The following is a 200781-nucleotide window of genomic DNA, read 5'->3' as shown; positions in this document are numbered from 1 at the left end:
GGCTTGCCCAACCAACCTCATCCGAGGCGCGGCGCGAAGCTCATTTCGTACTTTTTGATCCTACACAAAACTCGTTCGACTTGCAAACCAGCTTGATTCGGTCAACGTCGCTAACCGCTCGACTTGTTTGACTCTACGTGAGAATCATTTGTTTTGCAAACTACACGCAACGCTTCTACGACGGCCCGCCAGTGATGGCGGGCCGCTCTCTTTGTCGGCTCAATAGGCTCAGGTTGCACTAGCTCCCAGCCTGGACGCTACGGCGACGCGCCCTCAGACCCAACCCCACCGCCAGCAACAGCACACCCGCCACTCCGTACGTCGGCAGGTTTGTCGCCGAATCCGGCTCTTCCATGACCGGCTGCTGGAAGACGGCCAGCTTACCAACCATCGGCAATGCCTTCACCGGGTTTGGCGTCCGGGGATCCCCAGGGGTGCGCACCGTAATCAGCGTCAGGTCCACGGTGTCGCCGGTATTCACCTTGTCCAGCGCCGCTTCCGAGACCGTCGTGTCCATAATGTCGCCATTGACCTTCACGATCAGGTGGAACGGAGGGCTCACCGAAACCACGGTCCCCTTGACCACACTGATGTCCTGCACCATCCGGGCCGTCCCTGTCAGCCCATCGGTGATTACCGTCCCGGGCTTCAGTCCGGAGACCGTCACGGCTCCGGCCGCGGTCGTAACCTTGTCACCGACGCCAAGCGTGTACTCGTAGTCCAGGCCAGTCGAGGCATCGTGCACCACAACCTGGCCGCCGGAGGCATATTCCACCTTCCAGCTGCCGGGCGCGGCCATCGCCACCGTTGGCAACACCAATGCTGCAGTCACTGCAGCGCGACAGAGAACAGCCGTCGAAACGAACTTCATAGAGATCTCCTTCGGGGTTGATTACGAATGTTGGTTGGGCGCCGCATGAGACTGCAGCGAGGCACGCACAATGAAACGCTGTGGCGCGGGGCCTAGATAGAAGAACGGATAGCACGTCACCAACGTCAGCACATCGTCAGACGTTGGCTGCAACGGCGCAGCATCGCCCGGGGAAACCACGCGCAGGCTGTCGACGCGGTAGACGTCAAAGCCCTTGCCGGATGCCACCTCCACCCGGTCCCCCACCGCGATGTCCTTCAACCCCCGGAAGAAGCCGTCGCGATGGCTGGTCAACGCCATGTTGCCGCGGCCGCCGGGCTCTGCAGTACCGGCGATGTGCTCTGCTCCCAGGTTCATCGCGAGCGCGGACGCCCCCTCTGACGAGCCTTCCATCACAGGCACCCGCAGACCCAGCCTGGGGATACGCAGCACGGCTTCCGGCGCAGGAGCGACGACGCGCATTGCCTTGCGATACGCGGCGATACGACCTGGTGCCCACGACTTTGCCTCCGGATGCTCCATCTGGAAACGAGAGATGGCGAGGCGCGAAAACACGAGGCCGCAGCCCGTCGGGATCGCCCACATGCCAAACAACACCGCTCCCGCAGACAGGCAGAGGAAGCTCAGCCATTGAGGCCCGTTGAACCATCGGAGCAGCCAGCCAGAACGTTTCGTCAAGCGACTAAACCTCTTCGTAGGAAGAACAGGTGTGGATAGGTGTTTCCCCTAGAGTAAATCCCCGGAGCGGGAATGCACAGGCAGCCAGGCGACGTTGCCGACCACAAAAACAAAGCGGCCCCCCCGGATCCGGGTGGGCCGCTCGCTTTGAAGCAGTTAGGTTAGAGGCTCGACGACCTGACGCTAATCGCGCGGATGTCCGCCACCCGACCCGCCGCGGGGTGCTCCGCCGCCGTGGAATCCAGGCAGGGCATGCTCTCCGGCTCCTGAGTGGTTGGGCGTAGCCACCACATGGCCTTGGCCGTCATGCGCCTCATTTCCCTGGAAGTGGTTGAACTGCTGTGCTCCACGTCCCGGCAGAGGACCGTTGTACCCGTGGTGGGGATCGTATCGGTTGTCCACATGACCGTGGAAGCCGCGCGGCCCATGAAACCACGGACCCGCACCAATGAAGATACCGCCCGTGAACCAGTCCGGGCCATAGTAGCCGTACGGCGCGCAGTCATACGGGGCGTAGTCGAAGTAGCCATATGGGCATACCGGAGCGCCGCCAATATCGACTCCAATCGAAACCTGCGGCTTCGCTGCCGGCGCCAAGGCAAATCCGCCAAGGGCAACTGCGGACAGTGCAAACATTTTCAAGCTGGACATCATGATCGTTCTCCTGGTCTCTCTCAACGTTCTTGTAGACAGGCCCATATCTTGGGATGGTATCCCCCTCCTCCGGGTGGCCCAGCCCACGCAAGATGTCCGTCGTCTTTCGATCCTGTTGCAACCAAATCGCAGCGCATCCCGCGCTTGCGATACTGGAAGCATGAGTTCTTCCACCTCGGCCCTTGCCCCGCTTGATCTTCTCGAGTCACGCATTGCCCCGCTCCGAGAGCGGCTTGCCTCCCACCCCATCTACTCCGCGGTGAGCACCGAGCGCGACCTTCGCCTCTTCATGGAGTCGCACGTCTTTGCCGTATGGGACTTCATGTCGCTCCTCAAGTCGCTGCAGCGCGCGCTTACCTGCGTCGACGTCCCCTGGGTACCCAGCCGCTACGCCGCCAGCCGCCGCTTCATCAACGAGATCGTCCTCGGCGAAGAGTCCGATGAGTACCAGCATCGCCCGCTCAGCCACTTCGAGATCTACCTCGAAGCTATGCAGGTCCTCGGCGCCGACAACACTCCCATCGAAACCCTGATCAACGCAGTTCGCACCAGCGGCGACTGGAAAGCGAAGCTTGCGGCAGCTCCCATACCCGCGCAGGCCTTCGTCGCAGAGACATTCCGCGTCATCGAGCATGGCAGCATCGCTGCACAGGCCGCTGCCTTCACCTTCGGCCGCGAGGACGTGATCCCGGAGATGTTTCGCGGCATGGTGCGCGAGCTCAACGACCAGCGCGAAGGCCGCCTCGCCCAGTTTGTCTGGTACCTCGAGCGCCACATCGAGGTCGATGGCGACGACCACGGCCCGCTCTCGCTCAAGATGGTCTCAGACCTCTGCGGCACCGACGAAGCCCTTTGGGCTGAAGCCACTTCCGCCGCCGAACAGGCCCTCGCCGCTCGGCTCGCACTGTGGGATGGCGTCCTCGCCGAGATTCAAGCAGGCCGTTAGCAGCACCTCGGCACCCGAGCGGCATCCAATTCTCATGGTTGGCTTCGCGTCATCACGACGAGCCCACCGAGAGGATTCCGCACCATGACCCACCTCGGTAAAGTACTGAGCTTTACACTTCTCGCAGCGGCCACCGCAACGGTCGGCGCCGTGGAGCCTCGGTGCTCTGCGCAAACCCCCGAGCCTGCGCAACAGGAACCACAGCAGCAGGCCCCGCAGCAGCAGGCCCCGCAATCCGCCCAGCCTGCGCCTAATTCGAGCGCCCAGCAGGAAGCCCCGCGCAGCCAGCTCTCCGGCCAGGCACCGCAACAACCCGTGAAGCAGGGCCGCAGCGCTGGCGGTGATGTTGGCTCGGGTGCCGGAGATATCGGCAAGGGCACGGCAGGAGCAGCAGGCAACGTCGCCAAGGGTACCGGCAAGGGCGCCGTGGATCTCGTCACGCTGCATCCCATCGACGCTGCGGGCAACATCGGCAAGGGTGCCGCCGTCGGTGGCAAGGATCTCGCCGTCGGTGCCGGTAAAGGCACAGGCAAGATAGCGAAGGGCACGGGCCGCGGCATCGGCCATCTCTTCCATCACGGCCACAAGGACCAGGTCCCGACCGAAGATACAGCGCCACCAGCGGAGCAGCCTCGCTAGCCAGGCTCCCTTTCGCAGCAACCACCGTGCGCTGCGTCACAGCTTTCCGAACTTCCCCGGCCTAGCCTGAATGCGTTGACCGGGAGTTCGGAGGCAGCGCATGACAGACGAGAACAAGGCCCTCGCAAGACGGTGGTACGAAGAGGTATGGAACGCAGGAAATGCAGCAGCACTTACTGAGCTGCTCGCCCCTGCGGCAGAGACTCACGGTTTCCCGGAGCCCGCAGCCGCACTCCACGGAGCGGCCGCCTTCAGCGAACGCCTCAAGGAGTTTCAGCGTTCGTTCTCCAACATCAACGTCCATGTCGATGAGGTCATCGCCGAAGGCGACACCGTCGCCGTGCGCTGGACAGCGCGCATGAAGCACACCGGCGAAGGCCTCGGCATCCAGCCCACCGGCCGCGACGTCACACTCCCCGGCTCCAGCTTCCTGTGGATGAAGAACGGCCGTATCACCGAAGGCTGGGAATCGATGGACCTCACCAAGGTCCGCCGCCAGCTGGAGGCGGCGTAGGACAGTCCACCTGGTTGCCGGCTCATCAGATCAAGCCCCAGTGGGCGTGAGTAGCAATTCGCTGGAGAGCAATCGGCCTCGCCACGCGGCGGGGCCGATCTCTTTCATAGACAGACCAGCCTATGGCGCCAGAGAGAAGTCCGTGAGCTTCAGGTACATGTGATCGTGCTTGGCCACAAGCGCGCCGTTCTTCTCGGTCTCGGCCTTCACCACCAGCCACTCAGGATCGGCACTGAACGCCTTCCACGCAGCATCCATCGCCTCACGGCTCGGATGACGCAGCATGTAGGTCAACGTCTGACCCGCATCGGGAGCTTCCAACGACGTCCAGAACGCGACCGGGTGCATGCCCAGCCGCTCGAAGATCTTCACCTCGCGCTTCTTGAAGCGCTCCAGCAACGGCGGCAGCTTGCCGTCGTTGCAGTGATAGATCCGCAGCTCATACACCGTCTCCGGTCCTACGCCTGCGGTGGCTCCGCCTCGCGCCGCCCCCATCAGCATGGGCAGCACAGCCGCCGCACCAAGGCCAGTCAAAGCACTGCGGCGAGTAATCGTGGGAGTAACTTCGTGATCCGTCATGTTGATGACCCGTCGAGATCCGCTGCTTCATGCAGCTGGATGAGATTCAATGATGCGCTCCAGTGTAGATGGAATCTCTCCGCCGCGGTACATAGTGCAACCGCGAAAACTCCATGTGACCCTGCGTCGAAAGGTTGCCTCCAACTCAGCGATTCCCTTGTAACCATGACCGAATCGTCAATCCCCGCAAAGCTTTTTTGCACCGGCTCGTTAAATCCCCCACAACTATCTGCGTCACGTTGGCGTCTGAGCCAAGTAATGCATGAGGCGGATGTCCCCCCTCGTGGAACTCGAAGGAGTGAACGACCATGAAGAAGCAGATTCTCGCCGCAGTGAGTGGCATCTTGCTGGCAACAAGCCTGGGCGCAGGTGCACAGGTGGTGGTTCGGATCGGCCCGCCGCACCCCCTTGTCGAACACCCCGGCCCTCCGCCGCATCCCGGCTGGGCCTGGCGAGCCGGATATCACCGCTGGGACGGCGCTAACTACGTCTGGGTCCCCGGCGAGTATGTCGAACCACCGCATCCACGCGCACACTGGGTCGATGGCCATTGGGCTCACCGCGGCGGCGGCTGGGTCTGGATCGAAGGCCACTGGCGCTAACCCGCACCGCAAGCTGACACCGATCAACCTCCCCACCAAGGCACGAAGCAGAAGCGCCCCGCTTGTACAGGCGGCACAATCTCGCTTCGTGCCTCTTGCTTTTCAGACCCCGTGCTTATGCCGGCCTCCGGAACGAGCCGGTATCATCGACGTATGACCCTCACTGCAGAAGACCGCGCCCGGCGCGTGAAGGTGCTGCTGTTCGATGTGGACGGCGTGCTCACCAACGGCGATATCACGATCATTCCCCAGGCCGACGGCAAGGGCACCGAAGTCAAGAGCTTCTCCGCCCATGACGGCCTCGGCATCTCGCTGGCGCGGCTCGCCGGACTCAAGGTCGGCTTCGTCACCAAGCGCAACTCGCAGGTCGTCGCCATCCGCGCGCGCGACCTCAAGATCGACCACCTCTACCAGGGCCAGTCGCACAAGATGCAGGCCATCACGCAGATCATGGCCGATGAGAACGTCACGCTCGACGAGATCTGCTATGTCGGCGACGACATCATCGACCTGCCTGTGCTGCGTAAGGTCGGCCTCGCCATCGGCACCGCCAATGCGCGCGCGGAGGTCAAGGGCATGGCCCACTGGGTCACACCGCATCGCGGCGGCGACGGGGCCGGTCGCGACGCCATCGACTTCCTCCTCAACGCCCGCGGCATCCTCGCTGAGACCATCGAGGCCTACCTCGACCCCGAAAACGAAGCCGCCAGCAAGGCCGACATCGGCCAGGGAAATATGTAGAAGCGAGTGAGTAGTGAGTAGAGGGCAGTGAGTCGACAAATGCTTTCCTCTGCTCGCTACCCACTGTCCTCTGACCACTTTTGTGACATTCGTCACCTCACTTTGCTGACGCTCCACACTCCTTTTGCCTGCCACAACCCGCGAGACTCATTCCTGTAGACGCACTCATCCAGCGCATCAGGAAGGTACAAGCGATGAACCAGGTGATGGAGACCCCCACCCAGGCAGTTCCCCACAGCGCCGCACGCCCCAGCGCTCCCGCAGTAGCCACACTCACTAACATCACCAAGCGCTACGCCAACGGCGTGGTCGCGCTCGATGGCCTCTCGCTCGAGCTGCGGCGCGGTGAGATCGTCGCTCTGCTCGGCCCCAACGGCGCGGGCAAGTCCACCGCCGTGCGCCTGATGATGGGCCTCAGCGCTCCGACCTCCGGCGATGTACGCATCTTCGGCGCGGACCCGCAGTTGACCTCCACGCGCCTTCGCACCGGCGTGATGCTGCAAGTCGGCCGCGCTCCCGAGATGCTCAAGGTCCGCGAGCACATCGCGATGTTCCGCAGCTACTATCCCGCGCCCGCCAGCGCTGCTTCGCTGGTCAAAGCGGCGGGCCTCGAGGGCCTTGAAGATCGTCTCTTCGGCCAGCTCTCCGGAGGCCAGAAGCAGCGCGTGCTCTTCGCGCTCGCACTCGCCGGCAACCCTGACCTCGTCTTCCTCGACGAGCCCACCGTGGGCCTCGACATCGAAGCTCGCCGCGCCATGTGGGCGCAGATCCGCAGCCTGCGCGATGCCGGCAAGACCGTCCTGCTGACCACGCACTACCTCGAAGAAGCCGACGCGCTCGCCGACCGCATCATCGTCATCAGCAAGGGCCGCGTGGTGCGCGAAGGCACTCCTGCTGAGATCAAGAACGCGGGCGCTGCCGGTGCAGGTGCCGTGAGCTCAGGCGTCGCCGTCAAGATCATCCGCTGCGTCACCACCCTCAGCGCCGAGCACCTGCTGAAGATGCCGGGCGTAAACAGCACAATGACCGACGAAGGCCGCACCATCATCATCAGCTCCACGCCCGAAAGCACACTGCGCGAGATGCTGGCACTCGACCAGAGCCTGCATTCGCTCGAGGTCCAGAGCCCTGCGCTCGAAGACGCCTTCCTCGCCCTCACGCGCAACGACTGAGCTGTCGCCTTTCGCCGCCCGAGGTCTTGTCCTTCGTCGTCATCCTGAGGAGCGGAGCGACGAAGCCCCCCCGCATTCCGGTACTACCACCACCACAAGCTTCCTCCTCAAGGAGATCCCCATGTCCACCGCGACCCTACCCCTCGCCGCCGCCACGGAATCCAGCCTCACCCGCGGCCTTCGCATCTTCCTCTCCGAGACCCGCCTCGAGCTCACACGCTCGCTGCGCACGCGCACCTTCTCGCTCTCGGCCATCGGCTTCCCCGTGATGTTCTACCTTCTCTTCGGCATCATGATGAACCGCCACGAGACCATCGACGGCACCTCCATCGCTCGCTACATGCTCGCTGGCTACGCAGTCTTCGGCGTGGTGGGCTCGGCGCTCTTCGGCATCGGCGTGGGGATGGCGGCCGACCTCAGCGCCGGCTGGCTCGAACTCAAGCGTGCGAGCCCCATGCCGCCCGCTGCGTATCTCGCCGCCAAGTGCGTCACCGCCATCTGCTTCGGGGCCATCATCCTTACGCTGCTGTGCACCCTTGGCGTCACCCTCGGCCATGTGCAACTCACACTCGCGGAGTACGCCCACATGCTCGGCCTCGTCGCTGCCGGCGCCATCCCCTTCGCCTGCATGGGCCTCGCGCTCGCGCTCATCGTGCCCTTCAACTCCGCGCCCGGCGTCACCAACCTTCTGTACCTGCCGATGAGCTTCCTTGGCGGCCTCTGGATCCCGCTGCAGGCGTTGCCCAAAGCCGTGCAGCACATCGCCCCGCTGCTGCCCACGTACCATCTGGCGCAGTTGATGCTCGGCGTCTTCGGTGCGGCCGACCCAACGAAGACGCAGGCCAGCCACTGGCTCGGCCTGCTCGGCTTCACCCTGCTCATGTTCGGCGTCGCCTGGATCGCCTTCCGCCGCCGCGAACAGAACGCGTAGCCCAACACCACCACGCCGCCTGCGACCTGCAGGCGGCGTTACACTCTCAGTCAGACAAGCAACGCGGAGTCGCACCATGTTTGGAAGACAGATGCCAAAGATCGAGCGCAAGGCCGTCGCCTGGATGTGGTCTGCCTACTCCCTGTTCCTTTTCATCGATCCCATCCTCGATCCCCGGCCCGGTTTGTGGATGAAGTCGATCACGGTCTTCCTGACCTACCTCGCCATCTTCACGGTCTATATCAGCACCGGCAGCGAGACCATCAAGCGGTGCATGATCGCCTGCACGTTTGTGCTTGGTCTCGTCGCGTTCTCGTTCAATGGCGGCGCGACCTGCCTGTTCATCTACACCGCGGCCTTCATCCCCTTCAGCTTCGTCGATACGCAGATCATCCTGGGCATGTTCGCCGCGGAGGCCGGCATCATCATCGCCGAGCGCTACGCCCTGCACCTCGGTTGGCCAAACACCATCATCGGCCTGTTGCTGATGGGTGTCGTCGGTGGCAGCAACGTCTTCTTCGCGCAGCAGCGCCGCGCCGACTGCAAGCTCCGCATGGCGCATGAAGAGATCGAGGCCCTGGCCGCACTCGCCGAACGCGAACGCATCGCCCGCGACCTGCACGACGTGCTCGGCCACACCCTCAGCGTCATCACGTTGAAGGCTGAACTCGCCGGCCGCCTGTTGCAGATCGATCCGCAACGCGCTGCGCTGGAGATCGCCGACGTCGAACGCACCGCGCGCAAGGCCTTGTCGGAGGTGCGCGAGGCCATCGGCGGCTATCGCACCCGCGGCCTCGGAGCCGAGATCGAAGCAGCACGCGCCACGCTCGATGCTGCGGGCGTGCAACTCATCGCCGAAGCCCCCTCGCTCTCCGGCCTCTCCGCCGCCGAAGAGACCGTCCTCGCGCTCGCGCTGCGCGAATCCGTGACCAACATCGTGCGCCACGCGAAGGCCACGACGTGCAAGCTGCGCTTCTTCAGCGAGAGCGGCCGCCGCCGTCTGCTCGTCGAAGACAATGGCAACGCCACCGATCTGCGCGAAGGCAACGGCCTCCGCGGCATGCGTGAGCGCGTTGAGTCACTTGGCGGCCATGTAAAGCTCGAGCATCGCGCCGGTACACGCCTGCTCATCGAGCTTCCGCTGCAGGCTGAAGGGGCGGCCTCGTGAGCCCCGTAACAGCGAAGCCCGCGTGCAAGCCCGCACCCGCAAAGCAGATCCGCGTCATGCTCGCCGAGGACCAGACGATGCTGCGCGGCGCACTCGCAGCGCTGCTTGGCCTCGAGCCCGACCTCGTCATCATCGGCGAAGCAGCCAATGGCCGCGAAGCTCATCGCCTGGCCCAGCAGCTCAAGCCCGACGTCATCGTCACCGACATCGAGATGCCGGAGATGACCGGCCTGGAGTTCGCCGCAGCCATCAAGGACAATGGCCTCGCAGCAAAGGTCGTCATCCTCACCACCTTCGCCCGGCCCGGCTACCTGCGCCGCGCGCTCGATGCCGGAGCCCGTGGTTATCTCCTCAAGGAACGTCCTGCCAGCGAGCTGGCAGAAGCCATCCGCCGCGTACATGCCGGTCTTCGCGCCATCGATCCCGAACTTGCCGCCGAGGCATGGAACACGGAAGACGACCCCCTCACCGATCGCGAGCGCCACATCCTCCGTCGCGCCGGCGACGGCCAAAGCTCCGCCGACATCGCCGCCGAACTCCGCCTCTCCGAAGGCACCGTGCGCAACTATCTCTCCGAGGCCATCGCGAAGCTGGGCGCTGCCAATCGCGTCGATGCCGCAAGAATCGCCCGCCAGCGCGGCTGGCTCTAGTGGCACGCTGAGAAACAGCGGCCAAGACTCGCCCAAATCGCAATAGCTTAACCGCTGGTTAACCAACATGTAGGCTTACGACATCGCAATCCGATATCCTTAAGACAGCTTCGACGCTGACGCTACGCGCGGAGACTGAGGATTGCCATGAACCCTGCCGCCCGGCTGGGACCGTTTCGTTTCACCCGCCGCAGCCTGCTCGGTCGCGGTGCTGTTGGATTCGCTTCTGCCGCAGGCGCGACGCTGCTGAACCCCTTTCGCAGCCTTGCCCAAAGCTCCACCCCTGAGACCAGGGTTGCCGAGACGAAGTACGGCCGCATCCGCGGTCTGCGGGAGAACGGTGTCTTTGCTTTCAAGGGCGTGCCCTACGCGGGCTCTGTCTCGGGGACCAATCGCTTCAAGCCCGCACCTCCACCAACCCCATGGATTGGTGTTCGCGACGCCATGACGCTCGGCGCACCATCCATCCAACCGCCCGGTGGGACCTACGGCATCGATGAGCCTGCGCCCAGCGAAGATTGCCTGTCCCTCAACGTGTGGACCCCGGCCTGCGACCATCCCAAGCGCCCGGTGATGTTCTATTGCCACGGCGGCGGATTCACCTCCGGCTCGGCAGGCGCGTTCTTCCAGGACGGTGCGAACCTCGCCCGCGAGTACGACGTGGTCGTCGTCGAGACCAACCACCGCCTCGGCCTGCTCGGCCTGCTCTACCTCGGTGAGTTTGGCAGCGACGAGTTCGCCGGCTCCGGCACGCAGCTCCTCTCCGACCTGCGCCACGGCCTCGAATGGGTGCGCGACAACATAGGCCAGTTTGGTGGAGACGCGGACAACGTCACGATCTTCGGCGAGAGCGGTGGCGGCTGGAAGGTCTCCTGCCTGCTCGCCATGCCTTCCGCGGCGAACCTCTTTCACAAGGCCTCCATCGAGAGCGGCCCGATGCTGCATGGTCTGCCACAGGACCGTGCTGCGGCCACCACTCGCGCCGTCTTGCAGCAACTCGGCCTCGGCCCGAACGACTGGCGCAAGCTGCTCCAGCTTCCCGCAGCCGACCTGCTCAAGGCGCAGGTAGCGATTCTCTCCATTCCGAAGTCTGGCCCGGACACCATCAACCTCTGGCCTGTCCTGGGGCCGACGCTCCCGCACCATCCGTTCGCCCCCGCCGCACCGCCCTTCGCTGCCAACAAGCCGCTCATCATCGGCACCTGCCACGACGAGGCGAATTTCTTCCTCGGCAAGGACCTTGCGGCCTACTCGTTGACCACCGAGTCGCTGATGGAGCGCCTCACCGGCGCCCACGGCGAACATGCGCACGCGATCTACGACGCCTACCACCGCAGCCGCCCCGAAGACTCGCCAACCGACCTCTACATCGCCATCGAGACCGCGCAGCGCTTCCGTACCGACTCCATCACGCTGGCTGAGCGCAAGGTCGCCCAGCAGGCGACGCAGCACGATGCTGCAACTTACATGTACGTCTACACGCACGGCTGCGATGAGCTCGTACCCGGCACGCAGCACAAACGCGGTGCGTATCACTCCTGGGACGTTGCCTTCCGCTTCGACAACCTCTTCCCCGGCGGCGACGGCAAGCCGAAGTCCGACCTGCAGGCCTACCTGCTGAAAGCCATCGGCAGCGACGAAGCCTCGCGCGCGGCCTCCATCCAGACCGCACACAACCTCAGTGAGATGTGGGCGACCTTCGCACGCACCGGCCAGCCAGCCGCGAAGGGCCAGCCAGCGTGGCCCGCATACAAGCTCCCGCAGCGCGCAACGATGATGCTCGACGCCAACTGCCGCGTCGTCAACGATCCCGAACCGTTGGAGCGCAGGGTCTGGGCCGATCTCCCACGCGACCCGAGCTAGCCGCGCCAGCATCTAGCCGCCGGTCATTGTCAAAAGCTATCCAAATCATTGGTCTACCCAATGCACCGCGCAAACCCGCGCTCCTATACTTGTCTTGCTGGGAAAACCCAGAAGACATAGGAGACACATGTCCAACGAATCGAAGTGCCCATTTCCGGGTGCCCACAGCACAGGCACGATTGACCATCTGACGCAGAGCACCTCGCACAATCGCGACTGGTGGCCCGAGCAGCTCGACCTTTCCATCCTGCACGTGCACTCGCAGCTCTCAAACCCCATGGGTGCGGACTTCAACTACGCCGAGGAGTTCAAGACCCTCGACCTCGATGCCGTCATCAAGGACCTGCACGCGCTCATGACCACCTCGCAGGACTGGTGGCCTGCCGACTTTGGCCACTACGGCGGTCTGTTCATCCGCATGGCGTGGCACTCCGCCGGCACCTATCGCATCTATGACGGTCGCGGTGGCGCGAGCCGGGGCGCTCAGCGCTTCGCTCCGCTGAACAGCTGGCCCGACAACGTGAGCCTGGACAAGGCACGCCGCCTCATCTGGCCGATCAAGCAGAAGTACGGCAAGAAGATCAGCTGGGCCGACCTCATCGTCCTGGCCGGCACCGTGGCGCTGGAGTCGATGGGCTTCCGCACCTTTGGCTTCGCCGGCGGACGCATCGATACCTGGGAGCCCGACTACGTCTACTGGGGACCGGAGAAGACATGGCTCGGGGATCAGCGTTACAGCGGCGATCGCGATCTCGCGAACCCTCTCGCTGCCGTGCAGATGGGCCTCATCTATGTGAACCCCGAAGGCCCCAACGCGAACCCGGATCCGCTTCTCTCGGCGCGCGATATCCGCGAGACCTTCGGCCGCATGGCCATGAACGACGAAGAGACCGTGGCTCTGATCGCCGGCGGCCACAGCTTCGGCAAGACCCACGGTGCCGCCTCTGCAGATAACGTCGGCCCAGAGCCGGAAGGCGCACCGATCGAGCAGCAGGGCTTCGGCTGGGCCAACAAGTTTGGTACCGGCGTAGGCGCCGATGCCATCACCAGCGGCCTTGAGGTCACCTGGACCTCCACCCCGACGCAATGGGGCATGGAGTTTCTGCAGAACCTCTACAAGTACGAGTGGGAGCTCTTCAAGAGCCCTGCCGGTGCTCATCAGTGGCGTCCCAAGGATGGCGGCGGCGCAGGCACCATTCCCCACGCCTTCGACCCGGCCAAGAAGCAGGAGCCGCGCATGTTGACCTCCGACATCGCGCTGCGCGCCGACCCGGCCTACGAGAAGATCTCCCGCGAGTTCCTTGCCAACCCCCGCAAGTTCTCCGATGCCTTCGCTCGCGCCTGGTTCAAGCTCACCCACCGTGATCTCGGCCCGGTCGTCCGCTACCTCGGACCGCTGGTTCCCAAGGAGACGTTGATCTGGCAGGATCCCGTCCCCGCCGTCGACTTCACCTTGATCGACAGCACGGACGAGGAAGCTCTCAAGGCGAAGATCCTCGCCTCGGGTCTCTCCATCTCGCAGCTGGTCACGACCGCATGGGCTTCTGCCTCGACGTTCCGCGGCAGCGATCGCCGCGGCGGCGCCAACGGCGCCCGCATCCGCCTCGCACCGCAGAACAACTGGGCCATCAATCAGCCCTTCGAGCTCGCCAAGGTACTCGGCAAGCTCGAGGACATCCAGTCCGAGTTCAACGCAAGCGCGACCGGCGGCAAGAAGATCTCGCTGGCTGACATCATCGTCCTCGGCGGAAATGCCGCGGTTGAGGCTGCTGCAGCCAAGGGCGGAGTGGAGGTGAAGGTTCCCTTCGCCCCGGGCCGCACCGACGCCACGGCCGAGATGACCGACGCTCACTCCTTTGCGCCGCTGGAGCCCATCGCCGATGGCTTCCGCAACTACGTCCACAAGGGCCTGGAGAAGTACTCAGCTGAGCTGCTGATCGATAAGGCCCAGCTGTTGAACCTCACGGCTCCTGAGCTGACCGTCCTCCTCGGGGGCCTGCGCACCCTGGGCACGAACTTCGGCGGAACGAAGCATGGTGTCTTCACCACACGGCCCGAGACGCTGAGCACCGACTTCTTCGTGAACCTGCTCGACATGAACACGAAGTGGGAGCGCTCCGCGACCGAAGGCGTGCTCGAAGGCAAGGACCGCAAGACCGGTGAGCTCAAGTGGACAGCCACCATCGTCGATCTGGTCTTCGGCTCAAACTCGCAGCTCCGCGCCCTCGCTGAGGTCTACGCTGAAAGCGATGCGGAGAAGACCTTCGTCGATGCCTTCGTCGCAGCCTGGACGAAGATCATGAACGCCGACCGCTTCGACCTGAAGAAGTAGAACCGCAACCGCCTCGAAACAGCTGAAGGCCCGCCGGCAGGAGTTCAACCTCCCCGGCGGGCCTTCGCATTTGCGGGTGCAACGAAACTCCAAAAAGCGAAAAACTTCTGCATCTATAGACCGACTGGTCTACTCATATCAAGCATGCAGCCTTGGGCGACCCGAGGCGCAACCGATAAAGGAGATCACCATGTCCACACCTTCCAACACCTCCACCAAAGGCACAGCCCTCATCACCGGAGCCTCCACGGGTATCGGCGCCGTCTATGCCGACCGCCTTGCCAAGCGCGGCTACGACCTCATCCTCGTCGCTCGCAGCCAGGACAAGCTCACCGAAGTTGCCGAGCAGATCCAGTTCAGCACCGGTCGCAAGGTCGAAACCCTGCAGGCCGACCTCACCGCCCCGGCCGATGTAAAGCGCGTAGTGCAGCGCCTCGCCACCGACGCATCCATCACCGCGCTTGTAAACAATGCAGGCATCGCGGCCGCGAACAAGCTGCTCGAAGCCGATCCCGACTATCTCGAGCAGATGATCTATTTGAACGTGACTGCTCTGACACGCCTCGCACACGCCGCTGCCTCGGCGTTCGTCGCTCGCGGCGCCGGTCTCATCATCAATATCGGATCGGTCGTAGCTCTCGCACCCGAATTGCTCAACGGCACTTACAGCGGTACCAAGGCCTATGTGCAGAACTTCAGCATCTCGCTGAAGAACGAGCTCGCAGACAAGGGTGTGACAGTGCAGGTAGTACTGCCAGGCGCGACCGCGACCCCGCTGTGGGGCAAGGCAGGCGTGCCCGTCCACAGCCTTCCTGCCGAGTGGGTCATGACGACGGAAGACATGGTCGACGCTTCCCTCGCAGGCCTAGACCAGGGCGAGTTCGCCACCATCCCCGCTCTGCCCAACGCAGCGGACTTCGAAGCCTACGAGAAGGCGCGCCTCGCGCTGGCTCCGAACCTTTCGCGTCGTGAGCCCGCAGCCCGCTATGGTGTTGCCTCGCAGCAGTAAGCGTGCGGCGAAACTGCAACGACGCAAACCGTAGGATAGACGTGTAGCCCTCGTGCTTCGGCACGGGGGCTTGCGTTCTGCTGACAAGGAAGGAACAACGCCATGGCTGCAAAGACAACGGAGATCGACAGCACGAAGACCACACCACGCTCGACGAAAGAACACCTCATCGACGTAGGTCTGAATCTGATGCGCCGCCATGGCTATGGCGCGACCGGGCTGCAGGAGATTCTGAAGGCAGCGGACGTGCCCAAGGGCTCCTTCTATCACCACTTCGGCAGTAAAGAAGAGTTTGCCGCTGCAGTGCTGGAACGTTATGTTTCGCTCGCGAGCAAGCATGCTGAAGCCACGTTGATGCACGGCAAGCAGGCGCCGTTGAAGCGGTTGCGTCGTTACTTCGAGGAGCTCATCGCGGCCGCTGGACAACAAAGTCCCATCCCCGGTTGCCTCCTGGGCAGCTTCAGCCTCGAAGTGGCTGGCTCCAACCCTGCGCTGCAAACCGACATCAGCAAATCGTTCACGACGTGGCAGACCGGAGTTGCTGTCGCGCTTCGCGAGGCCGTTGAGAAGGGCGACCTGGCAAAGTCGATGAAGCCTGACATGCTCGCCGGCTTCGTGCTGAACAGCTGGGAAGGAGCCCTGTTGCGTTCCCAGGCGGATAAGAGCGACGAACCCCTGCGCGTCTTCCTGCACTACGTATTCGAGGAGCTGCTCGCGAAGTAAAGCGCCCTGCCAGGGTGCATTTGCGATAACGGTCTTCGCAAGCTACGGCCTCCTGAGGTAGAAAGTAAGACCTGGAGGATGGCGATCGATGAAACCAGCCCTGTATCCCGACGCGGAGGGCGCATCGGAGAAGATCACAAAACGAATTGAGACGCTGGGCGACTGGCGCGGCGAGACCCTCGCCCGCATGCGTCAGCTCATCCATGACGCCGACCCGGGTGTCGTCGAAGAGTGGAAGTGGGAGAGGCCTTCGTCTGGCGGCACGCCGGTCTTCTCGCATGATGGCATCGTGTGCACGGGCGAGACGCACAAGCAGGTGGTGAAGCTTACCTTCGCTCACGGCGCCTCGATCCCCGACCCGAAGAAGCTGTTCAATTCCAGCCTGGAAGGAAACGTGCGTCGCGCGATCGACATTCGCGAGGGCGAGAGCATCAACGCGACCGCGTTCAAGCAGCTCTTCCGCGCCGCGGTTGCGGAAAATGCCGCCATCGTCGCCGAACGTGCTGCCAGGAAGAAGACGAAGAAGTAGTCGCCTTCGCTTACTTCGTCACCTGGTATCTCGCGACCATGCCTGCCAGCATGTGATCGCTGATGTGGCAGTGATAGAGCCAGATGCCCGGCGCGTCCGGAACCATATCGGCCGTGATCATCTGCGCCGCGCCGATCCACAGAACGTCCGTGCGCTGGCCGTTCACCAGCACGGTGTTGCCATGCCAGTGCGGCGTATGTGCATTGAAGAAGTCTCCCAGCGTAGCCACGTACCAACGCACATGGTCGCCCTTCTTCATGGTCATCATAGGCATATTGCCGAAGATATAGCCATTGATCGACCACTTGATATTGGTCTCGAAGAAGCCCGTGCCCGCAATCGTCCCCAGCATGCCGCCGGGAGTCGTGGGAATCGACTCCAGCTTGTTGACGTGCTTGGGGTCAGTGGTGTGGTCGCGGATGTTGTCGTCGAGGTAATGGCTCTCGTTCTCGTTGATCGCGATGTAGAGGCTCACAAACTCGTGGTCGACGTCCTTCGGCCTGCCGTCAGGACGGGCCATGCCGCGGCGCGTGATGACGATGACACCGAAGAGGCCCGAAGCCACATCGCTCAACTCATCCGCGTGCGAGTGATACAGCCAGAAGACCGAGCTGGGATCGTTGGGCCCAGGACCGGAGCGTTCGGGGATCTGCCATGTGTAGGTGTGCGTCGCGCCCGGAGCTACACCGCCGTCTTCCTTATCCTTGCCCGTGGTGTTGTCGTTGTAGTCCGCGCCTTCGGAGTCCTTCTCATACAACACGCCGTGAGGATGCATGCTGTACGGGTGCGTGGCGTTGTTCTTGAAGACGACGCGGATGGTGTCGCCTACAGCACCGCGAAGGATGGGCCCCAGCAACCCGAGATACGCCTCGTCGGCAGGACGAGGCTTGAGGGTGGTGAAGGTGGCATCGGTGTACTCACGGTAAATGGCCTTCTTGTAGATGTGGCCGATGCGATGCGGACCGGACTGCGTGAAGGCCTTGCCAACATCGTCGAAGTCCATGCCCATCGCCTCGTCCCGGCCGGAGGGCGTGTAGTCCCACTGAACCTCGTCGGCAGCGACGAAGTACGTGCGCGTCTTGCCGGGCGCAGGCCTGACAGAAACGGCGTTCGCGATCGCCGCTTGGAAGATGGAAGCGGCCAACAGAAGCAGCAACGCAAGCAGACGAACCTGTCTCGGCTGAGGCATGGGAGCTCCGGGAAGATGAGAATTGGGGTGCGCCCCAGCATAGCTCATCCCTGAGGACTGACATGCGCATACCGCTGGGCTGAAACACATCGGTGCGGGCCGGCACAATCTGCGGCCCTCAAACCCGTTAAGATGGTGACGATGCTATTTGCTCCGGGAACGTCTGCCGTAGGTGCGTTGGTTGGTCTCTGTGGTGTGCTCATGTGGCGGCTGCGGGAGGGCCGACGGCCTGTGACCCAAAAGGCCATCCTGATTCCGCCGGCCGGTATGTCCACCGGTTTCTGCATGTTCATCGTTCCCGCCTTCCGCGTACCACTACTCTGGGGGCTGGCAGCGTTCCTGGTTGGCGCTGTGGTGCTGGCGTATCCACTCATCCGCACGTCGCGGCTGGTGCTGGAAGGCAATACCGTGATGGTGCGCCGGTCGAAGATCTTCTTCGGCGTGGTGCTGGTGCTGGCGGCGGTGCGCTACTTCGCGCGCGGCTACATTGGCCGCTATATCACCGTGGAACAGACCGCAGGTTTGTTCTTCATCCTGGCCTTCGGGATGATTGTGGTGTGGCGCGTGAGCATGTGGTTCGAGTACAAGCGCCTGTTCCGCTAGCGGACCATCGCTCGACTCCTCGTCTCCCGAGAGATTACAGAAGCCAACAACAGTGCATGTTCGTCGTGCCTCGTCGCGCTCTTAGTGCTGGGCCAGAGACGTCACCCAGCCGCGCGCGAACGTTTGCCATCCGGGATTGAAGAAGAGGCAGGCAAGCGGGTCGTCCTGTAAGGGGATGCGCGACGGGGCCCGGTGCTTTTTCGGAGTGGGAACAGGCTAGAGCAAAGCCGGATTCGGGGGAAGGGATTTTGACGGGCTGTAGAGTGAATTACCTCTCCCCCCCCCCCCCCGGCATTTTCGCAAAGTCTTCGAAGCAGAGACTTTAGGGGTGGACCTCAGGAACAGGGGGTTCGCGATTGCATGCTGAGGCCTGATTCCATTGTAGAGAATTGGGGTGAGAAGTATGCCAAGTCTCCGGTCCAAGTCTCCGGTCCATGTCAGGCACTCGTGGTGACTACTTTCTGCATTCCGCGAACGGGAGACGAACGTATGTGCAGATGAGCGGCGCGATACAGGCTGGGGCAGCGGCATGCGAGCTCGGGAGACGAAGTTGGAGGCGAGGTACGTGATTCGCAGCTTAAACCAGAGCTTCATGGGGTACATCGTTCTCGCGGCTTGGACGGCTGCTGCTCAGGATGTGCCGAGGGCTGTGCCCGCTACACCCTCCGCAACGACTGCGCCGCCAGTTTCCGCAGTCCCGCAGTATGACGTGGTGAGCACAGTGCGGCCCAGCCGGGCGGCGGACACTCATCTGCGCATCCGGATGGACAGCGGCACGATCTTCATCACGGACGCGTCGCTGAAGGATCTGCTCAAGAACGTGTACGGGATGAGGGATTCGCAGATCGTTGGGCTGCCGAAGTGGGCGGAGAGCGAGCACTTCGACATCCAGGCCAAGGTGCTGGCCGATGACCCGGAGTTTCTGAAGCACATGACGGGCAAACTGCGGCGGGAGGTCTTCGAACGGGTATTGCGTGAGCGCTTTGGGGCAGAGACCCACATGGAGACGCGAGTGATGGCGATGTATGAGCTGCAGCGCGTGGGCGGCGGGCCGGGAGTCGCCCCGGGACTGGTGGAGAACCCTCCGCCGCCGCGGCCTGCGGATGGCTCAGCGGCGACGCCGGAGCCGATCAAGCCGGGACACAACGGGCGCGGGAATACCTCCGTAATGGGGACGCACCTGGATGCCACGGGGATTCGCATCAGCGACCTGTGCGGCAGCCTGGGGCGGATTCTGGACCGCTCGGTAGTGGACAAGACGGGGCTCGCGAGCTTCTACGACGTGACGCTGAACTGGAGCGATGGAAGCTCCGAGAACAGCGATGGGCCGTCGCTGGAGGCGGCGCTGCAAGAGCAGCTGGGGCTGAAGCTGGTGGGCACGAAGGGACCGGTGGAAGTGCTGGTGGTGGACCGGGCGGAGAAGCCGAAGGAGCTGGATTGAGGCTGCTTGTTGGCTCGCGGGGCCGGGTTCGACCGATGTTGTGGAAGCGTACCTCGGCGGCTAAAGACACAGGTTGGGTGGGGCTCGACGGCCCGGTTCAAGCCGGGGCCTTCCGGATGGTGCGTCTCCTAAGAATTCGCCTCAGGCGAAGAACGTCGATCGCCCCAAGGGCTACGATGCCTCGGCCACGGCTGCCTCGAATCCACTCAAATAAGCGGATATTGGATCGAAGCATTTGTGCGTGAGCGGTATGACCAACTCCCGCTTTTCGTGCCAAAGGTGGCTCAGACTGCTGTTAGGGTCTTTTTGGCAGATATGCGAAATGAGCGCCCGTAACTTGGCGCGCTCTCGTTTGCCAACGTTCGGCCATTTTTCGATACCGACACACGCCGCATAAGTTGACGCACAGGCAAACTCTTTAGGCCACTCGTCCTCGATCGCTTCTAGGCACAGTGTTTCCAGCTGTCCTAGGCCTGCTCCTGGAACCATCATGATGGAAACCGCTGGTGTACCGGCCGAAACCGTGAATGGGTGATTGGGTGCCTTGTATTCTGCCTCATGGATCTGGCCCCGTACTTCCTTGAATGAGGCTGCGGGATCCCGATCATTGTCAGATGCCACAATGATCCCCTTTATGCGGTCGAACCCATGCTGTAGGCGCAGCCCGCGGAGCCTAGAAGCAAATCCACTTCTCCCACCGGGGTCGATGCTCGTTCGGGGATGTGTGACGTAAAAGCTTGGCAGACTTCTTACTCTAATAAGTTCCTCGAAGAAATTCTTATCCCCGCCGCCTTCGCATAGCAGGACATATTGGGAGGAAATATTCTCTTCCATTCCCGCGGGACTGATCGGAAGCGTCGCCATCTGATTATTTACCTGAAATCGATTCTCTGCTGTAGGCCAGCCAGTAGGTCTTTTCCGCTGAAAGCTTTCACTGAGCATTCGCTGCGCGCGCTCTCCGTTCGAAGAAGAGTAAACATCGATGGGCTACTCGATACGGACGGAAGCGCCGCCTGCAAGCACTCTAGGCTATGGGTCGAGACAAATAATTGCGTCTCGTGCTCCTCGGCCAGATCTGTGATTCCAGTCCAAACCTCTTCGTACTTCTTATAGAAGAACCCGTTCTCGATTTCGTCGATTATGACGACTCCTTTAGGTGTTGCGGCAATTGCAAAGAGGATCGTGAGAAACTTACTGAGTCCGCCGGATAGTGACCCTACCGCCATCTTCTCGCTCATCCCCTTGACGGAGACGTACAGTCCAGGTGTCCCAGATACAATTTCGACCGAAACATCCTCCACTATCGGAAAGAGTGATTTGATAATTTTCAGGACTCCCGTCTGGCGCTGCCTGCGGCTCAAGAAGGAAAATCGCTTCGCGGCCTCTTCGGGGGGAAAAGACATCTGGGCCGGAAGAAACATGATGGGGTATAAATCAGAAATTTGGGGTAGCTGAATTACCCCTTGGGGAGTGATGCTCGCGCTAAGTTTGGTAGGTTCTCTGCCGTCGCTCCGCCATTCAAAGGTCAGAGGGTGGATGTCGCCGCTCTCATATGAGGAGCGGACATTCATGTTCAGAGGCATGAGTGTGGTTTGAGATGCGTCATAGTAAATGCGGAGCTCACGCCTACCGCTTTCCGAATCCACAAAGCTCATATCGACCGCTAGATTCTGATCTAAGGAGTGAAATATCTCTTTCCACAGAGCTTCATATTGGTCTCGATCAAGCCCGACTTGGATCTTATCTCCAATGCCTCGCCACGCCCTAGTGCGGAGATACAGTTCGGGGCCGAGACCGCCAGTGAGGAAGATCGATTCGAGTAGCGCGGTCTTTCCACTGCCGTTATCGCCTACAAGTATGTTTATCCTTGAGAGCTTTTTAAGTTCAATCTTTTTGAACCCGCGAAAATTGTTGATTTCCAGAGACTCGATCATGAGATTTCCGCCATTCTCTCTTCGGGATCTGAGCTCGTCAAGGATATTCGACCCGCATCAGACGTCCCTTGGTTTATGCCATTTGCCCGAGCCACGTTGCGATCGATTTGCTTCACCCAAACAGCGTGGGCTTCCGGGGCATTTCTATGCCTAAGTGTTCGTAGGCGAGTCTTGTAGCTACGCGGCCTCTGGGGGTTCGGTCGAGGAAGCCTATCTGAATCAGGAAGGGTTCGTAGACCTCTTCCAGGGCATCCTGTTCTTCGGCGAGGGCGGCGGCCAGGGTGTTAAGGCCTACGGGGCCTCCTTCGTATTTTTCGATGATGGTTCTTAGTAAGCGGCGGTCTAACTCGTCGAAGCCGTGGGCGTCGACTTCTAACATCTCCAGGGCGGCCATAGCGGTGGTGCGGTCGATGATGCCCTGGGCGCGCACCTGGGCGTAGTCTCTTACTCGGCGCAGCAGGCGGTTAGCAATTCTTGGTGTGCCGCGGGAGCGCATGGCGATCTCGGCGGCGCCGTCGCGGTCGATGGGCACGCCTAACACCTCGGCGGAGCGTTCGACGATGAAGCGTAACTCGTCGTCGGTGTAGAACTCGAGGCGGAGGAGGATGCCGAATCTTGCACGCAGTGGCGAGGTGAGCAGGCCGGGGCGGGTGGTGGCTCCGACTAAGGTGAAGGGCTTGAGCTCGAGGGTATGGGTGCGCGCGCTGGGGCCCTGCCCGATGATGATGTCCATCTGGTAGTCCTCGAGCGCGGTGTAGAGCTTTTCTTCGAGGACGGCCTGAAGGCGGTGGATCTCGTCGAGGAAGAGGACCTGGTTCTCGCGGAGGTTGGTGAGGATGGCGGTGAGGTCGCCTTGGATTTGCAGCGCGGGGCCCGACGTCTGTTGGAAGCCGACGTTGAGCTCGTTGGCGATGATGGTGGCGAGGGTGGTTTTGCCGAGGCCGGGAGGGCCGAAGAGGAGGACGTGGTCGAGCGCGTCGCCGCGTGTGCGTGCGGCTTCGAGGGCGATCTGGAGCTGCTGCTTGGCCTTGGTCTGGCCGATGAACTCGGCGAGGCGCTGGGGGCGGAGCTTGAGCTCGACGGCGTCGTCGTCGTCCATGGGGGCGGCGGAGACGAGGCGGGCGTGGTCGGCACTGGGGCCATGGGCGCCGAGGTCGATCTTCTTCTTGCCGGCGTTGCCGCCAAAGGGAGCGTTCGGGTTGAAGCCGCTGGCCATTTGTCTCTGAGGATACCGCAGGGGGCGATGGAAGGGCGAAGGTCTGGAGAGCCAGTGAGTAGAGAACAGTGAGTAGTGAGTAGTGATGGGCTATTGTGGGCCATGCGGCGGCGGCGCTGCGGCGGCGGAATACAGGGGTTCCGCGGCTGCGCCTCGGAATGACGGGTGTTTGGGCGATGGAGATTCGGCGATGCGCCGGGGGTGCTTGAGCCGGGTCAGTTGCCGATCGCGAGGATGCAGCCGTGTGCAGGAACCTTGGTCGACGCGAGGATCGGTTCTCCGGTCCAACTGTCGCGCGGGATTGAACCTTTCTTCAGGGAGCTGCTCGGTAAGAGAGTAGTTGCTTTGCCCACAGCGGTCGGGTGGTCGCCAAGATTGAAGATAGCGACCGCGTGCGAGACGGGCTGGTCTGCACGCTGGATGGTAGAGCCCCAGACCTGAAGGTCGGGAGAGAGTTTCGGAAGACGTTCGTCGTAGTTCTCAACCGGAGGGACCATGCGGCCTCCGCCGGTGCCGTACTGGTCGAGGGCGATGAGGTCTTTGTTGGTGAGGAGCTTGAGGGTTTCGTCGTCGAGCAGGGTGAGGTTGGCGCCGAGGATGAGGGGGCTGCGCATCATGGCCCAGAGGGTGAGCAGGGTGCGTTCTTCGTCGGGCGTGAGGCGGGTTTGGCGGGGCTTGCCCCAACCGGGAACAGGGCCAAGTTCGCCAAAGGGGAGCATGTCGAGGTCGGGGTAGTGGCCCGCGGGGATGTCTAACGCGGCCCACTGGGCTGCGTGGTCGAACTGGCCCTTGATGGACTGCGGGAAGCCGTCATACTTGGCTCCGCCGCCTCCCTGCCAGAGGTCCCAGACATCGTTGGAGATGCGCCACATGGTCGAGAGGGACGCGACCTCCTGCGCGTGGGAGGGATTGGTGGGGCCGGGCGAGAGGGAGAGCACCATGGGGCGGCCGGTCTTGTCGCCCACTTTGTCTATTGCCCGGCGGATCATGCGGATCTCGTCGGCCCTGTACGGGTGATCGGAGATGCAATCGACCTTGAGGAGGTCGATGCCCCAGGCGGCGTACTGGGTGATGAGGGAGTCGTACCAGGCCTGGCCGGCGGGTGTGTCCTTGACGCCCCAGTTGGTGGGGTCCCAGGGGCAGGCGTCGGTGGTGTCGGCGGCTTCGGTGGTGGTGAATTTTGAGTTGGCGATGGGGAGGTTGCGCTCGACGGAGGCGCGGGGGATGCCGCGGACGATGTGGATGCCGAAGAGGAGGCCTTGCGCGTGGACGAAGTCGGCGAGGGGTTTGAAGCCTGCGTACAGCCCCGAAAACTGAATCCTCGCCGCGAGTTTCGGCGACGGTTCTCCTTCTCGCGCGCCAAGGATCATCAGGGACTGCTCACGATCGCCAGCAGATCGGAACCGCAAGGCTGTAGGGATATAGCGGCCATTGCCATCGATGGCATAACGGAGCTTGTCGGGTGTCTCTCGATCCTGCGGATTTTCGAAGAACCAGCCTTCGTCGATGACGGCGTACTTGTAGCCGAAGGGCTGGAGCTTTTCGTGGAGGACCTTGACGTTGTCGCGGAACTGCGGCTCGGTGATGGTGAGGCCGTAGGCGTCCCAGCTGTTCCAGCCCATGGGGGCGGTGGGGGTGGCGACTAGGTCTTTTTGCGCGTCAAGGGATGTGCCCAGGAGCAGCGCGGAGAGCACGAGAGCGCGGAGGGCGGTCATGCAAGCCACTATAGTTGGTGGCCGCTGTGAACCCATGTCTCAAAAGCGAGACATGGGGCACCCGCATCGTCGCCTCCGCGAAATAGGCACCCGATTTTTCTCACTGCTAATAGGTGACCTTGTCGCCGTGGAGGACTTGCTCCACGACGTCGTGGATCTTGAGGAGGTCCCACTTTTCGGTGTGGGTTTGCGATTTTGTCTGGCCGGCCTGGTGGATGATGACGGCCGGACGGGGGTCGAAGATGTCGCGGCTTGCGGCGTCGTCTTCTTCGGTCCACGAAGGCTGGCTGCTCCAGATCATGGTGCGCCAGCTGTGGTCGCCTTCGACGATGACAGTGGTGTCTTTCCAGCGCGGGGAGCTCTGGACGACCTTCATCATCTCGCCAAGCGTGCGATCGGCGAGGGCGAGGTTATCGAGATAGCTGGAGTCGCACCACTCGGTGTAGTCGTCCTTGATGCGCGACCAGATGTTGGGGCTGTGGGGTACGGGCAGGTGGATGAAGATGAAGTCCGACTGGTCGGTCTGGAGTTTTTCGAGGGTCTTGGCGCGGAGGTCGAGGTAGGTCTTGAGGCGGGTGCGGACGTCGAAGGTGCAATGGTCGCGGTCGGCGCGGTCGAGCGAATCGATCTCGCGCACGACGGCGGCGATGGGCGTAAACATGTTGCGACCGAAGCTCGCAGTCGGCGACATCGGGCCATCGACCATGTCGAGGTTGTTCCAGTAGCAATCGTCGATCTGCGCGCCGTAGATGGTGCAGTAGGGGTTGTACCAACCGACGACGCCGGTGCGCCAGCCGGCCTTCTGCGCATCGTTGAAGACGGTCTTTTCGCCATCGAGGCGGTGCCAGCCATGGACGCCGGTGTAGTGCACGTGGAGGGTGTTGACGTAGCTGAAGCGGAAGTCATCGATGGAGTGTCCGCTGAGCAGCGAAGGCACAATCTTGACGGTGCGCAGGCCGATGGGCTCGACGTTGGAGAAGATGGTGGACTGCGCGCGGAGGGCGTCGAAGTTGGGTAGCTCCAGGCCGTGAGCACGATGCTCGAAGGTCTGGTCGAAGCTGAGCTCGTCGAAGAGGATCCAGACGAGGCGCTTGTGTTCGCGCGGGGGCTGCGGCGTGGTGGCCCAGGCTACGGTGTGCTGGTTCGGTGCGGGCTTCCAGACGATGACAAAGAGCAGCTGCACGATGGAACCGACCGCAAAGATGGCGAGGACGATGCTGGCGAAGTCGCCGACCTTCATGACCTGGTAGTAACGGCGGCGGAAGCGCAGCAACAGAAGCAGGATGAACGCGGCCCAAATGACGCCGAAGAGGGCGATCATGCCGCCGGTCATATCCCAGGGGTAGAGCTGGCGCGTGCGCTCCACGAGGTAGGGCGGGATGACGATGGCGACGATGAGCTTGACCCATGGCTCGAATCGCGTGCGCGACAGCGGGCCGATGATGGCGAAGAGGAAGAGCGCGACGAGCAGGATGTCCGCGATCTGCGCAAGGCAGATGGCGGTGAGGCGATAGGGGACGTGCATGCGCACGTCCGACCCTCCGCCGAGGAGGTCGCCGTAGTTCATTACCAGGATGAGAGAGGCCAGGCCGAGGCACTGGAAGAACTTCTTGATCATGCGCGGGATCCCTGTAGAGGGATGCGCGGGGCGGCTGGTGCGCTGCCCCTGGATGTTGCACGGATCATGGGGTGATTGTCTCTCGGATTGGCCGGGCGGGCCAGATGAACGTTTGGGACGTGGCGCTGCGGCGTGGATATGTCGCGCCTTCAGCGCTCGGATGCGGCGGGCCGGGTACCTGGGGCTTCGCCCCAGGCTAGTATGTGGTCGGGCCTTTGGCCCTTGGAGGATTGCAGCCGTCGAATCCGTTCCGTTGCGCAAAGAAGCAGGTTTCTCCACTACGCGGGACGATGAAGCTATCCCGCTTCGGTCGAAATGACACATCTTCGGTGAGCCAAATCGGTGTGCCGGAGATGTCGATACAGCCTGGGCCTACCCCGCCTTCTCTATCCCAACTTCTCAAAGAGGAACAGGACGCGGCCATTGGTGAGACGATGCTCATCCCTGACATGGAAGAGGCCATCGCTTGCGGCGAGGAGATCGCGTTCGTGGAGGTGGCCGTAGAGCTCAGTGCGGCCGCGCATGAGGCTCTGGAACATGGGGTCTTCGACGGGCACCCACTCGACGATGAGCCACTTGCGGGTGAGGCGCGCGGCAAGCTCGACGATGGCGCGGAGGGGGATCTGCTCCAGCAGAACGATGTGGTGGATGACCGCGAGCATCATCACCATCTGGAACTGCTGTTCGAGGCGCGGCAGGAGGGCCAGCGACTCCTGGTTTTCCCAGCCAACCGCGGGTGTGGGGCGAGAGAGATCCGCGTGGATCGTCTGCACGTCGAGTTTTTGCGCGAGGCTGCGCTTGTAGATCTGATCCGCCGCGGTAGCGTCGCGCTCAAGTGCGATGACCTGCGCTCCGTGCGAGGCTGCGAGGGCGGAGAAATCGCCTGTATTGGCGCCGATATCCAGGACCCGGGCAGGCTTGAGAGAAGCCAGCTGCTCTTCGACCCAGGCGCGCTTGGATTCAGCCTGCTCGGCGGTGTAGTGGGTGAGGGTGCCGGTGTATTCGCTCCACTCGGAGCGGCCGCTGACGCCGACCGCAGCGCGGGTACGCTTCGCCAGCGACTGCATGAGCCTGGCGAGGACATGCGCCGCGGCTTCGGGGTCCATCCTGCGCGCGGTGGCTTTGCCTTTGGCGGCGTCGTCCTGGCCCTTGCGCTCGAGCCAGAAGGGCATGGAGACAGGCCACAGGACCGAAGGTGAGAGGCGCTGCTTCCAGCTGAGGACGGCGTAGATGTCGCTCGCTTCGTAGCCATCGCGGCGCAGCTGCGACAGCTCCAGCGGCCAGCCAAGGAGGCGCTGGGCGAGGAGCGGAAGAAGAAACGTCCGCAGGTACTGGCCGTAGGCGAGCCAGGTGGCATCGGAGGGATCGCGCGGGTCGAAGCTCAGGACATCGACGAGAACGGGATTGGGGCCGTCGAAGAGGATGTTGAGCGGCGTGGCGTCCTTGAGGATCCAGCCGGACTCGAGGGCACGTTCTCCGAGGGCAAGCGTGAGCTCGGCGGCAGCCAGCCACTGCGAAGGGATCCACTCCCAGGGATAGGTGGGGATGGCGATGCGGGGGTGCTTGAGGATGAGCGGCGCGTCGGGGCCGCCGGCATCGGGATTTTCGATGGTCGTGGCGGACATCTCGCCGCGGGCGACAGCGTCCCGGTAGAAGGCCGATTCGAGAAACGACAACACGGTAGCGCGCGATCCGGGATGGATCGTGCGCACCGCGTAGTCGTCTGTCAGAGAGAGCGAACCGGCTGGATCGCGAAAGGTAGGCCGCAGCCCATTGGAGCTCATGCGGCGTTAGCGGAGTCGTCGCGGGTTACGCGAACGGGAAGAACCACGCGTTCCGGCCCTTTGCTGGTCTCGACCGAATCCTTGCGGGTAAAGAGCGCCTTGATGCGACGCCGCATGAAGTAGCCAGCCGCGGCGGCCATCGAGGCTACGCTCTGCAGGGCCAGCATGCCTGTTCCGGGGTCGACATAGCCATAAGCTTTGTGGTCGGTCGCGACCAGCAGGCAAAACCCGATAAACAGCGCGAGGACAATCGAGGAAAACTTCTTCATGGAATCTGCTCCGTCGTGGACCCATGGACTCAGGCCGTAAAGTACCGAAGCGCAACTAGGTGTCCTGCGCTCGAAACCTGTTTGATGCAAAACCGCTGACGGCGGAGAAGTTGCGATGTATTTCTCCGCCGGTGGTGACGGTAATGTCTCGTGCCACGTAGACCTAATGACGGGCGGCGAATCGCGGAAGATTCACGGCCAGAACAATCTTTTTGATTGTTCTTCATACGACATCCGTCAAAATAGCCGCCATATCAGCGATTCTCTGCGCCAAGGGCTGGCTTTGCCTGCTACGTACGACGGTGAAGCGGGTAAAGGTAGCGCGCATCGTATCCTTGTACTGGATGCACGGTCTTCCGTGAACATCAGCCGTCGCTTGAAACGCCAGCCTGGCAGTGCGCGGCAAAGGAACAAGAGCAACCATGCCCCTTTATGAGTACGAGTGCCGGGAATGTCACCGGCGCGTTGAAAAGATCCAGAAGTTCTCCGACCCGCAGCTGACGGTGTGCCCGCATTGCGGAGGTGCGCTGGAGCGCACGATTACGGCAGCGGCGGTCTCGTTCAAAGGCGGCGGCTGGTTCAAGGATGGATACGGTTCGGCGAAGCCTGCAGCCGCGGGCAAGAGCGAAGGCTCGAGCGATGCAGGCACGTCTTCGGGAGGCAGCACTGCTGCGGCGGCTCCTGCTGCGCCCTCGAGCGCGGCATCCAGCTCGAGTGCGGCTGGGAGCTCTGCTTCGGGCTCTTCAGGATCCTCAGCCTCTTCGGCGAGCTCAAGCTCGGGTTCGGGATCCAGTTCGTCATCGAGTTCCTGATGTTGGGTCCTGACTCAGCGTTCCTGATTGGGAATCAAGCCAGGAGAGTGGGACGGTCGCGTCAAGGAAAGCACTGAAGCAAACCGGGACATGAGCCGTTCCTGTGCGCAACGAATCCTGGCCGTCTGAGGGTCGTTCGGTCAACTGGTTCCGTTCGCCGTGAGGCAAGACTGCATCCATCAGAGTGCACGATGTGCGGGCTGAGACGGATCAAGCTGAAGAACCCAGAGAGTCTGCAGAGCGATCTGACGACAGCCGGGGATTGAATTCAACGAAGGGGGAGCGCACGGGCCAGGATGGCAGATCACCGGATGTTAACCGTGGGGAAACTCCCGCGAGGGTTGTAGACGGGGGTAAGCCAAGGTCCATCAGCCTGCGCTATCATGCAAGCCATGAGGTTCAGTCGTTCACTGAATGTAGAAGCTGTCACGGGTCGTCGCTCCAGGAAGAGGCGCACCATGTTGCGGAATCTTGGTTGGGTATCAGCTGGCGTTACGGCGCTGGCCGTCGGAGTCGTGGTTGGGCGCGAGTTGCGCGAACGCTACAAGTTCAATCGCCGCACGCCCTATGACGCATACGCGCATGCAGGCGATCCCATGACGGATGTGGAGTGCGGCGTCGGCATCTAGAGAACTGGCGGACCAGATTACCAGCGGAGTTGCGAAGCTGGTGGCTGCCCGGATCTCTGACCGTTCGCCCTGCGAATCAGAAACCCCTCCCCATGCGGGAGGGGTTTCTCTTGCTGACTCAGTCTTGCGGCGCGTTGCGAGATTCGGCGGGTAGCAACCGCTCTCTAGGCGACGGCTTCCGTTCCCGGCGAGGATTCCGCTCGCGGGGAAGCCTGCAGCAGGCGCACCAGATCCTCCACCGTGACCAGCGGCCGGTGCAGCAGGGCTGCATTGAGGCGGCGTTCCAGACCGGAGCTTAGATCGGACAACGTCTGCTTGATGTCTTCGGAGTCGAGGCCGAGATCCACGTCGAGATCGTCGGTGGGCAGAACGGGAAAGCGAATACCCTGGACCTCCTGCAGATAGCGGAAGGTGGAACGCGCGATGACGGGATCGAAGCCCTGCTCCTGCATCCTGCGAGCAAAGCTGGCCTCATCGACACCTTCGCGCTCGCGGATAAGAGCACGGTGACGCCGGCTCGCGACCCATCGAAGAAGGAGATAGGCCAGGCCGATGCAGAGAATGATCGCAAGGATCGGGATCGCCTGCTCTTGAATGCCGAGCGAGAACGGGTTGTGAGTAGCCATTAGTGCAAATGCTCCAACGACTCGAATTGACGCATGTGAGGGGCTGCGTACGTACCGGCCCGCCCAGCTCCCATGGCGGAAGTGAGGGGAATATGCCAGTTGACATATCCGTTGTGGATCCGGTGAATACGACCTACATTATGCCACAGGGTCTTTCGCCATGGTGAAGCACGACTTGCTTTCTAGAGAGATTCCTCGGGAGACGAGGCTGTTGCCCAGCGCCGCGATAGAAATGCCCCACTTCTGGCGGTTGTGGCGAGGGCGGTTGTAGGGCAGTCTGGGGACGGCTACGATAAGTCCAGATCGTAAGCAGAGACATCTAACGTTCTATCGGGCTTCCCGGCGCCTTTATGTCGACAACGCTAGTTCCCATCACGGACTCTTTGACTTCACCCGCGCCTCTAGCGTCGCGGGCGCAGGTCGGCGCGGTCGATTCGACGCTGACCGACGGCCATGGCCGCCGGCTGACGGATCTGCGGGTCTCAGTGACGGGGCGGTGTAACTTTCGCTGCCTTTATTGCCGGACGGGACAGGGCGAGCCTGCGGGGATGGAACTTCCGCTGGCAGAGTACGAGCGCCTCATCTCCATCTTCGTCTCGATGGGCATCGAAAAGGTGCGCCTGACGGGCGGGGAACCCCTGCTGCGTGAGGGCCTGGTGGAGCTGACGGCAGCGATTGGCCGGATGCGGACGGCTGCCGGCGAGCGGTTGGACCTGGCACTGACCACGAATGGCTTCGGCCTGGCCAAGCTGGCCAAACCGCTGGCGGAGGCAGGGCTGACCCGCGTGACGGTGAGTCTGGATGCCGTGGACGCCGAGACGTTCACCCGTGTAACGCGCGTTCCGGGCGGGTTCGAGAAGGTGCTGGCCGGGATCCGCGCGGCACAGGATGCAGGGCTCGGGCCGGTGAAGGTGAATTGCGTGCTGCTGCGGGGCTACAACGACGGCCAGATCGAGGCCTTCGCCGAGTTTGCCCGACGCGAGCGCGTGATCCTGCGGTTTATTGAGTTTATGCCGCTTGAAGAGGCTCCGACGCCTGGGATGGCGACGACCAGCGCATGGTCTCGCGAGACGGTAGTGACGATGGACGAGATCCTGACCCGCCTGAACGCGGTGGGCGAGCTTTTGCCTCTCCCTCCGACACATCTTTCGGAGACGGCGCGGAGGTTCGGTTTTGCGGACGGTTCGGCGGAGATCGGGATTATCGCCCCGGTGTCACACCCGTTCTGCAACCACTGCAGCCGGCTGCGGTTGACCGCCGATGGCAAGCTGCGGACGTGCCTTTTCTCCACGTTTGACCACGATTTGCTGGCGGAAATGCGATCTGGCGCGACCGACGATGGGCTGCGCCAGTGGGTACGGACCGTGGTGCGGGGCAAAGAAGAGCGCCACCATATTGGCGAGCCAGGTTTTTTGAAGCCAGTGCGCAGCATGGTTCAAATTGGCGGCTAGTAGTTGTACTGAAATGGGTCTCCGCTATCCTGTTCTGGGAATCTCTCACCAAGCACTGGCCCCCCGCAGAGAACGTGCCGATAGAGCGGACCTAGAAGTGACCCCATGGCATTGATGCAAAAGCTGCGCCCTTTTCTCCCATCGGGGGCCCTGAGCTCCAGGAGGTCTGACGTCTCGCCAGCGCCCGCAGGGGGGCAGACAGTGGGGATGTCCGTGCGCGAAAAGCGTAAGTTTGAGACCGTCGATCACCGCCAGCTGGACCACCTTCGCGTCTTCCACGATGTGGCCCGGGCGCTGACCTCCAACCTGGAGCTGGAGCCGCTGCTCCGCGCCATCATGAGCCAGATGGAGGACTTCTTCGGACCGGAGCAGTGGTCGCTGCTGATGGTGGACGAAGAGACCCAGGAGCTCTACTACGCCTTGAGCGTGGGCGTGGACGACTCGCAGTTCCGCGGCGTGCGCATTGCGCGCGGCCAGGGAATCGCAGGCTGGGTTGCCGCCAGCGGCAATGCCCTGGTCGTTCCGGACGTCTCGAAGGATGCCGACTGGTCGCGCTTTGCGGCGGCCCATCCCGAGCTGAATATGCACTCCATCGCGTGCCTGCCGATCCGGCATGGCGACCGGACGCTGGGCGTGCTGCAGCTGAACAACTCGCACCTCGACCGGCTGCCCGACAACGCGATCAGCTTTCTGCGTGTGCTGTGCGACTACGCCGCGATCGGCCTCGAGAATGCGCGCCAGGTCAAGCTGATCCATCACCTGTCGATCACGGACGACTGCACAGGTCTGTTCAACGCGCGTTATCTGTATACGCTGCTGGAGCAGGAGATCGCGGCCGCCCGCAGTCCGCACGTCGTGCCGATCAAGCAGCACTTCAGCCTGGTGTTCTTCGATCTCGACCGGTTCAAGAGTGTGAACGACACGCATGGCCACCTGGTGGGCTCGCGCCTGCTGCAGGAGGTGGGTGGCGTGATCAAGCGGACGATCGGACCGGATCATGCCGGCTTCCGCTACGGCGGCGACGAGTTCGTGCTGTTGCTGCGCGGGCTGGACAAACCCGAAGCGACAGCCCTGGCCCACACACTGCGCGACACGCTGAATGCCACGGACTTCCTTACCGGCGCCGCCATGACCCTGAAGCTGACCGCCAGCTTCGGGCTCGCGACGTTCCCGCAGGATGGGCCGGACATGCATGGGATCATCCGTGCATCGGACACGATGATGTATGTGGCGAAGGCGCAGGGCCGCGACTGCGTAGCAGTGGCAGACACGAGCCAGCCGATGCCGATGCCGCCGCCAAAGAACTCCCGACACAGCTAGAGCGATCGCACAGAATTGCGAGAGTTTGCGATGCATGAGCCGCGCCCTTCCGGGCGCGGCTTGCTTTTGGGGGCGCGCTTCCGTGGGCCCGCGTGATGCACCATTTTCGGTCGAAGATTACGGCTGCGAGAAAATGACCGATTATCGATCCATCGCCCGAAGATCGCTCAGTGCGGATTGCGACATGAGGCTTTATTGAAGCGGGTGCTGGGGCTCCGCCATCTTTTCCGAAGATATTTGCGATTATTCCTTGACAGTCGTTTCTACGCCGGGATATGTTGATGACGGACACAGTTTACGAAATAGGAGACTACACGATGCGCCGAATTCTCGCTTCCGCTCTTGCCCTGCTTCCCGCCCTGGCTTCCGCACAGGTTCCGGCGAACCCGATGGTCGCGATGCTTCATCTGCCGGTCGTGATGTTTGCTGTTCCTAACGGCGCCATGGGCGCACCGGTGAAGGCGACGGTTGATGCCTCGAGCCTGATGGTTCCGGTTGTCCAGACCGTGGTGAAGAACGCTGACCAGAGCGCGTTTACCTCTGCCGGCACGCTGACCACCGCTCCGAAGCTGATCCGCTCGGTGCCGATCACCCTTTCGCTCGAAGACATGCGTACGGAAGCGACGCACGCTGTGGTTGTGGTTCGCCTGACGGTGGATGCCACCGGTAAGCTCGCGAACCTGAGCATCGTCCGCTCGGCCGGCGCAGCTGTCGACCGCCGCGCTCTCGAGGCCGTGAAGCAGTACACGTTTGAACCCGCCAAGGAAGGCGGAGTTGCAGTCCCGGCCAATGTGACTGTCTCGATCGACCTGAAGAAGTCGTAAGCAACACCTCCTCCAGAAACGGCCTCGCCCTGCGCCCCGCAAACTGCGGAGCCCGTGGCGAGGCCAATTTGTTTAAGGGATGTTCTGGATCGTGTGGGATGAGGCGACCCGGCTTCGCACCCGACGCGCTCGCTGGCATGACCTGCGTACGTAGCGGAAGAGCCTGGGTCCCTTTTGGGCAGACGCCAGCTCCCTCGACTTTGGCCGGGATGACACATCTTCCAGGGGTCGTGCCGGCCCAGAACCCACTCCCCGGCAAATTCGTCGCTACAGCCTAGTGGCGGCCGAGTGTGGAGGAGCGGGGCAGCTCCGGGCGGATGGCCTCGAGGTTCTCTCGCGCGTCGGAGTGGACGCCGAAGTCCCACACGTTCAGGTTTACATTGCGGTCGTCGAGGACTTCGATGAGCGCGTACTCGCCAAACTCGAGGCGCTGTTTGGGGGTGAGCCTGAGCCACCGGCCTCCGGGCATGGGCTGCGCATCGAGCTCGATGATGTCGGGCTGTTTCCGGCCCGTCTCAAGGAGAGCGATGCGAAAGCTGTCGACGACTCGCTCGTCCTGGCGCGGCTCGACCCGCTCGAGGATGTAGCCGCTGGTGAGTGCGCTGCCGGAGGGCACAGGCCGGTCCGCGGCGCCGTAGGTGTCGACGACGAACGCTCCACCGGTGTCGGCCGGCTCGTCATCCTTGCCGAGACGCACGAAGAAGACGGGATCGTCGACATGAAGCTGCACCTCGGCGACCTGGCCTTTGAGATCGAGGATGCGGTGTGGACCGGACGAAGGGTTGATGGGCCCCTTGAGCACAGCGTGCGCGGTCTCCTTGTTGAGGTCGCTTCCCTGCTGCGCGAGCGGGATCAGTTCGGGTGTGCCTTCGAAGGTATCGAGCACGAGGACGCTGTCTTCCGCCGGCAGCTTCAGATTGGGCGCGACGGTGGGAGTACGAGCGGCGCGAGCGGCCTCCTCGCGCGCGAGCTGGGGCGAGAGGACGGGAGCGCGGTCTCCGGAATCCTGCGCGGGATCCCTGGCCTGATTGGGGTCGTGGTCGTTCTGCCACTGGCGCGTGCGGATGAGGTCGACCAGCTCGAGGGGAATCTCTTCACTCTCACCGTTGCGTTCCGCGCTGCGATAGACGACCAGCTTGCCGGTGATTTTGTAGCTGAGGACGAGCTGGTAGCTGCCGTTGGTGAGGTAGAGGCGGAGGCGCGCCGGAGCCTGCTGCGCGGAGGGGAGCATGGGGTCATGCTGAGCAAGAATGGGCGCAACCGTGGTCGTCGCGGCGAGGAGTGCGAAGACACAGAGGCGAAACCGCGACCAACACATGGAGATAGCTAACGTCACAAGTCACTGGTTGCGCAAGAGTCTGTGGCGCAAAGCCCGGAGCCGAGGGGCCGGCCCCGGGCACCGGATGTTGGGTGTTGGGTTAGAACTTCTGCTCGCGCAACCACTCGTGGAACTGCGGACCGAAGTCAGCGTGCTTGATGGCGAACTCGACGTTGGCCTTGAGCCAGCCGAGCTTGTCGCCTGCATCGTGACGCTTGCCTTCGTAGTGGAAGCCATAGACCTTCTCGTAGCGGAGCAGGGCCTTGATGGCATCGGTGAGCTGGAGTTCGCCGCCGGCACCGGGGGGAATGGTCTCGAGCATCTCGAAGATGCGGGGCGTGAGGATGTAGCGGCCGATGATGGCGTTCTGGCTCGGCGCGAGCTCAGGCTTTGGCTTCTCGACCATATCCTTGACGAGCAGCATGCGGGGATCTTCCTCGTCCGGGGTGCAATCGAGGCAACCGTAGTGCTGAATCGCGGCACCAGGGACGACCTCGGAGCCGATGATGGAGCACTTCGACTTGTTGAAGGCTTCGACCATCTGGGTCAGGCAGCCCTGTTTGGAGTCGACGACATCGTCGGCCAGGATGACGGCGAAGGGTTCGTCCCCGACCAGCTCCTTGGCCATGAGGACAGCGTGACCGAGACCGAGGGCCTCTGGCTGGCGGGTGTAGACGATCTTGGCGAGCTTGGACATCGAACGCGCGACTTCGAGGAGATGGTGCTTGCCGCGCGCGGCGAGGGTCGCTTCCAGCTCAAAGCTCTTGTCGAAGTGATCTTCCATGGCGTTCTTGCCACGGCCGGTAACAATAATGATCTCTTCGCAGCCTGCGGCGACGGCCTCTTCGACGCCGTACTGGATCAGCGGCTTATCGACCAAGGGCAACATCTCCTTGGGCATAGCCTTGGTTGCGGGGAGAAACCGGGTACCGAGGCCTGCAGCCGGGAAAACCGCCTTACGTACTCTCTTTGACAAGTCGACAACCTCCAGGAAGACATGAAAAGCAATGAGGGAAGCCGTTCCAGCCGGGATTTTCGCACTCCGGCGTGAACATGGGTATATCCGTTGGCGCTGAGATCGCACTTCAGTTGCGATCGCGAAGAGACTTCCAGGGGCCGAGCAGAAGACAAGGCGAACAGCCTGACAGCACCTGGAGAACGATCCTGAATGGTGGCGCCCTGGTCACCAACAGTTTCGCACCTGTGCGGCGTGCTGCAAAGCGTTGTTCCCGGACAATTACGCGGCTGGTAACGCTGGGGGAAAAAGGACTTTGGGGCGGCCTCAGGTCAAAGCACGGGAGAGCTCTCATGCAGCATGGACTTGCGAATGATGCTGACGGGGACTGTTCCCTGCCGCATGAAGTCGTCGTGGAACTGCTGCAGTGAGAAGGCTGCGCCCTGCTTCTTCCTGAGGTCTTCGCGGAGCTTCATGATCTCGAGCTTGCCGAGCGTGTAGTAGAGGTAGAGCGCGTCGGAGGTACCGCGCTTCGTCTCGACCTCGGCGATGGGCCGGGCCTGGTAGCCCTCGGTCACGAAGAAGTCTTCCGCCTGCTCGAGGGTGAGAGGACCGCCGACGCCGGTGTGCATGCGGATGGCAACAACGAAACGGGCGTCGCGCAGGAGGGCGTCCTGCAGCTGGCCGAGCTTGATGAGCTTCGCCTCGCGATCGTCCTTCGCGACGACCCTGGCGAAGCCTTCGTCCAGCATCATCTGCTCACAGTAGTGCGCCCAGCCTTCGACGTTGGTGGCAGCCCCAATCAGCAGACGGACCTTGGACTGGTCGGTGACCTGATGCGTCCAGGCGAACTGAACATAATGGCCGGGATAGGCCTCATGCACGCTGGTGGAGATGAGCGTGCCGACGTTGAAGGCAGCCATGTACTCCTCGGTCTGCTTCGCGTCCCACTTGGGATCGGGCAGGGTGACGTTGAAGTACGCCTTGGTGGAGTGCGTCTCGTACGGGCCCGGGGGGTCCATGGAAGCCTGGGTGGTGGCGCGCATGAAGGGCGGCGTCTCTTCGAGCGTGGGCTGGACCTCGGTGGGGATGGTGATGATGTGGTGCGAGTGGATGAAGTCAATCTCGCTCGCGAACTCGGCGTGGAAGGCGTCGATCAGCTTCGCGGGCGCGGGATGCACGGTGGCGAGGTCGGCGAGCTCCTGCTGCGGGGTCTTCGTGGGATCGACTTCTTTCGCGACGCGGGCGAACTCGGCCTGATTCTTGTGCAGGTCGTCGAGGCCGATCTGGAGCAACTTGTCGAGCGGGGTATCGACCATCTCCTGGTAGGCGAGGGCCTTGCGATAGGTATCGGCGCCGTAGCGGAAGTCGCCGTTGGAGCGTGGGAGGAGATCGGACTTGAGCCAGGCGCCGTAGTCTTTCAAGGCGGCGATGACTGCGGCGTTGGACTTGGCGAAGTCGGACTTGGCCTGCGGATCGGTGGCGTCCTTGAAGGCGTCGGGGACGTCGTGCTCGAAGAAGCTGACGTCGCCATCGATCTGCTGAATGGCGATCTCGGTGTAGACCTTGGGTGGGTTCTTGAGGTTCTTGCGAGCTTCGACGAAGACCTGGGGAATGAGCTTTTCGCGTTCTACCGCAGCGCGCAGACGGACGTTTGCGGGGGCGTAGGGCCGCTCCATGAGCACGAAGATGGAGTTGGTGACGCCCGAGGAGTAGTTGTCGGCGTTCTTCTCCCAGTCGCGGATGACTTCAAGATGCAGAAGCTGAAGGCGGACGTAGTTGAGCAGGAGAGCATAGTCGGCGGCGGGCTCGGCATCGAGGGCGGAGGGATCGATCTCGGTGAGCTTCTTCTCGAAGGCGTGGAGCGCGAGGGCTTCGGACTTTGCGGCGCCGGCGGAGTAGTCCTCTAGCTGGGTGTCGTAGTCGTGAAAGCCCGCGGAGGTTCCAGAGGTGGGCGAGTACTTGAAGTAGATGTCGCGGAAGTACTGCTCGGAGAGGAAGTGGAAGGTCTGCGGTGCTCCGTCGGCGGAGAGGTGCTGGGCAGGGAGCGGAGTCGCGACGAGAGCGGCGGCGGCGAGGGACGCGAGGAGCAGCAAGCGCATAGCTGCGAGTTTACTGGAGGGAAGGCCCATGACTCTAGCGCGGACGAAGCGAATCGATGCGGTGAACGATAGAGGCATCCGACCAGTCCGCGCCGCCAGCGTGGTGCGCTACCTGGATGCCATCGGCTGAGTACAGGAAGGTCGCTGGATACTGCCGCAGGTACATCGCGGGAGGGATATCGTCATCGCGCATGACATAGAACGGGAGCGTGTATCCGCCACGGCGAGCGAATCGGCGCACAGCGTTGGGCGTGTCCATACGGGACACGATGAGGAACGTGACTTTGGGATCGTTGCGGTAGTGGTCGTAGAGGCGTTGCACGGTCGGCATCTCGGCCACGCACTGCAGGCACCAGGTGCCCCAGAGATCGAGGAAGACAACCTGGCCACGGAAGTCGGAGAGGTGCTTCTCTTCTCCGCTGAGGGTGTGAAAGACGAAGTCCGTCTCGGGGATGTTATCGACGATGAGGTGGGGAGCGTGAGCCTCCACGCGTGCGCGGACCCACCGCAGTAGAGCGTAGCCGCCAATGGTGGCGAGAACCACGAGCGTTAGCGACACGACGACGATCCGGCGGAGTGCAACCATGGTGGCCCATTTTATTGCGCGTGGACACAAAGTTGAGCGAGTAACTCGCGGATCTGTTGAGGACTATTTCGGGTGATGAGAGGTATCTGACGCTGCAGGAGATGCGTTTCAACAGGGGCCAACGTGGGATGGGGATGGTACTTAAAAGCGCAAAGATACTGACATGTTGTCGCAAGATGCGCAAAGCGGGGCTATAGTACTCACGACCACCGGAGAGCGGATATGTGGCCACAGAAGCCTTCGTCTTCCTCGATCTCATCGTCCCTGTCTTTGTCCCCTTCGTCGTCCAGCTCGGCGGCGAATCAGTTCAGCCTGCTGGAACAATTGCTTCAGACTCATCCCGAGCTGATGCAGTATATTCTGGCGTTTCTGGAGCCGATGGAAGCCTTAGGGCTGATGAGCGCGGATAAGCAATTTCGGGCGTTCTGCCGAAGGGTCTATCAATATGATCCGTTTGGGTATGACCCGACGATGCCAGCCTCGCATTTCCTGGGGTTCGGTGTGGGTGAACAGAAGCAGTGGCAACTACTGGGTAACTACGATCTCCGCAATTCGCAGGACAGCGCGGGGTTCCCGGCGTTCCAGGCCGACAAGCTCCTTGAGTTGAAGATGTTGGCCGGCGAAGCCTTCGTGGAGATATGGCAGACGCTGAAAGAGTTTTTGAAGGTCACGGGGGCACAGAACTCCCCGGCCATGCTTTATACGCAGATTCTGAATGACCAGGGCAAGGGGTATACCGACTGCCTCGCCACATTGAAGATCGGGCAATGCGTGTGTTTCTCTACAAACTTCCGCAAGCCGATCGCGAGTGACCTGCAGAGATACGCCAGGACACAGCTCGAGAAGGCTAACCCGAAGACACAGATCGTTCAGGTTCCGAATGACATGACCGCGAGCGGGCAGCTTCCTGTGTGGCAGCGGCACGCCGAGATGCGGTTGTACACCTGCTGGCGGCTAGCTCATGCCAACGTGATGGAGGCGGAGCTGCTCCTGGATAAATTCTGCTGCATCTTCTGCTCCATCCAGCTGAAGGCGCTGGGCTGGTCGAAGGGGATCCTGGTGCAGAAGGACCAGAAGTTCAAGGCGCTGAGCTGGTATAACTTCGCGCCGATCGCGATGTTCTTTGGCAACGTGCGGAAGCAGATCTGGGGCGCCGCGGTGGAAGCGAAGTTCAGCGTGCTGCGGCCCCGCGACAAGCGACAGATGCTGTTCTACCTGACGCAGCTTGCCAGCGCGGATTCGCTGGCGCGGCAGACCCAGGCAGATGCGAAGAGCTCAGGCACATGGGCGATGCTCCCCTCGCAGCCGAGTTCGAGCAGCAGCAGCTGGCAAAACAACAACAATAGCAACAACAACACCTCAAGCTCGAGCAGCAGCTCAACTTCGTTCGGTGGCGGCTTCGGTTCGAACAGCAGCTCCTCTTCGCTGAGCGGTGGCGGCTTTCGTTCCAGCAGCAGCTCGAGCAGTTCGTCGACGATGCCGAATCCGTTCCGGCGGCCGGGAAACGGTGCCGGGATGGGCATGGGTGGTGGTGGCGCCGCGCAAGGCGGTGGCGGCATGAAACGTTCGTTCGATCAGATCTCGGCACCGAACTGCGAGAAGTGCAAAGTGCCACGCGTGATGCGAAACGGCCCCTACGGCGTCTTCTGGTCCTGCCCTAGCTGCTGGAGCACGTGGAATGCGAAGTAAGCCCCCGCACCCGGACGCCCCTTCAACCGAGTTAGTTACTCAAGCCTGGTTACTAAGCTGAGCGAGTAACTCGCGGGTCTCTTTGAGGACTACGTCCGCTTGGGCTCCGCTGAGAGGCCAGCGGAGAACGCCTTGCGGAGTCAGCTGGGAGCCTTGTTTGGAGCTGCGGGAGACGAGCTTCATCAGGGCTCCTACGTTGACGCCTTTGCCGTCGGATTGGGGCGCTGAGTGGAGCTTGTCCGAGAAGGTGATGTAGAGGAATTCCCGCATGGCCTGCATCTTGCCAGCCTGCGCGAGTGGCGCATTGGCGGGGCGAGCTGCGGCGGTCTCGCGAAGGGCTCGGGTGGCGTTGGAGTCGGGTGCGGTGGTGGCGCGGTTGAGCGCGGCGCGCGGGGAGAAGTTGAGCGAGGCGGACTGCGGGGCCTGGCCGTGGCGTCCGGCGAGCGGGTATTGCGGGCGGGGTGCGGTGCCGGCTGTCCACTGGCGTTGATAAGGTTGAGCACCCGGCCGTGGAGGAAATGCAGGTCTCTCTGGTCCGCCGCTGCGCGCCTCCGGTCGCGAGGACACGTTCTTCTGCCCACCGGGTTTGGCGGCAGCCGATTTGTCTTCGATCGCGACGCGTTTGCGTTCGATCTGGGCGATGCCCAGGCGTTCGCAGGTGAGGCGGATCTCTGCGCCGGCGAGGAGGTTCAGCACGGTCTCGGGGGGCTTGCCGTAGCGGTCTTCGAGCTCGTCGCGGATCTCGGTGAGATTGGTCTCGGAGGTTGCCGCGGCGATGAGCTTGTACATGCGGAGGCGCTGGTTCTCTTCCTCGATGTAGGTGTCCTCGATGCGGACGCTGATGCCGAGGTTGATGGTGACCTGCGGACGCTCTTCGTGGGCTTCGCCTTTGAGCTTCGAGACGGCTTCCTCGAGCATCGTGGTGTACATCTCGAAGCCGATGGCTTCGATGTGCCCGGACTGCTCGCCACCAAGCATGTTGCCTGCGCCGCGGAGCTCAAGGTCGAGGGCGGCGATCTTGAAGCCAGCGCCGAGGTCCGAAAATTCCTTCAGCGCGGCGAGCCTGCGGCGCGCAATTTCAGTCAGCTGCTGCTCGGCGGGGATGAGGAGATACGCATAGGCGCGGCGATTGGAGCGGCCTACGCGGCCTCGGAGCTGGTACAGCTCGCTCAGGCCGTGTCGATCGGCGCGGTTGATGATGATGGTGTTGGCGCGGCCGATATCGAGGCCGTTCTCGATGATGGAGGTGGCGCAGAGCACATCGTACTCGCCGTTCATGAAGGCGAGCATGACGCGCTCGAGCTCGGCTTCGGGCATCTGGCCGTGGCCTACGATGACGCGGGCGTGGGGGACGAGTTCGCGGATCTTGGAGGCGAGTTCGTAGATGGTCTCGACGCGGTTGTGGACGAAGTAGACCTGGCCCTGGCGCTCGAGTTCGACCTCAACGGCGGTGCGGATGAGCTTCTCGTCGAACTTGGCCACGATGGTCTGAATGGCCATGCGGTCCTTGGGCGGGGTCTCGATGACGGACATGTCCCGCAGGCCGAGCAGCGACATATGCAGCGTGCGCGGGATGGGCGTGGCGGACATCGCGAGCACATCGATGCTCGCGCGCATCTGCTTGAGGCGCTCTTTATGCTTGACGCCGAAGCGCTGCTCCTCGTCAACGATGAGCAGGCCGAGGTCCTGGAACTTGAGGCCCTGGCCGAGCAGGGCGTGGGTGCCGATGAGGATGTCGACCTTGCCCTCGGCGGCGCGCTCCATCACTTCCTTCTTTTCCTTCGCGGTGCGGAAGCGCGAGAGCATCTCGATGATGACGGGGAACTTGGAGAAGCGCTTCTTGAAGCTTTCGAAGTGCTGGAAGCAAAGGACGGTGGTTGGCGTGAGCACGGCGACCTGCTTGCCATCCTGCACGGCCTTGAAGGCCGCGCGCATGGCGACTTCCGTCTTGCCATAGCCCACGTCGCCGCAGAGCAGGCGATCCATGGGCTGCGTGGACTCCATGTCGGCCTTAATGTCGGCGACGGCGCGGAGCTGGTCGTCGGTCTCGTTGTAGTCGAAGGAGTCTTCGAATTCCCGCTGCAGGTTGTTGTCAGGCGAGAAGGCATAGCCAAGGGCGGCGTGACGCTGCGCGTAGAGCTTGAGCAGCTCTTCTGCCATGTCCTCCATGGCCTTCTTCACGCGGGCCTTGGTCTTGCTCCAGGACTGGCTGCCGAGGCGGTTGAGCTGCGGCGCGGGCCCGGTGTCGGTCGAGCGGTACTTCTGGATGAGGTCGAGGCGCGTGAGCGGAACGTAGAGCTTCGCGTCTTCGGCGAAGGTGAGGATCATCAGCTCAAGCTGTGAGCCATCGGGATTGTCGAGGACGCGGAGGCCGTCGTAGCGGGCGATGCCGTGTTCGACGTGGACGACGTAGTCACCGACGGCGAGGTCGCGGAAGTCGGAGACGAAGGCCGAGGTCTTGGACTTGCGTACAGGGCGCGCGTGGACGTCGGCGTCATCGGAGATGTCATTTGCGCCGATGATGATGAACTGTCTTGCAGTGCGTTTGTCGAGGTCGAGGACCTGGACGCCGTTCTCGATGGCGGCGCGCACGATGACGGGGGTGCGGAGATCGCCGGCGAGGTAGCTGGACTCCGAGACCATGGTGGTGGACTGACCCTGCTGTGGCCGCCAGCCGATGCGGTACGCGACGCCGTACTCCTGCAGCAGCGTGGCGAGGCGCTCGACTTCGCCCTGATTGGGAGCGGCGACGAGGATGCGGGCCTCGGACTCCATCAGGGCGCGGAGTTGGTCGACGAAGCCGGGGATGGAGCCGTGGAAGCGCATCGTGGGGCGCGTGGTGAACTCAATCTCGGATGCGTCCGAAGAGTCGCCTTCGAGGATGTCGACGGCTCCGAGTTGATCGAGCTCGCAACCGGAGTAGAAACGGAGCTGGTCCTGCAGCTCCCACGGCGAGATGTAGAGGTCGCCGGGGCCGACGAGCGAGCCGATGCCGGAGCGATCGTGGCGCTGCTCGACCTTGTTCCACCAGCGCTCGCCCTGGTTGGTAACCATGGCGGGCTCTTCGACGAAGACGCGGGTGGACTTGCCCATGAGCTCAAGGAGCGAGGAGCGGGCTCCGGCGACGGGGGCGTAGAACTCCCAGCCGGGGAAGATAGTGGCTTCGCGCCAGTCGTTGCCGACGTGGTCCTCGAGCTCTCGCGGCACCTCGCCGCCTTCGAGGTCGGCGCCAGCCTTGCCTCCGCGGACGAGGCGGGCGTTGATGGCGCGGAGGAGTTTTTCGGTCGCGGGGGTCTCGGTGAGCGGAAGGAGCAGGATCTCTTCGATGTGGGAGCTGGAGCGCTGCGACTCGGGATCGAAGCGGCGAAGGGACTCGATCTCGTCGCCGAAGAAGTCGATGCGGACCGGGCGGTCCATCTCCGGGCCGTAGACATCAATGATGCCGCCGCGGATGGTGACCTGGCCGGGCATCTCGACGACATCCACCCGCGTATACCCCACCGAAAGCAGGTGCTCGACGAGCATCTCCGGCAGGTGCTCTTCGCCCTTGGCGAGGCGCAGCGCGAGAGCGGCGTAGTAGTCGCGTGGGAAGAGCCGCATGCAGGCGGCTTCCATGGGTGCGATGACGAGGCGGGCAGTGCCGGTCGCGATCTTCCAGAGCGTGGCGGCGCGCTGCTCCTGGATCTCGCCGTGGGGCGAGAGGTTTTCGAAGGGCAGGACGTCGTGCGCGGGGAGGCGCAGGACCTCTTCCGGCTTGAGGACGCCGGTCAGCTCGCAGGCTGCGAGCACGTTGGCGTGCAGGGCCTCGGCCGCCTTGTTGTCGGCGACGAGGACGAGCGCGGGCGCGTCCTGCGCGGCGCGGATGAAGTACGGGAGATAGAGAGAGCGGGCGGTCGCGGTGAGTCCGGACACACGTCGCCGCCCCGTGCCGCCCGCGAGATGGCGGCGCACACGCTCGAAAGCGGCGGAGCTCTCCAGGTCCGCCATGAGTTCGCGGACGAAGGGAAGAATCATGCAGAGCTTATTCTAGCTGCCGCGCGTGGCGAGGCCGTTACTGCGGGGGCGGCGGAGCGGCGGCAGGTGGCGGAAGCAGCTTGTTGAGCAGGGGAAGCATGGCGTCGGTCCAGAGCTGGTAGCCGCTTGCATCCGGATGCAGATGATCGGAGCGGAGGCCCTTCCAGTTGTCGCCGACGGGGGTCATGAGCGGCACGAGATCGAGGTAGTAGATGGTGCGGTCGTCGGCGAAGGTCTTGAGAATGGCGTCGGCCGCCGTCATCAGTTCGTTGGCGCGAGCGTTGGGCATGATGCTGACGAGGATGATCCTGATGCCGGGATACATCGTCTGCAGCTTGGTGAGCACGGCCTTGACGCCAGCGGCGATCTCTGGCGCCGTGTTGTGAGTGTTGTTGGTGCCGATGAGAACGACAGCCACCTTGGGATGGAGGCGCTGCACCGGATAGTTGTCGAGCCGCCAGAGGACGTGCTGCGTCTGATCGCCGCTGATGCCGAAGTCCAGGGCATTGCGGTTGGCGAAGTTGGCGTCCCAGACATCCTTGCCGTCCTTACGCCAGTTCTCGGTGATGGAGTCGCCCACAAAGAGGATGTCGGCGTCGCGACCGTTGAAGGCAGCGACCTGCGCGGTGCAGAACTTGAGCAGGTCGGGATTATTGAGATAGCGCGTGTGGTCGGGCACGGTGGGCTGGGGCGGAGGCTCAGGGAGCTTTGGCGCCGGGGGTGCCGGAGGAACGGTCGCGGGCAGCACTGGCACGCTCATGGGAGCGGGCGTCTGGCCTATCGCAGCGAAAGACGTTGCCATCAAAACAGAAAGAACGACCGCGTGACGAAGCGACATCGGCTCCCCTTCCCTACCCGTTGCGTTTGAAAATCAGATGCCCGGCGATCATACCCGCGAAGGGGTACCGGATGGGAGTGATTTCGGAACACCATTTGTACTTTTTCCTTACGTAGAGCGCTTGATGTCGCGGAGTGCTGTATCGTGGCGTGCAAGGGATTTGAGGGGTCAGGGCGATGGAGACAAGACAAGGTGCAGGCTATGTCGTGAAGGCAGCGTGGGTTGTGCTGACGATGGCGGGCAGCGTTCTGGCTCAGCAGGGCGTAACGCTGCGTGCTCCCACGCGCATTCCGAAGCCGACGCTGGTCTATATCGACACCGACATTGGCGATGACGTGGACGATGCCTACGCCGTCGCTGCGGCGCTGAGTGATACCCGGCTGAAGGTGGTTGGGATGGCCGGGGCGTTCGGCGATACGGCGCTGCGGGCGCGGATGCTGAATGGGCTCGTGAAGCTGGCGGGACGAACGGACATCCCGATTGCCTCAGGAACGAAAACCGCGAATCCCACGGAGTTTTCCCAGCGGGCCTGGGCGGAGAAGCAGGCGGCGCCAGCTCCATTGATGGCAGTAGAGGCGATGCGAAGGGCGATCCTGACGCATCCGGGGCTGGTGATCCTGGAGCTGGCGCCGGAGCGGAACCTTGCGGACCTCCTGCGGGAGGACCCGGCGACGTTTCACAAGATTGGGCGGATTGCGCTGATGGGCGGAGCGGTGCGGCAGGGATACTCGCCGGGATCGAAGCCGGTGGCGGAGTACAACATCGCACAGGATGTGGCGTCGGCGCAGGCCGTGTTTGCGGCGGGTGTTCCGCTGGAGGTGTATCCGCTGGACTCGACGCTGGCCACGCCGGATGCGGCGGAGAAGCAGCGGCTGGCGCAGGCAAAGTCTCCTTTCGCGGCGACGCTGGTGGAGCTGACGCGGATGCACGATGCGGCTTCGAAGTATGGGACGACGCTGTATGACGTGGTGCCGGTGCTGGCGGTGGAGGAGGGTGCGGTGTGTCCGTTGACGCCGATGCGGCTGGTGGTGGATGCGAAGGGGTTCACTCGGGAGGCCGCTGGAGCGGCGAATGCCAGGGTTTGCCTGAAGCTGGATGAAGGCAGCTTCTGGGGGCGGCTGAATGGGGATCTGGGAGCACGGTAAGTGGAACCGCAATGAATGTGACGATTTTTACCAAAGTATTAGTCCTTTCTCTAATACTTGAGTAAACTCTGAATATGAATCCGCTCGATAACCCATTTTCTCCGGGTGCTGGCTCACCCCCGCCTGAGTTGGTCGGGCGCGATCTCCTGCTGGAACGGACCACGATCACTCTGCACCGGCTGCGTGCTGGCCGACCTGCAAAGAGCTTGATCTTTGTTGGCCTTCGGGGCGTCGGCAAAACCGTCATGCTCAATCGCGTCCGGATGATCGCGATCGAGCAGGGCTATCGAGCGGTTCATCTGGAGGCGCGCGAGGGTAAGGCGCTCCCACAACTGCTGGTTCCGAGTCTCAGACAGATTCTGTTCCAACTCGACGCGGCGGCAGTCGTTAGTGAAAAGGTGAAGCGGGGTTTTCGGGTCTTGAGGAGCTTCGCTGGAGCTCTGACCGCCAAGGCAAAAATGGGCGATGTTGAGATCGAACTCGGAGTTGATCCGGAGCGCGGTTCCGGGGACAGCGGGGATCTAGAGACGGACCTAGCGGAACTATTCGCCGCAGTGGGACAAGCAGCAGCCGATCGATCCACGGCAATTGCGCTCTGTCTGGACGAGATGCAATACCTTTCGGAGTTGGAGTTGAGTGCGTTGATCATGGCGATGCATCGTTGCTCCCAGGATGCGTTGCCAGTCGCTCTCTTTGGCGCTGGCCTTCCTCAGGTGGTGGGGCTTGCAGGGCGCTCGAAATCCTACGCGGAACGATTGTTTGACTATCCCATCATTGGCCCGCTGCCGCTTGACGACGTGCGCGACGCTCTTCAAGCGCCGGTACAGAAGCAAGGTGCGGACTTCGCAGATGAAGCCGTAGCTACGCTGTTCCAGGCAACGCACGGGTATCCGTATTTTGTTCAACAATGGGCGTATGAAGCATGGAACATCGCCATCGGCCCGACGATTTCAAATTCCGATGTGGATGAAGCCACGCGCACTTCCGTAGCAGAGCTTGACCGGAGCTTCTTCCGAGTTAGATTCGACCGCCTGACCCCACGCGAAAAGGATTACCTGCGGGCGCTGGCAGCCTTGGGCGAAGACGACATGCCGCAGCGCAGCGGTGACATCGCTATCGCGTTGCGAGCCCGTCCGCAGTCCGTGGCGCCATTGAGGAATGGATTGATAAAGAAAGGGATGATCTATTCTCCGGCGCACGGTGATGTGGCGTTTACGGTTCCCCTGTTCGGGGACTTCATGCGCCGTGCTATGCCCCACTGGGAAGTAAAATAGCTTGCATGCCCGTCGTTGCTGGTCTTTCGCCCGAAGTTCGCGCCAAGTACATGCCCGTCATCGGGCTTGAGGTTCATGTTCAGCTGCTCACGAAGACCAAGGCCTTCTGCGGCTGCAAGAACGAGTACGGCGGCGAGCCGAATACGCATGTGTGCCCCACCTGCCTGGGACTGCCGGGTGCGCTGCCGGTGCTGAACAGGCAGGCGGTGGAGTTTGCGGTGCTGGCGTCGAAGGCGATCGGTTGCACGATCCGCGAGACGAGCGTGTTTTCGCGCAAGAACTACTTCTATCCGGACTCGCCGAAGGGCTACCAGATCTCGCAGTTCGACAAGCCGATTGCGGAGCATGGCGTGATCCATGTTCCGGCGTTCGACGAGGCCGGCAATCCGATCACGAAGGCTATCGGCATCACGCGGCTGCACATGGAAGAGGATGCGGGCAAGAGCCTGCATGATGGCTTTCCGGACTCGGCGACGCGGACGTACATTGACCTCAATCGCTGCGGCACGCCGCTGTGCGAGATTGTGAGCGAGCCGGACCTGCGCACGGCGGATGAGGTCTTCGAGTACCTCACCAAGCTCAAGGAGATCCTTCTCTACACGGGCGTGAGCGACTGCAACATGGAAGAGGGTTCGCTGCGCTGCGATGCGAACGTCTCCGTGATGCTGAAGAGCGACTGGGAGCAGCATGGGGCGAAGGCCTTCGGCACCAAGGCCGAGGTGAAGAACGTCAATTCGTTCCGCTACATTCGGGCGGCGGTGGAGTACGAGATTGAGCGCCAGATCAGTGTGATTGAGGACGGCGGGCGCGTGGTGCAGGAGTCGCGGCTGTGGAACAACGCCGAGGGCCGCACGTACTCGATGCGCAGCAAGGAGCAAGCGCATGACTATCGCTACTTCCCGGAGCCGGATCTTCCCGCGCTGGTGGTGGGTGCCGAGTGGCAGAAGCAGATTCTGAGCGCGATGCCGGAGCTTCCTGAGGCGCGTCGTGCGCGGCTTGCGAACGAGTATGGCCTGAGCGCGCAGGATGCAGCGACGCTGACGACGGATCGCGAGCTGGGCGATTTCTTCCAGGAGGCTGCGGGCAAAGCGAAGAGCCCGAAGCGCGTGGCGTCGATCCTGCTGAGCGAGATCACGATGCGGCTGCGTGCGGCAGAGATTGAGCTGGCGAAGTCGCCGGTATCGCTGGATGGGCTGGTGCTGGCGGCTGACCTCACCGAAGGTGGAGCGATCAGCTCGAAGCAGCTGAAGCAGTTGCTGGACTCGTGCTTCGAAGAAGGCCGCGACTTTGCGTACATCTACGACCGCGACAAGCCGCAGCAGATTACGGACACCAGCGCGTTGGAAGCGATGATCGATGAGGTGATCGCGGCGAACCCGAACCAGGTGGCGCAGTTCAAGGGCGGCAAGCGCACGGTGAGCGCGTTCTTTGTCGGCCAGGTGATGAAGGCCAGCAAGGGACAGGCGAATCCGGCTCTGCTGAATGAGCTGGTGGTGAAGAAGCTGGACGCGTAGGAGCTATGCGCCACATGAGCCCGGGTCCCCACGTGCGAGGGACCCGGGGCACCCGATCTCGACTGACTTTGTGGCCGATGGTGCTTCTTTGCAACGAGCGTTTCTGTAGAGGTTTGAGGGGGATAGGTATGAGGTTTTCTTCCCTGTTCCCAGATCTTCCCTGTTCCCAGACTCGTGGCTGTTGAGGTTTCCGGCGAAGTTGGGTTTTCGCAGGTGAGGGTGCGGTGGGTTGCTGCATCCTCGTGGCGTGCATCGAATCCAACTTGTGGTGACTACAACACAAACGAAAAAAGCTACCCATCCGAACGCGGTCCTTGCGATCTGTTGCATGAGCGTGCTGCTGCTGAGCATGGACGTGACGATCGTGAATGTGGCGTTGCCGGCGATTCAGCGCGACCTGCACGCCAGCGTCGCGCAGCTGCAGTGGGTGATCGATGCGTACACGCTGGTGCTGGCGAGCCTGCTGATGTTTTCCGGCGCGATGAGCGACCGGTTTGGCCGGCGGCGGATCTTCCTGATCGGCATGGTGGGGTTCGTTGCGGGGTCGCTGCTGTGCGGCACGGCGCCGACGATCGAGTGGCTGATCCTCTTCCGCGCGATCCAGGGGCTGGGAGCGTCGATGATGAACCCGGTCGCGCTCTCCATCATTGCGAATGTCTTTCCGGAGCCGGGAGATCGGGCTCGTGCCGTGGGCATCTGGGGTGCGGTTGCGGGGGCGTCGCTGGCGATTGGCCCGATGCTGGGTGGCTTCCTCACGCAGACGGTGGGCTGGCGTACGATCTTCCACATCAACGTTCCGCTGGGGATCGCTGCGGTGGTGCTGACGGCGATCTTTGTGCCGGAGAGCAAGGCGGCGAAGGCGCGGCGGCCGGACCCTCCAGGGCAGGTGCTGATCTTCCTGACGCTGGGGATGGTGATGTACGCGATCATCGATGGTCCACAGCGTGGCTGGGGATCGGCGGTGATCCTGGGACTGTTTGGAGCTTCGGCGGTGCTGTTTGTGTTGTTCCTCGTGGTGGAGTCGCGACGGACGGAGCCGCTGCTGAACCTGAAGTTCTTCCGCAGTGTTCCGTTCTCGATTGCCACAGTACTGGCCCTGACGTCGTTCGGGTGCTTTGCGGGGTTCCTGTTCCTGAATGCCTTGTATCTCGAGCAGATGCGTGGGCTCTCGCCGCTGCGCACGGGCTTGTCCACGCTGCCGCTGGCGCTGGCGATGACGTTTACCGCGCCACTCTCGGGAAGGCTGGTGGCGAAGCGTGGTGCCGTGCCTTCTCTCGTGATTGCCGGACTTGGATTTGTGGTGGCGACGCTCCTGCTCGGTCAGCTTTCGGCGACGACACCGATGGCGCTGTTGATGGCTGCGTACACGTTGTTTGGTGTGGGGCTGGGGATGAGTAACCCGGCGATCTCGAACTCGGCTGTGTCCGGGATGCCGTTGTCGCAGGCGGGCGTCGCGGCGGCGATTGCGTCGACGGGACGGCAGGTGGGAGCGGCGCTGGGTGTGGCCATCGCAGGCACGGTGGTGAGCGTGAGCCGGGCACAGCATACCGACCTGGCGCAGGCGACGCATCCGATCTTTGCGCTGATGACCGCGGGCGGTGCGCTGGTGCTGGCAGCGGCGTGGATTTCGACGACGACGTGGGCGAAGGAGAGCCCGAAGCGCGTGGCTTTCTTGTTTCAGGGCTAAAGGTGAGCTCGACTACATGCGTGCTGCCAGCCCACATCTCAGCCCACATCTCTTCGAGATAGGGGGCACCAGGATCCGAGGCACCCGGAATTATTCGTGGGTGTCTTTGTGGCGACGCTCGAGGACGAACTCGCGCAAGAGGTGTGTCCCTATGCGTGTGGCGAAGACGATGCGCGCGCTGATCACACCATCGATCGGGGTTGCGCTTGCGCCGGGATACCAGGCGGTGTGCACGATGATGGGGCCGGCGAAATCAGAGATGGTGGGGGTGAGCGAGAAGACGCGGTGGCCGTCGGACTCGTGACGCGCGGTGATCTCGGAGAGCAGGGCGTTCTCGATTTTGTGCTTGGCGCTGCAGCCGTGGCACGGGATGTAGCGCAGATCCTCGTGGAATAGCTCTTCCATGCCCAGCCTCACGGTGCCGTTGATGCTGGTGACCGCAGCAGAGGAACCGAAGCGCTGGCCGAAGCCGGGCCAGTCCTGCCCCCAGCCGGAAGGCTTGCCACGGGCCTGCGAGTAGGAAGCACGAATGGTGGTGTTGGCCCAACCGCTGAGGCCGTAGGTGTCCCGCCAATAGGCGTGGATGAGGTCATGCTGCGTGGGCGGCGTGTAGGGGCGGCGATTGACCATCACCACAGCAGGCTGGTTGTTGGCCGCTGGGGTGTGTGCGTTGAGGCCGGACTGCGCAGAAGAGCTGGAGCTCGTGGACTGCGGCGGAACGGGTGCATCCGGCAGCTCGGCGTGCAGCCTGGCGATGGAGGGCAGGAGCAGTGCGACGAGCGCGAGGCGTGCCAGCCGACATCGCGGCCTGGAGTCGCTGGCGGAGTTGGGCTGGCAGGAGTGCATGAGTCCGCCCGAAGACCTTCACCCGGCCCATCGCTCGGAGATCCGCGGGAGAAGGAGGTTGCCCTCAACGTACCACCGGGTGCGGCCGGCAGCGCGCCTATCGCGGAACTTCTTTCGATTCCCCTTGATGTCAGGCGGGCGGGCGATGGGAACATCGCCGGGTTCGAGCCTCTGGATGGAACGGGAGACGCTCTGAGGAATGCTCTAATGGGCCATGCAGTGGAGGAAGACGATGTCCATCGTGGGTGTGGGGCTGGGTGCTTTGGCGAGCCTGCTGGGCTGCCGCACGCGGTCGTACACACCGCCGGAAGAGCCCATGCCAGCGAATGCGGTCCTGCTCTCGCAGATGATGCGTGAGGACCCCGCGTTCGACGAACAGCTGATCGCATCCCTGGCGCCTGACAAGAACGCCAAAGGCAAGCATGGGCCGGTGCTGATGACGCCGGAGCTGATCGACGAGCTGCGCACGCGGCTGCTGGGGAAGGACTGGAGCGGGCTCGACCGCTTTCCCGGGTGGACGATGAAGCGCATCACGCCTACCGTGCGCGTGGTGGGGCATGTGGCGGGCAAGGACGCCATGCTGGAGAAGGACAGCGAGGTGAAGCCGGGTTCGTCCCCGCAGAGTGGCGGCGCGGACGCCATGGCGAAGCACTCCTGGCTGGATGTGGGAGAGTATGCGCTCGATAAAGAGCAGACGATCTCGCTGGATGCGCCGAGCACGTTGAAGGGGTTTTCGCTCGATGGGCAGATCACCGACCTGGGGCATGGCGTCACGCGTGGCGATGGGCCGAATGAGTTCGCGCCGGAACATGCGGAGAGCGAGCGCCTGGCGTATGTGTTAAATCGGCTGGCGGGGAATGGGATTGAGGGAATGGCACAAGCCTCGGTTAGGTTCCACCTGACTACGGATCCTCATGCGAAGTCACCAGCGCTCTACGACCCCACGATGGGCGGAGCAGTGGGTGGGGACATTTTCATTCCGACACCTGCGGCGCTCATCCAAACGCTGGCCAACACGGGCCATACCGTCGAGGTCATCGATGCGCGGTACTTCGCGAACTTTGCGCACATGCACTACAAGGGTGCGAACGGCGAGCAGGACGTGATGGCTCCGTTCTGGATCGACAGCGGCGTTGAGGTTCCGAATGCGCATGGGCGGCATCTGTTAGTGCCGGTGAGCCATGCGGAGCTGGAGTGGAAGATCCGCGGGCCCAAAATCAATGCGGATGTGAGCTGGTACTTCGGCGTGGATGGCAAGGCCGAGTGGCGCGTGATGGATACGCTCGACCAGGCGTGGGTGCTGAAGCGCGCGGCGCATACGTACACTGGCGCGCAGGCTATCGAGGCGACGCGGCTGGCGAGTGTGGCGACGGTCGCCTACACGCACCTCCATGAGGTGCATGGGAAGATTCCGTTCGGCGGGTACTTTGCTTTTGGGGTATGTCAGGACGTCGTGTCAGCGATTGAGAAGAAGCTGACGGGCAAGGTGACGCTGTTCCCCAACACGGCGGATAACACGTTCTTCACCGATGCTCGCGATGCGGAGTTCAACGCGATGATGCGCGAGGTGCCGAAGGACCGCGACGCCAAGGGCGCTGAGCCGGAGCGGATCTTTGGCTCGCTGCCCGCCGCGCCGGATGAGAACGGGCACTTCAGCGCGATCACGATTCCGGGGCTGGCGGATGACCTGAACGTGACCTATGCGGCCTGGAAGGATGGTTCGCTGCAGACGGAGCTTGATCGCTCGGCGAGGATCAAGACGATACTGTTCTTTGGTGCGGCACTTGGGGTGGGGATCTACCTTGCGGTGAAGACACGGCGGTTCCTGGATCGGCAGCCCGTGCAACGTAAGCGACTGTGATTGCGCTCCAACGATAACGGGAGGTAGTCCCCGTTATGGCAACGAAGAAGGCAAGCAAGAAAGCAGCCAAGAAGGCAACGAAGAAGGCGGCCAGCAAGAAGGCCGTGAAGAAGGCAGAGAAGAAGAGCTCGCGCAAGTACTCGCCTGCGGCCAGCAAGCAGGTGGAGACGGAGATGCGGGAGATGAAGCAGGGCAAGCTGAAGAGCGGCAGCGGCCGGAAGGTCACCAACCCCAAGCAGGCGATTGCGATCGGGTTGAGCGAAGCGCGCAAGAAAGGCGCGAGAGTGCCGGGGAAGAGCTAGCAAATAGCGAATAGCCTTCAGCCAACAGCTATTCGCTATTCGCTTCTATTGGACTTCGGCCAGCTGGGTGCGGCGATGCGTCGTGGAGCCGCCGGGGTAGACGCTGATGTGGAAGCAGGCCTGCTGGAACTCTTCCTCGACGTCGATCTTGCCGCCTTCGATGAGCGGAGCGAGGTAGGTACGGAGCCACGCGATCTGCGCGATGGTCAGGCCGGACTTACCGATGTCGAAGGCCTGGCCGGTGAGGTGGGGCGAGGCTGCTTCGCCATGGAGGGCGGCGGCGTTACCGTTGACACGCTGCAGGCGAGCCTGGAAGGCCATGGTGCGGACGGCTGAGCTGATCGTGAAGGGCTCGTGGAACTCGGCATAGTAAGCGCGCGCCATCTGGGTGGCGAAGGCCACGGTCCAGGGGCGGGCGCAGCGGCGGCGCTCAGGCAGCTCGGGATTGATGCGCAGGCCGTCGGTCTCCTCGAAGTCGACGAGGCGGTGCTCGCGGCGCAGCTGGTCGAGCTCGCGGTCGTTGCGGATGCGGGTGAGGCCCGCGGCGTCGGCCATCTCGTTCTGGTGGACAAGGACCTCATGCGAGCCCTTGAGGGGAGCGGGGACGATGATGTGTCCATCGCGGGAGTAAAGGCCGGGGAGCGACGGAGCAACGGCGGCCGAGGTGATCTCCTCGCGGCTGAGCTGGCCGAGGGCGGTGGAGCGCACGGCATCCTCGGGAGCGCGGCTGGTTGCCTCTTCGCCTTCAACGGTGCGGGCCGCGATATACGAGGAGTGCGTGGGCACGGAGCTGGAGGCCGGCTGATTTGCCGCCTGGGTAGCAGCCGGCATCCACACGGGAGCGTGAGCTTCCGGACCGTAGTTGGACTCCGTGGGCGCCGACGCGGGCAGCGATGACGACATGGATGACGCGCGGGCGGTTGGCCACGCTGCGGGCTCGGGCGCCTTGCGAGCTTCGGCGCCGATCTCCTGAGGGCGGAGGGCGTCTCCGATAGCGACACGCTGCGCTTCGGCGACCTGGCGCTCGTCGATGTAGCTGGGAGCGGCTGGCTGGGGCGCGGAGACCGTGATGTTGCCGGAGGGCGGGTGCGATACACCTGTGGCGAGCTGCGCGGGAGCGGAGGAGCGGCTGAAACGCTCGGTCGTGCGCTCGGTGGCGCGCTCAGGAACTTCGGGCTCGCCATGCGCGGCGCGGAGGAAGTCGCCCGTGTTGAGGGGCTGGCTGATGGCTACCGTCTCGCGGGAGGGCTCGGCAGGTGGATGCGATTGACCGCGATGCGAGGGGCCGGACGCTTCGCGGGCAGGCTGTTCCTTCGCCGCGATCTCTGCGTGCCCGGAACGGGCGCGAGGATGCCCGGCAGGAGCGGGACCGCGTTCAGCGAGGTGCTGCTGCTCGGTCGCCTTCGAAGGCGACCGGCGTGCGGCTCCGGCACGCTTCATGATGATGGGGTCGTCGTCAGGCTCGATCTGGCGATGGCGGCGCGGAGAGGCCTTGTGGATGCCCTTGGCCGGGGACTTCGCGTCCGGCTTGGCCTGGCCCTCGTCGGCCTTATGCTCATTGCCCCTGGCGCTGGAGGTGGGGGCGTGCTTCTTCTTTGATTTCGTGGTGGCGGTGCGGCTGAAGTCGGGCCTGCCTGCATTCTCCTGATACCGATGGAGGGGTGCGGAGTGGTCCGGGCGCTTTGCGAAGGCTGCGCCTGGGCCAGCAACGACCACAGCACCAGAGAGGATGACAGGGAGACACCGCGACATGTGACGCATCGCGCCTGCGAGGCCGAGATATTTCGTCATTGCGTGACCCGATTTTAGGGGCGGCCGCGGAGACCCACCAGAGCCTCTTTAGGCTATCCCCCTTGGCCCTTCCGTGGGAGTACCGTGCAGGGTTCTTTCCCGTACAAACCCATCTATCGACCGTGAGTCGCGCGCCGACGAGGGCGGATCGCGGCTGCGATGAGTGTTTAGACGGGATTCGCACCATACCGAATCCAGCTGGAACGAATGCCCCGGAGCGGCCGGTTGCTTACAGTGGTGGTAGCAGACGTATGCGAACCCTAGAGAAGACCCTACCAGTCCGGAGGCTCAAACCGGGCCCGGCGACAAATGTACGACACACCGCTCGCCCGCTTTGGGAAGCGTTGGCGTTCCCGGCGCTGGCCTTGAGTTTTGCGCTGCTTACGGCCGGTTGCACCAAGCCGAGTGGACCTCCTCCGCCGGTGGATTCGCCTGCTTACTACACCGAAGTTGTACAACCGATCCTGCGCGAAAACTGCTACCGGTGCCACGGCGGGATGAACCACAAGGGCGACCTGCGGCTGGACTCCCCGGAAGCGATTCTGCATGGGGGCAAGCGGGGCGTGGATGTAGTGCCGGGGCATCCGGAGAGCTCTCTGCTGATCACGCTGATCCGGCACGAGCAGAAGTCGGACCCGCCGGGGCCGATGCCACCGAAGTCGAAGCTGACGGAGGCGGAGATAGCTGCCGTGACGGCGTGGATTCGTGCGGGGGCGAAGATGCCGGCCATGGAGTAAAGGGATCGTGCGAACCCACATCTCAGGGGCGAGATGTGGGGCACCCGGTACCCGGCGCTAGAAGCTAGAAGCTAGAAGCTAGAAGAGCGACTGGGCGCGGCGCATGTTTCCGGCGGAGCCGATGTTGGCCAGCGTGAAGTTGAAGCTCTCCGTACCTTCGTCGCGGATGTTGCCCAGGTCGTACTTGCGGTATTCCACCGAGAGGCCGCAGCAGTTCCAGTTGTAGCTGGCCTGGATGGTGAGGTATTGGGTCATGCCGGCTCCGGATGGGGGGTTCAGGTCGAGGCCCGCCCCCGCCGCGACCGAGAGACCTGCACGCGTCGGCGCTCCGAACCCACCCAGCAGACGCATCTGCTGAAAGTTGGAGATCTGCGTCGTGAGGATCTGAGTGGCCGTATTCGTCGTCTGGTTGAGGACCTCGCTATGGAAGCGGCCGGGCGCGTTGAGACGAGCGTAGGAGACGCCTCCGAAGAGATTCGACTCGTGCACATCCAGCAGGATGTTCTGACTCGTGAACTTGGATGCGCCGGTGTCGTAGTCGAAGTCGTACTCGATGTCCGTGTGGCCGGAGGTGCGGAAGCGCATACGTGAGATGAGCGGCGAGATGTTTCGCGCCTCGGTGAGGAAGGCGATGCCGGAGAGATCGAGCGTGGTCTCGAAGATGTTGCGGCGAGAGTTGATGACAGCGCCGCCGAAGTTCTGATCGAAGAAGATCTTCTGCTTCAGGTCCCAGCTGAACCACTCGGTTTGGCCGGCGACTGCGGTGGGCTTATCGCAAGGACCGGCGTGGCGTTTGTGGGTGCGGGTCGGGACGTCAGGGGCAGTCGAGAAGGGATTGGGGATGCCGTTGGCGTCGATGGAGGGCTGCTGGTCGGGATCTTCCTGCGCTTCGCGCGGCGCGGGCTCAGCATCCTTGTCGTCGACAGCCTTCGTCAGCGGGCTCGCGGAGCAGCCGGGCGGCAGCTTCGCCACCTTTGGGTGTGGCTTGAAGTACAGGTGCTGGGTGACGCCGTACTCCAGCTCATTGGTATCGCTGACCAGGTCCGTGTCATCGAAACGAAGGATGGCGAGGAAGTTGTCGACGCCCTTTACATCACGGTAGGTCAGGTGAGACTCGACGGTGTGGCGAACTTCATCGCCGAAGAGGCTCTGCAACTTGGCGGGGACCTTGAAGTCGCGCTCGATGACGGGCGGCCGGAAGTCCAGCTTCATCTCGACGTCGGCGCGGTTTACCGGTGCCATGAGCTCGATGGGGACTGCGTTGGCTGGATTCGGGCCGTATGGCACCTGTCGGGAGCGGGAGTAGACGGTCTCGCGTGCAGCGATGGAGGCGTTCAGGTTGAAGCCATCGAAGTGCATCGGGAGGGACAGCTCAGGGCGAAGGTCAAAACGCTCCGTCATTCCGGCGGTGACGAAGTTCGGCTGCACGCGCTTCATGGAGGCGATTGATGTTGCGACGTTCCACTTGAACGGCGTTCCGGGGATAGCGCGATCTATTGCGTCAAAATCAAGGGCGGGAGCATGGAAGATCTTCACCTCCTGCCCGGCGGTGCGGTAGGTGGGAACCACCTTGAGCCCTTCATACCGGTCAAAGCGGGCAGAGAGGGCGTAGCCGTTGGTCTGCTGGGTGACGAAGACGACGGAGTTGATGTCCGAGCTGACGGCCTGGTTGAAGTTCTCGGTGAAGGCCTCGCGATAGACATAGGAGCTGAGGTACTCGACGTCGCCGACCAGCCGGGTCTTCGGCGTGAAGTCATAGCGGAAGGCGGCGGTCACGTCCTCTCCGCCCTGGTTGGCGTAGAGGGTGATGAGCTGTCCTGAGAGCGTGGCCGCCTGGTAGTGGAAGCCACGATCTTCGAGTGCTGAGAAATGCCCGGTGGCAAAGTTGTTGCCCTGACCACGCACACGTACGGTACCGTTCTCGCTGAAGCCGCGGTCGGAGTAGTAGAGCAGGCCGATGGTCATATCGGCCGAGCGCCCGAGGGTGAGGTAGCCCTGCTCGCCGATGGTGAGGCCCTTGGAGCCGGCGGTCGCCGATCCGCGGGAGAAGCTGAGCTCTGGGATCAGGAGGCCGCTCTGGCGCTCTTCCGCGTCGACGGGGTGCGTGACGTAGGGCATGAAGAGCAGGGGGATGCCGAGAAGTTTGAAGGTGGATCCTGCAGCGTGGGCCTTGCCCTTGTCGAGGGTGATCTTCTTCGCGAAGATCTGCCAGTCGGGCTTGGGCATGAGGCAGCTGGTGACGGAACCTTCGTAGACGGTGTAGTCCGTGGGGCCGGTCTTGACGACGATCTTGCCTTCGAAGAGGAACGGATTGGAGTTGGCGTAGGTGGTGCGGGACGCCGGGCCTATCGGAGCGCCGACGATGGCGCCGGTGGTGGAGGCCGGCTGCGCTGCTCCATTCGCAGCGCTGCGAGCGGAGCGCTGCTCAAGCCCTACCGAGCCGTGGACGTCGTAGAACCGGCCGGTGCCGGTGCGGACGTTGTAGGTGCCGCGGGAGGCCTCGATGTATTCGTCGTTTTGGCCTCCCGTGAGCTTTGCGTGGCCCAGGAACTCGACTTCGCCGGTCGCGCGGTTATAGCGGATGGAATCGGCGTGAAGGATGTGATCCTGGTAGGTGAGGACGACGTTTCCCGAGGCGAAGTAGACGTCGCCCCGGAGGGACTGGGGGTTGTCGCTCTCGATGACGGCCATCTCGGGCGCCTTGCTGTCGGGAAGGACCTTGGCGACCGGAATGCGGTCGATTACATCGGCGGTGGGGTCCGGGGCATCGGGCAGGGTGTTAACTGCATCGATTCCACCAGGGGTTCCCGCATTGGGGGTTGCCTCCGCCGGGGGTGCCTTGGCGGTTACGCCCTGTGCCAGCAGTTGATGATGCATTGCCGGAAGCTGGGTGGTAGTTATGAAACCAAGGGCTATTCGCCATAGGACCATGCATGCACGGCGCGAGATGCGTGCGTTGGGAGCTGCGGGTAAGGCGAGACCGTCCACGACTTGAGATTAGACGATTTCACCTCAGCTTCGTTGCGGCGGCACGATCCGCCGAGATCCCCAAGAGGTGGCATGACGGCAAGAGCCACGACGAAGCGTGAAAAATGGGCCAGGAGAGCAAAGCAGTGATGCGTGAAGCGGCGCGGCAAGAGATGCAGGAGAGCAGCATGACCGGGGAGAACGGCGAGATCAGCCAGGACGGCTACGCGACTCAGACCCAGGGATCGTTGGCTCTGAAGCAGTTTGCAGCAGAACGGCTGGCGGAGCATCGCAATCGCCGGGCGGTCGTGCAGGCGCAGGAGGCCGAGGCGGAGGAGCGCGCCCGGGCCCTGCGTGCGAACGGAGCTGGACGCGGCGCCGCATCCCGCGTGAGGGAGAAGGTAGCCGCGCGTTACGAGCAAAGTGTGAGCTACAGAGAGTTCCTGGCACAGGAGTCCGAAAAGGCTCTGGAGCGGGCACAGGCCGAGGCCGAGGTCGCCGCGCGGAACGCACGCGCGATTGCAGACGCTCAGCGCCAGCTGCTGGTCGAGCTGGAGCAGTACCGCGCCGAATCCGCGCCGAATCCGAGGTTGGTGGAGACTCCGGCGCCCGCCATTCAAGTTGTGGAAGAGCCGGTGGCGAAGGCACGAGTCGAGGCAGCGCGAGTCGAGACGGCCCGGGCCCCGGAACCTCCGCCGCCTTCCTTCTTCGATGATTCCGAGTTCTTCTCCACGCCTGCGATCGAGTCGATGGTTCCCGTGGAGCCGCCGAAGTTGCGAGTACAGCTGGCAGGGGAACTCGCTCCGCAGCCCCCGACGGGGGTGCGACGGGTGAACTCCGGCGGAGCAACGGCAGGGTTTGCGCCCGAAGAGGCCTCCGAGCAGGAGATGGAGACGCTGGAGGCCGAGCTGGCCTTCCGGCACTCCGAGGCGTTCGATGGGCACTCGCTGGAGCTGACGCCGATTCCGGGGAACCTGATCGAGTTTCCACGGCTGATCGTGGCGCCGCGCAAGGTGCGTCCGCGCCTCGCCGAGGGACCGCTGCGCGATGAAGAAGAGCCGGAGTCGCAGCTGCGGATCTTCGAGGTCGAGCCGGAGCTGGTGAGCTACGAGGTGGTCGAGGAGCCGTCATCGGCGGCGGAGTGGCACGGTATGGTGCTCGATGAGCCGGTGCTGCGGATCGAAGATCCGCTGGCGGACATGCCGATGCTGCCCGCAGATGTCCATATCCCGGTGCCGGTACACCCGGCTTCGCTGGAGCGCCGGGCGATGTCGATGGTGGTGGATGGCACGCTGGTAGCGCTGGGATTTGTGGCCTTTGCGACGGTCTTCGCGAAGATCGCGCCGCATGTGCTGACGACGGAAAAGCTGACCACGCTGGGGGCGATCTCAGCTGGCGTGCTACTGGGCATCTTCGTGATGTACGAGCTGCTTTTCTTCACGCTGAGCGAAGCTACACCCGGAATGCGACTGGCGCGGCTGGCGCTGTGCACCTTCACGGATGACAATCCGTCGCGCCGCGCCATGCGCCGCCGTGTTGGAACGATGCTGGTGGCCGCTGCCCCCGCAGGCATGGGCGTGCTGTGGATGGCCGTGGATAGCGAGCGGCTGGCCTGGCACGACCGGATGTCTCGGATGTACCCACGGGAGTATTAGGGGCAGCGGAACAGCGGAACAGCAGAACAGCAGAACAGCAGAACAGCAGAACAGTTGGACTGGGCCCGGGTCATTCGCGACGCAGAGCTGGAGAGCGAACGATGGCGAAGAGTTTCAAGGAACTGACGGTTTGGCAGCGCTCCGTTCAGTTGAGCGTCGCTGTGTACCGGCTTACAGCAGGATTCCCGCGCGAAGAGGTCTACGGCATTAGCTCGCAGATGCGGCGAGCGAGCGTGTCCATTGCGAGCAATATTGCAGAGGGTTGGGGACGGCAGACCCGCCGGGACTTCAAAGCGTTCCTTTCGATCTCGCGCGGCTCCAACATGGAGCTGCAAACCCAACTCCTCATCGCGCGAGAACTTGGCTTCGGTGAACCCCCAGCGCTTGATCGCGTTACGGCACTTTCGGATGAGGTCGGGAAGATGCTCGTGTCTTTCATGGACAAGCTGGCAGAAACAAAGCAACCGCCCAAAGATTCCCCTCAAGTCTGAATTCCGCTGTTCCGCTGTTCCGCTGTTCCGCTGTTCCGCTGTTCCGCTGTTCCGCTGTTCCGCTGTTCCGCTGTTCCGCTGTTCCGCTGTTCCGCTCCATATGCTTCCCTCCTGCAATAATCAGAACGTGCTGTCCCGTTGCCTTCCCTCGCTCCTTTTCGCCGCCACGCTTGCTACCCTGGGCTGCCATGCGCAGACTCCGGCGTTGACGGGCACCACTGTCAAGCCGGGGACTCCGCTGTCGCTGGAGGAATCGCGGCGCGTTGAGGTGCTCCTGCGGCAGAAGGCGAACCTGCCGCCGATGTCGACGATCCACATCAGCGTGCCGGCGTCGTCCGAGGTTCCGGGGTTCTCGACGATATCGATCACGTTCGAGTCCGATGGCAAGGCTTCGCGGCCGATCACCTTCCTGGTGTCGAACGATGGAGCAACGCTGGCTCAGCTGACGAAGTACACGCTGCCGGTAAAGCCTCGCGAGATGCTGTCTTCCGCGGGGCGTCCAGCGCGGGGCGGCACAGAGGCAGCGCCGGTGATCATCGTGGGCTTCGATGACCTGGAGTGCCCGTACTGCGCGCGGCTGCATGAATCGATCTTTCCGCTGCTGACACAGCGCTATGGCGACAAGGTTCGCTTCGTGTACAAGGACTTTCCGCTGGAGCAGCACCCCTGGGCGATGCACGCCGCGCTGGATGTGAACTGCGTTGCCGAGCAGAGCACACCGGGCTACTGGAACATGGTGGACTACGTCCACGCGCATGCTTCCGAGATGGGCGCGGACCCCAAGGATCCGAAGGCGGAGAAGACGCTTCCGCGTGCGACCGAGCAGCTGGACGCGCTGGCGCATGAGCAGGCCAAGGCGCAGAAGCTCGACGATGCGAAGCTGACGGCCTGTATCAAGACCAACGACACGCGGTCGATTGCGGAGTCGCAGAAGCTGGGCACGAGCCTGGGCATTGAAGCCACACCGTCGCTGTTCATCAACGGCGACAAGGTGGATGGCGCTGTGCCGGTGGAGTTCATCTTCCAGGTGATCGACGATGCGCTGCGGGCGGAGGGCGTGACGCCTCCCGCGCCGTATGTCGAGCCGAAGCCGGCTGCTCCGGCGACACCTGCAGCTGCTCCGGCGGCGAAGGCGCCTTCGGGCAGGTAATAGCGGGTTTTAGACAGAGCGCACTAAGCTCGCTCGACCCATTGGCTTCGCCAGGACGGAGCCTCAAAGGGATCGGCGAAATACTGCGTCTCGTGGACGACTTTGCCGTTGCGGAACTCCATGATGCTGACCGTGAAGGCGGGCTTGCCCTGGTAGGTGATGGTGTACTCCGTCACCCAGAGATTGCCTGCGCCGAGGATGCGCTTGACGGTGAAGCCAGAGGGTTTGCCGGGATGATGGCCGCGCAGGGCCTGCAGGTTGGCGCGTCCGAAGATGCGCTCGCCAGACTGCGGATAGTCGCAGATGGAATCATCGGCGTAGATGGCGTGCTCGGCTTCGAGGTCGCCTGCGGCGGAGGCGCGCCAATGGGCATCGAGGGCTTCGCGGATCGGGTCTTCCGGCATGGCGGCTCCTGGCGGTGAGGTAGGCCTTCGGTGGTTATTGTCTCTCGTACGGGTGCGGGACGAAAGGCGGAGGCGCGGATTCGGCCCGTCGCGATTATTCTTTCTGGATGCGACGTTCGCGCAGTGTGATCGCTCCCCTGCTGGCTGCCGCTGCGGCGGCGGCGATGCACGGGGGAGCGCGTGCGCAGACGCAGCCGACGCCTGTGACGATGACATCGTCCTCTAACGGATCGGGCGAAGGCTCGACCGCCTTCGGTGGATTTGGGCAGAGCTTTGCGGAGCATCCCGCGCCGTGGATCGGCGCTGCGGTGGCCACGCTCTTCGTGCTCGGCGCTGGAAGCTGACGCGCGCTGGGGTGTCAGGGTCACTTCCGGCGCGCGGTCTTGTCATGGCTCTTGGCTGGGTGGTCGGCTAAGATGTTCGCAACCACATCGCGACAGTCAACCGGAGACAGGGATCCCCCATGGGACGAAGCAACAGGCGTTCGCAGCAGGTGATGGCGCCGATCCTTGCGGCCTCGGCAGCGGCGCTGCTGACGGGCTGCCATACAACCGACCCGCAGCGCTGCGTGGATGAGCAGGGCCGCATTGTCGACGCGAAGTTCTGCCAGGGATTGCAGCCGGGGCAGACGGCCGTGGGCGACCTGAACAACAACGGCGGCCACTACGACAACGGGATCTTCTATCCGCACATCTATCGGTATTACTACGGTGGCTCGGGCGGCGGATTTGGCAGCTTCGTTAGCGGCGGAGGATATATGCCGACACCAGGGCATAGCTACTCGGTTGGGTCGGGTACCTCACGCGGGGGCTTCGGTTCCAGCTTTTCGGGCGGCGAAGGCGGACATGGTGGCGGGGGCGGAGAGTAATGCAGCGACATGCAATCAAACCACGCGACAACTGGCAGGCCACCGTCGAAGCACAGGGACTGACGTTCCATACGCCGGAGGCGCTGGCGCCAGGCAGCAGACCGTACTGGGATGAGTCCGCCTGCTATGAGTTCACGTCGGCTGAGGTCGATCAGCTGGAGGCTGCGGCCAACACGCTGCAGGAGATGTGTCTCGCGGCGGCGCAGAAGGTAATCGACGAAAAGCGGTATGAGCAGCTGGAGATTCCTGCAGAGGCTGTGCCGATGATCGAGTGGGCGTGGGAGCAGGAGCCTCCTGCGCTGTATGGGCGCTTTGACGTGCTCTACAACGGCAGCGCCCCGCCCAAGCTGCTGGAGTATAACGCCGACACACCGACGTCGTTGCTTGAGGCCGCGGTGGTGCAGTGGTACTGGCTCGAAGATGTGCGCAGCGGCAAAGCGCCCACGCATATCGCCAACGCGGACCAGTTCAACAGCCTGCACGAGCGGCTGATTGCGAAGTGGAAGGACATCGAAGGCTATCTGCAGAAGCCGGTGTACTTTGCGAGCGCGGACTATCCCGAGGACCTGCTGACGGTGGCGTATCTGCGTGACACGGCGGAGCAGGCGGGGATCGCGACACGGCAGATGCTGATTCAGGACATTGGCTGGAACGATCAGAAGCAGGCCTTCGTCGATACGGCCCCGGAAGAGAATGCGATGCGCACGATCTTCAAGCTCTATCCGTGGGAGACGATGATGGACGAAGCGTTTGCGAGCGAATGCCTGCAGACGTACAAGGACGTCACCTGGATCGAACCGATCTGGAAGATGCTGCTGAGCAACAAGGGGCTGCTGCCGGTGCTGTGGGAGATGTATCCGGGGCATGAGTTGTTGCTGGAGGCGAAGTTTGTGGATGCGGCTTCAGGATGGCAACCCGATCCCGGCTGGGTGCGGAAGCCGATGCACTCGCGCGAGGGCCAGAACCTGACGATGGTGACGCCGCATGGCAAGGTGATCAGTACCGAAGGGCCTTACACGGACCGCAGGCAGATCGACCAGCGATTGGGGCCTGCGGTGAGCTTCCGCGATCCGGCGGCTACGGACAACCCTGCGAATCCTGCGATGCGCTGGCCGGTGCTGGGGCTGTGGATGATCGACCAGGAGTGCGGGGGCATGGGCATCCGCGAAGATGCAGGGCCGATCACGGGGAACCTCTCTAGCTTTGTGCCGCACTTGTTTCGGGGATAACCGGGTCAAAGGGATTCGTCTGGCAGGGCATTCAGTTCCTCGATGTCGGCGAGGTCTCTCAGGCGCCCCACTTGGCGCTTGTTCTCCACGAGATCGGCCTTCGAGATGAATGGGACTCGAAGACCCTCCATGGGGACAACAATGCGGTTTTTCCAGACCTGATCGAAGGACATCTCGCCGATGGAGGCCAGAATGTCGATGTGATCTTCCTGTGGGCCGAAACGAAGATTGTCGTAGTCGCTCAGGAGATCGGCGGGCTCCAGGCCTTCGAGCGAAACGCCAAGATCCTGTAGAGCGCGGAAGGCAACACACGCGTTGTCCTCGGAGGGGCGGATGAAGAGATCCAGATCGTTGGTCGCACGCACATAACCATGCGCATTCACGGCGACGCCACCTACAACTGCAAAATCAACGCCGGCCGCGAGGAACGCGCGTAGCAGTGAGATCTGCTTGCTGTTCATGGATCGCTTCCCCTCGCATTGCGCGCATGCGCTCGTTGAGCTGGTTCATAGCCGTGAGGCGCTCTGGAATGCTCTTGCCAGCCCAGTAGAGCTGCCGCTCGCTACGCGCTCCGGCAGGCGTGAGCCTCCGCACAGTCCATCCCGAGAAAGCGCCGCTGCGCGTCGTCTCCACGACAACGATGATACGGCCACCGGCGAAGATACGGACGGCGAGTTGTACACTGCGGGTGTCATGGACGTTCACCCACCCCACGAACCGATTCACACGTTCAAAGATTTCCTGCTGCACATCGTCACCATCACGATCGGGCTGCTGATCGCGCTGGGGCTTGAGGCAGCGGTGGAGCATGTGCATCAGCATCATCTGCTGCACACTGCCGAGATCAACCTGCGGCAGGAGTTGGCGAACAACCGTTCCGTGCTGAGCAAGGACCGGGCACAGATCGCGAGCTCCGAAAAAGCGCTGACCAACAACCTGAAGCTGCTGCGCGCGTTGAAGGCACACCAGAGCAGCGACATCGTTCCGGACTTCGGCTGGTACTGGTCGGACATGGAGAATGCGGGCTGGAACACGGCACGCGATACCGGCGCGATTGCGCTGATGAGCTACGACCAGGCGCAAGGCTATTCCGTGGTGTATTCGCAGCAGAGCTACGTCAATGCGGCTGCCTCGGTCTATATCCGCGACATCTATGCGAGCAGCGCGCCGGCGCAGGAAGGCCGAAGCCTGCACGATCTTTCGCCGGAGGAGCTGGATCGTGAGATCGCGGCGACGGAGCATGCGCTGGCTGACCTTAGGCTGCTGGACGACCTGAGCCGCTCCCTTGAGACGCTTTACAACGACGCGGGCCACGAGCTGTAGCTGGGCCGCGAGGAGACACGATGGAAGTTCATCCACCGCACGAGCCCGTCCATAGCTGGCGGGACTTCTTTACCCACATCTTGATCGTCACGATCGGCCTGTTCATCGCGCTGACGCTCGAGGCACTGGTGGAGAGCGTGCACCACAGGCATCTTGTAGCGGAGGCGAGAGAGAACCTGCACCGCGAGATCAGCGACAACTGCGAGGCTTCGCAGAAGGATATCGCCTCCACGCAAACCAACGTCACGACGCTGGCGAACAACATCACGACCATCCACGCGTTGCAGGAGAAGGTCCAGGGCCACCACTTCCACGTGGAGAATGCGATGCAATGGAACGACTTCTCCACGGCTGGATGGCGGACCGCACACGAGACGGGGGCACTTGGGTTTATGCCTTACGACGAGGTGCAACGGTACTCGGATCTGTACTCCGCGCAAGAGTTCATCGAAGCGCGTGCGGAGAGCCTCTTCGACCGGAACATCCTCGCGATGGCTCCGTTCAAAATGGGGATCGACCCAGACAATTTTTCCGCAGAGGACTTCCACTCCCTGCTTCGTGCGAACGCGGAGGCCGAGGTGCAGATGAGCGCATTGGTCGAGGTGGTGCAGCAGTATCATGAGCGCTGCCAGGCGGCCCTGCGCGATAGCAAGTAACGGGAACCACGCACCGAGCTTGTCAACTGGTGGTCGCCGACCTTGTGTCAGCCGAGTTACCACAGAGTAGACCTGTAACGATGTGCTCTGCCCAGGCACAGCGGTAGCGGCTAGCATCGAGAGATGCGACGTCTTCTTGCCGCTACGGCCTCCCTGCTCCTTGCTATCCACGTTTCCGCCCAGGCTCCCGCCGGCGCGCCAATATCTCGGCTGGACTCAGCAGACGCGCTGGGCGCAGAGCTGTTTGCGAAGTCGGGCTCGACCGGCATGGTGATGGTGGTGGTCCGCGGGCACGAGGTCTACTTCCGCGGCTACGGCGAGACGTATCCGGGCAGTGGCCAGCGGCCGACGGAGACTTCCCTGCTGCGGCTGTGCTCTCTGTCGAAGATCTTCGCGACCGACCTGCTGATGAAGCTGGTGAAGGATGGAACGGTCAGCCTGAGCGATCCTTTGCAGAAATATGCGGAGCGTGGAGTGCGGGTTCCGGAGCGGGATGGGAAGCCGATCACGCTGGAGTCTCTGGCGACGCATACGGCGGGGTTGCCGCGCGAGATTGGGCCTGCACCGCGAGGCAGCGCGCACTTTACCTTTCCGGACCAGAAGCTGCGCTGGGCATGGCTACCCACTGCTCATCTTGCCAGCGCGCCGTCGACGGTAGCGCAGTACTCCAACCTGGGATTCGACTTCCTCGGCGATGCGCTGGAGCATGCGGCGCATGAGCCCTATCCGAAGCTGTTTGCGGAGCGCATCACGCAGCCGTTGGCGATGAAGGATACGGGCTTCACGCCAATGCCGGAGCAGTGCTCGCGGTTGCTGCACGGGACACACAACGAGGGCGAGTGCACGTCGACGGTGAACTCCGAAGCGAGTGCCGGCGTGTACTCGACGGCAGCGGATGTAACGCACTGGTTGCAGTACCTGATGGGGTCGAACCAGCCTGCGATTCCGATGCAGGACCTCGCCGCGCAGAACGTGTACCTGCTGCCTTCGGACCTGATTCGGCAGCAGGGGCTGGATCATTCGGGCGACGTGACGGGCATTGGACTGGGATGGATGCATCTTGCCGATGGCACGCCGAGCGAGCTGATCCAGAAGACGGGCGGCGGCGCGGGATTCACGACGTACATCGCGCTGAGCCATCCGACGGGCACGGCGATCTTCGTAGCGTTCACGGATAGCTCGACCTACACGCACTATAACGTCTTCAAGGGCGCGAACAATCTGGTCTATCAGCTGAACGGCCTGCCGCTGATGCCGGAGGAGAAGATCGTGCACGTTGCACCGGCGCGCCGCCGGGTTGCGCCGAGAGCAAAGACCGCGCATCGTGCAACGGCTTCCGCGAAGAGCGCAACGACGCGACCCGCCGCGAAGAAGAAGCCTGCGCGAAAAAACTAACTGAGAATTGCGGCGGTTTCGCTACACTTAGCCAGTCGTCATGCCTTCTAATCTGCTCTTGCGCCATCCCCCGAATAGCTGGCGCGGCTTTCTGCTGCGCGTGGTGATCATCGCTATTGCGGCAGGGATTGTGCTTGGAGTTGCAGACTGGTTCGGCATCTCGCTCGATCCGATGAATCGGATGGAGCGCGCAAGACCACACCTGGGCCCGGATTCGCACTACGCAGCGCCAACTTCCTCCCCGGAGCCTTAGGGCCATGCTCGACGTACATCCGCCCCATCACCCAACGCATACCTGGACGGACTTCTTCATTCACATCGCGACGATTGTGGTGGGCCTGTTGATCGCCATTGGGCTCGAGCAGACTGTCGAGCGGATCCACGAGCACTACGAACTGCGCGAGACGCGTGAGGCGCTGGCAGACGAGCGTGTGGCGAACCGCGAGCTGGTGACGAAGGACCAGCAGGAGTGGCTGGAGGTGTATCGCGAGCTGCGCAGCAACCTCGAGGTGCTCACATATCTGCGCAGCCACCCGGGTACAAAGCAGGCGGACCTGCCCGCAGCGCTCGATTGGATGCAGAGCCCGTTCCTCTACAAACACGCGGTCTGGGATGCAGCAGAACAGAACGGCGTGGTGCACCACATGCCTCTCGAGGAGGCGAACCAGTACCAGGATTTCTATGAAGTGCTGCGGGTGATCGGCGCGCAATCGCTGGCTACGTGGGATGCGATCAACGATGCGGCTCGCTATAACCTGCTGGATCCAGACCCGACGCATCTTTCGGCAGCGGAGCTGGACGAAGAGATCCGGCTGGCGCGCACGGCTCTGGAGAAGCACTTTGAGATGGGCTACTCGCTGGCGCGGATCGCGAACACGTATCGGGATATGCCTCGGGCGGTGAACTACTCGCCGGTGCTGGATCACCTGCGGCGGACGGCGTTTGATCTGGATCCCGTGGGAATGAAGGCGGCGCAGGATCGGCTGACGGAGAGGATCAAGGGCACCGCAGGAGGGACGGCGGTCGATCCGGGACGCTAACAGACGGCGCGCGGTTTGCGCGATGAACGGCCATTTTGATCCGGTGTTCGCCCCCGCCCGGTACACTTAAGGGCGTTGCGCAGCAGCGCCCGGAGCATGCAGTGAAGATCGTTCTTGCCGAGAAGGTTTCTCCCGCCACAGCCGCTATTTTCCAGAAGGAGGCCGGCTGGAACGTTGTGACGGCCGACCAGATTCCTGCCGGAGGCCTGAAGGCCGCGCTGGCTGATGCCGATGCCCTGGTCGTTCGCTCCGCCGTGCAGGCCGATGCCGACCTGCTGGAGGCCGCACCGAAGCTGCGCATCATTGGCCGCGCGGGTGTGGGCGTGGACAACATCGACACGGACGCGGCGACAAAGCGCGGCATCGTGGTGATGAATACGCCGGGCGCGAACGCCGTGGCCGTCGCCGAGCTGACGCTGGGGCTGATGATCTCGATGTCGCGGTCGATTCCGCGAGCCAATGCCAGCATGCATGCGGGCAAGTGGGACAAGAAGAGCCTGCAGGGCTCGGAGCTGCGCGGCAAGACGCTGGGCATCGTGGGCCTGGGCCGCATTGGGCTCGAAGTGGCGCGACGCGCGAAGGCCTTCGGCATGACACTGATTGGCTACGATCCGTTCGTGGCGCCGGTGATTGCGCGCGAGAACGGCGTGACGCTGGCGGCGATCGACGAGGTGTTTTCGTCGAGCGACTTCCTCTCGCTGCATGTGGGGCTGACGCCTCAGACGGAAGGGCTGATCAATCAGCACTCGCTGGCGATCATGAAGAAGGGCGTGCGGATCATCAACTGTGCGCGCGGCGAGCTGATCGTCGACGCGGCGCTGGTGGAGGCTGTGAAGAGCGGCCACGTTGCCGGTGCGGCGCTGGATGTCTTCCGGTCCGAGCCGCTGAAGGAGTCGCCGTACTTCGAGCTGGAGCAGGTGATGCTCTCGCCGCACATTGCGGGCTCGACCGACGAGGCGCAGGAGGCCATTGGCATCCAGCTGGCAAACCAGGTGCGGGACTTCCTGAAGCTGGGTGTGGTGCAGAACGCGGTGAATGTGGCCTCGCTGAGCGAAGAGGAGTACGCGGAGCTTTCGCCCTACATCGAGATGGCGTCGCGACTGGGGCAGCTGCTGGGACACTCGGCAGGGCGAGCGGCGCAGAGCGAAGAGCTGGGCACGGTGGAGAGCATCAGCCTGACCTACACGGGGCGCCTGGCGGCGATGAAGACGGAGATGATCCGCAACGCGGCGATCGCGGGCGTGCTGCGCGGGGCCGATGGCGTGAACCGCATCAACGCGGCGACAGCGGCGGAGGAGCGCGGGATCCGGCTGCAGGAGGACAAGCGCGAGTACGTCCCCGGCGGCACGGGCGCGACGCTGAAGCTAAGCATCCACTGGTCGCGGAAGGGCGGCTCGCATGCGGGCGAGACAGGCGGCTGGACCGGCACCGGCACGGTGCTGCACGGCAAGAGCCCGCGCCTGCTGAGCTACGACGGGATCGACATCGAGGCGGAGCTGGCGGAGACGCTGGTGATCATCCGCAACAAGGACGTTCCGGGCGTCATTGGCCGGATCGGCACGCTGCTGGGCGAAGCGCAGCTGAACATCGCGAACTTTGCGCTGGGCCGCAAGGCCAAGGCAACGGCGGGCGAAGGCTCGGCGCTGGCAGTGGTGCAGCTGGACCTGGAGCCGGGCGATGCGGAGACGCTGAACAAGGCGATCGACAGCCTGCATGGGGTCGAGGCGATCACCAGCGTGCGCGTGGTGGAGCTGGGTCAGCTGTAGAAATTTGCCCGGAGAGCGTGCTGCGGCGCGCTCTCCAATTGAGGGGCGAGACGGTTCCAGCGAGAGGCGATGAAGCCTCTGCAGCTGGGACCGTCTTCGTTTGCTGCGTGGAAGGTCCGGCCGGGCCCGAAGCCCGGCGCGAGCGGTTTCGGAGCGGCACCCCGGGCGCTGGTCCGCGCGAAGTGACGCCGGTCACGGAGGCACGCCCTGGCCGCCGGTTGACACGAAATGCCCCTTACTCCTGTAGACTTTGAGGATGGCGCGAACCTCGGTTCGCGGCCAGACGAACCCTCCCCATGCTGAAGATCTCTCGCGTTTCCGTACTCGTCTTCTCGACCACGCTCTTCCTCGCCGGCTGCAAGCCTGGCAAGCAGGATGGCGTCGCCGCGACCGTCAATGGCCATCCCATCCTGCGGACTGAGCTCGACAAGATCTACCAGACGCAGACGGCGAGCAACCCGCAACAGGGTCAACCGTCGCCCGACCAGGTGGACTCCGCGAAGCTGCAGATCCTGCAAGGCCTGATCACGGACCAGATTGTGGAGCAGCGCGCGGCTACGCAGAACCTGACGGCAACCGATGCCGAGGTGGATGCGAAGGTCGCTGAGATGAAGGCTCCTTACACCGAGGAGCAGTTTCAGGCGAAGTTGAAGGCTTCCAGCCTGACGCTCGATGAGATTCGCCGCGACCTGCGCCGTTCTCTCACACAGAACAAACTCCTGAACAAGGAGATCGACTCGCGCATAACGGTGACGGACGCGGACGTGAGCTCGTATTACAACGCGCACAAGGCCGAGTTCAACTTCATCGAGAACATGTATCACCTGGCGCAGATCATCGTGACGCCATTGCCTGAGGCCAAGGCCACGAACCTGCAGAACAACAAGGCCACGACGGACGCAGAAGCGAAGAAGAAGATCCAGGCGCTGAAGAACCGCCTGGACTCCGGCGATGACTTCTCGACGCTGGCGATGAACTTCTCGGAGAACCCGTCCACTGCGTCCAACGGCGGCGACATGGGTATGGTTCCTGAGTCGCAGCTGAAGGAGAACACCGCGCTATATGCCGCCATCACCAAGCTGAAAGCCGGGCAGGACACGGACATCATTCCCTTCCCCGATCCGAACGATCCAAAGAAGGTGGGCGGCTACGCAATCTTCCGGCTGATCGAGAAGGCCAACGCGGGGCAGCGCGACCTGAGCGATCCGCGCGTGCAGCAGGCGATCCGCCAGCAACTGCATGACAGCCGCTCGTCGCTGCTGAAGGCTGCTTATTCGGAGATCCTGCACGACCAGGCGAAGGTGCAGAACTTCCTCGCCGAAGAGATCTTCAAGAACGACGCGAAGTAGGAGAGATTCGAGATGCAGGGTGCGAGATCCGAGAAGTGCAGCCACGGACTGAACGATATGACCGAGGCGCGTCTCTCGTATCTTGCATTTGCTCTCTTGCTTCTGCTTCTTCCCTTGCTTCTCGCAGGCTGCAAGTCCACGCCTCCACCAAAGCCGCTGGATCAGCTGACCGCCGAAGAGACGCGTGGGCATGAGGTCTTCCAGGCCCGCTGCTCGCAATGCCATTACGATCGCGAGACCGGCGATCTGCATGGACCTTCGCTGCTCTCGCTGTACAAGAAGCCGTACCTGCCCAGCGGAGCTCCGGCAAACGATGATCGTGTGAGCGCTGTGATCGAAAATGGCCGCAACATGATGCCGCCGACCCATGGCCTCGAGCCGGGCTCTGCGGACTTCAGCGCGGTGATCGCTTATCTGCACACGCTCTAGCTGTTCCACTCAAAGATGCCTGACGAAACCACCAGCCACGAGATGACACCTGCGACGGAACCTGTCCGCAAGGGCCCGCGCGCGCTTCCCGGGATGCTTCCCGGCATGGCGCTGATTGCGATGTATCTGCTGCTCATGGCGATGCTGAATGCGTTTGCAGCAATCAACGGCAAGTTTGTGGGTACGTCGGCGAAGTACAGCATCCTGGGCGTGTGTACTCTGCTGGCGATCGGGGTCTTTGGCTTCCTGCGGCTGAAGCGGTGGGGCTGGGCGCTGGTGACCGTGGGCTGCCTGCTGATGGGCTCGGGATACTTCTACGGCTTTGCGCACACGCACATCCCGCCGTACCTCATCCAGGGGCTGTTCGACATGGTGTTCTTCCTGTACCTGGTGCGGGCCGAGGTTCGGGAGCGGCTGCGGTAGGGCAGGGGTCTCGATCCGAGAAATGACGATCGAGTTCCGAGTTTCGCGTTACGGGCTGCGAGCTAGTGACGTGAGGCGAATATCGTCTGGTCTCTTGCCTCTCGTATCTCGCCTCTTCCCTGAGGTCTACAATTATTGAAGCGCTATGGCTGCTCTTCCCTCTTCGGACCTCGTTCAGATCGATCTTTCGCCGCGCCAGCGGGCTCCCAAGCCGGAGTGGCTGAAGGCGCGTGCGCCGATGGGCGAGACCTTCCACAACCTGAAGAAGATGGCGCGCGAGCTGAACCTGCACACCGTGTGCGAGAGCGCGCATTGCCCGAACATCGGCGAGTGCTGGAACGAGAAGGCGGCGACCTTCATGATGCTCGGCAACCTGTGCACGCGGCGCTGCGGCTTCTGCGCGGTGCCCAAGGGCAAGCCGGACCCGATCGACCATCAGGAGCCGGAGCGCGTGGCGTATGCCGTCGCGCAGCTGGGGCTGAACCATGCGGTGATCACGAGCGTGAACCGCGATGACGACAACATTGGAGCGGCGCAGGCGTTCGTCGAGGTCATCCGGCAGATCCGGCTGCAGGCTCCGGGATGCCGCGTCGAGGTGCTGACGCCGGACTTCCAGGGCAACGAAGAATCGCTGCGGATGGTGGTCGCGGCGCGACCGGAGATCCTGAACCACAACATCGAGACGGTGCCGCGGCTGTATCGCGTGGCGAAGTCCGGTGGACGGTACGAGAAGTCGCTGCACTTTCTGAAGCATGCCAAGGAGATCGCAGCGGAGATGTTCTCGGACCGCGAGGGCGACCAGATCGTGACCAAGACGGGCATCATCGTGGGCATGGGCGAAGAGATGCACGAGCTGCTGGGCGTGTTCCGCGATCTCGCGGACCGCAAGGTGGACATCCTAACGATTGGGCAGTATCTGCGGCCCTCGCGCGATCATCTCCCGATGGCGCGCTACTACACGCCGGATGAGTTTGCCTTCCTGAAGCATGAGGCCATGGCGATGGGCTTCAAGCACGTCGAGAGCGGACCGCTGGTGCGTTCCAGCTATCACGCGCATGAACAGGCGCAGTCGACCGGACTCGCGTAGACTGGTTCCAATCCAACCGGGATTGCACGTCATCCACACAATGCAGAAGTTCTGAGGCCGTTTGTCTTTGGCTTCGGGATACCCCTGCGTGCAGGATGTTATTCCGAGCTCTGGTCTTCGCGCCGAGCCCTTTTGGGCTGCGCCGTGGGACCGGAGGCTGGTAGATTCTGTGCGCGAAAGAACCTGTTTTTCCCCGCTGTTTCGTTGGAGGCCCGCCCAAAATCCGTCATGGCTGAGCCGATCGACAACCTGATCTTCGTGTACGGCACGCTGCACCCCGACCGCTCTCCTGCGGAGATCGTGCAGGTGACGCGCCGCTTTGAGCTGGTGGGCGAAGGCACGATCGAGGCGCGGAAGTATCAGTTCCAGCACTATCCGGCGATTGTGCTGGGCGACCTTGGCCTGGTTGCCGGCCATGTCTTCCGCGTGCCGGATCCCGAGATGTGGGCCGCGATCGATCGTTATGAGGGCTACTACCCCACCCGCCACGACACCAGCCTGTTTGTGCGCACCCGGACCCTCGTAACGATGAACGATGGATCGAAGCTGGAGGCGTGGGTGTATGAGTACGGGCGCCGGATGCCGGTGAAGAGCAGAGCGTAACGCCGCCAGCGTGTGAGCGAATAGCTCGACTCGCGAACTAACGTTCCCGGCCGCGGAATTTGTTCAGCATGCGGCGATCGCGACCGGTGGGCTTGGCCTCGGGGAGCGATTCGAACTGGGCCATGACGCGTTTCTCGGCAAGGAGCTTCGCGCGAGCCTCGCGGCTCTCTTCACTCTCGCTGAAGAGCTTCTGTGCCGCAGCAGCGGGGCCGCGGATTTCGCTGAGCTCGACTACCTCAATCTCATACAGTCCGGAGTCGTTGGTGACGTTGAGGCGGTCGCCGATCTTCACATCGCGTGCGGGCTTGGCGAGCGCGCCGTCGAGGCGCACGCGGCCGAGGTCGCAGGCTTTGGCGGCCAGGGCGCGGGTCTTGTAGAAGCGCGAGGCCCAGAGCCATTTGTCGATGCGCATGTTGGTTCGTGTGCCGCTCATCAGTCCGCCGCCATCGCTTCGTCTTCAAGACGGCTGTTCGCGGCGATCTTCTCTACTTCGACGAGGGTGGAGTAGAAGGTGGCGCCGCCGCCGATGTCGGTGAGGCGCTGGCTGGTGAGGGCGTTCACGTTCTTTCCGTCCTCGGCGAGCTTCTGCCAGTCGAGCCTTGCGGCGACGACACCCGCGCCGACCGAGCTTCCGATGCGAGCGGTGAGCGTGATGCGTCCGCGGGCGTTGAAGATGCTGACGCGATCGCCAGTCGCGATGCCGCGAGCCGATGCATCCGTCTCGTGCATCTCGAGCATGCCTTCGCTGCGGCGCTCCATCTGCTGATGGACCGCGTGATTGGCGAAGGTGGTGTTCATGTAGTTGTCGGCCTTGCGCGGGAGGAACTCGAGCGGGAAGGACTTCGCTTCGTGGCTCTCGCTGCTGCGTGACTCGATGGGCGCAATGAACTCTGGCACGGGCAGGAGCTCGGCCTTGCCGCTGCGGGTGTGGGCGAACCACGCCGGCGTGGAGAACGGCAGCGTGATGCCCTGCTCGTTCTTCGGCAGGACGAGCTCGAACTGACCGTCGCGCTCGAGCGCCTCGACGTCGATGGTGGCGAGGGTTGGGCCCCTGGGCGAGAGCGCCTGCGCGATGAGTTCTTTCTCGGTTGCCTCGAAGATGGCTTCGCCGGGAAACATGCGCTGGCCGAGGGCACCGAAGAAGCCAACGTTGGAGCGGGCCTCGCCAGAAGGCTCGATCGCCTTGAACGACCGCTGCGCGACGCGATGCCCGTAGCTGCCCATCAGCTCTTCGTGTTCGAGGAAGGTGGTGGCTGGGAGGACGATGTCGGCGTAGTCGACGGTGTCGGTGAAGAACTGCTCGTGGACGACGGTGAAGAGGTCGTCGCGACGCAGGCCGGCGAGCACGCGCTCGGAGTCCGGCGCAACGGCGGCGGCATTGCAGTTGTAGACGACGAGCGCCTTGACCACAGGGCCGGCGGGCATGGTCGCCGAGGGCGAGTGCGTGGGGCTGAGTTCGGTGAGCGCGAGGCCGAGCTCGTTCATGTTGATGACGCGGGCATCGCGACCGAGCGGGCTCTGGCGCATGAGCTCGGGCATCTGGAGCTTTTCCGAAGCGAACGGGAAGACCTTGCTCATAGAGAGCAGCACGCCGCCGCCACGCTGCTTCCAGCTGCTGGTGACGAGCGGCAGCATGCTGACCGCGCGCACGGCCGTGCCACCGCCTTCGCCGCGCTGGATGCCGTAGTTGACGCGGATGACGGCGGAGGCCTCCGTGCTGCGGCTCTGCAGGCCGTAGGCGCGGGCAAGCCGTTCGATCACGTCTGCCGCAATGCCGGTGATGGCGGCGGCGCGCTCAGGTGTGTGCTCGGGCTTGAGCGCATGATCACGCAGCTGCTCCCAGCCATCCGCGCAGTCGCGGAGGTAGGCTTCGTCGGCGAGACCATCGCGGAAGATCACGTGCATCATCGCGAGCGCAAGCAGGGTGTCCGTACCGGGATTGATCTGGAGGTGCTCATCGGCGAGGGCCGCAGTGCGGGTGCGATAGGGATCGATGACGATGAGGCGCGCGCCGTTGCGCCGGGCCTGCTCGATGAAGGGCCAGAGGTGGATGTTGTTGCCGTGGACGTTGCCACCCCAGACGAGGATCAGCTTGGCGAGCGCGAACTCCTGCGGCGTTGGGCCGACGCGCGTGCCGTAGACGCGGGTGAGCGCCTCGCCACCAGCGCTGGAGCAGATGGTGCGATCGAGCTGGGATGCGCCGAGCCGGTGAAACAGACGGCGATCCATCGAACCGAAGCCGAGCTGGCCGATGGTGCCCGCATAGCTGTAGGGCAGGATGCTTTCGGGGCCGTGCTCCTGCGCGATGGCAGCAAGCTTCTCCGCGATGAGATCGATTGCGGTGTCCCAGCTGATGCGCTCGAAGGCCTCAGCCTCGCGGCCTTGCGGGAGTGGTCCCTTGGGCATGCCGGGCTTGCGGCGCATGGGGTAGAGCAGGCGGTCGGGAGCGTAGACGCGGTCGAGGTAGCGCGCGACTTTGCCGCAGAGGAAGCCACGCGTGACGGGATGCGCGGGGTCGCCCTGGACCTTCGTCGCGCGACCGGTGAGCGAGTCTACAGTGACAAGCACACCGCAGGAGTCCGGGCAGTCATGCGTGCAGACGGTGTGCACGACGTGCGAGTTCGGCCGCGGCTGGCTCATGTCAATATTGTAGGCGTCCGATACCGCTTCGAGGAGACCTCCGCATGCGCTCTGCGCCCCGCTTCGCTGCTTCTATTCTGGCTGCCGCCCTGCTTACGCTGGCACTGTCCGCTCCCGCCGCCGCGCAGGCCCCGGAGACTGCTGCCATCACCGCGATGATGCAGAAGAGCGCGGACGACTGGAACCGCGGAGACATCGACGCCTTTGCGACCTGCTACAAGAACTCGCCGGAGATCGAGTTCATCGGGCCGACGATCAGCCATGGCTATGCGGGGATGCTGGAGACCTACAAGAAGCACTATCCGACCAGGGACGCGATGGGGACGCTGAGCTTCAACAAGCTCGACGTGAAGGCGCTGGACGCACACTTTGCGACGGTCACGGGGTGGTTCCACCTGGAGCGCAGTGCGGCGGGCGGTGGAAACGCGGACGGATACTATCTGCTGGTGGTGGAGAAGACCGCTGCGGGATGGAAGATTGTGCGGGACGACACGACGGGGCATGCGCCGGTGACGAAGTAACGGGCGCAATTCGCAACCTGCATCAAGGCGCGTATGCTCATACGCGCGCGAGATCCGGGATCGCGTGGCACACGTATTCTGTGCAGAACCCAAGGGGGACCGATGAGACTCCTGAAGCTGTTCCTTGCGACCGCGTTGCTGACTGCGCCCGCCTTCGCGCAGAGCCCCGACCCGCTGTTTACGGCGAGCAGGCAGCAGCTCGACGTGGTGAAGGTGGTGTTGGCGCAGCAGGCGGAATGGAATGCCGGCGACCTGGACAAGTACCTTTCGCACTTCAAGGACGCCGCCGACACATCGATGATGCTGGCGGGGCCGGTGCGGGGCATGGGCAACATCCGCAATGCGTTTCACACGATGTACCCCAACCGCGATGCGATGGGCGAACTCGACAGCACGGAGATCGAGGTGCGCGCGCTGGGTGAGAACTTCGCGCTGGCTACGGGCAATTACCGGCTGGCGAGGTCCAAGAAGAGCGGCGGCGAGGTACGAGGCACGTTTAGTGAGATCTTTGAGAAGACGCCTTCAGGTTGGAAGGTGATCTTTTCGGAGTCGATTTAGGGTTGGAGTCGATGGAGTCTTTGCAAGTCTTGCCGGAAGTGGACATGACCGCGGCGCCGTTGATGGAAGCGCGCGGGCTGGTGAAGGACTACGGCCGTGTGCGCGTAATCGATGACGTGTCGTTGTCGCTGTATCGCGGCGAGACGCTGGGGCTGGTGGGCGAGTCGGGCTCGGGCAAGAGCACCGTGGCGCGGATGATGCTGCGGCTGATCGAGCCGACGGCGGGCAGCGTGGTCTATCGGCCTCATGGCGAGGGCAAGGAGATCGATGTGCTGGGTTGCAGCCGCACGGAGATGCGGCGTCTGCGGCGGCGGCTGTCGATCGTCTTCCAGGACCCCTATGCCGCGCTCGACCCGCGTATGACGGTGCGGCAGATTCTCTGCGAGCCGTTTGCGATCCATGGGGAGCAGCCGGAAGAGGGTGTGGACGCGAGACTCGCGGCGATGCTGAAGGATGTGGAGCTCGATGCCTCGGCGCTGCCACGGTACCCGCATGAGTTCTCCGGAGGCCAGCGGCAGCGCATCAACATCGCGCGGGCGCTGGCGCTGCGGCCTGAGGTGCTGGTGCTGGATGAGCCGGTGAGCGCGCTGGATGTGTCGGTAGGAGCGCAGGTGATCAACCTGCTCCAGGAGCAGCAACGACGGCATGGGCTCACGTGCCTGTTCATCTCGCACTCGATGCCGCTGGTGCGGTACCTGTGCCATCGCGTGGCGGTGATGAAGCGTGGGCGCGTGGTCGAGCTTGGGCCCTGGCAGCAGGTGTGCGAGCGACCGCAGGAGGCGTATACGCAGCAGCTGCTGGCTGCTACTCCAGAGCTGCCTGCGGCGGGGCCGGAATTGCCTGCGGCGGGGCCGGAGCTGCCGCTGGCGTGATGCTGGTCCGATGCGGCGATCCTGCTGCATTGCGTTGTGTCCCCGCGAGTCCCGGTCTGCGATAGAAGCCCGTTACAGGTGATCCCCGCGGCTAAGCATGTTCTCTGCACATTACGAAGGAGTTGCGCTCACAGCGAGATTGCGTAACTCCCCGATCGATGCGCCCGAGAACCTAATACGTGCCTAACTATGATAGGCCCCTGCCAAATGCCTTGTCCGTGCCTGCCATCACATCCAGTCCTGTACCGCAGGTAGCAGACTTCGTGGCGTTGATGTTTCACGTATCACGAGGGAAGGTATCTATGTCAGCAGCAGTGTTGGAAGCTCAAGACGCGATTTTCGAGCAGGCGTTTGCCACGATCCGCAAGGATGGCGTGCGGGCGCGGTATGACAACTTTATCGGCGGCCAATGGGTCGCACCGATTCAAGGCAAGTACTTCACCGACCACAGCCCGATCAATGGAGCGCTGCTGGCCGAGTTCGCCCGTTCCTCGGCGGCGGATGTTGAGACGGCGCTCGACGCTGCCCATGCGGCCAAGGACGAATGGGCCAACACCTCAGCCGCCGGTCGTGCCGCAATTCTCAACCTGATTGCCGACCGGATGGAAGAGAACCTCGAGCTGCTGGCGACGGTCGAAACGATGGACAACGGCAAGCCCATCCGCGAGACGCGCAACGCCGATGTTCCCTTGTCGATCGACCACTTCCGCTACTTCGCGAGCTGCATCCGCGCAGAGGAAGGGTCAGCCGGTGAGCTGGACAAGGACACCGTCGCGTACCACTTCAAGGAGCCGATGGGTGTGGTCGGGCAGATCATCCCGTGGAACTTTCCGCTGTTGATGGCGGCGTGGAAGATTGCGCCGGCGATCGCTGCCGGCAACTGCACGGTGATCAAGCCAGCGTCAAACACGCCGCTGAGCCTGATGACCATGATGGACCTGATCAAGGACATCGTGCCTGCGGGCGTGATCAATGTCGTGACCGGCCCCGGTGGCGAGATCGGCAAAGCGCTGGCTGCGAATCCGCGCATCGCCAAGGTCTCCTTCACGGGAGAGACGACGACCGGCCGCCTCATCATGCAGTATGCGGCTGAGAACCTGATCCCGCAGACGCTGGAGCTGGGTGGCAAGTCGCCGAACATCTTCATGGCTGATGTGATGGACAAGGACGATGACTTCCTCGACAAGGCGCTGGAAGGGTTTGCTCTGTTCGCGTTCAACAAGGGTGAGGTTTGCACCTGCCCGTCTCGCGCGCTCGTGCATGAGTCCATCTTCGATAAGTTCGTCGAGCGGGCCGTTGCGCGTGTCGCGAAGATCAAGGTAGGCAACCCGCTCGATCCAACAACACAGATGGGCCCACAGGCTTCAAGCGATCAGCTCGAGAAGATCCTCGAGTACATCAAGATCGGCAAGGATGAGGGTGCTGTCTGCAAGACCGGCGGTGGAGCAGCAAAGATGGAGGGCGATCTGGCGAACGGCTATTATGTGCAGCCGACCGTCTTCGTCGGCCACAACAAGATGCGCATCTTCCAGGAAGAGATCTTTGGACCGGTACTTTCCGTGACGAAGTTCAGCACGATCGAAGAGGCGCTGGAGATTGCCAACGATACGCCTTACGGCCTCGGCTCCGGTGTGTGGTCGCGTAACGGCACGGATGCCTATCGCCTTGGCCGTGGCATCAAGGCCGGACGCGTTTGGACCAACTGCTATCACCTGTATCCCGCCGGTGCGGCGTTTGGCGGTTACAAGGAGTCTGGCTTTGGCCGCGAGACGCACAAGATGATGCTCGATCACTACCGGCAGACGAAGAACCTGCTGGTGAGCTACAGCCCCAAGGCACTCGGTTTCTTCTAGGGCACTGCGTGCAGCGCGGCTCGTCTTGACGAACTTGCCAGACGAGCCGCGAGGCAGTTTCTTGCTGAAGCTGTAGACCGAGCGACTCCTGTTCTTTGGTAGAAACGCCAGGCTCCGGGGCCGCACCTTGCAATCCATGCAACACACACGACGGAAGGAAACGTGAGATGGCAAAGACAATGAAGGCGGCAGTTGTTCGTGAGTTCGGAAAGCCCCTGGTGATCCAGGAGATGGCAATTCCCGAGCCCGGTCCCGAAGAGATTCAGATCAAGATGGAAGCCTGCGGCGTCTGCCATACCGACCTGCACGCTGCGGAGGGAGACTGGCCGATCAAGCCAACGCCGCCTTTCATCCCGGGCCACGAGGGCGTCGGTTTCGTCTCCGGTGTTGGCAAGAACGTGAAGACCGTGAAGGAAGGCGATCGCGTTGGCATTGTGTGGCTGTACTCCGCATGCGGACAATGCGTTGATTGCCTCGCCGGGCAGGAGTCGTGCTGCTCCAAGGCGGAGTTTGGCGGCTACACCAAGAACGGCGGCTACGCGGATTACGCCGTGGCTGATCCGAACTATGTCGCGCATCTCCCCAGCAACGTAGGATTCGTCGAAGTCGCACCCATCATCTGCGCCGGCGTCACCGTGTACAAGGGCCTCAAGTCCACCAACACCAAGCCCGGAGACTGGGTTGTGATCTCCGGTGTCGGCGGCCTCGGACACCTGGCAGTGCAATACGCCAAGGCGATGGGCCTCCACGTTGCGGCTGTCGATGTGTCGGACGAGAAGCTCGCGCTTGCGCGGGAGCTCGGCGCCCAGCTCACCGTCAACGCCAGGACGCAGGACCCGGCAGCCTACTTCCAGAAGGAGATTGGCGGAGCTCACGCAGTGCTGGTGACGGCGCCATCGACACCGGCTTTTGCGCAGGCCATCGGCATGACCCGCGCGCGCGGCACAATCGCGCTCAACGGCCTGCCTCCGGGATCGTTTCCTCTGCCCATCTTTGAGGTGGTGCTGAAGGCCCTGACGATTCGCGGCTCCATCGTGGGCACACGTCTCGATCTGGCCGAAGCTCTGTCCTTCGCTGGTGAAGGCCTGGTCCACGCCCACACCAAGGCTGAGAAGATCGAAGACATCAACGATGTCTTCGCACGGATGCACGCCGGCAAGATCGACGGCCGCATCGTGCTGGACATCACAGGGAAGCACAGTGCTGCTGCGGTTGCGAAAGAAGGCGAGCTCGCGCTGGTGTAGGACTGCTCTACGAACGGTAATGCGCCAGAAGGCCCGGACATTGTCCGGGCCTTCTGCGTCATCTCGATGCACGAAGCCTACTCCATGCCCTGACGGACGAAGAGACGTGCAGCGAAGGCGATCGACGCAATGCCCATCAGCGTGAGGATGAGCAGGTTGGGCCACAGCTCGGCGAAGCCGGCGCCGCGCAGGATGACGCCGCGCACGATCTGGATGTAATACGTGGCGGGGATGATGCGGCTGACGCCCTGGAAGAACAGGGGCATCGTGTCGATGAGGAAGATGTAGCCGGAGAGAAAGACCGACGGGAGCACCGTTCCCATGGCGAGCTGAAAGGCTTCGGCCTGCGTCTTCGCACGCGTGGAGATGACGAGGCCGATGCCAAGCACCGTCAGCAGGAATGGGATCGACATGAGCAGAAGCTCGAGGACGCTGCCGTGGATGGGCACCTGGAAGACGACGCGCATGACGGTGAGGATGACGCACAGCTCTGCAAAAGCCAGCGCGCCGTAAGGCAGCATCTTGCCGACCATCAGGCCGAGTGGAGCAACCGGCGTCATGCGCAGCTGCTCCAGTGTGCCGCGCTCACGCTCGCGCACGAGGCTGAGCGCGATGAGCAGGATGACCATCACCTGCAGCAGTACAGCGATGAGGCCGGGGACGAAGAAGTTCGCAGCGCGGGTAGCGGGGTTGTAGAGCACCATCGGCCGCACTTCCAAAGGGATGGGTTTGCCTCGCAACAGCGCAGCGATGGACTGCGTAAGTGCGACGCCGTTGGCTGCGTTGACGGCCTGACCGGCGACGTTGGAGTCGGAGCCATCTACAAGGACAAGCACCGTGGCGCCGCTGCCGTTCTGCACGCGCCACGCATAGTCGTAGGGGATCTCGATGCCGACGCGGGCCTTGGCTGCGCGCAGAGCTTCGTCCATCTGTGGCTCGCTGGTCGCGGTCATCGACATGCGGAAGACGTCGGAGGCGGCGAAGCTATCGAGCAAAGCGCGGCTGGGCTGCGTGCGCGACTGGTCGTAGACGATGGTGGGGATCTGGCGCACGTTGGTGTCGACGGCAAAGCCGAAGAGGAGCATCTGGATGAGCGGCAGCACGAGGGCGAAGACCAGCGTGCCCGGATCGCGCACGAGGTGCGTGAACTCCTTGCGGCAGATGGGCCCGACGCCGAAGAAGAGGCCGTTCATTTTGCTGCCCCGCTGGCGGCGTTGGCGATCTGATACGTGAGTGTGACGAAGACGTCTTCGAGCGATGGCTGGATAGTTTCGATGATGACGCCGGGAAGCTTCGCGCGCATCGCTTCGATAGCTGCGGTCTCGATGAGCGCATGAATGGAGCGGCCAAAGATCGTGGCTTCGCGCACGCCAGGGAGAGCACGCAAGGCGTCGAGCATCGCGGAAGGATCGGAGTGCCCATCGGCCTCGAGCTTCACGCGCACGGTGCCTTCAGGGTTCGCGCGGGGCAGCTTCTGCAGCTCCGCGATGGTGCCGACCGCGATGAGGTGCGAGTTATAGATGTAGCCGACGCGGCCGCAGCGCTCGGCCTCGTCCATGTAATGCGTGGTGACGAAGAAGGTGACGCCCTGCGCGGAGAGATGGAAGAAGAGATCCCACAACGAGCGACGCGCGACGGGATCGATGCCCGCGGTGGGCTCATCAAGGAAGACGACCTGCGGCTCATGCACGATGGCGCAGGCCAACGCGAGGCGCTGCTTCCAACCGCCCGAGAGTGCGCCGGCGCGGCGCGTGAGATACGGTGCGATGCCGGTGAGGTCGAGCAGTTCCCTCTTGCGCGCGGTGGCCCTCGCGCCGGTGATGCCGTAGACACCGGCGTAGAAGTCGAGGTTCTCTTCGACCGTGAGGTCCTCATACAGACCGAAGCGCTGCGACATGTAGCCGACGTGCTGCTTGATGTCGGCGCCATGCTCGCGGATGTCCATGCCGAGGATGGAGCCAGTGCCCGATGTGGGTTTGATGAGGCCGCAGAGCGCCTTGATGATGGTGGTCTTGCCGGAGCCGTTGGGGCCAAGGAAGCCGAAGAGCTCGCCCTTGTTGATGCTGAAGCTGACGTCGTCCACGGCCGTGAAGTCGCCGAAACGGATCGTGAGGTGCTCGGCGGAGATGACTGCACCGCTGGCGCTCATTGGAGGTGGACCGTCGCGGCCATGCCAGACTTCAGCAGGCCTGCAGGCTGCTCCACGCGCACCTTGACGGCGAAGACCTCGTGCGCACGATCATCTTTCGTCTCGACGTTGCGAGGAAGGAACTCGGCCTGCGAGGCGATCTCTTCCACGTGTGCCGCGAAGGTGTGGCCGGAGGCTGCATCGGTGGTGATCGTTGCATGTTGATTGAGCTTCAAGCTGGCAAGATCCGTCTCAGGCACGTAGATCTTGACCCATAGCTCGGAGTCTTCGAGCAGCGTCATCACGATCTGGCCGGGAGGGACGAGGTCGCCCGGGCGGATGCTGACGGTCTCGATGGCACCAGTAGCGGGAGCGTAGAGTGCGGCCTCGCGAAGCTGGGCATCGAGCGCTGTGACCTGCGCCTGTGCCGCGACCAGCGCGGCCTTGGCGGCGTCAATGTCCTCTCTGCGATTGCCGAGCTCGGTGAGCCTGGCCTGCGCGGCGGCCTGCGCGTAGCGCTGCTGCGCGGCTTCGATGTCTTCGTGGCGCGTACCGGCTTCAAGCAGGAGAAGTCGTTGCCGCGCGGCTTCGGCCTGCTGCGCGGTGGCGTCACGCTTGGCCTTGGCGTCGTCGTACTGCTGGCGCGAGACGGTCTCACCGCGCACGAGCATGGCCATGCGGTCGTAGGTGACCTGCGCGTCGTGTGCATCGGCCTGTGCGGAGGCGTAGTTCGCGCGGGCTTCGAGGATCTCCTGCTGGCGCGGGCCGTTCTTCGCCTCCGCCAGCATGGCCTGCTGCTGCGCGGCGTTGGCCTGTGCCTGCTCGATCTCTTCGGGGCGGAAGCCGCGCTGCATCTTGGCGAGTGCCGCGGCGGCCTGGGCAGCCTGCGCCACGGCCTGGGCACGCTCGGCGGTGAGCTGATCGGCCTCGAAGCGGACGAGGAGATCGCCCGGCTGGACGCGGGCGCCGTCATCGACCGCAACCTGCGTGACGCGGCCACCGATCTTGGAGCCCACCTGCATCTCGCGCACCTCAACGGTGCCGGAGTAGAGGCCGGACGGTGTGCGTTGGGAGCGGAGGTAGAGAACGATCGCGAGCGTCGCCACGACGAGCACGGCGATCACGACGAAAGCGCGTCGGCTCGATGCGGTAGAGCTTTTGGCTTCGACAGCTTCGCTCATCGTGCGTGCGCCCTCATGCCTTCGGACCCGTGCGCCGCAGCTGCGACGCAGCATCCTCATGATGCCTGAAGATGGCGAGGAGCGCAGTGGCACGCGTCACTGCTTTGCGTCGGCGGCCTTCTGTGCAAGTTGATCGGCCCACGCGGTATCGCAGACGTTGCGCAGGTAATCCCAGGAGTAGATTCCGGCCTCGTGGCCGTCGTTCCAATGGAACTTGACGGCGTACTTGCCGATGGGAGTGATCTCGAGGGGGCGCGAGGGAGCCTCATACATGGGCAGCAGCGACTGCGGCTTCGGCTTGGGGATGCCGGGCTCGCGGTGGGCGGCCTCGCGCTCTTCGTGGCAGTTGGCGCAGGGGCAGGCGGCGCGGAGCCAGGCGAAGGGCCACTCGGAGACGTGGCCATCCTTCCACTCGATGCGCATGCCGGTGCCGCCGGTCTTGTCGATCTTGACCTTCGCGGGCTGGATGGCGGCTCCGCCGAGTTGCAGCTTCTCTGCGCGCGCGGCCTCCGCGGCCGAGACCATCCTGATGCCTTCGTGACTCATCGATAACTCCTTTCGCACGGGCCGGGTTCAGTGGGGCCAACGTGCCATCGAATGGCGGCTAGCTACCGTGCGCTTGCCGCCAGAAAAACCAGGCTGCGATGATGCAGCCCATCACCACGACAACGCCGCGCAGGATGTCACCATTCATGCGCTTGGCAAGCTTCGCCCCGGTGTAGCCACCAACCGCTGCAAAGGCCATGGAGATGACGCAGTCATGCCATACGATCGCGCCCATGAGAATGAAGGTGACGATCGCGCACAGGTTGGAGCTGGTGGCGGCGACCACCTTCATCGCGTTGAGCTGATGCATGTCCTCCATGCCGAAGAGCGCGAGGATGGTCATGACGAGGAACCCTCCCCCCGCGCCGAAGTATCCGATGTAGAAGCAGACCGGAAAGAGCGACAAGGCGAGTGGGATCGCAGGAATGTGCGGCTCGATCTGCGGAGCGAAGTTTGGGTCTGTGGCGCGGCGGCGAAGCCACTTCGAGAACGGGCCGCTAATGCCGAAGATCAACGTGCCACCGAGGATGAGCCACGGAATCATGTGAAGGAAGGTGCGTTGCCGGGTATGCAGCAACGTCTCCGCCCCGGAGACTCCACCAAGCAGGCTGGTGATCGCGATGACGGGAAGCAATTTGCGGCGGATGTCGCCGCGCAGCGTCGCCAGTGAAGCCAGCTGACCGGGCCAGAGCGCCACAGTGTTGGTGGCGTTGGCCTGCACCGGCGGAACGCCCACACCGAGCATCGCGGGGAAGGAAAGGAACGAACCTCCACCTGCCATCGCATTGATCATCCCAGCAAACAGCGAGGCTACAACAAGCCAGATGTATCGCCAGTGCGGAAATGAGGCCAGGTGCATGAATCTCTATTTTATCCGGCTGGTTCCACGGCGACGCGACGCGGCCTCGAACCACAGCGATTATGCCTGCTGGCGGGCCAGCCAGCGTTCGCTTTGCCGCATGTAGGCGCGGACGTTGGTCGGCAAGCTCTCCGACCAGCGAGGACGGGGCTCTCCGCGAAGCTGGGCGAAGCGGGCCAGCGCATAGCCCCAGAGTTCTTCGGTGAGATAACCCAGCGTGCTGGTGCTCCAGCCCTGCAAGCGGTTGTCCTGCCATTGCTGGAACTGGAAGGCTGCGCTTGCGTTGAGAACTCCGAGCCCGAGGAAGACGGTGCACAGGTCCGTCATGAGCTCCATGTCTTCCTCTTCACGGGGCAGCAGACCATCGCCGAGAAGTACGACGTGGGCCAACTCATGCGCGAGTGTTGCGGCCAGCGCCACGGGCTGCTGGATCTGGCGAGCGTGCAGCGCGATGAGGTGCGGGCCCTCGGCCGCGTGCATATAGTATCCGGCTGCACCTTTGCTTCGAGACTTGCCTGTTGGCAATCGTTCGCGCCAACGATCTTCTTCGTCCGCGAAGAGCTCGACCGTGTAGCGGTCTGCAGCCACTCCCATGTAACCCGCGATGCGGGCGGCCATGGTGCGCACGCTGTCAAGTGAGCCATCGAAGCAGTCGGGAAAGAACTCGTCGGTGGGCAGCACGACGGTGCTCTGAAACATTCGATCGCGACCGATGATTGCGGCGAGGCGCGTGATCCCGCCATCAACCCAGAGCCGCTGCTGCTCGGATACAGGCGGGCGAGGCCGGAAACCAAACACGACGTGCTCCTTAGACCGCTAGGACAGGTGTGCGAGCGCCAGAGCCTCGTCCACCGTGGTAGCGACGAGCAGGCGATGCCTGTGGCTGCGCAGCATGCCTTCCTGGTCGCAGTAGTCGAGGAAGTCGATCATCTTGTCGTAGAAGCCAGCGACGTTGAGCAGCACGACGGGCTTGGAGTGGATCTTGAGCGACTGCCAGGCCACCACCTCGAACAGCTCTTCGAAGGTGCCGAAGCCGCCGGGAAGCGCGAGGAACGCATCGGCCTTCTCCGCCATGAGCGCCTTGCGTGTGTGCATGGTGCTGGTGACGTGCAGCTCGGAGATGCCATCGTGCGCGACCTCCATATCCACGAGGACGTGGGGAATGACACCGACGACGTGGCCACCGGCGGCCAGCGCGGAGTCCGCGACGGCGCCCATGAGGCCGACCTTCGCTCCGCCGTAGATGAGGCCGATGTTGCGCGCCGCCATGGCGCGGCCAAGCTCTTGGGCCACCTCGCGGTAGACGGGCTGCGCTCCGTTGACTGAGGAGCAGAAGACAGCCAGGCTCTTGCGCGGTGTTGCTTCGGGGTTCAGTTGCGTTGATACGCCTTCACTCATGCCCTCCAGCATAACGTGGCGGTCGTTGGAGATCTGTGAAGGCGGACCGGCGATGAGGCTCGCCTATGATGGGTGCATCGGCTTGAACGTTTCAGCATTGAGGGGAGCCCATGAATCGCATCCGTCTGTACAGCTTTGTCGCCGCACTGGTTTTGATGGTCGCCACCACGCTGGCTCCGCGCGCGCTGGCGCAGCACCCGGATGCTCCGGGGCACTTTGACTTCTACCTGATGAACCTTTCGTGGTCGCCGGAGTTCTGTGCGATCCAGGGCACGTCGCCGCAATGCGCGGCGCGCGATGGCTTCATCCTGCACGGACTGTGGCCGCAGAACAACGACGGCAGCTACCCGGTGTTCTGCAGCCATGAGGCAGGGCCGCGCGACCTCGCGAAGAACCTCGATGTCACGCCGGATCTTGCACTCCTGCAGCATGAGTGGGACAAGCATGGCACGTGCTCCGCGGTGGGGCCGGAGCGCTTTTTCGGTATGGAGCATCAGGCCTACAGGTCGGTCAGGGTGCCGGCGGAGTTCCAGCACATGGAGCGCGAGCTGATGCTGCCGCCGGCGCAGATTCTGGGCGACTTCTACTCGGCGAACCCAGGCTACCCGCAAGGCAGCATCCTGCTAAGCTGCGGACGCAACAACCTGACGGCGATCGAAGTTTGTCTCTCCAAGGACCTGCGGCCGATCGCCTGTCATGGGCTTCATAGCTGCGGAGCCAACGTCGTGAAGGTCACGCCGCCGGGCACGCACATTCGGTAACCATCAGTTGCTTCGGGACTACGGGTATGCCAATATGGCGGTCGTGAGCGCGCTACGGAACGCATGGGACTTCCTCGGATGGTATTGGCTCGTTGTCGCCATGTTCCTTGCGATGTTCGCGTGGGGGACGTGGGCCGTTATCGCCGCCATTGCTGATAACCGTAGGCGGCGCCGCGAGCCGCTGCCGCCTCGATATGGGCGCGAGGCGGAATAGCGTTCGCCCAATAATTCCCAGATCCCGTCACAACACGGCGTCAAGGAATGCGGAATCCAGCTGGCGACGCGGATCGAACTGCTGCTGTGCGAGCGCGTAGGCGCGCTGCTCCAGCTGGGCGCGGGCGGTGGAATCGCCAAGCAGCTTGACGATGGCCGCAGCGAAGTCCTGCGGGTTGGCCGCCAACACGACCGCACCGTTGACCACCGTCTCCAGCCCCTCGATCCCGACGGGTGTCGTGACCGTGGCCTTGCCGTAGCTGAGCGCTTCAAGCAGCTTGATCTTGATGCCGCTGCCGATGAGCAGCGGAATGAGGCAGACCGAGGCACGATGGTAGGGTGCGGCGATGTCCTCCACAAGGCCGAGCGGCTGTACGCCAGCGGGCGCAGGCTGCGGCACGACCTGAGCGACAGCGCCAACGATCTGCAGCCGTGCGTGCGGAAGGGCCTCGCGCACCAGACGCCAGACTTCGTCCAGAAGCCAGGCCAGCGCCGATTCGTTCGGTGCGATCCGGGAGCCGACGAAGAGGCATAAGCCGGGCTCGGGGTGTGGCTCCGGAGCATGCGGCGTCATCGTCACCGGGAGGACCAGAACGGTTCCGTGGACTTTGGAGGCGATCGCTTCGGCCTCCCGACCCTGGGCGGCGAGCAGCGTATCGGCTCCATCGAGCCAGCGGAGCTCGGTGGCCTCCGAGATGTAAGGACAGTCCAGTTCCCGCCCCTTCGACTCGAAGCTGCGAACCCGCGCGGCCAGGAGATCGTGCATGAGGATGACGCGCTTGGGGCGGCGGTGCGTGGAGGAAGAGAGCGGCAGCTCAGCGAGGGCGTCTCCCCAATAGGCATAGTTGGCGAGGAGCGTGGTGGGCTGCACCTGCTCAACGGCACGATGGAGGAGTTCGCGCTCGCCGGACGTCGGCGGCGTGAGGTCCCAGGCGTAGCCACAGATGCTGTCGTCAAACAGAACCCGCGCGAAGGCCGCGATGGGCTCGAAGGTGTGCTTGCGGGCGGCGATGCGCTGCAAAAGCCTGGCCCAAGGGCGGGGCGCCCACGCGCGGAGGTACAGCGTGCCGAGCCGCAGATAGCCCGGAACACGAACCCTGGTGCCAACGGGATAGTGAGTCTTGAGCCGGAAGAAGGGCCGAGGAGAACGACTGGCACTCAGCGTGACAAGGACCGTGACCTCCGCCCCCAGCGAGATGAGGGCCGCCACGAGGTTCAACGCGTAGGTGGTGCTGCCCCCGAGCTGATGCGCGACGGGATCGCGCGACACGAACAGAATCCGTGATGGGATCGGAGGCGAGGCCGAGGGCGGAACTGGAGCGGGAGCACCCATCTACGCCACAGGGGCGAATCCCCGTTTCTGCGGAGCGCCAGAACGCAAAAAGCGGCTCCTGTCTCGTATAGAGACGGGAGCCGCCGTTGGATCGTTTACCAGGCGCCCCAGGCGCGACTCATGTAATCGAGCATCGTCATCATGATCAACACGAGGAACAGGAAGAAACCTGAACCGATCGTGAGCTTGATGAGTCGCGACTGATAGATCGCGTGCATGAAGAACAGGATCACGACGGCGCCCTTGATGCAGGCGATGAGCAACGCCACGACGGGGTTGAATACGCCAAGCGGGATGTACGCCGCTCCGACCGTGACGCCGGTGAGAATCAGCAGCGTGACGTAGACAAGTACGTACTGCCCCGGTGAGACGATGTGATGATCGGCGTGCTCCGGGTTGGTGACGTTCAGCGGATCATGCGCGCCAATGTGGTGTTCTGACATCTTTCCCTCTCCAAACTGCCAAGTCTAAGCTGCTCTCTGGTCGTGACGCGCTCTACTTGAGCGGATGTCGATTGATCAGGTAGAGAAGCGGGAACAGGAAGATCCACACGATATCGACGAAGTGCCAGTAGAGGCCGAAGTTCTCAATCGGTGCGACGTAGCCGGTACTGAAATCTCCACGGCGCGCGCGAGCGATGAGCCATACGAGCAGGCCGAGCCCGATGATCATATGGAGAGCATGCATACCGGTCATGGCGAAGTACAGGAAGAAGAAGACCTGGGTCTTTTCGGCCATGTCCGGAGCCAGCGGTGGCTCATCCTTGGTCAGCTCATAGGCGTGCGGGTTGACGAACATCGCAACGCTGAACTTGTCACCCGGGATGTGGTGCAGCTCGTACTTTTCCTTGTATTCGAAGTACTTCACGCCGAGGAAGGCGAGGCCGAATACGGTGGTGAGGACGAGCGCAAAGACCAGCTTCTTACGATCGCGGATCTCGGCGTAGTACACGCCCAGCGCCATCGCGAAGCCCGACGTGATGAGGATGGCCGTGTTGATCGCTCCCAGCGGTACGCTCAGCTGGTTCGACGCGGCGGCGAACGCCGGGTAGTACCAGTTGCGATACAGCAGGTAGGCGAAGAACATGCCGCCGAAGAACATGATTTCGGTCAGCAGGAAGAGCCACATCCCGAAGCTGCCGGCTTCGCGCTGCTGCTCTTCGGTCTCGAAGTGGTGACGATGCTGCGGCGTCGAGTGGTGCTCAAGCGCTGGCACGTGCACGATCAACGGCTCCGTGTCGTCGTAATGCGGGGCGGAGAACGAGTTATCCAATGTACTTGGCTCCTTCGGTCTGCTGCTTCTCGAGCCACTCGTAGTCGTACGCTTCATGGTCCATGATGGGCGTCTCGACAAAGTTCTCAGTGAGGGGTGGCGACTGGATCTGCCACTCGAGGCCCGTGGCCTGCCACGGGTTGTTGCCGGCGACAGCACCGTACTTCAGGCTCCACGCGAGGTACAGCATCGGGAGCATGTAGCCCACGCCGAGGATCGTAGCGCCCGCGGTCGAGAAGACGTTGAGCACCTGGAACTCAGGCGGGTACGCAGCGTACCGACGCGGCATGCCGAGGTAGCCCAGGATGAACTGCGGCATGAAGGTGAGGATGAAGCCGATGAACGTGACGACTGCGGCGAGCTTCGAGAGCGACTCCGGATACATGCGGCCGGTCATCTTGGGCCACCAGAAGTGGACACCCGAGAGGAACGCCATCAGCATGCCGCCCACCATGACGAAGTGGAAGTGCGCCACGATGAAGTAGGTCTCGGTAAGGTGGATGTCCATACCCAGCACGCCGAGGAAGACACCCGTGAGACCGCCGATGGTGAACAGGCCCATGAAGCCGAAGGCATACAGCATGGGGGTCTCGAAGGTGATCGAACCCTTCTGCAGCGTGAAGGCCCAGTTGAAGATCTTGATGGCGGAAGGTACAGCCACAAGCATCGTCAGCAGGGAGAAGACCAGCGCCGAGTAGTTGGAGACACCCATGATGAACATGTGGTGTTCCCACACGAAGAAGCCGAAGAGCGCGATGGCCACGGAGCTGAAGGCGACGGCGGTGTAGCCGAAGACCCGCTTGCGGCTGAAGGTCGAGATGACCTCCGAGATCACGCCCATGCCCGGCAGAATCATGATGTACACGGCAGGGTGCGAGTAGAACCAGAAGAGATGCTGGAAGAGCAGCGGATCTCCACCCTTGGCAGGATCGAACACGCCGACGCCGAAGACACGCTCCAGAAAGACCAGCACGATTGCGATGGCGAGCACCGGGGTGCCGAGAACCATCAGCAGGCTCGCTGCGTAGTTCGACCAGCAGAACAGCGGCATCCGGAACCAGGTCATTCCCGGGCAGCGCATGCGGTGCAGCGTCACGATGAAGTTCAGGCCCGTGAAGATCGAGCTGAATCCCGCGATGAAGATGGCCAGCGCGGCCGTGATGACGTGCGTGTTTAGGTAGTGCGTCGAGAGCGGGGTCGTGAAGGTCCAGCCAGTGTCTACACCGCCGAGCACCAGCGCCGACAAGGTCAGCGTGCCGCCGATCATGTACAGGTACCAGCTCAGCAGGTTGATCTTCGGGAACGCCAGATCCTTCGCGCCGATCATGATCGGGATCAGGAAGTTTCCGAGCGTGGCCGGGACCGAAGGCACCAGGAACAGGAAGACCATCACGATACCGTGCATCGTGAAGAACTTGTTGTAGGTATCGGCAGCAACGAGATCCGACTGCGGAGTCAGGAGCTCGAGGCGGATGAGGCCCGCGAAGGCTCCGCCGATGAAGAAGAAGAACGTGATCGAGATCATGTACAGCATCGCGATCCGCTTGTGATCAGCCGTCAGCAGCCAGCTCAGCAGGCCGTGTTCGCTGGTGATGTAGTTCTTCTTCGGAACTGTAGCTGTTGCCTGGTCAGGCAGGGTAACGATCGTAGCTGCACTCATGGCTTCACCGCCTCGCTCTGCCCCGCAGTGGGGGTTGGTTGTGCAGCCTGATCACTGTCAGAGGTCATCTGCGTCTGCTGCACGCGATAGTTGGTCTGGAGATTCTTGATGAACTCCACCAGGTCGATCAGGCCCTCTTCGCTGATCTGCCCCTTGTAGGTGGGCATGATGGGAGCGAATCCGGCTGTCACGTGCTGGCTGGGGTTCAGGATGGCGTCCCGGATGTATGCGTCGTTCACGAGCACCTGGCTGCCGTCTGTCAGGGTGAGCTTGGAGCCATAGACGCCTGCGAGGTTCGGGCCGCGCGCTGCAGCCGTACCGCTGTGGCAGGCGTTGCAGCCCATCGAAGCAAAGAGCCGCTCACCGTTCTGCGCCAGGCTCATGCCCGAATCCGACTGCTGTAACCACTTCTGATAGTCCGTCGGGCTCAGCACGGTAACTTCACCGATCATGCCGGAGTGCTGCGTACCGCAGTACTGCGTGCAGAAGAGGTGATAGGTGCCGGGCTGCGTCGCTTCGAACCAGACCGTGGTGTAACGGCCGGGGATCGCTTCACGCTTCACGCGGAAGTCGGGGATCGAGAACGAGTGGAAGACGTCCTGCGAGATGATGGTGAGCTGCACCGGCGTGCCCGTCGGAACGTGCAGCGCGTTGATCTCGTGCTGGCCGCCGGGGTGCTCGGACTTCCACATCCACTGCTTGCCCACCACGTAGATGTTCATGGAGTTGGGCGGAGGGGTGTAGATGCGGTAGTAGAGCAGCGCGCCCCAGACGAACGCCATCAGGAAGATCGCGAGCGGGATGATCGTCCACGTTGCTTCGAGGAGGGTTGAACCCTCTACCTGCGTCGCTACGGGGTTACGCTCCTTGCGGTAGCGGATGGCGAAGCCAAAGACCAACGCGCCCACCAGCACGAGGCCAACGACCGTCATCGCGATCAAAAACAGGTAGAAGGCATCCATCCACGGAGAGATGGTGGAGGCCTCGCTCGGGAAGAGAGCTGCGTTGTGCAGCCACTTCACCAAAAACTGCCAAAGTACTGGACTGATACCCATCGTTCGCCTTTATCCGTTTCGCCGGTCGTTGTTTACTGCCGGTTCCGCACCGTTCTTCAAGTCCCGCCGGAACATCACGATCATGAAGCTGCCCAGCGAGAGCACCGTAGCGATGCCCGCCAGTTGCACCACCCGAGCGACGATGAGCGAATGCTTGTTCGTCTGCGGGTCGTAGTGGTAGCAGTAGGTCAAAATGTTCGCCACCGGCGAACCAATCTTGTTGCCGGAGGCATCAACCAGCCCCAGCAGAATGTCCTTGGGCGAATACTCCACGCCAAGGTAGTACTGTGCGAGCCGTCCCGTGGGGGTCGCGATCTCAATCGCGCTGGCGTGCGCATACTGCGTCAGCCGGCCATCGGGGCCCGGAACCTTCACGTAGCCGAAGCCCACCGTGTCGGTAACCTGGTCAATTCCAGGCTTCTGGCCGACGAGGAAGTGGAATCCATTCGCCGTCTCCGGCTGGCCGTAGCGCTTTACGAAGCGGGCCTTGGTCTGCGCGGCCAGCTGCGGAGTCTCGCTGGGATCGATCGAGACCATGACGATCTGGAAGTCCTTGCCGGGCTTCAGATTCACCATCATCAGGGCGCTGACGAGGCCATCAAGCTCCTCGGAACAGAGCATCGGGCAGTTGTAGTACACGGTCGAAAAGATGACCGGATGCTTGCCGTCGAAGTAGCTGCCCAGCGTGACGGGGTTTCCGTGGTCGTCGGTGAACGATGCGGCGAGCGGCAGTTGTGCATTGAGGTGCTGCGTCACCTGCACCCGCTCGAGCACCGTCGGCAGGTTGTCGCCGACGTTCTCACCCTCGGACTTTTCGCCGGTCGCGGAGACCTGCGCGGTAGCGATGCCGCACACCAGAGCGAACGGCAGGGCCAGCGCAAGACTCCGCGCTCCCTTTGTCCATCCTCCTCGGATTGTGCTCATCAGCTTCAACCTGGTTTCCTTATCCGTTCAACAGTTCAACTGGCTCGTGTCTGCGTTGTCGCAACCTTCTCGAACCGGACTACTTGGGCTCTGCCTCGACTTCGGTCCGCTCCTTGCGGGCCTCGATGCTCTGGAGCTCGAAGCCGGTACGGGCGAAGCCGGTGGTGAGTGGAGCGGTGACGGTCGGGACAGAGTCCCCGAACATGGGCTTGGTGGCTGCGGCTTCGGTTGCGGGCGCCTTGGGCAGACCGCGCTCGACGACGAGCTCCATGGCCTTCTCGATCGGGATGCGGATCGTGCCCGGGGGCAGATCCTTCGAGGTCGAGTAATAGTTCAGAAGCAGATCTTCGCGGGCGTGCAGCTCAGCCGTGTCCTGGGCGCCGTCGTCAGTCTGGACGCGGGGCGAAGGGAAGGCATTCGCCACATCGCTCAGCTGGCGCTGTTCCATCTCGGCATTGGAGGCGAGGCTCTCGATCTTCTGACCGCGGGGAGTCTGGCCGGTTTCGCTGAGGCTCTTCGTCCACTGGTTGGGCTTGCCGTAGTCTGCCGTGTACGTCTTGAGGTTGGCGGTGTTGATCGCCTTACCCATGAGGAAGCAGAAGACAAAGAAGATAGCGAGAAATCCGCACAGACCGGCAACGAAGGTGATGATGCCACCGACGTTGACGTCCTGAATTTCGTAGCCGGGGTGCTCGGAGTCGATCTTGTGCGCTTCGTGCGCGACCACGCCCTCCGGCTGTCCCATGTCGTGTCCTTCGTGTCCGTTAGTGGGCATGTTCGGGCTCCAAAAGCTCTTCGGTATCCGGGTCATTGATGGCGATCAGAGGACGCTTCGCAAGCTGGCCAAGGTAGAAGTACATCCAGCAGGCAACGACGGCGATCGGCATCGTCACGTAAGAGAGAATTCCGGTGTTTGCGGCCAGGTGAAGATTTCCCTGGGCGTCCTTGAAGTTCGGCTCAATCAGCCAGAACATGTCAATGAAGCGGGCGCCGATCATCCAGGCGCAGAGCCAGATCATCTTCGAGCGTGAACGCTTGAAGTCGCGGCTGAGCAGGATGCAGAACGGCACCACCCAGTGGCAGATCACGTCCAGCGATAGCACAACCCACCATCCGCCGTGGATGCGGTGAATGTACCACTCCGCTTCGTCGGGGACGTTGCCGGAGTAGATGATGAGGAACTCCGCAAAGGTGAGGTAGATGTTCAGCATCGTGAAGGCAAACGCAAGCTTGCCCAGATCGTGCTGCTCCGTGGTGCGGAACATCGTCTTGATCGGCTCATACTTCGAGAGCAGGATCAGCGTGAGGATGCCGAGGGCGAGGACAGCGTAGCCCTGGGCCACCAGGAACTGTGCACCGTAGACCGAAGAGGACCACTCGATGTCCAGCGACTTGACCCAGACGATGACGAAGTCGGTCATGAGGATGACATAGATCAGGGTCGACGGGCCGGCCAGGTTCTCGAAGCGGACGCGCCACTTGTTGTAGCTGGCGGATGTGCCGCCCGAGGGATCCGCGTCGCGCTGCAGGGACCACTTGTTCGCCAGCGAGATCACCAGGCCCATGAAAGCGAAGACGACGACGGTCTGGATGATGGCTGAGATCGGGTTGAGCATGGCGTGCTTGGAGTTCGCCATGAGCATCTCTTCCTGGGTCATGAGGCCGGCCTTGTAGGCCTGCCAGGTCTGCTGGGGGTCCGTCCAGCGAGCCCACTGGTAGAGCTCCTTCATGCGGAACATGACGGGGAGCATCATCACGACAACGAGGCCGAAAGTGCGTGTCATGGCCTCGAGCGGCCGACGCAGGATTGCGCCCCACTTACCGCCGGAGAGGTACTGGACCAGAAGGAATGCCAGTGCGCCGCCGACGAAGTTGAAGCAGGTCATCACACCCATGAGGTAGCTGCGGAGCAGATGCTGACGACCCTCTGCCGTGAATGCAAACACCACAGAGATGACGGCGAACACCGCCGTGACGATCATTGCGCGCTTCTGCCACACCAGCACCGCCTCGGGTGCCGTCAGCACCGTGGGCATGGTGCGGGGTCCATGATGCCCGTGCGCATCGTGATGCCCGTGGTCGCTGTGGGCCATCGCTCCTCCGCCTTGTCCGTGTTCCATTGCCATCGCGTCAGTCGCCTTCAACCTTGCCTGAATGTCGTGTTCTCGCCTGTACCTGCCCGTTTAGGGGTTGGTGCTGGCGGCCTTGGGCCCCGCTGCGGGAGCTTCGGGCTGCTTCTCTGTTGCCGGTGCTGCCGCTGGCTTGCCCATGGGCGAAACCGGCGTCGTCATATCTTCCTGGGTCTTGGGATTCGCCCACACCGCCGTACCGGGAAACTTCATGGGATCGGCGTACGAAGCGGGCAGACCCTGCTTGGTGGCGATCGTCTCCAGGTTCTGCGCCGTGGCCGAGCCAGCGTCGGACGGCTTTGCGTCCTGGCTGAGCTGGAGTGCCCGGACGTAGGCCGCGACTGCCCAGCGATCGGCCGGGGTGAGCTGCGCCGAGTAGTCGGGCATCGCACCGTAGCCGTTGGTCATGACCGCGAAGAAGTGACCCAGGGGAGCATTGCGCAGGCGATCGGTATGGAAGTTGCCTGCGGGCTTGTAGCCGCGCTGGACGATCATGCCGTCGCCGTTGCCCACGCGTGAGTGGCACGCGGTGCAATAGACGTTGTAGCGCTCCTGGCCGCGAGCCATGAGCTCCGGAGTCAGGGCCAGGGGAAGTCCGTCGCCTTCTTTGCCGGCGATCATACCGGTGTAGAAGTACGAATCCTCGTGCAGCTGCTCGCGGGCGACCGTATCGGCTACCTGAGGGCGCACGCTGCGGCCGTCGGCGTAGAACGTGGTCCCACGCTGCGGGAAGAACTTCGGCTGGTCATGCATGTCCTGGCGGCAGCCGGCCAGCAGCAGCATTGCTACTGCCGCTCCAGCCGCCGGGATGTACTTCGCACGCATCATGCTTGCCTTCTTAGCTTGCCTTTTCGCTTCGGGTCGCCCCGGGCGGGTGTTTCAATGCTTTTCGGTCGCGCATGGAGCCACGCACCGGACTACAGGATCGAACCAGACTAGAGGTCGACCTCAACCACGGAGACCGGGCTGAACTGCTCGAGGAACGTACGCGTTGCGGCGCGGTCGAACTTCGGGTCGTACGCTTCGAGGCAGAGGAAGAACTTGTCTGTCGTTGCACCATTTGCAAAGTTCGGTGCGTTGAAGAGCGGGTGATAAAGCTGGGGCAGGCCGTTCTGCGCGAGCATGCCGAACGCCGCGCTGAGACCCGCGAAGAGGATCGTCCACTCATAGCCGGGAATCACGAACGCCGGCCATGAGAACAGGGGCATGCCGCGGATGTTGAGGGGATATCCCCAGATATTCACCCACATCTCCAGCCCATAGCCCGTGATGAGCCCCATCATGGCACCACAGAGGCACATGAGAGGAACGCGCGTCTTGTGAAAGCGCAAGGCCTCGGCTGCCTCTTCGACCGGGTACGGGGTGTAGCACTCCATACGGCGGTAGCCGGCACGATGCGCCATTTCTGTGGCGTGAACCAGGTCGGTGGGCGTGTTGAACTCCGCCAGCAGACCGTAAACTCCCTCTTGGATAGGCATTAGTGCGCCTCCTGCGTGACAACTTCAGCGTCTGCGCCACCCGGCCGCACCTTGGTCTGCGGCAGCATCATGCGGATCTCGGACATCGGGATCATCGGGGCGATGCGGGCGAAGAGAAGGAACAGGAAGGTGAAGAAGCCCCACGTTCCGATGAACAGCATGTAGTCCCACTTGGTGGCGCGGTACGTGCCCCAGCTGGAGGGCAGGTAATCGCGGTAGAGCGAGGTCACGACGATGACGAAGCGCTCGAACCACATTCCGATGTTGATGATGAAGCTGAGGATAAACAGCCAGGTCACGTTCACGCGAAGCTTGCGGGACCAGAGGGTCGCCTGCGGAATCGCGATGTTCGTCAGGATGAGCATCCAGTACGCCCAGCCCATGGGGCCGAACATACGGTTCCACATCATGAAGAACTCCCAGTGGCTGCCAGAGTACCAGCTCATGAAGACTTCCATGCCGTAGCCATAGGCGACGATGGAGCCGGTCGCGAGCATGACCTTCGACATGTTGTCGAGATGGCGCTCGGTGACGAGATCTTCAAGGTGGTACCACTTGCGGATCGGGATCGCCAGCGTCAGCACCATCGCGAAGCCCGAGTACACAGCGCCGGCGACGAAGTAGGGCGGGAAGATCGTGGTGTGCCAGCCGGCCATCGCCGCGACCGCGAAGTCGAAGGAGATGGTGGTGTGCACGGAGAGCACGAGCGGGGTGGAAAGCCCGGCGAGCAGCAGCGATGCCGACTCGTAGCGGATCCAGTGGCGGGTGGAACCGCGCCAGCCCAGCGAGAGCACGCCGTAGAAGGTCTTGGCGATGGGGTTCTTGGCGCGGTCGCGCATCGTGCCGAAGTCAGGCACCATGCCGATGTACCAGAAGACCACCGAGATCGTCGCGTAGGTCGAGACCGCGAAGACGTCCCAGGCCAGTGGCGAACGGAACTGCGGCCAAACGTTCATCGAGTTCGGGTACGGCAGCAGCCAGTATCCGAGCCATGGACGGCCGACGTGCAGCAGCGGGAACAGACCCGCACAGCACACGGCAAAGATCGTCATGGCTTCGGCGAAGCGGTTGATCGAGTTACGCCAGGTCTGCTTGAAGAGCAGAAGGATGGCGGAGATCAGCGTGCCGGCGTGGCCGATACCGATCCACCAGACGAAGTTGATGATCGCGAAGCCCCAGGCGCCGGGGATCGTGATACCCCAGATACCGACGCCCTTGAGGACCAGCCAGGTGATGGCCGTGACCATCATCATGGCGAAGGTGGCCGCGACGAAGAGACCGCCCCACCACGCCAGGGGCGTGTTGTCCGTGAGCACGATATCCGCGATCATCTGCGTCACCGTCCGGAAGTTGTGTCCCGGAGCGATGACGACGAACTCGCCGGTTCGCGGGTCGATCATCCGGTCTACGGACTGGTTCGGATCGTGAATGGGTCCTTGAGTTGCCATGTTATGCAAGGTCCTTGTTCGGGTTGATCACGCCGGCGGTGTAGCTGGTGCGCGGACGGTAGTCCAGATCAGCCAGCACCTGATAGTCGCGCTCCTCAGCCTTGCGCTTGGTAACGCGGGCCTTGGGGTCGTTCATGTTGCCGAAGACGATAGCGCCGGTCGGGCAGGCCTGCTCGCAGGCCGTAACGATCTCGCCGTCGCGAATCGCGCGGTTTTCCTTATCCGCTTCGATCTTGACGCGCTCAATGCGCTGGATGCAGTAGCTGCACTTCTCCATCACACCGCGGCTGCGGACCGAGACGTCAGGATTGCGCATGAACTTCAGGCTTTCCTGATCGTAGTCTTCACCGTTGTACGAGTAGAGCAGCCAGTTGAAGCGGCGCACCTTGTACATGCAGTTGTTGGAGCAGTAGCGGGTGCCAACGCAACGGTTGTAAACCATCGTGTTGATGCCTTCCGGCGTGTGCACCGTGGCGCCAACCGGGCAGACCTGCTCGCAGCCCGCGCTTTCGCAGTGCTGGCAGAGCATGGGCTGGAAGTGGGCACGCGGAGAGTGGAGGTCGCCTTCGAAGTAGGTATCGATGCGAATCCACTGCATGTCGCGGCCGATCTTGACCTGCTCGCGACCCACGACCGGGATGTTGTTCTCGGCGTAGCAGCTGACGATGCAGGCGTTGCAGCCGATGCAGCTGTTGAGGTCGATCGACATGCCCCACTTGTTCTGGAGCACACGCTGTTCCGCACCCACTACCTCTACGTGGTCGTAACGCCACGCATCGGGGAAGAAGCTTTCGTCGTCGGGAGGAGCTTCCCCCTGGGGGTTGTAACCCACCTTGTTGACGACGGTGTGCTCAGTCGCCTTGCCCTGGGCGTCGAAGGTGCCGTGGTGCGTGTAGTCCGCATCGCGGGTCACTTCGTCGAGGGTCGCGTAGCGGATGATCGAACGCTCCGACGCCTCGTGCCCGGCCAGCGAATACGTGCCTTCGGTGTCGAGGTGCTTGAACTCGAGATCGTGCTGCGCGAACTTGCCGCGGTGCTCGATGTTGTGCACCTTGGTCACGCAGAGGTCGTAGATTCCGCCGGCCTTCTTGACCTTGAGGCCGGAGGCTGCCAGCGGCGCATCCGAGGTGCGGAGCAGGTAGGCGTTGAAGCCGACACCTTCTCCGACACGGCCTACGCGAGTGCGGCCAAAGCCGAGGTGCACGGTCACGGCGCCATCCGGATGACCGGGGGCCATCAGGACGGGCGTAACCACCTTGCGGCCGTTGAGCTCGAGCTCGAGAGCGTCGTTCTCCTCGATGCCGTACTTCGACATCGTGTTGAGGCTCATCAGCGCGGCGTTATCCCAGGAGAGGTTCGTGACCTGCTTGGGCAGCTCCTGCAGCCAGCCATTGTTGGCAAAGCGGCCGTCATAGAGCGAAGGATCGGGGCGGAAGCTGACCTCAAGATCCTGACCCGCGAGAACGGTGGGCGCGGGAAGTGCCGACATCTTGGCCGCATTGGTGACCTTAGGCGAGAACGCCGTGCCCTCCACCCAGCCGTCGTGCAGCGCCTTGCGCCAGGACTTCGCGAAGTCGCCGGTGATGTACGTCTTGGCCGTCGCAACCACTGCATCATGGGCGCTGATCGACGGATCGAGCAGGCACTGCAGGATGTCGTGCGAGCTCTTGGAGTCGTAGAGCGGAGCGATCATCGGCTGGATGATCGTGATCGTGCCGTCGCAGGCGCGGGCGTCCGACCAGCTCTCGAGATAATGCTTCTGATTGATGTGCCAGGCCGCGAGCTCACCGGTCTCATCGACAAAATTGCCGAGGTGGACGGTGTTCGGGACCTTGAGGTATGCAGCCTTGAAATCGAGGTCCGCAGGAGCGGTGTAGATCGGGTTCGTCCCGAGCGTGACGAGCCACTTGACCTGTCCGGCGTTCATCGCCGCGACGAGGGTCTTGAGGTCCGCACCCTGCTCGGTGGGAACAGCGGCGACCGGCTCGGTGTAGACCGCGGTCTTGCCGGCTGCGCCAATCATGGAGTTCAGCTGGTGCGCGAGAGCGTGAGCCAAGGCCGAGCTCTGCGGGCCAACGACAACGACACCCTTTTCGCCGGCGGCCTTGAGGTCCTTGAGGACAGCGGCCGCGTAGGCACGGATCTCGCCAAGGCGGTTGCTGTCGTACTCTGCCTCACCACCCGAACGGCCCATGCCGGCCAGGTCGGCCATCATGCCGAGGAAGTGCTCGATCTCGCTGGGCTTGAGCGCCAGACGGTGCTCCGCCTTGTAGCCGGTCACGGTCGGCATCGTCTCGACGACATACAGACGATTCATCGTCTTGCCGGCTTCGTAACGATGACGCTCGGCATAGGCCGCAGCCATTGGCAGGAAGCCCGGGAAGGCGTTGCCGCTAAGGAAGTCCGCATCCAGCGCGAGGATGACGTCAGCCTCTTCGAGCTTGTACTGGGTATCGAAGTAGTCGCCGAAGGCGGTCTTCGACGCGGCGCGTGCTACGTCGCCGTTGACGGCGTCGTACTGCACCAGCGTGGCCTTGGGATACTTGGCCTGAACCTGCTTCCATTGCGCGGCGAGCGTCGGCGAGATGATGGTCTCCGACAGGAAGTACACGCCGGTGCCGTCATGGGTCGCGTCGACGGCGGCAGCGAAGTCCTGCTGGAAGGTGCCCCAGTCAGCCTTGTTGCCACGCCACAGCGGGTACTGCGAACGGTCCGGATCGTAAAGGTCGAGCAGCGTCGCCTGGGTGAAGGCGTCGGTCTTGCCCTTGGATACGGGGTGCTCCGGATTGCCTTCGATCTTGATCGGGCGGAAGGCCTCGCTCTTGACCAGCACGGGGATCGCGCCTGTCGGGAACGGGAAGGCCGTCGCAAAGTACATCGGATTGCCCAGGACGAGGTCCTCGGGCTGCTTGACGTACGGGAAGATGGGCTCGTCGGGCTGCTTGGTGCAACCGGCGAGACCGGCCAGCGCGAAGCTGGCGCCCATGACCTTCATGAAGCCGCGGCGGGAGACCGAATCGACCCACTCTCCGGCGCCGGCCTGGCGCGGAAACTCTTCCTTGACCATCTCCTGAAATTCAGGAGTATCGGCCAGTTCGTCGAGATGCTTCCAGAAGCGCTTGCCGCTCTTTCCGGCAAGCTTCTCCTGCACCGCGGCCAGCGTGAGCTTCTTACGCTCGCTGCCAGCGGGTGCGATGGTCGTGACGATCTGCGGGGCCACCTCGTGTTCCATGGCTTCGTCTCTCATGCTCATCGGTGGCACACCTCGCAGCTCGAAAGCTCGTTCGCGGTGCGGATGTGGTACTTGTCCATCAGGTAATAGCCAAGAGCGCGCTGGCTGTCGAACTTCTGGTACTTGATCGGCAGCATCGGCATGGCCGGAGCGTCGGACATGGGCTTCGCGTCAGTAGCGGCACCCGGCTTGGCGGGCATCTCCATCTGGGCGAACTGAGGCCGATTGGCGAGGAAACCCAGGGAGGCTTCCGACTTCAGAGGATCCTGCGTGGTGCAGTTGACCTGCTGCGCTGTCGCCGAACCAGCACCGGTCGTACCGCACCAGACAGGCTTGTCGGAGCTCGGGCCTTCCCACGCCATGTTGTAGATCTCGGAGGTGGGGCGAAGGTTCTTGGCGGGATCGCGATGGCAGTTGAGGCACCACTCCATCTGGAGCGTGTTCTCCGCGTACATCAGCGGCATCTGGTCGACGCGGCCGTGACAGCTGGAGCAGCCAATGCCCTTGTTCACGTGAATCTCGTGATTGAAGTACACGTAGTCCGGAAGATCGTGGACACGAATCCACTGGATGGACTTACCTGTCGCCCAGCTCTCGCGAACCGGTTCCAGGATCTGCGCGTTGGTCCAGATCTGCGAGTGGCAGTTCATACACGTCTTGGTGGGAGGGATGCCTGCATAGGCGCTCTTCTCCACCGAGGTGTGACAGTACTGACACTGGAGTCCAAGACCCTCGACGTGGTGCTTGTGGCTGAAAGGCACCGGCTGGTCAGGCCGCTGACCCTGCTTCGTCACCCAGGGCGAGCGCTGCAGGTAGTTCAGCGCCACGCCGAGCGCGATGACGATCAAGCCCGTCAGCACCAGGCTTGCGCGAGCCAGTGCATTCGAACTGCGGTCAAAAACTTGCGCCATGAGTACGTCCCGCTTCCTCTTCGGGTCAATATCGAAACTTCATTTGTGCTACCGTGCCGCGCCGAAGCGCGCACCGGGTCGCCGTTGTCCTGAACTTCAAGGGCCGTGACCGTTCCCGCAGTTCAGAATGAGCTCTCTGCGGGGAGTCAGTATGAGAGCTTGCCGGTCAGAAATCTGAGTATAGCAGCGGAAAGTGACCCGTCATCAAGCACTCATTCGAGCTGTTCCGAGGTGCTTCCAATGATCTTGCGATTATCGGTGGCAGATGGTCGGGCAACGGCCAGGGCAGCGGGTCTGTGCGGTTGCTCACAACGGAAGAAAACCCGCGTCACGACTGGCTGTGACGTGGGTCACGCTTGAATTCCCTTTGCCGATATGAACAGCGAACACAGCCTAGATAAGTCCGAATTCAACTTGGAACATCTTGGGAGAAATCCTGACCGGATATCGGATGATACGGCGGGGAGAAGAGCTCTCAGGGCTTGAGGAGTACGGCGGTACGCTCTACCCAATCGGTCCACTGGTCTTCGGTGATCTCGCTGGCGGCGGCACGAAGAACCATGGCTGTCTCTTCGACCTCGGTGCAGCTGATCCCATATCCATTGCGGTCGAGGAAGATCATCAGCGCTGCGAAAGCCGTTCGCTTGTTTCCATCGGCGAAAGGATGGTTGCGCAGAATTGCCCACGGAAGTGCCGCTGCAAGCCGAGGGATGGAGGTGACTTCACCATAGGAGGCCAGATTTCTCGGCCGCCCTATCGCCGACTCGAACGCATTCTCATCACGCACACCGGCAACGCCGCCATATCGCTCGATAAGGCGATCATGTACGTTCCGAAGCACATCCGAGCGGACATAGACGACGTTCATTTTGCGAGTTCGCGATAGGTGTTGCGATGGAGCGGCTCGGTGCGCAGGAACGCCTCAACCTGCCGCGTGAACTCTTCGTCCAGCGGTTTGAGCTGATAGACCCCGTCCACGCGCTCCAGGCTCAGGAGGGCACCTTCTTCGAGCCCCGACTCCTCAAGGAACTGCTTGGGCAGCAGGACGCCGTACCCATTGCCGACTTTGCGGACCTTCAGCTCGATCGCCATGACGTCTTTATAGCTCCGGACGGCGTCCGTTGCAACAACGTTATAACTACTTCGCACAATCTTCGCCTATGATGTTGTTCCATGCCGAGCCCTCACAAAGACCGCAGGCGCAAACCTTCCTACGATACCGAGCGTGCTGTTGCCGAGCTGGCGGCGGCCGATCAGAAGCTGGGCAGGCTGATAGAGCGTGCCGGGCCGTTCACGCTGCGGCTTGCGGCCACGCAGTCGCCGTTCGAAGCGCTGACGGAGTCGATCATCTACCAGCAGCTGCACGGCAAGGCTGCCGCGACGATTCATCGGCGGCTGCTGGAATCCTTCAGCGGCATCTGCGGTCTGGATGGCGATGGAGACCCGATCCACTTTCAGCCGCAGGAGCTGCTGGACTGCCCCAATGAGCAGCTGCGGCATGCGGGCCTTTCGCACAACAAGGCGCTGGCGCTGCGGGACCTCGCAGCCAAGACGCTGGATGGCACGGTACCCACACTGGCCAAGGCGAAGAAGATGAGCGACGAGGCCCTGATCGAGCACCTTTCGCAGGTGCGGGGCATCGGCAAGTGGACCGTGGAGATGTTCCTGATGTTCCGGCTGGGACGTCCGAACGTGCTGCCGGTCGACGACTACGGCATCCGCAAGGGCTTCGCGCTGACGTTCCTGGGCCTGAAGCCGGATGCGAAGGTGACGCCGGATCTGCTGGCCAAGAAGGAGCAGATAATGCGCCGCGCGAAGAAGTGGCAGCCGTGGAGCTCGGTGGCTTGCTGGTACATGTGGCGGGCGTGCGATCTTGCCGCAGGCAAGGTTGTGCAGCCGGAGTAGAAGAACGGGCCATCTCATCGTGAGAGACGGCCCGTGGGGAACGTGCTGCCTGCCTTTCGTTGATGTTATTGCTGGTCGTCCCGCGGCACGGGCGGACCATCCGGGCGCTGGCCGGGTGCAGGAGGCTGAGGCATACCGTTGTCGCGCGGGCCGTCACGATGCACTCCCTTTCGGCCGTCTGGCCGAAGTTCACCGTGCCGCGGCCGCAGCCCCTGCAGCTTGGTCCACTGGTCCGCGGTGAGCACGCCGCGAATGGTGAGCAGCATGTGGGCTTCGGCCTTTTCCAGCGAGGCCCGCGTATCGGCTGACTCGTCGATCTCCTTTTGAGCCTTTACTGCGTCAAGGGCCGGAGCGCTCAGCGTGTCATCGAGGCGGAGCTGGGTCTCCTCCAGGGAGGCGTGCATGTGGATGAGCTGCACGCGGGACTCGAGGAAGATGCCGTCGATCTTCTTCTGCTGGTCGGGCGAGAGGCCGATGGCGGTCACCGTCGACTGGTCGCGCCACCAGGTGCCGGGAGGCAGCAGGCGGGCGGGACCACCGTGCATGTCGGGGCCCATGCCCTTGTGGTCCATCTTCGCCATCATGGGGCCCTGGCCCATGCCTTGCCCCATACCCGGGCCCTGCGCTGCGGCGGCCAGCGCCGTCGCCACACAGAGTGCGCCCGTCAGGATTGCATTTCGCTTCATGTGCATCTACTGGATCTCCTTTTGCCCAGAGTGGGCATAGCTGTTGCTGGTGTACGAGACTGCAAGCGGTTCCAGCGCCTGCGGGACTCGATCGGATAGATCGCTCTGCACCTCGCTCAGCAGCACGTCATCGGAGACGGCCGCGGCGTCGGTGGAAAGGTTGGCAGGGTTCGCCACGTGCGCCACGTCGTGGGGTCCATGGGGGACTTGAGCATGCGCCGCGTGCGTGTACCACCACGCTCCCCAGCCGCCACCGGCGAGCATCAAAGCCAGCGCGGCGAGCGCAGGGGCTCCCCAGCGCAGGGATACGTCGGCGCGCATCGCCGCAGCGGCGCGTTCCTGCTTCGCCACCTGTGCGGCGGCGAATTCGCGATGGGCGGTCTGCACGCAGGCGGCGCGGAACTCCTGCATCAGGCCGGAGAACTCGGCGTCCTGCGCGGGTACTGGATTCTGCTCTGGTTCGTTCATCGGGCACTCTCTTTCGGGGCGACCTTCAAGGCCGCCTTCACGGAATCGATGGCGCGGTACAGGTGCGTCTTCACGGTGCCGAGGGCCATGCCGGTGGCTTCGGCGATCTCACGAGCTTCCATGTCCTCCACGAAGTGCAGCAGGAAGACGCTGCGCTGCCTTTCGGACAAGCTCTCTGCTGCGCTCCACACCGCGCGGAGCCGCTCTTCGGCCAGGAGCGATTGCTCGGCGGAGCGGGCGGGGTCCGGCGGCGGAGTGAGCAGCTCGCCGATCTCGACCTTCCCGGTGCGGCCCCAGAACTTGAATCGCCCGGTGCGGGTGTGATTCCGAAGCGCGTTGACCGCAATGCGCATCACCCACGTCTCGGGCGAGGAATCGCCCCGGAAGCTTTCGCGGGCGCGCCAGGCGGAGAGCAGAACATCCTGCGTAAGCTCCTCGGCGACTTCGCGCTCGCGCAGCGAATAGAAGAGGAAGCGAAAGACACGCCCACGCTGGCTCTGCGTCAGCGCTTCAGCCGAGGAGAGAATCCCTGCTCCGAGCGGGACTTGCGTGGGCGTGGCAGCCGATGGGGGAATCGGATCGGACCCCAGCCCCGACCAGCCCAGCTCCGCGAAGGTCTTCTCTCCGGTCTGAGCTAGAGCCATATCGCCTTGCACCCCAACGGTGGTTTTGCCCTGCACACCGATATAGACACTCGCACTTGCCGACGAGCTTACACGGCGGCCGGATTTCTTCCCGGCATGCGCGTTTCCAAGACGGTGGAGGAACACCGAGGGATAGCCGGGGGGATATTTGCTGGATGGAATGTAATCGTCCGTGCAGCACAAAGGCGAGCTTTGGGACGATATTCTGGTTCGACCGATGGTACGAGCCCGCACACGCAACAAACGTCCTGAGACCGCCCCCGCCGAAGACGGCGCGCCGCTGCGCTACATCTGCGTCCATGGACACTTTTACCAGCCGCCGCGCGAGAACCCGTGGCTGGAGACGGTGGAGATCCAGGACTCCGCCGCGCCGTACCACGACTGGAATGACCGCATCACGGCGGAGTGCTACGCGCCCAACGGCGCGTCACGCATCCAGAACAAGAAGAACGAGATCATCCGGATCGTCAACAACTACTCGCGGATGAGCTTCAACTTCGGTCCGACGCTGCTGAGCTGGCTGGAGGAGTTTGCGCCGCGCACCTACCGCATGATCCTCGAAGCGGATGTGGCGAGCTCGCAACGGTATTCCGGCCACGGCTCGGCGGTGGCGCAGGTCTACAACCACATCATCATGCCGCTGGCGAGCGAGCGCGATGCGCGCACGCAGATCCGCTGGGGCATCGCGGACTTCGAGCATCGCTTCGGCCGCAAACCGGAAGGCATGTGGCTGGCAGAGACGGCGGTATCGCGCAGCGTGCTGGACTTGATGGCGCAGGAAGGGATCAAGTTCACGATCCTTGCACCACACCAGTGCGCGCGGATTCGTCCACTGTCCGAAGACGACCTGGCGCGTCTGCAGCCGCTTTATGCGCAGCCGCAGCAGGAGCCGGCGAAGTTTGCACGACGCGCGACCGACCTGGCCGACGATAACTCCAACGCCGACTACGATCAGGCCGGGCTGCAGGAAGACGCTGCGCTGGACAACGATGATCCGGACGACGTGATCGAGCATCCATGGCTCGAGACACCGAACGCCGTGGTGGACACCACGCGCTCGTACGTGGTGCAGCTGGACGAAGGACGATCCATCGCTGTGTTCTTTTACAACGGGCCGGCATCGCGAGCGATTGCGTTTGAGGGCCTGCTGAACTCGGGCGAGGTATTCGCGCGGCGATTGCTGAGCGGACTCCGCGCAGACAAGGGAGCGAACGAGCCACAGATGGTCCACGTCGCGACCGATGGCGAAAGCTACGGCCATCATCATCGCTATGGCGAGATGGCGTTGAGCTTCGCACTGCAGACGATCGAGGAGCAGAGGCTTGCGAGGCTGACCAACTACGGCGAGTTCCTTGCGCTGCACACACCCCAGTTTGAAGCCGAGGTGGTCGACGACTCCTCGTGGTCCTGCTCACATGGCGTGGAGCGCTGGCGCTCCGACTGCGGCTGCAACGGAGGCAAGCCCGGCTGGAACCAGAAGTGGCGCGGCCCTCTGCGGCATGCGCTCGATCTGTTACGGGACCGCACGGCGCCGATGGCCGAAGACCTTGCGGCTCCGTTGCTGAAGGACCTTTGGGCGGCGCGCGATGCGTATATCCACGTCGTACTGGACCGTTCGCCGGACAATGTCGAGCGCTTCCTCGATGAACATGCGACGCATGAGCTTTCTGCAGCCGAGCGCGTCATCGTGCTGGAGCTGCTGGAGCTCGAACGGCACACGCAGCTGATGTACACGAGCTGCGGCTGGTTCTTCGATGAGATCTCCGGCATCGAGACGGTGCAGATCATCGCCTATGCGGGCCGCGTCATTCAGCTGGCGCAGAAGCTCTTTGGTACCGCACCCTTGTTTGGCGATTCCGCAGCGACGCTCGAGGCGGACTTTCTCGCGGCGCTGGAGCTGGCTGAAAGCAACGTGCCCGACCTTCGCAATGGAGCGGAGATCTATCGCAGGCACGTGCTGCCGAAGCGGCTCGACCTGGAGAGCGTCGGCGCGCACTATGCGATCAGCAGCATGTTCCGGGCGTATCCCGATGCGGGGCAGATCTTCTGCTTTGACGTGCAGCGCAAGAGCTCTGACCTGCTGACCTCCGGCCGCGGACGTGTCGCGCTGGGCCAGGCTGCGCTGCGATCACGCGTGACGGAGGAGACTGAAGCCATCTGCTTCGCGGTGTTGCACCTTGGCGACCAGAATCTTTCTGCAGCCGTGAAGCGCTCATCCGCAGCGGATGAAGTGGCCTGGCAGGAGTTCACCGAGAAGGCACGCGGAAGTCTGCGCAGGGCGAACCTTCCGGAGCTGATCCGTCTGATCGATGAGTTCTTCGGCGGGACGCTCTACTCGCTGACTTCCCTGTTCTCCGACGAACAACATCGCATCGTGCAATCGATCCTGAACCAGACGCTCTCCGAGGTGGAAAGCTCTCTGATGCGGATCTACGAGGAGCATGCGACGCTGCTGGACTTCCTCGGCGAGGCCAACATCGCTGCACCGCCCGCACTGGCGCTTACTGCGGGCTTTGCAATCAACGCGAGCCTGCGCCATGCACTCGAGGCTGACACGTACGACTCCGCCGAGATTGTGCGCTTACTTCGCCGGGCCACGATCGATCATGTGCAGCTCGACAAAGGGCTGCTCAGTTACACGTCGGACAAACGGATGAAGCGAGCGATGGTTCGACTGGAAGCGGCAGTCGAAGGGCAGAACGGCGCGGTGCTGCACGAGACCCTGGCGATCGCCGAAAGCCTGCGCACGCTCCCAATGGACATCAACCTGTGGCAGGCGCAGAACATCTGGAACGACATGCTGCATCGTGCCGATGCACCCGATTGGACCCGCGAATGGCGGGATGGCTTCCGCAAGCTGGGCACAGCGCTGAACATCAGCGTCGATGACCTGGTGGTGGAGAACGGTGTGGCGATCTTTTGAGGGGCGAGTGAGTAGTGAATAGTGGGGAGAAGAAAAAGGCGCTCATACCGACGCGCCTTACTTCACTATTCACTTTTCACTACTCACTTGCACTCAATGTCTCCACGGCCGGTTCTTCTTCGGGTAGCGATCCACGCCGTTGATGCGATAGGTGAGTCCGACGCTGACGCCATAGGGATGAAGTGAGCCGTAGGTCCCGAAGTCCTGCCAGATCTGGTATTCGAAGTCGGGCGCGCGTACGGTCCAGCGGTCGCCAAGGCGGAAGTCGAGCCCACCCCCCGGCGCCATCGTGAAGAACGTGCCGTAGCCATCGTTGAACGGAAAGACCATGCGGCTGCCGCCGACGAGGAACTTGCCGTAGACCACCATGGGGCCGAACTCCTTGATGTTCACGTGCGGCCCGATGAGGTAGTTGGATTGCGTCACGCCTTCATCGGTGTGAACGCGCAGCCAGCGGCCTTCGGCCTCGAGGCCGAAGCGCCAGTGCGGATGCATGTCCACGTTGACGTAGCCGCCACCGATGTAACGCTGGCCGTAGTCGCTCTCGAAGAGAGAGACACCGCCGCCGGCATCGAGGTAACTGCCGGGGCCGCTCGCCGTGGGATGCGCCTGGGCATCCGCTGCGAGTGGCGTTGCGATGACACCGAGCGCGAAGGCAGCGGCGATCGCGAGAGAAGAGATTCGCTGTATCATTCGCCGCTCCTTAGTTGGTGACCGTGAGGGTGACCGTCTGCGACTGGGTCGCGCCGGTACCCTTGCCTGAAGCCGTCACCTTGAAGGTGTACGTCCCCACCGGGGTTGTGTTCTGGTGCAGGCCGGAGCAACCCGTGACGCCAAAGCTGACAGCGACCGCGAAGAGCAGGACCAGCAGCGCGCCAAGCCTGCGACGCTTGTACAGTCCGAAGCCAAACAGCAGGCCCGCGGGCAGAATGGCGAAGGCTACGGTCGAGTTCCCACTGCCTTCGCTGCCAGCGCCGATACCAGGCTTCCTGAGGCTTGAGGAGGTGGTGGTGCCACCCGAGCCAAGCGGATTGCCTGTATCTACGGTGAGCTGCACCGTGACCGTGCCGTTAGCCGTGAGCTGCGGCACGACGTTGGAGAAGGTGCAGGTCGCGTACTCCGGCAGACCCAGGCAGCCAAGTTCGAGCGTGTCGCTGAAGCTCTTGATGGAGTTCAGCGTGACGTTGACGACAGTGTGCTGACCGGTGGGGATGGATACCTGCGCAGGAGTGACGCCGAGGGTGAACTGCGTCGCCGCTCCACCTGCGACGGAGGTCGCGATGGAGGTCGACGTGGCGTAGTTCGTGTCACCCGCATACGTGGCTACGATGGTCTGCGAGGTGGACTGCAGCTCGACGTCGAGCGTGGCTACACCGGTGGAGTCGACCGCGGCCGTGCCCAGGGTGAGGCTGCCGCTGGTGAAGGTCACGGAGCCGGTGGGAATCGTGGAGCCCAGGCCGGTCCAGCGAATGACTGCAATCAGAGTGGCGGCCTGAGGATCGGCCGGATTCGCATTCGTCGCAGTCAACGTGGTGGTGGTGGGGCGAAGGGTTACACCTTCGACCAACTGGGCAGAGGTTGCAGGCAGATCGGTTGCGTCGCCGGAGTAGCTCGCCACCAGCGAATGATTGCCCGCCGTGAAGGTAACTCCCGTGAGCACGGCGGTGCCGTTTGCACCGACTGATGCTGTACCGAGGTTGCTGGCGCCATCCGTGAAGGTGACGGTACCGGTGGGTATCCCCTGCCCGGCGTTGGTCACCGCGGCGGTGAGCGTCACGGTATCCAGGGTGTTGGCCGGGTTCTCACTCGAGACCAGCACGACCTGCGTCATCTGCTCGACCTTAAGAGCGAGTGCGGTGGAGACTGATGCTCCGGTGCTTCCGCTGCCACCATAGTTGGCGACGATGGAATGTACTCCCGGCGTGAGTGCCGACGTGCTCATGACCGCCACGCCGCTGGCGTTCAATGTGCCAGTGCCGATGGTCACGGTTCCGTCCGTGAAGGTGACGGTACCAGATGCCGGTGTGCCATTGCTGCTGACCGTCGCGGTGAGCGTGACGGCGGTGCCGTAGATGGCGGGGTTCGCACTGGCAACGAGGCTGACCTGCGTGGAGGCGTTCTGCACGGTCTCTGTGAGCGAAGCCTGTGCGTTCGAGTAGTTGGTGTCTCCCGGATACGTGACCGCGATGGGATGAGTACCCACCGCAAGAGTGGAGGAGGAGACGAAGGCAGTTCCGGTAGCATCCAGAGCGGCCGTGCCCAGCGTCACACCACCATCGGTGAAGGTGACGTTGCCGGTCGGCGTAGTGGATGCAGCACCCGTGATCTTCACGGTGAAGGTTACGGCCTGGCCCGAGACTGCGGGGTTTGCGCTGGAGGTCAGCACCGCTGTTGCCGCCTGGACGATGCGCTCGGTGATCGCGCCCGAGGTCGAGGTCGCGTGGTTGGTATCGCCGCTATAGACCGCGGTGATGGTGTGCGAGCCGAAGGCCAGTGCGCTGGTGGAGAGCGTAGCGATGCCCGAGCCGTTCACCGTCGCGGTGCCAAGCGAGGTTGCGCCATCGAGGAAGCTGACGCTGCCCGTGATTCCGGCGTCCGTGCTGGTCACCGTGGCGGTCAAAGTAACGGGCTGCCCCAGCGACTGCGGATTCGCACTGGAGAGCAGCGCGGTCTGCGTCGTGGCAGCGCTCACCTGCACGGTGACCGTGTTCGAACTGGCGGAGTAGTTCGCATTCCCTGCGTACGACACCGTAAGGACGTCCGTGCCGACGGGGAGTGTGCTCACGGAAAGAGTGACGACTCCGCTCGCGTTGAGCGTACCGATGCCTACAACCGTTCCGCCAAGCGTAACGGTGACCGTGCCGTTGGGTGGAGACGTTGGGCTGCTCACCGTCGCGGTGACCGTAACCGTCTGGCCTGCCATGGGTGCTGCCGGTGTACCTTGTGCCGTGGTCGAGGAGGCCGTCTGCGTGACGACTTCGGTGACAGCCGTCGAGGTGCTGGTTGAGTAGTTGGTGTTGCCGTTGTAGGTTGCGACGACAGCCTGCGAGCCGGTGTTGAGCTGGTTGGTAGAGAGCGTCGCAACACCACTGCCGTTGACGCTGGCCGTTCCCAGGACGGTGGCGCCGTTGGTGAACGTGACCGTTCCGGTGATCGCGCCGTCAGCCGTTGAGCCCGAGCCGATGACCACGGTGGCCGTGAGCTGCACCGTAGCGCCTGCGGAGATGGGGTTCGCGCTGGTGCTCAGCGCCGTGGTGGTGGTGAGTTGGTTGACGGTCTCCGTAAGAGCGGTGGATGTCGAAGAGGAGCTGTGCGCATCGCCGCCATAGACCGCGGTAATGATGTGGGCTCCTGGCGCGAGCGTCGCTGTGCTGAAGACCGCGATGCCACTGCCGTTGAGCGTACCCGAGCCGAGTGCCGTTGCGCCATCCTTGAAGGTGACGGTTCCCGTCGGCGTCTGGCTGGCGCTACCCGTCACCGTGGCGGTGAAGCTTACGCTGGTACCAACAAGTACCGTTGCGTTGCTGGTGGCGAGCGTCGTCGTGCTGGTCGCGGAGTTGATCACTTCGTTGACGACGTTCGACGTTCCAGCGGCGTTCGAGTTATCACCGGAGTACTGCACCGTGATGGAGTGCGTGCCCACGGACAGAGTCCCGGTGCTGAACGAAGCAGCGCCTCCGGAGAGCGTCTGTGTGCTTAGCAGCGCGGTACCGTCGTAGAACTTGGCTGTTCCGGTAGGCGTGCCTGAGGGCGCGGTGGCGGTGAAGCTGAAGGTGACGTTCTCGCCAACCGTTGCGGGATTGGGAGCGCCACCGAGCGTCAACGTGTCCTGCTGTTGAATGAGCTGCGTGATCGAGCTCTGTGCGGATGCGTTGTTCGTATCTCCGCTGTATACAGCCTTGATCGTGTGGGCGCCGAGGCTCAGCGTGCTGGACGTGCAGGTGGCCTGGCCGCTGGTGCCAAGCGTGATGGAACAAAGCTGCGTTGCGCCATCGCTGAAGACGACCGTGCCTGTGGTCGCATCCGGAGCGGAGATGGTCGCAGTAAAGGAGACGGCAGAACCGATCGCGGCCGGGTTCGCGCTCGAAGCCAGCGCGAGCGTCGTCGGGTTCACCGAAAGCACGTTCCCGGTGAGCTTGATGGTGATGGGCGTGTTGCCCGCGTCGGACGGAAGGACGAGTGAACCTGTGTCGGGCGATGCCACAACAGTGGGAGCGAACTCAACGCCGAGCGTGCAGGTGGAATCGGATGAGAGCGCTACCCCCGTGGCGCAGGTGGTCGTTCCAGCATCCAGCGCCGACTGGGTGAAGATGGACGCCTGCGGATGCAGATCCGCGTTACCGTCGTTCGCGATCACGACAGAGATGGGTGCCGAGATCTTCCCTTCCTTCATGTCGGGATAGGTGAGCTGTGTGTTGTTCGCACTGATCTCACGCACGCGGTTGTGGAACATGTCCGCGATGAAGAGGTTGCCGGCCTGATCGAAGTAGAGAGCGTATGGGCCGTAGAGGCCAACCTTGTTGGCGGGCTGACCCTCGTCTGCGGTGGAGTACACCTCGCTACCGGTGCCAGCGAGCGTCTGGATGATCCCTGTGCTGGAGATGACCTCGCGCACACGGTTGTTCGCGGTGTCGCCGATGTAGATGTTACCTGCGGGATCCTCTGCAAGAGCGGCTGGAGCGTTGAGCTCTGCGAGTGTTGCCTGCCCACCATCGCCCATGAAGCCGATCGTGCCGGTGCCTGCGAAGGTCGTGATGGTGCCAGCCGACACAGAACGGATGCGGCTGTTGTTGAAGTCGGCGATAAGTAGCGCGCCCGAGTTGGTGACGAGCGTTGACCACGGTTGATTGAGCCTGGCCGAGGTCGCCAGACCACCGTCTCCGGAGAAGCCCTGTGTACCGTTGCCCGCAATCGCGGTGATGATGCCAGACGTGTTGACCTGGCGCACCACGTTGTTGCCCGTGTCCGAGACGTACATGTTGCCGGCGGCGTCGAAGCTGACACCCTGCGGCAGGGAGAGCTCAGCGGCAGACGCTGCTGCTCCATTGCCGGTGTACCCCTGCGTCGCGTTGCCGACGACCGTGGAGATCATGCCGGTCACGGCATCGATGCGGCGAATGACGCTGTTGCCGGTATCAGCGAAGTAGAGGTTCCCAGCGCCATCGATCGTGATGCCAGAGGGCTGGCTGACCTCTGCAGACGTCGCGAGGCCACCATCGCCGGTGTAGCCAGGTGCGCCGGTTCCAGCGACGGTGCTGATGATGCCTGTCGTTGCGTCGACGCGACGAATGCGGTTGTTGGTCGAGTCGGAGAGGAAGATGTTACCGGCCGCATCGGTGACGACGCCTTGTGGCAGAAAGATGTTGGAGGACGTCGCAGGCTGGCCATCACCGTTGTAGACCCAGGCAGCATCGCCAGCCACGGTGGTGATATTGCCAGGAGTCAGCACGGCGAGTGAGCCCGTGGAGTTGCCACTTACAAGCGCTTCCCCAAGCACACCGCCAGCCGCATTGGGCACAACTACTGCACCGAGGCGAAGGCCAGGATACTTTGGGGTGAAGATGACGGTGGCCGTGCACTGCTGGCCGACGCTATAGCTCGCGCCCGAAGTGCAGCTTCCGCCGCTGATGGCGAAGTCAAGATTCGCAATGCCTTGTGTGAGCGCCACCGGGGATGCCGCGTTGCCGCTTGCGGTCATGGTTACCGTCACGGTAACTGCCGCCGCGCTGTGACCCACAACGGTACTTGCGGGTACCAGGGTGACTGGCGATTGCGCCGGAGCAAGGCCGACGCTGAGAACGACAGCAAGGGAAGCGAGAGCACGCAACGCGCTCGTGACCGCAGCCTTCGAAGCTACCCGCTTCGATCGGGGTTGTGGCATCGAGAGGCGTGCAGAGGCGATGCGAGTGAGCGGCTGGGAACCGCTAGACGGCTGGTGCGAGGACAACGGGGCCTGGAGATTCATGATGCGGTGTTCTCTGGTGCGACGGTAGGTGAGAACGGCGGCAGACAGGATGGCTCGTTCGAGGTGTAGGTAATAGCGCGAAGGTGGCAGATACGCCACGCGTTTGCGCAGGACGAATAAGGCAACGCCGGGGAGTGTATGTCTCAAAAGCGGCCGGAGATATCGGAGGCCTGACGGTTGGCTCCTACGCTTTCATCGGCACATGTAGCAAATTGATTCAGTGGACGAGGTCTCTCCCTCCAGTTCCCCAACCAAATCGGAACTCTGAGTGATCACGGACACACGCGTCCTCATGCGTTGAAACGCATTTTCATGGCCTGAAGGTTTGAGGTCGTTGCTGGCTGAATCTCTGCTGTGAAAGCGAACCAGGTCGCTGCAGGAATCATGCCGTTGCGTTACTGGCGTCGTGGCCGCCATCGCAACAGGCAGTCGGAAGCCTTGCTATCCGCTTCCAACGGGCAACGTCTTGAAGTGATTCGAAGGGCGTGGCGAGGGGCAACTTTGTAAGTGCCCGCTGACACAACAATTACTGTCGCACACAGACCTGCGCAGGATGCATGGCGCTTTCGAGCGCCTGCATCCTGCGCAGGAGTAAAAACTTTTCGATGAGTTAGTCTTCTTCGGGAGCCCAGCCGTGGCGAACATCCGCACCGCGCACCCAGAAGATGACATCCTCTGCGATGTTCGTCGCGTGGTCGCCCACCCGCTCCAGGTTGCGCGAGATGATGAGCGCGTTGAGGGCCTGCGAGCTCATCTCTGGCTTTGTCTTGATGAGTTCGCCGAGCGAACGAAAGGCCTCGCGGTTCATCTCATCGACCTGATCGTCGAGCGTGAGCACGCTCTGAGCGAGGTCGGCATCGCCTTCGATGAAGGCCTGCAGCGCCTTGCGCACCATCGCCTGCGAGAGCGAAGCGAGCTTGGGGATATCGACAGGGATGTCGAGGTTGGCGAACATGCCGAGGTCCTTGACGCGACCCGCGATGCCGACAGCCTGATCGCCCACGCGCTCGAGGTCCGCATTGATGCGGATGACCGCGATGATGAACCGCAGGTCGACCGCCATGGGCTGTTCCATCGCCAGCAGATCGAGCGCGGCCTGGTCGATCTCACGCTCCATGCGATTGATCGCGGGCTCAGAGAGCTTGACCAGTTCGCACAGCTCGGTGTCGCGCGTCGAGTAGGCTTCGGTGGCGCGCTGAATCGCCTGTTCCACAAGGCCTGCCATGACGAGCAGGCGCTCCTTCAGTTCGTCCAGCTTCTGCTGAAAGTTGATGCGCATCATCCGAACCTCCCCGTGATGTAGTCTTCCGTCCTCTTGTCCGATGGCATGGTGAAGATCTTATGCGTTGGCGCGAACTCCACGAGCTTGCCGGTCAGGAAGAAGCCGGTGTTCTCGGCCACGCGCGCAGCCTGCTGCATGTTGTGCGTCACGATGACGATCGTGTACTGGCTCTTGAGCTGGAAGATGAGGTCTTCGATCTTCGAGGTCGAGACAGGATCGAGCGCCGAGGCGGGCTCGTCCATCAGCAGCACTTCGGGATCGACGGCGAGGGCGCGGGCGATGCAGAGACGCTGCTGTTGGCCACCGGAGAGGCTGGCGCCGGACTTCTTCTTGAGATCGTCCTTGACCTCTTCCCAGAGCGCGGCCTGCTTGAGCGAACGCTCGACGATCTCGTCGAGGACGCGGCGCTTGCTGAAGCCATTGAGCTTGAGGCCGCTCGCCACGTTGTCATAGATCGACATCGTGGGGAACGGGTTGGGCCGCTGAAAGACCATGCCGATGCGACGGCGGATCTCGACGGGCGCGGCATCCTTGTAGATGTCGAGGTCGCCCATCATCACGGTGCCTTCCGCGCGGGCCGTGGGGTTGGTCTCATGCATGCGGTTCAGGCAGCGCACGAAGGTGCTCTTGCCACAGCCCGAAGGCCCGATGAGCGCGGTGGCGCGGTTCGCCGGGATGTGCAGAGATACATCCTTGAGCGTATGTGTTGGTCCATACCACGCGTTCAGGTTTTCGACACGGATGCCGACTCCCACTAGTTGCCTCCCTTGAGCATGCCGCGCCCGGCGAAGATGCGTACGAGCGTCACCGAGATCATGATGAGCAGAATGAGTACCAGAGCGCCGGCCCAGGCCAGGCGATGCCACTCGTCGTACGGTGAAACGGCGTAGGTGTAGATCTGCAGCGGAAGTGCTGCGATGGGCTGGCGAAGATCCCAGCTCCAGAATTGATTGCCGAAGGCCGTGAACAGCAACGGAGCCGTCTCGCCCGCGACGCGCGCGAAGGCCAGCATGCAGCCGGTGATGATGCCCGGTGATGCGGTGCGCAGGCTAACCGAGAGCACGGTACGCCACTTCGGGATGCCGAGGCCATAAGCCGCTTCACGGACCGCCAGCGGCACGGTGGCCAGCATCTCTTCGGTGGTTCGCGTGATCGTCGGCACCATCATGATGGAGAGCGCGATGCCGCCAGCCAGCGCGGAGAAGTGGCCCTGCTTCACGACGACGAGCGCGTAGGCCGCGATGCCCACGACGATCGACGGCACGCCATTGAGCACGTCGGCGGTGAAGCGGATGACGTTGCCCAGCGTCTGGCCGCGGCCGTACTCGGAGAGGTACACGCCCGCGCCGATGCCCACCGGAATGCCGATGAGGCTTGCCAGGACGAGCACCACGGCCGAACCGACGATGCTGTTCGCCATACCGCCGCCGGTCTCACCCACGGGTGCCGGGATCTTCGTGAAGAAGTCGAGGTTCAGCGAGCTTGCGCCTTTGTAGAACAGGTAGCCGAGGATCAGCAGCAACGGCGCCAGCACGAGAATCGTGCTGCCGATGGAGAGTGCTGTGACCACGTGATTGGTGAAGGAGCGGCGCAGCTTGAGCGCGCGCTCTGACCCGGGGGAACGTTTCGGGAGAGCTGACATGCTATGCGTGCCTCATTATGCGTGCCTCTGGGACTGACCGCGCGTGACAGCCCACACCAGAAGGCGGGCGATAGCGTTCACGACGATGGTGACCAGGAAGAGGGCGAGACCGATCTCGATGAGCGAGCTGAGGTAGAGATCGCCGGTCGCCTCCGTGAACTCGTTTGCGATGACGCTGGCCAGCGTGTAGCCGGGTGCGAAGAGGTTCTTCGAGATGTCGGGGTGATTGCCGATGACCATGGTGACGGCCATCGTTTCGCCCAGCGCACGGCCAAGCCCGAGGATGACCGCGCCGACGATGCCGATGCGCGCGTTGCGCAGGACCCCCATGCGCAGCATCTCCCAACGGGTCGCGCCGAGCGCGAGCACAGCTTCCTTCTGGCTCACTGGAACCGCACGCATGACGTCGCGGCTGATGGAGCTGATGACCGGGAAGATCATGATCGCGAGGATGACACTGGCGGTGAACATACCGACGCCGAAGTTCGGCTCGACGAAGAGGCCGGTCCAGCCGAGGGTCTTTTCGAGGAACGGGCCTGCCGTGTCGCGCATGAACGGCACCAGGACGAAGACGCCCCAGAGACCATAGACGACGCTCGGAATCGCGGCGAGGAACTCGGTGAGAAAGCTGATCGGCGCACGTAGCGGCTGTGGGCAGATCTCCAGGAGGAAGATCGCGGTGCAGAGCGCGAGCGGCACAGCCAGCACCAGCGCCACAAGGCTCGAAACCAGGGTGCCCCAGATGAACGGCAGCGCGCCGAACTCACCCGAGACCGGGTCCCACACGCTGTGGGTGAAGAACTTGAAGCCAAAGGCATGCAGCGACGGCCGGGAGTTCATCACCAGCACGTACACGATGAGCCCAACGATGAAGAAGAGGCTGAGGGCACAGACCAGCATGAGGGCGCCAAAGGTGCCGTCAGCCAGCTTGCCAGAGCTCTTCTCGTTGAGGAATTTGCGAACCACGGAGGGCTCGGAGGAGCGGGCGGGTTCGGGGGAGTCCGGCGAACCGTGAGCCACGTCGCTCATCACCAGCTTGGGAATCAACAGCGGAGCGTTCTCGGCTGTGGCCGGTTCTACCAGCGGCTTTATCTCTTGGGTGGGATTGTCCATGGGAGCAGATCAGAGTTGGCCGAGGAAATTCGGGCCGTGTTTAACTTTATTAAGAGACTGTGAATAGACCGTGAACAAGATGAAGATGTCCCAATTCCGGAGATGGGGGAGACAACCGTTGCAGACTACGAAAGGGCCTTGCCGATCTTTGGTCAAGGCCCCTTCGAGTCATGGAGTTACGGGAGCGCCGTTTCGCGCTCCCGACCTGTTTACTTGACCGTGTTGATGGTCGCGCGAACCTTGTCCGCTACGTTCTTCGGAAGCGGAGCGTAGGTCATACCGGCGGCTTCCGACTGGCCCTTTTCGAGCATCCAGACCAGGAAGTCATGCAGCACCTTGCCCTTGGCCGAGTCGGGCGAGGGGTTCGGGATCAGCAGCCAGGTGAACGAAGAGATGGGGTAGGAGCCCGCACCGGTCGCGTTGGTGATGGAGATGCGGTAGTCGCTCGGGATCACCTTGGCCGAAGCAGCAGCGGCAGCCGAGACCGAATCGGTGGAGGCCTTCACGTACTTGCCGGCGGCGTTCTTCACATCACCGTAGGACATCTTGTTCTGCACGGCGTAGATGAGTTCGACGTAGCCGAAGGAGCCGGGGGTGTTGCGGATCATGCCAGCGACGCCCTCGTTGCCCTTGGCGCCGATACCGAGCGGCCAGTGCACGGAGGCGGCAGCGCCGACGCGGGTCTTGAACTCAGGATTCACCTTGGAGAGGTAGTCGGTGAAGATGAAGTTGGTGCCCGAACCTTCCGCGCGGTAGACGGGGAGGATGCGCTTGTCAGGGAAGTTCACGCCGGGATTGTCAGCCTTGATGCGGCCATCGTTCCAGTTGGTGATCTTGCCAAGGTAGATGTCGGCGATGACGTCGCCGGAGAACTTGAGGTCCGAACCCACACCCGGGACGTTGTACACCGGAACAACCGCGCCCAGCACGGTCGGGATGAGGGTGAGCTTGACCTGCGAATCCTTGAGCTGCTGATCGGTGAGGATGGCATCGGAAGCGCCGAAGTCGACGACCTTCTTGGAGACCTGCTGGATGCCCGCGCCCGAACCTACCGACTGGTAGTTGATGTGGACGCCAGGGTGCTCCTGGGCATACTCGCTGAACCAGCGCGAGTAGATCGGGTTGGGGAAGGTCGCGCCGGCGCCGGTGAGGTTCTGCGCCTGGATCGACGCTCCGGTGGCCAGAACGCTGGCGAGCAGAGCAGCAGCATAAAGATTGAATTTCACGATTTTCTCCTGAGTGTGAGCAGGTCTACGCTCCGCTCACCATATCTGATGGCAACTCATCGCCTGATGAAAATGCAGGGATGAAACGCCCTTGCACCAAACAAAGAGGACTGCAAAATCTCCTTACGGAGAAGGTACAGCGGCCCGGCGAACGTTGCACGTTCGCCGGGCCCTGCTGTTTAGGGGATGTAGTAGCGCATCTGGACGTGAACCATCGGCTCCGTCGCACGCGGGCCGCTGGGGGTCGTCGCCGAACCGACACCGGACCACAGGTTGCGCTGGATGTAGCTATAGGTCGCAGAATACTGGAGACGGCCATACTTGGGGCTGTTGATCGGCTTCCAGGTGAAGCCACCCATGGCTTCCTGGATGTAGCGCGTAGGCGAGCCGCAGGTGCTGGCCGAGATGGAACCGCCGCCACCCGAACCGGTGCTCACAGCAGCGGGAAGATTGTAGCAACCCGCGTTGCTGAGGTTGGCCGGGCCGTAGCCGATGAGGTTGCCGGCCGGGGTCGTGTAGACGGTGCGCTGAGCGTACTCGCCACCGTAGTAGGCGAAGACATCCCAGTGCGGATTGAGGTGGTTCTCCAGGCTGAAGAGGCCGTGGTAGTTGCGAACCGGCTCGAGCGTTTCGTCAGGACGAAGGGTGACGTCCGCAAGCTGCGCCGAACCGTAGCGGCCAACACCAGCGCCGGCCATCGCCTGCACGCCGACTTCAGTGATCTTGCCCAGGTAGACGCGGGCTGCGCCAAAGACGCCGCCACCGGTCGAGGTGTGGTTCTGGTAGATGGTGCCGTAGGTGTAGATCGGGGTGCCAGGGGTCGTGTAGGTCGTGGTCACCGGGAGATAGTAGTCACGGAACCAGCGAGCGAGGCCACCGACTTCGATGTGGAAGGTCGGGACGTCGTAAGCAAACTTCACGATGGTGTCGGGAACGACGTTGTTCGCGTAGGTGGTGATGCCGGCGGTGCCAGCGGTGTTCCCCGCGCCGATGTTGCCGGCCGCGTTGTAGAGGCCGCCGTTCTGACCGATGCCGCCGAAGAAGTAATCGGTGGGGTTGGTGCCGTTGGCGGTGAAGCTGGTGATCTGCGCCTGCTCTTCAGCCAGTGCCATGGTGAAGGCGCCGGTGTTGTAGTTGCCGAAGCGCTTCTGCACGCGGAAGCCGGGCTGGCGGGTCCAGCTGTAGCCGACGGTGTACTGCGGATCGATCGTCTGGGGCTGGATCTCAGTGCGGTTGTCGGTACCCTTACGATCTTCGGTGACGAGGGACCACATCTGGCCGCCCGACATGCCGAAGCCACCGGGGGTCTCAACCTTGCCCCAGATCTGGCGCTGACGCAGAACGTAGCTGTTCGACTGGTTGTTGTTGGAGCTGGTGCCCGTTCCGAGCCAATCCATTTCGTAGTAGCCGGTCAGCTTGAACTTGCCGGTATCGCCCTGAACGAGAACCGAAAGGCGGCTCTGGCGGCCTGAGAAGTTGAGCTCGCTGGTGTGGCCTTCGCTCGCGCTCGGAAGAGGAATCGAGTTCAGCGGGGTGTTGATGTCCGAGTTGACCGAGTGCTGGCGGTAAACGCCTTCAGCCGCCACGAAGCCACCGGGGGTGATCTCGACACCCTTGTAGTGGATGGTGCCGGGCTCGTGAATCTCCTGCTGCACCTGGGCCTGGTTCCCGACCACCTGCTCCTGCAGATCGGCGGTCTTGGCGGTGGCTGCGGTAGCGGCGGTGGTAGCAGCCTCAGCCTTGGCGGAAGCGTCGGTAGCAGCCTGGCTGGCCTGCTGTGCGGCAGCGGCAGCCTGAGCAGCCTGAGCCTGCGCATCCGAAGCGGCCTGCTGCGCGGACTGTGCCTGCTGCGACTTGCCGGAGAGCATGCCCTTGAGCTCTTCGATCTCGCTCTGCTGCTGCTTCATCTGCTCGCGAAGCTCGCGGAGTTCGGTCTGCTCGGCAGATTCCTTCTTCGCCTTTTGAGACTTCTTGTGCTGCTGTGGAGCCGGGTCGGCCCCCTCGTCGCTGGCCTTCGCCTGCGCCGTAAACATTACCGCGCTGGCCAGGACTGCGGTGATTACGTGTTTCGAATTCATGATTCCCCTTTGGTGTTGCAAAGCGCTAGGGCGTCGCACAGGTGTGATTGCGCCGGCTACCCCGCGTGTCGATTGATATGGCTCTATGGTTGTCGGCAGGGATGAATGCGGCGAGAAGGCTTTATGACAGTTCGGAGAATTCGGCCTGACCGGCGCATAATTCCCACAGCATTTTCTTGAAATTAACGCTTTACTCGGAACGAAAGTCATCGTCCGTTAAAGACCACGGCAAGGCCCGCGGGTTTAACCAGCTCAGGTGGGCTCAGAGTCACGTTGACGCACGGCATCGCCGCTCCGCCAGTCTTCGACGTCCGGGCCCCTCGGCATCCAGGCCCCCTCGGCGTCTAGGCCCCTTCGACATCTTCGTCGGACTCGTCCATGAAGGCATCGGACACCGATACGGCAGCCGTTCCGACCATCACCTCCGGCAGCGTGAAGCAAAAGCGGCTGCCGTGGCCGAGGTCGCTTTCGACCCAGATGGCGCCGCCCTGCTCTTCGACCAGGTGCCGAGCGATCGAGAGGCCGAGGCCCGTACCTCCCGTGGCACGGGACCGGGCCTTGTCGGCGCGGAAGAAGCGCTCGAAGATGCGTTCGCGATGCTCCATGGCGATGCCCATGCCGAAGTCCTGGACGCTGAACTCCACAAAGCCGGAAAGCCCGGCGGACCGCTGTGCAGCGAGGCGCACGCGGGGCTCCTCGCCGCGACGAGTGCCGTAGTTGATCGCGTTCTCGATGAGATTGCCGACCACCTGCAGCATGGCGTCCATGTCGGCCATCACCTCGGCCTCGACGACCTCGCCCACCTCAAGCTCGCCGCGCTCCATAAAGAGGCCGGAGGTGGCCATGACGGCCTCCTCAATCAGCGTACTGGCCCACGTGCGCATCGGATTGAGCTTCTGCTCACCGGAGTCGACCTTGGCCATCACCAGCAGGTCTTCCGTAAGCCGCTCCATGCGGCGGGCGCTCTTCAGGATGGCTTCGAGGAACTCCAGCCGGGTGCTGCTGGGTGGCCCGGAGGTCTCGGTGACGTCGCCACCGTACTTCTCCTCGGCCTCGCTCTCCCAGCGCTCTTCATCGAGCAGCAGTTCGACGTAGCCCATGACGGACGTAAGCGGCGTGCGCAGCTCGTGCGAGACGTTGGCGACGAACTCCTTCTGGGTGCGCTCCATCTTCTCGATGCGGGTAACATCGCGCAGGACGAGAACGGCGCCGCGCTCGCCCATGGGAGCCGCGCTGACTGCGAAGAGCCGCCCGCCCACCAGCGGAACCGCCGGGCGCTCGGCGACGACGCGTTCCTCGAGGGCCAGTCGCGCGCACTCAAGGACCTCGGGCTCGCGAACGGTCTGCACCAGGGCGTGCCCGCGGCGGACGCTGGCGGAGTCCGATGCCATGAGGCGGCGCATGCCGTCGTTCGTCCAGGAGATGCGGCCCGCGCCGTCGATGGCGATGACGATGTCCTGCATGGAATCGAGCACCAGCTCGAGCTTGCGGCGTTCTTCGGCGGTCTCGCCCAGCAGGCGTTCCTGCCCCGCGCGAAGGCTCTCGATGGCCATGACGAGCGGCTCGAAGGACTCATACGGCGCGAGGCGGGCGGCGATCTCCGCGCTGCTCATGGGCTCGGGCGTGGAGTCGCCGTAGAGGACCCGCGGGCGGCCCGGCGTGATCTCGCGAAGAGATCTTTCGACCAGCTGGCGGCACACGACCGACAGGACCAGCACGGAGACGATCGCCACGACGATCGTGAGCCAGATGAGCCCTGTAAATGAGGACAGGACGACGAGCAGCGTGCCAGCCGCGATCCTCAACATCAGCGCCGCAAGCAGGCTCCGCCTCATACGTCTAAGCTTCCCATAGTTTTGCGGCGAACACCCCAAATGAGGAGAAAGCCAGCGGTCACGCCCGGGTTGGAGCGTGCCGCAGCTTGAAGGAAAATGCAGGACCGGTCCGGGCAGATACTGTCGCCGGACGCGGTCAGCGGAAACGATTAGCTGGCGACGGCCATCGCGTCACGCACGCGGGGAATCTCGAAGCGATAGCCTGCGCCGCGCATGGTCTTGAGGTAGCGCGGGGTTTCGGCGTCGGCTTCGATCTTCTCGCGAATGCGTCGGACGTAAACGTCCACGCTGCGCGGAGTGACGAAGCGGGCGTCGCCCCAGACGGCGTCGAGCAGCTGGTCGCGCGAGAAGACGCGGCCCGGATGCCGGGCGAGGTAGTCGAGCAGGCGGAACTCCGTGGCAGTGGTGGGGACAACTTCACCGCGCACACGCAGCTGCATGGCGCTGCCGTCGATCTCGATCTCTTCGATAGAGATGACCGGGAGCGGACCGACGTCGGGACGTTCGAAGCGGCGCAGCACCGCACGGACGCGGGCGACGAGCTCACGCGTGCCGAAGGGCTTGGTGATGTAGTCGTCGGCGCCAAGCTCCAGGCCCTGCACGCGGTCGTTCTCGGCTGCGCGGGCCGTAACGAAAATGATGGGCACACCGCTCAGCGTGGGGTTCTGGCGCAGACGCCGGCAGAGATCCATGCCGTCGCCGCCGGGAACCATGACGTCGAGCAAAAAGAGCGCCGGACGGGCACGCTCTGCGTCCTGAACGATGGAGCCAATGGCCCCGTACACACGAACCACGAACCCTGCACGCTCCAGCTGGTACTGCACCAGCCGGGAGATGTCCGCATCGTCTTCCAGCACGAAGACTACCTGGCTCACACCTGCTCCTATAGGCCGCGGGAAGATACACCGCAGACGCCTAAAGTGTAGGCCAAAGTAAGCTGCAGGAGTGCGAATGCAGGATGAATCTTCGGGGATTCCCCGGGGCGTTACCGGTTCCCTTTCGGGTTCGCGGGTACTTCCGGAGCCGGTAGAGCGCCGGTTCGCACACGACTACGCTTCGGCGATGGCACTCATCCGCAGTTCGTAAAACAAACGGATCAACGAGTGCTCGCCCGTGCGGCCTTTGGCCTTTTCCAAACGTCCGCGTCCCACCCTGCGATCGATCATTGCCAACGCGACGACAAACGGATCACTAGAGCGCAGCGCTTCGTCTGCGGAAAGGTCCAGATAGGCGCTCAAGGAATCACCGACATCTTGCGGCAAGTGGAGTTCCAACTCCTCCGCGCGCCTTATCGAAGCCGGTATCGCGGGATCTCGCACGAGTCGCCCCCGACCGTCCCGTGCGAGCGCTCCCGCGGACGTTCGTTTGGCTCCGGCAAACTGGTGCTGATACCAACTCGCAATAAATACCTGGCTACCGTCCACTGTCACCCACAACTTTTCCGCCTCGTCGTGGGATCGGCGATAACTCGTGACGTGGAAGTCGATTCGATCTCTCAATTCAGGAGTGATGAAGGACCTTATGCGGCTCTTGAGCTTCGACCACTGCATAGACCTTTATTGCCTGCCTTTCGGGCGGTTGCTACGCGGGTTCGGCGAACGTTCGTCGCTTCCTCGCGCTTAGCATCCTTCAGTTACACGCGATCATACCGAAAGTGCTGGCCAAGCTGACGGTTGCGCGGATACTGCAACGCGCCATTTACTCTCGCTCTACGCCAGCAGGTACTTCAACAGCGCCATGCGGACGTAGAGCCCGTTCTTCGTCTGGCGGAAGTAGGCTGCCCGCGAGTCGCGGTCCACGTCAGGAGCGATCTCGTTCACGCGCGGCAGGGCGTGCATGATGATCGCGTGCTGCTTCATGCGGTTCGCGGCGGCGGCGTCGATGCGGTAGATGTCCTTGACCGCGTCGTAGGCCTCCTGCGTAGCGAAGCGCTCGCGCTGCACGCGGGTGACGTAGACCACGTCGGCAGTCTCCAGCACGCCATCGAGCGACTCCAGCTCGCGGAAGTTGACGCCACGCAGGCGCATCTCCTCGGCATAGATCGCAGGCAGGCGCAGCGACTCCGGCGAGATGAGGTCGACGCTGACATCCGGCGAGAGCGTGAGCAGCGGCAGCAGCGAGTGGATCGTGCGGCCGTACTTCAGGTCGCCAATGATGACGACGCGCAGGCGGTCGAGCCGGCCGGTCTCGCGACGAATGGTGTAGAGGTCCAGCAGCGCCTGCGTGGGATGCTGGCCAGCGCCATCGCCCGCGTTGATGATGGGCACCTGTGAGATGGCCGCGGCCTCGCCGGCGGTGCCTTCCTGCGGATGGCGGATCACGATGGCGTCGGCGTAGTTGCCGACGACGCGGATGGTGTCGGCGATGGTCTCGCCCTTGGCGGCGGAGGAGTTGTCGCTGGCGTTCTCCTGCGTGAGCAGGCCGCCGCCGAGCTTCTGCATCGCGGACTCGAAGCTGAAACGCGTGCGCGTCGACGGCTCGTAGAAGATGGTCGCGAGGATGCGGCCCTGCAGCACGCGATCGAGCATGCGCGCGGCATCGTCACGCTCCAGCTGCTCGGCGGAGACGAAGAGGTATTCGAGCAGCTCGGGATCTTCGAATTGCTTGTTGCTGAGGACGTGTTTGAGCTTTTCCATCTTCTTACCTTTTCATCCTGAGCGCAGCGAAGGACCTGCTTTTCGGAAACGACTCAATCGCTAGCTTGCGACTCCATGCACCTTGCCGCGAATCACGGTGGAACGCACGCGGCCGGGGAAGGTGAAGCCTTCAAACGGGCTCCACGCGCACTTGGTCTTCACCTCTTCGCGCTGCACCGTCCACGGCGTCTCCATGTCGAGGAGGGTGAGCGAACCCACATAGCCCGGAGCGATGACACCGAAGCCTTCGCCGCAATCGGCAGGCAGAAACTCGCGCACGAAGTTGCCGGGGTTGAAGGCGCAGACGCGCGCGATCTGCTCCGGCGTGAAGTGGTGCTCCTTGATGAGCCACGCGGCGAAGGCGCCGTAGGTATCGAGGTGCGGCACGCCGCTGATGCCCTTCGCGTTCTCCTCGTGCGTATGCGGCGCGTGGTCCGTCGCGATGTAGTCGATGAGCCCGTTACGCAGCGCTTCGATCAGCGCGGTGCGGTCTTCCGGCGCTCGCAGCGGCGGATTCATCTGCAGCCAGGGGCGGTTCTCGTCAGTGAGATCCGTCGTATCGAAGAAGAGGTGATGCGGCGTGACCTCGCAGGTCACGCGCAGGCCGCGCGCCTTCGCTGCCGCGATCTTCGGCAGGCCCTGCCCCACGGAGTAATGGCAAAGCTTGCCCTGCAGCTCATACTTTTCGATGAGGTAGAGCGCGAACTCTGTGGCTGTCAGCTCGGCCCGCGCGGGACGGCGCTGCTCATGCGTGGGTTCACCCTTGCTCTCGTTGAGGATGACGGGGTCTTCGCAGTGGAAGCTGACGTTCTTGCCGCGGTAGAAGCCGATCGCACGCTCCAACTCCTCCTGCGAGGAGAAGAAGAGGTCCCCCACGGACGGGCCCATGAAGGCCTTGTAGGGCACGTGGCGCGTAAGTGGACGCGTGTGCGGACCGATGCCGGCGTAGAGCGTGACATGCACGGCGCACTTCGCGGCGAGGGCTTCCTTGGCTTCGTAACGCGCATCGTCGACCGGAGCGATGCGGTTGTTGGGCATGTCCGCGACATGCGCCACACCGCCCTGCAGAGCGGCCTGACCGACGGTGGTGAAGTCTTCCTTGTAGCTCTCGAGGCCGCTTGAATCCTCGCGCGCGTGGATGTGCACATCGCCAAAGCCAGGGAAGATGAGACAGCCCTTCGTGTCGATGTCACTGTGGCCGGTGGCCTCGCCAACATTGACGATGAGGCCGGTGACCTCGTCGATCTCTACCGCGCCGTTGTAGACGCGATCATGGTTCACGATCGTGCCTTCAACGCGCAGCATCGGTTGCCCCCTCGCGCTGGGCCATGGCTTCCGCGATGGCGGCGTTGATCTCGTCGCGAAGTGCGCGAGCTGCAACGCCTGGCTCGGGGGCGAAGAGGATGGAGCGCGAGGCGGAGATCATGAGGCCTGCACCGTTCGCGTCGAGACCCGCTTCAATGACGGCCTTCACATCGCCGCCCTGCGCGCCGATGCCGGGCACGAGGAAGGTCATCTCCGGCGCAATGGCTCGGATGCGGCGCATCTCTTCGGGATAGGTCGCGCCGACGACAAGCATGCAGTTGCCGCGTTTGTTCCACTCGGTGTTTACCTTGTTCGCGACCGACTCCCACAGAGGCACCGACTTTTCGCTGTCGGTGACGATGAGGTCCTGCACGTCGCTCGCGCCGGGATTCGAGGTGCGGCAAAGGATGATCGCAGCCTTGTCTTCACGCGCGAGGAAAGGCTCAAGAGCTTCGCCGCCGAGGTATGGATGCAGCGTGATGGAGTCGAAGCCGATGCGATCGAAGATGCCTTCGACGTAGCCGCGATTGGTGTTGCCGATATCCGCGCGCTTGGCGTCGCAGATGGTCACCGCATCCGGGCACACGCGCTGGATATACGCCAGGGTGCGCTCGAACTCGCGCCATCCTTCACTCCCGCGCGACTCGTAGAACGCGGTGTTGGGCTTGTACGCTGCTGCGAACTCCTTGGTCTGGTCGATGATCCAGCGATTAAACGCGAACTGCGGTTCAGACTCCTTCTGAAAACGGGCAGGCAACTTGCTCTGCTCGCTGTCGAGGCCGACACATACGAGAGACTTGATGGCGGCGACGCGGCGTGCGTACTTGGCGGCGATGGCGCTCATACGGACGCTCCCTGCGCCGTTGCGGCAAAGCCATGGCGTGCAGCCCAGCCCTTGGCATCCCGCAGCCAGTCGCGCACGATCTCGGCATCGGGTTCGGTAAGCCGGCCCGCTTCGATCGCGGCCTTCAGAACTTCCTCGAAGGTCGTCGTCGCATGCAGCGTAACGCCGGCTGCGGCGAAGTTCTCACGAGCCTCTGCAAAGCCGTAGGAGATGATGGCAAGACAGTCGGTGACGATGGCGCCTTCGGCACGCAGCGCTTCCACGGCGGACAAGCTGCTGGATCCCGTTGTCACGAGGTCTTCGACCAGCACGACGCGCTTGCCGGAGACATCGCCGCCTTCGACGCGCTTCTTCGCGCCATGGCCCTTGGCCTCCTTGCGGATGAAGATGGAAGGGGTCTTCATCGCGAAGCCGAGGGCGGCTGAATGAGGAATGCCTGCGGCCTCGATGCCGCCCACGACGTCGAGCTTCACGTTGTCGCTCGCGAGCACGGCTTCGAAGGCCTTGATGACCTTCGCCCACTCGGCAGGATGAAACGGAAAGCGGCGGTTATCGCAGTACACGGGCGACACGATGCCGGACTTGAATGTGATGGGCGCAGCGGGGCTGAAGCCAACCCCGCCGATGGCAACCAGTGCCTGCGCTACCTCAAAGCTCATGCGCGTTCCTCTCGTTGGGCCATCTTGATCTGGATTGCAAGCTGCGGATTCCACATCGCGCCTGTCGCACTCATCACGGCATCTGCACCGGCATGACGATAGGCCTCGAAGTCCGCTGCGTTCAATACGCCGCCCACACCCACGATGGCAAAGTTCAAATTCATCTCTTCGCGCAGCGCCTTGAGCCGCGCGGTCATTTCAAGGCCGGCCCACTTGATCGAAGCGCCGCAGACGCCGCTCATCAGACGGCCTTCGCCGGGCAATGCCTGCCTGCCGTTCGCATCCACAATCTCCGCGGAGATGGTGTTGATCGCGGAGACGCCATCGACGATCGAGCCGACCTCACGCACATAGCTTGCGAGCTGTTCCTGATCGGCGAAGTACGCCATCTTGGTCACCAGCTTCACATCGTCACCGAAGACTTCCTTGATGGCGGCAGCGATGGTCGCGGCGCGGGGGATATCGAAGCACAGCAGGTTCGATGTGCCTTCATTCGGGCAACTGAAGTTGACCTCGCAGATCTTTGCGCCGGTCTCCTTCACGAGCCGCGCGCCCACGCGATAGTCCTCGATGTAGGCCTCAACGCCACCGCTATCGGACTTCGTTCCCTGGAAGCTCGCGACGACGACCTGTCCGGGCCTGGCGTGCGCGACTGCGGCAGCCATATCGGGCTGCCAGTACTCGGGGTCGAATGAAGGCACGCCAAACGAGTTGGTGATGGAGATCGGCGAGGTGTAGTTCTCATCGGCCACGAGGGTCTCGCGCGTAGCCTTCAGGTCGCCTTCGGGATGCACGGCGAGAACGTTGGGCCATGCGTGCGAAGCGTACCGGCGCGTGCGCACGGTCTTGTAGACGGGAAGATCGAAGCCCTTGTCCAGCGCGGCTCTTACGAAGTTGCCGTTCAGCAGCGGACCAGCAGGAATGCCGATGGGGAGATAGACCTTGTGTCCAAGGAACGCGGCTTCGGGCTCGCCCGCATCCACGTGGGTTGCGCCATCGGCGAAGCCTCCAAAGGGGCCATGATCGAAGTTTTCGAGGTAGGACCTGGCCGGATCGTAGAAGGGCTCACACAGCATCTGTAAACGCACGTCCTGTCATCATTTTTATCACGTTGCGCTCTGTGTTCGCCTGTCCGGCGCGATGAACGCACGTGTGTTGGCGCCGCGCGAATCCTATTGCATCAATGTTCGCAACGCAGACTCTAATTGCGCGGTGATGCTGGCAGGGTCGTCGTCTTCGCTGCTATACAAGGCCTCGCCGACACGAATCTCCAGCGTGCCGGAACGGAACCAGCCTGCATTCCCGGTCGCCTGTCGGCGCTGGCGCATTGCGCCGAGACCGATGAGGGCGATGGGCACTACCGGCACATTGGCCTCGCGCGCGAGCAGGCCGATGCCCTGCCGGAACGGCGCGAGCTCGCCCGTCGCACTGCGCGTGCCTTCCGGAAAGATCAGCACAGAGTCCCCATGGTCCATCGCTGCTCCCGCATGCTGAAAGCTGCGTCGAAAGCCGCGATGACGCGGCAGCGGAAATACGTTGAACAGTGCCGTGATGAGCCAGTAACCCATGGGCGCGAACGGTTGCAGCAGCTTGATGGGCTGGTTGCGGCCCTTGCGGAGATCGACCAGCATCTCGCCGGACATGGCGCAGGCGACGTGGCGGCGGAGGTGCGCAGGCAGAGCGTCAAGGACGAGTGCAGCGTCGTATGCCGAGACGTGATTCGCGATGAGCAGCACCGGCCCTTGCGGCAGCGCTGATCTTGCCGGGACGATGCGTGGCGCAGCAAGGAACCAGACCAGCGGGCGCATCGCGCCTTCGAGGAAGAGCACGCGCAGCAAGCGAACAGGCCACGTCCACGGCCAGCGCGGGTAGATCATCGCATCGCTGCGCTTGTTCGCGGCGGGCAGCGCCGGAACAGGAGCACTCGCACTTTGCCCGCTCGCACCTCGCACCTCTACAGCTTGTTTTTCTGTAGAGGTGCGAGGTGTGAGGTCTTCAGGCACGAGGCGGACGGTTGGTGCTGGGATGTTGGAGAGCTCCGACGCATCCGCAATCAGCGCGCGCAGCTCGCCCAGCGTTGCAATGTTGGCGATCGCATCATCATCGATCTCGGCGCCGAGCCGCTGCTCGAGTGCGGACTGCAGCTGCACACGCCCGAGGCTGTCGAGGCGAAGGTCCTCACTGAGGCGCGTTGCATCGTCCGTGCGCGAGGGCGTCTCGCCGATGATCTCGGCAATCATCGCGGCGAGTTCGTCGACGTGCGCAGTGTTCGTCGCGCGGCGTGATCCGCTGATCTCCGTGCAGGCCCACGCGGCGACCTTACGGCGCAGCAGTTTGCCGGTCGATGTATACGGAAACGCGAGCTCCGGCCAGCGCAGGACGCGGCGCAGGCGCTGGTAGTCGGCAAGGCCTGCATTGGCGCCGGCCACAGCGCCCTCGAGCTCGGCATCACTGCCGTTGAACAGCACTGTCGCGACGGGCTCGGCTCCATTTGCGCCTTCGCACGCGACGACCACCGCGGCGCGCACGCCGGGCTGTTCGGCTAGCGCGGTCTCGAGGTCGGCAGGATGGATGTTCATGCCTGCCGCGGTGACGATGACGTCGCCCTTGCGGCCCAGGAATTGCAGCTCGCCGGCGTCGTTCTTCGCGGCGAGATCGCCGGTCGCGAGCCACTCGTCTTCCCTCTGCCGCATGCCCCCGTCTTGCCATGTTGCCCGGCTGATGACGTCGCCGCGCACCAGGATCTCGCCCTCGTCGGAGAGCCTGACCTCGCGGCCCGGAAGGGCTTTACCAATCGTGCCTCTTCCAACGTGGAAGGGATGGTTCAAAGTGACCAGCGCGGCGGTCTCGGTCATGCCATAGCCCTGCACCAGCGCCAGGCCGAGGCGGTTGTAGAACTCCTCCAGCTCGCGCGGCAGCTTGGCGCCGCCCGAGATGACCGCCCAGAACTTGAAACCCAGCGCATGATGCACGCGCCGGAAGATCCACCAGCGCTTCCACGCGGGCAAGGACTTTGCCGTGGCCAGCTGTGCGGCGAGGCCTTCGTATCGCGCGAGGAGATACGCGCGCAGCAGCTCCAGCACGCGAGGCACCGCGATGAGCACGGAGATGCGCTCGCGCTTGAGCAGCTCGACGACGCGCGAAGCTTCCATCTGGTCGGAGAAGTGGATCTCGGCTGCGAGGACCGCTGGGATCCACAGCCCCATGAACTGGCCGAAGACGTGGCTGAGTGGCACGGCATGCAGGAAGCGCAGCGGATGAACGTACTTCTCGTAGCGCCGATACTTCGCGATCTCGCGCTCGATGGGATCGAGGCTGGCGAGCACATTGCGATGGGTGTGGACGATGCCGCGCGGCTCGCTGGTGGTGCCGGAGGTGAAGACGATCTGGAAGGGAGCGTCGAGCGTGACGGCGTCGCTGACGTCGAACAAAGGCGCAGCCGGTGTGTTCTCGCGGAGATCGCGCAGGACGAGCGTTGGGACGCCGGTCGTGAGCGACGCAAGCATTTCGCGGTCTCCGACGATGAGCTTCGGCTGCACGTCGGCGATCACCCGGGCGGCAAACTCCGGGGTGCCGATCGCATCGAGCGGCACGGCGAGCACGCCGCGCAGCAGACACCCAAAGAAGCTGGCGACCCACTCGGCCGAGTTCGCGCCCCAGAGGACGACGCGGTCGCCCGGGACGATTCCGCGGCGATCCAGTTCGGCGGCAACGCGCCCGGCGAGGTCCGCCAGCTCACCATAGGTGGTGGCATAGCGGCGCACGCCGCGATGCTCCACCACGGCGGTTTCCCCGGCGCGCTGGTCGGCGTGGCGGCGGAAGTCCTCAATGAGGCTGGCGAGGTGCGGGCGCATGCGTTCTCCGAACCCAGTATCTAATGTCGCCCTGAAGGAATGTATGAGGTTGTGATGGTTTGCGTAGTGAACGGGGCTGGCGCCTGCCGCGGTTGGATCGGCCGCTACGATGAAGACCCGGAGAATCCGGGTGGTCACGGTTGAACGCGGATTGTGCATCTATCATCCAAGGCAACAGGGGAACCCGGGCTCCACGCGTTTCGGGCTCTCCCGGTGGTGTGGTCACTTTCGCCTTTCGCAAGTTTGTCTTCCGGTCAGGACGCCGGCGCCGCATCGCAGTATCCTTGCACCGCAGCCCGCGCACTCTTCTTCGCGGCTCAAACGCCGCCGTACCGCCGCTCAATCGAAACAAGAGGCCAGCATGGAATTTCACATCGCACGCTCGATCCGCGATCAGCTTCAGCTCGACGACCTGCTCTTCAGCTACACCGGGAACATCGTGTTCGCCAACGTTGCGGCCAGCCGCAAGCTCGCCCAGCAGCTCAACGAGGTGCGAAACCCGGCGAATGACCCCGACAAGATGGTGCACGCCGGGGCGCTGTTCGCGATGGGCCTCATCGACGAGCTGAACCATGCGCTGGTGGCGAAGTACCGCAAGGAGGTCGACCCCGCTGTGCTGAGCGAGGCGATGACCTTCTTCGCGAAGACGCTGGGCACGACCCTGGGCAGCGCCGAGGCCGGGCAGAAGGAGCTCGACCGGCTCCTGCTGATCTTCACCGAGCAGTTCCCCAACGTCGCGGTCTATCGCAAGCACCTGACCGCCACCGAGTGGCTGAAGGGCACCACCGAAGGCATGCCCAACCGCGAGGCGGCCTTCGAAGAGCTGCTGATGCTGTGGCTAGCCAACGCGAACCCGGCGTTCAAACCCTTCCGCGAGCTCTTCAACGATGAGCAGCTGAAGGAAGCCACGAAGTACAAGGAAGTGACGGCGGCGCTGCCGGAGTACTTCGTGACGCGCCCCAAGCTGGAGGAAGCCACGCTGCTGGAGACCCTGTGCGCTCCGTTCCTGCAGTCGCCGGACTCGCTCACCGGCCAGCTGGACTTCATCCGCGAGCGCTGGTCGAAGGTGCTGGGAGCGGACCTGAAGCGCGTGCTGCTGGCCATCGACACGCTGCGCGAGGAGGACCTCGCGATCTGGTCCCTCTTCCATCCGCCGGCGCCGGACTGGTACCGCCATGGGCCTCCAGGGCGTGGCGACGAAGGCTTCGTCGGCGACGAGTACGTCGGCTTCGACGACGAGATGTGGACGACCGACGCGCAGGGCAACCGCGTGCGCCGCTACGCCGCCGACTACCAGGCGCCGCTGAACGAGTACGAGGCCTTTAGCGCCGACCAGGCGTGGATGCCCAACGTCGTGCTGCTGGCCAAGAGCACCTACGTGTGGCTGGAGCAGCTCTCCAAGAAGTACGGCCGCCATATCCACCGGCTCGACCAGATCCCGGAGGAGGAAGTTCGCCTGATGGCGGACCGTGGCATCACCGGGCTGTGGCTGATCGGCCTGTGGGAGCGGTCCATTGCCTCGCGGACGATCAAGCGCCTGCGCGGGCATCATGATGCCGTCGCCAGTGCCTACTCGCTGAAGGAGTACCGCATCGCCGAGGACCTGGGCGGCAACCACGCGTATGAGCACCTGCGCGATCAGGCGGCGCGCTTCGGCGTGCGCCTGGCCAGCGACATGGTGCCGAACCACATGGGCATCGATTCGCCATGGGTGATCGACAATCCCGATGCGTTCGTCTATCGCTGGGAGAGCCCCTTCCCCAGCTACTCCTTCAAAGGTCCTGACCTCTCTACGGACTCGCGCGTCGAGATCAAGATCGAGGACCACTATTACGATCAGACCGACGCGGCGGTCGTCTTCCGCGTGCGCCATCACAACAACGGCGCGACCCGCTACATGTACCACGGCAACGATGGCACGACCTTCGCGTGGAACGATACCGCGCAGCTCGACTACTCGAAGGCCGCGGTGCGCGAGCATGTGATCCAGACGATCCTGTATGTCGCGCGGCTGTTTCCGATCATCCGCTTCGACGCCGCGATGGTGCTGGCCAAGCGCCACGTGCAGCGGCTGTGGTTCCCTCTTCCGGGTGCGGGCGGATCGATCCCTTCGCGCGCCGAGAATGCCATGTCGCAGGAGGAGTTCGACGCGCTGATGCCGCATGAGTTCTGGCGCGAGGTGGTGGATCGCGTCGCGGCCGAAGTGCCCGGCACGCTGCTGCTGGCCGAGGCCTTCTGGCTGCTCGAAGGCTACTTCGTCCGCACGCTGGGCATGCACCGCGTCTACAACTCGGCCTTCATGAACATGCTGCGCGACGAAGAGAACGCCAAGTACCGCAGCTACCTGAAGAAGACGATCGAGTTCGATCCCGACATCCTGAAGCGCTACGTCAACTTCATGTCCAACCCCGATGAACGCACGGCCATCGATCAGTTCGGCACCGGCGACAAGTACTTCGGCGTGCTGACCATGATGGCCACGCTGCCAGGCCTGCCGATGTTCGGCCACGGGCAGATCGAAGGCTACACCGAGCGCTATGGCATGGAGTACAAGACCGCAAAGATGGACGAGCGTCCCAATGAGGGCCTCATCGCGCGGCACATGCACGAGGTGGCTCCGCTGCTGAAGCAGCGCAAGGTCTTCGCGGAGAGCGACCACTTTGTGCTGTACGACTTCTGGACCGGCTATGGCACGGTGAACGAGAACGTCTTCGCGTACTCCAACCGTCGCGATGGACAGCGCGGCCTGATCCTCTACAACAACAGCTACACCGGTACGGACGGCAACATCCACATCTCCGTGGCAGCGATGGACAAGGGCTCCGGCGAGATGCGGCAGCGCTCGCTGGCCGATGGCCTGGGCGTGCCCTACGACGCCGAGCTGATTCTTGGCTACCGCGACACCGCCAGCGGTATGGAGTACCTGCGTCGCGCGTCGGAGATCCACGAGCACGGCCTCGGCTTTGCGCTGCGCGGGTTCCAGTACATCGTGCTGCTGGACTGGCGCGAGCTGCGGTCATCCATTGAAGCTCCATGGGGCCGCCTGTGCGATCAGCTTGCGGGCTCGGGCGTGAGCTCCCTCGACGAAGCGCTGTTCAGCCTGCGGCTGCAGCCGATGCACCTGGCACTGCGCGATGCGTTGGAGGCAGATGCGATCCTTGGACTGGAGCAAGCAGCGCTGGAGGCCAGCGCCCGCGCGACACCGTCGAGCGAAGCGACGCCAGACGCTCCTTCCGCCGCTGATGCCGCCAGCCCGGTCAGCGACGTGACCGATGCAGTAGATAAGACCGAGACGGACGCCAAAGCGATTCAGCCGGCGATGATCGAAAACGATCCTGCTCCAACGGCAGTGCCCGAGGTTGCGGGCGAAGCCTCCGCTACGGCGGCACTTCACGAGCACACATGCGCCGCCGACCTGGGCATCGATGCCCGGGTACAAGCCTTCGCGGCCGCAGCACAGCCGTTCTTCGAGCGGTGGGTGGACTCGCTGCCTGCCTACCATCGCGAGACCGTTCGTGGCATGCGGCCCTCGGCTGCATCTGCCTTTCACGACGCGTGCAGCATGGGGGTGGCGTCGGTCGCGGCTCTGCCCTCGCTGGCCCACAGCTTGTCCTCGGACTGGCCGGCGGTTGTGTCCAGGATGCTGCCGATTGGCGCGAAGAGCATCGCTTCGGAGCGGGCGCTGGCGCCGGCGCTGGCCTTCGCTGTGTTGCGCAGCCTGCCGTGGCCCGCGCATCCGGTGGAGCTGTTCGACCGCCTGAAGCTGCGCGCCGCGCTGGCTGAGGCCTTTGCCGTGCTGGGCTTCGAAGGCAACGACGCGTGGCGGGCGGCTGCCCGGGTTCGCGTCCTGCTGCAACATGCGGGCGAGCGCGATCTGCTCGCCCCGAAGCTTTGGTCCGATCCGGATGTAAGCTGGCTGACCGGGGTGAATGAATCCGGCGGAGCCACGTGGTTCAACAAGGAGTCGTTCGAGGAGATGCTGGTGTGGCTGCAGCTTCCGTCGCTGCTGGAGCTGGTCTCCGGCAAGGCGACGAAGGTGACGCTTGCGGGTGTGGAAGCAGCCGTCTCAGCCGCCTGCAAGGACGCTGCCGAGGCCGGCTACAACCTCGACCGGCTCCTGATGTCAGCCGACGCGACGACGGCGGAGGCCACGGTGATCCCCGCAGTCACGGCGGCCTCCTAACGCTGCGGTCTCCATCCCCACGGAAACTCAACCGGCCTTCTCGTTTTGTCGAAAGGCCGGCTGATTGCTCTTGCGCTACGTCTTTCGCCTGGGAGCTGGCGGGCAGGTCGACTCGCGGACGACAAACTCGGGGTCGATGACCAGCTGCTTCGGCGCAGGGTGTTCCGGCGGCGCAGCGATGCGTTGCACGAGGGTCTCTGCGGCGAGCATGCCCATGGTCTTCAGCGGCTGGCGCACGGTGGTGAGGCCGGGGTTCTGGAAGGCAGCGGACTGCACATCATCGAAGCCGACGACGCTGACGTCCTGCGGCACACGCAGGCCAGCCTCACGCAGCGCGCGGATCGCCCCGATCGCGGAGACGTCGTTGAAGGTGAACAGCGCGGTGAAGCTGGAGCCTGAGGCAAGCAGGCGCTGCGCAGCAAAGTAGCCGGGTTCGTGCGTCGGGGAATCGCCTTCGAGGGACGCCACCAGGAGTGGATCGACCGTGATGCCCGCCCGCGAAGCGGCATGGCGAATGGCCTGCCAGCGCGGTTCCGTATCCGAGCTGAAAGCCTGCCCCTTGATGAACGCGATCTCGCGGTGGCCGAGGCCGGAGAGGTGGTCGATGGCCAGCTCGGCCGCGCGGCGATGGTTAAGCACGATGTTGGTCATGCCCTCCTGCTCGTCCGGGCAGCTGACGGTGATGGTGGGCAGCTCAGTGTGGCGCGCCAGCACCGTGTCGATGGCGACGATGCCATCGACGAAGCGCTCAACGAACATGGTCTGCGCGTTCTCCACGCGCTCCGCCTGGTGATGATGGCTGACGAGATAGAAGACGTACCCGGCCTGCAGCAGCGCCTGCTCGACGCCCGCGAGCACCAGCGTGGCGTAGCCTTCGGAGACCTCGGGGAGCAGGACCCCGACCGTCATGGAGTGGCCGCGACGCAGAGAACGCGCGAGCACGTTGGGGCGGTAATTGAACTGCTTCGCCGCCGCCAGGATGCGATCCTGCGTGGGCTTCGGAATCGACTTGGCCGCCGGCGCGCCGTTGAGCACGCGAGAGACGGCCGCGGCGGATAGCCCCAGATGATCGGCGATCATCTGCAGACTTGCCGGACGCTTGGGCGCCCCGGGTTTCCCAGTTGCTGTCACCTGAGCAGTCTGACACAGCAAACCATTCTTTCGGCTCCCGAACCTGGACGAAGGCATCAGGGCGTGGAGAAATTCGCACCGCCGCGGGCAATCCCCGCATCCACAGTGGGGTACCAGCCAGTTTCGCCAGGTGCCTCCCGGGGTGCCTGCCGTGCAGCATCTTGACATTGGTGTAAGTGAGCGCGTACAACTCGTTTCGGTTTAGGCAAAGGTTTGCCCAAAGGCGGCAACCGGTCTTACCGATCGGCAGCAGAGCGCCCGGCGGCCATGCTCCCCCGCGCCTGCCTTTCAACCGCACAACTCTCGGAGGCAACATGAGAATCACTCGTAGCACGTGGCTGAGCACACCGCTCGGAGCCGCGCTGCTGTTCGGCGCAGCATCGGGCCATGCCCAGTTCCGCACCTCAGTCCAGGGCACGGTTACCGACCCGACGGGCGCCGTTATTCCCGGCGCAACTCTCACCTTGAAGGACAATGCCAACAACCAGACGACCGTTCACCAGAGCGACTCCGGCGGCGTGTTCAACTTCAATGCTCTGCCCGCCGACCACTTCACCCTGACGGTGAAGGCGCCCGGCTTTTCGTCCAAGGTCCTCAGCGATCTGCAGTTCATCCCGGAGCAGGCGAACTCGGTCAACGTTCAGCTCGAGGTTGGAGCGACTGACACCACGGTGACGGTCGATGCTTCGACCACTCCCGCGATGGATACCGAGACCTCCAACATCGGTGGCACGATCAGCGCCAATGACATCCAGCACACGCCTTCGTTCAACCGCGATGTCTTCACGCTGTCGCAGCTGATTCCCGGCGTGATCTCGGATGGTGCGCAGGCCTCCGGCGGCGGTGTCTACAACGCTCCCGGCAATCAGGGTCCTGGCGGCTCCGGCAACGGAGGCGCGGCGCCGACCGAGAACGGTCCGCAGGTACAGGCCAACGGCGGCCAGTACGGCTCCAACAGCATCTCGCTGGACGGCATCAGCACAGTGAGCGCGGTGTGGGGTGGCACAACGATCATCACCCCGACCGAAGAGTCCATCGACAACGTCCGCATCGTGTCCAACGACTACGACGCGGAGAACGGCCGCTTTTCCGGCGCACAGACGATGGTGACCACGAAGTCCGGCACCAACCAACTGCACGGCAGCGCCTTCCTCTCGATCCACCGGCCGGGACTGAACTCCTACCAGCGCCCGCTGTACTACGCGGCAGGCAATGTGTCGGGTGCAGCCCCCGGAACCACCGCGAATACGCCGTTACGCGACAACGCGCGCTTCAACCAGTACGGCGGCAGCCTGGGCGGACCCATCTGGAAGGACAAGATGTTCGCCTTCTTCGCCTATGAAGCTTCCCCGAACAGCTCGAACACCACCTCCAACGGTTGGTACGAGACCTCGGCGTTCCGCAGCGCGACGACCCAGGGACCGATTGCCAAGCAATACAACACCTTCGCGGGAGCAGCTCCAATCGGTACGCTGGCAACCTCGACGCAGACCTGCGCTTCTGTCGGTCTTGTCGAGGGAGTCAACTGCCGCACCATCTCCGGACAGGGCCTGGATATCGGCTCGCCCGTCACCACAGGCGTGGGCAAGCAGGATCTTACCTCTGCCGGCACCGCTTCGACCCCTGGCGTAGGCGGCGGACTCGACGGCGTGGCCGATGTGGCGTACTACACCACCTCGGTTCCGACGACCTCCTACTATCGCCAGTACGCTGGTCGTTTCGACTGGGATGCCACCACGCGTGACCGTCTGTCGTTCACCATTTACTGGGTTCCGCAGGGAAACAGCAGCTACAACGGCGGCGCCCGCGGTTACGACAAGTTCAACCACAACCAGATCAACGAAGCGATGGCTGTGATCTGGAACCATACCTTCTCGCCTACGTTCCTCAACGAGGCTCGCGCCAACGCCGCAGGCTGGCGCTGGAACGAGATCACCGATAATCCACAGGAGCCGGTCGGCTTCCCACAGGACAACATCACCTTCTTCGCTCCGAGCGCGTCACTGAACCAGTTCGGCACGTCGCTGGGCAGCGATCTCAACCAGTGGACGTATACCTACAAGGACACGGCCACGAAGATCGCCGGCCGCCACACGGTGAAGTTCGGTGGCGAGCTGACTGCGCTCCATTACCTGAACAACCCCATCGGGCGCCCAACCTACGGCTTCTACAACATCTGGGACTTCCTGAACGACGCTCCTTACCAGGAGTCGGGCAGCTTCAACTCCGTCACCGGCAAGCCGGGCGGTGTCCGTACGGACGACCGCGAGTACCTCTTCGGCGCATTCATTCAGGACAGCTACAAGGTAAAGCCGAACCTGACGTTCAATGTTGGCGTCCGTTACAGCTACCTTGGCCCGCTGTACGCCAAGCAGAACAACCTGCCGCACGTGGTGCTGGGTACGGGCTCCACGACGTACACGGGCATGTCCATCGCGCAGGGCGGCAACCTGTGGAACGCGCAGAAGGGTAACTTCGGTCCCCAGGTCGGCTTCAACTGGGCTCCGGGCGTCTTCCAGAACAAGCTCGTCGTTCGTGGCGGCTATGGTCTGAGCTTCAACCAGGAAGAGATCGCGATCACAGCGAACTCGGGCTACAACCCTCCCACGGCAAACTACGTGAGCTATGCGTTTGCAAGCCCGTCGAACCCCGGCACGAACGGCGGCGCAATCGTCTACGGCATCAGCTCCAGCGCCAACTCGCTGAACGGCTACGCTTCCAATCCCAATACGATCACGAGCTATAACTCGGCCAACCTGCCCACGGCCGGCAACGCGAACATCATCATCATCGGCGATGGTCACGGCAACCTGCCCACCAGCTACACCGAGCACTACTCGCTGAACACGGACTATGAGCTGAACCGTGAACTGGTGCTCTCGGCGGCCTTCCAGGGCAGCCAGGGACGTCACCTGATCAACCACGAGACGCCGAACGCGCCCGCAGTGGTGAACGGATACACCCTCAATCCGCTCGTCACCAGTGGCGACGACTGGACCAACGAGGGAATGAGCAACAACAACGCCCTGCTGCTCGAAGCCAAGCACCCGCTGGTGCATCACCTGTCCCTTGATGCCCAGTTCATGTGGGCCAAGAGCATGGACACCGACGGTTCGGGACCCTACTACGAGGACCCGTACTTCCCGGAGAACGCCCTCTACTCCTACGGCCGCTCGGACTACAACGTCGGCAAGAGCTTCAAGGCCTTCGGCCTGTGGCAGCCGGTCATCTGGCACGGCAGCCATGAGTGGATGGAGAAGGTCGTCGGCGGCTGGTCGCTGAGCGGCATCTTCAACTGGCATACCGGCTTCCCGTACTCGCCCAACTACGGCATCAGCCAGTCGCTCTACTGCTCGCAGTGCGGTTACTACAATCTGCGTCCGTACTACAACGGCGCTGGCGGCAAGGACCATAGCAACAAGGCCTTCGTCAACGGAAGCAACTTTGCGGGCATCACCGGCACGCAGAACCAGACCACCGCAACGGTGAACGGTTCGGCCAACACGGTGACCTCGTACTCGAACAAGTTCTTCAGCGTGCCGAACTACCAGGCAGCGATGCAAGCAACCAGCGGTACAGGCTTCCCGAACCCCAACCAGGCACTTCCTCCGCGTCCCGGCCTGGGTCGCAATGCCTTCACCGGTCCGGGTTATCACGATGTGGATGCTTCGCTCGCGAAAAACTTCGGCATCCCGAATAACCGCATCACCGGCGAGCATGCTGGACTGGAGATTCGCGCTGACGCGTTCAACCTGTTCAACATTGCCAACCTGAATCCGCAGAGCGTAGCGAGCAACATTACGGCAGCCAACTTTGGCCAGGACACCGGCGAACTCGGTGGCCGCACCATCACGCTGCAGGCGCGCTTCAGCTTCTAACCTCAACCGGCAACCCGGAGAGGGTGCGACACGAAACTGTGGCGCACCCTCTTCTGCTTCACCCGTCATCTCCGCGTGTGACCGCTCCGCGCCCCGCTCGCCTGTCGAGCCACCCAAGCTTAGGAACACCCGATCAGAAAGTCCGCTCGACCCATGACAACGCTGCTACGCCCGCTCGCCGCCGCCCTGCTCGCCATGCCCGCCACCTTCGCGCTGGCGACGCCCGCCATGGCTGATGCCCAGCAGACCATCGTCATCGATACCAAAGCTCCCGCCCATGCCTTCCCGCACCTCTGGGAGCTGGGCTTTGGCTCAGGCCGCGCGGCGCTGGCGCTGCGGCAGAGCTACCGCGACGACCTCGAAGCCGTGCACGCGATCACCGGCTTCCAGTACGTACGCTTCCACGCCATCCTTCACGATGAGCTCGGCGTCTACAACGAAGACGAGCACGGCAACGCCATCCACAACTTCACCTACGTCGATCAGATCTACGATGGCCTGCTGGCCCGCGGCGTCAAGCCCATCGTCGAGATCAGCTTCATGCCGAAGAAGCTCGCCTTCAATCCCGATGCGCTGCATCCCTTCTGGTACAAGCAGAACGTCTCGCCGCCCAAGTCGATGGAGAAGTGGGACGCGCTCATCTCCGACCTCACACAGCATCTCGTCGCGCGCTATGGCATCGACGAGGTGAGCACCTGGTACTTCGAGGTCTGGAACGAACCCAACATCGACTTCTGGGGCGGCATTCCTCGCGATGAGAGCTACTACGATCTCTATGCGCACACCGCGCGGGCGATCAAGGGTGTCTCGCCGAGGCTGCGTGTGGGTGGACCTGCGACTGCGGCGGCCGCATGGATTCCCGAGTTCCTCGCCTATACGCACGAGAACAATGTGCCGGTGGACTTCGTCTCCACCCACGGCTACGACGACGAGCCCGTGGACCGTCTCCTCGGAAAAGACCAGCCGTTGCGCGACAAGGACATTCGCGAAGAAGACCGCACCTGTGCCGCCGCCGCTCACGTGCAGCAGCAGATCGAGCACTCTGCCACTCCGAATCTTCCATTGCTGTGGACGGAGTGGAACGTGCCCGGTCGCGATGAGCTGCGCGATACACCGTACGTCGGCCCCGCGTTGGCTGAAGCCATTCGCACCTGCGATGGCCACGTGAAGCTGCTCAGTTACTGGACGTTCTCCGATGTCTTCGAGGAGGGTGGCGTGCCGCTGCATCCGTTCGAAGGCCAGTTCGGCCTGCGCGCCACAGGGGGCATCAACAAGCCGAGCTTCTACGACTACGCTCTGCTGCATGAGCTCGGCGACGAACGCATCGCGAACAAGGCGGAGGATGTCATCGTCACGCGGCGCAGTGACGGCTCTCTTTCGATTGCCGTGTGGAACCTCAACGAGGTGGGCAAGCCTGCTGCAGCGAAGACCGTGCGGCTGCGCTTCACGGGCATCCCGCGCGATGCTGCAGTCTCCATGCAGCTCGTCGACGACACGCACTCCAACACGCGGGCTTTGTATGCTGCCATGGGGAAACCGCAGTACCCTACCCCGGCACAGGTAAAGGAGCTCAACGAGCACTCTGCGCTGGAGCCCGCGCAGACGTTGCACCTCGAAGGCGACACGCTGACATTGAACCTCGGGACCAACGCGCTCGTTCTGCTGCGGATCCAGCGATGACCCGGCCCCTGAGACGCTTCGACAACTGCCGGACGGGTTGGTGCCCGTCCACTTCAAGACCGATGCGCAACGGCACACGCTTCACAATGGCTACAGACCAAGGACACCAAGACCAATGAATCGCTTCTCATTTGCCAGCCTCGCAATCCTCGCCGCTTTCGCGGCTCCGCTTGTCGCGCAGCAGACGCTTACCATCGATGCCAATGCGCCCGCGAAGCCTTTCCCTCACTTCTGGGAGCAGACCTTCGGTTCGGGCCGTGCCGTGCTCTCGCTGCGCGAGGAGTATCGCGACGACCTGCGCGCCGTGCACGCGGCCACGGGCTTTCAGTCGGTGCGCTTCCACGGCATCTTCAACGATGAGGTCGGTCTCTACGATCCTGATCGCCGTGTGATCAACTTCGCCCAGACGCTGGGCCAGGAGGGCGAGGCCGTCGGCAAGAACTCCATCTACAACTTCTCCTACGTCGATCAGATCTACGACGGCCTGCTCGCCAACGGTGTGCGGCCGTACGTCGAGATGAGCTTCATGCCGGCGAAGATGACCTCGGACCCCAAGCAGATCCAGGCCTTCTGGTACAGGCCCAACGTCGCTCCGCCCGCCGACTACGCCAAGTGGGACGCGATGATCCAGGCCTTCGCGAAGCACCTGGTCGAGCGCTACGGCATCGACGAGGTGAGCACCTGGAAGTTCGAGGTGTGGAACGAACCCAACCTCGACTTCTGGATGGGCGCGCCCAAGCAGCCGACGTACTTTGAGCTCTACGACCACACCGCACGCGCGCTGAAGAGCGTCTCGCCGCGCATCCAGGTGGGTGGCCCTGCCACCGCGCAGGCCGCCTGGGTCACGCCGTTCCTCGAGCACATCAAGGAGAGCGGCGCACCTGTAGACTTCGTATCCACACACGTCTACGGCAACGACAGCGCCAAGGATGTCTTCGGCACAACCGAGAACATTCCCCGCGACCAGATGGTCTATCGCTCCGTGAAGAAGGTGCATGACGAAATCGCTGCGTCGGCCTTCCCGAAGCTGCCGCTCATCTTCTCCGAGTACAACGCCAGCTACGCGAACGAGCCCAACATCACCGACTCGCCCTACATGGCGGCGTGGCTCCCCAACACCATCCGCCAGTGCGACGGCCTGATCTCCAACATGGCCATGTGGGACTTCTCCGACGTCTTCGAAGAGCAGGGCGTGGTGCGCACACCGTTCTACGGCGGCTTTGGATTGATGGCTGAGCGCGAGATTCCCAAGGCGATCTTCAACACCTATGTCGCGCTGCACAAGCTGGGCGACCAGCGGATTGCAGTCGACTCGGACTCCGCGCTCGCAACCAAGACCAGCAACGGCCTCGCCATCGCGCTGTGGAACTATGCTCCTCCGACGGGAGAAGGCGCGAACTACACGCCCGAGAACGGTCCTGACGCCAAGCCCGCCGGTCCGGCCAAAGAGTTCACGCTGAAGCTGGAGCATGCAGGGACGAACGTCGAGGTGTTGCGCGTCGATCCCGATCACGGCAACGTGTTGAAGGCCTACGATGCGATGGGACGCCCGGCGTGGCCTTCGCGCGAGCAGATCGCTGAGCTGCGCAAGGCCGGGGCGATGGCTCCGGCCGAGCACATGAAGCTGAAGAACGGCGAGCTGCACCTGAGCGTCCCGGCGCATGGGATGGCCGTGGTGCTGGTGAGCAAGTAAAACTCTTCTCTGGCAGGGGAAACTCTGTATCGAATCACCGAAAGGGATGGGCTGCGGCTCATCCCTTTCCAAGCGACAGAACGAGGAACGATCGGACGATGCACCGCCGTCAAGCACTTCAATTGATAGCCGCCGCCGGAGTGGGCGCTGCCTTGCCTTCTCAGGCCCTGCGCCCGCACACGCATAGCCAGGCACGACTTTCCCCGCAGGACGAGGCCTTTCTCGATGACCTCGAGCGCAGTGGATCGCTCTTCTTCGTGGAGCAGTGCAGCCCAACCAACGGGCAGGTGCTGGATCGCGCGTTGTGGGCCACCGACGGCAAGCTCGACAAGCGGCGCATGACCTCCATCGCGGCGACAGGCTTCGGCCTGAGCGCGCTCTCGATCGCGGACGCGCGCGGGTATCTTCCGCACGCAAAGATCCTCGAACAGGTCCGCCGCACGCTGCGCTTCCACGCCAACGAGCTGCCGCACGAGCATGGCTTCTACTACCACTTCAACGACATCGGCACGGGCGCGCGCTGGAGCGATGTGGAGCTGAGCTCCATCGACACCGCGCTGCTGCTCTGCGGCGTGCTGACGGCTCGCGCACACTTCCACAAGGACACCGAGATCGTCGACCTGGCGACGAAGATCTACAACCGTGTGGACTGGCCGTGGATGCTCAACGGCGGCGACACGTTCTCCATGGGTTGGAAGCCCGCGGAGAAGGGGAAGCCAGCCGGATTCCTGGACGCCCGCTGGGCGCATTATTGCGAGCTGATGATGATCAACCTGCTCGCGCTGGGATCGCCCACGCATCCCGTCGATCCTGCGACGTGGAGCGCCTGGACGCGCCCGCGCATGCACTTCGACGGCTTCGACTACATCAGCTCGAACGACCCCATCTTCGTGCACCAGTACAGCCACGCGTACTTCGACTTCCGGGGCAAGCGCGACGCCTTCACCAACTACTTCGACAACTCCGTGATCGCGACGAAGGCGCACAAGGCGTTCTGCCTCGGCTTGGGCAAGCCGTACACCGACGACTACTGGGGCATCAGCGCCTCGGACTATGAGGGTGGCTACTCCGCGTGGGGCGGTCCGGGATCGCAGAAGCCGGACCCAACGCCCGCGGATATTGCAAAGGGCTTTGGACCGATCGACGGCTCGGTCGTGCCGAACGCGGCGGCAGGCTCGCTGCCGTTCGTCCCCGGCGACTGCCTGCATGTGCTGCGCGCCTTGAAGGACGAACACGGTGCGAAGGCGTGGGGACGCTATGGCTTCTGCGATGCGTTCCATCCGCAGGCGGGGTGGTACGACACAGATGTGCTCGGGATCGACCAGGGAATCAGCCTTCTGATGGCCGAAAACCTGCGGTCGGCGTTTGTGTGGGAGACGTTCGCGAAGAATCCCGAGGTGGGAGTTGCGCTTCGTCGGGCGGGCTTCGCAGCGGTCTAACATACTCATTCCATTGCCCGCCATGAGCCGTAAAGCAGGCTCAGCCGAGCGATGCTTCGCAGCCAAGACAGGCCCAGCGCTATAGATCCGGCTCCTGGAGACCCGATAGTCCCGGCGCGGTGGTGCGCTTCCGTTGCTCGACCGGGAGGACGGCCGTTCACGCCCTGTTATCCTTAGACACGGGCATGAACCTTCTCCCGCACCCCAGCAATCCAATCCAGCGGTGCAATTTCGAGTGCGCGTTACGCGCCCAACCCTGTTGAGGAACTATGTGCGGAATCGTCGGAATCATCGGGAATAGTCCGGTAAGTCACACGCTGTACGAGTCGTTGTCCATGCTGCAACATCGCGGACAGGACGCAGCGGGCATCGCCACCTTCTTCGAGGACAAGTTCTACCTCCACAAGGGGAACGGCCTTCTCACGGACGTCTTCAACGCGGGTAACATGGCCCGGCTGCTGGGGACCTTCGGCATTGGCCACGTGCGCTATCCGACGGCAGGCTGCGCGTCGGTGGCCGAGGCTCAGCCCTTCTACGTGAACTCGCCCTACGGCATCGTCTTCGCCCACAACGGCAACCTGACCAACGTCAGCGACATCGTCGAAGATCTCTTCGTCACCGACATGCGCCACCTCAACACCACCTCCGACAGCGAGGTGATGCTGAACGTCTTTGCACACGCTCTGGTTCGCAGGGGTGCAGTCCACCCTAACGAGTACGACATCTTTGCCGCGGTCGAAGAGGTGCATCGCCGATGTCATGGCGGCTACGCGGTCATCGCGATGGTGGCCGGCGTGGGCATGGTGGCCTTCCGCGACCTCAACGGCATTCGCCCGCTGATCTTCGGTTCGCGCGTGAACAGCAAGGGCGAGACGGAATACATGGTCGCCAGCGAGAGCGTGGCGCTGCAGGTGGCGGGCTTCAAGATCGACCACGATCTCGCACCCGGCGAAACGCTCTTCGTTGCGCTGGACGGCGAAGTGCACCAGCACGTAAGCCTGCTGGCCCGCGACAAAGCTCCGTGCCTCTTCGAGTATGTGTACCTTGCACGTCCCGACAGCGTTCTGGACGGCGCGAGTGTGTACGAGTGCCGCGTGAACATGGGCACCAAGCTGGCCGCGAAGATCAAGCGCGAGTGGGCCGATCTTCCCATCGATGTGGTTGTGCCCATTCCCTCAACCTCGCGCATCGCCGCGCAGGAGATTGCGACCCGGCTCAACAAGCCCTATCGTGATGCGCTGGTGCGCAATCGCTACGTGGGCCGCACCTTCATCATGCCGGGCCAGGCACAGCGCAAGGCTTCCATCCGCCGCAAGCTGAACCCGATCCCACAGGTGTTTGAAGGCAAGAACGTGCTGCTGGTGGATGACTCGATCGTTCGCGGCAACACCATCAAGGAGATCATCGCGATGGTACGCGAGCAGGGCGCGAAGCATGTCTACGTCTGCTCGGCAGCGCCTCCGGTCATCTTCCCCAACGTGTATGGCATCGACATGCCGGCGCGTTCGGAGCTGGCAGCCAACGGCAAGACCGTCGCGGAGCTGGCGAAGGAGATCGACGCGGATCAGCTGATCTTCCAGGATCTCGAAGACCTGAAGGAATCGATCACCGAAGCTTGTCCTGCTCTGACGTACTTCGATACGTCGGTCTTCGACGGCCAGTACGTCACCGGCGACGTGACCCAGGAGTATCTTGCGACGCTGGAGAAGGCACGCAACGACACGGCGAAGCAGTCGATCGAAGTGCAGAACCAGATCGAACGGAACCTCACGGCGCAGGTGTAGCGCAGGCGGGATTCACGCTGCGGGCCATGAACGCTGTTGAGAGTTTGTCATCCTGAGCGAAGCGAAGTACATGCTTCTGCTCACACCGGCATGGCGGCCCGCCGCCCAACCCCACGGACCCGCCCGACTATGCCTGCCGCGATCGCCCACGCCCCGGAAGACACCCAGACCACGATCGTCCGCATCCTGCCCGGCCCCTCCGCGCTGACGGAGTTTGAGGCCGCACGGCTGCTGGCGCGGCTGCAGCAGATCGATCCCGCAGTGACGGCCGTCGCCGCGCACTACCTCTACCTGTTGCAGCTGCCAGAGAGTGCGCAACTGAATGAGTCTCGGCTGCATGAGCTGCTCGATCTGCAAGGGCTTGAAGCGGGCGGCGGGGCAGCTCTGGCAGACATCGCCGCCGCACAGCATCTCTACATCGGCCCACGCATGGGCACGCAGTCGCCGTGGTCTTCAAAGGCCACGGACATCCTGCACAACACCGGCTTCACCGCCGTGCAGCGCTTCGAACGCGGCCGCGTGATTGCCATCGCTGGCGCCAGCGACTTGAACGCTCTGGCCCCCGCACTGCATGACCGCATGACAGAGAGCGTCTTCGCGGAAGAAGCTGCGCTGCGTACTCTCTTCACGCCGCGCGAGCCGAAGCCGCTCACGCACATCGATGTGCTGGCGCGAGGCGCAGCGGCTATCGAAGAGGCGGATCGCGCGCTGGGTCTGTCGCTCGCTGCGGATGAGATCGCCTACCTGGTCGCCGAGTTCGAGCGCCTGCAGCGCAACCCCACCGACGTTGAGCTGTACATGTTCGCGCAGGCCAACAGCGAGCACTGCCGGCACAAGATCTTCAATGCGAACTGGACGGTGAATGGAGCGAAGCAGCCGAAGTCGCTCTTCGGCATGATTCGCAATACCTACGAGCAGTCGAGCGAAGGCGTGCTCTCCGCTTACAAGGACAACGCCGCGGTCATCGTAGGCTCGCGCGGTGGACGGTTCTTCCCCGATCCCTTGACGCGCGTCTATGGCGCGCACGAGGAAGACATCCACATCCTGTGCAAGGTGGAGACGCACAATCACCCGACGGCGATCTCACCCTTCCCCGGCGCGGCCACGGGCTCCGGCGGCGAGATTCGCGACGAAGGCGCAACCGGCCGCGGCGCGAAGCCCAAGGCTGGCCTCGGAGGCTTCACAGTATCCAACCTGAACCTGCCGCAGGCGCCCCAGCCGTGGGAGCGCAAGCCTTCGCGCCCCGCGCACATCGCTTCGCCGCTGGACATCATGATCGAAGGCCCGCTCGGCGCTGCGGCCTTCAACAACGAGTTCGGCCGACCCAACCTCTGCGGCTACTTCCGCACGTATGAGGCAGAGCACAACGGTACGGTCTTCGGGTATCACAAGCCCATCATGCTCGCGGGCGGCCTGGGCAACATTCGCGCCGAGCACGTGGACAAGGGCGCGATGAAGCCCGGTTACGCGCTGATCGCGCTGGGCGGCCCAGCGATGCTGATCGGCCTGGGCGGCGGCGCGGCTTCTTCCAGCAACAGCAGCAACACCGAGCTCGACTTCGCCAGCGTGCAGCGCGACAACCCCGAGATGGAGCGCCGCGCGCAGGAGGTCATCGACCGCTGCTGGCAGCAGGGCGAGGCCAACCCCATCGCCTTCATCCACGACGTCGGCGCAGGCGGTCTCTCGAACGCCTTTCCGGAGCTGGTGAAGGATGGCGGTGATGGCCGCCTCGGTGGGACCTTCGATCTCGCCAAGGTGCCGCGTGGAGAGGCCGGCCTGAGCCCGCTGGAGCTGTGGTCGAACGAGTCGCAGGAGCGCTATGTGCTCGCGGTCGCGCCGGAAAAGCTCGCGGAGTTCGAAGCGATCTGCGAGCGCGAGCGCTGCCCGTTCGCCGTGGTGGGCTATGCAACCGACGAACCGCGCCTCGTACTCACCGATTCCAGCAGCAGCACGACTCCGGGTTCGCTTTCTGGGCCCTTGGCCCTGGACCCTGGACCCTGTCCCATTGATCTTCCGCTGCAGACGCTCTTCGGCAAGCCGCCCAAGATGGAGCGCAGCTTCACACGCACGAGCGCGACGACGGCTCCGCTCGACCTCTCCGGCATCGAGCTCGAGGACGCGATTGCCCGCGTACTGCAGATGCCGTCGGTCGCATCGAAGAGCTTCCTGATCACCATCGGCGATCGCACGGTTGGCGGCCTCACAGTGCAGGACCAGATGGTCGGCCCCTGGCAGGTTCCCGTAGCCGACTGCGCCGTCACGATGACCGCCTTCGGCGCAACCACTGGCGAAGCGATGGCCATCGGCGAACGCACCCCACTTGCTGTCACCAACGCCGCCGCCAGCGCCCGCATGGCTGTCGGTGAGGTCATCACCAACCTCGCTGGTACAGCCATCGGCAAGCTTTCGGACATCAAGCTCTCCGCCAACTGGATGGCCGCAGCCAGCGAGCCCGGGCAGAACGAAGCGCTCTACGATGCCGTCCACGCCGTGGGCATGGAGCTTTGCCCAGCGCTTGGGATGACCATTCCCGTCGGCAAGGACTCGATGTCCATGCGCACGGCGTGGAATGAAGACAGCGAGAAGAAGAGCGTGGTCGCTCCGCTCTCGCTGATCGTCTCGGGCTTCGCTCCGGTGAGCGATACGCGTCGCACCCTGACGCCGCAGGTGCTCGACGATGGCTCTCCACTGCTCCTCATCGATCTTGGCGAAGGCAAGAATCGGCTTGGTGGCAGTGCGCTCGCACAAGCCTACGGACTCCCCAGCGGCGATACTCCCGACACCCCGGAGCCCGCCAAGCTCAAGGCCTTCTTCGAAATCATCCAGCGCCTCAACAACGAGGGCGTGCTGCTTGCGTATCACGACCGCAGCGACGGTGGCCTGCTAGCCACGCTGTTGGAGATGGCCTTCGCCAGCCAATGCGGATTCGAGATCAACATCGGACGCGACACCCTCGGCGCTCTCTTCTCGGAGGAACTAGGCGCCGTCATCCAGATCGATCGCGAGCACATCGTGCCCGTCCTGGAAACCTTTATCGGGGCAGGCATCAGCGCCAGCCTCATTGGCGTTACCGACTGCAACAGCACCGTCAGCATCTTCCAGGGCGGCAATCTCCTCTACACCGCCGAGCGCATCGGACTCCACAAGCTCTGGGCCTCGACCAGCTTCCACATCCAAAGCCTGCGCGATAACCCGGCCACCGCTGCGGAAGAGTTCGCGCTCCTCGACGACGAGCTTCGCCCCGGCCTCTTTGTCGATGTCCCCTTCGATGCGAACGAGAACATCGCCGCGCCTTACCTGAATCTCGCCAAACCCCGCGTCGCCATCCTGCGCGAGCAGGGCGTGAACGGCCAGGTCGAGATGGGTGCGAGCTTCGATCGCGCTGGCTTCGAGGCCGTCGATGTCCACATGAGCGACCTGTTGAGCGGGCGCGAAGACCTCGCACGCTTCCAGGGCCTCGCAGCGTGTGGCGGCTTCAGCTACGGCGACGTGCTGGGTGCGGGCTCCGGCTGGGCGCGCACGATCCTCTTCAACGACAAGCTCGCCGAGATGTTTGCCACCTACTTCGCGCGGCCGGACACCTTCTCCCTCGGAGTGTGCAACGGCTGCCAGAGCTTGGCACAATTGCGTACCATCATCCCCGGCGCTGGCCACTGGCCGCTGTTCACGCGCAACGTCTCGGCACGCTTCGAGGCGCGGCTCTGCATGGCGGAGATCACCGCGACCAACTCGCTCTTCTTCGAGGGCATGGTCGGCGGCCGCGCACCCATCGTCGTCTCGCACGGCGAAGGCTATGCCGCAGCCGCACCCGATGCGACGATCGCGATCAGGTACATCGACACCTACGGCAACGCCACGCAGCACTACCCGCTGAACCCCAACGGCAGCGCCAACGCCGCAGCGGGCTTCACCTCGGCTGACGGACGGGCACTCGTCCTCATGCCTCACCCCGAGCGCATCGCGCTGGGCCTTAACCACTCCTGGACACGCTCGCTTACCAACAGCCCATGGCAGCGCATGTTCGATAATGCAAGGAAGTGGGTTGGGTGAGGGCAGCTGCTAGCCGTTAGCTCTTAGCTTCTCGCTAATGGCAAGAGCGAACAGCTCCATCTCATCCTTGTTTCTTCACTACTCACTACTCACTACTCACTATTCACTGTCTCCTATGCCCATCGACTACAAATCCGCAGGCGTTGATATTGAGGCCGGTAACGAGGCCGTTCGACGCATTCGCTCGCATGCTGCGAGCACGCATTCTCCCGCTGTGCTCACGGGCCTTGGCTCGTTCGGCACGCTCTTCTCGCTCAAGGACGCGCTCGCGCAGTATCGCGATCCCGTGATGGTGCAGAGCACCGACGGCGTCGGCACCAAGACGCTGGTCAGCGTGATGGCCGGTAAGTTCGATGACCTTGGCCGCGATCTCGTCGCCGCCGTCGCGGGTGACATCGCGGTGATGGGCGCACGCCCGTTGACCTTCCTCGACTATGTCGGCGTGCATCACGTCGACCCCGCGCAGATTGAGCAGCTGGTCAGCGGCATGGCCGATGCTTGCCGCGAAGCCGGTATTTCGCTGGTTGGTGGCGAGACCGCAGAGATGCCCTCGGTCTATGCGAAGGGCGACCTCGACGTAGTCGGCTTCGTCACCGGCATCGTCGAGCGCGATGAGGTGCTGACGGGCGAGAGCATCGTCGAAGGCGACGTCGTGTACGGCGTGCAGAGCTCCGGTCTGCACACCAACGGCTGGTCGCTGGCGCGAAAGCTGCTGTTCGATGTCGCGAAGCATGGCATTCACGACGCCCCCAAGGAGCTTGGCGGCAAGACGCTGGCCGAGGTGCTGCTCGCTCCGCATGCGAACTACGTGACGCCCATTCGTCGCGCACTCGACGCACGCATTCCCATCAAGGGCATGGCACACATCACCGGCGGCGGGCTCGTGGAGAACACGCCGCGCATCCTTCCTAAGGGCTTAGGAGCTCGCATCGACGTGCATGCTTGGGAACCGCAGGCCATCTTCGCGATGATGCAGAAGCTCGGCGAGCTGGACCGCGAAGAGATGCACAAGGTCTTCAACATGGGCGTCGGACTCGCCGTGATCGCGCCCGCAGGACAGCTCGAAGCGCTGCGCGACGCCTTCGCTCCGTTCCATGTCTGGAAGATTGGCAAGGTGGAAGCTGGCCTGGAGCACACCGCGCTTGTAGGTGAGGTGTAAATGTCGAAGCTCACGCAGGCCGATCTCATCGCCGCCATCCCGCATTGCCTCACCAGCTCGAGCCTAGAGCTTGGCACGAAGTACACCGGCAAAGTGCGCGACACCTACGACCTCGCGCCCGAGCTTCCGGGCAATCTGCTGCTCATCACCACCGATCGTCAGTCAGGCTTCGATCGCAACCTCGGCGCGATTCCTTACAAGGGTCAGGTGCTCAACCGCACGTCGCTGTGGTGGTTTGAGCAGACCAGGCACATCGCGAACAATCACGTCGTCGCTGCGCTGCACGCCAATGCTCTGCTGGCCCGCAAGTGCCGCGTGCTTCCCATCGAGTTCGTCGTGCGCGGCTATCTTACGGGCTCTACTGACACCAGCATCTGGACCAAGTACAACGCGGGCGAGCGCAGCTTTGGCGATCTGACGCTGCCCGACGGCATGGCGAAGAACCAACCGCTACCGCACGCCATCATCACACCCACGACCAAGGAAGCCACGCACGACCGCCCCATCACTCCGGCGGAGATCCTGGCCGAAAACTGGCTCACGGCAGCCGAGTGGGAGCACACGTCGCGCGTCGCGCTGGAGCTTTTTGCGTTCGGGCAGAAGACCGCAGCCGAGCATGGGCTGATCCTCGTGGATACGAAGTACGAGTTCGGCGTCACGCCTGAAGGCGAGATCCTGCTAATCGATGAGGTACACACGCCCGACTCCAGCCGCTACTGGATCGCTGACTCGTATGCGCAGCGCGTGAGTGAAGGCCGCGAGCCGGACATGATCGACAAGGAGTTCTTCCGGCTGTGGTTCCGCGAGCGCTGCGATCCGTACAAGGATGCGGTGCTGCCTACGCCTCCCGATGGGCTGATTGCAGAGCTCGCCTCCCGGTACATCCAGCTCTTCGAGCGCATCACCGGCGAGGCGTTCGTCCCCGATCTCCGCCCCGTTGACGCCACCGTGCAAAGCCACCTCGAAGATCTCATCGCTATAGCCGAGCGAGCTCGCTCCCTCCAGTCCTGATGGCTCCAGATCGAAGTGCCTACGCAATGACTCCTTCCGCATCGAACGAAATCATCCTGATTGTGGGCTCCGGCGCGCGCGAACATGCGATCGCCGAGGCCCTCGCACGCTCTTCGCCGCAGCCGAAGCTGATCTGCTTTGGCTCAGCTCGCAACCCGGGCATCGCTCGCTTGTGCTCCTCCTACGCCGTGGGAAGCATGAGTATCGCAGCGCCGATTGCGGCCTTTGCAAAGGAACACGGCGCGACGCTCGCGATCATTGGCCCTGAAGCTCCTTTGGCTGTGGGCACGGCCGATGCGCTGTGGGCAGCGGGCATACCCACGGTGGGGCCCACGCAGTCGCTCGCACGCATCGAGAGCTCAAAGGCTTTCACCCGCGAGCTGCTCGCGAAGTATGGCATCCCGGGCAATCCGTTCTTCCAGCGCTTCGATGCTGCGGAGTTCCTTGCCGATGAAGGCGACCTGACCGCCGTGCTACGGCAATGGGACGGTCAGCACGTCATCAAGGACGATGGCCTTGCGGGCGGCAAGGGTGTGAAGGTCTGCGGCGACCATCTGCACTCTCTCGAGGAGTCGCTGGCCTTCTGCCGTGAGCTTGCGGCTCTCGGTCATCCGTTCGTCGTCGAAGAGAAGCTTGAAGGCGAAGAGTTTTCGCTCATCAGCTTCTGCGATGGCCGCACGCTCGCGCACATGCCTGCCGTGCAGGACCATAAACGCGCCTTCGAAGGCGACAAGGGCCCCAACACCGGCGGCATGGGTACGTACTCCGACGCCGACCACTCCCTGCCGTTCCTTCGCGCGGACGACATCACCGCAGCGCGGAAGATCAACGAGCAGGTGGCGGCAGCGCTGGCCGCGGAATGCGGCGCGCCCTACCAGGGCATCCTCTACGGCGGGTTCATGGCGACGCGCGATGGTGTGCGCCTCATTGAGTACAACGCCCGCTTTGGCGATCCCGAGTGCCTCAACCTGCTGACCCTGCTGGAAAGCGATTTCGTCGCGATCTGCCGGGCGATCGCACGCCAAGGCCTCGCAGACGTTACTGTTGAGTTCTCGCAGCTGGCGAGCGTCTGCAAATATGTCGTACCGGAGGGTTATCCTGAAGCACCTCGCAAGGGGGACCAGGTGCGTTTACCGGAGCAGATTCCGGGCAGCGCTCAACTCTATCTGGGTGCTGTCGATGAGGTGGATGGCATACTCGTCGGCACAGGTTCGCGGACGGTAGCGGTAGTGGCGACGGCGGAGACATTGGCCGCGGCAGAGCTCGTCGCCGAGCAGGTGATCGCTACGATTCCGGGGCCGTTCTTCCATCGGGCCGACATTGGAACAAAAGCACTCATACAGCGACGTATCGATCATATGACCCGACTTCGCCACTGACCCGATTCGAAACAACCTTCTATGGTTGCCGATAGAAGACCGGCACGGGCCTAAGCTGTATTCTCCTGCTCAGCGTTAGAAAGGCGACGACTCCATGGCGGTTGTGATGATGAGACCGTTCGGCTCGCCCCCCATCCGGCTGATTCCGCGAGCCGTCCGCGCGACTGTGGGGTTACCGCTCGTCTTCAACTCCTCCGAAGGCCGGGTCGCTGGATACTCGCTGAATGTCAGCGAATCGGGCATCCTGGGTTCCTTTCAGGACGTGCTGGAGGTGTGGCTCTCGGGCCAGCTCACAATCTGCGTTCCCGAGCACCCCATTTATGTCGAGACCCGGATCGTCCGGGTCGAAGGCAAGGAGGCGGCGATGTCGTTCCTGAAGCTTTCCGAGCTGGATCGCACCCGGCTTCGCCGGCACGTGGAGGCTGCCGCCACGGCAGAGGACGTTGCTGCCGCCCTCGCCGCCCCCGTCGGGCCCTCCGCGGTACCCGATGTCCCTGATCCCACCTCCGGCGAATAATCGCCTGGTCATGCCCTGAGAAGCGCGACAGCGCCAGGCATTTTCGTTTCTGAGACGCCAATCCCTACAATGAAGTCAGAATGTACCTCGCGCGGCGGTACGCTACCGCTCGCACGGGTTTGATTGCCCGCTTCGCCTCGAATTTCTGATCGGCTACGATCTGTGACACACCCGGCCTGACTGACCTGCGTTGCAGCAAGTCGGCTCCCGGAGAAAGAGCCCACGCAAGATATCCATGCCTGCAAAAGCCAAGAAGACGCAGCCGCTGGTCGGCATCATTATGGGATCGAGGAGCGACTGGCCGACGATGGAACACGCCTCGAAGGTGCTCGAGGAGCTGGGTGTCGCGCATGAGGTCGAGGTGGTCTCGGCGCATCGCACCCCGGACAAGATGTTTCGCTACGCCGAGACGGCCGCGAGCCGTGGGTTGAAGGCCATCATCGCCGGGGCCGGCGGAGCAGCGCACCTGCCGGGCATGGTGGCCGCGAAGACCGCGCTACCGGTGCTCGGCGTGCCCGTGCAGTCGCGCGCGCTGAGCGGCATGGACTCGCTGCTGTCGATCGTGCAGATGCCCGGCGGAATTCCCGTCGCGACGTTCGCCATTGGCGATGCGGGCGCGAAGAACGCCGGGCTGTTCGCCGCATCTCTGCTGGCGCTTGAAGATCCTTCGCTGGCGAAGAAGCTGGCCAAACTGCGTGCCGACCAGACGGACTCGGTGCTGGAGGACCCGGATCCGCGTGTGGAAGCGACCGTCTCCCCAAAGACAGCCGCGAAAGGCAAGAAGTCCTGATGAGCTCTCGTCCCCGCATTGGAATCCTTGGAGCCGGACAGCTGGCCCTCATGCTCGCCGAAGCCGCCCGTCCGCTCGGCATCGACATCCTCTGTGCAGGCCAGCCCAACGACTGCGCCTCCCAGGTCGCGACCGTGTACAAGGTCGACCTCGAAGACCGCGCCGAAGTCCGCGCCTTCGCCGAGAACGTGGATGTGCTCACGCTCGAGAGCGAAAACGTCGACGCAGCCATCCTCGAAGACCTGCCCAAGCTCGCGCCCAACGCTCGTGCGGTTCGCATCGCGCAGGACCGCCTCTACGAGAAGGACTTCCTGCGCTCGCAGGGCATCGACACCGCGCCGTACGCCGCCGTCTCCAGCCTGCGCGACCTGCGCACCGCGCTCGAATGGATCGGCGCTCCCAGCATCCTCAAGACCCGCCGCCTCGGCTACGACGGCCGCGGGCAGGTCCGCATCCTGCATCCGGACGACGCTGCGGCTGCGTGGGCGCACACCGGCGGAGCGCCCTGCATCCTCGAAGGCATGGTCGCCTTCGATCGCGAGCTTTCGCTGATCGCCGCCCGCAGCACCACCGGCGAGATCGCCTTCTACCCACTCATCCACAACGAACACCGCGAAGGCATCCTGCGTGTGTCCGTAGCGCCGTGGCTCGACGCTGAGTTGCAGTCGCTGGCAGAATCCCACCTGAGCAAGCTGCTCACCGCGCTGCAGTATGTCGGTGTGCTCACGGTGGAGTTCTTCGCCGCAGGCCGCACCCTCATCGCCAACGAGATGGCGCCCCGCGTGCACAACTCCGGCCACTGGACGATCGAAGGCTCGGAGACCTCGCAGTTCGCGAACCACCTGCGCGCCATCGCCGGCTCGGAGCTTGGTCTCTCGCTCGGCGCAACCACCAGCCGGCCGACGGTGATGCTGAACTGCATTGGCAGCATGCCTTCGCTGGAAGAGACGGCAAAGTTCCCAGAGCTCTTCCGCCACGACTACGGCAAGGCCGCGCGGCCTGGCCGCAAGGTCGGGCACCTCACCTGCTTCGCCGAGCACAAGGCCACGATCGCGGAGTGGGAGCGGCGACTGAACGACAGCGAGACCTTCGTCTAGTTGCCGAGGATGTGTCATCCCGAGCGAAGCCGAGGGACCTGCAGTCTGCGCCTGCCTTGGGACTGTCCTGCTCCGGTCGAAATGACACACTCTTGCAGGTGGAACCAGCCTGGCGCAAGCGCAAGCAAGACCTTCAGCTTTTCTTTCTTGCCGCCTTCTGGGCCGCCTTCTTGCGCCCCTCCACGATGAGCTTCTTCTGCTGCGTCACGGGGAGCAGCAGAAGTTCGCGCACACGTTTCGGCATCTTCGCGTGGACGATGTTGTGGGCATTGGCGAACTCAGTCTGCCACTCCGTGGGACGCAGAAGATCCCAGTGCTCCGCCGCCACCCAGTGGATGCGAGCGAAGTAGGGCGCCGGGCGGAAGCCTTCGATCTCGACGAGCTCGGCGAAGCGCTCCGGTCCGGCAGCGAAGCTGACCGCCCCTTGTGCGTCGGGGCTGAGATTGATCAGCGCGAACATCTTGCCGCCGATGGCCTTGTCGCCCACCCAGAAGACGAGGTTGTCGCCCCATTGCATGGTCTCGACGACGTGTGGCAGCTTGAGCAGGATGGCGCGTGCTCGCTCAACGTCCATGGCAGGGCTCCTGCGAGGCAGTATAGGCGGCAGCAACGCACGAATCTGTCAGGAGACTTCGAACAAGATCATTGCCTCCCAGAGGAGGGATCGCCGGAGCGCGTGTCTCAGCTGCGTCGCAGGCGGATGGGACCCCTTGCCGTGCGGCCATCTACGGGCTCGCCCTGCTGGGTAATGACGATCTCTCCCGAAGCCGCAAGGGCCACCGCGGCCTCGCGGACGGTGGGCATCAGGGGTTCCCAGTCGCCGCGTTTGTCCGAGCCCGCGGCGGCCCGGGCAGCTTCGCTGGGACAGATCGTCTTGCCGTCGCCGCGTTCGTCCAGCAGCGTCCGGATCGCATTCTTCAGCTTCAACCTGGGATCGTTCACGCCTTGTTCTCTTCGGACCGGGACTTGAGACGCCCGGTTCTCTATACTTTTGGATGGAACCATGTCCGATAGCGTCAATACCATCCCACAACCGTTCGCACCCGTCCAGTTTGCTTCAGTAGAGGAGCAGCTCGACCTGATCGCCAAGGGCACGGCGGAGCTGATCCCTGCCTTCGACTCCAAGGCGCCCGATGCCCTGGCCGCACGGCTTGAGGCCTCACGCAAGACGGGCGTGCCGCTGCGCATCAAGGCGGGCTTCGACCCCACCGCGCCGGACCTGCACCTGGGGCACACCGTGCTGATGCGCAAACTGCGGCACTTCCAGCAGCTGGGCCACACCGTCATCTTCCTCATCGGCGATTTCACCGGCCTCATCGGCGACCCGACGGGCAAGAGCCAGACGCGCAAGCTGCTGACCCAGGAAGAGCTCGACGCCAACGCGGTCACCTACAAGGAGCAGGTCTTCAAGATCCTCGACCCGCAGAAGACCGAGGTCCGCTACAACTCGGAATGGTTCAGCAAGCTGGGCGCGGCCGGCATGATCCAGCTGGCCGCAAAGTTCACCGTCTCGCAGATGCTGGAGCGTGAGGACTTCCACAAGCGCTTCCAGGAAGAGCAGCCGATCCACATCCACGAGCTGCTCTACCCGATGGTGCAGGGCTATGACTCTGTCGCGCTGGAGTGCGATGTGGAACTGGGCGGCACCGACCAGAAGTTCAACCTGATGCGCGGCCGCGACCTGCAGCGCGACGCCGGCCAGAAACCGCAGATCGTCCTGATGATGCCCATCATCGAGGGCCTGGACGGCGTGCAGAAGATGTCAAAGTCCCTCGGCAACGCCATTGGAGTCGCCGAGCCCGCGAATGAGATGTACGGCAAGCTCATGAGCATCAACGATGAGCTGATGTGGAAGTACTGGGTCTACCTCACCGACCTGAAGCAGAGCGAGATCGAGGCGATGAAGGCCGAGGTAGCCGCAGGCACGCTGCATCCGATGCAGGCAAAGAAGAATCTCGCGCGGACGATCACGCAGGACTTCCACTCCGCGGAAGAGGCGGAGGCCGCAGCGGAAGGCTGGACGAAGATGTTCCAGCAGCGTGCCGTGAGCGAGGATGTGCCCGAGGTGGGTGTGGCGCTCACGACGGAAGGCCTGTTCGTCGCAGAGGGCTCCGATGAGCTGCGCGTGGCGAAGCTGCTGCAGCTTTCTGGTCTCGCAGCGTCGGCGGGCGAAGCAACGCGCAAGATCGCAGAGAACGCCGTGTCGATCAACGGCGAGAAGTTTGCGGGCAAGACGATTCTGCGCGCCGCCTTGGGGGAAGCTCCGGTGCTGCGTCTAGGTAAGCGCTCCGTCCGCGTGCGTTGGGAGTAGACAGCGGCCGTGTCCTCAGGCTCTTCTTGCCTTTGTTTCTGGCTTTGAAGGGGCGGGGCTTCAGCCCCGCCATACCCGACACCTCATCCAAGGGGCTTCAGCCCCTGAGGTTCCGGGGCCAACTCCAGCGTGCAGCTCGCCCCGTCGAAGCGCCTCTTGCCCTCGCCCAGGCTGGCCGCATTCTTGCGGATATATGCGACGTGGGTCAAGTAGTCGTCGTGGTCACGGATGCGGTGATCGGAAAACCCCGGCTGCCAGATATCGCCCTTCCACTCGAAGGCTCGCTTCGCATTGAAGGAAAACCCGCCCTTCATGAGTTGCACAACTCTCTCCAGGGCGACATGAGGACTCAGCAGCAGATACACATGATCGGGCATGATCACGAAATCATGCAGGTCAAACTCCGCTCGATGGCGCTCCATCTGGTTGAGCAGGAGAATGGCCCAGCGCTCGTTGCGAAAGAACCACTGCCGATCAGCGGTCACGAAGGTTAGAAAGTACGTCTGCCCGGCTTGCCGGAAAGGTTCTCTGCGCGGCGGCATGCGGTCCCTCAGGGGCTGAAGCCCCTCTCATCTTAGGACCTTGGATGGCGGGGCTGAAGCCCGCCCTGACAAAGCTGGGCTCAACCAGGCATTCCCTTGTTGCTTGAGCCCTCATGCCACAGGTTGCGTGCCTCATATTCCATCGCCGTTCGAGACACTGTCTCCCATCTGCATCCATCCCCATGGGCAGCCTGCGATACTTAACGCAGGCCATGCCGCTTCTCCACCTCACAAGCCGGATCCGGTCGCGGATCGCCAACGTGCGGTTGGCTGCGATGCTGGCCTTCGCAGCGGGGCTGGTGGATGTCTCCGGCTTTCTTGGCCTCAAGCAATTCACCTCGCACATGACCGGCATTACCGCGGAGCTGGCTGCCGGGCTTGGCACGGACCAGCCGGGCCTGCTCGAGCGCAGCGCCGTCATCTTCATGAGCTTTCTTGCGGGTGCGGCGGTATGCGCGCTGCTGGTCAACTTCTCCCGCCGCCGCGAGCGCGAAAGCCTCTTCGCGCTACCGCTGTTTCTGGAAGCCGTTCTACTGGCCGCCGTCGGAGTACTCGTCCACGGCATGACGCACGGGTTCCTGCTGCTTGGTGTGCTGGCCTTCGCGATGGGTCTGCAGAACGCGATCATCACCAAGATCTCCGACGCGGAGATCCGCACCACGCACGTCACAGGCATGGTGACGGACATTGGCATTGAGCTGGGCCGTGCGCTGTACATGAGCCGCAACCCCGCGCACGAACCGATCCACGTGCATCGCGATCGTCTCGGCACGCTGGTGTTGCTGGTGGGGGCCTTCTTTGCGGGCGGACTCGTCGCGGCACTCGTGTTCCCGCGCTTCGGCTTTGCGGCGTTCATTCCTTTGGCCTTGTTGCTGGCCGCGCCCACGCTGCCTCCCATCGTCGCGGACCTGCGCGGCATGAGAAGCTGACAGTAGACACCAACGCCCCCGCGCATAAGCTGTTGGATTTGCCACTGGATAGCCTTCGCGTTCAACATAGGCACAGGAGCGTTGCGCGAAAGTCCTTGCCTCTGCTCCCGATGCGGCTGCATCTCATCGCATATGCCCCTGCGCTCTGCCAATATCGTCGGCTCCGGACCGAACGGCCTCGCGGCTGCGATCACTCTCGCGCAGCGCGGGGTGAAGGTGACCGTGTACGAGCGCATGGCGCAGCCCGGTGGCGCCTGCTGCACCGCCGAGCTGACGCTGCCCGGATTCAAGCACGACATGGGCGCGACTTCCTTCCCCATGGCTGTCGGCAGTCCGTTCCTCACAACACTGCCCCTCGAGAAGTTCGGGCTGAAGTGGGTGCATTCGCCTGCGCCGCTGGCGCACCCGCTGGATGATGGCACCGCCGTATTTCTGGAGCGGGACCTGGCAGCGACCGCTGCACAGTTCAATGATCATGACCGGCTGGCGTGGCTGGGGCTGCTCTCGCCGCTCGTGGATGACTGGACCTCCTTCATCGACCAGGTGCTGCGCCCGTTGCGCAGCCTTCCCAAGCATCCGCTGAACATGGCGGCCTTCGGCATCAACGCGATGATGCCGGCGACAATGCTGACGCGGCTGCTGTTTCGCAGCCAGCGCTCGCGCGCGCTGTTTGCGGGCAATGCAGCGCACTCGGTGCTGCCGCTGGACCGTCCCGCGAGCTCCGCGGCGGGGCTGGTCCTCGCTGCAGCGGCCCACGCTGTGGGCTGGCCGCTGGTGGAAGGCGGAGCCGGGCGGCTCGGGCAGGCGATGGCCGACTACTTCGTCTCGTTGGGCGGGCGCATCGAGCTGAACGCTGACATCACCAGCCTGGAGCAGATGGACGAAGCCGACGTCACGCTCTTCGACACCAGCCCACGGACGCTGGACCGCGTCGCGGGCATCCAGCTGACCTCGAGCTTCCGGACGAGGATGCGGCATTACTCCTACGGTCCCGGAGCGTACAAGCTCGACTGGGCTCTCTCGGCGCCGATTCCCTGGGCCGCGAAGGGTGTGGACCGCGCGGCCACGGTGCACCTTGGCGGACCGCAGTCGGAGATCGCCAGGTCGGAGTCCGCGGCCTTCCGCTCAAAGAGCTGCGACAAGCCGTTTGTTCTGCTGGTTCAGCCGAGCCTCTTTGACCCGACGCGGGCCCCTGAAGGCAAGCACACGGCCTGGGCGTACTGCCATGTGCCGAACGCCGCCGGACCTGCTCCTGGAGAGGACTACACCGAGCACATCGAGGCGCAGGTGGAGCGCTTTGCGCCGGGCTTCCGGGAGACGATCCTCGCTCGCCACGTGCACACGCCACAGGGCCTCGAAGGCTGGAACCCGAACCTGATCGGCGGCGATGTGGCCGGTGGAGCGATGACGCTGTCGCAGCTGGTGAACCGGCCGACAGCGCATCTGTACGAGACCTCCAACCCGAAGCTGTACCTGTGCAGCGCCTCGACGCCTCCCGGTGGCGGCGTGCACGGCATGTGCGGCTACCTGGCCGCGCTCGCCGCGCTCAAGAATCTAAGCTGACAACGGAACATTCCCCGGCAACATTCGTATCACGATGTCGTACTGAATCGCTTCGAGGACCGCGCTTTGGCCGACTCATCCACACAGCCCAACGTGGCTGCACCGATCCCTGCTGATCCCATCTCCTGGTCGCTCCTGCAGCGGCTGATCTTCCGTCTGGTCTTCTGCTACTGCATGCTCTACGCGCTTTGCTGCGGCAACGCGACGATCTGGGAGCTGATTCCTTTTCATGTGGGCGAGCACATGGAAGAGTGGCTGCACTGGCCGTTCGCTCATGCGGCACAGTGGCTCGCGCAGCATTGGATCCACGTGCAGGGCGTCGGAGCCAAGCTGCACGACACCGGCTCAGGCGATACGGCGATCGACTGGATCCAGCTTGGGATCTTTGCGCTGACAGCGATCGTGGCCACGCTGGTGTGGACGGGGCTCGACCACAAGCGCACGCACTATCGCAGACTCTTCGGATGGATGCGGTTCATCCTGCGAGTCTCGCTGGGCTACGCGATGTTGAGCTACGGGCTGGTGAAGGTCTTCCCGCTGCAGATGCCTCCGCCCTCGCTGGCTGTGCTCAACGAGCCTCTGGGCAACACATCTCCCATGACGCTGCTGTGGACGTTGATCGGGCTGAATCCCGTGTACGAGATGGTGTGCGGTCTGGCCGAGGTCGCGGCCGGGGTAATGATCCTGTTCCGCCGCACAGCGCTCGCGGGCGCGCTGCTGACTGCGTTCGTCATCTCCAACGTCGTGCTGTACAACTTCTTCTTCGACGTGCCGGTGAAGATCTTCGCCAGCCACCTGCTCCTGCTCGCGATCGTCGTCATCGCGCCGGACGTTCCAGCGCTGCTTCGGTTCTTCTTCCTGCACCAGCCGGCGGTTCCGACGGGCAGCTGGATGCTTCCCGAGAAGAAGCGCATCCTGCGCATCGAAACCTGCGTGATCGTCGTAGTGCTGCTGCTTACCTGCGGTGTGAATGGCTACGAGTTCGCGCAGTCGCTGAAGCGCTCCCGCGAAGGTCTGGCGCACCCCTCGCCGTACGCGGGGATATGGCGACTGGATCAGGCCACGTTGAAAGGTCAGCCAAAGCCCTACCTGACCGGAGATGGCCTGCCGATGACGGCGCTTTCCCTGGAGCCCACGGGCCGCGTGATGGCTCGGGCCAGCGACAACGCGCTCTGGCGCGGCGGCTGGAAGCTCGATACGAAGAAGCACGCCCTCTTCGTGTTTTCGGTGGGGCATGGCGGCGTGGACTACACCATCGCGCAGTCCGATGCCAACCACCTCGTGCTGACGCCGACCGGCGACGCTGCGAAGACGGAGAGCGTGCTGAACCTGACGCGGATGCCGCTGCCGGCGAGTTACCCGCTGGAGACGCGCGGGTTCCACCTGGTCAACGAGTGGGGACTGGAGCGCTAGAGCCCAAAACGCGAAACGCCCGCAGGCCTTGTGGGCCAACGGGCGGCTTTGCGTCGTCAGAGAATCGTTTAGGCGGTGGTCGTCTCCGGGACTGCATCCGCCGGGGCAGCGGCGGCCGAAGCTTCCGGCTTCGCCTTGGGCGGCGCCTGCACCTGCTTGGCCTTGTTGGGGGCCAGGATGGCGTGCAGCGTCGTGCCTTCCATGCGCGGCATGAACTCCACCACACCGACCTCGTTCACATCCTGGATGAGGCGGTTGATGATCTTGTAGCCGAGGTCGCGGTGCGCCATCTGGCGGCCCTTGAAGCGGAGGCTGGCCTTAACCTTATCCCCATCGCCGAGGAAGCGGACGGCCTGGTTCTTCTTCGTCTGGTAATCATGCTCGTCGACGGTGACCGAGAACTTGACTTCCTTGATGACGATGACCTTCTGGGTCTTTCGGGCCGCGCGCTCGCTCTTGTCCTTCTCGTAGAGGAACTTGCCGTAGTCCTGGATCTTGCAGACCGGGGGAACAGCGTTGGGGGAGATCTCCACCAGGTCGAGCGAACGCTCGCGGGCGATCTTGAGGGCCTCGAAAGGAGGCATGACGCCGAGCTGGGCTCCGGTCTCGTCGATCACACGCACTTCGCGGGCGCGAATGCGTTCGTTGGTTCGGATGAAGGACTTTTGCGCGCGTTTATCGAGAGGTGGGATAGAAGAGTCTCCGGCACGCCGTTTGGGCGGCCCGTTTGGGTTTTAAGGGTTCGTCGCGACCGGCTCCGGCAGCGGAGCATCCACGGCGACTGGGGCTCACGGACGGCGAGCCACTGCACACGCGAGTATAGCAGGTATCGCCAGGTAACTGTGGACACAACGAGGCGACCCGGGAAACCGGGAAACATCGCGGAGCAAGCTAACCCCGGACGTCACAAGCCCCGTCCACCGGAAATGGGGGTCCGGGATCGGGCACTGTTACATCCTGAGACTCCAGAGGAGCCGCGCCGGTAGCAGCAGGCCGTGAAACGCGATAGCCTCGGAGAAAACAGGCACACCGACGATCCGCCGCAACCCATTCACCGTCACCAACTTCGCTGCACCTGGGAACATATGCCAATACTTGTGCTGAACAGTGGATCTTCGTCGTTGAAGTTTTCCCTCTACGATCGGCTCCCGGCGCTGGAGTTCATCCTGGAGGGAGAGGTGTCCGGGGTGGGCGGCGACGCCACCATAGAAATCCTCGCCCGCGGCGGCAGCGGACTGGGCATGCGGCGCGAGCCTGCGAAGGCCGGGTCGCTCTACGACGCGCTGGCGCTGGTCTTCGACCACCTCTCCGGGCCAATGGTTCCCGAGATCGAAGCAATCGGCTACCGCGTGGTGCATCCGGGCCCGCATCTCCAGGGCCATCAGCGGATTACGGCCAGTGTGCTGAAGGAACTCGAAGCGGCGACGCCCTTCGCTCCGCTGCACGATCCTCCGGCGCGGCAGCTGATCCAGCTGGGTATGCAACGCTACGCGCGGGTGCCCCAGTTTGCCTGCTTCGATACGGTCTTCCACCAGACGATGCCGCCCGAGGCCTCTACCTACGCCCTTCCCGAAGCGGTGCGGGCGCAGGGGGTACGACGTTACGGGTTCCACGGCTTGAGCTGCGAGTCGATCGTGGCGCAGCTGGAGGTCTACGGCGGTGTCCCGAAGCGCATGGTGATTGCGCACCTTGGCTCAGGCTGCAGCGTGACCACGGTGCTCGACGGGAAGTCCATCGACACGACGATGGGGCTGACGCCGACGGGCGGCGTCGTGATGGGGACTAGACCGGGCGATGTCGACCCCGGGCTGATGCTCTACCTCGAGCGCCATGCCGTGGAGGACCACGAGACCGACCCGGCGAGTGCCGTGGAGTACATGCTCAACCACAATGCGGGCATCGTAGCCCTGAGCGGCCAGCCGAACGACTTGCGCAAGGTGCGCTGGGCCGCGGCCGGTGGCGACGCGAAGGCGCAGCTGGCGCTGGCCGTCTTTGTGCACTCGGTAAAGAAGGCCGTCGGTGCGGCCTGCTTTGTGCTGGGCGGGCTGGACGCGCTCGTCTTCACCGGGGGCATCGGCGAGCACGATGCCGCGACCAGGGCGGAGGTGGTGGCAGGGCTGGGGGCTCTGGGCATCGCTCTGGATTCCCAGAAGAATGAGGCCCCGGAAACCGGCCAGGGGGGTACGGTGCGCGACATCACGGCATCCAATGGAGCAACCGGCAAAACTATCGCTGGAGCGGCGTCCATGTTGGTCCTGCCCGCGCAGGAGGACTGGGTGATCGCTCGTCATGTTGACCGTATGTTGCACGAGGCAACGTAGACTCAACCCCACAAGTCGCGCTAGGAGATCCCGTCCTTGGCGTAAGGAGATCCCAGATGAGCTTCGAAGGCACCCAGGCAGCAACCCTCAACGGAACGCACCCTTTGCCACTCAGTCCTGAAGAGCTGCGGAAGATCGACGCCTACTGGCGCGCCTGCAACTACCTCAGCGTAAGCATGTTGTACCTGCGGCAGAATCCCCTGCTGCGGGAGCCGCTGAAGCCAGAGCACATCAAGAATCGCCTGCTGGGCCACTGGGGTTCGGACCCCGGCCAGAGCTTTACGTGGGTGCACCTGAACCGGCTGATCAACAAGTACGACCTGAACCTGATCTTCCTCTCCGGCCCCGGGCATGGGGCGCCCGCAACACTGTCCAACAGCTATCTCGAGGGCGTTTACTCGGAGGTCTACCCGCAGATGTCGGAAGACATCGCGGGCATGCAGAGGTTCCAGAAGCAGTTCAGCTTCCCCGGCGGCATCGGCAGCCACTGTACACCGGAGACTCCCGGTTCCATCCACGAGGGTGGCGAGCTGGGCTATTCGCTATCCCACGGCTTTGGCGCGGTCTTCGACAATCCCGACCTGATCGCCACGGTCGTCGTGGGCGATGGCGAAGCCGAGACCGGACCGCTGGCCACCAGCTGGCACTCCAACAAATTCCTCGATCCGGTGACCGACGGCGCGGTGCTGCCGGTGCTGCACCTCAACGGCTACAAGATCGCCAACCCGACGATATTGGCGCGCATCACGCGCGAGGAGCTGGAGCAGCTCTTCCGCGGCTACGGCTGGGATCCCTACGTCGTCGAAGGACCGGGTCCCGATCAGGATACCGAGCCCATCCACCAGCAGATGGCGGAGACGCTGGAGCATGTAGTGCTCCGCATCCGTGAGATCCAGAAGAATGCCCGCGATGCGGCGGCCGCCGGGAAGACCTGCCCGGATCGTCCGCGCTGGCCCATGATCATCCTGCGCACGCCCAAGGGCTGGACCTGCCCGAAGGAGATCGACGGACACAAGGTGGAAGGCTTCTGGCGCGCGCACCAGGTGCCAATCCTCGATCCGCAGACCAGCGCGCCGCACCTCGCGCTGCTCGAGCAATGGATGCGGAGCTACAAGCCTGAAGAGCTGTTTGACGAAAGTGGCAAGCTGATCCCCGAGCTGAAGGAGCTGGCGCCCAAAGGCAAGCGGCGCATCACTGCGAATCCCCATGCCAACGGCGGGCTGCTGCGGAAGCCGCTGGACCTGCCCTGCTTCGCAGACTACGCCGTCGATGTAAAGCTGCCAGGACAGCTGAGTGTCAGCTCCACCTTCGTGCTGGGCGCGTTCCTGCGCGATGTCATCAAGCGCAACATGGACCGCTTCCGCGTCTTTGGACCCGACGAGACGGCCAGCAACAAGCTGCAGCAGATGTACCAGGCCAGCGGTAAGGCCTGGATGGCCGAATACCTGCCCGAGGACCTCGACGGCGGCTACCTCTCGCCCTCAGGCCGCGTGATGGAGATGCTCAGCGAGCACACCCTCGAAGGCTGGCTGGAAGGCTACGTGCTGACCGGACGGCATGGGCTCTTCAACACCTACGAGGCCTTCGTCCACATCATCGACTCGATGTTCAACCAGCACGCCAAGTGGCTGGAGAAGTCGAAGATGGAGCTGCGCTGGCGCGCTCCCATCAGTTCGCTGAACATCCTCATCAGCTCGCTGGTGTGGCGGCAGGACCACAACGGCTTCACACACCAGGACCCCGGCTTCCTCGACGTGGTCACCAACAAGAGCCCGGAGGTCACACGCATCTACCTTCCGCCAGATGCCAACTGCCTGCTCTCGGTCGCCGATCACTGCCTGAAGTCCTCGAACTACGTCAACGTCATCGTCGCGGACAAGGCCGAGCACCTGCAGTACCTCACCATGGACCAGGCCATCAAGCACTGCACCAAGGGCATCGGCATCTGGGACTTCGCCTCCAACGACCAGGGCCATGAGCCTGACGTGGTACTGGCCTGCGCGGGCGATATCCCGACGGCCGAGGCGCTCGCTGCAGTCGCCATCCTGCGCTCCAAGTGCCCCGAGGTGAAGATCCGCTTCATCAACGTTGTCGATCTCTTCCGACTGATGCCTGAAGAAGAGCATCCGCACGGCATGTCAGCGCGCGAGTTCGATTCGCTCTTCACGCTGGATAAGCCGGTGATCTTCAACTTCCACGCGTACGCGTCGCTCATCCACAAGTTCACCTACAGGCGCGCCAACCACGCCAACATCCACGTGCGCGGCTACAAGGAAAAGGGCAACATCAACACCCCGCTGGAGCTCGCCATCCTCAACCAGGTGGACCGCTTCGACCTCGCGATCGACATCATCGACCGCGTGCCCAAGCTGCAGGCCAACGCCTCGCACACCAAGGAATGGCTGAAGGACCAGATCATCGAAGCCGTGAACTACGCGCACGAGAATGGCATCGACGCTCCGGAGAACCGCGACTGGACGTGGCCGCTGGAGCTTTGCGGCAAGTAGCTCCGCGAAGAGTTGCAGGACACCAGACGAGACCACCGGCCGCAATGGCCGGTGATTTCGTCTAGCGGCCCAGCCGCCAGCGCACGTCCGCGCTGACATACGAAGGCATGCGCACGCCCACGATCTGCTGGAAGGGGGATGGCGTGATGGCTTCCGTGGTCTGGCCGGTGTACCCGTTCGCGACCATTGCGTTGATCCCCAGGAGCAGACGTTCCGCAAGGAAGCTGCGCGCGAGGCCCAGGCGAAATTCTGTCACCGGAACGCCAACACACTCGACGGTCGTACTGCTGGAGCAGCCTGTACCGAGCGGCTTGGCGCCGACATACTCGAACTCCGCCTGCAGACGCAGCCCCAGCGGCAGGCGATCCAACGCGCCGGTGGCATCGGCGATGGTGCGTGGAGCTTCGGGGACAGGCAGGCCATCGTCGGTAGTGCGGGCATCGGCCTTGGAGAAGGTCAGCAGCAGCCAGCCGGTTCGGAAGCCCTGCCGCACCGTCGCCGTGAGGAAGCGCAGCCGCGAGGGCCCCTGGTCCTCCTGCAGGCCGGTGTCGGGGTCAATCTTGGCGAGCTCCGTGGCGTTCGTCGTGTGCCCCAGAACCAGCCGCAGCTCCGTCTTGGCGAAGCCCTTGCTCGCGACAAGCTGGTAGGAGTGCGAGCGCGCAACCAGCGTGGCGGGATTCGGGCTCCGCGCTGTCCCCTGCCCTGATCCCGGGGTAGTCCCCATGCCCACGCGGGGATCTTCGGTGAAGAAAGCTTCTCCACCCGACGCAGCCAGCTCCGGAAGCCACCGCAGGGGGCCGTAGCGAGGCGGCAGGACCGCGACGGTAGCCTTCGGAGAGTTCACGCCCACCCAGCGCGAGAAACTGTTCGTGGCATGCATTAGATCGTCGTTCGTGATGTCGATCTGGTCGCGCCGCCAGCCCGCATAGTAGCGCACATGCTGACCCAGCGAGCCCGCTGCGGCTCCATATGGCGCAAGCGTGGTGATCGTAATATCGCTCGAGTCCACCTTGGTGAACGACCCCAGCGCTGCCGAACCGGTGTAAGCACCGTAGCTATCGAGGTTGTCGCGGCGGGGCGCCTCGCGATGGAAGTCCATGCCACCCATCAGTTCAAGGGAGGGGGTGAGCTGCTCGCGCCAGTTCGCTGTCGTGCCCTGTGCCGTACGGAACTCGCTCTGCCTTATAAGCCCGGCGCCGAAGTTGGAGAACAGCGACAGATTGTAGGTGCGGAAGAAACCACCGAGGTTGATCTGCTGCCGAGCTGTGAGCTGCCAGGTGTCCGCGGCGGCGAGGATCGCTGTGTGGGTCTGGTCGTGCTGGCGCGGGTCAACGGTATCCGCGGCCCGAAACGCTGCTGTCGAGGCCGAAGTGGACACGCTGTACAGCGGCACCAGCCCAGGCACATACGACTGCCCGAAGTACGCTATGCCCAGCAGCGTCAGGGTGTGCGTGCTGACCCGCCAGATCCGCTGACCGTTGAGCTTGTACTGCTGGCGGTGCTCGAGCCGACGCAGCAGGCCATTGCCGGCGGCAACCTCCAGCGCAAGCCAGGCCTCCGGCCTTGGAGAGAAGCCTGCAGAGAGATCAGCATCATGGAGATCCGCGAGCAGCAGAGCGTGCGGCGCGAGGCGCGGCTGCACGGCGTAGGTCGCTGCCAGATCCACGGCATGGTTGCCCTCCAGCACATTGAAGGCGCCCGCGTCGACGGCAACGCTCTCCAGCGTGGACGGGATCAGGATGTTGGGATCGGCGTAGCCATTGCCGTGCGCGTTGGCGGAGAGATTATTGGGCAGCAGGTAAGCTCCCACAGCGATGTACTGCGCGATCGGCTCGCCATGGTCGCCCGCGACTCCCGGCGCAAAGTACTGCGGGGCCTTGATGCCGCCGGAGGCCGTTTCGGCGGGATACCCGGGGATCGAGACCGGCACTCCCGGACGGCCCGGATTGGCCTCCAGCAGGTCTTCGCTCAGATAGACCTGCTCGCTCGGATTCGGAGCGAGAACATCGACCTTCTCCGTGCTCGCCGTGACCGTTACGGACTCCGTATGGGTGACGCGAGGGAGCTGTTGTGGACCGACCGGCGGCGGGGCCTCTGCCGCAGGCCCAGCCGGTGCCTGCGCCATCACCGGGGCAACCCCTTGCCATGGGGCCTGCAGGGCTATCCCGGCCAGTATCGCGATCTTCCAGTACCTCAAGCGTGCTCCTCCGCGAGCCGATCACTTCCGCGGTATCGATGCTCAACTTCCATTGCCCACGATACCCCTGGGGAACGATTCATCTTGCGCTTTGGCGGAAGTCCTGCAAGTGTGTGTCGTCACAGGCAGTCATCCGGTTGCACCCTGCGTCTAAAGTCTCCAGAATGTTTCAAGGAGAAAACCACCTGTGCCGAAGCGCCGCGTTCTGCTCGTCGATGACGAAGTAACTGTTCTGCTCACCATGAAGGCCGTGCTCGAGATCTCCGGCTTCGATGTGGAGACCGCCGCGAGCGCTCGCGAAGCCAAGATGAAGCTGCGCGCCCACGAGTACGAGATGATCATCACCGACATGCGGATGGAGTCCGACGCCGCCGGTCGCGAGGTGATCCATGCCGCCCGCACCGCGTCCTACCATCCCGCCGTCGCGCTGCTCACCGCCTATCCCCTCAGCGATGAAGACTGGCAGGACATGGGCGCGGACAAGATGCTGGTGAAGCCCATGCAGACCGCCCTGCTGCTGAAGCAGATCGAAAAGCTGCTGGAGACCCATGCTGCCAAGCTGGCCCGCATCTCCGCTGCTGCCGCGCCGAAGGCGCCTGCGACCAAGACCACGGTCAAGACCAGCGTGAAGTCCGCGAAGGCCCCGGCAAAGGCCGCCGCAAAGAAAGCTGCCAAGAAGACAGCGAGCAAGAAGGAAGCAGCAGCGAGCAAGAAGGTTGTCGCGCGCAAGCTCCCGGCCAAGCGCACCGTGGTGAAGAAGCCGACCTCGAAGAAGCGGTCCCGCTAAGTTGATCGTCCGCGCGGCCGTCACCCAGGTGGGAAGTGCGTTGTCTTCTACAGACAGCGCACCGGGCCCCCTGTTCGACACACCCGCGACGCTGGCCCGCGTGGAAGATTGTTGCCGCCGCGCCCGCGCAGGTGGAGCGCAGCTGATCGTACTCCCGGAAGCGTTGCTTGGTGGCTACCCCAAAGGCCTCAGCTTCGGTGCGGTCGTCGGTTCGCGCAGCGACGAAGGCCGCGAGCTCTTCCGCCGCTACTTCGACTCCGCCATCACCGTCCCCGGCCCCGAGATCCAAGCGCTTGCAGCACTCTCCCGTGAGCTTGAGCTGCACATCGTTCTCGGCGTCATCGAGCGCGATGGCGGCACGCTGTACTGCACTGGGCTGCTCTTCACGCCGGAGCGCGGCCTGCACACCAGGCACCGCAAGCTGATGCCCACCGCCAGCGAGCGGCTGCTTTGGGGCATGGGCGATGGCTCGACGATGCAGGTCGCCGACACCAGCCTCGGGCGCATTGGCATGGCCATCTGCTGGGAGAACTACATGCCCCTGTACCGGCAGCACCTCTATCGCCAGGGCGTGCAGATATGGTGCGCGCCAACCGTCGACATGCGCGAGATCTGGCAGACGAGCATGCGGCACATCGCCTACGAAGGCCGCTGCTTTGTGCTCAGTGCCTGCCAGGAGCTGGCCAAATCGGACTGGCCCGAGGAGCTGCGTGATGCTGGCGGAGAGATCGCCGGCCGCAGCCTGATCGTCTCACCGCGCGGTGAGTTGCTCGCGGGGCCCGCCGAAGGAGCCACGCTGGCCTTTGCCGACCTCGATATGGATGAGATCGCACGCGGCAAGTTCGACCTCGACGTCGCAGGCCACTACGACCGGCCGGACGTCTTCGAACTCCGCGTCCGTGCAGCTTCGCGTCACGATTGATGTGCGCAAAAGCCTGTCGATATCACGCGCCCGAGATGGCTGCCGGGGGCGTCGGGTTCACAGGCCGGTAACAAACGGGGGCATCCATCCTCAGCAGTAGTGAGGGCCCCAGTCATGCCGCCGATTCCCGTACCGTCCCGTAACAATCCCCCCGCAAACTCCGACTTCTCCGAACTCGACGACTCGAAGATCACCTCCCAGCACTGGAAGATCATGTTCATCTCCGGCATGGGCTTCTTCACCGATGCCTACGATCTGTTCATCATCGGCGTGGTGATGAGCCTCGTGAAGCCGCTGTGGCACACGGGCAAGATCGAAGAGGCCCTGGTCGATTCGACGGCGCTGCTCGCTTCGGCCATCGGTGCATTGCTCTTCGGGCGCGTGGCGGACATGCTGGGGCGCAAGCGCATCTATGGCGTGGAGGTGCTGGTGCTCGCGGCCGGGGCCATCGCCTGCTCGTTCTCTCCCAGCATCTGGTGGCTCATCGGCTTCCGTTTCATCCTCGGCATCGGCATTGGCGGCGACTACCCAGTCAGCGCAACCATCATGGCCGAATATGCAGGCAAAGCGTCGCGCGGCATGCTGGTGACTCTGGTCTTCGCGATGCAGGCCGCGGGCCTGATCCTGGGGCCGCTGTTCGCCTCTGCGCTGCTGGCGACAAACCTCGCGCACGATCTCATCTGGCGCATCCTCGTAGGCTTTGGCGCCGTGCCCGCGTTGGCCGTGTACTGGTCGCGACGGCACCTGAAGGAAACGCCCCGCTACCTTGCCGCCTCCGGCATGGAAGAAAGCGACAATGGCGAGCTGAAGCGCGCCGGCCACTTTGACCCGGAACACCACTCCGTAAGCTTCTGGGACGGATTCCATCCGCTGGCGAGCGAGAACCGCCTGCTGATGAGGCTCATCGGGGCTTCAGCCGCGTGGTTCCTGATGGACGCCGCGTACTACGGCAACACGGTCTCCAGCCCCATGGTGCTGAGCGCCCTGAACAGCGATCACACGCTGCTGCAGAAGACCCTGACGCAGCTCGGCATCTTTGTGATCTTCGCGGCACCCGGATATGCCATTGCCGCGCTCACCATGGACCGGCTGGGCCGCAAGACGATTCAGTGCCTTGGCTTCGGGATGATGACCGTGGCGTTCCTTCTGCTGGCGTTCTGGCCAGGCCTGCAGCAGCAGGTGACGCCGTTCCTGGTGATCTACGGGCTCAGCTTCTTCTTCACCGAATTCGGCCCCAACTCGACGACCTTCGTCTACCCGTCCGAGATCTTTCCGGTACGTGTGCGCACGACGGGCCACGGGATCGCCGCCGCGATGGGCAAACTCGGAGGTTTCTTCGGAGTCTTCGTCTTCCCGTTCCTGCTGCATTCGGGAGGCCTGCGCGCAGCAGAATCCACCGCTGCGGCAGCGAGCGTGCTCGGCCTGCTGGTCACCGCGACGATGCTGCCAGAAACCAAGGGCAAGAGCCTCGAGGAGATCGAGCACGAAGCCCTGGCGCCCGCAGAAAAGCTGGCGGCCTGACGTTAGCGAAAGGACATCTCAGGGAGATAGCTTCTTCCAGGGCAGCGCAGTTGTCGTCGTCACGGTCACGGCTGGCGAGAGAAGAGTCTCCGTCGTTCGCGATTCGGAAAGGCAGAAGCTGCCATCGCCGGATGCCAGGCAACCGTAGGGGAAATAGGCAACGCGCAGCGCATGCGCCCCGCTCTCACGGATCGGGTTGAAGCTGGACCCTTCCGCAACCGATGCCGGGGTCAGGTCCTCTTCGATCGACGCGCCCGCTGGGAGCGGGGTGTCGATGTCCATGGTCATGCTGCACACCAGCGTCACAAACTCAAGCGACTTCCACTCGCCTGCCTCCGTCTGGTATTCGAGCCCCCCCGGGAAGTCAGGACACGTCGTGCCTTGGAACTGAATCGCATGGTCACCCACGTTGCGGAGGCTCACGTGGAGCAGCACGCATAAGATTGTCCCAGCCCTGTCAGCCCTGCAACTACTCAGAAGCCTGTTTCCGGCAATCAGCGGATCATCCGGTGACATCAGCCGCGCTGTTAGCTCCAGCTTCAGCTTGGGCTGAGTGAAAGGGAGCAGCGGAGGGGCTGTCACACTCTCGCCTCTGGACCTCACCGCGAGCGGATCGCCATCCGGCGCACAGCTTTCGCCACAGCCAACCTCGGTCACTGCGGCTCCTGTCTCTTCTGCCTCAAGGCAGTTCTTCCCGGCAACGATCTCCGTGCATCCGCGCAACGACCAGACGGCCCGCAACGTATGCCGGCCCGGCGCGTAGCTCGTACCCCAGTTCGTGTACGGTCCCTGCGTGTCATCCGGGCGCAGCAGTCTGCCGCTGAAGCTGGTTGTCTCGCCCGGCTGAAGACGGAGATCACGCCATGCGTTCTGCACCGGACGGTAGGATGGCGGACGCCTGCGCGTATCGCACGTTTCGCGAGTACCGCCGATCCGCGACCACTCCCCACTCTTGCGATCCCGCTCCTCAAGATCGACGCTCGGCTCTCCGGCGCTGCACCCGCTGAGCCACACGGTCTGCCGGCTCACATTCGTTAGCGTCACGCGGAACCCTCGGCACGTTAGCGTGCCCTCGGCTTCGCTACCGCAGGATGGCCCGGTTGGCGTCAACGTACCCGCCGCATCTTCCAGGGTCACGCGAAACCCTGACGCCGGTGGCAGCGTTACGATGCTGGGAGGCGGCGCGGCGAAACACGCTCCCGTCCCCAGCAGAGACAACCATCCCACGATGAGTAAGCTCTGCATGGTGACCTCATCCCTTCACCCAAGTCATCGGCGCTGAAGCGGCGATCCTAATCGAGGTAATGCACCCCGGTGAGCTTCTCGCTGGCTTCCCAGAGCTGCTTCGCGGCAACAGGATCCTTGCCGTTCTCGCGAGGCTCAACGACCTTGGGCCAGCCCTTGAGCTCTCCCATGCCGTCCGGGCCGATGTACTGGCCGCCGAGCGCGGCGGGGTTGGTCGCGGCATAGAGCGTAGGCAGCGCACCGCGGGCGTCGTCCTGCGTCATCAGCGGCGCGAACAGCCGGGTGATGATGCCCTTGATGTCGCCCATGCCGGGGCCGTTCTGGAAGATCTGCGTGCGTGCGATGCCAGGATGTACCGCGAGGCTCCGCAACGTGAGGCCCGACTTGCGAGCCCGCCGCTCCAGCTCCGACGCGAAGAGCACATTGGCCAGCTTGGTCATCCCGTAGACATCCCAAGGCACATACTTCTTTTCGCCCTGAAGGTTGTCGAGCTCAAACTTGCCGTTGCGATGCGCGAGAGAGGCGACGGTGACGACGCGCGCCGCCGTGGCCTTCTCCAGCGCGGGCAGCAGCAGACCCGTAAGCGCGAAGTGGCCCAGATGGTTGGTGGCAAACTGGCGCTCGAAGCCATCGGCCGTCAGCTCCCGCTTGGCCAGCGCCATCACGCCCGCGTTGTTGATCAGCAGATCGAGCCCGCGGTCGCTGGCCAGGAAGCTTTCCGCGAAGGCGCGCACCGAAGCGAGCGATGCCACATCCAGGCTGACGACCTCGACGCTGGCCGTCGGCGTTGCCGCGCGGATACGGGCTGCGGCCTCTTCTCCCTTGGGCAGGCTCCGCACTGCGAGAAGTACATGCGCCCCGTGCGCTGCAAGCTCCGCAGCGGCCTGAAAGCCGATGCCGCTGTTGGCCCCGGTGACGATCGCCGTCTTGCCGGCCTGTGATGGCATCTGTGCTGCGGTCCACTTCTGCGCCACGCTGTCTCCCTTATGGTCGAATCAATCTGTGCTGAGGTACCGATTGCTGGGTCGATGGTACCAAGTGCCCGATATCCGCCCGGTGCGTCTTTTCTTTCCTGCACCGCGTCTAGTTGTTTCGACACCACTTGCAAATTGAGCTGGAGCCTCTTCTGTATTAGGCTTCGGCATCATACAATTTCCTCCTGCCGAGGCATGATGTTGCGTGCCGAAGGTCAGCAGGAAGAGGGAAGGCAGCCCAAATTGACATGGCACCGCTGGTCAATGGCCGTTCTCTCCCTTTACAATCACAGCGAAAGGCCCTCATTCACACACCGAGATTTGCCTCCAGGTGCGGGGCCGAAGGCGATTCTGTCCAATAGGAAGGTTTTCCGATGAAATTGTGTGCGCGCATTTCGGCAGCGGCAGCGCTGCTCGTGATCCTGGGGAGCACTGTCGGTTGTGCCAAGCTGCAGGCACGCGACCAGCTCGTGAAGGGCGTTCAATCCTTCAAGTCCGGGCAGTATGAGCAGGCCACGGGTCACTTCGAGAAGTCGATTGAGCTTGACCCGAACTACGATGTCGCCAAGCTGTATCTCGCCACCGCTTACAGCTACCAGGTCGTTCCAAACCTGGATAGCGCGGACAACCTGAAGATTGCGCACAAGGCGCTCTCCGGCTTCGATGAGGTCCTCGCGCATAACCCGAACGATATGGGTGCGCTTCGCCAGGAAGCTTCGATCTACCGGAACATCAAGGAGTTCGACAAGGCGAAGGCGATCGAGATGAAGGTCATCTCGCTGGAGCCGAAGGATGCCGAGGCTGCGTACACCATCGGCGTCATCGACTGGACCGAGGCCTACAAGAACGCCACCACCGCTCTGGCGGCTGCTGGCATGCAGGATGACGGCGCCGGCAACGTGAAGATGTCCAAGGACGTCTGCGCGAAGATCAAGACGCTGAACGCGCCGCTGGTCGACGAAGCCCAGAAGTATCTGCAGCAGGCAATCGACCTGAAGCCGAACTATGACGATGCGATGAGCTACATGAACCTCAACTACCGTCGCAAGGCTGATTTGGATTGTGGTGACGATGCTGCCCGCAAGGCTGATCTCGCACAGGCCGATGCCTGGGTGCAGAAGTCGATCGGAGCCCGCAAGGCGAACGAAGCCAAGAAGGAAGAGGCTGCTTCGCACGGTGGCATCACCGCTCAGTAGGACCGCCCAAGGCAGAGATGCCGGAATCGCTTGAAGAGGCCTCCCAACCGGGAGGCCTCTTCGTTTGTCAGCGAACCAGGTTCTTCGGCGGCTCAACATCGCAGAACGTAGAGCGGCCGCTATCGGATTCCGGCGAGTTCCCTGCTCCCTGCGATGCCTATGGGCGCCGCTCCCGCGTCCCTGGCCGTAGAGACCGCTTGAGCCACCACGGCGTAGGTGAGGCTGCGGTCCGCGGCGACCATCAAGCTTCGCTGCTGCCGTACCGCGAGCCGGTCGCGAAGGAACTGACCGAGATCCGACGCATCCACGCTTTGGCCGTCGACGCGATACGAAACCGTCGCGACGCCTGGCGATATCGAATGAACTTCCAGCATCACCGGCCCCTGGCTGGCCTCAGCTGGAGCGTTGTCGGGCTTCGCAACGGAGCTCTCCAGGCCATGCGGTATGGTCGGGACGATCACCATGAAGATGATCAGCAGCACCAGCAGGACATCGATGAGCGGCGTTACGTTGATCTCTGCGACGCTTCCATGAGCGCCTCCAGCTGACATTGCCATTTCGCACCTCCGACGCCGCAGCCGCCCTGCGAGGGGCTACAGCGATGTTCCCGTTGTCGTCTGAGGTTGGCGAGTGGACGTACTGCTTCCTTCACAGACACCGCGGAGCTTCGAAGTGTTCCCTGCGCCGGATTCAAATCCGGCGGTTGTGCGAACGAGCGCAAAGTAGATCGTTCTGGCCGCAGACGCAACAAGGCGCTCCCGCTGCAGGTCCGGTCGTTATGACCGTTCCGCGCTGGAACGCCCCGTTGGGATAGCCTTCGCCGGCCTGTTGCCAGGCCGTTCCTTAGTGTCCGGCTTCGATCTGCGGCGTGATGATGCCGACGTTGGTCACGTCAGCCTGCTTGCCGAACCCGATGCCCTGAGCGACAGTGCCGTAGTCCAGCTTGGCATCGCCCTTGATGAACATGACCTTCTCCGACCGGGTCGCGAAGATCTTGGTCAGCTCGTTGGCGACGTCGTTCTTGTCGAACTGCTGATCGTTGATCTTCCACACCGGAAGCCCCGTGCCGCCTTCAATCTGAAGCACGATGGTACGGTTATTATCCGGAGGCGGAGGCGTGTTGTTCTTTGGCGGCTGCGGCACCAGGGCCTCAAGGCCCTTCGGCGTGGTCGGCACGATCACCATGAAGATGATCAGCAACACCAGCAGCACGTCGATCAGCGGAGTCACGTTGATCTCCGAGACCGATCCTCCTGTACTTCCACCACCCATTGCCATAAGACGTTCCTCCTCTTCGAGGTTGTTCCGTAGAGCGCGTTGCGCGCGTCATCCGAGCCGGTGTTAGTTGGTCGTCATGGCCGTGAGCAGATTGATCTGGCTCACACCAGCCGTGCGGATGGCGTCGATGGTATCCATCACCTTGCCGTAGTTCGACCGTTGGTCGGCGCGCAGGTATACGCTCTTGTCATCGCCCGGATTGGTCTTCTTCGATTCCAGGTCAGCGACCTTGGTTCCGAGATCGGACAAGGCTACCTTGTCGCCACCGAGGAAGGTGAAGCCGTCGCGATTGACCGAGACGGAGATCGCGTCATCCTTGCTGGCGTTGTCCATAAGAATCGCCGCATTGACCTGGGGCAGGTCGACGCTGACCTTGTCATTCAACATGGGAGTGATGACCATGAAGATGATCAGGAGCACCAGCATGACGTCCACCATCGGCGTCACATTGATGTTCGAGTTGACCTTCTTGCCCTCTGCCCTGATTGCCTGTGCCATAAGCGTTTGCTCCAAATGCAGGGTTGCGAGTCCCCGTGCTGAATCGAAATGCTTGCCGGCGAGCGGTCTCTGGCTTCCTGGCTCGGCGCCCGGCTGTCCGCTCACTCGGCCAACCGGGCTTCCGGATTTTGCAGGAAAGAGGATTCTCGCGTTCGTTACAAACCTGGTCGGTAGCGCAGAGCCTGTGACGGCCCCGCGCCCCGATTCAGCCTAGCGGTGCGACTGCTTGATGAAGTAGTCGACGAGCTCGGAGGAGCTGTTGTCCATCTCGACGTCGAACGCTTCCACCTTCTGGGTGAAGTAGTTGAACGCCATAACGGCAGGGATAGCGACGAACAGACCGAGAGCGGTCGTGACGAGCGCTTCCGAAATACCACCGGCGACGGTCGCGATACCCTGGCTCTTGGCCGTAGCGATCTGCTGGAAGGCGCGGAGGATGCCCATAACGGTGCCGAGCAGACCGATGAACGGTGCCGTCGAACCGATGGTGGCGAGACCGCCGAGGCCCTTCTTCAGCTTGGCGTGAACGATCGACTCGGTGCGCTCGAGTGCGCGCTGCGAGCTCTCGATCTGCTCTTCCGTAATCGCGCCACCCGAACCGAACGAACGGAACTCAGTGAGACCAGCGGTAACAACCTCAGCGAGATGCGACTTCTTGGAGCGATCGGCAACCTTGATCGCCTCGTCCAGACGGCCTTCCTTCAGCGCGCCGGCAACCTTGGGAGCGAACTCACGCGACTGGCTGCGGGCAGCCGAGAAGTAGAGCGCGCGGTCAATCATGACGGCCAGCGACCAGATCGACATGATGAACAGGATGATGACGATCGCGCGAGCGGGCCAGTTCATCGAAGCCCACATCTGCATGGGGCTGAAGCCGACCTGCGGGGCAGCGTCGTCCTGGAACATGGCGAGTGCGGAGAGAGCCTGATGCGAGACGGTGGAGAGATGAGCGAGAATCACGGAATTCGTTCCTCCTGGCTGGGGTAAAGCTATTGGGTTCGAGCGGTTGAAAGGTTGATCTTGCGTAGAGATCCGTTGCGAGCAGCGCGTTGGAGGCGGACGGAGCAGGTGCCCTGTGGGGCTCTGCCCGCTGCCGCGTATCTCCGTGGCATTGAGGCTCAGGATCATCCGAAGCCAGGTTCGAGGTCGTTGAAGACCGCTGAGTCTGGCTTCCAGGTCTTGCGGAGGCGCAGGTAGCTCACGGGTGAGCTACCTGCTCTTCCAAAGGGACGTAGATTATCGAAAAGCGGTTACCGTGATCGGGCTTGCCTGAGAATCGAGCCAACCGCCCGCCTCAAACGTCCCGCGGAGATCAACCACCGTTCATGTTGAAGTTCACCGTGATCGTGGTATCGACCTCGGTCGGATCTCCATTGAGAAGATACGGCTTGTAACGCCACTGCTTCACGGCGTCGATGGCCGCAGCCTTGAGCATGTCGGGGCCGGAGATCGCGGTGAGATTCTCGATCGCTCCGGTCTTGGAGATCACAGCGTGCAGAACGACCGTGCCGCTGACGTGTGCAGCCTTCGCGATCGGCGGGTACACAGGCTGTACCTTGCTCAGGATCTGGCCGGCCATGACGCCGCCCGAGATACGAGCCGGACCCGTGGGCTTGGGCTTCGCCACAACGATTGCCGGGCCAGCTCCGGTGCCGCCGGGCATACCGCCCAGAATGCCACCCGGTGCGCCGCCAGCCATACCGCTCATGCCGGCAACACCCATACCGCTGGACGGAGGAGGCGGAGCCTCATCCTTCACCATGTTGATGTTCTTGGGAATCTTGGTGGGCGCGTGGAGGCCCTGATCGATCTCCGACGTCATCTTCGGCATCGGCTTGATCTCCGCCGGAGGTGGTGGCGGCGGGGGGGGAGGAGGAGGTGGCGGCGGGGCCGCGATCGACGCTGCGAGCGAGTTCTTCGGCAGCGCCTCCGGGAACAACAGCGGAACGATCGCAAGCGCGACAACGATCGTCCCATTCAGGGCGAAGGTGCCAATCATCCAGTACCTGGATGATGTCTTGATCTTTCCCGCTGATTCCATCATGGAATCTTCGAACATGGTCAACCCCTCAGTGCCAGCGGCCTTTGGTTCAAGGTCCTGGCTTCGCTGCGACCTTTAGACACCACGCCCTGCCAAATTGTTCCCAGATTGGCAGAGGATTATTTGTCAGGTGGTCGGTGCGTTGCGCTAATCCTACACGCGACAGGCCAGCTTTGTGGAGAGGGGCTGGCGGAAAATCGCACAGCGAGGGGGCCTGGCAATAGCACTGGAGACCGGGATCGCGCTGCCTGCACTCTTCCCGGTGCAATCGGCCCTGCCGGGCGTCCTGGGTCCGCGGAGCGGCCCAGCGCCCACCTGCGATGTCACGCCTCGCCAACGCATCTGTGAGGGCCGGAAACGCAGAGGACGGGCCCCCGGGCCCGTCCTCTGCGAGTGATTGGTGCGGATAGAGAGAGTTATCGGGCGCCCTTGGCTGCGGGCAGCGAGACGCGCTTGCCGCGGGCCTGGCGCCAGTCCTGGTAGGCGACCAGCATCGGCGCCGCTACGGCGATCGACGAGTACGTGCCGATCAGAATGCCGATGACCAGCGCGAACGAGAAGCCGTGCAGCACCTCGCCGCCAAAGAGGTAGAGGCAGAGCACGGTAAGGAACGTCAGGCCCGAGGTAAGGACCGTTCGGCTCAGTGTCTGGTTGATCGAGCGGTTCACCACCGAACTCAGCGTCTCGCGGCGGCTCAGGGCCAGGTTCTCGCGGATGCGGTCGAAGACCACGATCGTATCGTTCATCGAATAGCCGACCAGCGTCAGGATGGCTGCGATGACCGTCAGCGTGATCTCCTGGTTGGTGAGCGAGAACGCTCCCACTGTGATCAGCGTGTCGTGGAAGACGGCCACGACGGCGGCGACACCATAGATCAGCTCGAACCGGAACCACAGGTAGATCAACATGCCGATGAGCGAATAGAGGACCGCGAAGCCGGCCTGGCGAGTGAGCTGCTTGCCCGCAGTCGGGCCGACGATGTCCACCTGCTGCACGGTGAAGGTCGAGTCGTGATAGTTGGCCTGGAGAGCGTTCTCTACCTGGGCGCGGCCAGCATCGTGGGCCGCATCCGAGGTCTCCGGCAGCGCGATCTCCACGTCATTGGCAGCCTTCCCGTTGGCGCCGGAGATGCGCTGGACCCCTGCGCTGGAGAGACCGGCGGCCGAGAGGGCCGCGCGAATGTGATCCTCATGCGGCGCAGAGGCGAACTCGACCGTGATGCGCGTGCCACCCTTGAAGTCGACGCCACGAGGAACGCCGTGCCAGAGAAGCATGCTGAAGACGCCAGCGACCGAAAAGATCAACGAAAAGCCAAGGAAATACCACTTCTTCCCCAGCCAGTCGATGTTAGAGCTCCGAAAGAATTCCACGTTGAACCTCAGATACGAAATACGAGATGCGAGATACGGTTGATTCAGGCCGAAGCCCAGGGCGGTGCGCTCGCATCTCGCATCTCGCCTCTCGAATCTTCTTTAGATCGACAGCGCGGCGCCGCGTTCCTTCTTGCTGAGCAACCAGTCGAAGATGGTGCGCGAGACAAACACCGCGGTAAAGATGTTGGCCAGCAGACCGAGCGTCAGCGTGACCGCAAAACCCTTCACCGGCCCCGTACCAAAGAGGAACAGGATGCCGGCCGAGACGACGGTCGTGACGTGCGTATCGACGATGGTGATCCAGGCGTGGTTGAAGCCGTCCTGAAGCGCTGCGGCCGAGTTCTTGCCGCTGCGAAGCTCTTCACGGATGCGTTCGAAGATCAGCACGTTGGAGTCGACACCCATACCGATGGTGAGGATGACGCCGGCGATGCCGGGCAGCGTGAGCGTCGAGTGCGTGTAGCCCATGAAGCCCAGCAGGATCAGCAGGTTCAACATCAGCGCGAGATCGGCGTTGATGCCCGCGCCCTTGTAGTACACGAGCATGAACACCATCACGACGAGCATGCCGATGACCGAGGCCATGACGCCATCGTGGATCGATTGCGAGCCGAGACTGGGGCCGACGACGCGGGTCTCGATCTGGGTGATCGTCGCCGGGATGGAGCCCGAGCGAAGCGCCTGCGAAAGGCTCTCGGCCTGCTCCTGCGTGAAGCCGCCGGTGATCTGGCCGTCGTCGCGGATGGCGGAGTTGATGGTCGCCACCTCGCGCACGCGGTTGTCGAGGACCACCGCCATGGCGTTGCCCACGTTGCTGGACGTGTACTTGTAGAACCGCTCGCCGGCATCGGTGGTCAGCGAGAAGCGGATGTCGGGGCGGCCATTCTCATCGGTGGAGGGCTGCGCATCGCGGAAGTCCGTGCCTTCGACGACCGAAGCGCGCTTGAGCACCCAGGACTGGTCGGGACCACCCATGCCGTTGCCGCCCGTGACGATCTCCTCATCCGGAGGAAGGACGCCGCCGATGGCCGCGAGGGCCTGCGTGGGGTCGGGATAGGGGTTGCCGATGACCTCGTGGATTGCGAGCTTCGGAGTGGTCTCGATGATCTGCTCGACCTTGGCCGGGTCGAAGACGCCGGGGAGTTCGAGCAGAATCTGGTCGTCGCCCAGGCCGTACTTCTCGACGACAGGCTCGAGCGTGCCAAGCTTGTCGATGCGCTCGCGAATGGTCTCGATCGAGACGTCCAGCGTGCGCGACTCGGTGTCGCGGATGGCCTGCTGCTTGAGGACCATCGTGTAGCCGGAGCCGGTGGAGTTGACGTCGTAGTTCGCGTACTCCTGGCCGTTCAGGACACCGCGGATATCCGACTGCTGGTTGGCGCTGCCACCGGCGATCTGGATCATGTTCGCCTTGGCGACGTCAAAGCCCTGCTGCGAGGACTTCTCGCTGTCGGCGGCATCGGCAGCGTTCGGCTTCGTGGCGGTTGCGGTGTAGGTCGCAAGCTCCGTGTTGAGCCGCTGTACATCGCGGTCCGTCTCGGCGTTCACCGCCTCCGTGACGTGGACCTTGAGCACGAGGTGGATACCACCCTGCAGGTCCAGACCGAGGTGGATGCGGTCGGCGATTGACTGCTTGAGACCGCCGTGAGGAATACCCACGATGCCATATGCGAACACCAGCAGTACGCCGATGATGATCGCGAGCCTTGTGCCCAGATTCTTACCCATCGATCCTGACTTCCTTCAACTTCGCGCGGGCCTTAAGGCCTCTGCGCCAACTCTGCGTATAAATGCGTACGCTCGCGATTTCCCAACTGCTAATGCGTCTACGGACTGTTTACTGTCTACTTCTTTTCCACGGGCTCGTCGGTGGTGACGGCCGCGATGGCGCTCTTGACGAACTCCAGCTTGATGCCGTCGGGAGAGGTGCGGATGATCAGGGAATCGTCCTTGACCTGGACGATGGTGCCCTTGATGCCGGCGTTGGTGGTGACCTTGTCCCCGGCCTTGATCGCGGAGAGCATCTGGTTCCATGCCTTCTGCTTGCGCTGGTTGGGGACGATCATCAGGAAGTACAGCGCCACAATGGGCACCAGGTAAATCAGGCTGCCATAGGACCCGAGGGATCCCGCCGCCAACAACGCCATCGCCAAACCGTTCAACGCTTATTTCCTCGCCGCCGACGCTGTGCGCGCCCTGCTTCCCGGCTCCCGCTGTGGAGGGAGTTCCGCGGCGTCCTTCATGAAGATTTCGGGTGACTGCTTTAGCCAGTGCGCCTGCTTACGCGGCGTCCGGACACCAGCGAAGGTCTGCAGCCGGGGTTTTCGCCCAGGACGCACGTACAACGCTGGCTCAATCGCACCTGAGCGTTAAGCATCAGGGAAGGGCGTTGCGGTGTCAAGAAAATCGCAGGGTTTCGCGCTGTGGAGCACATTGTGGAGCAGTCCCTTGCCCTCGCCAGGGGCGCTCATCGCTCCAGACTCCCCGCTCGCGACTCGATCCCCCTATTTGCACTTCTCACTTGCCACTTATCACTTCCCACTCCTGGCGCTGCTACCCTGACCCATGCCCGGAATGACAAGCATCCGCCGTGAACTCAAGCCCCTGTTGACGCTGGCGGCTCCGCTGATCCTGGCCGAGCTGGGCTGGAACGCGATGAGCGTTGTCGACACCGTGCTGGTGGGCCGGTTGCCGCACTCCTCCGTGCCCATGGGCGCGGCTGCGATCGCGCAGGTGATGTTCAACGTCTGCACCTTTGGCGCGGGTGGCGTGCTGCTGGGTCTCGATACGCTGATTTCACAGGCCTTTGGCGCGCGTGAGATCGCTGAGGCCAACCGCTGGCTGCTGCACGGACTGGTCCTCGCGGGGATCGTCGCTGCCGGGCTGACCGCGCTGTTTCTTGCCGGGCCGCACCTGCTGGTCCTCATCCCCATGGACGCCGAGGTCCGTCGCCAGGCCGTCCCCGCGATGCAGGGCCTCAGCTGGGGAGCGCTTCCGCTGCTGCTCTACTTCACGCTGCGGCGCTACCTGCAGGCGGGGCATCACGCGAAGCCCATTGCGTTTGCGCTGGTCTCGGCGAACCTGGTGAATGCGGCCGGCGACTGGCTGCTGATCTTCCCCCACGCATGGCGGGTGGGCAGCCACGCGTTGATCCTGCAGGGTTTCGGCGTAACGGGCTCCAGCTGGTCGACCAGCTTCGCACGCCTGTACCTCTTCCTGTGCCTGGTGATCGCGGTGCTTTGGGCCGACCGCCGCCACGGCTACGGCCTGACCGCCACGCGGATTCGGATCGAAGGCCAGCACATGCGCGCCCTGGTAAAGCTGGGAGCCCCGGCAGCGGCACAGGTCTTCATCGAGGTGGGGATCTTCGGCTTTGCGAGCTCCGCGATTGCCAGCTTTGGCCCCCTGCCGCTGGCGGGACACGAGGTCGCGCTGCAGTGCTCGGCAACGACGTTCATGGTGCCGTTTGCCATCTCCGCAGCGACCGCGGTGCGGGTGGGCCATGGCATCGGGCGCCTGCGGGCGCAGCCGGATGTCGCGCCGAAGGACGCTCCTGCCGCAGCCGGCTGGGCAGGCGTCATCGCAGGCGGAGGCTTCATGCTGCTGTGCGCGGTCGCCTTCTTCACGATTCCGACGCAGATTGCGCGGTTCTTCACCCCGGACCCAGGGGTAATCGGCGCTGCGGTCCCGCTGCTCGCCATCGCCGCGTGCTTCCAGTTCTTCGACGGCCTGCAGACCACGCTGACCGGCGCCCTGCGCGGCGCTGGCAACACGACCGCGCCTTTCCTCACGCAGCTCATCTGCTTCTGGGTGGTCGCGATGCCGCTGGGCGCGCTGCTGGCCTTCCACTTCAAGCTGGGAGCCGCTGGCGTCTGGATGGGGCTGGCGATCGCACTGGCCGGGGCCGCCGTGGTGATGACCTACGTGTGGTGGAAGACGACAAAGCGGCTGGCAGAACCGGCGTAAGGCCCCGGTCTGAAGACGCGGCCATGGAGCAACCGTCTCTTTCCCGCTACTCGGGCAGCGCCTCCGCGATCTGCTCCATCACGTCGAAGGCCTCGTCAACTCGGTCCGCAGCTACGTTGAACCGGATGGGAGCTGCGGCATCTTCCTCGTCCTGATCGACGACATAGGGCAGTCCATGTCCTTCCAGGGCAGCCTTCACGATCACAGCCTGCGCGGGCGTGAACTCACCCAGCGGAGCGTAGTCCTGGCCGTCGCCCATGTCGTCGTCGCCTTCGGCAGGCGGAAAAAGCCCCAGAGCGCGCTGCAGAACGTCGCGTGCAGCATCGGCGTCGGTGCGCTCGACGATCAGTTCGAGGAGCGTGCGCGAGTCGCCGCCAATGTACCGCATCATGCGCTCGGTGATGCGGTGGGGCACCTCAGCATCGCGTAGCGCAGCGATAGCCTGCGAGGCCTCCAGGCCGTCTCGGAAAGTAATGAGGGACTGCTCTCCCGGCTCCAGCTCCTTCGCCTCGCCAATGGCGAGATCGCCACGGGAAACGGAGTTCGCTTCGGCCCCGTCGGCCGGAACCGGCTCGAGCCCGCGCTGCTGGATCGTCCTGTCCAGCGCCTGCTGCGCGAGCTCGGTGAGGTCGTGGCGGCGGTCGTGCAGCTCATGGAGTTCTTCGTCGGCTTTATCTGCGTAGAGGGCGAGCAGACGTTGCCATTCGCGGTCGGTGTTTATGTCGGGCACGTCGATGAGGGTAGCATCCGGCGGAGGTGAAGGCGGCGCTACTGGCTGCTGTTCGGCGTGAGGTTGATCGACACGCCGCTGACATCCGTATCGGCCACGCTGAGCGAGCCGGAGTACTGCTGGTAGGTCGTGCCCGGAGTCGTCGAGGCCTGCCCGCCGCGGCGTCCACCGTTGCCACTCATCGGGTTGCTGCTGGCGCCGTTGACCGAGAGCGTGTAGTTGCCGGAGGGCACATAGCTGAGGGTGAAGGTTCCGTCCGAAGCGATGGCGGCGGTGCGGTTCAGCGTGCTGTCCGTGGTGTCGACGAGGCGAACGCTGCCCGACTCCGGCTCCGGGCCGGAGGTCGCACCGACGCGGCCCGTCACCGTGTGCAGCGCATGCAGGTCGATGACCCATTGCAGGTCGTCGCGCTCCTCGCCCTGGTGGAGGGTGATGCTCTGCGCATCGCTGCGGCGCAGCTTGCCGGGGGCATAGATCGTGAGTGCCTGGGTGCGCTGCATGAAGTTGGTGTTGCCGCCGACCGAGGGAGCCATCAGCGTGGCGCGCACTACGTAGGTCCCCGGCGCGAGGCCGGTGATGCGGAACATGCCACGGTCGTCCGACATGGCGTTGGCGGCCCCGGCGATGTTGATCGCCCGCCCCCCGGACTGATTCACAGCGGCAGTGGTGCTGGTTCCGGCGGTCATCATGAGACCGCTCACCTGCACGCCGGCGGCCGGGGAGCCGTCCTCCCACTGAATTCGTCCGGCGACGGTGCCGCCGCGGGTAAGCGACACATTGGCGGTCGCCATGGAGCCCGCCGTGACATGGACGGTGGGAAGGCTGGCCAGCAGCGCCTGCGCATCGGCCCCGTCGGCGACGCGGGCCTGCAGCACCATGGTCTCGCTGATGTATCCGGCGGCCTGCCCGGCTACGTAATAGTCTCCGGTCGTCACGTTGGTCATGACGAAGTTGCCGTCGAGGTCTGTCCGGGCATTGCCTCCCGAGCCTCCGAAGCCGACGAAGCCGCGCACGATGCCGGGACGCGAGCTGTCCGTCTGCACGTTCTGCACGGGAATGAGAACCACCTGGGAGAAGCGCGCGGGTTGCTGGGTGTCGCCGAAGACCACACGGCCGGAGACCGAGCCGGTGAGCTCCGCAGAGGACCGCGCGTACGCTCCGGCGCCGCCAGTCTGTCCGGCTTGCCCCGCCTGTCCACTCAGCTGGCCCTGGACTGCCTGCTGCCCCTCCGGCGCGGGCGGAAGCTGGCCGGTAGCCCAGGCTCCAAGGGGCGCCAGCAGGCAAAGGGCTGCAGACGGCACGACGAGCGACTTCCACCAACGGCCCTGCGGGTGCATCACGGCGAACTCCATGGCGCAAGGATGCCATACCGGCCGGCGGTTGGACACTTGCGCTGCGATGAGAGACGAAGGAGGGGGGCCATTCGTCATGCGGAATCGTCGTTGTGCGTGATATGTCTTTCTTGACGCAGGGCCCGGCGGGGGCGCAATCTTCAGAGCACGCAAACAAATTTCAATGAGATAGGGGGATCGGCTTATGTCGTCCAACCCTTTACCGCCTCCGATCGAGAAGATCAAGGAGGGCATGCGAGCCACGTGGATGGCCGGTGATTTCGGCATGGTAGCCAGGACCATCGCGCGTGGCGGCGAGGAGTTCGTCGCCGCGCTGCAGCTGCCACCGGCTCCCGCGAAGGTCCTCGACATCGCTACCGGGACCGGCAACCTGGCCGTGCCTCTTGCCGCACTGGGCTATGACGTCACCGGTGTGGACATCGCGCCGAACCTGCTGGAGCAGGCCCGCGAACGCGCTGCAGCAGCCGGTCTGACGATCCAGTTCGACGAGGGAGACGCCGAAGCGATGCCCTACGCGGACGAGAGCTTCGACGTGGTGGTGAGCATGTTTGGCGCGATGTTCGCTCCCCGGCCCGCGCTCGTCGCTGCCGAGTGCGCCCGCGTGCTGAAGCCCGGCGGCCTGCTGGCGATGGCCAACTGGACGCCCGGCGGCTTTACCGGGAGGATGTTCCGGCTCGGGGCAGGCCATGTTCCCCCGCCTCCCGGCATCGATCCGCCGGTGCGCTGGGGAGATCCCGCGACCGTGCGGGAACGGCTCGGTGCGGGCTTCGAATCGATCGAGTTCGAGGTGATCCCCATCGACTTCGATATGCCGACGCCACCCAGCGGCGCGGTCGAGTTCTTTCGCAAGTACTTCGGGCCGACGCAGGTTGCGTTTTCCCGGCTGACGACGGCCGGACAGGTGGCCTTCACCGGCGACCTGACCCACCTCTGGACCGAAGCCAACGTGAGCGGCGATCCCAACCGGACCCTTGTGAAGAACGAGTACCTGAAGGTGACGGCAAGAAAGAAGTAGCCCGGCCTACTTGGGCGTGTCCGCGCCGAGAGACTCCATCGCCTTCTTCAGAGCGTCGTCGCCCCTGGAGGGATTGGTGTCGATCGCCATCTCAAAGTCCTGGCCCGTGACGTTCGTGTCCGTGACGATGATCTGGCGTTTGGCGTCGACGTAGCTGCGCAGCGTCTTCTCCGGCGGCCCAAAGATGTTGGGCTTGGCCGTCGGCTTGCCGGGCTCGGTGTCTTCGGCGTCGCCGACGTTGAGCGTGTAGGTCCCGGGCGGCACGAAGTTCAGCTTGTAGTTCCCCATCGCATCGACCGCAGCCGAACGTGCAAACTCAGGGTCCTTCTCGTCAGTAAGACGAACGGTGGCAGAGTTGATGCCGTGATGGTCCTCGAGCGAAGCGACGCGGCCGGTGATCGTGTGCAGTCCACCGAGGCGCAGCGTGATGGTCACATCGCGGTGGTCATCGCCCTGCGTCACCGAGATAGCCTTCGCGTCCGCGCGATGCACGGCCTCCGGTGCATAGACCAGAAGGGGCGAGACCGACGCGAGCTTCTTGAGGTTGGCCGACGCGCCAAAGCCTGTTTGGCCATTGGACTGGATGGTGGCAAGCACCACGTAGTCGCCCGGGATGAGGCCTGCGACGCGGTAGTGGCCGAGGTCGTCGGCGATGGAGAGAGAGCCCAGCACGTTGGCGATGCCGAGCAGGTTGAACTCCGCCGGCGGATGCGCCTTGCCGGCCTTGGGCTGCACGGTGATGATCGCGCCGGAGACCGGGCTGCCGTCGTCCCACAGGACCGTGCCCGAGATCGCGCCGCCGCGGGTCATCGTGGCATCGGCAGTGAAGCTGTGGTCGGAGGTGACGTGCAGCGTCTGGATACCCGGCAGAGGCTTGCTGAGGTCCGCGCCGGCATCGATGGCGGCCTGCACCTGCGAGAGCGGAGCGACGTAGCCGGTGGCCGTCGCGAAGACGTAGTAGTCGCCCGGTGGAACGTCCGTCGCGGCATAGTTGCCGTCAGTGTCGGTCTGCGTGTTGATGAGGTTCATCTTGCCAAGGCTGGCGAACGCGGAAGTGACGGCCTTGATCTGCGCATCCTCACTGGCGTTGGGATCGGGAGCCTTGTAGGCCGTGACCTTGGCAGGTATACCGAAGAGCGTCACATGCGCGAACCGCGCGGGCAGCTGCGTATCCCCGGCGGTGACGTGACCGGTCACCGTGCCGGTCCCTTGCCGCGAACTGGGCTGCTGCGCAGATGCTGCCAGCGCCAGAAGAGAAAGCGCTAGGATGAGGGGCCGTGGTCGCATGCCTGAAGTATGGCGGAGCATTCCGGCGGGAACAATGAATTGGGGACGATATCTTTCGGCGGCTCGCTCGACGGGGGGCGGCGGGATCTCGACGCGGGCCGCATGCGCCCGGGATCCATCGATTTCGAGGCTCAGGAAGTTGGTTCGACTGCGGTCAGCTCCGCCGGCTCGTGGGTGAGGCGGCGGTGGCTGAAGTAGAGATGGCGTGTAGGGTCAGGCTGCGCAAGCTGGACGTAGGCCTCCGCCGCAGCGAACATGCCCAGCAGCGGCGCGGTGAAATAAATCCATACCGCAGTCCACAGGTGCGCCTCAAGCGCTGAGCCGAAGGTCCGCGCAGGATTGATGCTGAAGCCGGAGACCGGAGCAAAGACAAAGACGTAGCTCGTGATCAGAAGGCCCATCAGCCATGTCGTGTACGCCGCCAGCCGCCTGTTATTGGAGGTGACGAGGACGGTCGCCATGAGCAGCGCGGCCATGAAGGTCTCCGCAGCGAATGCTGCGGATGGCCCGCCGATTCCGGGGACGGTGACGGCATAGTTCACCTGGGGAAGCCGGATGATGGGCCCAAGGAGCAGGGCGGCGAGCAGCACTCCGAGTGGCGCACCCGCAAAGTGCGCGAGGACGTACAACACCGTATCCCGGGGACCGATCTTGCCGAGCCGGTAGAACGTGAGCGAGATGGCCGGATTGAAGTGCGCGCCCGAACGCCTGCCCCATGGCGACTTGATGATCACCACAGCGGTCAGCCCCATCGAAAGTCCCATCAGGAACCGGCGAAGCGTAGAAGGCAGCCCAGCCAGAGGAGAATGCGGATCGAAGAGCAGGGCCGTACACAGGCACGCCGAAAGCATGAAGGCCGCCAGCTCCGCGGCCTCATAGAGATAGAGCGGCCAGTGCGCCCTGAGCGCCGCGGCCAGCGAAGGATAATGCGAGGGGCGCGGCTTGAGCCAAGTGGCCACAGGCCTCAGACCTGCGCCTGGAGCTCGGCCCTCACGCGGGTCATCGTCTCCAGGTAAAACGCCACGTTGTGGATGGAGTTGAGCATCGCTCCCAGCGGCTCATCCGACACGTACAGGTGCCGCAGGTAGGCGCGCGAGTACCGCTCACACACCATGCATTTGCAGCCCGCATCGATCGGCCCGTGGTCCTCGGCGTTGTCGACGCGCTTGATGTTCCAGCGGATGGGTTTGGACGCCCGGTCGTTCGGGTCTTCGCGGATGAACACGAGACCGTGACGGCCGGCGCGGGTGGGCAGCACGCAGTCCATCATGTCCACGCCCAACTTCGCGTACTCCTCGATCTCGTCCGGATAGCCGACGCCCATCACATAGCGCGGCTTGTCCTTGGGCAGAATCTCCAGAGAGAGCGCGATCATCTCGCGGGTGACCTCCCGCGGCTCGCCAACGGCAAGCCCGCCGATGGCATACCCCGGGAAGTCCATCTCGACCAGCCGCTCGGCAGACTCGCGACGCAGGTCCGGATACATCCCGCCCTGCACAATGCCGAAGAGCAGCTGATGCTTATCCGAGAAGCGAGTGTGATCATACGTGCGACCGAACGCGGTCGAACCGCCGGGGGCCAGGTCTAATCCCTGTTCCCTAATCCCTAATCCCTGCCCCCACGGCACTTCATGCCGATGCTCCTCCCAGTACCTCTTCGACCGCGCCGCCCACTCATGCGTCAGGCCCATAGAGTCGCGCGTGCGTTCCCAGCTGGCGGGCGTCTCGACGCACTCGTCGAAGGCCATCATGATGTCCGCGCCCAGCGCGATCTGCACCGCCATCGAATGCTCCGGCGAGAAGAAGTGCTTCGACCCATCGAGGTGCGAGCGGAACTCCACGCCATCGGGCGTGACCTTGCGCAGCTTGCTCAGCGAGAAGACCTGGAAGCCGCCGGAGTCCGTCAGCATCGGCCGCTGCCAGCTCATGAAGCGATGCACGCCGCCCGCGCGGCGGATGAGCTCATGCCCGGGCCGCAGGTACAAGTGGTAGGTGTTCGCGAGGATGATCTCGGCGTTGAGCGATTCGATCACGCTCTGCTCGATGGTCTTCACCGTGGCAGCGGTGCCGACAGGCATGAAGACGGGGGTCTGCACCTCGCCATGAGGGAGACGGAGAACGCTGCGGCGGCCGCCGGCGGGGGTGGTGTTGTGAACGGTAAAGTCGGGCTGCATCCAGACTTCATTGTAGAAGTCGGGCACGAGATGCGGGTTTTTCGTCGCCTCTTGTCCTGGGACGTTGGACAACGGGCAAACTGAGAGCTAAGAGCTGCTGAAAAAGATTCCCCGGAAGGGTGGGCCTTCCGGGGCTCTCAATGGAGGTGCGGCCGTGCTTCTCAGCGTTGCTTGTGCCGTCTAGTTGCGGGACTGTTCGCGCTGCTCGTTTTCCTGCTTATCCTTCAACTTCTCGTCCTTCTGCTGCTCGTCCTTCTGCTTCACCTTGTCCTTGATCTCGGAGGAGTTGAGGCGATCCATGCTGCGCTGCATGTCGGTCTGCATGCGGTTCATGCGCTCCAGAAGCTCTGGGGAGTTGATCCGGCTGACGCCCTCGGCCATGCGGGCTTCGCTTTCCGCCATCCGCGCTTCCCCTTCGGCCATGCGCTTCTGCTCGGCGGCCATGCGCTCCGCCATCTGCTGGCCGTCGACCTCCACTCCAAAGTTGCCGGGACCCAGGCTTTCCAGGCGCAGATTGACGCCGTCGAGGCTGTCGAGATGGGCCAGCTGCACATTCAGCCCAGCCAGGCGCTCGCGGTCGACCATGGCGAGCATCGGAGCGATCAAGGCCGGGCCACTTGGGAAAGCCATCTCGCTCGATCCACCGTCGGCGCTCTGGCGGCGGATGTTGTGGATGAAAGTCAGCGAGCGGGGCTCGACCGTGATGATGGCGCTCTCGCGCATGCCGTCCGTGCGGCGCTTGTTGCAGACGTCGCTGGAGCTGCCGGTCTTGAAGTTGCGGGTGTGCACGGAGCAGAACCAGTCGCCGCTGTTGAGCTTGGCCCGGAACTTCTCGACCTCGGCCATGTCGTACATGCCAGGCTTGTCGTAGGTGTAGGTGCGCACCACGTTGAGCACCATGCTGCGGGCGCTGTGCCGGCCGTTGACCATATCCAGCGACGAGGGATCCATGTTGATTTCGGTCACGTCGGTGGCGTTCTTCGCGAAGACCTCGGTGCCCTGGAAGAGGTCGTCCTTGACGTCATTGGACTGCCCCATGGCGCCGGGCTGGCCTTCAAAGATGCCCGCGGGCGGCTCAGGAGGAGCGGGCATGGGCTCGGGCGAAGGCTCGGGCGATGCTGCCGAGGCGCGAACGAAGACGGCGGGAACACCGCTCCGGGCGTAGGTGTAGGCGTAGGTGTAGGCCACATGGGACTTCGCAGTCGCGGGGGATGCGGGGGCGGCAGGAACTGCAGGAACGGTCGCCGTGGCCGGTGCCGGGGGAGCGGCAGGGGCTACGGGCTCGACCTGGGCCGAAGCCAGGGTGGCGGAAAGGGTGAGGGCAGCAGCGAGAGCTGCGGTGGACAGGGTCCTGGTTGAGAAGCTGTGGGTCGTGTTCTTCATCGTCTTTGTCCTTCGTCTGCTGCTGCTGGATCTGGTGCTGCTGGATCTCATGTGCCAGGCCTTGCTGGCTGGGGTGTTGCGTGCCGGCAGCTATTCGTTGCCGAGCGTGATTCCCTGCTCTGCCAGCTGCTGGCGGACGTGCTCGAGAGCTTCATTCCGAATGCGCATCGAGGTGTCGAACTCGCGTTCGGCGGCGGCGCGGCGCTCATGCTGCTCGTGCAGATGCTGACCCGTGAAGATACCCGCGACGAGCGTCGCCGCGATGGCTCCCGAGGCCCAGCCCAGCCACTGGCGGCGAGGTATGACGAACATGCGGCCGAAGCCGGATTTTGGTGAGGGTCCCGGGGAGCGGCCCGGGACCTCCACCGCTGGGACCTCGACGACTGGCACGTTGACGACAGGCGCCGTGTCCCCCTTCGCCGCCCGGTCCATGAGGCGGGCTGCGAAGCCTTCCGGCGCGTCCACACGCCGCAGCGCGCGCGCCAACTGCTGCTCAAATTCCAGTTCGGGCGTCGAATCGTTCTCTAACCTGTCCCCGGCTCCTTGAATCACTTCAAACTTCCTGTTGTCTTCAGGCCCGTTCATCGCACGTACTCCTTCATCGTCACGGCCGCTTTGCGGCGCAGCAATTGCAAGCCGCGCTGCAGATGGCTCTTCAC

The 200781-nt window shown here is 63.3% G+C and carries 171 protein-coding genes (1 of these 171 cut by a window edge); 79 read left to right on the top strand and 92 right to left on the bottom strand.

Annotation, left to right across the window (positions count from 1 at the left end):
- Positions 1–238 precede the first annotated feature (238 nt).
- From C4S68_RS11975 to C4S68_RS11965, 3 genes are all read right to left on the bottom strand, one after another.
- Positions 239–871, bottom strand: a complete 633-nt coding sequence (locus C4S68_RS11975; RefSeq protein WP_103933267.1) for a hypothetical protein — start codon at positions 869–871, stop codon at positions 239–241.
- Between the two features lie 21 nt (positions 872–892).
- Positions 893–1549 (bottom strand): class D sortase, encoded by a 657-nt coding sequence (locus C4S68_RS11970; protein ID WP_103933266.1) that lies wholly within the window; start codon positions 1547–1549, stop codon positions 893–895.
- Between the two features lie 183 nt (positions 1550–1732).
- Complete coding sequence (locus C4S68_RS11965) at positions 1733–2203, bottom strand: hypothetical protein (RefSeq protein WP_235011538.1); 471 nt, start codon at positions 2201–2203, stop codon at positions 1733–1735.
- A gap of 160 nt (positions 2204–2363) precedes the next feature.
- On the opposite strand from C4S68_RS11965, the gene C4S68_RS11960 reads away from it, so the two are divergent.
- The 3 genes from C4S68_RS11960 to C4S68_RS11950 all read left to right on the top strand — a co-directional run bounded on the left by C4S68_RS11960 (position 2364) and on the right by C4S68_RS11950 (position 4302).
- The gene (locus C4S68_RS11960) at positions 2364–3149 is read left to right on the top strand and encodes a DUF3050 domain-containing protein (protein ID WP_200821533.1); all 786 of its coding nucleotides are present in this window, start codon (positions 2364–2366) and stop codon (positions 3147–3149) included.
- An 84-nt stretch (positions 3150–3233) separates the two neighbouring features.
- Complete coding sequence (locus C4S68_RS11955) at positions 3234–3788, top strand: hypothetical protein (protein WP_103933265.1); 555 nt, start codon at positions 3234–3236, stop codon at positions 3786–3788.
- Positions 3789–3888: 100 nt separating this feature from the next.
- Positions 3889–4302: an ester cyclase gene (locus C4S68_RS11950; RefSeq protein WP_103933264.1), complete on the top strand. Its 414-nt coding sequence runs from the start codon at positions 3889–3891 to the stop codon at positions 4300–4302.
- Between the two features lie 120 nt (positions 4303–4422).
- Here the strand turns inward: C4S68_RS11950 and C4S68_RS11945 are convergent, their stop codons facing one another.
- On the bottom strand, positions 4423–4881 hold the full coding sequence (locus C4S68_RS11945) for an NIPSNAP family protein (protein WP_103933263.1): 459 nt from the start codon (positions 4879–4881) through the stop codon (positions 4423–4425).
- Positions 4882–5189: 308 nt separating this feature from the next.
- Between C4S68_RS11945 and C4S68_RS11940 the strand changes: the two genes are divergently transcribed.
- The 11 genes from C4S68_RS11940 to C4S68_RS11890 all read left to right on the top strand — a co-directional run bounded on the left by C4S68_RS11940 (position 5190) and on the right by C4S68_RS11890 (position 16601).
- Positions 5190–5483 (top strand): YXWGXW repeat-containing protein, encoded by a 294-nt coding sequence (locus tag C4S68_RS11940; protein ID WP_103933262.1) that lies wholly within the window; start codon positions 5190–5192, stop codon positions 5481–5483.
- A 153-nt stretch (positions 5484–5636) separates the two neighbouring features.
- Positions 5637–6224 carry a KdsC family phosphatase gene (locus C4S68_RS11935; RefSeq protein ID WP_103933261.1) on the top strand — a complete coding sequence of 196 codons (588 nt, stop codon included), beginning with the start codon at positions 5637–5639 and terminating at the stop codon, positions 6222–6224.
- 194 nt (positions 6225–6418) lie between these two features.
- Complete coding sequence (locus C4S68_RS11930) at positions 6419–7396, top strand: ABC transporter ATP-binding protein (protein ID WP_235011537.1); 978 nt, start codon at positions 6419–6421, stop codon at positions 7394–7396.
- A gap of 121 nt (positions 7397–7517) precedes the next feature.
- Complete coding sequence (locus C4S68_RS11925; RefSeq protein ID WP_103933260.1) at positions 7518–8327, top strand: ABC transporter permease; 810 nt, start codon at positions 7518–7520, stop codon at positions 8325–8327.
- A gap of 91 nt (positions 8328–8418) precedes the next feature.
- Complete coding sequence (locus tag C4S68_RS11920; protein WP_103933259.1) at positions 8419–9495, top strand: sensor histidine kinase; 1077 nt, start codon at positions 8419–8421, stop codon at positions 9493–9495.
- Positions 9496–9551: 56 nt separating this feature from the next.
- Complete coding sequence (locus C4S68_RS11915) at positions 9552–10145, top strand: response regulator transcription factor (RefSeq protein WP_103933330.1); 594 nt, start codon at positions 9552–9554, stop codon at positions 10143–10145.
- 147 nt (positions 10146–10292) lie between these two features.
- A complete protein-coding gene (locus C4S68_RS11910) occupies positions 10293–12008 on the top strand; it encodes a carboxylesterase/lipase family protein (RefSeq protein ID WP_103933258.1) in 1716 nt (571 codons plus the stop codon).
- A 127-nt stretch (positions 12009–12135) separates the two neighbouring features.
- Positions 12136–14340: a catalase/peroxidase HPI gene (gene katG, locus C4S68_RS11905; protein ID WP_103933257.1), complete on the top strand. Its 2205-nt coding sequence runs from the start codon at positions 12136–12138 to the stop codon at positions 14338–14340.
- A gap of 190 nt (positions 14341–14530) precedes the next feature.
- Positions 14531–15349 (top strand): SDR family NAD(P)-dependent oxidoreductase, encoded by an 819-nt coding sequence (locus C4S68_RS11900; protein WP_103933256.1) that lies wholly within the window; start codon positions 14531–14533, stop codon positions 15347–15349.
- Positions 15350–15451: 102 nt separating this feature from the next.
- Positions 15452–16072: a TetR/AcrR family transcriptional regulator gene (locus tag C4S68_RS11895; RefSeq protein WP_103933255.1), complete on the top strand. Its 621-nt coding sequence runs from the start codon at positions 15452–15454 to the stop codon at positions 16070–16072.
- A gap of 88 nt (positions 16073–16160) precedes the next feature.
- Positions 16161–16601, top strand: a complete 441-nt coding sequence (locus tag C4S68_RS11890; RefSeq protein ID WP_103933254.1) for a DUF1801 domain-containing protein — start codon at positions 16161–16163, stop codon at positions 16599–16601.
- A 10-nt stretch (positions 16602–16611) separates the two neighbouring features.
- On the opposite strand, the gene C4S68_RS11885 is transcribed toward C4S68_RS11890, so the two are convergent.
- Entirely contained in the window at positions 16612–17790 is a 1179-nt protein-coding gene (locus C4S68_RS11885) for a multicopper oxidase domain-containing protein (RefSeq protein ID WP_160115120.1), read from the bottom strand.
- A 141-nt stretch (positions 17791–17931) separates the two neighbouring features.
- On the opposite strand from C4S68_RS11885, the gene C4S68_RS11880 reads away from it, so the two are divergent.
- Both C4S68_RS11880 and C4S68_RS11875 read left to right on the top strand, forming a co-directional pair.
- A complete protein-coding gene (locus tag C4S68_RS11880; protein WP_103933329.1) occupies positions 17932–18393 on the top strand; it encodes a CcdC family protein in 462 nt (153 codons plus the stop codon).
- 565 nt (positions 18394–18958) lie between these two features.
- Positions 18959–19834, top strand: coding sequence for a TIGR03435 family protein (locus C4S68_RS11875; RefSeq protein ID WP_160115119.1), 876 nt, complete (start codon positions 18959–18961; stop codon positions 19832–19834).
- Positions 19835–20005: 171 nt separating this feature from the next.
- Here the strand turns inward: C4S68_RS11875 and C4S68_RS11870 are convergent, their stop codons facing one another.
- The 7 genes from C4S68_RS11870 to C4S68_RS11840 all read right to left on the bottom strand — a co-directional run bounded on the left by C4S68_RS11870 (position 20006) and on the right by C4S68_RS11840 (position 28370).
- Positions 20006–20698 carry a DUF3226 domain-containing protein gene (locus C4S68_RS11870; protein WP_103933251.1) on the bottom strand — a complete coding sequence of 231 codons (693 nt, stop codon included), beginning with the start codon at positions 20696–20698 and terminating at the stop codon, positions 20006–20008.
- Between the two features lie 8 nt (positions 20699–20706).
- Positions 20707–21768 carry an AAA family ATPase gene (locus C4S68_RS11865; RefSeq protein ID WP_103933250.1) on the bottom strand — a complete coding sequence of 354 codons (1062 nt, stop codon included), beginning with the start codon at positions 21766–21768 and terminating at the stop codon, positions 20707–20709.
- Positions 21769–21880: 112 nt separating this feature from the next.
- Positions 21881–22867, bottom strand: a complete 987-nt coding sequence (ruvB, locus tag C4S68_RS11860) for a Holliday junction branch migration DNA helicase RuvB (RefSeq protein WP_235011547.1) — start codon at positions 22865–22867, stop codon at positions 21881–21883.
- 332 nt (positions 22868–23199) lie between these two features.
- On the bottom strand, positions 23200–24699 hold the full coding sequence (locus tag C4S68_RS11855; RefSeq protein WP_200821531.1) for a glycoside hydrolase family 27 protein: 1500 nt from the start codon (positions 24697–24699) through the stop codon (positions 23200–23202).
- Positions 24700–24805: 106 nt separating this feature from the next.
- Positions 24806–26317, bottom strand: a complete 1512-nt coding sequence (locus C4S68_RS11850; protein ID WP_160115118.1) for a sulfatase-like hydrolase/transferase — start codon at positions 26315–26317, stop codon at positions 24806–24808.
- 386 nt (positions 26318–26703) lie between these two features.
- The gene (locus C4S68_RS11845; RefSeq protein ID WP_103933247.1) at positions 26704–28101 is read right to left on the bottom strand and encodes a class I SAM-dependent methyltransferase; all 1398 of its coding nucleotides are present in this window, start codon (positions 28099–28101) and stop codon (positions 26704–26706) included.
- A complete protein-coding gene (locus tag C4S68_RS11840) occupies positions 28098–28370 on the bottom strand; it encodes a hypothetical protein (RefSeq protein ID WP_103933246.1) in 273 nt (90 codons plus the stop codon). Before C4S68_RS11840 ends, C4S68_RS11845 begins: the two co-directional genes overlap by 4 nt.
- 115 nt (positions 28371–28485) lie before the next feature.
- Between C4S68_RS11840 and C4S68_RS22945 the strand changes: the two genes are divergently transcribed.
- From C4S68_RS22945 to C4S68_RS23195, 3 genes are all read left to right on the top strand, one after another.
- Complete coding sequence (locus C4S68_RS22945) at positions 28486–28806, top strand: hypothetical protein (RefSeq protein WP_146072126.1); 321 nt, start codon at positions 28486–28488, stop codon at positions 28804–28806.
- Complete coding sequence (locus C4S68_RS11830) at positions 28793–29182, top strand: FmdB family zinc ribbon protein (protein WP_103933244.1); 390 nt, start codon at positions 28793–28795, stop codon at positions 29180–29182. The genes C4S68_RS22945 and C4S68_RS11830 overlap by 14 nt, the downstream gene beginning before the upstream one ends.
- Before the next feature lie 458 nt (positions 29183–29640).
- Positions 29641–29811, top strand: coding sequence for a hypothetical protein (locus tag C4S68_RS23195; RefSeq protein WP_160115117.1), 171 nt, complete (start codon positions 29641–29643; stop codon positions 29809–29811).
- Between the two features lie 164 nt (positions 29812–29975).
- Here C4S68_RS23195 and C4S68_RS11825 read toward each other — a convergent pair whose 3' ends face one another.
- Positions 29976–30437, bottom strand: a complete 462-nt coding sequence (locus C4S68_RS11825; protein WP_103933243.1) for a hypothetical protein — start codon at positions 30435–30437, stop codon at positions 29976–29978.
- Between the two features lie 350 nt (positions 30438–30787).
- Between C4S68_RS11825 and moaA the strand changes: the two genes are divergently transcribed.
- From moaA to C4S68_RS11810, 3 genes are all read left to right on the top strand, one after another.
- Complete coding sequence (gene moaA, locus C4S68_RS11820; RefSeq protein ID WP_103933242.1) at positions 30788–31888, top strand: GTP 3',8-cyclase MoaA; 1101 nt, start codon at positions 30788–30790, stop codon at positions 31886–31888.
- 207 nt (positions 31889–32095) lie between these two features.
- Positions 32096–33208, top strand: a complete 1113-nt coding sequence (locus C4S68_RS11815; RefSeq protein ID WP_235011536.1) for a GGDEF domain-containing protein — start codon at positions 32096–32098, stop codon at positions 33206–33208.
- 317 nt (positions 33209–33525) lie between these two features.
- Positions 33526–34032 (top strand): energy transducer TonB, encoded by a 507-nt coding sequence (locus tag C4S68_RS11810; protein ID WP_160115116.1) that lies wholly within the window; start codon positions 33526–33528, stop codon positions 34030–34032.
- 274 nt (positions 34033–34306) lie between these two features.
- On the opposite strand, the gene C4S68_RS11805 is transcribed toward C4S68_RS11810, so the two are convergent.
- The 4 genes from C4S68_RS11805 to C4S68_RS11790 form a co-directional block, all read right to left on the bottom strand.
- Complete coding sequence (locus C4S68_RS11805; protein WP_103933326.1) at positions 34307–35263, bottom strand: hypothetical protein; 957 nt, start codon at positions 35261–35263, stop codon at positions 34307–34309.
- Between the two features lie 187 nt (positions 35264–35450).
- Positions 35451–36326, bottom strand: a complete 876-nt coding sequence (galU, locus tag C4S68_RS11800) for a UTP--glucose-1-phosphate uridylyltransferase GalU (RefSeq protein ID WP_103933240.1) — start codon at positions 36324–36326, stop codon at positions 35451–35453.
- A gap of 311 nt (positions 36327–36637) precedes the next feature.
- Entirely contained in the window at positions 36638–38407 is a 1770-nt protein-coding gene (locus C4S68_RS11795; protein ID WP_103933239.1) for a DUF885 domain-containing protein, read from the bottom strand.
- A gap of 34 nt (positions 38408–38441) precedes the next feature.
- Entirely contained in the window at positions 38442–38993 is a 552-nt protein-coding gene (locus tag C4S68_RS11790; RefSeq protein ID WP_103933238.1) for a TlpA family protein disulfide reductase, read from the bottom strand.
- Positions 38994–39464: 471 nt separating this feature from the next.
- Between C4S68_RS11790 and C4S68_RS11785 the strand changes: the two genes are divergently transcribed.
- A complete protein-coding gene (locus tag C4S68_RS11785; RefSeq protein WP_146072125.1) occupies positions 39465–40682 on the top strand; it encodes a hypothetical protein in 1218 nt (405 codons plus the stop codon).
- 39 nt (positions 40683–40721) lie between these two features.
- Here the strand turns inward: C4S68_RS11785 and mfd are convergent, their stop codons facing one another.
- Positions 40722–44696 carry a transcription-repair coupling factor gene (gene mfd, locus C4S68_RS11780; protein WP_103933236.1) on the bottom strand — a complete coding sequence of 1325 codons (3975 nt, stop codon included), beginning with the start codon at positions 44694–44696 and terminating at the stop codon, positions 40722–40724.
- 37 nt (positions 44697–44733) lie between these two features.
- Positions 44734–45534 carry a GDSL-type esterase/lipase family protein gene (locus C4S68_RS11775; RefSeq protein WP_103933235.1) on the bottom strand — a complete coding sequence of 267 codons (801 nt, stop codon included), beginning with the start codon at positions 45532–45534 and terminating at the stop codon, positions 44734–44736.
- Between the two features lie 176 nt (positions 45535–45710).
- Between C4S68_RS11775 and C4S68_RS11770 the strand changes: the two genes are divergently transcribed.
- The 4 genes from C4S68_RS11770 to C4S68_RS11755 all read left to right on the top strand — a co-directional run bounded on the left by C4S68_RS11770 (position 45711) and on the right by C4S68_RS11755 (position 51154).
- Positions 45711–46679, top strand: a complete 969-nt coding sequence (locus C4S68_RS11770; protein WP_103933234.1) for a nucleoside hydrolase — start codon at positions 45711–45713, stop codon at positions 46677–46679.
- Between the two features lie 74 nt (positions 46680–46753).
- The gene (locus C4S68_RS11765; RefSeq protein WP_103933233.1) at positions 46754–47953 is read left to right on the top strand and encodes an AAA family ATPase; all 1200 of its coding nucleotides are present in this window, start codon (positions 46754–46756) and stop codon (positions 47951–47953) included.
- A 5-nt stretch (positions 47954–47958) separates the two neighbouring features.
- Positions 47959–49467: an Asp-tRNA(Asn)/Glu-tRNA(Gln) amidotransferase subunit GatB gene (gatB, locus tag C4S68_RS11760; RefSeq protein ID WP_103933232.1), complete on the top strand. Its 1509-nt coding sequence runs from the start codon at positions 47959–47961 to the stop codon at positions 49465–49467.
- Positions 49468–49795: 328 nt separating this feature from the next.
- The gene (locus tag C4S68_RS11755; protein WP_103933231.1) at positions 49796–51154 is read left to right on the top strand and encodes an MFS transporter; all 1359 of its coding nucleotides are present in this window, start codon (positions 49796–49798) and stop codon (positions 51152–51154) included.
- Positions 51155–51244: 90 nt separating this feature from the next.
- On the opposite strand, the gene C4S68_RS11750 is transcribed toward C4S68_RS11755, so the two are convergent.
- Positions 51245–52000 carry a hypothetical protein gene (locus C4S68_RS11750; protein ID WP_103933230.1) on the bottom strand — a complete coding sequence of 252 codons (756 nt, stop codon included), beginning with the start codon at positions 51998–52000 and terminating at the stop codon, positions 51245–51247.
- Between the two features lie 232 nt (positions 52001–52232).
- Between C4S68_RS11750 and C4S68_RS11745 the strand changes: the two genes are divergently transcribed.
- Together C4S68_RS11745 and C4S68_RS23190 are read left to right on the top strand one after the other, a co-directional pair.
- The gene (locus C4S68_RS11745; RefSeq protein WP_103933229.1) at positions 52233–53861 is read left to right on the top strand and encodes a hypothetical protein; all 1629 of its coding nucleotides are present in this window, start codon (positions 52233–52235) and stop codon (positions 53859–53861) included.
- Positions 53862–53896: 35 nt separating this feature from the next.
- Positions 53897–54163: a DUF6496 domain-containing protein gene (locus tag C4S68_RS23190; RefSeq protein WP_160115115.1), complete on the top strand. Its 267-nt coding sequence runs from the start codon at positions 53897–53899 to the stop codon at positions 54161–54163.
- A 45-nt stretch (positions 54164–54208) separates the two neighbouring features.
- On the opposite strand, the gene C4S68_RS11735 is transcribed toward C4S68_RS23190, so the two are convergent.
- Positions 54209–55954: a DUF5715 family protein gene (locus C4S68_RS11735; RefSeq protein WP_146072122.1), complete on the bottom strand. Its 1746-nt coding sequence runs from the start codon at positions 55952–55954 to the stop codon at positions 54209–54211.
- Between the two features lie 365 nt (positions 55955–56319).
- On the opposite strand from C4S68_RS11735, the gene C4S68_RS11730 reads away from it, so the two are divergent.
- Positions 56320–56691 carry a c-type cytochrome domain-containing protein gene (locus C4S68_RS11730; protein WP_160115114.1) on the top strand — a complete coding sequence of 124 codons (372 nt, stop codon included), beginning with the start codon at positions 56320–56322 and terminating at the stop codon, positions 56689–56691.
- Between the two features lie 78 nt (positions 56692–56769).
- Here the strand turns inward: C4S68_RS11730 and C4S68_RS11725 are convergent, their stop codons facing one another.
- The gene (locus tag C4S68_RS11725) at positions 56770–59568 is read right to left on the bottom strand and encodes an LPS-assembly protein LptD (protein ID WP_103933225.1); all 2799 of its coding nucleotides are present in this window, start codon (positions 59566–59568) and stop codon (positions 56770–56772) included.
- A 239-nt stretch (positions 59569–59807) separates the two neighbouring features.
- Between C4S68_RS11725 and C4S68_RS11720 the strand changes: the two genes are divergently transcribed.
- From C4S68_RS11720 to C4S68_RS11710, 3 genes are all read left to right on the top strand, one after another.
- Positions 59808–61313 (top strand): RDD family protein, encoded by a 1506-nt coding sequence (locus tag C4S68_RS11720; protein WP_235011545.1) that lies wholly within the window; start codon positions 59808–59810, stop codon positions 61311–61313.
- Between the two features lie 101 nt (positions 61314–61414).
- Positions 61415–61804, top strand: a complete 390-nt coding sequence (locus C4S68_RS11715) for a four helix bundle protein (protein WP_103933223.1) — start codon at positions 61415–61417, stop codon at positions 61802–61804.
- Positions 61805–61931: 127 nt separating this feature from the next.
- Positions 61932–62954 (top strand): DsbA family protein, encoded by a 1023-nt coding sequence (locus C4S68_RS11710; protein WP_235011535.1) that lies wholly within the window; start codon positions 61932–61934, stop codon positions 62952–62954.
- Between the two features lie 23 nt (positions 62955–62977).
- On the opposite strand, the gene C4S68_RS11705 is transcribed toward C4S68_RS11710, so the two are convergent.
- On the bottom strand, positions 62978–63358 hold the full coding sequence (locus tag C4S68_RS11705) for a nuclear transport factor 2 family protein (RefSeq protein ID WP_103933221.1): 381 nt from the start codon (positions 63356–63358) through the stop codon (positions 62978–62980).
- 107 nt (positions 63359–63465) lie between these two features.
- Between C4S68_RS11705 and C4S68_RS11700 the strand changes: the two genes are divergently transcribed.
- From C4S68_RS11700 to C4S68_RS11690, 3 genes are all read left to right on the top strand, one after another.
- On the top strand, positions 63466–63702 hold the full coding sequence (locus C4S68_RS11700; RefSeq protein ID WP_103933220.1) for a hypothetical protein: 237 nt from the start codon (positions 63466–63468) through the stop codon (positions 63700–63702).
- Between the two features lie 119 nt (positions 63703–63821).
- Positions 63822–64226 carry a hypothetical protein gene (locus tag C4S68_RS11695; RefSeq protein WP_103933219.1) on the top strand — a complete coding sequence of 135 codons (405 nt, stop codon included), beginning with the start codon at positions 63822–63824 and terminating at the stop codon, positions 64224–64226.
- Positions 64226–65455 (top strand): glutathionylspermidine synthase family protein, encoded by a 1230-nt coding sequence (locus C4S68_RS11690; protein WP_103933218.1) that lies wholly within the window; start codon positions 64226–64228, stop codon positions 65453–65455. Before C4S68_RS11695 ends, C4S68_RS11690 begins: the two co-directional genes overlap by 1 nt.
- Before the next feature lie 5 nt (positions 65456–65460).
- Here the strand turns inward: C4S68_RS11690 and C4S68_RS11685 are convergent, their stop codons facing one another.
- Positions 65461–65916 (bottom strand): hypothetical protein, encoded by a 456-nt coding sequence (locus C4S68_RS11685; RefSeq protein ID WP_103933217.1) that lies wholly within the window; start codon positions 65914–65916, stop codon positions 65461–65463.
- On the opposite strand from C4S68_RS11685, the gene C4S68_RS11680 reads away from it, so the two are divergent.
- From C4S68_RS11680 to C4S68_RS11630, 10 genes are all read left to right on the top strand, one after another.
- Positions 65915–66778, top strand: a complete 864-nt coding sequence (locus tag C4S68_RS11680) for a hypothetical protein (protein ID WP_103933216.1) — start codon at positions 65915–65917, stop codon at positions 66776–66778. The two genes, C4S68_RS11685 and C4S68_RS11680, sit on opposite strands and share 2 nt — an antisense overlap.
- 20 nt (positions 66779–66798) lie before the next feature.
- Positions 66799–67434 (top strand): hypothetical protein, encoded by a 636-nt coding sequence (locus C4S68_RS11675; RefSeq protein WP_103933215.1) that lies wholly within the window; start codon positions 66799–66801, stop codon positions 67432–67434.
- Between the two features lie 123 nt (positions 67435–67557).
- A complete protein-coding gene (gene ampH / locus C4S68_RS11670) occupies positions 67558–68829 on the top strand; it encodes a D-alanyl-D-alanine-carboxypeptidase/endopeptidase AmpH (RefSeq protein WP_103933214.1) in 1272 nt (423 codons plus the stop codon).
- A gap of 257 nt (positions 68830–69086) precedes the next feature.
- Positions 69087–69869 (top strand): hypothetical protein, encoded by a 783-nt coding sequence (locus C4S68_RS11660; protein WP_103933212.1) that lies wholly within the window; start codon positions 69087–69089, stop codon positions 69867–69869.
- A gap of 101 nt (positions 69870–69970) precedes the next feature.
- Positions 69971–71635, top strand: coding sequence for a phosphoglycerate dehydrogenase (gene serA / locus C4S68_RS11655; protein WP_103933211.1), 1665 nt, complete (start codon positions 69971–69973; stop codon positions 71633–71635).
- Between the two features lie 296 nt (positions 71636–71931).
- Positions 71932–72984, top strand: coding sequence for a SurA N-terminal domain-containing protein (locus tag C4S68_RS11650; RefSeq protein WP_103933210.1), 1053 nt, complete (start codon positions 71932–71934; stop codon positions 72982–72984).
- Between the two features lie 12 nt (positions 72985–72996).
- Entirely contained in the window at positions 72997–73413 is a 417-nt protein-coding gene (locus C4S68_RS11645; RefSeq protein WP_235011534.1) for a c-type cytochrome, read from the top strand.
- Positions 73414–73428: 15 nt separating this feature from the next.
- Complete coding sequence (locus tag C4S68_RS11640) at positions 73429–73836, top strand: hypothetical protein (protein ID WP_235011533.1); 408 nt, start codon at positions 73429–73431, stop codon at positions 73834–73836.
- Positions 73837–73981: 145 nt separating this feature from the next.
- Complete coding sequence (lipA, locus tag C4S68_RS11635; RefSeq protein WP_103933209.1) at positions 73982–74923, top strand: lipoyl synthase; 942 nt, start codon at positions 73982–73984, stop codon at positions 74921–74923.
- A gap of 228 nt (positions 74924–75151) precedes the next feature.
- Positions 75152–75526, top strand: coding sequence for a gamma-glutamylcyclotransferase family protein (locus C4S68_RS11630; protein ID WP_103933208.1), 375 nt, complete (start codon positions 75152–75154; stop codon positions 75524–75526).
- 37 nt (positions 75527–75563) lie between these two features.
- On the opposite strand, the gene C4S68_RS11625 is transcribed toward C4S68_RS11630, so the two are convergent.
- Together C4S68_RS11625 and C4S68_RS11620 are read right to left on the bottom strand one after the other, a co-directional pair.
- Entirely contained in the window at positions 75564–75959 is a 396-nt protein-coding gene (locus tag C4S68_RS11625) for an RNA-binding S4 domain-containing protein (RefSeq protein ID WP_235011532.1), read from the bottom strand.
- On the bottom strand, positions 75959–78166 hold the full coding sequence (locus C4S68_RS11620) for a molybdopterin-containing oxidoreductase family protein (RefSeq protein WP_103933207.1): 2208 nt from the start codon (positions 78164–78166) through the stop codon (positions 75959–75961). The genes C4S68_RS11625 and C4S68_RS11620 overlap by 1 nt, the downstream gene beginning before the upstream one ends.
- A 44-nt stretch (positions 78167–78210) precedes the next feature.
- Here C4S68_RS11620 and C4S68_RS11615 point away from each other — a divergent pair, with 44 nt between their 5' ends.
- The 5 genes from C4S68_RS11615 to adhP all read left to right on the top strand — a co-directional run bounded on the left by C4S68_RS11615 (position 78211) and on the right by adhP (position 83214).
- Positions 78211–78687: a YybH family protein gene (locus tag C4S68_RS11615; protein WP_103933206.1), complete on the top strand. Its 477-nt coding sequence runs from the start codon at positions 78211–78213 to the stop codon at positions 78685–78687.
- Between the two features lie 102 nt (positions 78688–78789).
- Positions 78790–79245 (top strand): YybH family protein, encoded by a 456-nt coding sequence (locus tag C4S68_RS11610; RefSeq protein WP_160115112.1) that lies wholly within the window; start codon positions 78790–78792, stop codon positions 79243–79245.
- Positions 79246–79289: 44 nt separating this feature from the next.
- Positions 79290–80117: an ATP-binding cassette domain-containing protein gene (locus C4S68_RS11605; protein ID WP_103933322.1), complete on the top strand. Its 828-nt coding sequence runs from the start codon at positions 79290–79292 to the stop codon at positions 80115–80117.
- Positions 80118–80419: 302 nt separating this feature from the next.
- Positions 80420–81970 carry an aldehyde dehydrogenase family protein gene (locus tag C4S68_RS11600; RefSeq protein ID WP_103933204.1) on the top strand — a complete coding sequence of 517 codons (1551 nt, stop codon included), beginning with the start codon at positions 80420–80422 and terminating at the stop codon, positions 81968–81970.
- Positions 81971–82137: 167 nt separating this feature from the next.
- Entirely contained in the window at positions 82138–83214 is a 1077-nt protein-coding gene (adhP, locus tag C4S68_RS11595; protein WP_103933203.1) for an alcohol dehydrogenase AdhP, read from the top strand.
- A 77-nt stretch (positions 83215–83291) separates the two neighbouring features.
- On the opposite strand, the gene C4S68_RS11590 is transcribed toward adhP, so the two are convergent.
- The 7 genes from C4S68_RS11590 to C4S68_RS11560 all read right to left on the bottom strand — a co-directional run bounded on the left by C4S68_RS11590 (position 83292) and on the right by C4S68_RS11560 (position 89326).
- Positions 83292–84407, bottom strand: a complete 1116-nt coding sequence (locus C4S68_RS11590) for an ABC transporter permease (protein WP_103933202.1) — start codon at positions 84405–84407, stop codon at positions 83292–83294.
- Positions 84404–85363, bottom strand: coding sequence for an ABC transporter ATP-binding protein (locus C4S68_RS11585; RefSeq protein WP_103933201.1), 960 nt, complete (start codon positions 85361–85363; stop codon positions 84404–84406). Before C4S68_RS11585 ends, C4S68_RS11590 begins: the two co-directional genes overlap by 4 nt.
- Positions 85360–86523, bottom strand: a complete 1164-nt coding sequence (locus tag C4S68_RS11580; RefSeq protein WP_160115111.1) for an HlyD family secretion protein — start codon at positions 86521–86523, stop codon at positions 85360–85362. Before C4S68_RS11580 ends, C4S68_RS11585 begins: the two co-directional genes overlap by 4 nt.
- A gap of 96 nt (positions 86524–86619) precedes the next feature.
- Entirely contained in the window at positions 86620–87069 is a 450-nt protein-coding gene (locus C4S68_RS11575; RefSeq protein ID WP_103933199.1) for a gamma-butyrobetaine hydroxylase-like domain-containing protein, read from the bottom strand.
- 58 nt (positions 87070–87127) lie between these two features.
- Complete coding sequence (locus C4S68_RS11570; protein ID WP_103933198.1) at positions 87128–87928, bottom strand: sulfite exporter TauE/SafE family protein; 801 nt, start codon at positions 87926–87928, stop codon at positions 87128–87130.
- 60 nt (positions 87929–87988) lie between these two features.
- Positions 87989–88726 carry a hypothetical protein gene (locus C4S68_RS11565; RefSeq protein ID WP_103933197.1) on the bottom strand — a complete coding sequence of 246 codons (738 nt, stop codon included), beginning with the start codon at positions 88724–88726 and terminating at the stop codon, positions 87989–87991.
- Between the two features lie 18 nt (positions 88727–88744).
- Positions 88745–89326, bottom strand: coding sequence for an LOG family protein (locus C4S68_RS11560; protein WP_103933196.1), 582 nt, complete (start codon positions 89324–89326; stop codon positions 88745–88747).
- A gap of 110 nt (positions 89327–89436) precedes the next feature.
- On the opposite strand from C4S68_RS11560, the gene C4S68_RS11555 reads away from it, so the two are divergent.
- Complete coding sequence (locus C4S68_RS11555) at positions 89437–90087, top strand: ribonuclease T2 family protein (protein WP_103933195.1); 651 nt, start codon at positions 89437–89439, stop codon at positions 90085–90087.
- A gap of 241 nt (positions 90088–90328) precedes the next feature.
- On the opposite strand, the gene C4S68_RS11545 is transcribed toward C4S68_RS11555, so the two are convergent.
- The 15 genes from C4S68_RS11545 to C4S68_RS11475 form a co-directional block, all read right to left on the bottom strand.
- Positions 90329–91570 carry a glycosyltransferase gene (locus C4S68_RS11545; protein ID WP_160115110.1) on the bottom strand — a complete coding sequence of 414 codons (1242 nt, stop codon included), beginning with the start codon at positions 91568–91570 and terminating at the stop codon, positions 90329–90331.
- 158 nt (positions 91571–91728) lie between these two features.
- Positions 91729–92076, bottom strand: a complete 348-nt coding sequence (locus C4S68_RS11540; protein WP_103933192.1) for a cytochrome C oxidase subunit IV family protein — start codon at positions 92074–92076, stop codon at positions 91729–91731.
- A gap of 52 nt (positions 92077–92128) precedes the next feature.
- Complete coding sequence (locus tag C4S68_RS11535) at positions 92129–92905, bottom strand: cytochrome c oxidase subunit 3 family protein (RefSeq protein ID WP_407641103.1); 777 nt, start codon at positions 92903–92905, stop codon at positions 92129–92131.
- Positions 92898–94565 (bottom strand): cytochrome c oxidase subunit I, encoded by a 1668-nt coding sequence (locus tag C4S68_RS11530; protein WP_103933190.1) that lies wholly within the window; start codon positions 94563–94565, stop codon positions 92898–92900. Before C4S68_RS11530 ends, C4S68_RS11535 begins: the two co-directional genes overlap by 8 nt.
- Positions 94562–95620, bottom strand: coding sequence for a cytochrome c oxidase subunit II (gene coxB, locus C4S68_RS11525; protein ID WP_103933189.1), 1059 nt, complete (start codon positions 95618–95620; stop codon positions 94562–94564). The genes C4S68_RS11530 and coxB overlap by 4 nt, the downstream gene beginning before the upstream one ends.
- 9 nt (positions 95621–95629) lie before the next feature.
- Positions 95630–96544, bottom strand: coding sequence for an SCO family protein (locus C4S68_RS11520; protein WP_160115109.1), 915 nt, complete (start codon positions 96542–96544; stop codon positions 95630–95632).
- Between the two features lie 79 nt (positions 96545–96623).
- The gene (locus tag C4S68_RS11515; RefSeq protein WP_103933188.1) at positions 96624–97319 is read right to left on the bottom strand and encodes a hypothetical protein; all 696 of its coding nucleotides are present in this window, start codon (positions 97317–97319) and stop codon (positions 96624–96626) included.
- Complete coding sequence (locus tag C4S68_RS11510; RefSeq protein ID WP_235011531.1) at positions 97309–98670, bottom strand: hypothetical protein; 1362 nt, start codon at positions 98668–98670, stop codon at positions 97309–97311. The genes C4S68_RS11515 and C4S68_RS11510 overlap by 11 nt, the downstream gene beginning before the upstream one ends.
- 57 nt (positions 98671–98727) lie before the next feature.
- Positions 98728–99501, bottom strand: a complete 774-nt coding sequence (locus C4S68_RS11505) for a c-type cytochrome (protein WP_103933187.1) — start codon at positions 99499–99501, stop codon at positions 98728–98730.
- 107 nt (positions 99502–99608) lie between these two features.
- Positions 99609–100151, bottom strand: a complete 543-nt coding sequence (locus tag C4S68_RS23385; RefSeq protein WP_103933186.1) for a DUF3341 domain-containing protein — start codon at positions 100149–100151, stop codon at positions 99609–99611.
- Positions 100151–101599 carry an NrfD/PsrC family molybdoenzyme membrane anchor subunit gene (nrfD, locus tag C4S68_RS11495; protein WP_103933185.1) on the bottom strand — a complete coding sequence of 483 codons (1449 nt, stop codon included), beginning with the start codon at positions 101597–101599 and terminating at the stop codon, positions 100151–100153. The genes C4S68_RS23385 and nrfD overlap by 1 nt, the downstream gene beginning before the upstream one ends.
- A gap of 1 nt (position 101600) precedes the next feature.
- Positions 101601–104852 (bottom strand): TAT-variant-translocated molybdopterin oxidoreductase, encoded by a 3252-nt coding sequence (locus C4S68_RS11490; protein ID WP_103933184.1) that lies wholly within the window; start codon positions 104850–104852, stop codon positions 101601–101603.
- Positions 104849–105742, bottom strand: coding sequence for a cytochrome c3 family protein (locus C4S68_RS11485; RefSeq protein WP_103933183.1), 894 nt, complete (start codon positions 105740–105742; stop codon positions 104849–104851). Before C4S68_RS11485 ends, C4S68_RS11490 begins: the two co-directional genes overlap by 4 nt.
- Before the next feature lie 475 nt (positions 105743–106217).
- Positions 106218–106610, bottom strand: coding sequence for a type II toxin-antitoxin system death-on-curing family toxin (locus C4S68_RS11480; protein ID WP_103933182.1), 393 nt, complete (start codon positions 106608–106610; stop codon positions 106218–106220).
- On the bottom strand, positions 106607–106834 hold the full coding sequence (locus C4S68_RS11475; RefSeq protein ID WP_103933181.1) for an AbrB/MazE/SpoVT family DNA-binding domain-containing protein: 228 nt from the start codon (positions 106832–106834) through the stop codon (positions 106607–106609). The genes C4S68_RS11480 and C4S68_RS11475 overlap by 4 nt, the downstream gene beginning before the upstream one ends.
- Positions 106835–106915: 81 nt before the next feature.
- On the opposite strand from C4S68_RS11475, the gene C4S68_RS11470 reads away from it, so the two are divergent.
- A complete protein-coding gene (locus C4S68_RS11470) occupies positions 106916–107647 on the top strand; it encodes a DNA-3-methyladenine glycosylase family protein (RefSeq protein ID WP_103933180.1) in 732 nt (243 codons plus the stop codon).
- Between the two features lie 65 nt (positions 107648–107712).
- Here C4S68_RS11470 and C4S68_RS11465 read toward each other — a convergent pair whose 3' ends face one another.
- Genes C4S68_RS11465 through C4S68_RS11455 form a run of 3 tightly spaced genes read right to left on the bottom strand, consistent with a single transcriptional unit; the run spans position 107713 to position 109445 of the window.
- Entirely contained in the window at positions 107713–108339 is a 627-nt protein-coding gene (locus C4S68_RS11465; RefSeq protein ID WP_103933179.1) for a periplasmic heavy metal sensor, read from the bottom strand.
- Positions 108340–108801 carry a hypothetical protein gene (locus C4S68_RS11460; protein WP_103933178.1) on the bottom strand — a complete coding sequence of 154 codons (462 nt, stop codon included), beginning with the start codon at positions 108799–108801 and terminating at the stop codon, positions 108340–108342. It abuts the gene before it with no gap.
- Positions 108798–109445 (bottom strand): RNA polymerase sigma factor, encoded by a 648-nt coding sequence (locus C4S68_RS11455; RefSeq protein WP_103933177.1) that lies wholly within the window; start codon positions 109443–109445, stop codon positions 108798–108800. Before C4S68_RS11455 ends, C4S68_RS11460 begins: the two co-directional genes overlap by 4 nt.
- 217 nt (positions 109446–109662) lie before the next feature.
- Here C4S68_RS11455 and C4S68_RS11450 point away from each other — a divergent pair, with 217 nt between their 5' ends.
- Positions 109663–112368, top strand: coding sequence for a DUF3536 domain-containing protein (locus C4S68_RS11450; RefSeq protein ID WP_146072120.1), 2706 nt, complete (start codon positions 109663–109665; stop codon positions 112366–112368).
- Between the two features lie 93 nt (positions 112369–112461).
- On the opposite strand, the gene C4S68_RS11445 is transcribed toward C4S68_RS11450, so the two are convergent.
- The 17 genes from C4S68_RS11445 to C4S68_RS11365 form a co-directional block, all read right to left on the bottom strand.
- Positions 112462–113061 carry an outer membrane beta-barrel protein gene (locus tag C4S68_RS11445; RefSeq protein ID WP_103933175.1) on the bottom strand — a complete coding sequence of 200 codons (600 nt, stop codon included), beginning with the start codon at positions 113059–113061 and terminating at the stop codon, positions 112462–112464.
- 10 nt (positions 113062–113071) lie between these two features.
- Positions 113072–118249, bottom strand: a complete 5178-nt coding sequence (locus C4S68_RS11440) for an Ig-like domain repeat protein (RefSeq protein ID WP_160115108.1) — start codon at positions 118247–118249, stop codon at positions 113072–113074.
- 694 nt (positions 118250–118943) lie between these two features.
- Positions 118944–119612, bottom strand: coding sequence for a phosphate signaling complex protein PhoU (gene phoU / locus C4S68_RS11435; protein WP_103933319.1), 669 nt, complete (start codon positions 119610–119612; stop codon positions 118944–118946).
- On the bottom strand, positions 119612–120370 hold the full coding sequence (pstB, locus tag C4S68_RS11430; RefSeq protein WP_103933173.1) for a phosphate ABC transporter ATP-binding protein PstB: 759 nt from the start codon (positions 120368–120370) through the stop codon (positions 119612–119614). The genes phoU and pstB overlap by 1 nt, the downstream gene beginning before the upstream one ends.
- Positions 120370–121257: a phosphate ABC transporter permease PstA gene (gene pstA / locus C4S68_RS11425; protein ID WP_103933172.1), complete on the bottom strand. Its 888-nt coding sequence runs from the start codon at positions 121255–121257 to the stop codon at positions 120370–120372. The genes pstB and pstA overlap by 1 nt, the downstream gene beginning before the upstream one ends.
- Positions 121258–121272: 15 nt before the next feature.
- Positions 121273–122370: a phosphate ABC transporter permease subunit PstC gene (gene pstC / locus C4S68_RS11420; protein WP_327333553.1), complete on the bottom strand. Its 1098-nt coding sequence runs from the start codon at positions 122368–122370 to the stop codon at positions 121273–121275.
- 209 nt (positions 122371–122579) lie between these two features.
- On the bottom strand, positions 122580–123596 hold the full coding sequence (gene pstS, locus C4S68_RS11415) for a phosphate ABC transporter substrate-binding protein PstS (protein WP_103933171.1): 1017 nt from the start codon (positions 123594–123596) through the stop codon (positions 122580–122582).
- Positions 123597–123775: 179 nt separating this feature from the next.
- Complete coding sequence (locus C4S68_RS11410; RefSeq protein WP_146072118.1) at positions 123776–125674, bottom strand: hypothetical protein; 1899 nt, start codon at positions 125672–125674, stop codon at positions 123776–123778.
- Between the two features lie 344 nt (positions 125675–126018).
- Positions 126019–127509, bottom strand: coding sequence for a sensor histidine kinase (locus C4S68_RS11405; RefSeq protein ID WP_103933169.1), 1491 nt, complete (start codon positions 127507–127509; stop codon positions 126019–126021).
- Positions 127510–127658: 149 nt separating this feature from the next.
- Positions 127659–128384: a winged helix-turn-helix domain-containing protein gene (locus tag C4S68_RS11400; RefSeq protein WP_103933168.1), complete on the bottom strand. Its 726-nt coding sequence runs from the start codon at positions 128382–128384 to the stop codon at positions 127659–127661.
- 174 nt (positions 128385–128558) lie between these two features.
- Positions 128559–129059: an SF0329 family protein gene (locus C4S68_RS11395; RefSeq protein ID WP_103933167.1), complete on the bottom strand. Its 501-nt coding sequence runs from the start codon at positions 129057–129059 to the stop codon at positions 128559–128561.
- A gap of 159 nt (positions 129060–129218) precedes the next feature.
- A complete protein-coding gene (gene pyrB / locus C4S68_RS11390) occupies positions 129219–130145 on the bottom strand; it encodes an aspartate carbamoyltransferase (RefSeq protein WP_103933166.1) in 927 nt (308 codons plus the stop codon).
- A 60-nt stretch (positions 130146–130205) separates the two neighbouring features.
- Positions 130206–131450 carry an amidohydrolase family protein gene (locus C4S68_RS11385; protein WP_103933165.1) on the bottom strand — a complete coding sequence of 415 codons (1245 nt, stop codon included), beginning with the start codon at positions 131448–131450 and terminating at the stop codon, positions 130206–130208.
- Positions 131437–132294, bottom strand: coding sequence for an orotidine-5'-phosphate decarboxylase (gene pyrF / locus C4S68_RS11380; protein ID WP_103933164.1), 858 nt, complete (start codon positions 132292–132294; stop codon positions 131437–131439). Before pyrF ends, C4S68_RS11385 begins: the two co-directional genes overlap by 14 nt.
- Positions 132291–132953 carry an orotate phosphoribosyltransferase gene (gene pyrE, locus C4S68_RS11375; RefSeq protein WP_103933163.1) on the bottom strand — a complete coding sequence of 221 codons (663 nt, stop codon included), beginning with the start codon at positions 132951–132953 and terminating at the stop codon, positions 132291–132293. The genes pyrF and pyrE overlap by 4 nt, the downstream gene beginning before the upstream one ends.
- Positions 132950–134029: a beta/alpha barrel domain-containing protein gene (locus C4S68_RS11370; protein ID WP_103933162.1), complete on the bottom strand. Its 1080-nt coding sequence runs from the start codon at positions 134027–134029 to the stop codon at positions 132950–132952. Before C4S68_RS11370 ends, pyrE begins: the two co-directional genes overlap by 4 nt.
- Before the next feature lie 96 nt (positions 134030–134125).
- Positions 134126–136807 carry an AMP-binding protein gene (locus C4S68_RS11365; RefSeq protein WP_103933161.1) on the bottom strand — a complete coding sequence of 894 codons (2682 nt, stop codon included), beginning with the start codon at positions 136805–136807 and terminating at the stop codon, positions 134126–134128.
- A 361-nt stretch (positions 136808–137168) separates the two neighbouring features.
- Here C4S68_RS11365 and C4S68_RS11360 point away from each other — a divergent pair, with 361 nt between their 5' ends.
- The gene (locus C4S68_RS11360; RefSeq protein WP_103933160.1) at positions 137169–140990 is read left to right on the top strand and encodes an alpha-amylase family glycosyl hydrolase; all 3822 of its coding nucleotides are present in this window, start codon (positions 137169–137171) and stop codon (positions 140988–140990) included.
- Positions 140991–141065: 75 nt separating this feature from the next.
- Here the strand turns inward: C4S68_RS11360 and C4S68_RS11355 are convergent, their stop codons facing one another.
- Positions 141066–142070 carry a LacI family DNA-binding transcriptional regulator gene (locus C4S68_RS11355; protein ID WP_235011530.1) on the bottom strand — a complete coding sequence of 335 codons (1005 nt, stop codon included), beginning with the start codon at positions 142068–142070 and terminating at the stop codon, positions 141066–141068.
- A 365-nt stretch (positions 142071–142435) separates the two neighbouring features.
- Here C4S68_RS11355 and C4S68_RS11350 point away from each other — a divergent pair, with 365 nt between their 5' ends.
- The 12 genes from C4S68_RS11350 (at position 142436) to C4S68_RS11295 (ending at position 162598) form a co-directional block, all read left to right on the top strand.
- Complete coding sequence (locus tag C4S68_RS11350) at positions 142436–145999, top strand: TonB-dependent receptor (protein ID WP_103933158.1); 3564 nt, start codon at positions 142436–142438, stop codon at positions 145997–145999.
- A gap of 153 nt (positions 146000–146152) precedes the next feature.
- Positions 146153–147679, top strand: coding sequence for a GH39 family glycosyl hydrolase (locus C4S68_RS11345; RefSeq protein WP_103933157.1), 1527 nt, complete (start codon positions 146153–146155; stop codon positions 147677–147679).
- A 115-nt stretch (positions 147680–147794) separates the two neighbouring features.
- Positions 147795–149372 (top strand): GH39 family glycosyl hydrolase, encoded by a 1578-nt coding sequence (locus tag C4S68_RS11340; RefSeq protein WP_103933156.1) that lies wholly within the window; start codon positions 147795–147797, stop codon positions 149370–149372.
- A gap of 152 nt (positions 149373–149524) precedes the next feature.
- Positions 149525–150811, top strand: coding sequence for a glucoamylase family protein (locus tag C4S68_RS11335; RefSeq protein WP_235011529.1), 1287 nt, complete (start codon positions 149525–149527; stop codon positions 150809–150811).
- A gap of 269 nt (positions 150812–151080) precedes the next feature.
- Positions 151081–152595, top strand: a complete 1515-nt coding sequence (gene purF / locus C4S68_RS11330; protein WP_103933154.1) for an amidophosphoribosyltransferase — start codon at positions 151081–151083, stop codon at positions 152593–152595.
- A gap of 129 nt (positions 152596–152724) precedes the next feature.
- On the top strand, positions 152725–156645 hold the full coding sequence (gene purL / locus C4S68_RS11325; protein ID WP_103933153.1) for a phosphoribosylformylglycinamidine synthase: 3921 nt from the start codon (positions 152725–152727) through the stop codon (positions 156643–156645).
- Between the two features lie 115 nt (positions 156646–156760).
- Positions 156761–157804: a phosphoribosylformylglycinamidine cyclo-ligase gene (gene purM / locus C4S68_RS11320; protein WP_103933152.1), complete on the top strand. Its 1044-nt coding sequence runs from the start codon at positions 156761–156763 to the stop codon at positions 157802–157804.
- Positions 157805–158815 carry a phosphoribosylaminoimidazolesuccinocarboxamide synthase gene (locus C4S68_RS11315; protein ID WP_103933151.1) on the top strand — a complete coding sequence of 337 codons (1011 nt, stop codon included), beginning with the start codon at positions 157805–157807 and terminating at the stop codon, positions 158813–158815.
- 26 nt (positions 158816–158841) lie between these two features.
- On the top strand, positions 158842–160194 hold the full coding sequence (gene purD / locus C4S68_RS11310; protein WP_103933150.1) for a phosphoribosylamine--glycine ligase: 1353 nt from the start codon (positions 158842–158844) through the stop codon (positions 160192–160194).
- Positions 160195–160300: 106 nt separating this feature from the next.
- Positions 160301–160711 carry a PilZ domain-containing protein gene (locus C4S68_RS11305; protein WP_160115107.1) on the top strand — a complete coding sequence of 137 codons (411 nt, stop codon included), beginning with the start codon at positions 160301–160303 and terminating at the stop codon, positions 160709–160711.
- Positions 160712–160946: 235 nt separating this feature from the next.
- Positions 160947–161501, top strand: a complete 555-nt coding sequence (gene purE / locus C4S68_RS11300; RefSeq protein ID WP_103933148.1) for a 5-(carboxyamino)imidazole ribonucleotide mutase — start codon at positions 160947–160949, stop codon at positions 161499–161501.
- On the top strand, positions 161501–162598 hold the full coding sequence (locus C4S68_RS11295) for a 5-(carboxyamino)imidazole ribonucleotide synthase (protein WP_103933147.1): 1098 nt from the start codon (positions 161501–161503) through the stop codon (positions 162596–162598). The genes purE and C4S68_RS11295 overlap by 1 nt, the downstream gene beginning before the upstream one ends.
- A gap of 133 nt (positions 162599–162731) precedes the next feature.
- Here C4S68_RS11295 and C4S68_RS11290 read toward each other — a convergent pair whose 3' ends face one another.
- Together C4S68_RS11290 and C4S68_RS11285 are read right to left on the bottom strand one after the other, a co-directional pair.
- Positions 162732–163172, bottom strand: a complete 441-nt coding sequence (locus C4S68_RS11290; protein WP_103933146.1) for an MmcQ/YjbR family DNA-binding protein — start codon at positions 163170–163172, stop codon at positions 162732–162734.
- A 107-nt stretch (positions 163173–163279) separates the two neighbouring features.
- Positions 163280–163540 (bottom strand): DUF3253 domain-containing protein, encoded by a 261-nt coding sequence (locus tag C4S68_RS11285; RefSeq protein ID WP_235011528.1) that lies wholly within the window; start codon positions 163538–163540, stop codon positions 163280–163282.
- A 61-nt stretch (positions 163541–163601) separates the two neighbouring features.
- Between C4S68_RS11285 and tyrS the strand changes: the two genes are divergently transcribed.
- Complete coding sequence (gene tyrS / locus C4S68_RS11280; RefSeq protein WP_103933145.1) at positions 163602–164909, top strand: tyrosine--tRNA ligase; 1308 nt, start codon at positions 163602–163604, stop codon at positions 164907–164909.
- Between the two features lie 83 nt (positions 164910–164992).
- Here the strand turns inward: tyrS and C4S68_RS11275 are convergent, their stop codons facing one another.
- On the bottom strand, positions 164993–165451 hold the full coding sequence (locus tag C4S68_RS11275; protein WP_103933144.1) for an REP-associated tyrosine transposase: 459 nt from the start codon (positions 165449–165451) through the stop codon (positions 164993–164995).
- 212 nt (positions 165452–165663) lie between these two features.
- Between C4S68_RS11275 and C4S68_RS11270 the strand changes: the two genes are divergently transcribed.
- From C4S68_RS11270 to C4S68_RS11260, 3 genes are all read left to right on the top strand, one after another.
- Complete coding sequence (locus C4S68_RS11270) at positions 165664–166380, top strand: YoaK family protein (protein WP_103933316.1); 717 nt, start codon at positions 165664–165666, stop codon at positions 166378–166380.
- 132 nt (positions 166381–166512) lie between these two features.
- Positions 166513–167943 carry a phytoene desaturase family protein gene (locus C4S68_RS11265; protein ID WP_103933143.1) on the top strand — a complete coding sequence of 477 codons (1431 nt, stop codon included), beginning with the start codon at positions 166513–166515 and terminating at the stop codon, positions 167941–167943.
- 66 nt (positions 167944–168009) lie between these two features.
- The gene (locus C4S68_RS11260) at positions 168010–169356 is read left to right on the top strand and encodes a hypothetical protein (protein WP_103933142.1); all 1347 of its coding nucleotides are present in this window, start codon (positions 168010–168012) and stop codon (positions 169354–169356) included.
- Between the two features lie 68 nt (positions 169357–169424).
- On the opposite strand, the gene infC is transcribed toward C4S68_RS11260, so the two are convergent.
- Complete coding sequence (gene infC / locus C4S68_RS11255) at positions 169425–170012, bottom strand: translation initiation factor IF-3 (protein WP_103933141.1); 588 nt, start codon at positions 170010–170012, stop codon at positions 169425–169427.
- A 429-nt stretch (positions 170013–170441) separates the two neighbouring features.
- On the opposite strand from infC, the gene C4S68_RS11250 reads away from it, so the two are divergent.
- Both C4S68_RS11250 and C4S68_RS11245 read left to right on the top strand, forming a co-directional pair.
- Entirely contained in the window at positions 170442–171677 is a 1236-nt protein-coding gene (locus tag C4S68_RS11250; RefSeq protein ID WP_103933140.1) for an acetate/propionate family kinase, read from the top strand.
- 56 nt (positions 171678–171733) lie between these two features.
- Complete coding sequence (locus C4S68_RS11245; RefSeq protein ID WP_103933139.1) at positions 171734–174184, top strand: phosphoketolase family protein; 2451 nt, start codon at positions 171734–171736, stop codon at positions 174182–174184.
- Between the two features lie 61 nt (positions 174185–174245).
- Here the strand turns inward: C4S68_RS11245 and C4S68_RS11240 are convergent, their stop codons facing one another.
- A complete protein-coding gene (locus C4S68_RS11240) occupies positions 174246–176381 on the bottom strand; it encodes a TonB-dependent receptor (protein ID WP_146072117.1) in 2136 nt (711 codons plus the stop codon).
- A gap of 187 nt (positions 176382–176568) precedes the next feature.
- Here C4S68_RS11240 and C4S68_RS11235 point away from each other — a divergent pair, with 187 nt between their 5' ends.
- The 3 genes from C4S68_RS11235 (at position 176569) to C4S68_RS11225 (ending at position 179611) form a co-directional block, all read left to right on the top strand.
- On the top strand, positions 176569–177168 hold the full coding sequence (locus tag C4S68_RS11235) for a response regulator (protein WP_103933137.1): 600 nt from the start codon (positions 176569–176571) through the stop codon (positions 177166–177168).
- A gap of 1 nt (position 177169) precedes the next feature.
- A complete protein-coding gene (locus C4S68_RS11230) occupies positions 177170–178090 on the top strand; it encodes a carbon-nitrogen hydrolase family protein (protein WP_268807275.1) in 921 nt (306 codons plus the stop codon).
- Between the two features lie 114 nt (positions 178091–178204).
- Entirely contained in the window at positions 178205–179611 is a 1407-nt protein-coding gene (locus C4S68_RS11225) for an MFS transporter (protein ID WP_103933136.1), read from the top strand.
- A gap of 18 nt (positions 179612–179629) precedes the next feature.
- Here C4S68_RS11225 and C4S68_RS11220 read toward each other — a convergent pair whose 3' ends face one another.
- Positions 179630–180856, bottom strand: coding sequence for a hypothetical protein (locus tag C4S68_RS11220; protein WP_146072116.1), 1227 nt, complete (start codon positions 180854–180856; stop codon positions 179630–179632).
- Between the two features lie 47 nt (positions 180857–180903).
- Entirely contained in the window at positions 180904–181830 is a 927-nt protein-coding gene (locus C4S68_RS11215) for an oxidoreductase (RefSeq protein WP_103933134.1), read from the bottom strand.
- A 374-nt stretch (positions 181831–182204) separates the two neighbouring features.
- Between C4S68_RS11215 and C4S68_RS11210 the strand changes: the two genes are divergently transcribed.
- Positions 182205–183026, top strand: coding sequence for a tetratricopeptide repeat protein (locus C4S68_RS11210; protein WP_103933133.1), 822 nt, complete (start codon positions 182205–182207; stop codon positions 183024–183026).
- A 119-nt stretch (positions 183027–183145) separates the two neighbouring features.
- Here the strand turns inward: C4S68_RS11210 and C4S68_RS11205 are convergent, their stop codons facing one another.
- The 8 genes from C4S68_RS11205 to yajC form a co-directional block, all read right to left on the bottom strand.
- Entirely contained in the window at positions 183146–183583 is a 438-nt protein-coding gene (locus C4S68_RS11205) for an ExbD/TolR family protein (protein WP_103933132.1), read from the bottom strand.
- Positions 183584–183869: 286 nt separating this feature from the next.
- A complete protein-coding gene (locus tag C4S68_RS11200; RefSeq protein WP_103933131.1) occupies positions 183870–184304 on the bottom strand; it encodes a biopolymer transporter ExbD in 435 nt (144 codons plus the stop codon).
- Positions 184305–184367: 63 nt separating this feature from the next.
- Positions 184368–184802 carry a biopolymer transporter ExbD gene (locus C4S68_RS11195; protein WP_103933130.1) on the bottom strand — a complete coding sequence of 145 codons (435 nt, stop codon included), beginning with the start codon at positions 184800–184802 and terminating at the stop codon, positions 184368–184370.
- A gap of 210 nt (positions 184803–185012) precedes the next feature.
- Positions 185013–185762, bottom strand: coding sequence for a MotA/TolQ/ExbB proton channel family protein (locus C4S68_RS11190; RefSeq protein WP_103933129.1), 750 nt, complete (start codon positions 185760–185762; stop codon positions 185013–185015).
- A gap of 352 nt (positions 185763–186114) precedes the next feature.
- On the bottom strand, positions 186115–186861 hold the full coding sequence (locus C4S68_RS11185; protein WP_103933128.1) for an energy transducer TonB: 747 nt from the start codon (positions 186859–186861) through the stop codon (positions 186115–186117).
- A gap of 398 nt (positions 186862–187259) precedes the next feature.
- Complete coding sequence (gene secF / locus C4S68_RS11180) at positions 187260–188213, bottom strand: protein translocase subunit SecF (RefSeq protein WP_103933127.1); 954 nt, start codon at positions 188211–188213, stop codon at positions 187260–187262.
- Between the two features lie 102 nt (positions 188214–188315).
- Entirely contained in the window at positions 188316–189944 is a 1629-nt protein-coding gene (secD, locus tag C4S68_RS11175) for a protein translocase subunit SecD (protein WP_103933126.1), read from the bottom strand.
- 116 nt (positions 189945–190060) lie between these two features.
- Entirely contained in the window at positions 190061–190378 is a 318-nt protein-coding gene (gene yajC, locus C4S68_RS11170; RefSeq protein WP_235011524.1) for a preprotein translocase subunit YajC, read from the bottom strand.
- A 412-nt stretch (positions 190379–190790) separates the two neighbouring features.
- Between yajC and C4S68_RS11165 the strand changes: the two genes are divergently transcribed.
- Positions 190791–192182, top strand: a complete 1392-nt coding sequence (locus tag C4S68_RS11165; RefSeq protein WP_103933124.1) for an MATE family efflux transporter — start codon at positions 190791–190793, stop codon at positions 192180–192182.
- Positions 192183–192228: 46 nt separating this feature from the next.
- On the opposite strand, the gene C4S68_RS11160 is transcribed toward C4S68_RS11165, so the two are convergent.
- On the bottom strand, positions 192229–192912 hold the full coding sequence (locus tag C4S68_RS11160; RefSeq protein WP_103933123.1) for a putative signal transducing protein: 684 nt from the start codon (positions 192910–192912) through the stop codon (positions 192229–192231).
- Positions 192913–192950: 38 nt separating this feature from the next.
- Positions 192951–194252, bottom strand: coding sequence for a collagen binding domain-containing protein (locus C4S68_RS11155; RefSeq protein WP_160115106.1), 1302 nt, complete (start codon positions 194250–194252; stop codon positions 192951–192953).
- A gap of 196 nt (positions 194253–194448) precedes the next feature.
- Between C4S68_RS11155 and C4S68_RS11150 the strand changes: the two genes are divergently transcribed.
- The gene (locus C4S68_RS11150) at positions 194449–195279 is read left to right on the top strand and encodes a class I SAM-dependent methyltransferase (protein WP_103933121.1); all 831 of its coding nucleotides are present in this window, start codon (positions 194449–194451) and stop codon (positions 195277–195279) included.
- 6 nt (positions 195280–195285) lie between these two features.
- Here the strand turns inward: C4S68_RS11150 and C4S68_RS11145 are convergent, their stop codons facing one another.
- The 6 genes from C4S68_RS11145 to C4S68_RS11120 all read right to left on the bottom strand — a co-directional run.
- A complete protein-coding gene (locus C4S68_RS11145) occupies positions 195286–196476 on the bottom strand; it encodes an MSCRAMM family protein (RefSeq protein ID WP_160115105.1) in 1191 nt (396 codons plus the stop codon).
- A gap of 221 nt (positions 196477–196697) precedes the next feature.
- A complete protein-coding gene (locus C4S68_RS11140; RefSeq protein WP_103933119.1) occupies positions 196698–197525 on the bottom strand; it encodes an MIP/aquaporin family protein in 828 nt (275 codons plus the stop codon).
- 5 nt (positions 197526–197530) lie between these two features.
- Positions 197531–198739: a tRNA guanosine(34) transglycosylase Tgt gene (locus C4S68_RS11135; RefSeq protein WP_103933314.1), complete on the bottom strand. Its 1209-nt coding sequence runs from the start codon at positions 198737–198739 to the stop codon at positions 197531–197533.
- 180 nt (positions 198740–198919) lie between these two features.
- A complete protein-coding gene (locus tag C4S68_RS11130; RefSeq protein ID WP_146072114.1) occupies positions 198920–200122 on the bottom strand; it encodes a CCDC34 family protein in 1203 nt (400 codons plus the stop codon).
- 90 nt (positions 200123–200212) lie between these two features.
- Positions 200213–200707: a hypothetical protein gene (locus tag C4S68_RS22935; protein WP_146072113.1), complete on the bottom strand. Its 495-nt coding sequence runs from the start codon at positions 200705–200707 to the stop codon at positions 200213–200215.
- Positions 200704–200781, bottom strand: the 3' portion of a protein-coding gene (locus C4S68_RS11120) for an RNA polymerase sigma factor (protein ID WP_103933116.1). It continues 447 nt past the right edge of the window; only the last 78 of its 525 coding nucleotides appear in the window; its start codon lies off the right edge, out of view; the stop codon is at positions 200704–200706. Before C4S68_RS11120 ends, C4S68_RS22935 begins: the two co-directional genes overlap by 4 nt.

The organism is Bryocella elongata (genome assembly GCF_900108185.1).
Lineage (GTDB): Bacteria > Acidobacteriota > Terriglobia > Terriglobales > Acidobacteriaceae > Granulicella > Granulicella elongata.
Note: the sequence above shows the minus strand (reverse complement) of the source record. Positions and strands in the feature narration are given on the sequence as shown.

Coding starts and splice junctions, on each gene's coding strand:
- C4S68_RS11975 (WP_103933267.1), bottom strand. CDS start 871: ATGAAGTTCGTTTCGACGGCTGTTCTCTGTCGCGCTGCAGTGACTGCA.
- C4S68_RS11965 (WP_235011538.1), bottom strand. CDS start 2,203: ATGATGTCCAGCTTGAAAATGTTTGCACTGTCCGCAGTTGCCCTTGGC.
- C4S68_RS11960 (WP_200821533.1), top strand. CDS start 2,364: ATGAGTTCTTCCACCTCGGCCCTTGCCCCGCTTGATCTTCTCGAGTCA.
- C4S68_RS11955 (WP_103933265.1), top strand. CDS start 3,234: ATGACCCACCTCGGTAAAGTACTGAGCTTTACACTTCTCGCAGCGGCC.
- C4S68_RS11950 (WP_103933264.1), top strand. CDS start 3,889: ATGACAGACGAGAACAAGGCCCTCGCAAGACGGTGGTACGAAGAGGTA.
- C4S68_RS11945 (WP_103933263.1), bottom strand. CDS start 4,881: ATGACGGATCACGAAGTTACTCCCACGATTACTCGCCGCAGTGCTTTG.
- C4S68_RS11940 (WP_103933262.1), top strand. CDS start 5,190: ATGAAGAAGCAGATTCTCGCCGCAGTGAGTGGCATCTTGCTGGCAACA.
- C4S68_RS11935 (WP_103933261.1), top strand. CDS start 5,637: ATGACCCTCACTGCAGAAGACCGCGCCCGGCGCGTGAAGGTGCTGCTG.
- C4S68_RS11930 (WP_235011537.1), top strand. CDS start 6,419: ATGAACCAGGTGATGGAGACCCCCACCCAGGCAGTTCCCCACAGCGCC.
- C4S68_RS11925 (WP_103933260.1), top strand. CDS start 7,518: ATGTCCACCGCGACCCTACCCCTCGCCGCCGCCACGGAATCCAGCCTC.
- C4S68_RS11920 (WP_103933259.1), top strand. CDS start 8,419: ATGCCAAAGATCGAGCGCAAGGCCGTCGCCTGGATGTGGTCTGCCTAC.
- C4S68_RS11915 (WP_103933330.1), top strand. CDS start 9,552: ATGCTCGCCGAGGACCAGACGATGCTGCGCGGCGCACTCGCAGCGCTG.
- C4S68_RS11910 (WP_103933258.1), top strand. CDS start 10,293: ATGAACCCTGCCGCCCGGCTGGGACCGTTTCGTTTCACCCGCCGCAGC.
- katG (WP_103933257.1), top strand. CDS start 12,136: ATGTCCAACGAATCGAAGTGCCCATTTCCGGGTGCCCACAGCACAGGC.
- C4S68_RS11900 (WP_103933256.1), top strand. CDS start 14,531: ATGTCCACACCTTCCAACACCTCCACCAAAGGCACAGCCCTCATCACC.
- C4S68_RS11895 (WP_103933255.1), top strand. CDS start 15,452: ATGGCTGCAAAGACAACGGAGATCGACAGCACGAAGACCACACCACGC.
- C4S68_RS11890 (WP_103933254.1), top strand. CDS start 16,161: ATGAAACCAGCCCTGTATCCCGACGCGGAGGGCGCATCGGAGAAGATC.
- C4S68_RS11885 (WP_160115120.1), bottom strand. CDS start 17,790: ATGCCTCAGCCGAGACAGGTTCGTCTGCTTGCGTTGCTGCTTCTGTTG.
- C4S68_RS11880 (WP_103933329.1), top strand. CDS start 17,932: ATGCTATTTGCTCCGGGAACGTCTGCCGTAGGTGCGTTGGTTGGTCTC.
- C4S68_RS11870 (WP_103933251.1), bottom strand. CDS start 20,698: ATGGCGACGCTTCCGATCAGTCCCGCGGGAATGGAAGAGAATATTTCC.
- C4S68_RS11865 (WP_103933250.1), bottom strand. CDS start 21,768: ATGATCGAGTCTCTGGAAATCAACAATTTTCGCGGGTTCAAAAAGATT.
- ruvB (WP_235011547.1), bottom strand. CDS start 22,867: ATGGACGACGACGACGCCGTCGAGCTCAAGCTCCGCCCCCAGCGCCTC.
- C4S68_RS11855 (WP_200821531.1), bottom strand. CDS start 24,699: ATGACCGCCCTCCGCGCTCTCGTGCTCTCCGCGCTGCTCCTGGGCACA.
- C4S68_RS11850 (WP_160115118.1), bottom strand. CDS start 26,317: ATGATCAAGAAGTTCTTCCAGTGCCTCGGCCTGGCCTCTCTCATCCTG.
- C4S68_RS11845 (WP_103933247.1), bottom strand. CDS start 28,101: ATGAGCTCCAATGGGCTGCGGCCTACCTTTCGCGATCCAGCCGGTTCG.
- C4S68_RS11840 (WP_103933246.1), bottom strand. CDS start 28,370: ATGAAGAAGTTTTCCTCGATTGTCCTCGCGCTGTTTATCGGGTTTTGC.
- C4S68_RS22945 (WP_146072126.1), top strand. CDS start 28,486: ATGTATTTCTCCGCCGGTGGTGACGGTAATGTCTCGTGCCACGTAGAC.
- C4S68_RS11830 (WP_103933244.1), top strand. CDS start 28,793: ATGCCCCTTTATGAGTACGAGTGCCGGGAATGTCACCGGCGCGTTGAA.
- C4S68_RS23195 (WP_160115117.1), top strand. CDS start 29,641: ATGTTGCGGAATCTTGGTTGGGTATCAGCTGGCGTTACGGCGCTGGCC.
- C4S68_RS11825 (WP_103933243.1), bottom strand. CDS start 30,437: ATGGCTACTCACAACCCGTTCTCGCTCGGCATTCAAGAGCAGGCGATC.
- moaA (WP_103933242.1), top strand. CDS start 30,788: ATGTCGACAACGCTAGTTCCCATCACGGACTCTTTGACTTCACCCGCG.
- C4S68_RS11815 (WP_235011536.1), top strand. CDS start 32,096: ATGTCCGTGCGCGAAAAGCGTAAGTTTGAGACCGTCGATCACCGCCAG.
- C4S68_RS11810 (WP_160115116.1), top strand. CDS start 33,526: ATGCGCCGAATTCTCGCTTCCGCTCTTGCCCTGCTTCCCGCCCTGGCT.
- C4S68_RS11805 (WP_103933326.1), bottom strand. CDS start 35,263: ATGCTCCCCTCCGCGCAGCAGGCTCCGGCGCGCCTCCGCCTCTACCTC.
- C4S68_RS11795 (WP_103933239.1), bottom strand. CDS start 38,407: ATGCGCTTGCTGCTCCTCGCGTCCCTCGCCGCCGCCGCTCTCGTCGCG.
- C4S68_RS11790 (WP_103933238.1), bottom strand. CDS start 38,993: ATGGTTGCACTCCGCCGGATCGTCGTCGTGTCGCTAACGCTCGTGGTT.
- C4S68_RS11785 (WP_146072125.1), top strand. CDS start 39,465: ATGCCAGCCTCGCATTTCCTGGGGTTCGGTGTGGGTGAACAGAAGCAG.
- mfd (WP_103933236.1), bottom strand. CDS start 44,696: ATGATTCTTCCCTTCGTCCGCGAACTCATGGCGGACCTGGAGAGCTCC.
- C4S68_RS11775 (WP_103933235.1), bottom strand. CDS start 45,534: ATGTCGCTTCGTCACGCGGTCGTTCTTTCTGTTTTGATGGCAACGTCT.
- C4S68_RS11770 (WP_103933234.1), top strand. CDS start 45,711: ATGGAGACAAGACAAGGTGCAGGCTATGTCGTGAAGGCAGCGTGGGTT.
- C4S68_RS11765 (WP_103933233.1), top strand. CDS start 46,754: ATGAATCCGCTCGATAACCCATTTTCTCCGGGTGCTGGCTCACCCCCG.
- gatB (WP_103933232.1), top strand. CDS start 47,959: ATGCCCGTCGTTGCTGGTCTTTCGCCCGAAGTTCGCGCCAAGTACATG.
- C4S68_RS11755 (WP_103933231.1), top strand. CDS start 49,796: ATGAGCGTGCTGCTGCTGAGCATGGACGTGACGATCGTGAATGTGGCG.
- C4S68_RS11750 (WP_103933230.1), bottom strand. CDS start 52,000: ATGCACTCCTGCCAGCCCAACTCCGCCAGCGACTCCAGGCCGCGATGT.
- C4S68_RS11745 (WP_103933229.1), top strand. CDS start 52,233: ATGTCCATCGTGGGTGTGGGGCTGGGTGCTTTGGCGAGCCTGCTGGGC.
- C4S68_RS23190 (WP_160115115.1), top strand. CDS start 53,897: ATGGCAACGAAGAAGGCAAGCAAGAAAGCAGCCAAGAAGGCAACGAAG.
- C4S68_RS11735 (WP_146072122.1), bottom strand. CDS start 55,954: ATGACGAAATATCTCGGCCTCGCAGGCGCGATGCGTCACATGTCGCGG.
- C4S68_RS11725 (WP_103933225.1), bottom strand. CDS start 59,568: ATGCATCATCAACTGCTGGCACAGGGCGTAACCGCCAAGGCACCCCCG.
- C4S68_RS11720 (WP_235011545.1), top strand. CDS start 59,808: ATGCGTGAAGCGGCGCGGCAAGAGATGCAGGAGAGCAGCATGACCGGG.
- C4S68_RS11715 (WP_103933223.1), top strand. CDS start 61,415: ATGGCGAAGAGTTTCAAGGAACTGACGGTTTGGCAGCGCTCCGTTCAG.
- C4S68_RS11705 (WP_103933221.1), bottom strand. CDS start 63,358: ATGCCGGAAGACCCGATCCGCGAAGCCCTCGATGCCCATTGGCGCGCC.
- C4S68_RS11700 (WP_103933220.1), top strand. CDS start 63,466: ATGCGACGTTCGCGCAGTGTGATCGCTCCCCTGCTGGCTGCCGCTGCG.
- C4S68_RS11695 (WP_103933219.1), top strand. CDS start 63,822: ATGGGACGAAGCAACAGGCGTTCGCAGCAGGTGATGGCGCCGATCCTT.
- C4S68_RS11690 (WP_103933218.1), top strand. CDS start 64,226: ATGCAGCGACATGCAATCAAACCACGCGACAACTGGCAGGCCACCGTC.
- C4S68_RS11680 (WP_103933216.1), top strand. CDS start 65,915: ATGGATCGCTTCCCCTCGCATTGCGCGCATGCGCTCGTTGAGCTGGTT.
- C4S68_RS11685 (WP_103933217.1), bottom strand. CDS start 65,916: ATGAACAGCAAGCAGATCTCACTGCTACGCGCGTTCCTCGCGGCCGGC.
- C4S68_RS11675 (WP_103933215.1), top strand. CDS start 66,799: ATGGAAGTTCATCCACCGCACGAGCCCGTCCATAGCTGGCGGGACTTC.
- ampH (WP_103933214.1), top strand. CDS start 67,558: ATGCGACGTCTTCTTGCCGCTACGGCCTCCCTGCTCCTTGCTATCCAC.
- C4S68_RS11660 (WP_103933212.1), top strand. CDS start 69,087: ATGCTCGACGTACATCCGCCCCATCACCCAACGCATACCTGGACGGAC.
- C4S68_RS11650 (WP_103933210.1), top strand. CDS start 71,932: ATGCTGAAGATCTCTCGCGTTTCCGTACTCGTCTTCTCGACCACGCTC.
- C4S68_RS11645 (WP_235011534.1), top strand. CDS start 72,997: ATGCAGGGTGCGAGATCCGAGAAGTGCAGCCACGGACTGAACGATATG.
- C4S68_RS11640 (WP_235011533.1), top strand. CDS start 73,429: ATGCCTGACGAAACCACCAGCCACGAGATGACACCTGCGACGGAACCT.
- lipA (WP_103933209.1), top strand. CDS start 73,982: ATGGCTGCTCTTCCCTCTTCGGACCTCGTTCAGATCGATCTTTCGCCG.
- C4S68_RS11630 (WP_103933208.1), top strand. CDS start 75,152: ATGGCTGAGCCGATCGACAACCTGATCTTCGTGTACGGCACGCTGCAC.
- C4S68_RS11625 (WP_235011532.1), bottom strand. CDS start 75,959: ATGAGCGGCACACGAACCAACATGCGCATCGACAAATGGCTCTGGGCC.
- C4S68_RS11620 (WP_103933207.1), bottom strand. CDS start 78,166: ATGAGCCAGCCGCGGCCGAACTCGCACGTCGTGCACACCGTCTGCACG.
- C4S68_RS11615 (WP_103933206.1), top strand. CDS start 78,211: ATGCGCTCTGCGCCCCGCTTCGCTGCTTCTATTCTGGCTGCCGCCCTG.
- C4S68_RS11610 (WP_160115112.1), top strand. CDS start 78,790: ATGAGACTCCTGAAGCTGTTCCTTGCGACCGCGTTGCTGACTGCGCCC.
- C4S68_RS11605 (WP_103933322.1), top strand. CDS start 79,290: ATGACCGCGGCGCCGTTGATGGAAGCGCGCGGGCTGGTGAAGGACTAC.
- C4S68_RS11600 (WP_103933204.1), top strand. CDS start 80,420: ATGTCAGCAGCAGTGTTGGAAGCTCAAGACGCGATTTTCGAGCAGGCG.
- adhP (WP_103933203.1), top strand. CDS start 82,138: ATGGCAAAGACAATGAAGGCGGCAGTTGTTCGTGAGTTCGGAAAGCCC.
- C4S68_RS11590 (WP_103933202.1), bottom strand. CDS start 84,407: ATGAACGGCCTCTTCTTCGGCGTCGGGCCCATCTGCCGCAAGGAGTTC.
- C4S68_RS11585 (WP_103933201.1), bottom strand. CDS start 85,363: ATGAGCGCCAGCGGTGCAGTCATCTCCGCCGAGCACCTCACGATCCGT.
- C4S68_RS11580 (WP_160115111.1), bottom strand. CDS start 86,523: ATGAGCGAAGCTGTCGAAGCCAAAAGCTCTACCGCATCGAGCCGACGC.
- C4S68_RS11575 (WP_103933199.1), bottom strand. CDS start 87,069: ATGAGTCACGAAGGCATCAGGATGGTCTCGGCCGCGGAGGCCGCGCGC.
- C4S68_RS11570 (WP_103933198.1), bottom strand. CDS start 87,928: ATGCACCTGGCCTCATTTCCGCACTGGCGATACATCTGGCTTGTTGTA.
- C4S68_RS11560 (WP_103933196.1), bottom strand. CDS start 89,326: ATGAGTGAAGGCGTATCAACGCAACTGAACCCCGAAGCAACACCGCGC.
- C4S68_RS11555 (WP_103933195.1), top strand. CDS start 89,437: ATGAATCGCATCCGTCTGTACAGCTTTGTCGCCGCACTGGTTTTGATG.
- C4S68_RS11540 (WP_103933192.1), bottom strand. CDS start 92,076: ATGTCAGAACACCACATTGGCGCGCATGATCCGCTGAACGTCACCAAC.
- C4S68_RS11530 (WP_103933190.1), bottom strand. CDS start 94,565: ATGAGTGCAGCTACGATCGTTACCCTGCCTGACCAGGCAACAGCTACA.
- coxB (WP_103933189.1), bottom strand. CDS start 95,620: ATGGGTATCAGTCCAGTACTTTGGCAGTTTTTGGTGAAGTGGCTGCAC.
- C4S68_RS11520 (WP_160115109.1), bottom strand. CDS start 96,544: ATGAGCACAATCCGAGGAGGATGGACAAAGGGAGCGCGGAGTCTTGCG.
- C4S68_RS11515 (WP_103933188.1), bottom strand. CDS start 97,319: ATGCCCACTAACGGACACGAAGGACACGACATGGGACAGCCGGAGGGC.
- C4S68_RS11510 (WP_235011531.1), bottom strand. CDS start 98,670: ATGGCAATGGAACACGGACAAGGCGGAGGAGCGATGGCCCACAGCGAC.
- C4S68_RS11505 (WP_103933187.1), bottom strand. CDS start 99,501: ATGATGCGTGCGAAGTACATCCCGGCGGCTGGAGCGGCAGTAGCAATG.
- C4S68_RS23385 (WP_103933186.1), bottom strand. CDS start 100,151: ATGCCTATCCAAGAGGGAGTTTACGGTCTGCTGGCGGAGTTCAACACG.
- nrfD (WP_103933185.1), bottom strand. CDS start 101,599: ATGGCAACTCAAGGACCCATTCACGATCCGAACCAGTCCGTAGACCGG.
- C4S68_RS11490 (WP_103933184.1), bottom strand. CDS start 104,852: ATGAGCATGAGAGACGAAGCCATGGAACACGAGGTGGCCCCGCAGATC.
- C4S68_RS11485 (WP_103933183.1), bottom strand. CDS start 105,742: ATGGCGCAAGTTTTTGACCGCAGTTCGAATGCACTGGCTCGCGCAAGC.
- C4S68_RS11480 (WP_103933182.1), bottom strand. CDS start 106,610: ATGAACGTCGTCTATGTCCGCTCGGATGTGCTTCGGAACGTACATGAT.
- C4S68_RS11475 (WP_103933181.1), bottom strand. CDS start 106,834: ATGGCGATCGAGCTGAAGGTCCGCAAAGTCGGCAATGGGTACGGCGTC.
- C4S68_RS11470 (WP_103933180.1), top strand. CDS start 106,916: ATGCCGAGCCCTCACAAAGACCGCAGGCGCAAACCTTCCTACGATACC.
- C4S68_RS11465 (WP_103933179.1), bottom strand. CDS start 108,339: ATGCACATGAAGCGAAATGCAATCCTGACGGGCGCACTCTGTGTGGCG.
- C4S68_RS11460 (WP_103933178.1), bottom strand. CDS start 108,801: ATGAACGAACCAGAGCAGAATCCAGTACCCGCGCAGGACGCCGAGTTC.
- C4S68_RS11455 (WP_103933177.1), bottom strand. CDS start 109,445: ATGGCTCTAGCTCAGACCGGAGAGAAGACCTTCGCGGAGCTGGGCTGG.
- C4S68_RS11450 (WP_146072120.1), top strand. CDS start 109,663: ATGGTACGAGCCCGCACACGCAACAAACGTCCTGAGACCGCCCCCGCC.
- C4S68_RS11445 (WP_103933175.1), bottom strand. CDS start 113,061: ATGATACAGCGAATCTCTTCTCTCGCGATCGCCGCTGCCTTCGCGCTC.
- C4S68_RS11440 (WP_160115108.1), bottom strand. CDS start 118,249: ATGCCACAACCCCGATCGAAGCGGGTAGCTTCGAAGGCTGCGGTCACG.
- phoU (WP_103933319.1), bottom strand. CDS start 119,612: ATGCGCATCAACTTTCAGCAGAAGCTGGACGAACTGAAGGAGCGCCTG.
- pstA (WP_103933172.1), bottom strand. CDS start 121,257: ATGTCAGCTCTCCCGAAACGTTCCCCCGGGTCAGAGCGCGCGCTCAAG.
- pstC (WP_327333553.1), bottom strand. CDS start 122,370: ATGGACAATCCCACCCAAGAGATAAAGCCGCTGGTAGAACCGGCCACA.
- C4S68_RS11410 (WP_146072118.1), bottom strand. CDS start 125,674: ATGAATTCGAAACACGTAATCACCGCAGTCCTGGCCAGCGCGGTAATG.
- C4S68_RS11405 (WP_103933169.1), bottom strand. CDS start 127,509: ATGAGGCGGAGCCTGCTTGCGGCGCTGATGTTGAGGATCGCGGCTGGC.
- C4S68_RS11395 (WP_103933167.1), bottom strand. CDS start 129,059: ATGCAGTGGTCGAAGCTCAAGAGCCGCATAAGGTCCTTCATCACTCCT.
- pyrB (WP_103933166.1), bottom strand. CDS start 130,145: ATGGAAAAGCTCAAACACGTCCTCAGCAACAAGCAATTCGAAGATCCC.
- C4S68_RS11385 (WP_103933165.1), bottom strand. CDS start 131,450: ATGCTGCGCGTTGAAGGCACGATCGTGAACCATGATCGCGTCTACAAC.
- pyrF (WP_103933164.1), bottom strand. CDS start 132,294: ATGAGCGCCATCGCCGCCAAGTACGCACGCCGCGTCGCCGCCATCAAG.
- pyrE (WP_103933163.1), bottom strand. CDS start 132,953: ATGAGCTTTGAGGTAGCGCAGGCACTGGTTGCCATCGGCGGGGTTGGC.
- C4S68_RS11370 (WP_103933162.1), bottom strand. CDS start 134,029: ATGCTGTGTGAGCCCTTCTACGATCCGGCCAGGTCCTACCTCGAAAAC.
- C4S68_RS11365 (WP_103933161.1), bottom strand. CDS start 136,807: ATGCGCCCGCACCTCGCCAGCCTCATTGAGGACTTCCGCCGCCACGCC.
- C4S68_RS11360 (WP_103933160.1), top strand. CDS start 137,169: ATGGAATTTCACATCGCACGCTCGATCCGCGATCAGCTTCAGCTCGAC.
- C4S68_RS11355 (WP_235011530.1), bottom strand. CDS start 142,070: ATGATCGCCGATCATCTGGGGCTATCCGCCGCGGCCGTCTCTCGCGTG.
- C4S68_RS11350 (WP_103933158.1), top strand. CDS start 142,436: ATGAGAATCACTCGTAGCACGTGGCTGAGCACACCGCTCGGAGCCGCG.
- C4S68_RS11345 (WP_103933157.1), top strand. CDS start 146,153: ATGACAACGCTGCTACGCCCGCTCGCCGCCGCCCTGCTCGCCATGCCC.
- C4S68_RS11340 (WP_103933156.1), top strand. CDS start 147,795: ATGAATCGCTTCTCATTTGCCAGCCTCGCAATCCTCGCCGCTTTCGCG.
- purF (WP_103933154.1), top strand. CDS start 151,081: ATGTGCGGAATCGTCGGAATCATCGGGAATAGTCCGGTAAGTCACACG.
- purL (WP_103933153.1), top strand. CDS start 152,725: ATGCCTGCCGCGATCGCCCACGCCCCGGAAGACACCCAGACCACGATC.
- purM (WP_103933152.1), top strand. CDS start 156,761: ATGCCCATCGACTACAAATCCGCAGGCGTTGATATTGAGGCCGGTAAC.
- C4S68_RS11315 (WP_103933151.1), top strand. CDS start 157,805: ATGTCGAAGCTCACGCAGGCCGATCTCATCGCCGCCATCCCGCATTGC.
- purD (WP_103933150.1), top strand. CDS start 158,842: ATGACTCCTTCCGCATCGAACGAAATCATCCTGATTGTGGGCTCCGGC.
- C4S68_RS11305 (WP_160115107.1), top strand. CDS start 160,301: ATGATGAGACCGTTCGGCTCGCCCCCCATCCGGCTGATTCCGCGAGCC.
- purE (WP_103933148.1), top strand. CDS start 160,947: ATGCCTGCAAAAGCCAAGAAGACGCAGCCGCTGGTCGGCATCATTATG.
- C4S68_RS11295 (WP_103933147.1), top strand. CDS start 161,501: ATGAGCTCTCGTCCCCGCATTGGAATCCTTGGAGCCGGACAGCTGGCC.
- C4S68_RS11290 (WP_103933146.1), bottom strand. CDS start 163,172: ATGGACGTTGAGCGAGCACGCGCCATCCTGCTCAAGCTGCCACACGTC.
- tyrS (WP_103933145.1), top strand. CDS start 163,602: ATGTCCGATAGCGTCAATACCATCCCACAACCGTTCGCACCCGTCCAG.
- C4S68_RS11275 (WP_103933144.1), bottom strand. CDS start 165,451: ATGCCGCCGCGCAGAGAACCTTTCCGGCAAGCCGGGCAGACGTACTTT.
- C4S68_RS11270 (WP_103933316.1), top strand. CDS start 165,664: ATGCCGCTTCTCCACCTCACAAGCCGGATCCGGTCGCGGATCGCCAAC.
- C4S68_RS11265 (WP_103933143.1), top strand. CDS start 166,513: ATGCCCCTGCGCTCTGCCAATATCGTCGGCTCCGGACCGAACGGCCTC.
- C4S68_RS11250 (WP_103933140.1), top strand. CDS start 170,442: ATGCCAATACTTGTGCTGAACAGTGGATCTTCGTCGTTGAAGTTTTCC.
- C4S68_RS11245 (WP_103933139.1), top strand. CDS start 171,734: ATGAGCTTCGAAGGCACCCAGGCAGCAACCCTCAACGGAACGCACCCT.
- C4S68_RS11225 (WP_103933136.1), top strand. CDS start 178,205: ATGCCGCCGATTCCCGTACCGTCCCGTAACAATCCCCCCGCAAACTCC.
- C4S68_RS11220 (WP_146072116.1), bottom strand. CDS start 180,856: ATGCAGAGCTTACTCATCGTGGGATGGTTGTCTCTGCTGGGGACGGGA.
- C4S68_RS11210 (WP_103933133.1), top strand. CDS start 182,205: ATGAAATTGTGTGCGCGCATTTCGGCAGCGGCAGCGCTGCTCGTGATC.
- C4S68_RS11205 (WP_103933132.1), bottom strand. CDS start 183,583: ATGGCAATGTCAGCTGGAGGCGCTCATGGAAGCGTCGCAGAGATCAAC.
- C4S68_RS11200 (WP_103933131.1), bottom strand. CDS start 184,304: ATGGCAATGGGTGGTGGAAGTACAGGAGGATCGGTCTCGGAGATCAAC.
- C4S68_RS11195 (WP_103933130.1), bottom strand. CDS start 184,802: ATGGCACAGGCAATCAGGGCAGAGGGCAAGAAGGTCAACTCGAACATC.
- C4S68_RS11185 (WP_103933128.1), bottom strand. CDS start 186,861: ATGTTCGAAGATTCCATGATGGAATCAGCGGGAAAGATCAAGACATCA.
- secD (WP_103933126.1), bottom strand. CDS start 189,944: ATGGGTAAGAATCTGGGCACAAGGCTCGCGATCATCATCGGCGTACTG.
- C4S68_RS11165 (WP_103933124.1), top strand. CDS start 190,791: ATGACAAGCATCCGCCGTGAACTCAAGCCCCTGTTGACGCTGGCGGCT.
- C4S68_RS11150 (WP_103933121.1), top strand. CDS start 194,449: ATGTCGTCCAACCCTTTACCGCCTCCGATCGAGAAGATCAAGGAGGGC.
- C4S68_RS11135 (WP_103933314.1), bottom strand. CDS start 198,739: ATGCAGCCCGACTTTACCGTTCACAACACCACCCCCGCCGGCGGCCGC.
- C4S68_RS11130 (WP_146072114.1), bottom strand. CDS start 200,122: ATGAAGAACACGACCCACAGCTTCTCAACCAGGACCCTGTCCACCGCA.
- C4S68_RS22935 (WP_146072113.1), bottom strand. CDS start 200,707: ATGAACGGGCCTGAAGACAACAGGAAGTTTGAAGTGATTCAAGGAGCC.